Annotated in this window: 146 protein-coding genes and 5 pseudogenes (1 of these 151 cut by a window edge); 79 read left to right on the top strand and 72 right to left on the bottom strand. The window is 74.6% G+C overall.

Going from position 1 to position 230,686, the window contains the following annotated elements; all coding sequences use genetic code 11:
* Window positions 1–25 precede the first annotated feature (25 nt).
* From ACFPM7_RS06105 to ACFPM7_RS06075, 7 genes are all read right to left on the bottom strand, one after another.
* Window positions 26–5,518 carry a type I polyketide synthase gene (locus tag ACFPM7_RS06105; protein WP_417281761.1) on the bottom strand — a complete coding sequence of 1,831 codons (5,493 nt, stop codon included), beginning with the start codon at window positions 5,516–5,518 and terminating at the stop codon, window positions 26–28.
* A 157-nt stretch (window positions 5,519–5,675) separates the two neighbouring features.
* The gene (locus ACFPM7_RS06100) at window positions 5,676–6,578 is read right to left on the bottom strand and encodes a 3-hydroxybutyryl-CoA dehydrogenase (RefSeq protein WP_378244711.1); all 903 of its coding nucleotides are present in this window, start codon (window positions 6,576–6,578) and stop codon (window positions 5,676–5,678) included.
* Window positions 6,575–7,561: a 3-oxoacyl-ACP synthase III family protein gene (locus tag ACFPM7_RS06095; RefSeq protein ID WP_378244709.1), complete on the bottom strand. Its 987-nt coding sequence runs from the start codon at window positions 7,559–7,561 to the stop codon at window positions 6,575–6,577. Before ACFPM7_RS06095 ends, ACFPM7_RS06100 begins: the two co-directional genes overlap by 4 nt.
* Before the next feature lie 73 nt (window positions 7,562–7,634).
* Window positions 7,635–8,732 (bottom strand): NAD(P)-dependent alcohol dehydrogenase, encoded by a 1,098-nt coding sequence (locus tag ACFPM7_RS06090; protein WP_378244707.1) that lies wholly within the window; start codon window positions 8,730–8,732, stop codon window positions 7,635–7,637.
* The gene (ccrA, locus tag ACFPM7_RS06085; RefSeq protein ID WP_378244705.1) at window positions 8,729–9,991 is read right to left on the bottom strand and encodes a crotonyl-CoA carboxylase/reductase; all 1,263 of its coding nucleotides are present in this window, start codon (window positions 9,989–9,991) and stop codon (window positions 8,729–8,731) included. The genes ACFPM7_RS06090 and ccrA overlap by 4 nt, the downstream gene beginning before the upstream one ends.
* A 59-nt stretch (window positions 9,992–10,050) precedes the next feature.
* Complete coding sequence (locus ACFPM7_RS06080; protein WP_378244703.1) at window positions 10,051–11,616, bottom strand: aspartate aminotransferase family protein; 1,566 nt, start codon at window positions 11,614–11,616, stop codon at window positions 10,051–10,053.
* Window positions 11,617–12,397: 781 nt separating this feature from the next.
* A complete protein-coding gene (locus ACFPM7_RS06075; protein ID WP_378244701.1) occupies window positions 12,398–13,333 on the bottom strand; it encodes an EamA family transporter in 936 nt (311 codons plus the stop codon).
* Between the two features lie 39 nt (window positions 13,334–13,372).
* Here ACFPM7_RS06075 and ACFPM7_RS06070 point away from each other — a divergent pair, with 39 nt between their 5' ends.
* The 3 genes from ACFPM7_RS06070 to ACFPM7_RS06060 all read left to right on the top strand — a co-directional run bounded on the left by ACFPM7_RS06070 (window position 13,373) and on the right by ACFPM7_RS06060 (window position 15,135).
* Window positions 13,373–13,903 carry a CGNR zinc finger domain-containing protein gene (locus ACFPM7_RS06070; protein WP_378244699.1) on the top strand — a complete coding sequence of 177 codons (531 nt, stop codon included), beginning with the start codon at window positions 13,373–13,375 and terminating at the stop codon, window positions 13,901–13,903.
* Window positions 13,904–13,965: 62 nt separating this feature from the next.
* The gene (locus ACFPM7_RS06065) at window positions 13,966–14,475 is read left to right on the top strand and encodes a DUF4232 domain-containing protein (RefSeq protein ID WP_378244697.1); all 510 of its coding nucleotides are present in this window, start codon (window positions 13,966–13,968) and stop codon (window positions 14,473–14,475) included.
* 87 nt (window positions 14,476–14,562) lie between these two features.
* Window positions 14,563–15,135, top strand: a complete 573-nt coding sequence (locus ACFPM7_RS06060) for a GNAT family N-acetyltransferase (protein ID WP_378244695.1) — start codon at window positions 14,563–14,565, stop codon at window positions 15,133–15,135.
* Between the two features lie 318 nt (window positions 15,136–15,453).
* On the opposite strand, the gene ACFPM7_RS06055 is transcribed toward ACFPM7_RS06060, so the two are convergent.
* Together ACFPM7_RS06055 and ACFPM7_RS06050 are read right to left on the bottom strand one after the other, a co-directional pair.
* Window positions 15,454–15,906, bottom strand: a complete 453-nt coding sequence (locus ACFPM7_RS06055) for a TY-Chap domain-containing protein (RefSeq protein WP_378244693.1) — start codon at window positions 15,904–15,906, stop codon at window positions 15,454–15,456.
* Window positions 15,903–16,334, bottom strand: coding sequence for a DUF6301 family protein (locus tag ACFPM7_RS06050; protein WP_378244691.1), 432 nt, complete (start codon window positions 16,332–16,334; stop codon window positions 15,903–15,905). The genes ACFPM7_RS06055 and ACFPM7_RS06050 overlap by 4 nt, the downstream gene beginning before the upstream one ends.
* Before the next feature lie 394 nt (window positions 16,335–16,728).
* Between ACFPM7_RS06050 and ACFPM7_RS06045 the strand changes: the two are divergent.
* The 3 genes and pseudogenes from ACFPM7_RS06045 (at window position 16,729) to ACFPM7_RS06035 (ending at window position 20,953) form a co-directional block, all read left to right on the top strand.
* A pseudogene (locus tag ACFPM7_RS06045) lies at window positions 16,729–17,662 on the top strand (MFS transporter).
* A 77-nt stretch (window positions 17,663–17,739) separates the two neighbouring features.
* On the top strand, window positions 17,740–20,298 hold the full coding sequence (locus ACFPM7_RS06040; RefSeq protein WP_378244689.1) for a M14 family zinc carboxypeptidase: 2,559 nt from the start codon (window positions 17,740–17,742) through the stop codon (window positions 20,296–20,298).
* Window positions 20,299–20,347: 49 nt separating this feature from the next.
* A complete protein-coding gene (locus ACFPM7_RS06035) occupies window positions 20,348–20,953 on the top strand; it encodes a hypothetical protein (protein WP_378244687.1) in 606 nt (201 codons plus the stop codon).
* Window positions 20,954–20,981: 28 nt separating this feature from the next.
* Here ACFPM7_RS06035 and ACFPM7_RS06030 read toward each other — a convergent pair whose 3' ends face one another.
* The 8 genes and pseudogenes from ACFPM7_RS06030 to ACFPM7_RS05995 form a co-directional block, all read right to left on the bottom strand.
* Window positions 20,982–21,221 (bottom strand): hypothetical protein, encoded by a 240-nt coding sequence (locus tag ACFPM7_RS06030; RefSeq protein WP_378244685.1) that lies wholly within the window; start codon window positions 21,219–21,221, stop codon window positions 20,982–20,984.
* A gap of 174 nt (window positions 21,222–21,395) precedes the next feature.
* Window positions 21,396–22,781, bottom strand: a complete 1,386-nt coding sequence (locus ACFPM7_RS06025; protein ID WP_378244683.1) for a glycosyl hydrolase family 18 protein — start codon at window positions 22,779–22,781, stop codon at window positions 21,396–21,398.
* 242 nt (window positions 22,782–23,023) lie between these two features.
* Window positions 23,024–24,529 carry a polyprenol phosphomannose-dependent alpha 1,6 mannosyltransferase MptB gene (gene mptB, locus ACFPM7_RS06020; RefSeq protein WP_378244681.1) on the bottom strand — a complete coding sequence of 502 codons (1,506 nt, stop codon included), beginning with the start codon at window positions 24,527–24,529 and terminating at the stop codon, window positions 23,024–23,026.
* Between the two features lie 256 nt (window positions 24,530–24,785).
* A complete protein-coding gene (locus ACFPM7_RS06015; protein ID WP_378244679.1) occupies window positions 24,786–25,646 on the bottom strand; it encodes a hypothetical protein in 861 nt (286 codons plus the stop codon).
* Complete coding sequence (locus ACFPM7_RS06010) at window positions 25,646–26,935, bottom strand: hypothetical protein (protein WP_378244677.1); 1,290 nt, start codon at window positions 26,933–26,935, stop codon at window positions 25,646–25,648. Before ACFPM7_RS06010 ends, ACFPM7_RS06015 begins: the two co-directional genes overlap by 1 nt.
* Window positions 26,928–27,224 carry a DUF6403 family protein gene (locus tag ACFPM7_RS06005; RefSeq protein ID WP_378245029.1) on the bottom strand — a complete coding sequence of 99 codons (297 nt, stop codon included), beginning with the start codon at window positions 27,222–27,224 and terminating at the stop codon, window positions 26,928–26,930. Before ACFPM7_RS06005 ends, ACFPM7_RS06010 begins: the two co-directional genes overlap by 8 nt.
* Before the next feature lie 5 nt (window positions 27,225–27,229).
* Window positions 27,230–27,562 carry a hypothetical protein gene (locus ACFPM7_RS06000; RefSeq protein WP_378244675.1) on the bottom strand — a complete coding sequence of 111 codons (333 nt, stop codon included), beginning with the start codon at window positions 27,560–27,562 and terminating at the stop codon, window positions 27,230–27,232.
* Between the two features lie 122 nt (window positions 27,563–27,684).
* Window positions 27,685–27,822, bottom strand: a pseudogene (locus ACFPM7_RS05995) (hypothetical protein); the annotation flags it as partial.
* Window positions 27,823–28,114: 292 nt separating this feature from the next.
* Here ACFPM7_RS05995 and ACFPM7_RS05990 point away from each other — a divergent pair.
* On the top strand, window positions 28,115–28,672 hold the full coding sequence (locus tag ACFPM7_RS05990) for a DivIVA domain-containing protein (protein WP_378244673.1): 558 nt from the start codon (window positions 28,115–28,117) through the stop codon (window positions 28,670–28,672).
* A gap of 21 nt (window positions 28,673–28,693) precedes the next feature.
* Window positions 28,694–30,115 (top strand): tyrosine-protein kinase domain-containing protein, encoded by a 1,422-nt coding sequence (locus tag ACFPM7_RS05985; protein ID WP_378244671.1) that lies wholly within the window; start codon window positions 28,694–28,696, stop codon window positions 30,113–30,115.
* On the opposite strand, the gene ACFPM7_RS05980 is transcribed toward ACFPM7_RS05985, so the two are convergent.
* Window positions 30,044–31,429, bottom strand: coding sequence for a sugar transferase (locus tag ACFPM7_RS05980; protein WP_378244669.1), 1,386 nt, complete (start codon window positions 31,427–31,429; stop codon window positions 30,044–30,046). The two genes, ACFPM7_RS05985 and ACFPM7_RS05980, sit on opposite strands and share 72 nt — an antisense overlap.
* Before the next feature lie 46 nt (window positions 31,430–31,475).
* Here ACFPM7_RS05980 and ACFPM7_RS05975 point away from each other — a divergent pair, with 46 nt between their 5' ends.
* Complete coding sequence (locus ACFPM7_RS05975; RefSeq protein WP_378244667.1) at window positions 31,476–32,489, top strand: LCP family protein; 1,014 nt, start codon at window positions 31,476–31,478, stop codon at window positions 32,487–32,489.
* A 10-nt stretch (window positions 32,490–32,499) separates the two neighbouring features.
* Here ACFPM7_RS05975 and ACFPM7_RS05970 read toward each other — a convergent pair whose 3' ends face one another.
* Genes ACFPM7_RS05970 through ACFPM7_RS05960 form a run of 3 tightly spaced genes read right to left on the bottom strand, consistent with a single transcriptional unit; the run spans window position 32,500 to window position 35,182 of the window.
* The gene (locus ACFPM7_RS05970; RefSeq protein WP_378244665.1) at window positions 32,500–33,021 is read right to left on the bottom strand and encodes an arsenate reductase/protein-tyrosine-phosphatase family protein; all 522 of its coding nucleotides are present in this window, start codon (window positions 33,019–33,021) and stop codon (window positions 32,500–32,502) included.
* Window positions 33,018–34,241 (bottom strand): glycosyltransferase, encoded by a 1,224-nt coding sequence (locus ACFPM7_RS05965; RefSeq protein WP_378244663.1) that lies wholly within the window; start codon window positions 34,239–34,241, stop codon window positions 33,018–33,020. The genes ACFPM7_RS05970 and ACFPM7_RS05965 overlap by 4 nt, the downstream gene beginning before the upstream one ends.
* Complete coding sequence (locus tag ACFPM7_RS05960; protein ID WP_378244661.1) at window positions 34,238–35,182, bottom strand: GDP-L-fucose synthase family protein; 945 nt, start codon at window positions 35,180–35,182, stop codon at window positions 34,238–34,240. Before ACFPM7_RS05960 ends, ACFPM7_RS05965 begins: the two co-directional genes overlap by 4 nt.
* 137 nt (window positions 35,183–35,319) lie before the next feature.
* Here ACFPM7_RS05960 and gmd point away from each other — a divergent pair, with 137 nt between their 5' ends.
* The 4 genes from gmd to ACFPM7_RS05940 are packed head-to-tail and all read left to right on the top strand — an operon-like array spanning window position 35,320 to window position 38,949.
* Window positions 35,320–36,348, top strand: a complete 1,029-nt coding sequence (gene gmd, locus ACFPM7_RS05955; protein WP_378244659.1) for a GDP-mannose 4,6-dehydratase — start codon at window positions 35,320–35,322, stop codon at window positions 36,346–36,348.
* Window positions 36,345–37,493 carry a glycosyltransferase gene (locus tag ACFPM7_RS05950; RefSeq protein ID WP_378244657.1) on the top strand — a complete coding sequence of 383 codons (1,149 nt, stop codon included), beginning with the start codon at window positions 36,345–36,347 and terminating at the stop codon, window positions 37,491–37,493. Before gmd ends, ACFPM7_RS05950 begins: the two co-directional genes overlap by 4 nt.
* An 8-nt stretch (window positions 37,494–37,501) precedes the next feature.
* Window positions 37,502–38,302, top strand: coding sequence for a glycosyltransferase (locus ACFPM7_RS05945; RefSeq protein ID WP_378244655.1), 801 nt, complete (start codon window positions 37,502–37,504; stop codon window positions 38,300–38,302).
* Window positions 38,299–38,949, top strand: a complete 651-nt coding sequence (locus ACFPM7_RS05940) for an acyltransferase (protein ID WP_378244653.1) — start codon at window positions 38,299–38,301, stop codon at window positions 38,947–38,949. Before ACFPM7_RS05945 ends, ACFPM7_RS05940 begins: the two co-directional genes overlap by 4 nt.
* A 956-nt stretch (window positions 38,950–39,905) precedes the next feature.
* On the opposite strand, the gene ACFPM7_RS05935 is transcribed toward ACFPM7_RS05940, so the two are convergent.
* Window positions 39,906–41,315: a lipopolysaccharide biosynthesis protein gene (locus tag ACFPM7_RS05935; RefSeq protein ID WP_378244651.1), complete on the bottom strand. Its 1,410-nt coding sequence runs from the start codon at window positions 41,313–41,315 to the stop codon at window positions 39,906–39,908.
* A 78-nt stretch (window positions 41,316–41,393) separates the two neighbouring features.
* Between ACFPM7_RS05935 and ACFPM7_RS05930 the strand changes: the two genes are divergently transcribed.
* The gene (locus tag ACFPM7_RS05930) at window positions 41,394–42,137 is read left to right on the top strand and encodes an FkbM family methyltransferase (RefSeq protein WP_378244649.1); all 744 of its coding nucleotides are present in this window, start codon (window positions 41,394–41,396) and stop codon (window positions 42,135–42,137) included.
* A 7-nt stretch (window positions 42,138–42,144) separates the two neighbouring features.
* Window positions 42,145–42,960 (top strand): FkbM family methyltransferase, encoded by an 816-nt coding sequence (locus ACFPM7_RS05925; protein ID WP_378244647.1) that lies wholly within the window; start codon window positions 42,145–42,147, stop codon window positions 42,958–42,960.
* Here the strand turns inward: ACFPM7_RS05925 and ACFPM7_RS05920 are convergent.
* The gene (locus tag ACFPM7_RS05920) at window positions 42,903–43,457 is read right to left on the bottom strand and encodes a serine O-acetyltransferase (RefSeq protein WP_378244645.1); all 555 of its coding nucleotides are present in this window, start codon (window positions 43,455–43,457) and stop codon (window positions 42,903–42,905) included. The genes ACFPM7_RS05925 and ACFPM7_RS05920 overlap by 58 nt on opposite strands.
* Window positions 43,458–43,492: 35 nt before the next feature.
* On the opposite strand from ACFPM7_RS05920, the gene ACFPM7_RS05915 reads away from it, so the two are divergent.
* Window positions 43,493–44,305, top strand: coding sequence for a class I SAM-dependent methyltransferase (locus ACFPM7_RS05915; protein WP_378244643.1), 813 nt, complete (start codon window positions 43,493–43,495; stop codon window positions 44,303–44,305).
* A gap of 46 nt (window positions 44,306–44,351) precedes the next feature.
* Here ACFPM7_RS05915 and ACFPM7_RS05910 read toward each other — a convergent pair whose 3' ends face one another.
* From ACFPM7_RS05910 to ACFPM7_RS05860, 11 genes are all read right to left on the bottom strand, one after another.
* Window positions 44,352–44,756: a nuclear transport factor 2 family protein gene (locus ACFPM7_RS05910; protein ID WP_378244641.1), complete on the bottom strand. Its 405-nt coding sequence runs from the start codon at window positions 44,754–44,756 to the stop codon at window positions 44,352–44,354.
* 11 nt (window positions 44,757–44,767) lie between these two features.
* Window positions 44,768–51,871 (bottom strand): amino acid adenylation domain-containing protein, encoded by a 7,104-nt coding sequence (locus tag ACFPM7_RS05905; RefSeq protein ID WP_378244639.1) that lies wholly within the window; start codon window positions 51,869–51,871, stop codon window positions 44,768–44,770.
* Between the two features lie 12 nt (window positions 51,872–51,883).
* Complete coding sequence (locus ACFPM7_RS05900) at window positions 51,884–64,399, bottom strand: non-ribosomal peptide synthetase (RefSeq protein WP_378244637.1); 12,516 nt, start codon at window positions 64,397–64,399, stop codon at window positions 51,884–51,886.
* Window positions 64,396–69,291: an amino acid adenylation domain-containing protein gene (locus ACFPM7_RS05895; protein ID WP_378244635.1), complete on the bottom strand. Its 4,896-nt coding sequence runs from the start codon at window positions 69,289–69,291 to the stop codon at window positions 64,396–64,398. The genes ACFPM7_RS05900 and ACFPM7_RS05895 overlap by 4 nt, the downstream gene beginning before the upstream one ends.
* 31 nt (window positions 69,292–69,322) lie before the next feature.
* Window positions 69,323–69,541, bottom strand: coding sequence for an MbtH family protein (locus ACFPM7_RS05890; protein WP_378244633.1), 219 nt, complete (start codon window positions 69,539–69,541; stop codon window positions 69,323–69,325).
* Between the two features lie 37 nt (window positions 69,542–69,578).
* Complete coding sequence (locus tag ACFPM7_RS05885; protein ID WP_378244631.1) at window positions 69,579–70,799, bottom strand: methylaspartate mutase; 1,221 nt, start codon at window positions 70,797–70,799, stop codon at window positions 69,579–69,581.
* On the bottom strand, window positions 70,796–71,242 hold the full coding sequence (locus ACFPM7_RS05880; RefSeq protein ID WP_378244629.1) for a cobalamin B12-binding domain-containing protein: 447 nt from the start codon (window positions 71,240–71,242) through the stop codon (window positions 70,796–70,798). Before ACFPM7_RS05880 ends, ACFPM7_RS05885 begins: the two co-directional genes overlap by 4 nt.
* 81 nt (window positions 71,243–71,323) lie before the next feature.
* Window positions 71,324–72,580: a glutamate synthase-related protein gene (locus ACFPM7_RS05875; protein WP_378244627.1), complete on the bottom strand. Its 1,257-nt coding sequence runs from the start codon at window positions 72,578–72,580 to the stop codon at window positions 71,324–71,326.
* A complete protein-coding gene (locus ACFPM7_RS05870; protein ID WP_378245027.1) occupies window positions 72,577–73,572 on the bottom strand; it encodes an asparagine synthetase A in 996 nt (331 codons plus the stop codon). Before ACFPM7_RS05870 ends, ACFPM7_RS05875 begins: the two co-directional genes overlap by 4 nt.
* Window positions 73,573–73,763: 191 nt before the next feature.
* Window positions 73,764–74,834 carry a branched-chain amino acid aminotransferase gene (locus tag ACFPM7_RS05865; RefSeq protein WP_378244625.1) on the bottom strand — a complete coding sequence of 357 codons (1,071 nt, stop codon included), beginning with the start codon at window positions 74,832–74,834 and terminating at the stop codon, window positions 73,764–73,766.
* The gene (locus ACFPM7_RS05860) at window positions 74,831–76,156 is read right to left on the bottom strand and encodes an MFS transporter (RefSeq protein ID WP_378244623.1); all 1,326 of its coding nucleotides are present in this window, start codon (window positions 76,154–76,156) and stop codon (window positions 74,831–74,833) included. The genes ACFPM7_RS05865 and ACFPM7_RS05860 overlap by 4 nt, the downstream gene beginning before the upstream one ends.
* Window positions 76,157–76,421: 265 nt before the next feature.
* Here ACFPM7_RS05860 and ACFPM7_RS05855 point away from each other — a divergent pair, with 265 nt between their 5' ends.
* On the top strand, window positions 76,422–76,598 hold the full coding sequence (locus ACFPM7_RS05855) for a hypothetical protein (RefSeq protein WP_378244621.1): 177 nt from the start codon (window positions 76,422–76,424) through the stop codon (window positions 76,596–76,598).
* On the opposite strand, the gene ACFPM7_RS05850 is transcribed toward ACFPM7_RS05855, so the two are convergent.
* Window positions 76,595–79,510, bottom strand: a complete 2,916-nt coding sequence (locus tag ACFPM7_RS05850) for an AfsR/SARP family transcriptional regulator (protein ID WP_378244619.1) — start codon at window positions 79,508–79,510, stop codon at window positions 76,595–76,597. The two genes, ACFPM7_RS05855 and ACFPM7_RS05850, sit on opposite strands and share 4 nt — an antisense overlap.
* 241 nt (window positions 79,511–79,751) lie before the next feature.
* On the opposite strand from ACFPM7_RS05850, the gene ACFPM7_RS05845 reads away from it, so the two are divergent.
* Both ACFPM7_RS05845 and ACFPM7_RS05840 read left to right on the top strand, forming a co-directional pair.
* Entirely contained in the window at window positions 79,752–80,129 is a 378-nt protein-coding gene (locus ACFPM7_RS05845; protein WP_378244617.1) for a nuclear transport factor 2 family protein, read from the top strand.
* A gap of 217 nt (window positions 80,130–80,346) precedes the next feature.
* Window positions 80,347–80,976, top strand: a complete 630-nt coding sequence (locus ACFPM7_RS05840) for a hypothetical protein (protein WP_378244615.1) — start codon at window positions 80,347–80,349, stop codon at window positions 80,974–80,976.
* A 465-nt stretch (window positions 80,977–81,441) separates the two neighbouring features.
* Here the strand turns inward: ACFPM7_RS05840 and ACFPM7_RS05835 are convergent, their stop codons facing one another.
* From ACFPM7_RS05835 to ACFPM7_RS05795, 9 genes are all read right to left on the bottom strand, one after another.
* Window positions 81,442–82,713 carry a condensation domain-containing protein gene (locus ACFPM7_RS05835; RefSeq protein ID WP_378244613.1) on the bottom strand — a complete coding sequence of 424 codons (1,272 nt, stop codon included), beginning with the start codon at window positions 82,711–82,713 and terminating at the stop codon, window positions 81,442–81,444.
* A 176-nt stretch (window positions 82,714–82,889) separates the two neighbouring features.
* Window positions 82,890–84,542 carry a condensation domain-containing protein gene (locus ACFPM7_RS05830; RefSeq protein ID WP_378244611.1) on the bottom strand — a complete coding sequence of 551 codons (1,653 nt, stop codon included), beginning with the start codon at window positions 84,540–84,542 and terminating at the stop codon, window positions 82,890–82,892.
* 141 nt (window positions 84,543–84,683) lie between these two features.
* The gene (locus ACFPM7_RS05825) at window positions 84,684–85,544 is read right to left on the bottom strand and encodes an alpha/beta hydrolase (RefSeq protein WP_378244609.1); all 861 of its coding nucleotides are present in this window, start codon (window positions 85,542–85,544) and stop codon (window positions 84,684–84,686) included.
* A gap of 20 nt (window positions 85,545–85,564) precedes the next feature.
* On the bottom strand, window positions 85,565–86,821 hold the full coding sequence (locus tag ACFPM7_RS05820) for a condensation domain-containing protein (protein WP_378244607.1): 1,257 nt from the start codon (window positions 86,819–86,821) through the stop codon (window positions 85,565–85,567).
* Window positions 86,822–86,839: 18 nt separating this feature from the next.
* The gene (locus tag ACFPM7_RS05815) at window positions 86,840–87,607 is read right to left on the bottom strand and encodes a thioesterase II family protein (protein ID WP_378244605.1); all 768 of its coding nucleotides are present in this window, start codon (window positions 87,605–87,607) and stop codon (window positions 86,840–86,842) included.
* Window positions 87,607–88,674 carry an HAD-IIIC family phosphatase gene (locus ACFPM7_RS05810; RefSeq protein WP_378244603.1) on the bottom strand — a complete coding sequence of 356 codons (1,068 nt, stop codon included), beginning with the start codon at window positions 88,672–88,674 and terminating at the stop codon, window positions 87,607–87,609. Before ACFPM7_RS05810 ends, ACFPM7_RS05815 begins: the two co-directional genes overlap by 1 nt.
* Window positions 88,671–89,813 (bottom strand): acyl-CoA dehydrogenase family protein, encoded by a 1,143-nt coding sequence (locus tag ACFPM7_RS05805; RefSeq protein WP_378244601.1) that lies wholly within the window; start codon window positions 89,811–89,813, stop codon window positions 88,671–88,673. Before ACFPM7_RS05805 ends, ACFPM7_RS05810 begins: the two co-directional genes overlap by 4 nt.
* 5 nt (window positions 89,814–89,818) lie before the next feature.
* Window positions 89,819–90,112, bottom strand: coding sequence for an acyl carrier protein (locus ACFPM7_RS05800; RefSeq protein ID WP_378244599.1), 294 nt, complete (start codon window positions 90,110–90,112; stop codon window positions 89,819–89,821).
* A complete protein-coding gene (locus ACFPM7_RS05795; protein ID WP_378244597.1) occupies window positions 90,105–91,007 on the bottom strand; it encodes a 3-hydroxyacyl-CoA dehydrogenase family protein in 903 nt (300 codons plus the stop codon). The genes ACFPM7_RS05800 and ACFPM7_RS05795 overlap by 8 nt, the downstream gene beginning before the upstream one ends.
* A gap of 235 nt (window positions 91,008–91,242) precedes the next feature.
* Between ACFPM7_RS05795 and ACFPM7_RS05790 the strand changes: the two genes are divergently transcribed.
* The 6 genes and pseudogenes from ACFPM7_RS05790 to ACFPM7_RS05765 form a co-directional block, all read left to right on the top strand.
* Window positions 91,243–92,289, top strand: coding sequence for a helix-turn-helix transcriptional regulator (locus ACFPM7_RS05790; protein WP_378244595.1), 1,047 nt, complete (start codon window positions 91,243–91,245; stop codon window positions 92,287–92,289).
* 15 nt (window positions 92,290–92,304) lie between these two features.
* Window positions 92,305–93,771, top strand: coding sequence for a class I adenylate-forming enzyme family protein (locus ACFPM7_RS05785; RefSeq protein ID WP_378244593.1), 1,467 nt, complete (start codon window positions 92,305–92,307; stop codon window positions 93,769–93,771).
* The gene (locus ACFPM7_RS05780) at window positions 93,768–95,033 is read left to right on the top strand and encodes a type III PLP-dependent enzyme domain-containing protein (RefSeq protein WP_378244591.1); all 1,266 of its coding nucleotides are present in this window, start codon (window positions 93,768–93,770) and stop codon (window positions 95,031–95,033) included. Before ACFPM7_RS05785 ends, ACFPM7_RS05780 begins: the two co-directional genes overlap by 4 nt.
* Before the next feature lie 29 nt (window positions 95,034–95,062).
* A pseudogene (locus ACFPM7_RS05775) lies at window positions 95,063–100,036 on the top strand (type I polyketide synthase); the annotation flags it as partial.
* Window positions 100,033–100,215 carry a hypothetical protein gene (locus ACFPM7_RS05770; protein WP_378244587.1) on the top strand — a complete coding sequence of 61 codons (183 nt, stop codon included), beginning with the start codon at window positions 100,033–100,035 and terminating at the stop codon, window positions 100,213–100,215. The pseudogene ACFPM7_RS05775 and the gene ACFPM7_RS05770, both read left to right, overlap by 4 nt.
* Window positions 100,216–100,232: 17 nt before the next feature.
* Window positions 100,233–105,200: pseudogene (locus ACFPM7_RS05765) on the top strand (type I polyketide synthase); the annotation flags it as partial.
* Between the two features lie 134 nt (window positions 105,201–105,334).
* On the opposite strand, the gene ACFPM7_RS05760 reads toward ACFPM7_RS05765, so the two are convergent.
* On the bottom strand, window positions 105,335–106,489 hold the full coding sequence (locus tag ACFPM7_RS05760) for an acyl-CoA dehydrogenase family protein (RefSeq protein ID WP_378244585.1): 1,155 nt from the start codon (window positions 106,487–106,489) through the stop codon (window positions 105,335–105,337).
* A 14-nt stretch (window positions 106,490–106,503) separates the two neighbouring features.
* Window positions 106,504–119,586, bottom strand: a complete 13,083-nt coding sequence (locus ACFPM7_RS05755) for an SDR family NAD(P)-dependent oxidoreductase (RefSeq protein ID WP_378244583.1) — start codon at window positions 119,584–119,586, stop codon at window positions 106,504–106,506.
* A gap of 201 nt (window positions 119,587–119,787) precedes the next feature.
* Between ACFPM7_RS05755 and ACFPM7_RS05750 the strand changes: the two genes are divergently transcribed.
* The 9 genes from ACFPM7_RS05750 to ACFPM7_RS05710 all read left to right on the top strand — a co-directional run bounded on the left by ACFPM7_RS05750 (window position 119,788) and on the right by ACFPM7_RS05710 (window position 139,683).
* The gene (locus ACFPM7_RS05750) at window positions 119,788–122,859 is read left to right on the top strand and encodes a type 2 lanthipeptide synthetase LanM family protein (protein ID WP_378244581.1); all 3,072 of its coding nucleotides are present in this window, start codon (window positions 119,788–119,790) and stop codon (window positions 122,857–122,859) included.
* A 24-nt stretch (window positions 122,860–122,883) separates the two neighbouring features.
* Window positions 122,884–123,156, top strand: a complete 273-nt coding sequence (locus tag ACFPM7_RS05745; RefSeq protein WP_378244579.1) for a hypothetical protein — start codon at window positions 122,884–122,886, stop codon at window positions 123,154–123,156.
* A gap of 477 nt (window positions 123,157–123,633) precedes the next feature.
* The gene (locus ACFPM7_RS05740; protein WP_378244577.1) at window positions 123,634–126,549 is read left to right on the top strand and encodes an ATP-binding protein; all 2,916 of its coding nucleotides are present in this window, start codon (window positions 123,634–123,636) and stop codon (window positions 126,547–126,549) included.
* 191 nt (window positions 126,550–126,740) lie between these two features.
* Window positions 126,741–127,040, top strand: a complete 300-nt coding sequence (locus ACFPM7_RS05735) for a LuxR C-terminal-related transcriptional regulator (RefSeq protein ID WP_378244575.1) — start codon at window positions 126,741–126,743, stop codon at window positions 127,038–127,040.
* Window positions 127,037–127,936, top strand: coding sequence for an ABC transporter ATP-binding protein (locus ACFPM7_RS05730; RefSeq protein ID WP_378244573.1), 900 nt, complete (start codon window positions 127,037–127,039; stop codon window positions 127,934–127,936). Before ACFPM7_RS05735 ends, ACFPM7_RS05730 begins: the two co-directional genes overlap by 4 nt.
* A complete protein-coding gene (locus ACFPM7_RS05725) occupies window positions 127,926–128,693 on the top strand; it encodes an ABC transporter permease (RefSeq protein WP_378244571.1) in 768 nt (255 codons plus the stop codon). The genes ACFPM7_RS05730 and ACFPM7_RS05725 overlap by 11 nt, the downstream gene beginning before the upstream one ends.
* A gap of 448 nt (window positions 128,694–129,141) precedes the next feature.
* The gene (locus ACFPM7_RS05720; protein WP_378244569.1) at window positions 129,142–134,145 is read left to right on the top strand and encodes an SDR family NAD(P)-dependent oxidoreductase; all 5,004 of its coding nucleotides are present in this window, start codon (window positions 129,142–129,144) and stop codon (window positions 134,143–134,145) included.
* A gap of 64 nt (window positions 134,146–134,209) precedes the next feature.
* Window positions 134,210–138,067 (top strand): SDR family NAD(P)-dependent oxidoreductase, encoded by a 3,858-nt coding sequence (locus ACFPM7_RS05715; RefSeq protein ID WP_378244567.1) that lies wholly within the window; start codon window positions 134,210–134,212, stop codon window positions 138,065–138,067.
* Window positions 138,068–138,081: 14 nt separating this feature from the next.
* Complete coding sequence (locus ACFPM7_RS05710) at window positions 138,082–139,683, top strand: condensation domain-containing protein (protein ID WP_378244565.1); 1,602 nt, start codon at window positions 138,082–138,084, stop codon at window positions 139,681–139,683.
* An 87-nt stretch (window positions 139,684–139,770) separates the two neighbouring features.
* Here ACFPM7_RS05710 and ACFPM7_RS05705 read toward each other — a convergent pair whose 3' ends face one another.
* The gene (locus ACFPM7_RS05705; RefSeq protein ID WP_378244563.1) at window positions 139,771–143,187 is read right to left on the bottom strand and encodes an NB-ARC domain-containing protein; all 3,417 of its coding nucleotides are present in this window, start codon (window positions 143,185–143,187) and stop codon (window positions 139,771–139,773) included.
* Window positions 143,188–143,568: 381 nt separating this feature from the next.
* On the opposite strand from ACFPM7_RS05705, the gene ACFPM7_RS05700 reads away from it, so the two are divergent.
* The 7 genes from ACFPM7_RS05700 to ACFPM7_RS05670 all read left to right on the top strand — a co-directional run bounded on the left by ACFPM7_RS05700 (window position 143,569) and on the right by ACFPM7_RS05670 (window position 152,911).
* Window positions 143,569–144,591 carry a peptidase gene (locus ACFPM7_RS05700; RefSeq protein ID WP_378244561.1) on the top strand — a complete coding sequence of 341 codons (1,023 nt, stop codon included), beginning with the start codon at window positions 143,569–143,571 and terminating at the stop codon, window positions 144,589–144,591.
* A 261-nt stretch (window positions 144,592–144,852) separates the two neighbouring features.
* Window positions 144,853–147,390, top strand: coding sequence for a hypothetical protein (locus ACFPM7_RS05695; protein WP_378244559.1), 2,538 nt, complete (start codon window positions 144,853–144,855; stop codon window positions 147,388–147,390).
* Entirely contained in the window at window positions 147,387–148,250 is an 864-nt protein-coding gene (locus tag ACFPM7_RS05690) for an ABC transporter substrate-binding protein (protein ID WP_378244557.1), read from the top strand. Before ACFPM7_RS05695 ends, ACFPM7_RS05690 begins: the two co-directional genes overlap by 4 nt.
* Window positions 148,247–149,188 (top strand): LPXTG cell wall anchor domain-containing protein, encoded by a 942-nt coding sequence (locus ACFPM7_RS05685; protein WP_378244555.1) that lies wholly within the window; start codon window positions 148,247–148,249, stop codon window positions 149,186–149,188. The genes ACFPM7_RS05690 and ACFPM7_RS05685 overlap by 4 nt, the downstream gene beginning before the upstream one ends.
* Entirely contained in the window at window positions 149,189–150,430 is a 1,242-nt protein-coding gene (locus ACFPM7_RS05680; protein WP_378244553.1) for a CbiQ family ECF transporter T component, read from the top strand.
* Entirely contained in the window at window positions 150,423–152,033 is a 1,611-nt protein-coding gene (locus tag ACFPM7_RS05675) for an ABC transporter ATP-binding protein (RefSeq protein ID WP_378244551.1), read from the top strand. The genes ACFPM7_RS05680 and ACFPM7_RS05675 overlap by 8 nt, the downstream gene beginning before the upstream one ends.
* Window positions 152,034–152,059: 26 nt before the next feature.
* The gene (locus tag ACFPM7_RS05670) at window positions 152,060–152,911 is read left to right on the top strand and encodes an ECF transporter S component (protein ID WP_378245025.1); all 852 of its coding nucleotides are present in this window, start codon (window positions 152,060–152,062) and stop codon (window positions 152,909–152,911) included.
* Window positions 152,912–153,216: 305 nt separating this feature from the next.
* Here ACFPM7_RS05670 and ACFPM7_RS05665 read toward each other — a convergent pair whose 3' ends face one another.
* Entirely contained in the window at window positions 153,217–154,239 is a 1,023-nt protein-coding gene (locus ACFPM7_RS05665) for a fatty acid desaturase family protein (protein ID WP_378244549.1), read from the bottom strand.
* 272 nt (window positions 154,240–154,511) lie between these two features.
* Here ACFPM7_RS05665 and ACFPM7_RS05660 point away from each other — a divergent pair, with 272 nt between their 5' ends.
* Window positions 154,512–155,015 (top strand): EF-hand domain-containing protein, encoded by a 504-nt coding sequence (locus tag ACFPM7_RS05660; protein WP_378244547.1) that lies wholly within the window; start codon window positions 154,512–154,514, stop codon window positions 155,013–155,015.
* 64 nt (window positions 155,016–155,079) lie between these two features.
* On the opposite strand, the gene ACFPM7_RS05655 is transcribed toward ACFPM7_RS05660, so the two are convergent.
* Together ACFPM7_RS05655 and ACFPM7_RS05650 are read right to left on the bottom strand one after the other, a co-directional pair.
* The gene (locus ACFPM7_RS05655) at window positions 155,080–156,267 is read right to left on the bottom strand and encodes a cytochrome P450 (protein WP_378244545.1); all 1,188 of its coding nucleotides are present in this window, start codon (window positions 156,265–156,267) and stop codon (window positions 155,080–155,082) included.
* Between the two features lie 89 nt (window positions 156,268–156,356).
* Window positions 156,357–158,135, bottom strand: coding sequence for an AfsR/SARP family transcriptional regulator (locus ACFPM7_RS05650; RefSeq protein ID WP_378244543.1), 1,779 nt, complete (start codon window positions 158,133–158,135; stop codon window positions 156,357–156,359).
* Between the two features lie 131 nt (window positions 158,136–158,266).
* Between ACFPM7_RS05650 and ACFPM7_RS05645 the strand changes: the two genes are divergently transcribed.
* Genes ACFPM7_RS05645 through ACFPM7_RS05605 form a run of 9 tightly spaced genes read left to right on the top strand, consistent with a single transcriptional unit; the run spans window position 158,267 to window position 168,899 of the window.
* On the top strand, window positions 158,267–159,244 hold the full coding sequence (locus ACFPM7_RS05645; protein WP_378244541.1) for a ParB/RepB/Spo0J family partition protein: 978 nt from the start codon (window positions 158,267–158,269) through the stop codon (window positions 159,242–159,244).
* Window positions 159,223–160,260 carry an NAD-dependent epimerase/dehydratase family protein gene (locus ACFPM7_RS05640; RefSeq protein WP_378244539.1) on the top strand — a complete coding sequence of 346 codons (1,038 nt, stop codon included), beginning with the start codon at window positions 159,223–159,225 and terminating at the stop codon, window positions 160,258–160,260. Before ACFPM7_RS05645 ends, ACFPM7_RS05640 begins: the two co-directional genes overlap by 22 nt.
* A 30-nt stretch (window positions 160,261–160,290) precedes the next feature.
* A complete protein-coding gene (locus ACFPM7_RS05635; protein WP_378244537.1) occupies window positions 160,291–161,988 on the top strand; it encodes a prenyltransferase/squalene oxidase repeat-containing protein in 1,698 nt (565 codons plus the stop codon).
* Window positions 161,985–163,316 (top strand): cytochrome P450, encoded by a 1,332-nt coding sequence (locus ACFPM7_RS05630; protein WP_378244535.1) that lies wholly within the window; start codon window positions 161,985–161,987, stop codon window positions 163,314–163,316. The genes ACFPM7_RS05635 and ACFPM7_RS05630 overlap by 4 nt, the downstream gene beginning before the upstream one ends.
* The gene (locus ACFPM7_RS05625; RefSeq protein ID WP_378244533.1) at window positions 163,310–164,515 is read left to right on the top strand and encodes a cytochrome P450; all 1,206 of its coding nucleotides are present in this window, start codon (window positions 163,310–163,312) and stop codon (window positions 164,513–164,515) included. Before ACFPM7_RS05630 ends, ACFPM7_RS05625 begins: the two co-directional genes overlap by 7 nt.
* On the top strand, window positions 164,512–165,723 hold the full coding sequence (locus tag ACFPM7_RS05620) for a cytochrome P450 (RefSeq protein WP_378244531.1): 1,212 nt from the start codon (window positions 164,512–164,514) through the stop codon (window positions 165,721–165,723). Before ACFPM7_RS05625 ends, ACFPM7_RS05620 begins: the two co-directional genes overlap by 4 nt.
* The gene (locus tag ACFPM7_RS05615; RefSeq protein ID WP_378244529.1) at window positions 165,720–166,880 is read left to right on the top strand and encodes a nucleotide disphospho-sugar-binding domain-containing protein; all 1,161 of its coding nucleotides are present in this window, start codon (window positions 165,720–165,722) and stop codon (window positions 166,878–166,880) included. The genes ACFPM7_RS05620 and ACFPM7_RS05615 overlap by 4 nt, the downstream gene beginning before the upstream one ends.
* 10 nt (window positions 166,881–166,890) lie before the next feature.
* A complete protein-coding gene (locus tag ACFPM7_RS05610; protein WP_378244527.1) occupies window positions 166,891–168,057 on the top strand; it encodes a cytochrome P450 in 1,167 nt (388 codons plus the stop codon).
* Window positions 168,058–168,068: 11 nt separating this feature from the next.
* The gene (locus tag ACFPM7_RS05605) at window positions 168,069–168,899 is read left to right on the top strand and encodes a phytanoyl-CoA dioxygenase family protein (RefSeq protein WP_378244525.1); all 831 of its coding nucleotides are present in this window, start codon (window positions 168,069–168,071) and stop codon (window positions 168,897–168,899) included.
* Here ACFPM7_RS05605 and ACFPM7_RS05600 read toward each other — a convergent pair.
* Window positions 168,878–169,840: a UbiA family prenyltransferase gene (locus ACFPM7_RS05600; RefSeq protein WP_378244523.1), complete on the bottom strand. Its 963-nt coding sequence runs from the start codon at window positions 169,838–169,840 to the stop codon at window positions 168,878–168,880. The genes ACFPM7_RS05605 and ACFPM7_RS05600 overlap by 22 nt on opposite strands.
* A 68-nt stretch (window positions 169,841–169,908) precedes the next feature.
* Between ACFPM7_RS05600 and ACFPM7_RS05595 the strand changes: the two genes are divergently transcribed.
* The 9 genes from ACFPM7_RS05595 (at window position 169,909) to ACFPM7_RS05555 (ending at window position 179,687) form a co-directional block, all read left to right on the top strand.
* Complete coding sequence (locus ACFPM7_RS05595) at window positions 169,909–171,060, top strand: FAD-dependent monooxygenase (RefSeq protein WP_378244521.1); 1,152 nt, start codon at window positions 169,909–169,911, stop codon at window positions 171,058–171,060.
* A 66-nt stretch (window positions 171,061–171,126) separates the two neighbouring features.
* On the top strand, window positions 171,127–171,876 hold the full coding sequence (locus ACFPM7_RS05590) for a methyltransferase (protein ID WP_378244519.1): 750 nt from the start codon (window positions 171,127–171,129) through the stop codon (window positions 171,874–171,876).
* 80 nt (window positions 171,877–171,956) lie between these two features.
* Window positions 171,957–172,994, top strand: a complete 1,038-nt coding sequence (locus tag ACFPM7_RS05585) for an acyl-CoA dehydrogenase family protein (RefSeq protein ID WP_378244517.1) — start codon at window positions 171,957–171,959, stop codon at window positions 172,992–172,994.
* Window positions 172,991–173,797, top strand: a complete 807-nt coding sequence (locus ACFPM7_RS05580) for an alpha/beta fold hydrolase (protein WP_378244515.1) — start codon at window positions 172,991–172,993, stop codon at window positions 173,795–173,797. The genes ACFPM7_RS05585 and ACFPM7_RS05580 overlap by 4 nt, the downstream gene beginning before the upstream one ends.
* A 3-nt stretch (window positions 173,798–173,800) precedes the next feature.
* The gene (locus ACFPM7_RS05575; protein WP_378244513.1) at window positions 173,801–174,943 is read left to right on the top strand and encodes a cytochrome P450; all 1,143 of its coding nucleotides are present in this window, start codon (window positions 173,801–173,803) and stop codon (window positions 174,941–174,943) included.
* 14 nt (window positions 174,944–174,957) lie between these two features.
* Window positions 174,958–176,952 carry a KedN5 family methylcobalamin-dependent radical SAM C-methyltransferase gene (locus ACFPM7_RS05570; RefSeq protein ID WP_378244511.1) on the top strand — a complete coding sequence of 665 codons (1,995 nt, stop codon included), beginning with the start codon at window positions 174,958–174,960 and terminating at the stop codon, window positions 176,950–176,952.
* Window positions 176,915–177,943, top strand: coding sequence for a polyprenyl synthetase family protein (locus tag ACFPM7_RS05565; RefSeq protein WP_378244509.1), 1,029 nt, complete (start codon window positions 176,915–176,917; stop codon window positions 177,941–177,943). Before ACFPM7_RS05570 ends, ACFPM7_RS05565 begins: the two co-directional genes overlap by 38 nt.
* A gap of 123 nt (window positions 177,944–178,066) precedes the next feature.
* A complete protein-coding gene (locus ACFPM7_RS05560) occupies window positions 178,067–178,483 on the top strand; it encodes an EF-hand domain-containing protein (RefSeq protein ID WP_378244507.1) in 417 nt (138 codons plus the stop codon).
* A gap of 463 nt (window positions 178,484–178,946) precedes the next feature.
* The gene (locus ACFPM7_RS05555; protein ID WP_378244505.1) at window positions 178,947–179,687 is read left to right on the top strand and encodes a carbonic anhydrase family protein; all 741 of its coding nucleotides are present in this window, start codon (window positions 178,947–178,949) and stop codon (window positions 179,685–179,687) included.
* A gap of 62 nt (window positions 179,688–179,749) precedes the next feature.
* Here ACFPM7_RS05555 and ACFPM7_RS05550 read toward each other — a convergent pair whose 3' ends face one another.
* The 6 genes from ACFPM7_RS05550 to ACFPM7_RS05525 are packed head-to-tail and all read right to left on the bottom strand — an operon-like array spanning window position 179,750 to window position 190,013.
* Entirely contained in the window at window positions 179,750–183,859 is a 4,110-nt protein-coding gene (locus ACFPM7_RS05550; RefSeq protein WP_378244503.1) for a non-ribosomal peptide synthetase, read from the bottom strand.
* Complete coding sequence (locus ACFPM7_RS05545) at window positions 183,849–185,180, bottom strand: MFS transporter (protein ID WP_378244501.1); 1,332 nt, start codon at window positions 185,178–185,180, stop codon at window positions 183,849–183,851. The genes ACFPM7_RS05550 and ACFPM7_RS05545 overlap by 11 nt, the downstream gene beginning before the upstream one ends.
* Window positions 185,173–186,411 carry an aspartate kinase gene (locus ACFPM7_RS05540; protein ID WP_378244499.1) on the bottom strand — a complete coding sequence of 413 codons (1,239 nt, stop codon included), beginning with the start codon at window positions 186,409–186,411 and terminating at the stop codon, window positions 185,173–185,175. Before ACFPM7_RS05540 ends, ACFPM7_RS05545 begins: the two co-directional genes overlap by 8 nt.
* The gene (locus ACFPM7_RS05535; protein WP_378244497.1) at window positions 186,408–187,262 is read right to left on the bottom strand and encodes a homoserine O-acetyltransferase/O-succinyltransferase family protein; all 855 of its coding nucleotides are present in this window, start codon (window positions 187,260–187,262) and stop codon (window positions 186,408–186,410) included. The genes ACFPM7_RS05540 and ACFPM7_RS05535 overlap by 4 nt, the downstream gene beginning before the upstream one ends.
* Window positions 187,259–188,644, bottom strand: coding sequence for an aspartate aminotransferase family protein (locus ACFPM7_RS05530; RefSeq protein ID WP_378244495.1), 1,386 nt, complete (start codon window positions 188,642–188,644; stop codon window positions 187,259–187,261). The genes ACFPM7_RS05535 and ACFPM7_RS05530 overlap by 4 nt, the downstream gene beginning before the upstream one ends.
* Window positions 188,645–188,660: 16 nt before the next feature.
* The gene (locus ACFPM7_RS05525) at window positions 188,661–190,013 is read right to left on the bottom strand and encodes a SidA/IucD/PvdA family monooxygenase (protein ID WP_378244493.1); all 1,353 of its coding nucleotides are present in this window, start codon (window positions 190,011–190,013) and stop codon (window positions 188,661–188,663) included.
* A 269-nt stretch (window positions 190,014–190,282) separates the two neighbouring features.
* Between ACFPM7_RS05525 and ACFPM7_RS05520 the strand changes: the two genes are divergently transcribed.
* The 4 genes from ACFPM7_RS05520 to ACFPM7_RS05505 all read left to right on the top strand — a co-directional run bounded on the left by ACFPM7_RS05520 (window position 190,283) and on the right by ACFPM7_RS05505 (window position 197,092).
* Window positions 190,283–193,198, top strand: a complete 2,916-nt coding sequence (locus ACFPM7_RS05520) for a type 2 lanthipeptide synthetase LanM family protein (RefSeq protein ID WP_378244491.1) — start codon at window positions 190,283–190,285, stop codon at window positions 193,196–193,198.
* A complete protein-coding gene (locus ACFPM7_RS05515) occupies window positions 193,176–193,367 on the top strand; it encodes a hypothetical protein (RefSeq protein ID WP_378244489.1) in 192 nt (63 codons plus the stop codon). The genes ACFPM7_RS05520 and ACFPM7_RS05515 overlap by 23 nt, the downstream gene beginning before the upstream one ends.
* 66 nt (window positions 193,368–193,433) lie before the next feature.
* Entirely contained in the window at window positions 193,434–196,346 is a 2,913-nt protein-coding gene (locus ACFPM7_RS05510) for an AAA family ATPase (protein WP_378244487.1), read from the top strand.
* A gap of 140 nt (window positions 196,347–196,486) precedes the next feature.
* Window positions 196,487–197,092 (top strand): hypothetical protein, encoded by a 606-nt coding sequence (locus ACFPM7_RS05505; protein ID WP_378244485.1) that lies wholly within the window; start codon window positions 196,487–196,489, stop codon window positions 197,090–197,092.
* A 10-nt stretch (window positions 197,093–197,102) separates the two neighbouring features.
* Here ACFPM7_RS05505 and ACFPM7_RS05500 read toward each other — a convergent pair whose 3' ends face one another.
* Window positions 197,103–197,660, bottom strand: coding sequence for a TetR family transcriptional regulator (locus tag ACFPM7_RS05500; protein ID WP_378244483.1), 558 nt, complete (start codon window positions 197,658–197,660; stop codon window positions 197,103–197,105).
* A gap of 52 nt (window positions 197,661–197,712) precedes the next feature.
* On the opposite strand from ACFPM7_RS05500, the gene ACFPM7_RS05495 reads away from it, so the two are divergent.
* The 3 genes from ACFPM7_RS05495 (at window position 197,713) to ACFPM7_RS05485 (ending at window position 200,380) form a co-directional block, all read left to right on the top strand.
* Window positions 197,713–198,189, top strand: a complete 477-nt coding sequence (locus ACFPM7_RS05495) for an SRPBCC family protein (protein WP_378244481.1) — start codon at window positions 197,713–197,715, stop codon at window positions 198,187–198,189.
* Window positions 198,190–198,263: 74 nt separating this feature from the next.
* Window positions 198,264–199,772: an MFS transporter gene (locus ACFPM7_RS05490; protein WP_378244479.1), complete on the top strand. Its 1,509-nt coding sequence runs from the start codon at window positions 198,264–198,266 to the stop codon at window positions 199,770–199,772.
* Between the two features lie 2 nt (window positions 199,773–199,774).
* Complete coding sequence (locus tag ACFPM7_RS05485) at window positions 199,775–200,380, top strand: TetR/AcrR family transcriptional regulator (protein WP_378244477.1); 606 nt, start codon at window positions 199,775–199,777, stop codon at window positions 200,378–200,380.
* Window positions 200,381–200,407: 27 nt separating this feature from the next.
* Here ACFPM7_RS05485 and ACFPM7_RS05480 read toward each other — a convergent pair whose 3' ends face one another.
* Both ACFPM7_RS05480 and ACFPM7_RS05475 read right to left on the bottom strand, forming a co-directional pair.
* On the bottom strand, window positions 200,408–200,932 hold the full coding sequence (locus ACFPM7_RS05480; protein WP_378244475.1) for a hypothetical protein: 525 nt from the start codon (window positions 200,930–200,932) through the stop codon (window positions 200,408–200,410).
* 101 nt (window positions 200,933–201,033) lie between these two features.
* Window positions 201,034–202,308 carry a M14 family metallopeptidase gene (locus ACFPM7_RS05475; protein ID WP_378244473.1) on the bottom strand — a complete coding sequence of 425 codons (1,275 nt, stop codon included), beginning with the start codon at window positions 202,306–202,308 and terminating at the stop codon, window positions 201,034–201,036.
* A 315-nt stretch (window positions 202,309–202,623) separates the two neighbouring features.
* Here ACFPM7_RS05475 and ACFPM7_RS05470 point away from each other — a divergent pair, with 315 nt between their 5' ends.
* On the top strand, window positions 202,624–203,832 hold the full coding sequence (locus ACFPM7_RS05470) for a S8 family peptidase (protein ID WP_378244471.1): 1,209 nt from the start codon (window positions 202,624–202,626) through the stop codon (window positions 203,830–203,832).
* Between the two features lie 64 nt (window positions 203,833–203,896).
* Here the strand turns inward: ACFPM7_RS05470 and ACFPM7_RS05465 are convergent, their stop codons facing one another.
* On the bottom strand, window positions 203,897–204,733 hold the full coding sequence (locus ACFPM7_RS05465; RefSeq protein WP_378244469.1) for an MBL fold metallo-hydrolase: 837 nt from the start codon (window positions 204,731–204,733) through the stop codon (window positions 203,897–203,899).
* 74 nt (window positions 204,734–204,807) lie between these two features.
* On the opposite strand from ACFPM7_RS05465, the gene ACFPM7_RS05460 reads away from it, so the two are divergent.
* Window positions 204,808–205,305 carry a winged helix-turn-helix transcriptional regulator gene (locus tag ACFPM7_RS05460; RefSeq protein ID WP_378244467.1) on the top strand — a complete coding sequence of 166 codons (498 nt, stop codon included), beginning with the start codon at window positions 204,808–204,810 and terminating at the stop codon, window positions 205,303–205,305.
* A 22-nt stretch (window positions 205,306–205,327) separates the two neighbouring features.
* Here ACFPM7_RS05460 and ligA read toward each other — a convergent pair whose 3' ends face one another.
* The gene (gene ligA / locus ACFPM7_RS05455) at window positions 205,328–207,322 is read right to left on the bottom strand and encodes an NAD-dependent DNA ligase LigA (RefSeq protein ID WP_378244465.1); all 1,995 of its coding nucleotides are present in this window, start codon (window positions 207,320–207,322) and stop codon (window positions 205,328–205,330) included.
* A 38-nt stretch (window positions 207,323–207,360) separates the two neighbouring features.
* Window positions 207,361–207,810 carry an Lrp/AsnC family transcriptional regulator gene (locus ACFPM7_RS05450; RefSeq protein ID WP_378244463.1) on the bottom strand — a complete coding sequence of 150 codons (450 nt, stop codon included), beginning with the start codon at window positions 207,808–207,810 and terminating at the stop codon, window positions 207,361–207,363.
* A gap of 145 nt (window positions 207,811–207,955) precedes the next feature.
* Here ACFPM7_RS05450 and ACFPM7_RS05445 point away from each other — a divergent pair, with 145 nt between their 5' ends.
* The 9 genes from ACFPM7_RS05445 to ACFPM7_RS05405 all read left to right on the top strand — a co-directional run bounded on the left by ACFPM7_RS05445 (window position 207,956) and on the right by ACFPM7_RS05405 (window position 215,178).
* On the top strand, window positions 207,956–208,606 hold the full coding sequence (locus tag ACFPM7_RS05445; RefSeq protein WP_378244461.1) for a hypothetical protein: 651 nt from the start codon (window positions 207,956–207,958) through the stop codon (window positions 208,604–208,606).
* Between the two features lie 67 nt (window positions 208,607–208,673).
* Window positions 208,674–209,444, top strand: a complete 771-nt coding sequence (locus ACFPM7_RS05440) for a hypothetical protein (RefSeq protein WP_378244459.1) — start codon at window positions 208,674–208,676, stop codon at window positions 209,442–209,444.
* 5 nt (window positions 209,445–209,449) lie between these two features.
* On the top strand, window positions 209,450–209,809 hold the full coding sequence (locus ACFPM7_RS05435) for a GntR family transcriptional regulator (protein WP_378245023.1): 360 nt from the start codon (window positions 209,450–209,452) through the stop codon (window positions 209,807–209,809).
* Between the two features lie 10 nt (window positions 209,810–209,819).
* The gene (locus ACFPM7_RS05430; RefSeq protein ID WP_378244457.1) at window positions 209,820–210,314 is read left to right on the top strand and encodes a GNAT family N-acetyltransferase; all 495 of its coding nucleotides are present in this window, start codon (window positions 209,820–209,822) and stop codon (window positions 210,312–210,314) included.
* Window positions 210,315–210,394: 80 nt separating this feature from the next.
* Window positions 210,395–211,969 (top strand): ABC transporter substrate-binding protein, encoded by a 1,575-nt coding sequence (locus ACFPM7_RS05425; protein ID WP_378244455.1) that lies wholly within the window; start codon window positions 210,395–210,397, stop codon window positions 211,967–211,969.
* Window positions 211,957–212,952 carry an ABC transporter permease gene (locus tag ACFPM7_RS05420; protein ID WP_378244453.1) on the top strand — a complete coding sequence of 332 codons (996 nt, stop codon included), beginning with the start codon at window positions 211,957–211,959 and terminating at the stop codon, window positions 212,950–212,952. Before ACFPM7_RS05425 ends, ACFPM7_RS05420 begins: the two co-directional genes overlap by 13 nt.
* Window positions 212,949–213,779 (top strand): ABC transporter permease, encoded by an 831-nt coding sequence (locus tag ACFPM7_RS05415; protein ID WP_378244451.1) that lies wholly within the window; start codon window positions 212,949–212,951, stop codon window positions 213,777–213,779. Before ACFPM7_RS05420 ends, ACFPM7_RS05415 begins: the two co-directional genes overlap by 4 nt.
* Complete coding sequence (locus ACFPM7_RS05410) at window positions 213,776–214,567, top strand: ATP-binding cassette domain-containing protein (protein ID WP_378244449.1); 792 nt, start codon at window positions 213,776–213,778, stop codon at window positions 214,565–214,567. The genes ACFPM7_RS05415 and ACFPM7_RS05410 overlap by 4 nt, the downstream gene beginning before the upstream one ends.
* Window positions 214,567–215,178, top strand: coding sequence for an ABC transporter ATP-binding protein (locus tag ACFPM7_RS05405; protein WP_378244447.1), 612 nt, complete (start codon window positions 214,567–214,569; stop codon window positions 215,176–215,178). Before ACFPM7_RS05410 ends, ACFPM7_RS05405 begins: the two co-directional genes overlap by 1 nt.
* Here ACFPM7_RS05405 and ACFPM7_RS05400 read toward each other — a convergent pair.
* Genes ACFPM7_RS05400 through ACFPM7_RS05385 form a run of 4 tightly spaced genes read right to left on the bottom strand, consistent with a single transcriptional unit; the run spans window position 215,147 to window position 218,046 of the window.
* On the bottom strand, window positions 215,147–215,662 hold the full coding sequence (locus ACFPM7_RS05400) for a DUF6630 family protein (RefSeq protein ID WP_378244445.1): 516 nt from the start codon (window positions 215,660–215,662) through the stop codon (window positions 215,147–215,149). The genes ACFPM7_RS05405 and ACFPM7_RS05400 overlap by 32 nt on opposite strands.
* Before the next feature lie 12 nt (window positions 215,663–215,674).
* Entirely contained in the window at window positions 215,675–216,481 is an 807-nt protein-coding gene (locus ACFPM7_RS05395; protein WP_378244443.1) for an endo alpha-1,4 polygalactosaminidase, read from the bottom strand.
* A gap of 58 nt (window positions 216,482–216,539) precedes the next feature.
* A complete protein-coding gene (locus ACFPM7_RS05390) occupies window positions 216,540–217,163 on the bottom strand; it encodes a DUF6226 family protein (RefSeq protein WP_378244441.1) in 624 nt (207 codons plus the stop codon).
* A gap of 19 nt (window positions 217,164–217,182) precedes the next feature.
* Entirely contained in the window at window positions 217,183–218,046 is an 864-nt protein-coding gene (locus ACFPM7_RS05385; RefSeq protein WP_378244439.1) for an XRE family transcriptional regulator, read from the bottom strand.
* 293 nt (window positions 218,047–218,339) lie between these two features.
* Here ACFPM7_RS05385 and ACFPM7_RS05380 point away from each other — a divergent pair.
* Window positions 218,340–218,918, top strand: a pseudogene (locus ACFPM7_RS05380) (proprotein convertase P-domain-containing protein); the annotation flags it as partial.
* Between the two features lie 39 nt (window positions 218,919–218,957).
* On the opposite strand, the gene ACFPM7_RS05375 reads toward ACFPM7_RS05380, so the two are convergent.
* The 5 genes from ACFPM7_RS05375 to ACFPM7_RS05355 form a co-directional block, all read right to left on the bottom strand.
* Window positions 218,958–221,786, bottom strand: a complete 2,829-nt coding sequence (locus tag ACFPM7_RS05375; RefSeq protein ID WP_378244437.1) for an ATP-binding protein — start codon at window positions 221,784–221,786, stop codon at window positions 218,958–218,960.
* A gap of 57 nt (window positions 221,787–221,843) precedes the next feature.
* Window positions 221,844–222,557: a S1 family peptidase gene (locus tag ACFPM7_RS05370; protein WP_378244435.1), complete on the bottom strand. Its 714-nt coding sequence runs from the start codon at window positions 222,555–222,557 to the stop codon at window positions 221,844–221,846.
* 289 nt (window positions 222,558–222,846) lie between these two features.
* Entirely contained in the window at window positions 222,847–229,104 is a 6,258-nt protein-coding gene (locus ACFPM7_RS05365) for an amino acid adenylation domain-containing protein (protein ID WP_378244433.1), read from the bottom strand.
* Window positions 229,105–229,107: 3 nt separating this feature from the next.
* Window positions 229,108–229,959: a 3-hydroxyacyl-CoA dehydrogenase family protein gene (locus tag ACFPM7_RS05360; RefSeq protein ID WP_378244431.1), complete on the bottom strand. Its 852-nt coding sequence runs from the start codon at window positions 229,957–229,959 to the stop codon at window positions 229,108–229,110.
* On the bottom strand, window positions 229,959–230,686 hold the 3' portion of the coding sequence (locus ACFPM7_RS05355) for an HAD-IIIC family phosphatase (protein ID WP_378244429.1). Its footprint extends 322 nt past the window's final position; 728 of the gene's 1,050 nt are visible here — the last part of the coding sequence; the start codon falls outside the window, past its right edge — the gene reads right to left on this strand; its stop codon occupies window positions 229,959–229,961. The genes ACFPM7_RS05360 and ACFPM7_RS05355 overlap by 1 nt, the downstream gene beginning before the upstream one ends.

Here is a 230,686-nt window from a genome sequence, read left to right as displayed (position 1 = left end):
GCGCCCCTGTGGTCGGCGAGCACGTCTAGACCCCCTGGGCGATGCGGATCAGGGCTTCGGCGTCGAGGTCGTCGATCTCCCCGTCGATCTCCCCGTCGTCCTCGGCCTCGGCCTGCGCGGCGTCGCCGCGGGCCAGCTCCAGCAGGGCGTCCAGCAGGTGCGCCCGGCGCAGGCGCTCGATCGGGATCGAGGCCAAGGCGGCGCGGACGCGCGCGTTCTCGTCCTGGACCGGCACCTCGGCCGCCGCCGCCGGTTCGACGGAGTCGAGCAGGTAGCCGGTCAGCGCCGTCGCGGTCGGGTGGTCGAAGGCCACGGTGGCGGGCAGCCGCAGACCGGTGATCCGGCCGAGCCGGTTGCGCAGCCCGACGCTGGCCAGGGAGTCGAAGCCCATGTCCTTGAACACCCGGTCGGGGTCGATCACGGCCGCCGACCCGTGCCCCAGCACGGCCGAGACCTGCCCCAGCACCAGATCCAGGACCACCGGCCCGCGCTCGTGCTCCTCGACACCGGCCAGCCGCTGCGCCAGCGAGCCGCCCGCGACCTCGGCGGCCTGCGCGGGCACCCGGACCAGACCGCGCAGCAGGGCGGGCAGCGCGCCCGAGCGGGCTTGGGCGCGCAGGCCGGGCAGGTCGAGCTGGATGGGCGCCAGCAAGCCCGTGCCCAGGCCGATGGCGTGGTCGAACAGCTCAAGGCCGCGCTCGACCGGCAGCAGCGCGACGCCCGCCTGCTCGATGCGCGAGACGTTCGTGTGGTCCAGGCGCCCGGCCATGCCGACGCCCTCGTCCCACACGCCCCACGCCAGGGACGTGGCGGGCACGCCCTCGGCCCGCAGCCGCTGGGCCATCGCGTCGAGACCGCCGTTCGCGGCGGCGTAGCAGGCCTGCCCCGGGTTGCCGAACAGCGACGCGCCCGAGGAGAACAGCACGAACGCCGCCAGATCGGCCCCGGCGGTCAGCTCGTGCAGCTGCCACGCGGCGTCCACCTTCGGCCGCATAACCCGGTCGAGCTGCTCGGGGGTGACCGACTCGACCACGCCGTCGGCCAGCACGCCCGCGGTGTGCACAACCGCGGTGAGCGGGGCGTCCAGCGTGGCGAGCAGGGTGCCGACCTGCTCGCGGTCGGCGATGTCGCAGGCTTCGATCCGCACCCGCGCGCCCAGCGCGGTCAGCTCGGCCGCGAGGTCGGCGGCGTTCTCGGCGGCGGGGCCGCTGCGGCTGACCAGCAGCAGGTTCCTGATGCCGTGCTTGCCCGCGAGGTGCCGGGCGAACACCGCGCCCAGACCGCCCGTGCCGCCGGTGACCAGCACGGTGCCGTCCGGGTCGAGTCCGCGCGGCGCGCTCTCCCCCGCCTCGGGGGCCCGCGCCAGCCGCGGCGCCGACACCGCGCCCGCCCGCACGGCGAGCTGCGGTTCGTCGGCGGCCAGCAGAGCGGGCCACGGCACGTCGGCCGGGTCGGTGCCCGCGGGGTCGAGGTCCACCAGCACGATCCGCCCCGGGTGCTCGGACTGGACGCTGCGCGCCAGTCCCCAGGCGGTGGCCTGCGCGATGTCGGGGGTCTCTCCGGGCAGCGCGACGGCGCCGCTGGTGACGGCGACCAGCCGGGTCTCGGCCAGGCGCTCGGTGGCCAGCCACCGCTGGAGGACCGCGAGCATCCGCCCGGCGGCCTGGCGGGCCGCGTCGGGAGTTGCCGCCCCGGGGGCGGCGGGGGCGATCCGGACCAGTACCGCGTCCGGGGCCGCGCCGCCCTCGGCGACCGCGCTCTCCAGCGCCGCCACCACCTCGGCGTCGGTGCGACCGGCCTCCCAGCCGATCCGGGCCAGCCGCGCGGACCCGGCCGCCACCGCCACCGGTGCCCACTCGACGGCGTACAGCGAGGTCGGTCCGCCGCCGCGCACGCGTTCGAGCTGGGCCTGGTCCACCGAGCGGTAGACCAGCCCGCCGACGCTCATCACCGGCGCGCCGGTCTCGTCCAGCACGTCGACCCGCAGGCCGGTCTCGGCCGCGGTGGCGATCCGCACCCGCGCCGAGCGCACGCGCCGCCCCGGACTCACCCCGGACCAGGTGAACGGCATCTCCACCGACGCTGCCGGGTCCTTGTCCACGAGCGCCCCCTGCAGGGCGGCGTCGAACAGGCCCGGGTGCAGCACGAAGCCCGCGTCGTCGGCGTCGTCGGGCAGGGCGACCTCGGTGTAGACCTCGGTGCCGAGCCGCCAGGCCGCCCGGATGCCGCGGAAGAGCGGCCCGTAGTCCAGGCCCGCAAGTCCCATCCGGTCGTAGAGCGCGGCCACGTCGACCGGCTCGGCTCCCGCGGGCGGCCACTGGGCGGGCGCGGGGGCGACCGGGGCCGACTCGGCGACCAGCCAGCCGCGGGCGTGGCAGCGGGGTTCGGCCCGCTCGCCGTCCGGCCCGGCGTCGGGGATCGAGTACACCGCGACCTCGCGGCGTGTGCCGTCCTCCGGTGCGCCGACGGTCACCTGGACCCGGCAGCCCGCCTCATCGGCCAGGACGAGCGGCGCGGCGAGCACCAGCTCCTCCAGGACGCCGTACCCGACCCCGGCACCGGCGGCCAGCGCCAGTTCCACCAGGGCGACGCCCGGGACGATCGGGATGCCGAAGACAACGTGGTCGCGGGTCCAGGGCTGGCGCTGCGGGGTGATGCGGCCGGTGTAGAGCCATTCGTCGCGCTCGCCGATCCGCGCGGCGGCGACCAGGATCGGGTGGTCCACCGCGTGCAGACCCGCCGCCGCGGCGTCCCCGCCGCCAGCGGCCGACGGCAGCCAGTACCGCTCCCGGTGGAAGGCGTAGGTCGGCAGGGGGACGGCGCGACCGCCCGCGTGCAACGCCGCCCAGTCCACGGCCACGCCCGCCACGTGCGCCTCGGCCAGGGAGAGCGCGAACCGCGCGAACCCGCCTTCCCCGCGCCGCAGCGTCCCGACGACACCGACCCGCGACGCCGCACCGTGGTCGGCGACGGTGTCCTCGATGGCCGAGGTCAGCACCGGGTGCGGGGACATCTCCGCGAAGCAGCCCGCGCCGTCCTCGACCAGGGCCCGCACGGCGGGCTCGAACCCGACGCGTCCCCGCAGGTTGCGGTACCAGTACCCGGCGTCGAGGGTGGCCGTGTCCACGAACCCGCCCACCGTGGTCGAGTAGAACGGAACCGACCCCGACTTCGGCGCCACCGGGCCCAGCAGCTGGGCCAGCTCGGTCTCGATGCCCCGCACCTGTGCCGAGTGCGAGGCGTAGTCCACCGCGACCCGGCGGGTCCACACCCCGTCGCGCTCGCAGGCGGCCATCAGCTCCGCCAGCGCGTCGGGCTCGCCGGAGACCACCACGGCCGCTGGTCCGTTCACCGCCGCCACGGACACCCGACCGCCGTACGGCGCGATCGCCTCCTCGACCCGCTCGACGGGCGCGGCGACCGAGACCATGCCGCCGAGGCCCGCGAGCCGCTCCGCGATCGCCCGCGACCGCAGCGCCACCACCCGCGCGCCGTCGGCGAGCGACAGCCCGCCCGCCACCACGGCGGCGGCGATCTCCCCCTGCGAGTGCCCGACCACCGCGACCGGCTCGACGCCGTAAGAGCGCCACACCGCCGCCAGGCCCACCATCACCGCGAACAGCAAGGGCTGCACGACGTCGACGCGCTCCGGCGCCGGCGCGCCCTCGACGCCGCGCAACACGTCCTCCAGCCGCCAGTCCACGAACTCGCTCAGCGCCGCACCGCACGCCGCGATCTCGGCGGCGAACACCGGGGACGACCCCAGCAGCTCCACGGCCATCCCGGCCCACTGCGACCCCTGCCCGGGGAAGACGAACACCGTGCGCGCGCCGGGGGCGAGCACCGGGCCGCAGACCACGTTGTCGGCGGGCTCGGCCGCGATCAGCGCGGCCAGCCCGGACAGCAGCGCGTCCCGGTCGGCGGCCACGACCGCGGCCCGCTGGTCGAGGTGGGCACGCGTGGTCGCCGTGGAGAACCCGAGGTCGGCCACGGTCAGCTCCGGGCGCGCCAGCACGGCGGCCCGCAGCCGCTCGGCCTGGACCCGCACCGCCGCCGCCCCGCGACCGGACACCAGGACCGGCACCGCGGGCGGCGCCTGCGCGAGCGGTCCGGCGGTGGCGGACGGTTCCGCGACCGGGGCCTCTTCCAGGATCACGTGGCAGTTGGTGCCGCTGACGCCGAAGGAGGACACACCGGCCCGGCGCGGGCGGCCGTCGGACTTCCACGGCCGCGCCTGGGCCAGCAGCTCGACGCCGCCGGAGGACCAGTCCACGTGCGGTGACGGCGCGTCCACGTGCAGGGTCGCGGGCAGCGTCTCGTGGCGCAGCGCCTGCACCATCTTGATCACCGCGGCCACCCCGGCGGCCGTCGAGCTGTGCCCGATGTTGGACTTGACCGAGCCCAGCCAGAGCGGGTCCGCCCCGCGGTCGCGGCCGTAGGTGGCCAGCAGGGCCTGGATCTCGATCGGGTCGCCCAGCCTGGTCCCGGTGCCGTGCCCCTCGACCACGTCCACCTCGGCGGCGGACACCCCGGCGTTGGCCAGCGCCTGCCGGATCACCCGCTCCTGCGAGGGACCGTTCGGCGCGGTTAGCCCGTTGCTGGCGCCGTCGGAGTTCACCGCGCTGCCGCGCACCACGGCCAGCACCCGGCGCCCGTTGCGGCGCGCGTCGGACAGCCGCTCCAGCAGCACCACCCCGGCGCCGTCGGAGAAGCCGGTGCCGTCAGCGGCGGCGGCGTAGGGCTTGCAGCGGCCGTCCGGCGCGAGACCGCGCTGCCTGCTGAAGTCGATGAACAGCGTCGGCCCGGCCAGCACCGTCACACCGCCGACCAGCGCCAGCGAGCACTCCCCGGCGCGCAGCGCCTGAACGGCCATGTGCAGGGCCACCAGGGACGCCGAGCAGGCGGTGTCGACCGACACCGACGGGCCCTCGAACCCGAAGGTGTAGGAGACGCGGCCCGACACCACGCTCGTCGTGCCGCCGGTCAGCCGCAGCCCCTCGATCTGCGGCGCCGCGCCGGCCGGGATCTGCGCGTAGTCCGACGGCCCCACACCGACGTAGACGCCGGTGTCGGTGCCGCGCAGCGAGGTCGGGTCGATGCCCGCGTTCTCCAGCGCCTCCCAGGCCAGCTCCAGCAGGACCCGCTGCTGCGGATCCATCGACAGCGCCTCACGCGGGCTGATCCCGAAGAAGTCGGCGTCGAACCCCGTGGCGCCGCGGACGAACCCGCCCGCCCTGGCGTAGCTGGTGCCGAGGTTGTCCGGGTCCGGGTCGTAGAGCCGCTCCAGGTCCCAGCCGCGGTCGTCCGGGAACCCGGAGATGGCGTCGCGGCCCTCGGCGACCATGTCCCACAGCTCGGCCGGGGAGTCGGCGCCCGGGAGGCGACAGCTCATGCCGACCACCGCGAGGGGCTCGGACGCGCGCTCCTCCAGCTCCCTCAGCCGGGCCCGCGCGTCGTTGAGCTCGACCGCGGTCCTCTTGAGATAGCGCAGGAGCTTCTCCTGCTGGTCGGCATCCACTGAAGTCATGTCCCTCTCCTCGCGCCGCCGACGCGCTCGACCGCGCTCGCGCGCGCCGCTGCCGGCTCGTGTGCTGCTCTTGGGACCGCCCCCAGGCGGTCGGCTACGCTCTCGCGGGCCGCGACCGGGCCCGACCAGGTCACTCCATGATGGACGGTTATCCGCGCTGTCCCGGACCCGCCGGGTGCTCGTAGAAGCCGCGCCCGCTCTTGCGGCCGAGGAACCCGCCCTCGACCATCCGCAGCAGCAGCGCGGGCGGCGCGTGCAGCGGTTCCTTGGTCTCGGCGTACATCGCCTCGCCGACGGCCACGACCGTGTCCAGGCCGATCATGTCGATGAGCGCGAGCGGGCCCATCGGGTGCCCGCAGCCCTGGGTCAGGCCCCGGTCGACGTCCTCGGCGGTGGCCACCCCGGACTCGACCGCGCGCACGGCCGACATCAGGAAGGGCACGAACACCGAGTTCACCATGAACCCGACCTGGTCCTTGACCCGCACGACCTGCTTGCCCAGCACGCCGTCCAGGAACGACACCGTCCGGGCGACGGTGGCCTCCGAGGTGCGCAGCGAGCCGATCACCTCCACCAGCGGCATCACCTGCACCGGGTTGAAGAAGTGCACGCCGATCACCCGGGCGGGGTCATCGGCGACCCGGCCGATCCGCATGATGGGCAGCGACGAGGTGGTCGAGGCGAGCACCGCCGCCGGGTCCTCGACCACGAGGTCGAGCGCGGCGAACACCTCGCTCTTGGCGGCCAGGTCCTCGGCGATGGACTCCAGCACGAAGTCGCTGTGCCGCAGGTCCTTCAGCTCGGTGGAGAAGGTGATGCGGTCGAGTGCGGCCTCGCGCTCGCCCTCGTCGATCTTCTCCTTCCGCACCAGGCGGTCCAGCGAGCGGCGCAGCCGTGCACGGCCGCGCCCGACGGAGTCCTCGCTGGGGGCGACGACGTGGACGGCCAAGCCCCGGCGCGCGCAGATCTCGGCGAACCCGGCGCCCATCTGCCCGCAGCCCACCACGCCGACCTGCCGAACGGGCGCTGCCGCGTGCTCGGTCCCGGTCACGCCGACCACCGCGTCAAGCAGGAGCCGACCGACATCCCGCCGCCGAAGGCGGTCAGCAGCACCAGGCTGCCGTCGGTGACCCGGCCGGAGCGGACGGCGTCGTCCAGCGCCACGGGGACCGAGGCGCTGCCGACGTTGCCGTAGCGCTGCACCACGAGGTGGGTGTGCGCGTCCGCCAGGCCGCAGTGCTCGGCGAGCAGGCGCAGCAGCACGCCGTTGGCCTGGTGCGGCACGAAGCAGTCGACGTCGCCGGTCGTGACGCCCGCCCGCGAGAGCTGCTTGGCCAGCATCGGCGGGACGTTGTCCAACACGAAGTCGCGGACCTTGCGGCCCTGCATGGTGAACACGTGCCCGTTGTCGGCCACCGTCCGCGCCGTGGTCGGGGTGCGGCTGCCGCCGGCCGCGACCTTGATCAGGTCCTGCGCGTCGCCGAAGCTGCTCAGGTCGACGTCCAGGAACCCGCGCCCGTCGGGGACGGCGCCGACCACCGCGGCCCCGGCCCCGTCGCCCAGGAGCACGGAGGTGCGCCGGTCCCCGAAGTCCAGGATGCGCGAGTACAGGTCCGCGCCGATCACCAGCGCGTGCGTGCCGGGGTTCGCGGCGATGAGCCCGCGGGCCAGCTCCAGGCCGTAGACGAACCCCGCGCAGACCACGTTGATGTCCAGGCACGCCGCCTCGGACGCGCCGAGCAGGTCCTGCACGACCGTCGCCGTCGGCGGCTGCGGGAAGTCCCCTGTCGAGGTCGAGACGATCAGGTGGTCGATGCGCCCCACCGCCAGTCCGGCGTGCTCCAGCGCCCGCCGCGCGGCGTGCGCGGCGAGGTCGGAGGTGGCCTCGTCGTCGGCCGCCCACCGCCGGGTCTGGATCCCGGTCCTGCTCAGGATCCACTCCGGCGTCGCGTCGGGTACCAACGCGGCGATGTCCTCATTAGTAACAATCCGTTGCGGCACATATGATCCAGTGCCAAGAATGCCGATTGCCACGGCGCTCCTCCATCCCCGCTTCGGGGGTCAGTGCGGTGCGTAGGGAGTCGGTCGAGATCGGGGCCGCGGCCGGTCAGTCCATGACCAGGACCGGCTTGATGGCCCGGCCTTCCAGCGAGGCCCGCTCGGCCTTGTCGATCTCGGCGAGGGGGAAGCGCTCCAGCAGGCGGTCGAAGGGCAGCTTCCCCTGCCGCCACAGCTGGATCAGGTGGGGGATGAAGGTCCGGGGGTCGGCGTCGCCCTCCACCACCGACACCAGGTGCTTGCCGGAGATCGTGTGCCCGCCGAGCACGAGGTCGCCCGCCTGCAGGCCGACCGACGCGCACGTGCCCCGCGCCCGCAGGGCCTGCAACGCGGCGGCGATGACGCCGGGCACCCCGGTGGTGTCGATGCCGTAGTGCGCCCCGGTGCCCGTCAGCTCCTTGATCCGCGCCACGACGGCCGCGTCGTCGCCGCCGAGCACCGTCGCGGTCGCACCGAGTTCGGCGGCCAGCTCCAGCCGCTGCGGGTGCAGGTCGACGGCGATGATCGACTCGGCCCCGACCGCCTTGGCGGCCAGCAGCGCGGCGAGCCCGACCGAGCCGACGCCGAAGATCGCGATCGAGGACCCAGGCCGCACGTCGAGAACGTTCATGACCGTCCCGGCACCGGTGATGATACCGCATCCCAGCGGTGCCAACACATCCAGCGGGAGGTCGCGGTCGACCACGACCGCGCTGCGCGCGTCCACCACGGCCCGGGTCGCGAACGTCGACTGGCCGAACCAGCGCGTTCCGATCGGCGCGCCGTCGGCCGCGGTCGCGGTGGCGCCGCCCGTGGCGAGCTTGCCGAGCAGGTTGCGCTCGATGAAGCTCTCGCAGTAGGCCGGGTGGTTGTCCGAGCACTGCGAACACGCGCCGCAGTGGGCGAAGGTCAGCACGACGTGGTCGCCGACCTGCACATCGGAGACCTCCGGGCCGGTCCACTCCACCACGCCCGCGGCTTCGTGGCCGACGACCAGAGGCAGCAGGGCGGCGAATCTCGGCGCCCTCGCCACGGCGTCGGTGTGGCAGAAGCCGGTCGCGGTCACCCGGACGACGACCTGGTCGGCGCCGGGCTCGTCGAGGGTCACCTCCTCGACGGAGTACGGCTCATCGCCCGCGCGGAGCACGGCGGCGGTGGCGCTGATCACTGGTCGATCCCGTCCAGGGCACCGGTTCCGCGCTCCCCCTGGCGCGCGTTCACCCGCACCGCCATGTTCCCGTAGGGGTGGGTGTTCTCGTACAGCATCTGGTGCGCCAGACCGGTTTCGCCCAGATCGCCGGTCCACGACACGCACGGGTCGAGGGTGCCGTCGGCGGCCATCTGGATCACCTGGCGGCACTGGCGCAGGTTCGCGTAGTGCGAGCCCTGCAGGCGCTTCTGGCGCATCCACAGGTACCGCAGGTCCACATCGGCGTTGTACCCGCTGGTGCCTCCGCAGATCACGACCATGCCCGCGGTGTCGCACAGGTACATCGACGTGGGGATGGTGTCCTGCCCGGTGTGCTCCAGCACGATGCGCGGCGACTTGCGCTCACCGAGCACCTCCCAGAACTTGCGCCCGAAGGCGCGCGCCCCGCGCGTCCACCTGTCCATCGCCTCGGTGTCGCGGGTATCGGGCAGCCTGCCCCAGTGGTCGAACTCGGTCCGGTTGATGTAGCCCCGCGCGCCCAGCTCGACGCAGCGCTTGCCGCGGTCGTCGTCGGACACCACGGCGATCGGGATGCCGCCGCGCTGCCGCGCGATCTGGATGGCCATCGACCCGAGACCGCCCGCGCCGCCCCAGATCAGCACCGGGTCGCCGGGCTCGACGGTGTTCGGGGACCACCCGCAGAGCTGGTTGTAGGCGGTGGGGCCGGTGAGCAGGAAGGCTGCCGACTCCTCCCACGTCAGGCCGGGGGGCTTGGGGTGGCACTGCAGGTCGCTCGCCAGCGCGAACTGGGCGAACGAGCCGTGGTTGGTCTCATAGCCCCACGCCTTCATCGTGGAGGAGGCGTTGCCGTCGAAGCCCATCCGGACGTCGTCGGCGCTCTCGTCCCACACCCCGGAGGACACGATGACCTCGTCGCCAACGGACACCGACGAGACGCCGGGGCCGACGGCCCAGACGATGCCCGAGCCCTCGGAGCCGCCGATGTGGTAGTTCTCCGCGGCGCCCGCCTTGCGCCGGGCGGCCACGACGTCGAACGGGTAGCCCAGGGCCGCCCACACGTTGTTGTAGTTGATGCCCGCTGCCATCATGTAGACGAGGACCTGGCCGTGGCCCACCGTGGGCACGTCCACCAGTTCCACGGCGAACGCCTTCTCCGGCGGCCCGTAGCGCTCCGGCCGGATGACCGAGGCGTACATGCGGTCGGGCAACTCGCCGAGTGGCGGCCGGTTGCCGAGTTCGTAGTGGTCTGCGGTCATGGGTATCTCCTCAGGTTCGCGGGCGGGTGTCGGCGGCTTCGGCCACACCGGCCGGTCGGTCATTCGAAGCGGCTCGTGTCCCCGCTGCGCAAGATGTCGCAGACGTCCCGGAACGCCACGTCGACCTGCGCGATGTCCTCGTCCGACAGGTGGATCGACGGCTCGAAGCGCACGGTCCACGGGCTGCTCGCGGTGCGCGCGACGCGGAAGCGGTGCTTGCGGAACAGGTGCCGGATGATGTGCAGCTGCAGCACGCCCTGCTTGGCCGACTCGGCGACGGCGGGCGAGGCCGACCCGGACTGGTCCTCGAACTCGAACCCGAGGATCATGCCCTTGCCACGGACCTCCTTGACGCAGTCCGGGTAGTCGGCCCTGATCGCCTCCATCATCGCGATGGTCTTCTCGCCGCGCTCGGCCGCCTGCCGGTAGGCGGCGCCGTCGTCGGCCTCCAGCATCTCCAGGACCTTCAGGGCGATCCCGCTGGAGAAGCCGTCCTTGCCGAAGGTCGAGCTGTGCAGGAACTCCAGGTCGCCGTGGTAGCGGTGCTCGTTGATCAGCACGACGCCGAGCTTGGCGATGCCGCCGCCCAGGGCCTTGGCGAGGATGATGTAGTCGGGGCGCAGACCGATCTGCGTGCCGGACAGGAACGTGCCCGCGCGGCCCATTCCGGACTGGATCTCGTCGGCGACCAGCGGCACGCCGATCGCGTCGCACGCCTCGCGCAGCGCGCGGCCCAGCTCCGCCGACAGCGGGTGGATGCCGCCCTCGCCCATGATCGGCTCGATCATGAACGCGGTGAACACGGGGAAGTCCCGCTCCACGACGTCAATAACGCCGGCTGGGCCGGCTGTCACCACCAGGTCGAGCACCGCGACACGGTCCTGCTCGACCACCTTGGCGATCATCTCCGGCTGCTCCCGCGGGATGAACCGGGTCTGCGCGGCCAGCGCGGCGAACGGCGCGCGGAACATCGGGTTGTAGGTGAGCTGCACGCTGCTGACGAGCTTGCCGTGGAAGCCGGACTCCAGGGCCAGCAGCAGCGGCGGGCGGGACTCGGCCTCGGCGCTCCGCCTGGCCACCTCGGCGGTCAGCCGCTCGATGTCCTGGCCACCCGCGACGGCGGCGGCCGCGGCGGACAGGACGGCCCCGCCCGCCGCGGCCGCGCGAGCCTGCTCGACGTGCGCGGCGACATCGGCCTTGAGCGCGGCGACGCGGGACACGCGGTCGAACTCAGCGTGCTTGATGGCGATCTCGACCGCCTCGGCCCCGGTGTTGCCGAACAGCGCGAAGAACTTGTCCTCGGTCTCCAGCTCGCGCCGGATGATCTTGTTCAGCTCGGTCGCCACGTTCAGCGCGAGCGAGTAGCCCGCCATCTGCGCGTGCACCGGGATGCGCTGGTCCAGCAGGGACTTCGCGTGCTCGACTATCTCCGGGTTGTTGTGCCCGAACATCAGCGAGCCGAACCCGCTGACCCCGTCGAGAACCGCGACCTCGGCTCCGTCGTCGTCGACGTAGTACAGCTTGGTTCCCTCAGCGCGGGTGTAGCGCACCGCCACGCCGAACGAGTCCAGTCTGCCGACCATGAGTGTGTCGGCGAACTCGGGCGTTCCGATGGTGGAGTTCATGTCTTGGGTCTCCGTTTGACGGGTTTGGATCAGGTGCGGCGCGGGGCCGGGATGACGTGGCGGCTGCGGCGGAGTTCGGGCGGGACGGGGAACCGCGCGGGGCGCCCCTCCCATCGACCACGGTCGAGCCGCCCAACCGGGCGAAGCGCTCCGATGTTCCCCCGCACATCCGCGTGGACCCCTTGATGGGCGCTGGAAGCACGTAGTCACGCCAGTTCTCGTCGGAGAACAAGGTTCTCCCCTTCGACTTGCCACAGAGCACGGTTCTCCCCCTCGACCGATCACTCACTTGCTCGCCCTCTCGGGCCTCCCACAGGCCCGCGACACCGCGAGGGTGCGTCCAGCGGGCATCAGATTCGGGTCCGCCCGAGGGCGGCGCCGCGACGTTCAGGTGCTGACGGCGGGAAACATATAGACAGCGAGCATGTTCCTGACACGATCTCCCGAATGCGTGACAGCAAGCTGCCAAATCAGGGCAAGATACTTGAACGCTCAACTGATTTGGCAGCTTGTTGCAGGGCAACCCTGAACGGCCAAATCGGTCTGACCACTTGCCTGGAGCGCCCACTTCTGTTGTGCGGCACGAACTTCGCCGTCCGCAGAACAAGGGAACGCAGATGGCGCAACCGAGAGCGCCGGGCACCTCCGCGGCCGATGCCATCGCGAGAACGGTGTTCCGTCGAGGTGGTGGACGCGCATCGCGACCCGACCTGTTGGTACGGCAACAGACTTACAGCGTACGCTTCGAAGGACAACATGGACACCGGCGCGAATGTCCACATCACGCGGTGCGCGGCTCCCCCAGCTTGACGACCACGACACCCAGCACGGTGAGAGCGACGCCGCACAGTTGCAGCGACCGCGGCGCCTGGTCGAGTAGCAGCCAGGCGAAGACCAGGGACATGAGCACCTCGGTGAGCGCCACGAACGACGCCAGCCGCGCGCCGAGCCGACGGGTCGCGGCGATGCCCGCGACGTAGCCGAGAGCCGCGGTCACGACGCCGAGCAGGAGGACCGGCAGCCACCACGGCACACTGACCCCGTTGAACACCACCGGCGCGTCGGTGACGCGGAGCGGGACGAATCCGACAAGCCCGGCGGCCAGCAGCACCGAGCCGCCGATCAGCAGACCGCCCGCGGCCAGCGCGACCCCCGGCAGGGCGTCGCGCTCGCGCGCCGAGAGCACGAAGTAGAAGGCGGCGCCGACCATCGCCCCCAGCGCCCAGAGGACGCCCGCCGGGTCCACCTCCGCGCCGGAGAGCACGTCCAGGACCAGGAGCAGCCCGCCGATGCTGAGCACCGCGCCGAGGATCGTGAGGCGCGTGGGCCGCTGCCCGCGGCGAAGCCACAGCCACCCCGCCACCGCCACGGGAGCGGTGTACTCCACCAGCAGCGCGACGCCGACATCCATGCGCGCCACCGCGTTGAAGAAGGCCAACTGGCAGGCGGCGACGGCGATCAGCCCGTAGGCCAGCAGCACCGGGAGGTTGCGCCTCACCAGGTGCCAGCGCCCGCGCAGTCGCAGCGCCGCGACGGGCAGCAGCACGGCGGCAGCCACCAGGACCCGCACCGCGACGGCCGCCGCCGAGGTCCAGCCCGCGTCCATCAGCCCCCTGCCCAGGGAACCGGACAAGCCGAACGACGACGCCGACACCACGGCCAGCCCCAGCCCCGGCCCGAGCGGGCCGACCCGCCTGTCATGCGTCACCGCGTTCATGGGCCATGACAGTAGGAAGGGGTGCGGTAACGTGTCAATGTGGTCTTCACCCATGACACGACCGCCGCGCTCGCCGCCGCGGTCGACCTCGTGAACTCGGCGGTCGACCCGGACACCCTGACCGAGCTGGCCCAGGTCGACGCGTTCTTCGCCAAGCACGGCTACACCGGGGCCCGCGCCCGCGACGCCGACGACCTCGCGGCGGTCCGCGCCGTGCGCGCCCCCCTGCGCCGCATGCTCACCGCCGACCGCGACACCGCGGCGCGACTGGTCAACGACGTGCTCGCCGCCCACCGCGCGGTACCGCAGCTCGTGCGCCACGACGGCCTGGACTACCACCTGCACGTGCTGCACCCCGACACACCGCTGGTCGACCGCATCGCCGCGGAGACGGCGATGGCCATGGTCGACGTCATCCGGGCCGACGAGATGAGCAGGCTCGCGGTGTGCGCCGCCGAGAGCTGCGAGGGCATGGTCCTGGACCTCTCCCGCAACCGCTCCCGCCGGTTCTGCAGTACCACCTGCGGCAACCGCCTCGCCGTCGCCGCCTACCGCGCGCGGCGGAAGTGACCGCCCCGGACCCGGCGGGCGGCCGGGGGATGTCCGCGCTCCGCCGCGTCGGAACAGCCGCCGTGACCGCGGCCGTGGTGGGCTGCTCGGCCCCAACCCCACCGGCGCCGACCTCCTCGCCCGCCCCCACGTCGGTTGTGGACGCCTGCCCGGCGTCGGGGACCACGCTCAGCGTCGGCGAGGTGGAGGGCGCATCGGGCCTGCGCGCGGCGGGGATCTTCCTGACCAACTGCGACACCCGCCCCCACACCGTCGAGGGCTTCCCCGCCGTCCGCGTCCTCGACGAATCCGGCGCGCCGATGGACGTCTTGACCGGGAACGGCTCCGAACCGGTCAGTTCCCCCGACGCCTTCGACGCCCCCGCGCGGCCGATCACCCTGGCCCCGGGTGAACGAGCGACGGCCCGCGTGCTGTGGCGCAGCCAGGTCACCAGCGCGACCGCCCCGGTGCTGCGTGGCCGCTACCTGGAAGTCGCCCCCGCACCGGGCGCGCCCTCCGCGCGCCTGGAACCCCGCGGCGGAATCGACCTCGGGACGACCGGCCGCATCGCGGTCAATGCGTGGCGCCGCTGAGTCAGCTGTGTCCGCTGTTGTCCACTGTTGTCCACTGTTGTCCGTTGCGGCCCACCATGCCGCCGCCGACGTGCGACGATACCGCGCATGGCCGCCTTCACCGTCCGTCCTCTGGACACCAGCACGTGGGAGGCGTTCGCCCTGCTGGTCGAGGAGAACAACGGGGTGTGGGGCGGCTGCTGGTGTATGGGGTTCCACGTCAGGGTCGGCAAGGGGCGCACCCCGGCGCAGAACCGGGCCGACAAGCACCAGCGCGTCCGCGACGGTCGCACGCACGCCGCGCTCGTCTTCGACGGTGAGCGCTGCGCGGGCTGGTGCCAGTTCGGATCACCGGCGGAGCTGCCGGAGATCAAGAGCAGGCGCCGCTACGACAAGGACCTCATCGCGCTTCCGGACTGGCGCGTCACCTGCATGTTCACCGGCAAGGGCCAGCGTCGCCGCGGGGTCGCCGACGCCGCGCTCGGTGGCGCTCTCGCCGAGATCGCCCGGCTCGGCGGCGGCACCGTCGAGGGCTACCCCGAGGAGACCGACGATCGCACCCTGTCGGGCTCGTTCCTGCACACCGGGCCGATGGCGGCCTTCGAGAACCACGGCTTCACCCGCACCCGCCCGCTCTCACCGCACCGCTGGGTCGTCACCCGCACCGTCGCCCCGGCGTGAGCACCACACCCGCGACCAGCTCGGATGCCACCCGATTACCGACTACTCGCGGTAACAGGGTGTAGAACGCCGCGACCCGTGGAACAAGATCGATGTCGAGCTGCTCGAACGGCACGAGAGGGCGAGGGACTGGTGACCACCCAGACGCACCACCGGCGACCGATCGCTCCGCGTCGAGCCCCTGAGCCGGGCCCTACCTTCCGGGGGCCCGTTCGCGAGTGATGTCCCGCGCGGCCGATCTCCCCCTTCCCCCCGTCAGCCGCGCGGGGCATCCTCGTCCACGACCGGCGCGAATGTCGGTCAGGCTTGTTCCCGCTGTCACCCGTGCACGGACGGTATGCCCAGCCATGACAGCTCAAGCGGGTTCTCGCCGCGGTCCCGTTGGGCGGACGCGGGCGTGGTGGAGGGCCATTCCGCGTCACGCCATGCCTTGTACACCAACTGGTCGGGACCGGGGAGTCCGTGGGCGTCGCGCAGCGCCGTCACACAGCGGGCCGCCAGCGCGGCGTACTCCGCCGTCAGCGCGGGCTGGGGCAGGGAGAAAGTCCAGTTCGGATCCAGCCCGGTCGGCGGAGTCCAGCCCGCGTCGGCCAAGCGGCCGGAGGACTCCCCCGCCGTCTCGGCGTGCAGCTCGTGCTCGCCGCCCGCGAACTGCACGAAGACCCGCGGCTCGGCACGGGAGAAGACGACCAGGAAAACCCGGTCGGACACCTCCCGCAGCGCCTCGATGAGGCCATCGCCGAACGCCTTCCAGTCCGACACCTGGGTCACCGGCCTTCCGGGGTGAGAAACCGGACCGCCACGGACCTCGCCGACAGCGTGACGGTGACCTCGGCCTGCCCCATCTCCCAGGTCGCGTCGGTATGCCCGCGGTCGCGCCTGAGGGACGGACGCCCCAGCCGGCTCGCTCCTTCGCGCACCGTCATGGTGAAGAGGTCGCCGAGAAGAGCCCTCGTCGCCTGTGTCTCCCCAGCCACCGCGTCAGCGATCCGGAATCGCACGGACGACACGGTGTCGATGCCGGACATCGACACCGCAGGCGGCGAGAACGCCGGGTTGACCAGGAACCCCAGCCCGTCCTCGACCTCGATCGCCCAGCCGAGCCGCTCGACCGCCATCCGCTGGGCGTCGGCACGTGACACCGGCCAGGGGATGGCGGCCCAGAAGTCGACGGTCTGCCAGACCTCGGCGGGGGACATCGCGGAGTGGTTCATGTCAGCGGTTACCTTAGGACAGACCTGCCCGGCGACGCTCGATGACAACGCCGCGGATGGTGGAACCACTCCCCCCTATCGCCGAACGCAACCCTTGTGATCACGCTGTGTCATTGCCGGCTGGGGCCTCTGGCGTACCGCGACTGACGTCTCCATGCTCGGCAGGCTTGACTCGGTACTGGGAAATGGATGGCGCCGGTCGCGCTCGCCTTCTCGGAGATCGATACGAAGCCAGTCCGACCGCCCGCCTACGCGTTCAAGACCAGCGGGCCGGTCCTGAGCAGGCGCCGGCGTGGGACGCGGCCATCCTTCGCCCGGCACGCTGGGTGGCAGCCTGCCCGATCCGCCGTCCGCGACGGTCAGAACAGAGGGAGTCCCGATGTCAGAGTCGCAGGAGCGGGGCGTGCGCGGCTCCGGCAGGACCAAGGAGGAGCGCAGGGTTCTCGCGAGCACGCTCGCCGGGACGACCATCGAGTCGTACGACTTCTTCATCTACGCGCAGGCGGCGAGTCTGGTCTTCGCGCCGTTGTTCTTCGCGCCGCCGGGGGCGGGGTCGGGCCTTTCGGAGATCGTGTCGCTGGCGGGGCCACCACGCTGATCGGACTCCTCCCGGCCCACGCGGGCATCGGCGTCGCGGCCCCGCTGCTGCTGATCGTGCAGGGGTTCTCGGCGGGCGGGGAGTGGGGCGGCGCGGCGCTGATGGCCGTCGAGCACGCCCCCGCGCACAAGCGCGGCCTGTTCGGCGCGTACCCGCAGATCGGCGTCCCGATCGGCCTGATCCTGGCCACCGGGATGCTGTGGCTGACCACCTCGCTCACCACCGAGGAGCAGGTCCTCTCCTGGGGCCGGCGCATCCCGTTCCTGTTCTCCGTGGTGCTGATCATCGGCGGCTACGTGATCCGGCGCATCGTCGAGGAGAGCCCGGTCTTCCGGGAGATGCTGACGCGCAAGGCCCACTCCTCGGCCCCGCTGCGCGACCTGTTCCGCTCGCACACCCGCAACGTCGTGCTCACCGCTCTGATCTTCGTGGCGAACAACGCCGCCGGCTACCTGCTCATCGCCTACTTCCTCAACTACGGCACCTCCCCCGGCCTGAGCCGCCCCAGCGTCCTGGCCGCTACTCCGGCGTCTCCATCGGCTACGCCCTGGGGGCCATCCTCGGCGGCGCGTTCGCCCCCACGATCGCCCGAGCCCTGGTCCAATCCACCGGCACGGCACCCTCCGTCGGCGTCCACATCATGGTCCTCGCCCTGATCTCGATCACCGCGGTCACCCTCGTCCGCGAACCGCGCGGAGTCGACCTGAACGCCTGACGGACCCCCGGTCTCCTCCGTTGACCTGTGACCGCGAAACGACTAGAGAGGAACCCTGGCTTGCAACGGAGGTAGCGATGCCCACTCTCCGCCCCAGATCGGGGTCGGTCACCGCAGCGGTCCTGTTCTTGGCCGCCTGCACCGCCCTCACCAGCCCTCCGGCCGCAGGCCAGACCACGGCCCCCACCCGCGACGGGTACTCGGCCAACGGCGCCGACCGCAACCAGGTGGCCGCGCTCGACGTTCCCACAGCCCGGTCGGCGGTGCTCGCCACCGGGGAGAACCGTGTCCGGCCCAACCAGGGCTACCCGCGCCAGACGTCGCTGCGGGTCTACCCCGAGGACGCCGCCGACCGCTCGATCAAGCTCGGGCTGCACCCCTACCACGCGATCGCGCCGAAGCTGAACGCGTTGCAGAGGCGCAGCGACCGGATCTCGGTGGAGGTCGTCGGGCAGTCCACCCTCGGGCGTGACCTCTACCTGGTCACCGTGACCGCGCCGGAGTCGGCCCGCGAGGCCCGCGACCAGCTGCGGTGGAAGGAGCTGATCGAGGACGACCCGGTGCGCGCCGCCCGCGACCGCGGGCTCCGGCGGGGGTACAAGGCGCCGATCTGGATCAACAACAACATCCACGGCGACGAGTGGGAAGGCACCGACGGCGCACTGCGCCTCATCGAGCACTTCGCCACCACCTCCGATCGGGCCACGCTCTCCCTGCTGCGACGCACCCGGATCTACTTCACCGTCACCGCCAACCCGGACGGCCGCAACGCCGGAACCAGGCAGAACGCCGCCGGGTTCGACCTCAACCGCGACTTCGCCACCGCCTCGCAGCCCGAGACCCGCGCGATGCGCGACATCGGCCTGTCCACGCAGCCGCTGGTGATGCTGGACGAGCACGGGTACACCGGCGACACGCTGATCGAGCCCGCCACCGCGCCGCACGGGCAGAACTACGAGTACGACCTGTACATCAAGCACGCCTACGCCAACGCGCTGGGCATGGAAGCCGCGGTCAACGCGCTCGGCCACGCCGAGACCGAGGCGGTGACCATCCCGTTCCGCGACCTCGCGCCGGGCGACTGGGACGACTGGCCGCCGATCTTCACCCCGATGAACGTGATGTACCACGGCGCCGTCGGGCACACCGTCGAGATCCCGCTGCGGGTCAACCGCACCGCCTACACCGACCTGCCCGTCACCGAGCTGCGCAGGCGCTCGGCGATCAACACCGAGGTGGCCACCGCCACGATGCGGGCCGCGATCACCTACACCGACACCCACCGCGAGGCCCTGATCGCCGATCAGATTGAGCTGTTCCGGCGGGGGCACGCGGGCGAGGCGCAGCGCTTCATCCCGGACGGCTACGTGCCCGGCTTCGGACCGGAGGACCGCTACTCCACGACCTTCGCCCGAGCCTGGGTCATCCCGTCCGGACGGGCGCAGCGCTCCGAGCCGGCCGCGGCGCGGCTGGTGGACATGCTGGTGGAGAACGACATCCGGGTGACCCGCGCGCACCGCGCGTTCACCCTGGGCGGGCGCTCCTACCCCGCGGGCTCCTCCGTGGTGGACATGCGCCAGCCCAAGCGCGGCCTCGTCGGCGCGCTGCTGGAGGCGGGCGGGGACGTCTCGCTGAAGGTGCCGCAGATGTACGACATCTCCGGCTGGAGCCTCGGCCTGCTCTGGGGCGCGACCGTCGACCGGGTGGCGAGCGGACCCGTCCGGGTGCCCGGCCGCCCGGTCGTGGCCGCCGCGCCGACCGGCGGCGTGGACGCGGGCCCCGGCCGGGACCTGGCCATCACGGTGCGCGACGGCAGGGACGTGCGGGCGGTGAACGACCTGCTCGGCCTCGGCCTGCCCCTGCGCCGCGCCGCCGACGGGTCGGTCATCGCCCCCGCCGCGGCCCGCGCCGAGGTGCTGGCCGTCGCCGACCGCCACGGCGTCCGCTTCACCGCGGCGGCGGCGAACGTGCCCGGCGCCCCGATGCGCCGCCCGGTGATCGCGGGGGCGCTCGCCCAGGACGAGCTGAAAGCGCTGCGCGACATGGGCTTCGAGGTCCGCCCGGTCACCGCGGCGATCCTCAACAGCGGCTTCGACTGGTCCCGTGTGGACACGCTGTACGTGTCCTCCGGCCTGCGCTACACCGACCTCGACCCGGCGGCGGTCTCGGCGCTGGACACCTTCCTCGGCCGGGGCGGGGTGCTCACCCGGGGGATCACCGGGGCCCGCTTCAACGCCGACGCCGGCCTGCTGGACGCCCGCGCGGTCGCCGGGCGCGAGGACGCCAACGGCGTGGTCGCGGTGGTCAACGGCGACGGCGTGGCCGCGGGCGCGCTGCCGCACTCGTTCGTCTACTCCCCGCTGTGGTTCACCGACCTCGGCGCGGACGTCACCGCGGAGCAGCGCTACGCCGCCACCCCGCTGGTCGCCGGGCACTGGCTGCCCCGCGCGGACGGCACCGGCGGCCCGGCGGCGGCGGCGAACCAGGCGGCCGTCGTGTCCGGCACCGACGAACGCGGCGCCCGGGTGGTCCTGTTCGGCAGCGAGCCGATGTTCCGCGACCACCCCAAGGGCCTCTTCGCCCAGACGGCGAACGCCGTCTACTGGGCCTCGACGGCACCGGTCCCGGCCAGGTAGCCGCCCGGTGCGACACTGAGCGCGGCGGGCAGGCGGAGGACGGGGCACGGTGACGGCGGACAGGGAACGGGCGCTCCTGGAGCGGTTGGCCGCGGCACAGGCGGACCCGCCGGAGAAGGAGCTGCTCGACACGCTGCGGGCCCAGCAGTCGCGGCGCCGCCTGGAGGCCGCGCGCCGCGGGACCGCGCGGTGGCAAGCCGAGAACCCGTTCCCGCGGGGATGGTCGCTGTTCAAGGCGAGCAGGCACGACCGGTGGATACGACGCTCCCAGGCAGCGGGCGACGCCGCAGCCGAGCAGGCCAAGGCGGACTACTCCCGCGAGCTGCAAGCAGCCCACGGCGAGACCGCCGAGGACCTGTTCACCAGGCTGGCCACCGCCGTCCACGCGGCGAACTCGCGCGCGGAACGCGAGATCGCGGCCGTGGTCAGGGGCCTGTACACCGAGCACGACTGGGCCGTGCGCAAGATCGTCGACGAGTTGGGGCTGCCCGAGGAGACCGTCCGCGAGCACGTCGGCCTACCGCCCAGGTACCCACCGCCGCGCCGAGGCGGGCCCCGGCGCTCTGCCGGCTCGTCCGGCGTGGACTACTCCGCGGGCTACGACGCCGGAGACGGCGGTGGCTGTGACAGCGGTGGTGGCGGTGGCGGCGACTGACCCGCGACGGCCATGACCACTCGTGGTGCTAGGTCCGCTGCGGTTCGGTCGGCTTCTTCCGGTACAGGAACGTCGCGGGCACCGCAGCGAGCAGGGCGACGGCGGCGGCGAAGAGCCACACGTCCCTGATCGACTCCGGGTGGCCCGCTCGGGCTCCGCTCAGCATGGCGGCCATGACCGCGACACCGAGGGAGCCGCCCACCTGGCGGGAGGTGGTGAGCAGGCCGGAGCCTGCCGCGAAGTGGGCGGGCGGGACCGAAGTGGACATCGCCAATTGTGCTCATCGACCGCCGCCCGCATGTGGCGTTGTAGGCCGCGGCGACGTTGTTCAGCGACGGGAACGGCACGAATGTCGGCAGTTCCGCGCTCCGCCCGAACGCCAGTGGCGCCCGCCATCCGGCGGGCGCCACTGGTTCAGCGCGAGCGAGTGCTGGGGTTCGGATCAGGCGGGCAGGCGCCACACCTGGTTGGCGGTGGCCGCGCAGTCCCAGATCTGCAGGCGGGTTCCGTCGGCGGAGCTGGGACCGGTGGCGTCCAGGCAGCGACCGGACGCGGGGTTGCGCAAGGAGCCGTTGGCTTGGGCCTGCCAGGACTGCGCGCCGGTGCCGTTGCAGTCCCACAGCTGGATCTTGACGCCGTTGGCCGTGCCCGCGCTGGTGACGTCCATGCACTTGCCCAGGGCTCGGATCGTGCTGTCGGAGCCCACCGTCCAGCGTTGGGCGTCGGTGCCGTTGCAGGTCCACAGCTGCACCGCGGTGCCGTTGGCCGTGGACGCGCTCGCCACGTCCACGCACTTGCCGCCGATGCCGGTGATGGGGCCGGTGCGGCCGGGCGGGGTGGGGTTCGTGCCGCCCGCCGCCTCGAAGATCGCGCTCAGCAGGGACGTGCTGCCGGTGGTGTCCTGCGACAGCTCCCAGTTCATGATGCCGCCCGCGTTCGCCACCGCCCACTGGGTCTTGCGCCGGATGGTCGGCAGACCGTTGTAGCACTGCTGGGCGCCGCCGACCGTGGTGCAGTCGCGGTTGGCGTTGGCCGGGTCCATCGCCACCAGCTGGGCGTAGGTGTAGTAGTTGGGCCTGCTGTAGAAAGGCACTCCCAGCACGGCTTTCGACGCGGGCAGACCGCGCGACTTCCAGTAGTTGACCGTGCCGATCGACCAGTCGTAGTTGGCGTGCGGGGTGCCGCCGTCGTAGGCCATGATGTTGAGCCAGTCCACGTAGCCGAACACGGCGGGCTGCACGCCGTTGGCGGTGCTGCCGCCGGAGACGACGGCCGCGGTCAGCAGCTTGCCGCGGCTGCGCATGGCGGTGCTCAGCTGGCCCATCAGGGCGGTGAAGTTGTCGCCGGAGGTGCCCGGGTCCGGGTACTCCCAGTCGATGTCGACGCCGTCGAGGTTGTATTGGTTGATGACGCTGACAACACTGTTGACGAACGTCGTGCGGCCACTCGCGTTGCTCGCCAGCGCCTCGAACGCCGAGTCGTTGCCGTCGTTCCAGCCGCCGATCGCCAGCGACACCCGCACGCCGTTGTTGTGCGCCTGGGTCACCAGCGAGCTGAGCTTGCCCGGGTCGGGCACCGCTTGCAGCGTGCCGTTGGAGTTGGGCAGGACGAACGAGTAGTTGATGTGGGTCAGCTTGCTGTACTGGATGGAGTTCACGCTGCCCGACCAGGACGGCATATAGCCGACGCTCTTGAACCCGGCCGGGTAGGCCGCGCTGGCCGCGGGCGCGGCCACGACGGTGATCGACAGTCCGGTCGCCACCGAGGCCAGGGCGAGCGCCGCGGCTGCCCACCGGGAGCGGGGCGCGCGTTCGCGCGAGGAGAGCATGGGAACGGGTCTCCCTTCCGAGAGATCGAGCCCACGGCGACGGCCCCGCTCGGGCACACGAGCGGGATGTCACGGGGCGCAGGGTGTGTCCGCGGGGACGGGCGCGGACGCGATCAGGTCTGCGCCCGACAGTACGGCACCCCTTTTGCCGAGTCACGACTTAGTTTCGTTCAATAATGGCCAAAGTAGCGAGCATGTCGACGGTGGAGATTCTCGACCGCCGGAGAACCCGGGCGCGCGTCTCAGGCTCGGACGGGCGCCAGCCGTCGGGTCCTCAGCAGCAGCGGCAGGCAGGCGGCCACGGCGAGCAGGCCCAGCAGGTAGCCGGTGACCAGCGGAGCCACCGCGCCGGAGAAGTCGCCCGCCAGTGGTGGGACCAGGAGGGCGACGAGCGCGCACACCCCGGCGGTCCAGGCGCGGAGGCGGGGGGTGGTCGCGCAGGCGGCGACGGGCAGCGCGGCCCACAGCAGGTACCAGGGCTGCACGACCGGGCCGAAGGCGACCAGGGCCGCCATGATCGCGGCCAGAGCGGGCACGGGGCCCAGGCCGCCGCGGAGTTGGCGGAGCAGGACGCAGCCGATCGCGGCCAGCGCCACGGCGTAGCCGATGGCCTTGGTGACCGCGAGCGCGGTCTGGGTGATGTCGGCGCCGAATGCGGAGCCGACGCCGCCCGCCAGGAAGCCTGGCCAGCTGGTCGGCGCCATCCAGCTGGTCACCTCGCCGGAGGTGCCCAGCGCGCCGATCCAGGCGAGCCCGAGACCGGTGGGCAGGCAGACCGCGACCGACACGGCGGCGAACACCGCGCCCATGCCCGCGCCCGCCGCCAGGAATCGCGCCCATCCGCCGCCCAGCGAGCGGGCCAAGGCGGTGCCGACGACGGCCAAGGCGAGCAGGGCGGGCAGTTTGACCTCCGCGCCGAGGCAGACCAGCAGCACGCCCGCCGTGAACGGAACCCAGGCGACGCGCTCAGGCGGCACGGCCGGTGACGGGACGGTCGAGGACAGAGCGGTCGATGTCCGGGCGGCCGGGGGCAGGGCGGTCAACGACAGGGCTGTGCCCGCGAGCATCAGGCCGAGCATGAGGGAGTCGTTGTGGGCGCCCGCGACGAGGTGCCACAGGACCAGCGGGTTGAGCGCGCCCAGCCACAGCGCCGTGCGCGCGGACGCGCCCGCCACCTCGGCCAGCCGCGCCAGCGCCCACACGGCCAGGGCCAGGCCGACCAGCGCGAGCAGGCGGTGCAGCAGCACCCCGGCGACCATGTCCCCGCCCGTCACCTCGGTCACCAGGCGCTGGAGCGTGCTGGTCAGCGGGCCGTAGGGCGACGGCGTCGCCTGCCAGTGCTCTCCGACGCGGTTGACCGGGGCGGCCAGCTCGCCCATGGCCAGCAGCGGGTCGACGGTGTTCGGGTTCAGTCCCCGGGCGGCCACCTCGCCCTGGGCGAGGTAGCTGTAGACATCCCGGCTGAACAGCGCGGGCGCCAGCAGCAGCGGCGCCGCCCACAGTGCCAGGGTGCGCCGCAGCCAGCGCTCGTCCGGCAGACCCTCGCCAGTGACCGGGCCGCGGCCCAGCAACGCCCACGACAGCAGCACCAGGAGCATCCCGCCCACACAGACGGCCAGCGCCACCGTTCCCGCCTCCGACGGCCAGTCCGACCCCAGCCAGACCCACGAGCCCAGCGTGAGCGCCACCGAGCCGGTGAAACCGGCCCAGCGCAGCCGCTCGACACCTCCGGGCCCCGTCGCAGCCACCTGATCCCCCCATCGGTCGGCACCGGCGGATCACCCGCCGGTGCCACCGTGCCAACGCGGAGCGGCCGACCGAATCCCCTCACGGTCGCGTGCCGGGTAGTCCCACCGGACTACCCGGCACACCGCGCGTCAGGGTCGCCCACCGGCCCGGGCGCCCGACCCGAGGCTCTGACCTGGGCTCATCCTGGTCGCCACCCTGACGTGATCCCCCGAGGTCGCTGGGTCATGCCGCCGGGTCGGCCCTCCGCGCTCGGCCTCAGCGTTCACCGATCAGCGATTCCGACCTCTTCGACAGGGCGCGGACCCTGGCCACCAGCTCCGGGTCCGGCGGGCTGTCCGCGGCGGCGATGTCGGTGGCGAGTGCCGCGTAGTCGGCGGCGAGGCTTCGGAAGGCGCGCTTGCCCGCCCGCGTGCGGGTGAGGGCGGTGCCCTCGATCGCGATGATCCGCTGCGCCAGGACCGCGGTCTCGGCGCTGAGCGCGGTGCGCGCGTCGGTGGCGTGGTCGCGCTCCTCGCGGTGGCGGGCGGCGGCCCGGCCCGCGCGCAGGGCCGCGAGGTAGCCGAGGGCGGCGGCGGTCAGGGTCGCGGCGACGGCGGCCCCGGCGATGACGTAGCGCGGAAGCGGCGGGCTGATCGTGCGCGGCCCGTCGGGCACCGTGCCCGCCTTGACCAGCAGGTCGTAGTTGACCGCGATCACCTTGAGCGCGGTGAGCGGCTCGGCGGCGAACTGGTCGATCCCCGAGCTGATGCGGCTCTCGGCGACGAACTGCTTGCCGAAGTTCTCGTCGGAGTTCAGCAGCAGGGCGCAGCCGTAGGAGTCGAACCCGTCGTCCTCGGGGCTCAGCAGCAGCACAAGCGCGTCGCTCGCCGCCGAGTCCATGTCGTCGCACCCCTCGCCGAGGTCCGCGCCCGCTTCGGCGAAGACGACGACGAGCTTGCGGTTGCCCACGATGCGCTCGGCGGCGGGCTTGTCGAGCGGGTAGCCCTCGGCCACCGCGATCGAGCCGGTGCGCGCCTGCCGGGCCAGGTCGGTGTCCAGGACGCCGCCGGTCCAGAGCGCCCAGCCGACCAGGGCCAGGCAGCAGACCGCGGCCGCGATGAACGGGGAGCGGGTCATCAGATGCCTCCCGCGAGGTACACGCCGGGCCGGTAGTCGGCTCTGCCGAGGTCGCGCGCCGCGATGTCCAGCTCGTGCTCGGCGTCGGCGAGCAGGCGGCGCAGGTGGCGCTCGGACAGGTCGCTGTCCAGGGCGACGCGGGCGTTGTTCAGCTTGCCGATGGCGCGCACCAGCGCCGGGTGCCGCGACAGCGCCGACATCTCGATGGCCAGGGTGGTCAGCCCGGCGATGCGCGCGACCTGTCCGGTGGGCGTCGCGCCGGGCCGGGGCCGCGCGCGGACGGAGAGCACCAGCGCGGCCAGCACACAGGCGGCGAACAGCCAGGGCAGCGCGGGCAGCGTCACCCGCAGCGGGTCGAACGGCTGGTACGGCAGCGGTCGATCGAACAGCCCGGCGTAGCGCACGTCCTGCACCCGGCCGAGGTAGGCGTTCAGGACGTTGCTCTGCGGGTAGGCGCTGCGGGCGATCAGGCTGCCGAACTGGCCGTAGAAGCTGCCGGAGGCCACGTCGACGAACTCCTCGGCGTTCGGCCCGTGGTACTCCACCCACTCGCCGTACATGACGACAACCGGCTGGTCGGGGAACATCCGGGCCAGCGCCGGACCGTATTCGGCGACGGGTTCGCCGAAGGGCTGCCGAGGGAGCGCGACGACCAGCGGCGCGTCGCCGTCGGGCTTGGCCGCCGTCGCTCCGTCGGCGGCGTGGAAGCCGTCGGCGCGCAGGTCGGCGGCGACGGTGTCCAGCTCGGCGGTGGTGGGGGCGCGGAACCGGAGCAGGTCCAGGTCGCCGGGGTCGGGCTGCTCGCGGATGCGCGCGATGAGGGCGAGCAGCTGGCTGGTGACGTCGCCGGTGGCGAATTGGGACCGCCAGCCCGCGAGGTCGCTGCTGGCGGCCTGCAGGCCGCCGCCGGAGGTCTCGGTCCCCACCACCCGCAGGTCGGCGGCGTCGACCTCGCGGATGAGGTCGCGCTGCTCGTCGCTGAGTCCGGGCGGCGTGACCAGGATGCGCAGGTCGGCATCGCCGATGGCCGCGCGCACCCGGGGCTCGTCCCACCTGGCGACCGACCCGGGCAGCCGCACGACGGGCTCGCGGCCCAGCATCGCCGACAGTTCCCCCGCGCTGGGCAGCGCCACCGGCTCGCCGGTGGCCTTCCCGACCCCGCCGCGCGACGGCGAGGTCCCGTAGCTGACGTCGACGTTCCCACGGGTCTGCGCGGCGATGAACACCACCAGCAGGATCGCGGCCGCGCCGAACAGCGCCCACCGGATGATGTCGGTCCGCTTACTCACCGGCCGCCTCCCGCCACAGCCGGTCGGCCCGCCGCGCGCAGGACTCGGCCTCGTCCGCCGCCCCCGGCCCACCCCCGGCCGCGGCGACCAGCTCGGCGCGGTGCAGCAGCTCCTCCGCCGCGGGGACGTCGACCGGGCAGGCGTCGCGGCTGACCCCGGCGGAGTCGATCGCCGCCCTCGCCGACGACCACGCCTCGCGCACCCGCAGCCCGGCGGTCCGCCGCCGGGGCGCGTAGGCCGTCCAGAACCCCGCGGCCACCAGCACCAGCGCGCCGACCGTCCACACCATCCAAGTCAAGCGTCCTCCATCGCGACGATGACCCGATTGTGCCTGGTCACCGACTCGGGGTCGCGCTCGACCCACCCGGCGCCGGGCTGGCCCAGCAACTCCGGTGAGCCCCACCCGCGTGCGGGGTGGGGCTCACCGGAGCGCCTATCCGACCGCCGGGGATGCCGGGGAGCAGCCCGCCGGGCGGGTCGTGGAGTGCCGCGGCCCTGAGTGCGGCTGCGCAGGGCGGTCGCGTAGCCGAACAGTTCGGCCAGGGGGACCGTGGCCGTGCCGGCATGGACCGCCGAGTCCGACACGCGGCCGCGGCGGGAGGCGAGGTCGCCGAGGACCGCGCCCACCGCGCCCACCGCGTCGGCCGGGACGGTCGCGGTGACCTCGACGACCGGTTCCAGCAGGCGCGGCGCGCACGCCCGCAGCCGAGCCTGCCCGCCGTGCGGAACGCCATCTCCGAGGAGTCCTTCACGTGGGTCGAGCCGTCGGTCAGGGTGACCCGCAGGCCCGTCACCGGGTGCCCGCCGAGCGGCCCGTCGGCGAGCGCGTCGCGGCAGCCCACCTCGACCGCGCGGGCGTACTCGCGCGGCACCCGGCCGCCGACCACGGTGGAGCGGAACTCGAAGCCCGCGTCCGCGGCCTCCACGTCGACCACCGCGATTCCGCGACGACCGCCATGCCCCGGCGCACGCGGGCGGGAGGGGTTCAGGCGTTCGTCACCGCGTCCGGAAGCAGCCGCGCGGCCGCGTCCGGAAGCCCGGAGACACCAGGGATAGGGCAAGCGCGCCGCGCCGCAAGTGGTTCCGCGCGGAGGTGGCTGTCACGCGATCGGGCGATGAGTGCGTGTCGGGGCCGGGTTCCGATGGCAGGGGAAGTCGGTGGCGGCAGAGGATGTGGCCATGGCGGACACAGAGCCGGGTCCCGTGGACGGCACGACCTTCGACGTCGTGTTCCGCGGTTTCGACAGGGCGCAGGTCACGACGTTCATCACCGCGCTGGTCGAGCGCGCGGAGCGGGACCAGGAGGCGCTGCGGGCCGCCGAGGAGCGGGCGGCGGGTTCGGCGGAGGAGGGGGCGGGGCACGGTGGGGTGGTGACCAAGCTCGGCAAGGCCGTCGAGGCCATCGTGCTGGTCGCCGAGAAGGAGGCCGCGGCGCTGCTGGCGACGGCGGAGGCCGAGGCGAGGGAGCAGCGGGAGCGGGCGGCCGCCGACGCGGCGGCCATCGTGGCGAAGGCGCACGACGAGGCGGCGGACGTGCGGCGTGCGCACGACGAGGTCCTGCGGACGCTCACCCGGGTCCGCGGTCTGCTCGGCCACGGCGCGGTGGAAGCGCCTGGACCGGAGCCGGAAGCCGAGGACGAGGAGTCGGAGCGGCCCGGTTCGCGGGAGCGGACCCGGGCGAGCGGCGTGCCGATGGCCAGGCAGCGCACGCCCGCCCCGGTCGAGGCCGCGAGCTGAGCCGGCGCGGGAGTGGACCTCGTGGAGTACCTGCGCGCCCTGCGCGCCCGGTGGAGGTGGGTGCTCGGCGGTGTGGCGCTGGGGCTCGCGGTGGCCGTGGCGCTGATCCTGCTGGTGAAGCCGCAGTACCAGGCGCGGACGCAGCTGTTCGTGACCACGCCCGCCGCCGAGGGCACAGAACTGTTGTCCGCCAGCAGTTTCAGCCAGCAGCGGGTGAAGTCCTACGCGCAGCTGGCCACCACCCCGAAGGTGCTGGACCCGGTGGTGCGGGAACTGGGGCTGCCGGTCGACGCGACTGAGCTGGCCGAGCGCGTCAGCGTGGCCGCGCCGCTGGACACGGTGCTGGTGGACATCACCGTCCTCGACACCGAGCCCGCGCGGGCCGCGGCCATCGCCGACGCGCTCGGGCGGTCGTTCGTCGCCGTGGTCGACCAGTTGGAGCGCACCGGGGACGCGCCGTCGCCGGTGCGGATCAGCACGGTCCGCGACGCCGCGGTGCCGACCGAGCCGGTCCGGCCGGTCCCGGTGCTCTACCTGGGCGTCGGGCTGCTGCTGGGGTTGCTGCTGGGCGGCGCGACCGCCGCGGCGCGGCACCGGCTGGACACGGTGGTGCGCACCGAGGCGCAGGTGGCCGCCCTGGTGCCCGCGCCGCTGCTCGGCGAGATCCCGTTCGACAAGGTCGCCGCCGCCGAGCCCGTTCTCGTCCGCAGGCACCAGGGCGCGCGGGCCGAGGCGGTGCGCTCGCTGCGCACGAACCTGCAGTTCGTGGGCGCGGTGTCGGAGGTCGACTCGGTGGTGATCACCTCGTCGGTGCCCGGCGAGGGCAAAAGCACCACGGCGGTGAACCTGGCGCTGGCCTGCGCCGACACCGGCCAGTCGGTGTGCGTGGTCGACGCCGACCTGCGCCGCTCCCGCATCGCCCACTACCTGGGGCTGGTGGACATCGTCGGCCTGACGACGGTGCTGCTCGGGCGCATCGGCCTCGACGACGCCCTGCAGCGCTGGGGCGGGGGCAACCTGCACGTGCTGACCGCGGGCGAGGCCCCGCCGAACCCGAGCGAGCTGCTGGCCACCGAGGCGATGGCCGACGTGCTCGCCGCGCTGCGCGAGCGGTTCGACCTGGTCATCATCGACACCCCGCCGCTGGTCCCGGTGACCGACGGCGCCCTGCTCGCCGCCAAGACGGCGGGCGCGCTGGTGGTCGTCGGGGCGGGCCGGGTGCGCGCCGAGGACCTGCGGCGCTGCCTCCGTGCGCTGGACAACAGCGGCGCCCGCGCGCTCGGCGCGGTGTTCAACCTGGTCCCGCACCGCGGCCGGACGGCGAGCACGCTCTACTACGCCACCGACAGCCGCCCAGCCCGCCCGTTGGCGTCAGTAGGCTCCAGTCCCGCCGACGACGGCGCGCGCGGTCTTCCAGAGGATCACCAGGTCCGTGGTGAATGACCAGTTGTCCACGTAGTGCAGGTCCAGGGCGATCCCCTCGGGCCAGGACAGGTTCGAGCGCCCGCTGATCTGCCACAGCCCGGTCAGCCCCGGCGGGACGAGCAGCCTGCGCCGCGTGTCCTTGGCGTAGCGCAGGACCTCCTCCGGCAGCGGTGGCCGCGGTCCGACGAGGCTCATCCGGCCGAAGAGGACGTTGACCAGCTGCGGCAGCTCGTCGAGGGAGTAGCGGCGCAGGACGCGGCCCACCCTGGTCAGCCGCGGGTCGGCGCGGATCTTGAACAGCGGGCCGTCGGACTCGTTGGCGCCCATCAGCGCCTGGCGCGCGCGTTCGGCGTCGACCACCATCGTGCGGAACTTGACCATGGTGAACGGTTTGCCGTGCTTGCCGACGCGGGTCTGCCGAAACAGCACCGGCCCCCGGTCGTCCAGCGCCACGGCCGCGGCGACGAGCAGCATGAGCGGCGCGGCGACGACGATCCCCGCGAGCGCGGCGGCGGTGTCGAAGAGCCGCTTGGCGATGCGGGCGGCGCCGCTGAACACCGGCTCCTCGATGGACAGCAGCGGCAGCCCGGCGATCGGGCGGACCCGCACCCGGGGCCCGGCCACCGCGGTCAGCCCGGGGGCGACGACCAGCTGCAGGCCGCTGCCCTCCAGCAGCCAGCCGAGCCTGCGCAGGGCCCCCTCCCCCAGCCCCTCCCCGGCGGCCACGGCGATCACGTGGGCGTCGACGCGCCGCGCGGTGCGCATGACGGCGCGGGCCTGTTCGGCCGGGTCGCCGCCGGGTTCGACCGCGGCGGTGTCGACCACAAGGAACCCGGCGTCGCGGCGCCTGCGCAGTTCGGCGGCCAGCCGTGCGGCGGCCTCGGCCGACCCGGTCACCAGCACCCGGTGCGACCAGTCCGCCGATCGCCTGCGCCGGGCGTGCACGTACTGGCGCCACAGCCAGCGCGACAGCACGAGCGCGCCCAGCCCCACCGGCAGCGCGCCCAGCAGCACCGCGCGCATCGGCTCGACGGTGCCCGCCAGCACCGCCAGGGCGGCGCCCATCCCGGTGAGCGCGGCCGTGGTCGTGACGATGCGCCGGTACTCCTCGTCGCCGACGCCCAGCAGGCGCGCGTCGCGGGCGCCGCCGACGCCCAGCGCCACCCACCACAACGCGCCCAGGCCGATCGCGGCCGCCAGGGACACCGGCCCGGCCACGGTCGACGCGCCCAGCACGGCGACGGCATCGGTGAGCGCGACGCCCGCTCGGTAGCGCAGCCACCACACGTGTTTCCTCCCGCAGCGCAGCACAGTGGACCGTCCGACCTTCACTCCATCGTGGACACCCGGTCGTGCGCGCCGCCGTTATCGTGGAGGCGTGCTCGACGAGGTCTCACCGGGTAGGTCCGCGCGCCGTCGGGCGGTGGGCGCGCTGGGGCGGCTGCTGCTGGCCACCGCGGCCGCGGCCGTGCTGGCCGCCGCGGCGTTCGGCTGGGCGCTGACGCGCCTGGTCGCCGAGAACGTCACCGTCCTGCCCGCCGCCGTCCCCGCCGACGCGCCCCAGCGGCCGCAGGCGGCAGGCGGCGCGCGCCCCCCGGTCTCGGTGCTGGTCATCGGGTCCGACCGGCGCGAGGGCGCCGACGTCGGCGGCGGGGTCACCGGGCAGCGCGCCGACGCGCTGATGCTCGTGCGGCTCGCGGGCGACCGCGGCCACGCCGACGTGCTGGCGCTGCCCAGGGACTCGTGGGTGGACATCCCGGGGCACGGGCGGGGCAAGCTCAACGCCTCCCTGGCCCACGGCGGTGTCCCGCTGGTGGTGCGCACGGTGGAGGATCTCGTCGGCGTCCGCGTCGACCACGTGCTGGTGGCCGACTTCGGCGCGGTGCGCGCGATCACCGGCGACCTCGGCGGAGTGCCGGTGACCAACCCGGCGGCCAGCACCGACCCGCTCACCGGCACCTCGTTCGCCGCGGGCCCGCTGCTGCTCGACGGCGACCGGGCGATGACCTGGGTCCGCCAGCGCTACGGACTGCCGCACGGCGACCTCGACCGGATCGTGCGCCAGCAGCAGCTGCTGGCGGGCATCGCCAAGCGGCTCGGCGGCACCGGGGCGCTGGAGCTGCCCGGCACGCTGCGCGCCGTGGTGAGCACGGCCAGCCGCCACGTCTCCGTCGACGCCGGGCTGACCGTCCCCAGGATGACGGAGCTGGCCGCCGCGCTGGCGGCCGTGCCGCGCGATCAGGTCCGCTTCTTCACCGCCCCGGTGCGCGGCACCGGCACCTCGTCCGACGGGCAGGCCTACCTCGTCCTCGACCACGACCTGCTGGCGGCGGCGGGCAGGGCGATCGCCACCGACCAGGCCGTGCCCCTGCCCTCCAACGAGGTCCCGTAGCCCGCCCGGTCTACCGCTGGGCACGCACGGACCCCAGGGCCGCGACCACCTCGTCCACGGCGGCCGCGACCGCCGCCACCGCGGCGGCGACGGCCGCGGGACCGCCGAGCGGGTCGGCGATGTCCTCGGCCGGGCGGGCGGCGGTGCGGCCCGCGATCACCCGGCGCACCAGCTCCGCCAGGTCGCCACCGTGCTCGCGGGCGGCCCGGCGGACCTCGCCCAGGGTGGCCGTGCGGTGCAGCGCGGTCGGGTCCACCCGCAGCGCCTCGCGCAGCTCCGCCCGGCTCATGGTGATCACCGCGGCGGCGCGCCGCATGCCGTGAGCGGTCACCGGCGAGGAGGCGAAGCCGGGCAGCTCGGCGCCTCGGCCCGCCAGCTCGGCCGAGGACAGCGGGTGCATCGGGAGCCCCGCCTCGGCCCGCACCCCGGCGCTGGCGACCGACCACTCGGGAAAGGCCCGGCCGAAGATCCCCTGCGCCACCGGGGACCGGCACACGTTGGCCGTGCAGACGAACAGCACCGACGCGCTCACCGGGCGTCCGCCAGCCGCTCGACCCAGGCTGTGTACTGGGCCAAGGCGCTCTCGGCCTGCCTGCGCGAGTCGCCGTAGGAGCGGCCGCAGCGGCCGAGCGCGTCGCCGAGGGCGGGGTCCGCGCCCAGGGCGCGCACCGCGGCCAGCACAGCCCGGGGCTCCCCCGGCGGCACCCGGGTGCCCGCGCCGGAGGCGGCCAGCTCGGCGGCGGCGGCGCTGTCGGCCTCGGTGGCGGCGACGATGGGCCGGGCCGCCATGAAGTAGGAGGTGAACTTGCTCGGCACGCACATCTCCCGCACCCCGGGCAGCTCGTTGACCAGCAGCACGTCCGCGGCGGCCAGGACGTCGGGGAAGTCGGTGTCCGGCACCGGGTCCAGGACCGACACCGCGGGCACCCGCTCCGCGGCGGCGCGGATCGCGGCGCGCTGGGCGCCGTCGCCCATGAGCACGAACCGCTCCCGCTGCCCCGCCAGCCGCCCGGCGGCCACCAGGTTGGTCAGGTCCTGCTTGACGCCCATGTTGCCCGCGTGCAGGGCGACGACCTCGTCGGGCCGCCAGCCCAGCCGGGCCCGCACCGCCGCACGCCGCCGCTCGGCGGGCGCGGCGATGTGCACCCAGTTCTCGATCACGCTGATCCGCTCGGACGCGACGCCGAGAGAGGCGATCGTGCCGGTGAAGCGCCCGTGCGCGACCACGACGCCGTCGGCGGCGCGCAGCTGCGCGGACTCCAGCGCGCGCACCGCCGCCGCGCCACGCGCGCCCATGCCCGCGACCTCGGTGGCGGCGGCGGAGTACACGTCCTGGACGACCGCGCCGAAAGCCGCCCCGGACCGGCGGGCCAGGGCGCGCGCGGCCACCAGCGACAGCAGCGACGGGCTCACCCCGACCACCACGTCGGGCCTGCCGGGCACACCGCGCAGCCACGCGTGCGCGGCGAAGCTGGCCTCGTGGGCGATCCGCCCGAGCCCGGTCGAGGAGCGGGGCACGTGGTGGCGCAGCCGGGTCACCTCGACGGGGCCGTCGGCTTCGCGCCTGATCAGGCCGGCGCGGTACCCCTCGGGCAGCCGCCAGGCCGGGTAGTAGGGGAAGCCCGCCACCACGCGCACGCGGTGGCCCGCCGCGGCGAGCGCGCGGGCGACGCCGGTGGTGTACGGGCCGATGCCGGTGTGCTCCGGGGCGTAGTTCAGCCCGACGAGCAGCACCTCCACCGGGCGCCTCACCGGGCGACCGCGAGGTCGGCGGCGACGGCGTCGCGGTACCAGGCGCAGGTGGCCGCGATCCCCTCGCGCAGCGCGATGGCGGGCCGCCAGCCGAGCGCGGTGATCCGGGAGACGTCGAGGACCTTGCGCGGCGTGCCGTCGGGCTTGGCGTCGTCGAAGCGCACCCGCCCCCGGAAGCCGCTGGCGTCGGCGATGAGGCGGGCCAGCCCGGCGATGGAGATGTCGCGCCCGGTGCCGACGTTGATCGGGTCGGGGTCGTCGTAGGACTCCAGGAGGGTGACGAGCGCCGCGGCGGCGTCGTCGGAGTGCAGGAACTCCCGGCGCGGCGCGCCGGTCCCCCACACCACGACCTCGCCATGGCCCTCGCGCACGGCCTCGTGGAAGCGGCGGACCAGCGCGGGCAGCACGTGCGAGCGCGTCGGGTGGAAGTTGTCGCCGGGGCCGTAGAGGTTGGTCGGCATGGCCGAGATCCACGCCAAGCCGTGCTGAGCGCGCACCGCCCTGACCTGCTCGACACCGGCGATCTTGGCGACGGCGTAGGCGCTGTTGGTCGGTTCGAGGGGGCCCGTCATCAGCTCCTCCTCGCGGATGGGCAGTCGGGCCTGGCGGGGGTAGATGCACGACGAGCCCAGGAACAGCAGCCGCGGCACCCGCAGCGCGCGGGCGGCATCCATGATGGACAGTTGGATGCGCAGGTTGTCGCTGAGGAAGTCCACCGGCGCGGCGGCGTTGGCGCCGATGCCGCCGACCCGGGCGGCGGCGACGACCACCACCTCCGGGCGGTGCCGGTCCAGGAAGGCGGCCGTGGCCGCGGCGTCGCGCAGGTCCAACTCGGCCGACGTCGCCGTGACCAGCTCGACGCGCCCGCGCAGCGCGCGGCACAGCGCGGACCCGACCAGTCCCCTGTGCCCGGCAACGTAAACCCGCGTGTTCCGGGACAACCCGCCAAACCCCTGACCGCTCATGTGCATTCCTTCGAGTGATGTTCCTCGGCTGGTGGAGCGAGAGCGCCGCGCGCCTGTTCACGATGGGCCGTCAGCGAATCCCTCGCCACGAACGCATCGAGGTGGTGACGCGCGTGAAGCGTGCCTTGATCACCGGTATCACCGGCCAGGATGGCAGCTATTTGGCGGAACTGCTGCTCGACAAGGGTTATGAGGTGCACGGTCTGGTCCGGCGGGCGAGCACGTTCACCACAGCTCGTATCAACCACCTCTACGAGGACCCCCGGGAATCCCTTACCCGGCTGACGCTCCACTACGGAGACATCACCGATGGTGCACGGTTGACCGAACTCCTGGTGAAGGTCGCACCCGATGAGGTGTACCACCTCGCCGCGCAGAGCCATGTCCGGGTGAGCTTCGACCAGGCGGCCCACACCGGCGAGGTCTCCGGCATCGCGACGACCCGGCTCCTGGACGCCATCCGGGTGATCGGGCTCCCGTGCCGCTTCTACCAAGCGTCCACTTCGGAGATGTTCGGCGGGACGCCGCCGCCCCAGCACGAGGGGTCGCCGTTGCGGCCGAGGTCCCCCTACGCAGTGGCCAAGACCTACGCCTACTGGATGACGCGCAACTACCGCGAGGGATACGGGATGTTCGCCGTCAACGGCATCCTGTTCAACCACGAGAGCCCGCGGCGCGGCGAGACCTTCGTGACCCGCAAGATCAGCCGGGCCGCCGCGCGGATCAGCCTCGGCGACCGCGTCCCGCTGTACCTCGGCAACCTGGACGCGGTGCGCGACTGGGGATACGCCCCGGAATACGTCGAGGCGATGTGGCGGATGCTGCAGGCCCCGGAGCCCGACGACTTCGTCATCGCCACCGGGTCGGCGCTGAGCGTGCGCGAGTTCCTCGGCCACGCCTTCGGGCACGTCGGCCTCGACTGGCGTGACCACGTGCGCCACGACGCGCGCCACGACCGCCCCACCGAGGTCGACTCGCTGATCGGCGACCCCGGCAAGGCCGCGCGCGTGCTCGGGTGGCGCGCCACGGTGGGCGGCGCCGAGCTGGCCCGCCTGATGGTCGACGCCGACCTGGCCGCCGCCAGGACGGCCCCCGCGCCGCGCACCAGCGCCGAGGCCTCGACCCGGGCGGTGTCCTGGTGAGCCTGCGGGTGCTGCACACCGTGGCCAGCGTCGGCGACTCCTACGGCGGCGTGGCCACCGCGCTGGCCGCGCTCGGGGCCGTCGAGCAGCACCTCGGCCACGACCCGTCGCTGGTCACCATCGACCGGCCCGAGCAGGGCACGACCCTGCTGTCCACGATGACCTACTTCGACGTCGCCTTGATCCGCCCCGGGCTGGTCGCCGGGCGCCTGCACGGCGGCCTGCGGCTCACCGACGCGCTGCGCAGGCTGGTGCCGCAGCACGACCTGATCGTGCTGCACGGCGTCTTCGACCTGACCTCGGTGGTCGGCGGGCGCACCGCCCGCCGGTTCGGGGTGCCGTACCTGCTGTGGCCGCACGGCAGCCTCGACCCCTACGACCTGGCCAAGCACCGCTGGGCCAAGTCCCGGCTGTCCTCGGTGTGGCGCGAGCACCTGTCGGCGGCGGGGTCGGTGGTGTGCACCACCCAGCGGGAGGCCGCGCGGCTGCACACCTTCGGCGCGACCCCGAGGACGGCGGTGCTGCCGCTGCCGGTGGCCGCGCCCACCCACCGACCCGACCGCGCGGCGGTGCGCGCGGAGCTGGGCCTGGGCCCCGGTGAGCGGCTGGTGGTGTTCTGCGGGCGCATCGACGGCAAGAAGGGCCTGCCGCTGCTGCTGGACGCCTTCGCCGACGCGGCGGGCCCCGGCGACCGGCTCGTCGTCGCGGGCAGCGGCGACCCGGCGCTGACCAGGGCGCTGCGCGCCCGGGCGGACGGGCGGGTGTCCTTCCCCGGCTGGGTGGACGCCGCCGGGCGGGCTCGCCTGCTGGCCGCGGCCGACGTGTTCGCCCTCGTCAGCGACAACGAGAACTTCAGCGTCGCCACCGCCGAGGCCCTGCACGCCGGGGTGCCCGCCCTGCTCAGCGACCAGGTGTACCTCGCCGACGAACTGCTCCGCCACGGCGCCGCCGTGGTGTGCGGGCGCGACCGCGAGCAGGCGGCGGAGTCCCTGCGCGCGCTGCTCGCCGACGGGCCGGGTCGGCGCGCGATCGGCGCGGCGGGGGCCCGCTGGGCGGCGGCCGCGCTCGACGTGGCCGCGGTCGGCGCGCGCTACGCGGACCTGGTGCGCACGGTGATGCGCGGGTGCCCGGTTTCGGTCTACTGAGGAGAAGGATGCGGATCAGTGTGGTGGTGCCGTGCCGCAACGCGGTGCGGCACGTCGGCGCGGCGATGGCGGGGGCGCTGGAGCAGCTCGGGCCCGAGGACGAGGTCGTCGTGCAGGACGCCTGCTCCACCGACGGCACCGACCGGGTGCTGGCCGCGATCGGCGACCCGCGCCTGCGCGTGCGCAGCGAGCCCGACTCCGGGCAGTCCGAGGCGCTCAACCGCGCCGTGGAGCGCGCCACGGGCGATTTCGTCGGGTGGCTCAACGCCGACGACCTGCTGCTGCCCGGCGCGCTCGACGCGGTGCGGGCCGCCGCGGGCGGCGGGACCGGTGACGGGGTGGACGTCGTCGTGGGCGGGTGGCGGCTGCTGGACGCGGCGGGCGCGACGCTGCGGGAGGAGCCCGCGCGCCCGCTCGACCACGGCAAACTGCTGTTGCACGGCTGCTACGCCTTCTCCGGCGCGGTCTTCATCCGCCGCTCGGTGCTGCGCGGGCTCGGCGGGCTCGCCGAGGACCTGCACTACACGATGGACTACGACCTGATGCTGCGCCTGGCCAGGACCCGACCGCGCCAGGCACTGGCGCACGCCCCGCTCGCGGCGCTGCGCTACCACGCCGACAGCAAGTCCGGCGGCGCGGGCAGGCGGTTCTTCACCGAGGCGATCACCGTGCGGCGGGCGCAGTGCGCGACCGCGCCGGAGGTGGCGCGCGGGGTGGCGGGAACGGTGATCCACGGGGTCGGGGTGGCGACGGCCCGGCTGCGCTTCGGCGGGGCGTACACGCGGCTGCGCAAGGCGGTGGCCGGGTGATCGCGCTGCTGCGCACCGCGCTGTGGCTGCTGCCGCCGAGCGGGCTCAAGAACCGCCTGCTGCGGTGGTGCGGGCACGACGTCGCCCGCACCGCGCGAGCGGGCATCTGCCTGGTGGACGGCCGGAGCGCCGTCCGGATCGGCGAGGGCGCCGTGGTCGGGCACGGCAACGCCTTCCGCGGCCTGCGGCGGCTGGAGGTCGGGGCGGGCGCGATCGTCGGGCAGCTGAACTGGTGGACCGTCGCGCCGGGGCTGCGTCTGGACGACGAGCACGGCGCGGTGGTCCTCGGCGAGCACGCGGTGGTCACCAACCGCCACTACATCGACTGCTCCGGGGGGTTGGCGCTGGCCGACTTCGCCACCCTGGGCGGGGTCCGCTGCACGGTGCTCACGCACTCGGTCGACCTCACCACCGGGCGGCAGACCCTTTCCCCCGTGGTGCTGGAGCACCAGGCGTTCATCAGCACCAACTGCGTGGTCATGGCCGGGACCCGGCTCGCCGAGCGGGCGGTGCTCGCCGCAGGCAGCGTCACCGCCCTCGGCGGCCGCTACGAGCGGCACACCCTGTACGGCGGTGTCCCGGCGAAGCCGATCCGGCCCATCGACGGGGCCTACTTCCACCGCACCGAGGCGCGGATCGGTCAGTGATCGCCCGCACCGGTCTCGCCGCGGCGGTCGGCGTCGGCTGCTGGCTGTTCGCGGGCGTGGGCGGGCGCGTGTCGCTGGCCGAGCTGGCGGCGGTGGTGCTCGCGCCCGCGGCGCTGCTGGTGCTCACCCGCTCCCGCTCCGGCGCCGCCGTGCTCGCCGCGGGGTTCGCCTGGCTGCTCGGCGTGCTCGTCGGGCAGCTCGGCCACCCGGCGCCCGCCGCCGTCCTGGTCAAGGACGTCGCCGCGGCGGCGGTGCTGGTGCTCCTGGCCGGGCTCGCGGTCGGCGTGCTGCGCACCGGGGCGGCGACCCGGGGCAGGCTCATCGCCGGGTTCGCCGTCGGGCAGGTGGTGGGGATGGTGCTCACCCCGGCCGACTACACGTCGGTGGACCCGTGGAAGTTCGGTCTCGGCCAGGCGCTGACGCTGCTGGTGCTGGCCGCGCTGGGCGGGGTCGCCCGCCGGGGGTCCACGGTGGCGGTCCCGCTGCTCATGGTCGGGGTCGCGGCCGTGCACCTGGTCGTGGGCGCCCGCAGCCTGGCTCTGTTCGCGCTGGTCATCGCGCTGGTGGCGGTCGCGGGCGGGCTGCGGTCGGCCACCGATCGCCGGCGCGGGCTGGTCGGGGTCGCGCTGCTGGTGGCCATGGCGGCGGTGCTGCTCGGGCGGCTGTGGGGCGACTTGGCCGAGTCCGGGGCGCTCGGCGGCGTGCAGCAGGTCAAGTACGCGTTCCAGGACGGCGACTTCGGAGTCGGCCTCGGCGGGCGCAAGGACGTGGTGTTCCTGGTCTCGGCGATCGCGGCGAGCCCGCTGACCGGGTGGGGGCCCTCGGCGCGGGTGCCGGGCGAGGTCAAGTCCGCGGCAGCGGACTGGCTGCGCGAGCACGGCTACCCGATCCACCCCTACGACCTGGTCACCTTCATCCTGCCCGACCAGCTCTACCTGCACTCGGCGCTGCTGGGGTCATGGGCGACGGCGGGCCTGCTCGCCGTGCCGTTCTGGCTGCTGGCCTTGGCGCTGCTCGCCCGCGGGCTGGCCAGGGCCGTGCGCGGGCGCGCCCTGGCCGAGGCGTACCTGCTGCTGGTGGCCGTCTGGCACGTGCTGTTCTCCCCGTTGGGCGACTCCACCCGAGGACACATCGCCATCGCCCTCGCGCTGGCCCTGTGCCCGCTCGCCCTGCGCCCGCCCGCCGTGCGCGGCGCGCGCGAGAACAGCGGTGACCAGCAGCGCGGCGATCCCGTAGCCGATGGCGCCCGCGACGGCGGCGGCGTCGGGGACGAGCGCGGCCGCGGCGGCGACGGCCCCCAGACCGGCGAGCACGCCCGCGGGCAGCAGCGCGCTGACCAGTCGCTCCCGGCCCGCGGCCAGTAGCCGCACCACGATGAGCTGGGCGATGGCGACGACGGCGGTGACCCCGATGTGCCAGCGCACGGCGGGCACCGCCTCCGCCAGCCCGGCGCCTGCCAGCAGCGGCACCAGCACCCCGGCGGCGAGCCACAGCCCGGCGAGGGCGGCGAGGGTCGTCGCGCCGACCGCCCGCAGCAGCCGGGGGGCGCGCGGGTTGCCCGCGGCGACAGCGGGCAGCAGCGCCGTCCCGGCCGCGGTCACCAGCACCACCAGCGGCCCGAGCAATCGCGCGCCCACCGCGTACAGCCCCGCCTGGTGCTCGCCTGCCACCGTCACGACGATCACGACATCCAGGGGGACCAGCGTGCCCGCCACGCCCGCACCCACGAACCGGCGCCCGTACCCGGCCGCCGACCGCCACCGGGCCCGGCCCGCTCCGCGCGCCGCCGCCGCGACCGGGCCCGCCGCCGTGGCGGCCACCACCGCGGCCCCGACCACCAGGCCGAGGCACAGCGCCACCTCCGGACGCGCGCCGAGCGCCGACGCGGCCACCGCGACCGGGGCGGCGACGCAGCGCTCGGTGACGATCGCCGCCGCCGCGCGGAGGTCCTGCCCGCGGCCGAGCCACCCCGACTGGGCGACCAGCCCGACCGAGCGCAGCGCCGCGTACGCCGCGACCAGCGCGGGGAGCGGACCGTCCCACACCAGGGCGAGCACGGCCGCGGCGGCGAGGAGCGCGGCGGGTTTGAGCACCGCCACCGCGACGAGGTCGGCGGGAGCCACGCGGGCGCCGCCGGAGTCGCGCAGCACCCTGGTCGAGGCGCCCGCGTCGACCAGGACGGCGGCGGCGACCGCGATGCCGTACCAGGCCGCCGCGGCGCCCATGGCCGCCGGGTCGTCGCGGCCCAGCGCGACCAGCACCGCCGCGGTCACCGCCTGGGCGGCCAGTTGACCACCACCCAGTGCGACCACCGCCCGCGCGAGGTGCCCCGATGGTGTGCTTCTGGCCTGCCCCGGGAGCCCCATGGCCGCCAGTATGTCCACACTGGTCGCGGGCCCGCGCCGCGCGGCGGCGACATTCGCCGAGACGGAGGATCGATCCTGGTGGCCACCCAGTTGCTGGACCGCGTACCGCCGACCCTGCGCACGCTGGCCAAGCGCACCGCCCTGCGCTTCGGCTTCGACGTCACCCGACACCCTTTCAGCACCCGCTTGGCACGGCTGTGCGCCGACCGCGGCATCACCGCCGTGCTGGACGTGGGGGCCAACAGCGGCCAGTACGCGCAGATGCTGCGCCAGGCGGGTTTCCGCGGCCGCATCGTCTCCTGCGAGCCGGTCGCCGACGCCCACCACCGGCTCGCCCGCGCCGCGGCCGCGGACCCGGACTGGGAGGCCGAGCGCGTCGCGCTGGGCGCGGCGGCGGGCGAGGTGGAGATCCACGTGGCCGGGAACTCGTATTCCTCATCGGTGCTGCCGATGCTGGACAGCCACCTGCGCGCCGCCCCCGAGTCGGCCTACGTGCGCACCGAGACGGCTCCGATGTCCACAGTGGACGCCCTGATGGCCTGTCGAGGGCTGCGGCCTGCGGAGACCCTGCTGAAGATCGACGTTCAGGGCTTCGAGGGGGCCGTCCTCGCGGGCGCGCGCGACGCCCTGCCGGTGCTGGCCGCGGCGCAGGTCGAGCTGTCGCTGGTGCCACTGTACGAGGGGCAGCAGCTGATCGGCGACATCGTGGAGCGCATGGCCGAGGCCGGGATGTGCCTGTGGGGCCTGGAGCCGGGCTTCTGCGACGCCGCCGACGGCCGGATGCTGCAGTGCGACGGCCTCTTCGTCCGCTCCGACTCGTGAGAATCGCGTGAGCACCCTGCCCAGGCCGAGGCTGCGGCGCGCGGAACCACCCACCTCCCGGGTGAACGGGTGGCGCATCGACGGGGTGGCCGCCCTCGGCCGCCTGCACGCCGCCGCGACGCGCGGCGCGCTGCGGATGCCGGTGCTCGCCGTGCTCGACCGGCTCCTGCCCAGCGGCAGGCTGCCCGACGTGACCGCGTCCGTCGCCGGGGGCGCGGGGATGCGGCTGCGCGGGGCGGTGGCGCGCGCGGCGCTGATCGCGGGCGGCTACGAGCACCGCGAGGTCGAGCTGTGCGCGGCGGCGCTGCGGCCCGGCGGGGTGTTCCTCGACGTGGGCGCGAACCACGGCTGGTTCAGCCTGGTGGTGGGGCACGCGCGGCCCGACGCGGCGGTGTGGGCTGTCGAGGCGGTGCCCGCCACCGCCGAGGTGCTGGCCGCCAACCTCTCCGGCACGCCGAACGCGCGGGTGGTGCGCTCGGCGGTGGGCTCGTGCCGGGACAGCGTCCTGCTGTCGGTGCCCGAGGACGACGCGTTCGCCCGCCTCGGCACCGACGGCACCCCCTGCCCGCAGGTTCCGCTGGACGAGCTGTGGGCGGACTTCGGCGCACCGAGGGTCGACGCGGTGAAGATCGATGTCGAAGGGTCCGAAGTAGACGTCCTGCGCGGCGCGCGCGGGCTCCTGGAGCGCGACCGCCCGCTGCTGGTGGTGGAGGCCCCGACGGCGGCGGACGCCCGCGCGGTGCGCGCCGAGGTGGCCGCCCTGGGCTACCGGCTGCGCGCGGTGCCGGGGGTGCTGCCGTACAACGCCGTGCTGGTCGCGTGAGGGCGCAGCACCCGCGCCGGGTTGCCGACGGCGGTCGCGCCCGCGGGGACGTCGGTCAGCACGACGGCCCCCGCCCCGATCCGCGCCCCGGACCCGACGCGCACGCCGCCGAGCAGCGTCGCGTTCGCGCCGACGAAGACGCCGTCGCCGAGCACCGGGTAGGCGGGCCCCCGGCCGCCGAGCCGCTCCCCCAGCGTGACCCGCTGGCACAGGAACGCGTCCGCGCCCACCACCGCGCCCGCGCCGACGACCAGCCCGCTGGGGTGCTCCAGCCGCAATCCCGGCCCCACGCGGGCCCCGGGGACGAAGTCCGCGCCGGTCAGCAGGTGGCAGAGCGAGCGCAGCAGGTGCGCGAGCGGCAGCGGCGCGCGCTGCTGAAGCCGAAGCAGGGCCACGGCCAGCACGCCCGGCCGGGTGAGCAGCAGCCACACCGCCCGCACCGGGCCCACACGGTCGCGGCCGGTCGCCGCCCGCAGGTCCGCCTGCCACACGCGCATCCCCCCTCGACCCGAGTTCCCGGAGCGTAGACGCGATGCCGACCACCAGCACCCCGGAGCGAACCCACCAGAGCGCCGTCCACGACGCGGGGTGGGACTACACGGTGGGGTCGCCGCACCTGCGCCACCACCGCGTCAACGCCCGCGTCGTGGACGCGTGCAGGCAGGTGGTGGCCCGGGTGCTCGACCGGTCGGGCACCTGCCGCGTGCTGGAGGTCGGTGCGGGCCACGGCGCGTTCACCGACCACGTCGCGGCCCTGGGCGCCGAGGTCCACGTCACCGAGATGAGCGAATCCAGCGCCGCGCTCCTGCGCCGCCGCTTCGCCCACAACCGGCGCGTCACGGTCACCCACGACCCGACCGGAGCCGCCTGCCACACCGGTCCCCCGGTCGACGTCGTCCTGGCGATCTCGGTCCTGCACCACATCCCGGACTACCTGGGGGCGACGCGGGCCCTGGTCGAGCGCACGGCCCCGGGGGGCGCGTTCGTCAGCTACCAGGACCCGCTCTGGTACCCCCGCCGCAGCGCAGGCGACCGCGCCGCGGACCGCGCCGCCTACCTCCTCTGGCGCCTGGGGCGCGGCGACCTCCGCCGCGGCGCGGCCACCCTCCTGCGCCGCGCCCGCGGCGAATACGACGAGACCAACCCCTCCGACATGGTCGAGTACCACGTCGTCCGGTCCGGAGTGGACGAAGAAGCCCTGCGCTCGCTGCTCGCTGCCCGGTTCGCCTCGGCGCACCTGGACCGCTACTGGTCCACCCAGTCCCCCTGGCTCCAATCCGCGGGCGAACGCCTCGCCCCGCCCAACACATTCGGGCTCATCGCCACGGGACGCCTCCCCCGCTGACGCACGGTCCGCGACCCTCCGCTGAGGGCAGCGGACCGGTGCCGGGTCAGACGAGGGGGGCGAAGAAGAAGGTGTCGCGGCGGGTGAAGCGGGTGTCGGGGGCGAGGTGGAAGAAGTCGGCGAAGCGGAGGGCGACCTCCTCGCCGGTGTGCAGGGTGCCCGCGAAGCGGCCGTGCACGGCGACCTGGTCGCCCGCGGCCACGGCCGTGGTGACGGTGTGGGCGCCTTCGCGGATGACGCGGGCGCCGGAGTAGAAGGCCGTCATGGCGGCGTGGCCGACCATGGGGGCGTAGCCGGGTCGGTGGTAGGAGGCCGACGGGGTGAAGAGGGCCACCAGTCCGGCGACGTCTCCGGCGTCGACGAGCTGGTAGTAGCGGTGGACGGCGGCGACGCCGGCTTCCGCGGCCGAGACCGCGCTGGGGACAGTGGCGGGGGTGGCGAAGGTGGTCATGGCGTTCTCCTTCAGGAAGTGGCGGCGATGCGGGCGGTGATGACGGCCGCGATCTCGGCGAGGGGTTCGGGGCGGGTCATGGCTCCGTGGGTCACCGGGACCTCGTGGACGTCCAGGCGGCCGGAGACGTGGGGACGCCAGGAGGTGGGCAGGGGGTCGGTCGGGGATTTGTCGGCGGTGGCGTGGAAGACGTCCACATCGCCGTCCAGCAAGGACGGCCGGTGGCTGTTGTGGAGGTTGACGTTGGCGGCGAAGACGTCGGGCAGGGTGCTCAGGCGGGGGCCGAGTTCGGCGAGGAGGCCGCCGCCGTCGGCGAGCCGGGTGGCGAAGTCGGCGCGGGAGACGCCGTGTTCCAGGCTGTGGCCGTCGAGGCTGTGGCCGAGGGAGAGCAGCAGGCTGCCGAGCAGGCCGGGGTCCGCGGCCGAGGCGCTGGGCATGCCCTCGGGCATGGGGTAGCCGTCGAGGACGGCGAAGAGGCCGACGCGCTCGCCCGCCGCGCGCAGGCGCACCGCCACCTCGTGGGCGACGACGCCGCCGAAGGACCAGCCGAGCAGGTGGTACGGCCCGTTCGGGGCGGCTTCGCGGATCAGCGCCAGGTAGTCATCGGCCATCTCCGCGACGGTGGCGGGCATGGCGTCCGGGTCGACCAGGCCCCTGGCCTGCAGGGCGTACACCGGCTGGTCGGGTTCGAGCAGCGGGAGCAGCCCGAAGTAGTCCCAGCCGATGCCCGCGCCGGGGTGCACGCAGAACAGCGGCGGCTTGTCGCCGCCCGCCCGCAGCGGCAGCAGCGCGCTGAGCGGGTCGCCCACGGCGACGGTCGCCGCGCCGAGGCGCTCGGCGAGCGCGGCCACCGTGGGCGAGTCGAACAGGGTGCGCAGTTCGACGCGCACGCCGAGGACGGCGCGGATGCGGGAGACGAGCCGCGCGGCGAGCAGCGAGTGCCCGCCCAGGTCGAAGAACCCGTCGTCCACGCCGACCGCGTCCAGGCCGAGCACTTCGGCGAAGAGCCCGCACAGCGTGGTCTCGCGGACGTTGCGCGGCATCCGGCCGACGGCGGCGGACGCGCTCGGCGGCGCGGGCAGCGCGGCGCGGTCGAGCTTGCCGTTGCGGGTCAGCGGCAGCGCGGGGAGCACGACGCAGGCGTCGGGCACCATGTAGCGCGGCAGGAACCGGGCGGTCTGGGCGCGCACGGCCGCCGGGTCGGGGTCGGCGCCCGGGGCGGGCACGAGGTAGCCGACGAGGGTCTGCCTGCCCGGCCGGTCCTCGCGCACCGCGACCGCGGTGTGCGCGACTCCGGGGCAGCGGGCCAGCGCCGCCTCGATCTCGCCGACCTCGATGCGCAGGCCGCGGATCTTGACCTGGGTGTCGGCCCGGCCGACGAAGGCGAGTTCGCCGTCCGGCCGCCAGCGGGCCAGGTCGCCGGTGCGGTACATCCGCTCCCCCGGCCCGCCGTGCGGGTCGGCGACGAACCGGGTCGCGGTCAGCGCCGACTGGCCGAGGTAGCCGCGCGCCAGACCGGCCCCGGCGATGTACAGCTCGCCGACGACACCGGGCGGGACCGGGCGCAGCCGCTGGTCGAGGACGTAGACGCGGTGGTTGTCGACCGGGCGGCCGATCGACGGCGGCTCGTCGCCGTCGCCGACCGGGCCCGACGTGGAGATCACCGCGCACTCGGTGGGGCCGTACATGTTGTGCAGCCGGTAGCGCGACCCCTCCGGCGGGCGGCGGCGCAGCACGTCGCCGCCGGTCAGCATGACCCGCACCGAGGACGCGGCCAGCGCGGGCTCGTCGAAGGCGGCTTCCAGCCGCGGGGTGGCCAGCGAGCAGAGGGTGATCCGCTCGTCGGCGATCCAGCGGGGCAGGGCGGCGGCGTCCTCCAGCACCGACTGCGCGGGCAGGTGCAGCGCCGCGCCCGCCGCCAGCGTCGGCCAGATCTCGGCGACGGCGAAGTCGAAGCCCTGCGCGGACAGGTGGCTGGCCCGGTCGGCCGGGTCGCGGCCGAACGCGCGGATCTGCCACCCGACGAGGTTGGCCAGGGCGCGGTGCTCGACCACCACGCCCTTCGGCCTGCCGGTGGAGCCCGAGGTGTAGATGACGTAGGCGGCGTCGGCGGGGTGCACGCGCGGCGCGCCTGGCCGGGGATCGCCCGGTTCCTCGGCGCGGGCGCACGGGCGTTCGGCCTGGTGGGCCGGATTCCCGGTGGTCGCGGGGTCGTCCACGACGAGGGTGGGGACGCCAGTGACCAGGTGGGCCAGCGAGCGCTGGGTGACCACGACCGGGCAGCGGGCGTCGGCGAGCATGTAGGCCAGCCGGTCGGCCGGGTAGGTGGGGTCGAGCGGCAGGTAGGCCGCGCCGGTCTTGAGGACGGCGAGCAGGGTGGCGATGCCGGTGGCCCCGCGGTCGAGGCAGACCCCGACGACGGCCCCGCGGCCCGCGCCGTGCTCGCGCAGCTCGGTCGCGGTGCGCTCGGCGAGCGCGTCGAGTTCGGCGTAGGTGAGGGTGGTGTCGTGGGCGGCGACGGCGGTGGCCGACGGGGTGCGGCGGGCCACCTCGGCGACGGTCTCGTGGACCGGCCGGTCTCCGTGGGCGACGGCGGTGTCGTTCCACCGGCGCAGTACGGCGTCGCGTTCCTCGGCGGTGACGGCGTCGATGCGGCTCAGCGGCGCGTCGGGGGTGGCCGTCAGCGCGTCGAGCAGCCCGACGAGGCGGTCGAGGAGGGTGCGCGCGCCCGCCTCGTCCCAGAGGTCGACGGCGTACTCCAGGCAGGCGCGCAGGCCGCCGGGGCCGCCGTCGGCGGCGGTGGTCTGGCCGAAGCCGATGGACAGGTCGAGCTTCGCGCCGCCGGTGGTGGTGCGCACGTTCTCCACGGTCACGCCGGGCAGGGCGAGCGCGTCGCCCGCCACCCCGTCGACCCCGTCCTGCAGGGCCATCGACACCTGGAACAGCGGGTGCCGGGCGGCCGAGCGGTTCGGGTTGACCCGCTCCACGACCTGGTCGAACGGCACGTCCTGGCAGGCGTAGGCGGCCAGGTCGGAGTCGCGGACCCTGCCGACGAGCCCGGCGAAGTCGGGGTCGCCGGAGACGTCGACGCGCAGCGCCAGGGTGTTGACGAACAGCCCGACCAGGCCGTCGAGGTCCTCGTCGGCGCGGCCGGCGACGGCGGTGCCGACGACGATGTCGGTGCCCGCGCCGAGCTTGGCCAGCAGGGTGGCCAGGGCGGCCTGCAGCACCATGAACACGGTGGCCTGGTTGGCTTTGGCGATGGCCACGACGCGGCGGTGTGTCTCGGCGGAGACCTCGGCCAGCACCTCGGCCCCGATGTTGCTCGGGGTGGCCGGGCGCGGCCGGTCGCCGGGCGGGGCGCACTCCTCGGGCGCGCCCGCCAGCGCCGTCGCCCACCAGGCCGCCTGCTCGGCGACGGGGCTGTCCGGGTCGTCGGGGTCGCCGAGGCGGGCGTGCTGGCGCAGCGCGTGGTCGGCGTACTGGATGGGCAGCGGCGCCCAGTCGGGGGCGCCGCCCTCGGCGCGGGCGGTGAAGGCCGCCGCCAGGTCGGTCAGCAGCGGGCCGGTGGACCAGCCGTCGGTGGCGATGTGGTGCAGCGCCAGCACGAGCACGTGGTGGTCCTCGGCCAGCCGCAGCAGGGTCGCCCGGAAGGGCATGTCCCGCGCCAGGTCGAAGGGCCGCCTGCCCGCCGCGTCGACCGCGGCGGCGAGGTCGGCCTCGGCGCAGTCGGCCGCGCTGAACTCGAACGGCAGCTCCTCCGGGCTGAGGACGAGCTGGTGCCAGCGGCCGTCCTCGCCGGGCAGCAGGGTGCGCAGCGCCTCGTGGCGGGTGGCGAGGTCCAGCAGCGCGGCGCGCAGGGCGGGCACGTCGAGGTCGCCGCGCAGCCGCAGGGCGACGGGCACGTTGTAGGCGGCCTTGTTGTCGGCGGCCTCGGCGGCCAGCCGCATGCCGCGCTGCGCCGGGGACAGCGGCAGCCGCTGCGGCCGGTGCTCGGGGCGGGGCGCGGCCCGCAGGGCGCGGGTGCTGTCCAGGCGGGCGTCGATGCCGCGCACGGTCGGGTGCCGGAACAGGTCGCGGATGCCCAGCTCGACGCCGAAGACGGTGCGCAGCGAGCCGATCAGCCGAGCGGCGAGCAGCGAGTGCCCGCCCAGCTCGAAGAACCCGTCGTCGATGCCGACGTCCTCGGCCAGGCCCAGCACCTTGGCGAAGAGCCCGCACAGGATCTCCTGGCGCGGGGTGCGCGGGGCGCTGCCGCCCGCCGCGGTGCGCTCGGGGGCGGGCAGGGCGCGGCGGTCGAGCTTGCCGTTGGCGGTCAGCGGCAGCGCCTCCAGCACGACCAGCGCGGCGGGCACCAGGTGCTCGGGCAGCCGGTCGGCGGCGAAGTCGACCAGTTCGCGGGCGGTGGGCTCGGCGCAGGCGACGGGCGCGGCGTAGGCGACGAGCCGCTTGCCGCCGGGACCGTCCTCGCGGGCGATCACCGCGACGCTGGCGACCGCGGGGTGCGCGGCGATGACGGCCTCGACCTCGCCGGGCTCGACCCGGAACCCGCGGATCTTGACCTGGTCGTCGGCGCGGCCCAGGTACTCCAGCGCGCCGTCGCGGCGGCGGCGCACGAGGTCTCCGGTGCGGTACACCCGCTGCCCCGGGGTGTGCGGGTCGGCGACGAAGCGCTCGGCGGTGAGCCCCGGCTGCCCGACGTAGCCGTGCGCGAGGCCGGCGCCGGAGACGTACAGCTCCCCGACCACGCCCGGCGGCACCGGCCGCAGCCGCTCGTCCAGCACGACGGCGCGCTTGCCGCGCAGCGGGCCGCCGATGGGCACCGAGGCGCCGGGCCAGTCGGCGGGCACGTCGAAGTAGGTGGTGAAGCCCATGCTCTCGGCGGGCCCGTAGCCGTTGACCACCCGCACGCCGGGCACCGCGGCCAGCACGGCCCGGGTGTGTCCCGGCGAGGCCGCCTCGCCGCCGGTCAGCGCCCACCGCACGCCCGCGAACACCTCGGGGCTCTCGTCCCACAGGTGGTTGAACAGGCTCGCCGACGCGTCGAGCACCGTGACGCCCCGGTCGGCGACCAGCGCGGCGATCACCGCGGGCTCGGGCCGCTGGCCGGGGTGCAGCACGACCCGGCCGCCCGCCATCAGCGGGCCGAACACCTGGGTGGCGAAGGCGTCCCAGGACACCGGGGCGCACTGGAGCCACACCTCGTCCGGACCGAACCCGGCGTAGTGCTGGTCGGTGAAGGTCGCGACCAGCGCGCGGTGCGGGGTGACGATGCCCTTGGCCGCACCGGTCGAGCCGGAGGTGAACATGACGCACGCCGGGTCCTCCCACCCCGGCGGGGTGGGGTCCGCGCCGGGCGCTCCGTCTAGTTCGGACAGTGCGACGACGGTGGTGCCCTCCGGGTCGATCGACTGCGCGCCGTCGGTGAGGACAAGGCGCGCGGAGACCTTGGCGACCACGGATTCCAGGCGCGCGGCCGGGAAGTCGACGTCGAGCATCGTGTAGGCCGCGCCCGCCTTGAGCACACCCAGCAGCGCGACGACCATGTCCGGCCCGCGGGCCACGTGCACGGCCACCACGTCGCCGCGCCGGACGCCGCGGGCGGCGAGCGCGCGGGCGAGGCCGGTGGAGCGGGCGGCGACCTCGGCGTAGGTGAGCGTCTGGGAACCCATCTCCAGCGCGGTCCGCTCCGGCGTGCGGGCGGCCTGGCGGTCGACCATCTCGGGCACGGTGCCCGCGGCGGTGACCGGCTCCCGCACGTCGAGCAGCGCGGCCAGTTCGGCGGGGGCGAGGAAGTCGAGGTCGCCGAGGGGGACCTCGGGGTCGCGGGCGGCGTGGTCGAGCAGCCTGGCCAGCCGCTCCAGCAGCGCCCGCGCGGTGTCGGCGTCCATCAGCGCCGTGCGGTGCTCCAGGGTGAGCCGCAGGCCGGACTCCCCGGCGCGCAGGGCGAGGGTCAGGTCGAACTTGGCCGAGCCGGTGCCCATCGGCGCGACCTCGGCGGTGAGGCCGGGCAGCGCCAGTGGCGCGCCGTCGCCGAGCGCGCCCGCCTCGGCCAGCACCATCACCTGGAAGAGCGGGTGTCGGCCCGCGGCGCGCGCCGGGTTCAGCTCCTCGACGACCCGGTCGAACGGGACGTCCTGGTGGGCGTAGGCGTCGAGGTCCAGGTCGCGGACCCGGTCGAGCAGCGCGCGGAAGGACGGGTCGCCGCCGGTGTCGGTGCGCAGCACCAGCGTGTTGACGAAGAACCCGACCAACTCGTCCAGTTCGTCCTCGGAGCGGCCGGTGACGACGGTGCCGATGGGCAGGTCGGTGCCCGCGCCCATCCTGGTGAGCAGGGCGGCGAAGGCGGCGTGGGCGAGCATGAACAGGGTGCAGCCGGACTCCCGGGCGAGCATGCCGAGCGCGGCGGCGGTGGCCGGGTCGAGGTCGGCGACGGCCAGGCCGCCCGCCGCGTCGGCGTCCTCGGTCCTCGGCCGGTCCAGCGGCAGCGGGATCTCCTCGGGCATCCCGGCGAGCGCGGAGCGCCAGTGCGCGAGCTGGGCGCTGACCAGGCTCGTCGGATCGCTGTCGGAGCCGAGGAGATCCTGCTGCCACAAGGCGTAGTCGGCGTACTGGACGGGCAGCGGCTCCCAGTCCGGCTCTCGGCCGCCGACGCGGGCGGTGTAGGCGGTGGACAGGTCGCGCAGCAGCGGCCCCATCGATCCGCCGTCGCCCGCGATGTGGTGCAGCACCAGCAGCAGCACGTGCTCGTCGGGGCCGTCGGCGGCCAGGTGCGCGCGGATGGGCAGGTCTTCGGCGAGGTCGAACACCGCGACCGCGGCGGCGGCCAGCGCCTCGCCGACGGTCTGGCCGTCGCGGGGAAGCAGCGCGGACACGACCGGCTTGGCCTCGGTCACGTCGAGGACGCGCTGGTGGGGTGTGCCGTCGTGGCTGGGGAACACGGTGCGCAGCGCCTCGTGCCTGCCGACGACGTCGCCCAGGGCGCGTTCGAGCGCGGTCACGTCGATCATGCCGCGCAGGCGCAGCGCGAGCGGGATGTTGTAGGCGGACCCGGCACCCTCGACGCGGTCGAGGAACCACAGCCGCTGCTGGGCGTAGGACAGGGGGATCGGCACGGCGGGCTCCTCTTAGGACCGGGGGCGGGACCGCAGAGCGGGCCGGGGGCGGGAGGTCGGGGCGGCGGTGAGGCCGCACAGGTGCGCGGCCAGCGCGTTGGGGCTGGGGTGCTCGAAGACGGCGCGCACGGCGGGCTCGACCCCGAAGACCGAGCGGATGCGGGCCACCAGCCGCATGACGAGGATGGAGTGGCCGCCGAGGGCGAAGAACCCGTCGCCTGCGCCCACCGGGGACGGCAGGGCGAGCACTTCGGCGAACAGCGCGCACAGCTTCTCCGCCTCGGGCGAGGCGGGCGCGGCCCGCTCCGCGGCCGACGGCGCGGCGGGGGCGGGCAGCGCGGCCCGGTCGAGCTTGCCGTTGGGGGTGCGGGGAAGGGCGGGCAGCGCCACGACCGCCGAGGGCACCAGGTGCGCGGGCAGGCGGTCCGCGGCGAACCCGAGCAGCCCGTCGGTGTCCCCGACGACGTAGGCCACCAGGCGCTTGTCGCCCGGCACGTCCTCGCGGACGACGACCTCCACCTGCCGCACCCCGTCGGCGGCGGCCAGCGCCGCGCGCACCTCGGTCGGCTCGACCCGGAAGCCGCGGATCTTGACCTGGTCGTCGGCTCGGCCCAGGAACTCGACCACCCCGTCGCGGCGCTGGCGGACCAGGTCGCCGGTGCGGTAGAGGCGTGATCCCGGCGGCCCGAAGGGGTTGGCCACGAACCGCTCGGCGGTCGCGCCGGGCTGCCCGAGGTAGCCGTGGGCGAGCCCGTCGCCCGCCATGTACAGCTCGCCGGGGGTGCCCGGCGGGACGAGGGCGAGCCGGGCGTCGAGCACGTGGACCCCCTTGGCGGCCAGCACCCTGCCGACCGGCACCGACACGGCGTCGAGGTCGGCGGGCCCCACCCGGTGGCACAGGGTGAAGATGGTGTTCTCCAGCGGGGAGTACCCGTTGACCACGGCCAGGTCCGGCCGCCGGGCCAGCAGGGCGCGCAGGTGCGCGACCGAGGCGGGCTCGCCGCCGGTCATCACCTCGCGGACGCGGTCGAACACCGACGGGTGCTCGTCCACCAGGAAGTTGAGCAGGCTCGCCGAGACGTGCATCGTCGTGACGCCGTGGCGCTCCACGAGGTCGCGGATGCGCGCCGGGTCCGGCGACTGGCCGGGCTGCAGCACGCAGGCCGCGCCCGCCAGCAGCGGGCCGAACAGTTCCAGGGCGAAGGCGTCCCAGGAGACCGGGGAGCACTGCAACCACACCGCGTCCTCGTCGAACCCGACGTAGTCCTGCCCGGTGAGGGTGGCCACGAGCGCGCGGTGGGAGACCACGACGCCTTTGGGCTTGCCGGTGGAGCCGGAGGTGAACATGACGCACGCGGCGGCGTCGGCGGGGACGACGGGCAGGACCGCCGTGCCCCGGGCCCGCGCCGCCACCCCGATCGCCGGGCCGACCGCGGCCAGCAGCGCCGCGGGCGTGTCCGGGCCGACGAGCGAGAGCGCCGGGCGGGCTTGGGCGAGCAGGGCGCGGACCCGCTCGGCGGGGTGGTCGACGTCGACCGGCACGTACGCCGCCCCGGCCTTGAGCACGGCCAGCACGGCCACCACCAGGTCGGCCCCGCGCGGCAGGCACACCGCGACCGCGGCTCCGGGCGTGACGCCCTCGGCGAGGATGGCCCGGGCGAGCCGGTCGGACTCGGCGTCCAGTTCGCCGCGGGAGAGCCGGTCGGCTCCGAGCAGCGCGGGCCGGTCCCCTCCGGCCGAGGCCAGTTCGGCGATCAGGCCGTGCAGGGTGGCCTCCGGGTGCGGGCAGCGCCCGGCGGAGTTCCACAGCACGGCTTGGCGGTGGCGCTCCTCGGCGGTGTGCAGGTCGACCGCGCCGATCGGCACGTCGGGGTCGGCGGCGACCGCGGCCAGGAAGCGGACCAGCCGCTCCACGACCGCGACCGCGGTCTCGCGGTCGTAGAGGTCGGTGGCGTACTCCAGCGCGCCGGACACCCCCGACGGCAGGCCGTCGGCGAAGCGCTCGGACAGCCCGAGCGTCAGGTCGAACTTGGCCGCGCCGGTGTCGGCCCCCGGCTCGGCGGCCACCTCGACACCCGGCAGGGCCAGACTGGCGGCGGCGTCGGTCCCGCCGCCGTTCTGCAGCACCACCATCACCTGGAACAGCGGGTGCCGGGCCGGGGTGCGCGCGGGGTTGAGGTCCTCGACCAGCCGCTCGAACGGGACGTCCTGGTTGTCGTGGGCGGCCAGGTCGGTCTCGCGGACCCGCTGGACCAGCTCCCGGAAGGTCGGGTCGCCGGTCAGGTCGGTGCGCAGCACCAGCGTGTTGACGAAGAACCCGACCAGCTCGTCCAGCGTCTCGTCGGCGCGACCGGCGACCGGGGTGCCCAGCGGCACGTCCGCGCCCGCGCCCAGCCTGCCCAGCAGGGCGGCGAACGCGGCGCGCAGCACCATGAACACCGTCGAACCGGTCGCCCTGGCCAGCGCCACCAGTCCCCTGTGGACATCGGCGTCCACGGTGAGCGGGACCGAGTCGCCGCGGTGGGAGGCGACGGCGGGCCGCGGCCGGTCGAACGGCAGGGTCGCCTCCGGCGGGAGCCCGGCCAGCGCGCCCCGCCAGTGCGCCAGCTGCGACTCCAGCAGGCCGCCCTCGGCGAGCGCGGCCCGCTGCCAGAGCGTGTAGTCGGCGTACTGCACCGGCAGCGCCGCCCAGCCGGGCGCGGCGCCGCCCAGCCGGGCGGCGTAGGCGTCGGCGAGGTCGCGCAGCAGCGGGCGCATGGACCAGCCGTCGCCCGCGATGTGGTGCAGCACCAGGACCAGCACGTGCTCCTCGGGTCCGACGGCCAGCAGGGTGACCCGCAGCGGGGCGTCCTCGGCGAGGGCGAAGGGCACCCGGGCCGCGGCCGCCACGTGGGCGGGCACGTCGGCCTCGGCGCACTCCAGCCGGGTGATGGCGGGCTCGGCGGCGGGCAGCACCAGCTGCGCCGGGGTGCCGTCGGCCTCCGGGAACAGGGTGCGCAGCGGCTCGTGCCGGGCGATGACGTCGGCCAGCGCGGCGCGCAGCGCGGGCACGTCCAGCGCGCCGCGCAGCCGCAGCGCCACCGGCACGTTGTAGGCCGCGCCCGGACCGTGCACCCGGTCCAGCGCCCACAGCCGCGCCTGTGCCGAGGACAGCGGCAGCCGCTGCGGCCTGGGCATCGGGGTCAGCGCGATCCCGCAGGTGCGGGCGGTGTCCAGCCGGGCGTCGAGCGCGGCCGGGGTCGGCCCGTCGAAGACCTCGCGCAGGCTGACCCGCACGCCGAACACCGCGCGCAGCCGGGCGACCAGCCGCGCCGCCAGCAGGGAGTGCCCGCCGAGGGCGAAGAAGTCGTCGTCCAGGGTGACCGACGGCGCGCCGAGCAGGTCGGCGAAGATCCCGCACAGGATCTCCTGCCTGCCGGTGCGCGGGGCCCGGCCCGAGGACACGGCGGCGGCGGGGGCGGGCAGCGCCCGGCGGTCGAGCTTGCCGTTGGGGGTCAGCGGGAGCGCGTCGAGCAGCACCACGGCGGACGGGGCCATGTAGTCGGGCAGCGACGCCCTGGCGTGCGCCAGGACGTCGGCCTCGGTGAGGCGCGCCCCGGCGGCCGGGCAGGCGTAGGCGATGAGGCGCTTGCCGGTGACCGGGTCGTCGTGCACGACGACGGCGGCCTGGGCCACCGCGTCGTGCCGGGTCAGGACCGCGGCGACCTCGCCGGGCTCGACCCGGTAGCCGCGGATCTTGACCTGGTCGTCGGCGCGGCCGATGACCTCCACCGAGCCGTCGCGCCGCCACCGGCCGAGGTCGCCGGTGCGGTACATGCGGGCGCCGGGCGCGCCGTGCGGGTCGGCGACGAAGCGCTCGGCGGTGAGCCCCGGCCTGCTCGCGTAGCCGTGGGCGAGGCCGTCGCCGGAGACGTAGACCTCGCCGGGAACGCCGGGCGGCACCGGGGCCAGCAGGGCGTCGAGCACGGCGACGCGGGTGTTGGCGATCGGCCCGCCGACCGGCACGGCCGCCCGGCCCTCGGCGGCGACCGCGACCGTCTCCGCGCCGACGTCGCAGGCGGTGGCGAACACCATCGATTCGACGGGCCCGTAGCCGTGCACCAGGCGCAGGCCGGGGTGCTCGCGCAGGACGGCGGCCATGTGCGCCGCCGACGGGGCCTCGCCGCCGGTCATGACCTGCCGCAGCACGGCGAACACCCCGGGGTGGGTGTCGACCATCGCGGCGAACAGGCCCGCCGACAGCCACACCGTGCCGATGCCGTGCCGGGGCACCAGGTCGGCGATGACGGCGGGGTCGGGCGACTGCCCGGGGGCGAGCACGCAGGTCCCGCCGTGCAGCAGCGGCGGCCACAGCTCCAGCGACAGCCCGTCCCAGGACACCGGCGCGGTCTGCAGCCACACCCCGCCGAAGTCGACGTAGTCCTGGCCGAAGAAGGTGCGCACGGTCGCCCGGTGCGAGGACAGCACCCCCTTGGGCCTGCCCGTCGACCCGGAGGTGAACAGCACGCACGCCAGGTCGTCGCCGCCGACGCGCACGCCGGGGCGGGCGGTGGCGGTGAAGCCGTCGATCGGGTGCGCGGACACGCCGTCGGGGACGGAGTCGGCCGTCGGGCCGTGGCAGACGAGCAGCCGCAGCCCGGCCTCCCCTGCCACGGCGGCGATCCGCTCGGCGGGGTGCGACGGGTCGAGCGGCACGTAGGCCGCGCCCGCCTTGAGCACGCCGAGCAGCGCGGCGACGAACTCCGGGCCGCGCTCCACCAGGACGCCGACCGGCTCGCCGCGGCGGACTCCGCGCGCCAGCAGCCGCCAGGCGATCCCGTTGGCCGCGGCGTCCAGCTCGGCGAAGCTCACCGAGCGCTCGCCGAACAGCAGGGCGACGGCCTCCGGCGCGGCGTCCACACGGGACTCGAACAGCTCGGCGATCGACTTCTCCGCCGGGTAGTCGGCGGCGGTGGCGTTCCAGTCCGCGAGGCTGTCCAGCTCGGCGGCCGAGAGCAGCGCGGCGGCCGAGACCGGCGCGTCCGGGTCGGCGGCGACGTGCGCGACGACCCGCTCGAAGCGGCGGGCGATGGCGTGGGCGGACTCGGCGTCGAACAGGTCGGCCGAGTACTCCAGCGCCCCGGTCAGGCCCGCCGGGGAGCCGTCGGCGGCGAAGGTCTCGGTCAGCATCATGGCCAGGTCGAACTTGGCCCCGGCCACCGCGGTGTCCACCGGCTCGACGGCCAGCCCCGCCAGCTCCCTGGCCGCGGCCTCGGTGTTCTGCAGCACCACGAACACCTGGAACAGCGGGTGCCGGGCGGGCGAGCGGGCCGGGTTCACCGCCTCGACCACCCGGTCGAAGGGCACGTCCTGGCGGCCGTAGGCGGCCAGGTCGGCGCGGCGGATCCGGGTGACCAGCTCGCGCAGGGTCGGATCGCCGGAGACGTCGGTGCGCAGCACCAGCGTGTTGACGAAGAACCCGACCAGCTCCTCCAGCGCCTCGTCGCCGCGGCCCGCGACGACCGTGCCCAGCGGCACGTCCGCCCCGGCGCCGAGCCTGCTCAGCAGCAGCGCCATCCCGGCCTGCACGGCCATGAACACCGTCGCGCCGCACTCGCGGGCCAGGGCGGCCAGCCGGGCGTGCGCCTCCGCGCCGAGCGAGACCGGCAGCTGCCCGCCCGCGCGGGTCGGGACGGCGGGCCGGGCGCGGTCGACCGGCAGCGGGGTCTCCTCGGGCAGCCCGGCCAGCGCCTCCTTCCACTGGGCGAGCTGGGTGGCCAGCACGCTGCCCGGTTCCGCCGGGTCGCCGAGGAACCCCTCCTGCCACAGCGCGAAGTCCGCGTACTGCACCGGCAGCGGGGTCCACTCCGGACCGGCGTCGACCAGCCGGGCGGCGTAGGCGTCGGCGAGGTCGCGCAGCAGCGGACGCCAGGACCAGCCGTCGGTGACGATGTGGTGCAGCACCAGCAGCAGGACGTGCTCGCGCTCGCCGATGCGGTAGAGCCGAGCGCGCACGGGCGGTGCGCAGGCGAGGTCGAACGGCGCCCGCGCCTCGGCGTCGAGCGCGGCGGCCAGCTCGGCCTCGGTCAGCTCGCGGACCGGCAGCGGCACCGGGCCGGGCGGCAGGATCTCCTGCACGCCGACGCCGTCGTGCTCGGGGAAGCGGGTGCGCAGCACCTCGTGCCTGCCGACGACGTCGGCGAGCGCCACGGCGAGGGCGGGCACGTCGAGCAGCCCGCGCAGCCGCAGCGCGGCGGGCACCGCGTAGCGGCCGTGCGCGTCCGCGCCGTCGAGCTGGTCGATCACCCACAGGCCGCGCTGCGCGGGCGACAGCGGCACCGGGTCGGGGCGCCGGACCGCGCGGACCGGCGGGCGGGCCGCGCCGAGGGAGTCGACGCGGGCGTCGATCCCGGCCGGGGTGGGGTGCAGGAACACCTCGCGCAGGCCCAGTTCGACGCCGAACACCGAGCGGACCCGGGCGGCGAGCCGGGCGGCCAGCAGCGAGTGCCCGCCGAGGGCGAAGAAGTCGTCATCGATGCTGACCCGGTCGTCGGGGAGGCCGAGCAGATCGGCGAAGAGGCCTCGCAGGATGACCTGGCGCGGGGTGCGGGGGGCGCGCCCGGTCCCGGAGACGACCTCGGGCTCGGGCAGGGCGGCCCGGTCGAGCTTGCCGGTGGCGGTCAGCGGCAGCGCGTCGAGGACGGTGAACGTCGAGGGCACCAGGTGCTCGGGCAGCCGCGCGGCGGCGAAGGCGCGCAGCGCCGCCGCCTCGGTGTCGCCGGTGGCGTAGGCGGCCAACCGCCCGTCGCGCACCACGACCTCCGCGCCGCGCACGCCGGGGCAGGCGCGCAGGGCGGCGGCGACCTCGCCGGGCTCCACCCGGAAGCCGCGGATCTTGACCTGGTCGTCGGCGCGCCCGAGGTACTCCAGCAGCCCGTCGCGGCGGCGGCGCACCAGGTCGCCGGTGCGGTACATCCGCTCCCCCGGCGCGCCGAACGGGTCGGCGACGAACCGCTCGGCGGTGACGCCGGGCTGGCCGAGGTAGCCGTGGGCGAGGCCGAGCCCGGCGACGTACAGCTCACCGGCGGCGCCCGCCGGGACCGGCCGCAGCCGCTCGTCGAGGACGATCGCGCGCTTGCCCGCCACGGGTGTGCCGACGGGCACGCTCACCCAGTGCTCGGACCAGTCGTCGGGGACGGTGAAGGTGGTGGTGAAGCCCATGCTCTCGGCGGGCCCGTAGCCGTTGACCACCCGCACCCCGGGGATGCCGGACAGCACGGCCCGAACGTGCGCGGCCGATGCGGCCTCGCCGCCGGTCAGCGCCCAGCGCACGCCGCCGAGCGCGGCCCGGTGCTCGTCCCACAGGTGGTTGAACAGGCTCGCCGACGCGTCGAGCACGGTGACGCCGTGCCGGGCGACGAGGTCGGCGATGCGGGCGGGGTCGGGGCGCTGGCCGGGCTGGAGCACGACCGTGCCGCCCGCCATCAGCGGCCCGAACGCCTGGGTGGCGAAGGCGTCCCAGGACACCGACGCGCACTGAAGCCACACCTCGCCCGGACCGAACCCGGCGTAGTCCTGCCCGGTCAGGGTCGCGACCACCGCCCGGTGCGGCATGACCACGCCCTTGGGGACGCCGGTCGAGCCGGAGGTGAACATGACGCACATCGGGTCCTGCGGCCGCGCCGCGACCACGTCGGCCGTGAAGTCCGCTGTGGAGGTGATGGTCGCGTGGTCGAGCAGGGGCAGCACCGACAGCGCCGGACCGGTGTCGGCGTCGACCACGGTGACGACGGTGTCGGCGCGGCGGGCGAGGTCGACCAGCCGTTCGGCGGGGTGGTCGGGGTCCAGGGCGAGGTAGGCGGCCCCGCGCTTGAGCACCCCGAGCAGGGTCGCGATGAAGCCGGGTCCGCGCGGCAGGCAGACGCCTGCCACGGTCCCCGGCCCGACGCCGTGGGCGGCCAGCACGGCCGCGGCGCGCTCGGCCGCGGCGTCGAGGGCGGCGTAGTCGGTGGTCTCGCCGTCGAAGACGATCGCGGGGGCGTCCGGGCGCAGCCGGGCCTGGCGCGCGACCAGCTCGTGCACGCACGCGGGCTCGCCCGCCCACGGACCGCCCAGCGGGACGCGCTCGTCGTCCACGAGGTCGACATCGGTGACCGGCAGGTCCGGGTCAGCGGCGACGGCGCTCAGAAACCGACCGAACCGGTCGGCGAAGTCCTCGGCCGTGGCGGGCAGGTAGAGGTCGGCGGCGTACTCGACGGCGCAGGTGAGTCCGCCGTCGGCGGCGGCGCGCACCGAGAGGGTGAGGTCGAACTTGGCGGTGCGCCGGTCGACGTCGAGCCGCTCGACCTCCAGTCCGCCGAGGCGGGCGTGCGCCTCGGCGTTGTTCTGCACGACCACCATCGCCTGGAACAGCGGGTGCCTGCCGAGCGCGCGGGGCGGGTTCAGCTCCTCCACCACCCGCTCGAAGGGCACGTCCTGGTGGGCGAACGCGGCGATGCTGGACTCCCGCACCGCGGCGACCAGCTCGCGGAACGTCGGTGCGCCCGCGAGGTCGGCGCGCACGACCAGGGTGTTCACGAAGAAGCCGACGAGATCGTCGAGCGCGGCGTCGCCACGTCCGGCGACGGCGATGCCGATCGGGACGTCGTCGCCCGCCCCGAGCCGGGACAGGACGGCGGCGAAGGCGGCCTGCACGGCCATCGCCTGGGTGGCGTGCCCGGCGCGGGCGGCGGCGGTCAGCGCCTCGGCGACTCGCGCGGGGATCTCGAAGCGGACCGAGCCGCCGCGGTGGCTCGGCTCGGCGGGCCGGGGGAAGTCGCCGGGCAGGGTGGCCTCGTCCGGCATGCCGTCGAGGGCGCGGCGCCAGTGCTCGACCTGCCTGCCGAGCCCGGGGTCGGCCAGGAGGTCCTGCTGCCAGACGGCGAAGTCCGCGTACTGCACGGGCAGCGGGGCCCACGCGGGCGCGGCGCCCTGGGCGCGGGCGGTGTAGGCGGTGTCGAGGTCGCGCAGCAGGGGCGCGACGGACCAGCCGTCGCCCGCGATGTGGTGCAGGGTCAGCAGGAGCACGTGCTCGCCGTCGGCGGCGAACAGCTCGGCGCGCAGCGGCAGGTCGTGGGCGAGGTCGAACGGGCGCACGGCGGCCTCCCGCACGGCGGCGGCGACGTCCCCGGTGCGGGTGAGCGGCAGCGCCACCGGCCCGGCGGGCAGCACCAGCTGCGCGGGCTCTCCATCCACATCGGACACCACCGTGCGCAGCGCCTCGTGCCTGCCCGCCACGTCGGCCAGCGCCGCGCGCAGGGCGGCGACGTCGAGCGGGCCGCGCAGCCGCAGGGCGATCGGCACGTTGTAGCCCGCGTCGCCGCCGCGCACGCCGTCGAGCAGCCACAGCCTGCGCTGGGCGGGCGAGAGCGGAACCCGCTCGGGCCGCACCGCCGGGCGCACCGCGCGCCGGGCCGGATCGAGGGTGTCCAGCCGGGCGGCCAGCTTGGCGACGGTGGCCCCGTCGAACACCGCGCGCAGCCCGAGTTCGACGCCGAACAGCGCGCGGACCCTGGCGACGAGGCGGGCGGCGAGCAGCGAGTGGCCGCCGATGGCGAAGAAGTCGTCGTCGGCGGAGAGACAGCCGGGGTCGCGGCCGAGCAGGTCGGCGAAGACGCCGAGCAGGACCCGCTCGCGGTCGTCGCGCGGTGGCCTGCCGCGGGCGACCGCGGCGGCCGGGACGGGCAGGGCGCGGCGGTCGAGCTTGCCGTTGGCGGTCAGCGGGAGCGCGTCGAGCACCACGACCGCGGCGGGCACCATCGCTTCCAGCAGCCGCTCGGCGGCGTGGGCGCGCACCCCGGCCTCGGTCGGCCCGCCGCCGGGCGCGGGCACCACCCAGGCGAGCAGGCGGGTGCCGGTCGCGGCGTCCTCGCGGGCCTCGACCACCGCCTGGCCGACCTCGGGGTGGGTGAGCAGGGCGGCGGCCACCTCGCCGGGCTCCACCCGGAAGCCGCGGATCTTGACCTGGTCGTCGGCGCGGCCGAGGAACTCCAGCGTGCCGTCGGCCCGCCACCGGGCCACGTCGCCGGTGCGGTAGAGCCGCTGCCCGTCGGCGAAGGGGTCGGCCACGAAGCGCTCCGCGGTCGCGGCGGCGCGGCCCGCGTAGCCGTAGGCCAGGCCCAGCCCGCCGATGTGCACCTCCCCCGGCGTGCCGGGCGGGACCGGGGCGAGGTGCGCGTCCAGGACGTGCACCCGGGTGTTGCCGATGGGCGCGCCGATCGGGACCAGCGCGCCGGTGACGTCGGCGGGCCCGACCTGGTGGGTGGTGGCGAAGACCATGGACTCGACCGGCCCGTAGCCGTGCACGAGCCGCACGTGCGGGTGCTCGCGCAGCAGGGTCGCCAGGTGCGGGGCGGACGGGCGGTCGCCTCCGGTCAGCACCTGGCGGACCACGGAGAAGACCTCGGGATGGGTGTCGAGCACGGCGGCGCAGAGGCTCGCCGAGAGCCACACCGAGTCCACGGCGTGGGCGGCGACCAGTTCGGCGATCACCGCGGGGTCGGGGGTCTGCCCCGGCGCGAGGACGCACACCCCGCCGTGCAGCAGCGGCGGCCACAGCTCCAGCGACAGCCCGTCCCAGGACACCGGCGCGGTCTGCAGCCAGACGCCGCCGAAGTCGGCGTAGTCCTGCCCGTAGAAGGTGCGCACGGTCGCCTCGTGGCTGGAGACCGCGCCCTTGGGCCTGCCGGAGGAGCCGGAGGTGTAGAGCACGCAGGCGAGGTCGGCGGCGCTCACGCGCACGGCGGGACGGTGCTCGGGCTCGGTGCCGGTGTCGGCGATCAGCGCGGTGGGCGTGTCCTCGGGCAGGCGGCCCGCCAGCGGGGCTTCGGTCAGCACCAGCCGCGCGCCGGACTCGGCGATGACGGCGGCGGTGCGGCCGTCGGGGTGGGCCGGGTCCAGCGGCACGTAGGCCGCGCCGGCCTTCAGCACGCCCAGCAGGGCGGCCACGAACCGCGGGCCGCGCTCGGCGAACACCCCGACCAGGTCGCCGCGGACGACCCCGCGCCGGATGAGGTGGTGGGCGATCCGGTTGGCGTGCGCGTCGAGTTCGCCCGCGGTCACCGGCTCGCCGCCGGACAGCAGCGCCGTCGCGGCCGGGTCGCTGTCCACACGGGACTCCCACAGCGCGGTGATCGGCGCGTCCGGGATGGCGGTCGCGGTGTCGTTCCAGGCGGCCATGCGCTCGGCCTCGCCGGGCAGCCAGGCGGCGACCCGCGACAGCGGGGTGTCCGGGTCGGCGGCGACGGCGGCCAGCAGGGCGCGGTAGCGCTCGGCGATGGCCGCGGCACTGGCCTCGTCCCACAGGTCCACCGCGTAGGTCAGCTCGCCGCGCACGCCGTCGGGGGTCTCGGCGAGGTCGACGGTGAGGTCGAACTTGGCCGGGTTCAGCTCCACGGTGCCCGTCTCGGCGTCGAGCCCGGCGAAGCCGAGGTCCGCCGGGGCGTCGCCCTGGAGCACGAGCATGGTCTGGAACAGCGGGTGGCGGCCGGGGTGCCGCGGCGGGTTCAGCTCCTCGACGACGCGGTCGAAGGGCACGTCCTGGTGGGCGAAGGCGGCCAGGTCGGCGGTGCGCACCCGGTCGAGCAGCTGCCGGAACGTCGGGTCGCCCGCGAGGTCGGCGCGCAGGACCAGGGTGTTGACGAAGAACCCGACCAGCTCCTCCAGCGCCTCGTCGCCGCGCCCCGCGACGGCGGTGCCCAGCGGCACGTCCTCCCCCGCGCCGAGCCTGCCCAGCAGGGCGGCGAGTGCGGCCTGCAGCGCCATGAACAGGGTCGCCCGGCCCTCCCGGGCGATCTCGGCCAGCCCGCGGGTGACCTCGGCGGGCACGGTGACCGCCACCGCGGCCCCCGCGTGCCCGGTCGCGGCGCGGCGCGACCGGTCGGTGGGCAGCGCCTGCTCGACGGGCAGGTCGGCGAGCGCGGCCCGCCAGTGGTCCAGCTGTCGGGCCAGGACGCTGTCGGGATCGTCGGCGTCGCCGAGGACGTCGCGCTGCCACAGGGTGTAGTCGCCGTACTGGACCGGCAGCGGCTCCCAGTCCGGCGCGCCGCCGAGGAACCGTGCGGAATAGGCGGCGGCGAGGTCGCGCAGCAGTGGCCGCCACGACCAGCCGTCGGTGGCGATGTGGTGCATCGTCAGCAGCAGGGTGTGGTCGGTGTCCGACACCCGGAACAGCACCGGCCGCAGCGGGGGGTCCTCGGTGAGGTCGAAGGCGCCGCGAGCCTCGGCGCGCAGCGCGGCCCGCAGTCCGTCGGCGGTGGTCCCGACGACGCGCAGCGCGGGCCGGGTGTCCAGGACGTGCTGGTGCGGTTCGCCGTCGATCTCGCGGAAGACCGTCCGCAGGGTCTCGTGGCGGTCGGCGACGTCGGCGACGGCGGCGGCCAGCGCCCCGGTGTCGAGTCGGCCGCGCAGCCGCACGTGGTGGGCGGTGTTGTAGACCGCGCCCGCCGGGTCGACGCGGTGCAGCAGCCACAGTCCGCGCTGGGCGGGCGAAAGCGGGATCAGGGGGCTCACAGCGTCTCCTTCAGACGGGTCCTGGCCAGCAGCGCGGGCCTGGCCTTGGGGGCGGTGGCGAGTCGGTCGGCCAGCGCGGCCGGGGTGGGCGCCTCGAACACGGTGGCCACGGTCAGCTCGGCCCCCAGGTCGCGGCGGACGCGCCCGAGCAGGCGCATGACCAGCAGCGAGTGGCCGCCGAGGCGGAAGAAGTCGTCGTCGGCCCCGACCTGGGCGGCGGCGAGGCCAAGCAGGTCGGCGAAGAGTCCGCAGAGGACGGTTTCGGCCTCGGTCGCGGGCGGGCGGCCGGTGCTCGCGGCGACGCTCGGCGCGGGCAGGGCGCGGCGGTCGAGCTTGCCGTTGGGGGTGCGCGGCAGCGCGTCGAGCACCACCACGGCGGCGGGGGCGAGGTGGTCGGGGAGCAGGCAGGCCGCTTCGTAGCGCACCCGGTCGCCGTCGAGGCCCGCGCCGACGACGTAGCCGACCAGGCGCCTGTCGCCGGGGCGGTCCTCGCGCACCACGACGGCGGCCTGCCGCACGCCGGGCAGGCCGAGCAGCGCGGCCCTGGTCTCCTCGGGCTCGACCCGGAAGCCGCGCACCTTGACCTGTTCGTCGGTGCGGCCCAGGCATTCCAGCAGGCCGTCGGCGGTGCGGCGGGCCAGGTCGCCGGTGCGGTACATCCGGGCCCCGGGCGGGCCGGAGGGGTCGGCGACGAACCGCTCCGCGGTCATCCCGGCCGCCCCGGCGTAGCCGTGTGCCAGGCCGACGCCCGCCAGGTACAGCTCGCCTGCGACGTTGGGCGGCACCACCCGCAGCCGCTCGTCGAGGACGACGGCGGTCTTGCCCGCGACGGGCCTGCCGATCGGGACGGCCGCGCCGCTCCAGCCGTCGGCGGCGTGGAACGCGGTGCTGTAGCCCATGCTCTCGACCGGCCCGTAGCCGTTGACGACGCGCAGTCCGGGGTGCTTGCCCAGCAGCCCGGCCAGGTGCGCGGCCGAGGCGGGCTCGCCGCCGGTCAGTGCCCAGGAGCGGCCCGCGAAGGCGGCGGGGTGCTCGTCGCAGAGGTGGGTGAAGAGGCTGCCCGCCGCGTCCAGCACCGTGGCCCCGTGCCGGGCGGCGACGGCGGCGATGGCGGCAGGGTCGGGGCGCTGGCCGGGCTGCGGCAGCACGGTGCCGCCGCCGAGCAGCGGACCGAAGATCTGGCGGGCGAAGGCGTCCCAGGAGACCGGCGCGCTCTGCACGACCGCGTCGCCGGGCCCGAAGCCGCAGTAGTCCTGGTCCACCAGCGAGCCGATCAGTGCGCGGTGTGGCGCGAGGACGCCCTTGGGCGCGCCGGTCGACCCGGAGGTGAAGATCAGGCAGGCGGCGTCCTCGGCGCCGACGGCGACCGGAGGCGGACCGGCCACCGCCGTGCCGTCGTCCAGGACGTCCCCCACCGGCACGACGGGCAGCCCCAGGTCGGTCGCGTCCGCCTCGGCCACCACCAGGCGCGCACCCGCCACGGCGAGCACCGACCGCAGCCGCGCGGCCGGGAACGCCAGGTCGAGCACGGTGTAGGCCGCGCCCGCCTTCAGGACGGCCAGCAGGGCGATGACCAGCCGCTCGCTCCTGGGCAGGTGCACGCCCACCACGTCGCCGCGGCGCGCCCCGGCCGCGACGAGCCGGTGCGCGAGCCGGTCGGCCGCGGAGTCCAGGCCGCGGTAGGTCAGGGTCGTGTCGCCGAAGACGACGGCCGGGGCGTCGGGGGTCCGGGCCGCGGTGGCCGACACCAGGCCGTGCACGGTCGACTCCGCCGGGACCGGCCGCGGGACGCCCAGCGGCTCGGCCTCGCCCGCCAGCAGCACGTCGAGGTCGTCCACGGGGCGGTCGGGGTCGGCGACGGCTTGGGCGAGCAGCGCGCGGAGGCGGGCGGCGAGCGCCTCGGCGGTGCCGCGGTCGAAACGGTCGGCGGCGTAGCGCAGGACACCGCGCGGTCCCGCCGCGGTCTCGGCGAAGTCGAAGGTGAGGTCCACTGTGGCCGCGCCGGTCTCCACCGCGACGTCGGCGCAGTCCAGCCCGGCGAAATCCGCCGCCGGGCCCGCGTCGGGCTGCAGGACGAGCACGGTCTGGCACAGCGGGTGCCTGCCGGGGGCGCGCTCGGGCCGCAGGTGCGCCACCAGCCGGTCGAAGGGCAGGTCGCGGTGGGCGTGCATGGCCAGGCCGACGGCACGGGCCCGGCCCAGCAGCTCGCGGAAGGTCGGGCGGCCCGCGAGGTCGGTGCGCAGCACCACGGTGCCGGCGAAGTAGCCGACCAGGTCGGCGACCGCCTCGTCGTCGCGGCCCGCCACGATCCCGCCGATCGGCACGTCGGTCCCGCCGCCGAGCCGCGAGAGCAGCGCGGCGACGAGGGCGTGCAGGGCGGTGAACGGGGTCGCCCGCTCGCCGCGGGCCAGCTCGACCAGGGCGGCGACGGCATCGGCGTCGAGGTCGAGGTCGACGGTGCCGCCGGGACGGGCGCCGGGGGCCCTGGTGTCGCGGTCGGCGGGCAGCGGGATCTCGGCGGGAAGCCCGTCGAGGACGGCCGCCCAGTGCGCCAGGAGATCCTCCTCTGTGGACGCGAGCTGCTCGGCGGCCCACCCGGCGTGGTCGAGGTAGGCGACGGGGAGCGGCGCGAACTCGGGCGCGGTCCCGGCGCGGCGGGCGGCGTAGGCGGTGGCCAGGTCGCGGCGCAGCGGAGTAGCCGACCAGCCGTCGGTGGCGATGTGGTGCACGACCACGAGCAGGACGTGCTCGTTCGGGCCGGTGGCGAGCAGGTGCGCCCGGATCGGCGGCTGCGCGGCGAGATCGAACGGGGTGGCCGCCAGCTCGCGGAGCCGTCCGCCGACCTCCCCCGGCGGGCAGTCCGACACCGCCAGCGCGGGGCACTCGTCCAGCACCCGCTGGTAGGGGACGCCCTCGTGCACCGGGTACACGGTGCGCAGCGGTTCGTGCCGCTTGACCACATCGGACAGGGCGAGGGCGAGCGCGGCCACGTCGAGGTCGCCGCGCAGCCGCCACGCGGTGGGCACGGCGTGCGCCGCGCCGCCCTCCCACTGCTGGGCGAACCACAGGCGCTGCTGCGCGGGCGAGAGCGCGGGCCGGGCGGGCCGCGGCCGGGCGGCCGGGCCGGGGCGGGCCGTCCCGGCCCGCGCGAGGACGCCCGCCAGGGCCGCCACCGTGGGCGCGGCGAACACCGCGGGGGCGGGCACCGCGGCGCCGGTCGCGGCGCGCAGCCTGGCGACCAGGCGCGCCGCGCCCAGCGACGTGCCGCCGAGGGCGAAGAAGTCGTCGTGCACCCCGATCGGCGCGACCCCCAGCACCTCGGTGAACAGCGCGCAGAGCGTCTCCTCGGCGGCCGTGCGCGGCGGCGGGCCCTGCGGCGCCCGGTCGGCGGGCTCGGGGAGGGCGCGCCGGTCGAGCTTGCCGTTGGGTGTCAGCGGCAGCGCCTCGACCATGACGACGTGCGCGGGCACCATGTGCGCGGGCAGCGTCCTGGCGCAGTGCGCGGCCAGCGCGGCCGGGGCGGCCGTGCCGACCGCGAAGGCGACGAGGGCGGCCTCCCCGGAGGGCCCGGTCCGCACCACGGCGGCGGCCTGCTCCACCCCGGGGTGGGTGAGCAGCGCGCCGGAGACCTCGCCGAGTTCGACCCGGTGGCCGCGGACCTTCACCTGGTCGTCCACCCGGCCCAGGAAGTCGATGTCGCCGTCCGGGCGGGTGCGGCCCAGGTCGCCGGTGCGGTACATCCGCTCCCCCGGCGCGCCGTGCGGGTCGGCGACGAAGCGGGCGGCGGTCTCGGCGGGGCGGCCGAGGTACCCGGCGGCGAGCTGCGGGCCGGTCAGGTACAGCTCCCCCGCCTCGCCGGGCGGCAGCGGGCGCAGGTCGGCGTCGAGCACCCGGATTCCCGCGCCCGGGGTGGTGGGGCCCAGCGGCATCAGCCCGGTGCCCTCCCGCGGCCCGCAGGCCAGGCAGGTGACGCCCACCGCGGCCTCGGTCGGGCCGTACTCGGTGATGAGCGTGGCGCTCGCGCCGAGCGCGGCGCGGAAGCGGTCGGCCACCGCGACCGGCAGCCCCTCGCCCTCGGAGGCCATCAGGCGCAGCGGGCCCCGCGGCCCGTCGCGCAGGTACTCGTCGAGGAACAGCGGGATCATCGAGGCGACGAAGCGGATCATCGTGATCCGCTCGGCGCGGACGGTCACCGCGAGGTAGGCGGGGTCGCGGTGACCGCCGGGGCGGGCCACGACCAGCGTCGCGCCCGCCGCGAGGGTCAGGAAGACCTCGACCACCGACGGGTCGAAGCCGGTCGGGGTCTTCTGCAGGACCCGGTCCCGCTCACCGAGGCGGTAGTGCTCCTGCACGGCGGCGAGCCGGTTGGCGATCGCCCGGTGCGTGATCACCACGCCTTTGGGCTTGTTGGTGGTGCCGGAGGTGAACATGACGTAGGCGGCGTCGTCCGGCCGCGCCGGGCAGCTAGCCAGCGGCGGCCCGTCCTCGGCGAGGGCGCGCACCCGGTCGGTGTCCAGGATGAGGGCGGGTTCGCCGACCTCGACCATGTGCGCCGTCCGCTCGGCCGGGTAGTCCGGGTCCAGCGGCAGGTACGCCGCCCCGGCCCTGACCACGCCGAGCAGCGCGACGACAAGCTCGACCGAGCGCGGCACGGCGACGGCGACGACCGTCCCCGGCCCGATCCCGCCGGCCGCCAGCGCGCCCGCCAGGCGGGCGGCGCGGGCGTCCAGCTCGGCGTGGGTCAGCACGACGCCGTCGCACTCGACGGCGGTGGCCTCGGGCGTCTCGGCGGCGCGGGCCGCGACGGCCTCGGCCAGCGTCGGCGGCCGGTACCGCCGGTCGCCCGGCGGGCCGAACGGCCTGGTCGTGTCCTGCTGCGTCACGGTGCTCACCTCGCTCCTCGTCAGATCGGGCCGGGCGCGGTCAGGACTCGGCGGCGATGGCCGCGACGAGGCTGGCGGGGCGCAGGTCGGTCCACTCCCGCTCGATGTGGGCCAGGCAGGCGGCGCGGGTGTCCTCGCCGTGCGCGACCGTCCAGCCCGCCGGGACCGCGATGGCCGCCGGCCACAGGGAGTGCTGGTTCTCGGCGTTGACGAGCACCAGGTAGACGCCGTCCTCGTTCTCGAACGGGTTGGTGGACATGGCTTTCTCCTTCAGCTGGGATGTGCGACGGGATCGGTCAGAGCGCGGCCGCGTCGAAGCGCGCGGCCACGTGGGACAGGGCGGCGACCAGTTCGGATGAGCCGAGCCGGTCAGCGCGGGCGGGCACGGCCGAGCGCGGCAGCGGGAGCCCGCCCGCCGCCGACCAGCGCAGCCACCCGGTGTCATCGATGTGGCAGCGCGCCTGGTTGGCGTTGTCCGGGTGCAGGCAGTACGGCACGTCCAGCAGTCCGGTGTGGAACGCGGTGACCATCGCCTGCCCGATGTCGTCGTGCAGGCCGAGCACCGCGTCGATGATGGCGCGCGCCTCGGCGAGCAGGCCGGTGTCGGCTTCGGGGAGGGGTGGCGCGGCGGACGCGGCGGCGGACGCCTCCTCCAGCGCGGCGACGTTCTCGGCCACGGTGGGGATGCGGTGCGCCTCGGCGACCGTCTTCACGATCAGCCGCCGCGCTCCCGCACCCGCCGCGAGCCGGGCCGCCGCGGCCAGCAGCAGCCGGGCCCCGCCCGGGGTGGACGGGTAGACGCCCATGTAGGTGTACAGCACCACATGCCAGTCCACATCGGGCAAGTAGCAGGCCGCCGCGGCGCGCAGCGCCCGCACCGCTTCGGCGTCCTGGTCTTGGTTGGTCTGCTGGGAGTAGCTCAAGGAGACGCTGCGGATGCCGTTGGCGCGGAAGAACATGCCCTCCAGCACACTGATCGCGATGAGCAGCGACGGCGGGCACAGCTGCCCCATCAGGCAGCCGCCGAAGGTCTCCAGGTGCGCGCCGGGCACGGTCTCGGCCAGCCGCGCGCAGGCTTCGGTCCAGTGCGCGGTGGACTCGCGCAGCGGACGCCTGCTGTAGGGCAGGCAGTAGGACACCGGCCCGCCCTCGCTGGCGGCCAGGCCCAGCTCGGCCATCCTGGCGAAGATCGCCCTGGGGTCGGCCGAGCCGTGCCGGACCTGCACCGGGAATCCGGCGTCGGCGACACCGTCGAGCACCGCCCGGGTGACCTCGCGGGGATGGGCGACGATCGGGTAGCCGTTGAGCGCTCTGCCCTCGCGCAGGGCGGCCAGGGCCGCGTCTGCGTCGCCGACCCTGGTGTAGCTGTCGAGGGTGAGCGTGCCGACGGTGGTGGCCGCCGCCCGCTTGACCGCGAGGAGCCCGGCCCGCATGGCGGCCGGGTCGGCCATGCCCATCCTGGGCTGCACCACCAGCCCTGGCGCGGCGGCCACCGCCGCCGGGAAGGCGCCGGTCACCGCGGACTCCCGGCGAGCGCGGGCGCGGTGCTGCCGAGCCCGGCGAGGAAGGCGCGGAAGCGCGTGACCTCGGCCGGGCCGTCGAACACCGCGGCGAATCCGGCCGCGAGCAGATCATCGGCCGCCGCGGTGTCGCGGCCGCGCACGCCGAGCTTGCCGCCGATGACGACCGGCACGGCGGCGGTGGCGGGCTGGGCGCGCAGGGCGGCGAGCGCGGCGGGGCCGTCTTGGCAGCCGTGGCCGTTGACCGTGCTGAGCACGACCAGGTCCGGCCGCCGGGCCGCGCACTCGGCGGCCAGCAGCGCCGGGGGCACGCAGGCGCCGAGGTTGGCGACCTCGTGGCCCAGCTCCTCGATCAGCAGCTGGAGGAAGACCAGGTTCCAGGTGTGCGAGTCCGACGACGTGCTCGACACCACCACGGTCAGGGGCTTGGTGGTCGGCATGGCAGGGTCCTTCCGGGGGAGCGTGCGACCGGGGGATCGCGGGAGAAGCGGTCAGAGCGCGGCGGCTCCGGTCGACACCGCTCAGATCGGGACGGCGACGGGCTCGGGCAGCCCGGGCGACCACAGGTCGTCGCGGTCGAGGTCGCCGACCCGGTACTTGCCGAGGGCGCTGATCAGCAGCCGGGCCTCGTAGGCCAGGCACTCGACGAGCCTGCGCAGGCCCGCGTCCGGGTCGGCGTCGACGGCGACCAGCGCCGCCCGGCCGAGCCCGACGGCCCGCGCGCCCAGCGCCATCGCCTTGACCGCCCGCACGCCCTCCCACATCCGGCCGGTGGCGAGCAGGCAGCCCGCGGGCCCGCCGATCCGGGAGAGGCACTCGCCGAGCGGGAGCCCGACGTGCTCCAGGAAGGCCGTCGGCGCCCAGCCGCTGCCGCCCTCCGCGCCGTCGACGGTGACCGCGTCCGCGCCCGCCGCCCAGGCCACGGCCGCCGCGTCGGCGACGTCGCGGCCGGGGTGCAGCTTCACCCACACCTTGGCGCGGCCGAAGTTGTTGCGCATGAACCGGATCTGCTGGCGCAGGATCTCGTCGGTGAAGGTGCCGGGGCTGCCCGAGCGCAGCACACCGCGCTCCCCCGCCCACAGTTCGTCCACTGTGTACTGGTCGCCGACCCGGGCGGCGGCGGCGCGGTCGAGCACGGTCATGCCGCCCAGACCGGGTTTGGCCCCCTGCCCGACCTTCAGCTCGAAGCCCAGCCGCCCGTCGGCCAGCAGCGGCTCGGAGGCCGGATCGCTGTAGACGAGGTTCCACACCTCGGCGTCGGCGTCCTCGGTGCTCTGCTGCACCACCACGCCGCCGTAGCCGGGCTCGGCGGCCTCCACGTAGGCCCTGATGCGGGCGAGCAGGCCGGTGGTCTCCGAGCGCGCGACGCGGTAGCCGTTGACCGGGACGACGTTCTCGCCGATCACCATGGGCACGCCGAGCGCGCCCGCCTGCCCGCTGGCGGCCACCGACACCTCGGCGCTGCCGAGGCGGGTCGAGCCGAAGGCGGAGAGGAACACCGGCAGCCGGGAGGCGAACCCGCCCACCTCGGTGGTCAGGTCGACGTCGGCGGCCATCGGCTCGCGGCCGAGGTCGATCAGCTTCTCCAGCCTGCGGGGCAGGAACACCGGGGGCGCGAGCCGGGCCGCGTCGAGCAGGTCGCCCGCCGCGGCGCCCAGGTGCTGGCCGAACACCTCGTGGCCGTAGGACTCGACCGGCGGGAACGCCGCCGCCGCCCCGGTGAGCGCCCGCCGCCGCACGGCCTCGACGGGGAATCCCGCCGCGCGCAGCCCGCTCACGGCGCGACCCGCCCGGGAACCTTGGGGTAGGCGTTGACCTGCCACACCGCGTCCAGCCCGGTGAGGAAGCGGGTCAGCCGCTCCAGGCCCATGCCGAACCCGGCGCTGCGCGGGATGCCCTGGCGCACGACGTCGAGGTACCAGCGGTACTTCGCCGGGTTCTCCCCGGTCTCGCGCATGCGGGTGACGATGGTGGCGTAGTCGGCCTCGCGCTCGCTGCCGCTGACGATCTCGCCGTAGCCCTCCGGGGCGAGCAGGTCGAAGTTGCGCAGCCTGCCCGGCTCCTCGGTGCTCTCCCGGTCGTAGAAGCCGCGTGAGCCCTTCGGGTAGTCGGTGACGAAGAACGGCCGCGCCGCCTGCCGGGACAGGATCTCCTCGCCGGTCCACTCGATCTCGGCGTCGGGGCTCTGCGGGTAGTCCAGGCCGTGCAGGGCGGTGACGGCCTCGCGGTGCGACAGCACGTCGAAGGGCCCTTCCAGCAGGCGGGCCAGCGCGCCGTGATCGCGGCCGAGGGCGTCGAGCTGCTCGGTCGCGGTGGTCAGCACGTGCTTGACGACGTGGGTCAGCATCCGCTCGGCGACGCCCATCGCCGCGACCCGGTCGCCGCCTGCGATCTCGACGTCGATCTGGTGGAACTCGGCGAGGTGGCGGCGGGTCGAGCAGGTCTCCACCGGCTCGGCGCGCACGTTCGGCGCGATGAAGAACAGCTTGTCGAAGGCGAGCAGGGATGCCTGCTTGTAGAGGATGCCGCTGGTCATCACCTTGTAGCGGTGGCCGTAGTAGTCGACGTCGAGCTGCTTGGAGCCGCGCGCGCCGGGGTCGGTGACCGGGCCGATCACCGGCGGCAGCAGCTCCACGAAGCCCTCGCCGCCGAGGAACTCGCGCACCGCGCGCAGCACCTCGTTCTGCAGCAGCATCGCGGCCTTGGTCACCGCCGAGGACAGGTGCCGCGCGGGCGCGGGCGGCCCGTCGGCGGGGTCCGGGCCGGGGATCTGGCCGGGGATCTGGCCGGGGATCTCAGTGGGGACGCGCGGGCTGTGCGGCTCCGCCGGGATCTCCCGGCCGGAATACCGGATCGGCACCAGGTCTGTCGCGTGCTCCATGGTCTCTTCCCTCACTCGTGGTCGGGGGTCGGTGCGGTGCGCCGTGGGTGGGCGCGGGTTGTTCGGGTGGGGCACGGCCGTCAGCGGGTGGGCGCGACGACGACGCGCCGCCAGCCACCGGGGTCGGGGGCTGCCCCGCGCTGGGTGTCCAGCAGCAGACCGCGCAGCAGGCGGGTGACCGGCCCGGGGGTCCCGTCGCCGACGGTCCAGTCGCCGTCGCGGTCGCGCACCGTGCCGACCGGGGTCACCACGGCGGCCGTGCCGCAGGCGAAGACCTCGGTGATGCGGCCCTCGGCGCACTCGCGCCGCCACTGCTGCACCGAGATCCGCTCCTCGGAGACCGCGTAGCCGGTGCGGGCGGCCAGGGTCAGCAGGGAGTCGCGGGTGACGCCGGGCAGCAGGGTGCCGGTCAGCCCCGGGGTGACCAGCTCGGTGCCCGCCGGACCCTGGCGCACGAAGAACAGGTTCATACCGCCCATCTCCTCCACCCAGCGGCGCTCGGCGGCGTCGAGCCAGACGACCTGCTGGCAGCCCGCCTCGGCCGCGGCCCGCTGGGCGACGAAGGAGGGCCCGTAGTTCGCCGCGCACTTGACGTCGCCGGTCCCGCCCGCGACCGCCCGGCTGTGCTCGCGGCTGATCAGCACCGAGACCGGGGCCAGCGCGTCGTCGCCGAAGAAGCCGCCCGCGACGAACGCCATCAGCAGGAAGCGGTACTCCGCGGACGGGCGCAGCATCAGGTTGGGCTCGGTGGCGAACATCAGCGGGCGCAGGTAGAGGCTGTGCGACGGGTCGTCGGAGAGCGCGCCGTGGTCCAGGGCCACCAGCTCGTCGACGGCGGCCAGGAAGTCATCGACCGGCAGCTCGGGCATGGCGAGCCTGCGGGCGGACGCCTGGAACCGCAGGGCGTTGCGGTCGGGCCGGAACACCGACACCGAGCCGTCCACGCCCCGGTGGGCCTTGAGGCCCTCGAACACGACCTGGGCGTAGTGCAGGCCGAGCATCGCCGGGTGCAGGGTGAGCGGGGTCAGCGGGCCGACCTCGCGGCCGTGCCAGCCCAGCTCGGGTGTCCAGGTCGCGCTGACCATGTGGGCGGTGAACGCGTCGCCGTGGCCGGGGCCCGCCGTACTGGGGCGGGCGAGGGTGTTGGTCATCGTGTCTGCTCCTGGTTCTCGGGGGTGCCGGGTGCGTCAGTGCTGGCGGTGGTGTCGAGGGCGCGGACGTGCTTGCGGGAGAGGGCGAAGAGGACCAGTGCGGCGAAGCAGGCGCCGAAGGCGGCCGTGGTGCTCGCGAGTCCGAAGACCTGGGCGATGGCGCCGAAGCCGACCATGGTGAGCGGCGCGAACCCGTTGTCGGCCAAGGCGAGCACCGAGCTGACGCGACCGATGTAGGCATCGTCCACTGAGGCCTGGACGACGCCTGCCAGCAGCGGCGAGGCGAGTCCGGCGGTGGCGCCGACGAGGAAGGTGGCGGCCAGCGTCACGGCGAAGGGCGCCCAGCCGATCGCGGTCAGGCTCGCGGCCTGCACCAGCAGGATCAGCAGCGCCGAGACCAGCGGGCGGGCGGGCCGCCAGCGCAGCGCGACCAGGGTGCCGAGCGCGGCTCCCGCGCCGACCGCGCCGGTGAGCCAGCCGAGCGAGACCGCGCCCCAGCCTTCGCCGGTGACGTGCAGGGCGACTCCGATGGAGAGGACCGGCGCGACGAAGACGTTGAGCCCGGAGAGGGTGATGACCAGGTCGCGCACTCTGGGCGTGGTGGCCAGGTAGCGCAGCCCGTCGCCGACGTCGGCGCGCACCGAGCGCCCCGCCGAGCGCTCCCGGGGCCACCGCGGCCGCACCAGGACCACCACGACCAGCACCACGGCGAAGGAGATGAGGTCGACGACCATCGCGCCGCCGAAGCCGAAGCTGACCATCACCAGGCCGCCGAGCGGCGCGCCGAGCACCCACGCGCCCCGGCCGAGCAGCTGGCGCAGCGCGGCGACCCGGCCCAGCTCGGACTTGGGCACCAGCTGGCGGGGGAACGCCGTGGCGGCCGGGCCGTAGAAGGCGTCCGCCGCGCCGAAGGCGAGGCTGACGGCGATCAGCAGCCAGGGCGAGACCCCGGCGGTGGCGAACACCAGCAGGCCCACGGCCAGCACGGCGATCCTGGCGAGGTCGGCGACCAGCATCATCCGCCGGGCGTCGAAGCGGTCGGTGAGCGCGCCGCCGAGCAGCATCAGCAGAGCGCGCGGGATCGTCGCGCAGGCCAGGACGAACCCGGCCAGCCCGGCGTTGCCCAGCCCCGCCGCGGTGAACGCCAGCGCGACGAACCAGATCTCGTCGCCGAGGGTGGACACCCCGGTGGCGACCGCCCACCCGACGGTTCTGCGGTCGCGCCAGAGCGACCAGTTCCCCGGTGGAGCGCCGGGCGGTGCGCCCGGGTCGGGGACCGGCGGGGCCGGGTCGGTCCGGCGGACCGCGGATCTGTGCGCCATCGGCTTTTCCTCGATTCACCAGCAGTCGGCAACTGCTGCTGAATCTGCGCACCGCCGCTATCACGCGACCATCACCGTCCAATCGGGGCACCAGAAACAGACCGATTGGTTGTTTTCCCAGTTCAGCGGCCAGTTATCCGGCTATCTCGGCGGTGATAGCGCGGGGATAACCGGCGAAATAGGGCGGAGATTCCGGGGCTCCATAACGTTCGATCTGTCGCCGGGAACACGGCGAGAATCCCCCCGGAAGAACCTGGAGCCAGCCATGGTCCGCACCGCCTTCGCCAAGATCGTCGTCGCCACCGCCGCACTCGCCGCCCTCGGCGCGGGCACCGCGCACCTCGCTGTCGCGGCCACCGCGGACGCCTCCGGACCGGCCGTGGTCGTCGCCGACGGCGGCGACGCGGGCGCCGCGAACAACCCCAGCAACCCCTGGGACTAGTCCCCGCCCGTCCCCTCGCCCGCCTGCACCAGGGTCCGCTCCACCCGGGCCCGCTCCCGCTCCATCCCCCGGTCCGCGTACACCCCCGCCGCGTGGGTGAGCAGGTCCACCGCCTTGGCGTGGTCCCCGCGCCGCAGGTGCACCTCCGCCAGGTCGACCCGCACCGCGGCGGCGCCTCCGTGGTCCAGCATCTGCTCCCGCAGCGCCAGCGACCGCTCGAAGCAGTCCACCGCGGTCTCGTGCTCGCCGAGCGACAGGCTCACCTCACCGAGGTTGCGCAGCAGGTGGCCCTCGCCGATCACGTCGCGGCGGCGGCGCACCAGCTCCAGCACCTGCCGGTAGGTCGCGGCGGCGGCGTGCAGCTCCCCTTCCCCCGCCTGGATCTGCCCCATCCGGCGCAGCGTGTGCGGCATGCCGCCCTCGTACCCGGTCTGCTGGTAGATGTCCATCGCCTCGGCCAGATCGGCGCGCGCCCGCGCCGCCTCCCCATGGCGGCCCAGCACCTCGGCCCGCTGGGTCAGCACGATCGCCCGGCCCACCACGTCGCCCGCGCGGTCGAAGTCGGCCATCGCCTCCTCGTAGAGGCGGCGGGCGGAGTCGTCGTCGCCCGCGCGCCGCGCCAGCAGCCCGAGGTCGCGGCGGCACAGGCCGAGCCCGCGCGGGTCGTCCAGGTCCAGGAACATGTCCAGCGCCTCGGTGAGCGCCGCCGAGGACTTGCGCGTCTGCCCGCTGTTGATGTGCAGGGTGCCCAGCGAGCCGAGCACCGCCGCGACGCCGAGCCGGTCGCGCCCGGTCTTGGCCGCGGCCAGCGCCCGCAGGTGCGTGCGCTCCCAGTCGTCCAGGTAGCCGCGCGCCTCGAACAGGGTGACCGCCGTGACGGCGAGGTCCCAGCACAGCTCGTGCAACCCGGCATCGGCCGCCTGCTGGACCGCGCCGCACAGGTTGGCCTGCTCGCCGTCCATCCACTCCAGCGGATCGGCCAGCAGCTCGTCGACGTACTCCGACGGCGGGCTCCAGCGCGGCGCGGACCCGTGCACGACGGTGTAGTCGCCGCCGTAGACCCTGCGGTGCGCCTGCTCGGCCAGCGCCAGCCAGCCGCCGAGCATCCGCGCCGTCGCGGCGGCGCGCTCCGCGGGCGCGATTCCGGCGGCGGCCTTCTCCCGCGCGAAGAGCCGGACGATGTCCTGGAAGTGGTAGCGGAACTCCCCGGTCCGCTCGACGGCGACCACGTCGAGCATCTGCACATCGACCAAGGGCTCCAGCAGGTCCGACGGGTAGGGGCAGTCGTCGTCCAGCACCGCGCCCGCCACCCAGCCCGGCAGGCTCGCGCCGTCGGCCAGCGCCAGCAGCCCGAACAGCTCCCGGGACGAGCGGTCCATGCCGTCGTGGGTCAGCGAGAGGCTGGCCCTGATGGTCATCTCCCCGTGCGCCAGCTCGTCGAGGCGGCGGCGCTCGCTGGCGAGCCTGCTCACCATCGACGCCAACGTCCAGTGTGGACGGGCGGCCAGCCGGGCGCCGATGATGCGCAGCGCCAGCGGCAGCCCGCCCACCGTGCGCACCAGCGCGGCGGCGGCCTCCGGCTCGCGGTCCACCCTGGCCTGGCCGAGCACCAGCCCGAGCAGCTCCAGCGAGCGCGCCGGGTCCAGCGAGTCCAGCTCGACCTGGCGGGCGCCGGGCACGCCGGTCAGCCGCGAGCGGCTGGTCACCAGCACCGCGCAGGTGTTGCTGCCGGGCAGCAGCGGCAGCACCTGGCTCTCGGTGACGGCGTCGTCCAGCACGACCAGCACCCGCCGGTCGGCCAGCAGCGTCCGGTACATCTCGACCCGTTCGGACAGGCCCGCCGGGATCATCGGCCCGGGGATGCCCAGGGAGATGAGGAAGCGGCCGAGCAGCTCGGCCGCCGCGGTCGGCCCGCCGCGGGTGCCGCGCAGCTCGCAGTACAACTGCCCGTCGGGGAAGTGCTCCATGGCGACGCGGTGCCCGACGTGCGCGGCGAACGCCGTCTTGCCGACACCCGGTCTCCCGACCACGACCACGACACCGACCGCGCGCCCCGACCCGCCGGTGAGCACCGACTCCGCGGCGGCCACCAGGCGCTCGTCGCCGACGAAGTCCGCGGTGTCGGCGGGCAGCTGCCTCGGCTTGGCGGCCACCGGCTCCGCCGCCGGCGCCTCGGCGGGCCGCGCGGGCTGGTCGGCGCCCGTGCCGGACAGGATCGCCCGCTCCAGCGCGCGCAGCGACGCCCCCGGCTCCAGACCCAGCTCATCGATCAGCAGTTCGCGGGCCGAGCGGTAGGTCTCCAGCGCCTCGGCCTGCCTGCCCGAGCGGTGCAGCGCCTGCATGAGCAGGCCGCGGCTGCGCTCGCGCAGCGGGTTCTCGTGCACCAGGCGGGTGATCTCGCCGACCAGCTCGTGGTGGCGGCCGAGTCCGATCTCCAGTTCCAGGTAGTCCTCGACGGCGTTGAGCCGGTCCTCGTCCAGGCGCAGCGCCCTGGTCCGCAGCACCCGGTTGGGGATGCCGTTGAGGCACGGACCGCGCCACAGGGCGACCGCGGCGCGCAGCTGGGCGGCGGCGTCGGCCGCCCTGCCCTCCTTCACCAGCACCCTGGCGGCCTTCACCTGCGCGGTGAAGGCGTACATGTCGACGTCCTCGCGCGCCACGCGCAGCTGGTAGCCCGGCGCCCTGGTGTCGATGGGCGCGGTGACGCTGGCGTCGGCGAGGGACTTGCGCAGCCGGGACACGCAGATGTGCACCTGGGTGCGGGCGGTGTCCGGCGGGCGCTCCTCCCAGAGCGTGTCGACCAGCTGCTCGGTGCTGACCACCTGCCCGGCCTCCATGAGCAACAGCGCCAGGATCACCTGCTGGCGTCCCGGCGGGATGCGCACCACCCCGGCCGGACCGCGAACCTCCACCGGGCCGAGGATTCCGAACGTCGGCTCTTGTGCCCCCATAGCCCCTCGACCTGTCGTGACCAGCCCAAACCCGGTCGATCGTAACCGCGGTCAAGCACTTTGGGTATGCGCCCGAGCACTCACCGGCTCCGATTGGCGCGATCAGCGGTACCTGTTGCGCCGATCGCTGATAGCCCGCTGATAGCGACGGGTTGCCGTGGTGCGGGAATCTGGCAGTCCCCTCGGATGGAAGGACCGCGCCATGGCCGAGACCCACCCGAGCATCACCGCGGCGGGAGTGGACCACGTCCGCCTGTCCTACCTGTACCTCGACGCGGGTGACCTCGACGGCTACGCCTCCCTGCTGCACGAGGACGTCCACCTCGTCCTCCCCGGCTCCCCCACCGGCCGCAGCCGCGACGACGCCATGCGCCTCGCGGGCGAACGCCCCCGCCCGCACGGCACGCACGGCCTCTTCAAGGTGATCGCCGACGGCGACTGCGTCGTCGCCGTCGGCCGCTACAACCCGGCTTCCCCGAACGACACCCCCGGACACGACTTCGCCGACGTGTTCACCCTCTCCGACAATGCCTTGCTGATGAGCCAGCGCCGCTTCCGCTGCGAGCCCCCGGCCGACTGACCGACCATCCCGCCTCGCGCCCGATCCGGCCCCGCCCAGCGGGTCCGGTCGCCCAGGACCGCACCACGCGACCGCGCGGCCACACCCCGTCGACCGGTTGTCGCCGCGACACGGACGTCATCCACTTCGGAGCTGGTTCGGGCCCGGTGACTGAATCGGTCCGGAACGGGGTACCTCCGGTGCAGACACCCGGACACACCCGCCCGGAGGCACCCCGATGCACCCCTCCCCGCGTTCCTGGGACTCGCTGCCCGACCCCGACGCCTATGGGGTCAGGCAACTGCGCGAGTTCCTGGACCCGTGGCACCCCCGCGCCAGCATCGAGTCCGGTCGGATCGAGGAGACCGTGGTCGATCCGCAGCGGGTGCTCGACAACGTCGTGATGGCGCTGCACCGCCTCGACATCGACCTCGACTCCCCTTCGGTGCTCGACCCCGCCACCATCACGACCGCCGAACTCGCCGCGATGCTCGACGGCGACCGGGCGCCCCAGCTGATCGCGCACGTGCTCAACACCGCCGTCCGGCTCATGGCCAGCCGCTACCCCGGACCGGCCGCCCGTGACCCGTTCTCCCACCAGTACGACCTGCGCCACCTGACCCCGCCGGCGGTCGACGGCGACGAACTCGCCCTCGCGCGCGACCTCTTCAACCGCAGACTGGCCGCCCACGACGATATGGCGCCCGCCGACCTCGCCGCCGATCTGGCGCCGTACGACCCGGGCGGGCTGGTCAGGGTCCTGGCCGCGATCTCGGTCCTGTACTGCCACAAGCTCGTGGTCCTGAAGTACTACGAGGACGTCCCCGGCGACGACCCGCCGCGGCCAGGTGCGCGCGGCCCGGCGTAGTCGGGTCAGGCAACCGTGCGCACCGCGGATGGTTCCGCCTCTCCAGCCACAGCACGAACCCGGCGACGGCGCAGACCACGACACTCACCGCCCGGAGAACGGCGACGACGCCCGAGCTGACCAGACTGTCGATCTGAGCGAAGTTCGCGATAAGGCCGACAGCGAGTACCGCTTCACCGGACAACAGCGAGGCGACCCAACCCGTTCGCGCGGGCGCGCTTTGACCGGTCCGTCACGACACAACCGCTCACCTTCGCGCACTCGCGGGACATCGAACCGGGTCACCGTACCGGCAGTGGATCTTGCGGGTTCGCGTGGTGACGGATCTGGGTCAGCGCGTGTTCAGGTAGCGCTGAATCCGCCACAGGTCGGAGGGCGCCACGAGCACGAACCCGCGAGCGCTGGTCGGCTACCCGACGATGTCCGAGCGGACACGGCGTTCTCGTGCTGACTCATCGGAGCCGGTCAGTCCGAGCTGGGGAGGAGGAGTTCGTGCAGGGACAGCAGGAAGTTCTCCATCTCGGGGTGGGTGAACCGCTCCAGCCTGGTGCGCCCGGTCAGTTCCACGTGGCTGCCGTAGTAGGCCATGAGATAGAACTCCGGGCCGCCGTAGTACGGGGCGGGGACGGCGCGGAGGCGGAGGTCGGGGGCGGTGGTGGGGAGGGCTGCGGGTTCGGCTTGGGCGTAGTTGAGGCTGATCTCGCAGCCGATCGGGCCGATGGTGCTCTCGACGTCCCGGCGGATTCGGTCGTCGGCGTCGACGTCGTAGCAGCCGAAGCGGTAGGCGCGGACGGCGTTGTCGTGCAGGCGACACGCGAACTCCTCGAACGGTTCGCCGTCCTGGTGGGTGCTGACTAGGTGGGCCCACTGGACCATGTTGCCGACCAGGGTGGCCGCGCCCGGGTGCAGGCGGTTGCTGGACAGGGTGTGCACGAGGATGTCGGTGGCGCCCAGGACTCGGTGGGCGGTGTGGCAGAAGGCGGCCAGCACCAGGCTGGGGACCGAGAAGCTGGGGCTGTGCGCGCGGAGGTCGGCGGCGCGCCGAGCGGCTCCGGCGACCGCGGCGCGGGAGTCGAGGACGGCGTTGACCGTGACCATCGGTGCGGCCCCGCGGTCGCGGGCGGGGGTTTGGGCGGCGGCGGTGTAGACCTCGCGGAGGTAGTCCTCGGTGGCGGTGCGCTCGGCGTGGCGTCTGGGTGAGTGCTGGGCGAGGGCCAGCTCCAGCGGGCTGTCGGCGGGTGTGCTGAACTCGCCGCCGCCGAGCAGGTGCTCGAAGTCGGCGGCGATCAGGTTCTCCGACCACAGGTCCGCCGCGATGTGGTGCACCACCGTCACCAGGTGCGACGGCCTGCCGTCCTCGGTCACCACCACGACCCGCCACGGTTCCTCCGTGGTCAGGTCCACCTCGCGCGAGGCCAGCAGCCGCGCCAGGCGTTCGGCGAACACCGGCGCGGGCGTCTCGGCCGGTGCCGCGACGACCGCCACCGGCTGCTCCTCGTCCCCGACCGGGCGCACCGTCTGGGTGAACTCCTCCAGGTGGTAGCAGCTGCGGAGACCGGCGTGCCGCGCGCGGATGGCGGTGACGGCCCGGCGGATGCCTGCCGCGGTGGCCCCCGGCGGCAGCTGGCCCGCGCGCCAGACGTTGGCCTGGTACCGGGCGTCCGGGGGCAGGCTCGCGGTGTCGCGCAGCTGCGAGAGCTGGCCGAACGTCAGCGGGCCGGTGACGGTCTCTGCCATGTCGGACGGTCCTCCTGGTGGGCCAGGGCGGCGGTGGGCCGAGGCTGCGGTGGGCAAGGGCTGCGCGGTGCCGCGCGTGCGGTGCGGGCGGGCCCGGGTCGGGCCCCGGACCCCACTGTCGTGCGCGGTCGCCGAGACGGGCAGTCGGCGCATGAGCCGGTACCCGTCCGCTTGCGCTACCTGGCCACAGCCGCGTGGACGAGTTCGCCGGTCCGCCCGCCGAGCACGTACTTGTCCGGGGCCACGACACCGATCTGGCCGGTCAGCGCGGCCACGACATCGCGGTGCAGGACCGCCGCGTCCAGGTCGCCCTCAGCGTGGGCGTGCAGTTCGACGGAGCCGTCCGCGAGCGGGTGGGCGCGCAGCCGCGCGCCCGCGCCCGCGACTGCCCGCACCAGCCGCTCGACGGCGTCCGGCCGCACCCAGCCCGCCCGCGTCCTGACCCACTCGGGGCCGCGTTCGACCGGCGCCACACCCACCAGCCGGGTCACGTCCCGCACCGACAGGTCCCCGTCGAGCGCGGCGCGGGCGACCCGCTCGATGCCCCACAGCAGGCTTTCCACGACCGCGGGCGGCAGGTAGCGGGAGTCGGCCATCAGCGACAGGACGCACCGGTCCGCGGTGGGCTGTTCGAGGGTGAGGAAGAACTTCTTGTCGTTCCACTCCATCGGGTCGAGGCGGGTGAGGACGCTGCGCGTCGCCATCTCGGCCAAGTCGGCCCGCGTCACCTCGGCCGACCTCGGCAGCTGGTCGACGTTCAGCCGGACGTGGTTGAAGTTCGTCGCCCGGTCGAGGTAGATCCCGCGGTCCAGACTGATCTCGGCTATCCGGGCGGCGAGGTCGGCGGGGTCGTACATCGACCGGCGGTAGCCCTTGATCGCCGCGAGGTGGGCCTCGCGGAGCGCGGTGGCCAGGTCGGTGTCGCGGGTGCGCAGCGCGAACAGGCCGTCCTGGGCGGTGTGCATGCGCAGGGCGCGCAGCCGGGGGGTGACGCGGTTGCCCGCGATCAGCTCCACGTTCGCCTCGTCCTGCCCGCAGTGGTTGGCCAGCCACAGGGAGGCGATGGTGAGCACCACCGTGGATGTCGTGGTGCCCGAGCGCGCGCCGAGCACCGCCGCAGCGGCGGCCAGCGCGTCGGACTCGAAGCGGTACTGGCCGATCAGCGGTCCCTCGACCGGCAGCGGCGCGAAGTCGTACATCGACGCGGGCGCGGTCCGGAAGACGCTCGACCAGTGCTCGATCGAGGCGGCCCCGACCCGCAGCCCGGCGTCCGAGCGCTCGTAGGCGAGCTGGTCCAGTGGCTCCCAGCGGGGCTCGGTCACTGCGGGGGCGGGGGTGTCGGCGAGCAGCGCCTTGAGGTCGTCCAGCAGCCGGTCCGCCGTCCAGCCGTCGGCGGCGACGTGCGAGAGGGCGAAGGCCACCGCCGCGACGTCGCCGTTCTGCCCGAGCACCGCGGCGAAGCGCACGGGCCAGTCGCTGGTCAGGTCGAAGCTGTCGGCGGTGAGCAGGGCGGCGCCCGACTGCCACTCCGCGGCGACGGCGGACTCCGGCAGCTCCCAGAAGCCGACCGCCACCTCCCCTGCACCGGCGATCTCCTGCCACCCGTCGATGAAGTGGGTGCGCAGCGTGGTGTGCCGCTCGACCAGTGCGCGCACGGCGTCGAGGAGCCGCTCCGGCGTCACGCCCGCCCCCAGCGCGGTCGTCCTGAGCAGGTTGAAGCGCGAGGTGTCCGCGAAGGTCAGCAGCGGCCGCCAGATGGCCAGCTGCCCCCAGGCCATCGGCGCGCTGACCGACGATCCAGCGGAGAAGGTCACAGAACGGCTCGGCATCTCCAGCATGGGAACTCCCGGTCGCTTTCGGAAGGTGTTCCGCGACTGCGGCGGAAATCGGATCGTAGGGCGGTCGCGTCCGCGCCTTCTACGCTTCCACGCCGGCAGCAAGTGCCCGTTCCCCGTGCGCCTGCGGGGTTCTCAGCCCAGCCGGGCGCCGATGAAGCGGATCATCTCGGGGAAGACGCGCAGCAGGTAGCCCTCGTCGTGGGCGCCGCGGGTGACGGCCGCCGTGGCCGGTCGGGTGCGGGCGATGAGGGTGCGGGCGGCCTCGACGAAGGGGTCCTCGCTGCCGCACCAGACCCCGAGCGGGACGCCCGCGATGGCCTCGGTGTGCAGGAGCGGTTCGTTGGCCGCCCACTGGGATTCGTCCCGGAAGGACGGACTGTCCTCGACGTCCGACCAGGTCTCGTGCAGGGCGGGGCTGGCGATGGCGACCGCGCGCAGGTCGGTGCGGTCGCGGGCCAGGCGCAGTGCGCCGAAGGCGCCCATCGAGTAGCCCAGCAGGCCGGTGGGCGCGGGCAGACCGCGCTCGGCGAGCCAGGCGGGCAGTTCCTCGCGCAGCATGCGCAGAGGGTCGTCCTGGGGGTCGCGGGCGGTGTAGTAGGTGGGTCCGCCGTCGGCGGCGACGACGGCGAACGGGGGCACGCCCGCCCGGGTGGCGGCGGTGAGGAACTGGGCGATGCCCATGTCGATGAACGTCCGCGCGTTGCCGCGCAGGCCGTGCAGGGCAAGGCACACCGGCAGCAGCCCACCGGTCGGCGCGGCGTCCGGGCGCAGCAGCACCAAGTCGATGTCGCGGCCCCGGGCGGCCGAGCGCACCCGCTCCACCGTCACCGGACCGGCGGGCACGTCCGGGATCTCGCCGTCCTCGCCGGTCCAGCCCAGGAGCCTGCGCAGCGGCGGGCCGCCGGGCAGCACGTCGGCGACCGCGCCCGCTCCGGCGAGCAGCACCCCCGCACCGCCGAGCAGGGCCGCGCGGCGCGTTCGCAGACCGTCCACCCGCCCAGGATGCCGGCCGGTCAGATCAGGTTCTCGTGGACCGCCCTGAGGAAGGCGGCCATGTCGGCGTCGGTGAAGCCCGCCCACCGGGTGCGGGCGGTGAGGTGGAAGTCCCCGCCGCTGGTCGCGACCAGGTAGAAGCCGGGACCGCCGACATAGGTGGCGGGCAGCGCGCTCACCTTGGTCTCGGAGAGCTCGTCATCGGCGTCGGGCGGGTCGGCCGGGGCCGGGCTGTCGACGAAGTTGAAGTGGAACTCCGGGTGGATCGGGCCGGTCCCGGCCTCGACCTCGGCGCGGATGCGGGCCTCGGTGTCGACGTCGTAGCAGCCGTAGCGGAAGGAGCGCATGCTCGACCAGTGCAGGGACGCGGCCATCGCGGTGAAGTCGTCGGCCCCGCGGTGGCTGATCACCCTCGCCCACTGGTTCAGCGAGCTGACCAGGGTCGCGGTCCCCGGGTGCAGGCGGTTGGTGGTCATTGTGTTGATCAGCACGTGCTCCGCGCCGCTGATGCGGTGGGCCTCGCGGCAGTACGCGGCCAGCACCAGGCTCGGCACGGAGATGCCCAGGGCGGCGGCCTTGGCCTCGGCGGTCGGCCCGGCGACCCGGGAGCGCAGGTTGGCCCGCGCGGTGGCCGCCTCCGCCAGCGCGATTCCGGGCACCGCCGCTTGTGCGGCGGCGGTGAACGCCTCCCGCAGGTGCCGGGCAGCGGCCTCGCGGCGCGGCGCCCAGCGCTCGGAGTGCTGCGCCAGCGCCAGGTCCAGGGGCGACGGCGCGTCCCCGGCGGGCTCGTCGCCGCGCAGCAAGGCGTCGACCTCGCCGCGCAGCAGGTCCAGCGACCACATGTCGGCCGCGATGTGGTGCAGGGCGAACACGCCGTGTGTGCCCTCCCCGTCGACCACGACGATCGCGGTGCGCAGCGACTCGTCGGTGGTCAGGTCGAAGGACTCGTGCTCCATCTCGTCGGCGATCCTGGCCGCCGCCGCCTCGGCGTCCTCGCCGTCGCGGGGACCGACCTCGCGGAAGACCAGCCCGGCGGAGTCGGCGGGGCGCACGTGCTGGCGCGGCGCGGCCGGGTCGGCGAAGTCGTAGACCGTGCGCAGCGCGGCGTGGCGGGCCCGCAGCCGTTCCACCACCGCGCGCACCGTCGCGGTCGCCACGCCGTCCAGCGGCACCACGCGCACCATGTTGGCCTGGTAGGCCTTCTCCGCCGGAAACTCCTCCACGTCGCGCCAGACGGAGAGCTGGCCGAAGTTCATCGGCCCGGACGAGACGCTCATGCTGTGCTCCTAGGCAGGTCAGGGTCGGGGGGACACCGGCGCGGTCCACGGGTGCAGCGCCGCGGCGACGGTGCGGTGCACGAACGCCGCCTGTCGCAGGACGGCGAAGTGGTCGCCGGGCAGCCGGTGCAGGTGGAACGCCCCCGCGGTGGCCTCCCGCCACCCGTCGACCTGGTGCACGCTCGCGCGCGGGTCGGCGGCGGCGGCGAACGCGGTGACCGGGATGTCCAGCGCGGCCTCGCCGGTGTGCCGATAGGTCTCGTTGACCGCGAAGTCCGCGCGCAGCAGCGGAGCGATCATCCCGAGCAGGTCGGGGTTGTCGAGCACCTGGCGCGGGGTGCCGCCGAGGGTGGCCAGTTCGGCGGCGAGCTCGGTGATCCCCAGGTGGCGCAGGTCCGGCAGCGAGGTCCGCAGGTGGGGCGCCTGCCGCCCGGAGACGAACAGGTGCACCGGCTCGGGCAGTCCCCGCTCGCGCAGCCGCTGGGCCAGCGCGAACGCGACGATGGCGCCCATGCTGTGCCCGAAGAGCGCGTACGGGGTCCGCAATCCGGTGGCGTCGGCGAACAGCGCGCCGGCGAGGTCGTCGGCGATGTCCTCGACGCGGTCGTAGGGCGTCTCCCCCATCCGGCTCTCGCGGCCGGGCAGCTGCACCGGGCAGGCCGCGATCTCCTCGGGCAGGCCCTGGCCCCAGGTGCGGTAGGCCGACGCGCCCGCCCCCGCGTGGGGCAGGCACAGCAGCCGCACCGGCGCCGCGTCCCCGGTCCCGAACGGCAGCCACGGGGTCATCAGGCCGCCCCCACGGTCTCGGGGGCCGCGTCGGTGACGACGGTGACGGTGGCCGGGTGCGGCGCGACCTGCAGGCTCGCGCGTTCGAGCACGACGCGGTCGCCGTCGCGCTCGACCTCGGTGAAACCGGCGAAGGCGTAGGTGATCTGCATCATCCGGTTGCGGCCGGTCTCCACGAAGTCGGCGCGCAGCGGCAGACCCGCCTCAGCGGCCAGGCCGATCACGTGGTTGAGCAGCACCGTGCCCACCCCGCGGGACACGACCCGGCACGACATGAGCAGCAGCCGCAGGTACCACGCGGTCTCGCCCTTCTCCACGAGGCAGAGCCCGATGGTCCCGTAGCCGCCGAACCGGTCGTCCAGCGTGGCCACCAGCAGCAGGTGCTCCGGTGAGGTGCGCAGCGCGTCGAGTTCCTCGTAGGAGTACGTGCGGCCGGTGGAGTTGAGCTGGTTGGTGCGCACGGTCAGCTCCTCCGCGCGCTGCAGGTCCTCCTGGCGGGCGTGCTTGATGGAGAACACCATCTCCAGGCTGGCCAGGAACTCGTCGCTGGGGCCGACGAAGGAGTCCTGGGCCTCGGCGCGGGCGATCTGGGTGCGGTACAGGTGCCGCCGCTCCGCCGACTCGGCGGTGACGAACCGGGGCCGGAACTCCGGGGCCGCCACCGCGTCGTGGAGGTCGGCGACATCGACCACGATCACCTCGGGAACGGCGTGGTTCACCTCGGCGCGCTCGAACTCCTGGTCGTCGACGAAGGCCAGCGCGTCGATGCCGATGTTGATCGACTGGGCGATCTGCCGCAGGCCCTCGGACTTGGCGCTCCAGCCGATCTGCGGGTAGATGAAGTACTCCTCGATGCCGAACTCCACGAGCTTGGCGATCGCCGCGTCGTGGTCGTTCTTGCTGGCGATGGAGTGCAGCACGCCGAGGGCGTCCAGCTCGCGGATCACCGCGACCACGTCCTGCTTGAGCCGCAGGTCGTCGCCTTCGAGCAGGACCCCGTCCCAGACGGTGTTGTCCAGGTCCCACACGACGCACTTGACCCGTCCCTGGCGGGGCTTGGCACTCATCGGGCACTCCTCCTGAAGGCGTCCTCGGCGATGGTCAGCTGCTGGATCTCGGTGCTGCCCTCGATGATCTCCATGACCTTGGCGTCGCGGTAGAACCGCGCGACCGGGGCGTCGGGGCCGCACCCGTTGGCCCCGTGCACCTGCACGGCGGCGCTGGCGTGGCGGGCGGCGGCCACCGACGCGAAGTACTTGGCGACGAAGGTGGCCATGAGCGTGCCCGCGTCGCCCTGGTCGCGCAGGCGGCCCGCGTGCTCGTAGAGCAGGCGCCCGGCGTGCGCGTCGGTCACCATGTCGCTGATCTTGGCGCGGATGGGGTGCAGGTCGCGCAGCGCGCCCGCGCTGACCGAGCGCCGGTCGGCGTACGCGGCGCACGCGTCCAGGCAGGCCTGGACGATGCCGACCGAGCCCGCCGCGACGCTGTAGCGGCCCAGGTCCAGCACGCCGGTGACGACCATTCCGGAGGCGAAGCCGTCCGGCCCGACGAGCGCGTCCTCGTCGAGGGCCACGTCGTGGAACACGACCTCGGCCAGCATGCTGGCCCGGGTGCCGAGGATGCCCCGGATCGGGGTCACCTCGACGCCCGGGGTCGTCCTGGGGACCAGGAACGCGCCGGTCCCCCTGGCGGTGCGGGCGAAGACCAGGAACACGTCGGCCCGCTGCCCGCCGGTGATCCACTTCTTGGTCCCGGTGAGCGCCCAGCCGCCGGCGCGCCGCCGCGCGGTGGCCTCGATGCCCTGGATGTCGCTGCCCGCCTGCGGTTCGGTGAGGCAGAACGCGCCCAGCACCGCGCCGGCGGCCATCGCGGGCAGCCAGCGCTCGCGCTGCTCGGGCGTGCCCCACCGCTGCACCGCCCAGGAGGCCATGGTGTGCACGGTCAGCAGGCTGCGCACCGACGAACAGCCGCGACCGACCTCCTCGTGGATGCCGCCGAAGGTGACCATGTCCAGACCGGCGCCGCCGTGCTCCGGGGCCAGGAACGGCGCCCAGAGCCCGGCGGCCCCGATGCGGTCGAGCAAGTCCTCCGGCACCCGCTCGGCGCGGTCGAAGGCGTCGGCGTGGGGGATGACGTGCTCGTCGACGAAGGCCCGCGCGCTGTCCCTGGTGGGGGCGACGGCCGGGCCGAGGTGTACCGCGGTCACCGCCGCTACCTCTGTCCCGCCATGGCCCGGCTGCCGTCCACCAGCGCGGCCATGGCCTTGATGGTGCGGAAGTTGTCCAGCTGCAGGTCCTCGTTGGTGACGGTGATGGCGAAGGTCTTCTCGATGAACATCACCAGCTCCATCGCGAAGAGGGAGTTGACGAAGCCCATGGCGAAGATGTCCTCGTCGTCGGCGAGCTCCAGCTGCGGGAACCGGCCGGTGATGAACTCGCGGATCGGCGCGGTGACCGTGCTGTCGATGGTGGCGGTGCCGTCGATGGTGTCGGTGCCGTCAGACATGAGCTGCATCCTTTTCCTCGTTCTGCCGCGCCTGCGGGAGCACGCGCCCGAAGTCGTCGTAGTGGTGGAACCCGCGGCCGCTCTTGCGCCCGTGCAGACCGGCGTCGGTCATCTGGCGCAGCAGCGGGCACGGCCGGTACTTGCTGTCGGAGTACTGCTCGTAGAGCACCTCGACGCTGTAGAGGATCGTGTCCACGCCGATCAGGTCGGCGGTCTCCAGCGGGCCCATCGGGTGCCCGAAGCAGCTGCGGAAGACCTCGTCCACGGTGGCGGCGTCGGCGACGCCCTCGTGCACCAGGTAGGCGGCCTCGTTGACGGTGAGCATGAGCACGCGGTTGGAGACGAACCCGCAGGCATCCTTGACGTCGATGCCCTTCTTGCCCATGCTCGCCAGCAGCGCGCGGGTGCGCTCCACCGTCTCCGCCGAGGTGTGGAACCCGGGGATCAGCTCGCAGGCCGGCTTCATCGGGACCGGGTTCATGAAGTGCACACCGACCACAAGGGACGGTCGGCCGGTGACCGAGGCGATCTTGGTGATCGGGATCGCCGAGGTGTTGGCGATGAACACCGTGCCCGGCGCGCAGTGCTCCTCCAGCTCGGCGTAGACCGCGCGCTTGGCCTCCCAGTTCTCCACGATGTTCTCGATGACGAACTCGGCGTCGGCCAGGTCGGCGATCTCCGTGGTGGTGGTGATGGCCGCCATGACGGCGTCGGCGTCCACGACAGGGCCGCCGAGCAGCCCGCTGAGCCGGGCGTTGCGGTGGATCTGGGCGGTGGCCCGGTCCAGGATCTCCCGGTCGAGGTCCACCAGCACCACCCGGTGGCCGCTCTGGGCGAGGTTCTGCGCGACGCCGGTGCCCATGACACCCGCGCCGACGACGCCGACGATGGTCACGAATCCTCCAAGGGGGGTGGTGCTGCGGTGACAAGTCCGTCGCACCACTGTGGGCTTCCCGCGCCGTCCGGCGGAAGTGTCGCTGACGCCGTGGCGGATGCGCCGGGTTCCGTCGCTCCCGCCATGGCGGGAACGCCAATTGGTCCGGGCGTCCGCCGCGCACAGACTTGCCCGTAGGAGTCCCTGTTCAGCGCGGGCGGGTGCGGCAGCTCGTCGGAGTCAAGGAGTTGGTCTCGTGACCGTTCACCAGTTACCCGGCGAGTCGATCCTGGCCGACCGGATCGACGACCACCTCCGCCACCTGCGCCTGGCGCCGGACCCCGAGCGGGTCGTCGTGTGCGACCTGACCGAGGCCGTCTACCAGTACGCGCTGCGCCGCGGCTCGGTGCGCGTCGGCGCCGAGTGCGCCGCCGACCTGGACCTGCCCCCGCACCTGCTGGAAGACCTGGTGCGCAGGCTGATCGAGCTGCGGCTGCTGCGCCCGGCCACCCGCGACCCGCACGGCTACGTCCCGGTCGACCCCCAGGTCGCCGTGGCCGCGCTGGTCTCGCCGCTGGAGGGCGAGATCCTGCACCGCCGCGACCGGATCACCAGCATCCGCGAGCAGCTCGGCGGGCTCGCCCCGCTCTACGCCGACGCCCGGCAGGCGCCCGCGCCCGGCGGGGACTTCCGCGCGCTGGCCGCGGGCGAGGTGGGCGGCGCGCTGGCGCTGGCCACCGCCGACTGTGCCAGCGAGCTGGTGGCGGTCCGGGTCGGCGACGAGGCCGACGACGAGACCCAGGCCCGCGACCTGGCCGCGCTGGAGCGCGGCGTGCGGGTGCGCGTGGTCTACCAGCACCGGGTGCGCGCCGACCTGCGCGCGCGGGCCGCGGTGAAGCGGCTCGTCGCCGCCGGAGCGCAGGTGCGCACGAGCAACCTGCTGCCCAGCCCGTTCCAGGTGCACGACACCGCGACCGCGATCGCGGCGTGGGACGGCGACGGCGTGCAGACCGCCAACCCGGTGCTGGCCGGGCTGCTGCAGCAGGTCTTCGAGTGCGTCTGGGACGCCAGTGAGCCCTACACGACCGCCGAGAACGGCTACGAGGGCATCGATGACGTGATCCTGCGCGACATCACCAAGCTGCTCGCCGAGGGCATGACCGACGAGACCATCGCGCGCAGGCTGGGCATGTCCGTGCGCGCCTGCCGCCGCCACATCGCCCGGCTCATGCGCAACCTCGACGCCGTCAGCCGGTTCCAGGCGGGCACCCGCGCCGCCAGCGTCGGCCTGACCAGCGCCTGACGGAGAGGACCCGAGATGACCGCCCTGCTGCACGACCTGCTCGACGACCGGGCCGCGACGGACCCGGGCGCCGCGGCGCTGCGCCGCGCCGACCGGACCTGGACCTACGCCGAGCTGCGCGGACGCAGCCAGGCCGCGGCGGCGGCCCTGGCCCGCCTCGGTGTCGGGCGCGGAGACCGCGTGCTCGTCCTGGACGACAACGACATGGAGACCGTCGCCCTGGTGCACGCCGCCTCCCGGCTCGGCGCGGCCTCGGTGGTGGTCAGCGCCAGGACGCGGCCCTACTCGCTGAGCCACATGCTCGCCGACTGCGCCCCGAGCGCGGTGCTGGGCGGGGCCGAGGCCCTCGCCCGGGTGCGGGAGCTGACCGGTGTGCCGGTGCTCGACTTCGCCGAGCTGCCCGCCAGTGCCGAGTGGACACCGGGCGACCGGCCGCTGAGCACCGATCCGGTGTCGCTGATCTACACCTCGGGCAGCACGTCGCTGCCCAAGGCCGTGGTGTCGACGCACCAGCAGGTGCGCTCCGCCGTGGCCGCCATCGCCGGGCAGCTGCGCTACCGCGCCGACGACGTCGTGCTGTGCTGCCTGCCGCTCGCCTTCGACTACGGCCTCTACCAGGCGCACCTGAGCTGCGCGGCAGGGGCGGTCCTGGTGCTCGGCACCGGCCAGGACTCCGCCGCCGGCCTGCTGCGCAGGTTGGTCGAGGACCGGGTCACGGTGCTGCCGCTGGTGCCGAGCCTGGCCCTGACCCTCGCCGGGCTCGCCGGTCGTCGGGGCGCGGCGCTGCCGCCGCTGCGGATGGTCACCAACACCGGGGCAGCCCTGGTGCCCGCGCTGGCCGCGCGGCTGCGCGCGGCACTGCCCGGGGTCGCGGTCGTGGGCATGTTCGGGCTCACCGAGTGCAAGCGCGTGGCCATCGCCGAACCGGACCTGGACCTGACCAGGCCGGGGGCGGTCGGCCGGGCGCTGCCGGGCACCGAGATCCTCATCGCGGGCGACGACGGCGAGCCGGTGGGCCCGGACGTCGCCGGTGAGCTGCTGGTGCGGGGGCCGCACGTGATGGCCGGGTACTGGAACGCCCCCGAGCTGACCGCGAACCGCTTCCGCCGCGACCACCTGGGACGCACCACCCTGCACACCGGCGACCGCTGCCGGATCGACGCCGATGGCTACCTGTACTTCGTGGGCCGGGGCGACGACGTCTACAAGCAGAACGGCTTCCGGGTCAGCGCCGCCGAGGTGGAGGCCGCCGCGTGCGACATCCCCGGCGTGCGGCTGGCCGCGGCGCTCGTCCCCGTCGGCGACACCCCCGCGCGGCTGGCCGTGAGCGGCGAGATCACCGCCGAGGTGCTGGCCAAGGAGCTGCGGGTGCGGATGGAGGACGGGAAGGTCCCCCCGGTGTGCCGGGTGCTCGACGCGCTCCCGCTGACCACCAACGGCAAGGTCGACAGGGCCGCGGTCCGGGACGGGTGGGACCGATGACCGCGACGGTTCCCCTGCGCCCGGCGCCCGCGCCCGGGATGCCGCCGTTGGCCGATCTGGCCGAGGAGTTCGGCACCCCGGCCTACGTCTACGACCTGGCCGCCGTGCGGTCCGCGCACGCCGACCTGCGCGCCGCGCTGCCCCAGCCCAGCGACCTGCACTACTCGCTCAAGGCCAACCCGCACCCGCGGATCGTCGCCCAGCTGGCCGCGCTGGGCTGCCACGCCGAGGTCGCCTCCAGCGGCGAGGTCGACCACGCCGTCGAGGCGGGCCTCGCCCCGGAGCTGATCCAGCTGGCGGGGCCTGCCAAGACCGCGGCGACGGTCAGCCACGCGCTCGACCGCGGCGTGCGGCGCTTCTCCGTGGACTCCCCCGCCGACCTGGCGGCCGTGGAGCGGCTGGCGGCGGCGCGCGGGCGGCGGGTGGACTGCCTGCTGCGGGTCAACGCCGACGAGTCGGTCCCGGGCACCGGCCTGACGATGACCGGCGTGGCCTCCCAGTTCGGCGCGGACGCCTCGTGGATCGCCCGCGACCCCGGCGCCTTCCGCGGCCGGGGCGCGGCGCGGGTGGTGGGCCTGCACCTCTACGCGGGCACCAACCTCAAGGACGAGGACGCCCTGCTGGCCCAGTTCGAGGTGTCGGTGCGCATCGCGGCCGGGCTGGCCCGCGCGCTCGGCGGCCTGGACGAGGTCAACCTGGGCGGCGGCTTCGGCGCGCCGTACGCGGTGGGCGGGCAGCGGCCCCGGTTCGCCGCGCTGGCGGCGCGGCTGTCGGACCTGCTCGACACCCACCTGCCCGGCTGGCGGGCGGGCGCGCCGAGGGTCTCGTTCGAGTCCGGGCGCTATCTGGTGGGCGACAGCGGGACGCTGCTGAGCCGCGTCGTCGAGGTCAAGGTGTCCAAGGGCCGCACGTTCGTGCTGCTGGACGCGGGCGTCAACCACCTCGGCGGCATGTCGGGGCTGCGCAGGCTGCGGCCGATGCAGCCGACGCTGCTGCCGGTCTCCGGCGTCGAGACGGGCGAGGCGGTGCGGTGCGCGGTGGTCGGTCCACTGTGCACACCGCTGGACATGCTCTCCCCCGACGCGGTGCTGGCCGGACCGGAGGCGGGCGGGCTGCTCGCCGTGCCCAATGTCGGCGCGTACGGGCTGAGCGCGAGCCTGATCGCCTTCCTCGGGCACCCCGCGCCGGTCGAGGTCGTGACCGACGGCGGGCGCGTCGTGGATGTCTCCAGGCTCGCGCTGCGGCGGGTGTCGATCCGGTGAAGGAGGACGGGATGGGTACCGAGGACAGGCTGCGCGACTACCTGAAGCGGGCGTCGGCGGAGTTGCAGCGCACCAAGGAGCGGCTGCGCGCCGCCGAGCGCGGCGAGGAGATCGCCGTCGTCGGCATGGCGTGCAGGCTGCCGGGCGGCATCGGCGACCCGGCGGCGCTGTGGCGCGCGCTGGCCGACGGGGCGGAGGCCAGCGGGCCCTTCCCCGCCGACCGCGGCTGGGACCTCGACGCGCTGCACGACCCCGACCCGGCCACCCCGGGCACGTGCTACGCGACGGCGGGCGGCTTCCTGCCCGCCGCGGACTTCGACGCCGGGTTCTTCGGCATCAGCCCGCGGGAGGCCAAGACGATCGACCCGCAGCACCGGCTGCTGCTGGAGCTGGCGTGGGAGGCCGTCGAGCACGCGGGCGCCGACCCCGCGGAACTCAGCGCGGGCACGACCGGGGTGTACGCGGGCGTCATGTACAACGACTACGGCGGTCGGATCGTCCACTCCGGACACGCGAACGAGGGCCACCTGCTGACCGGCAGCGCGCCGGGCGTGGCCTCCGGCCGGGTGGCCTACCACCTCGGCCTGCGCGGGCCCGCGGTGACGGTGGACACGGCGTGCTCCTCGTCGCTGGTCGCGGTGCACCTGGCCTGCCAGGCGCTGCGCGCGGGCGAGTGCACGGCGGCGCTGGCGGGCGGGGCGACGCTGATGGCGACCCCGGCCCCGTTCGTGGAGTTCAGCAGGCAGCGCGGGCTGTCCCCGGACGGCCGCTGCCGCTCGTTCAGCGCGGCGGCCGACGGCGTCGGCTGGGCGGAGGGCGGCGGGTTCGTGCTGCTCAAGCGCCTCTCCGACGCCCGCCGCGACGGTGACCGGGTGCTCGCGGTGATCGCGGGCAGCGCCATCAACTCCGACGGGGCCAGCGGCCAGCTGACCGCGCCGAACGGGCCTGCGCAGCAGCGGGTGATCCGGGCCGCGCTCGCCGCGGCGGACCTCGCGCCCGCCGATGTGGACGCCGTCGAGGCGCACGGCACCGGGACGACGCTGGGCGACCCGATCGAGGCCCAGGCCCTGATCGGCGCCTACGGGGCCGACCGGAAGCCGGGACATCCACTGTGGATCGGTTCGGTCAAGTCGAACCTGGGCCACACCCAGGCGGCGGCGGGGGTCACCGGACTGATCAAGATGGTGATGGCATTGCGGGAGGGCACACTCCCCCGCACCCTGGACGTCGGGACGCCGAACCCGCACGTGGACTGGTCTGCCGGTGAGGTCGCCCTGCTGACCGAGGCCCGGCCGTGGCCCGCGGGCGAGCGCCCGCGCCGCGCGGGGGTGTCCTCGTTCGGGATCTCCGGGACCAACGCGCACGTGATCGTGGCCGAGGCGCCGGACACCGAGCCGGGGTCCGCGCCGGAACCGGCGCCGCTGGTGCTCTCGGCGCACACGCCCGAGGCGCTGAGCGCGCTGGCGGCGGCCGTCGCCGCGACTGAGGGCGACCGGGACGCGATCGGGCGGGCGCTGGCCGGGCGCGGCGCGCTGGCGCACCGGGCCGTCGTGCTGGCCGACGACGCGACGGCCGCGCTGACCCGGCTCGCCGCGGGCGGCGCTGCCGACGGGCTGGTCACCGGGCACGCCCGCCCGGGCACGACGGCGCTGCTGTTCACCGGACAGGGCAGCCAGCGGCCCGGGATGGGCAAGGAGCTGGCCGCCGCGTTCCCCGTGTTCGCCACCGCGCTGGCCGAGGTCTGCGCCGAGGTCGACCCGCTGCTGGGCCGGTCGCTGCGCGAGCTGGTGTTCGGCGACTCCCCCGACCTGGACCGCACCGAGTTCACCCAGCCCGCGCTGTTCGCCGTGGAGGTGGCGCTGGCGCGGCTGCTGGAGTCCTGGGGGGTGCGGCCGGACTACGTCATCGGCCACTCGGTCGGGGAGATCGCCGCCGCCCACGTCGCCGGGGTGTTCACCCTGGCCGACGCGGCCCGGCTGGTCGTGGCGCGCGGGGCGATGATGCAGGCCGCCCGCGCGGGCGGGGCGATGGTGTCGCTGCAGGCCACCGAGGCCGAGCTGGCGCCGATGCTGCGCGGCAAGGCGCGGCAGGCGTCGGTGGCCGCGCTCAACGGCCCCACCGCGACGGTGATCTCCGGGGACACCGCGGTGGTCTCCGCGATCGCCAGGATGTTCGAGCAGAAGGGCAGGCGCACCCGGCTGCTCAAGACCAGCCACGCCTTCCACTCCCCGCACATGGACGGGGTGCTGGCGGGCTTCCGCGAGGTCGTCGCCCAGATCACCGCGCACGCGCCGACCATCCCGCTGGTGTCGAACCTGACCGGGCTGACCGCGACCGCCGAGCAGCTGGCCGACCCCGACTACTGGGTCGACCACATCCGCAAGCCGGTCCGCTACCTCGACGGCGTGCGCCATCTCAGCGCCGAGGGTGTCACCCGCTACATCGAGGTCGGGCCGACGTCGGTGCTGGCCTCGGCCACCACCCAGATCCTCGACCGCCCCGACGCCGCGGTGACCGCGCTGCTGCGCGCCGGGGAGCCGGAGCCCGCCGCGCTGCTGCACGGCCTGGCGGGCCAGTACGCGCGCGGGCTGCCGGTGCGATGGCGCGCGGTCTACGGGGCGGGTCCGGTGGCCGAGCTGCCCGCCTACCCGTTCCAGCGCTCCCGCCACTGGCTCGACACCCCGGCCGCGGGCGGCGGCACCGGGCACGCGCTGCTCGGTGCCGCGGTCGAGCTGGCGGACGGCTCGGCGACGGTGCACACCGGCAGGCTGTCGGCGGGCACCCACCCGTGGCTGGCCGAGCACCGCGTCGACGGCCGCGCGGTGCTGCCCGCCGCCGCGCTCGCCGAGCTGGTGCTGCACGCGGCCGGACCGGGCAGGGCGATCGATTCCCTTGCCCTGCGCACCCCGCTGCCCATCCCCGACGCCGGTGCCGTCCCCCTCCAGATCGCTGTGGGCGGGACCGGGTCCGTAACCGTCCACTCTCGACAAGACGGGGAGTGGGTCACGCACGCGGAGGCGACCGTCACCGAGACCGCCGAGACGGGCACGGCGCTCACCGAGTGGCCGCCCGACGGCGAGCCGATCGACCTGGAAGGCCGCTATGACGCGCTGGAAGGCCTGGACTACGGCCCGGCCTTCCGCGGCGTCCGCGCGGCGTGGCGGGCGGGCGGCACCGTCTACACCGAGGTCGCCCTGCCCGAGGGCACCGACGTCGCGGGCCACGGCCTGCACCCGGCCCTCTTCGACGCCGCCCTGCACGGTCCGCTGCTCACCGACGGCGCGGCCGGGCTGCCCTTCGCCCTGGCGGGGGTGAGCCTGCACGCACGCGGAGCGAGCGCCCTGCGGGTGCGCATCGATCCCGCTGACGGCGGCTACTCGGTGCTGATCGCCGACCAGGCGGGCAATCCCGTCGCCACGGTGGCCGCGCTCGCCGTGCGGGCGGGCACCCGCGCACCGGCCCGCCTGCACCGGGTCGAGTGGGCGCCTGCCGAACCGCGACCGGGCCAGGCGCTGCGGCACACCACGCTGACCGGGATCGCCGCCCTGGGCGAGACCGACGCGCTGGCCGAGGTCGACTCGACCGACCACGCCCTGGCCCTGCTCCAGGCGTGGCTGGCCAACCCCCGGCTGCGCGAGTCGACCCTGGCGCTGCGCACCGGCCCGTCGCCGGAGCACGCTCCGGCGCGCGGCCTGGTCCGCGCGGCCCAGGTCGAGCACCCTGGCCGCTTCGCGCTCATCGACGCCGACGGCACCGCCACCCCGGACCTGCTCGCCGCCGCGGCCGTCGTCCCGGAGTCGCGCGTGCGCGACGGCGTGCTGCTGACCCCCCGGCTGGTGCGGCCGCAGGAGAGAACCGAACCCCACGTGCTGGCGGGCGCGGATGGCGCGGATGGCACCGTGCTCATCACCGGCGGAACCGGCGCGCTCGGATCGGCGCTGGCCCGGCACCTGGTCGTGCGCCACGGCGCGCGGAAGCTGGTGCTGGCCGGCCGCGCAGGCGGCGGAGCACCGCGCGCCGAGGCGATCCGCGACGAGCTGACCGCGCTGGGCGCACGGGTGGACGTCGTCGCCTGCGACGTCGGCGACCGCGAGGACCTCGCCCGGCTGCTGGCCGGGATCGCCGACCTGCGGGTCGTGGTGCACGCCGCAGGGACGGTGCGGGACGGGGCGGTGGCGACCCTGGAGCCCGCCGCGGTGGCGGCGGCGCTGGCCGCGAAGGCCGACGGAGCCCGCCACCTGCACGAACTCACCAGCGGGCTGGCCGAGTTCATCCTGTTCTCCTCGCTGGCGGGCACGCTCGGCAACGCGGGCCAAGGCGCCTACGCGGCGGCCAACGCGGCGCTGGACGAGCTGGCGCTCGCCCGGTCCGCCGCCGGGCTGCCCGCGCTGGCGCTGGCGTGGGGGCCGTGGGAGAGCGGCATGGCCGCCGACCTCACCGACGCCGACCGGCGGCGGATGGCCGCGGCCGGGGTCACCCCGATGTCCGAAGAGGACGCCCTCGCGCTGTTCGACGCCGCGCTCGGCGGCGGACCGGTGCTGCTCGCCGCCGCGCTGAACCCCGCCGCCGCGCTCGCCCGGCGCGCGCGGCCCGCGACCGCGCCGGTGCGCGGCGTGCGGGAGCGCATCGCCGCGCTGCCCGACGCCGACCGCGACGCGGTGCTGCTCGACCTCGTCCGCGGCCAGGCCGCCGCGGTGCTCGGCCACGACGGCGCCGCCGCCGTGCACCCCGACCGGGCGTTCACCGACCTCGGGTTCGACTCGCTGACCGCGCTCGCCCTGCGCGACGCGCTGCAGACCGCGGCGGGGCTCGCGCTGCCCGCCGCCGTGGTCTTCGACCACGCGACCGCGCGGGCGCTGGCCCGGCACCTGCGCTCGGAGCTGGTCCCGGAGACGGGCCTGGAAACGGCGTCGCTGGACGACCTGGACGCCCTGGCTCTGATCGAGCTGGCCATGGCCACCGGAGATGTGGCCACCGAAGACGACGTTATGGGGCACCGATGACCACCCCCGTGTTCACCACCGTCCGCCGGATCGTGCCGTGCGTCTGCCAGCCGCGCCCCGCGGTGCCCAGAAGCGAGCCCGCCGAGGCGTCGCGTCCGCACCAGCACGCCGTCGAGGCGACCGTCCCGGTGTCCGCCCTGGTGTCCGCCCTGGTGTCCGCAGAGGAGGTGGCGCGGTGACCGCGCCCAACGACAAGCTCGTCGAGGCCCTGCGCCGGTCGCTGAAAGAGGTCGACCGGCTGCGCGCGGAGAAGCAGCGCCGGGCCGACGCCGACGAGCCGATCGCCGTGGTGGGCATGGGATGCCGCTACCCGGGCGGCGTCCGCGCGCCGGAGGACCTGTGGCGGCTGCTCGCCGACGGGGTGGACGCCGTCGGCGACTTCCCCGCCGACCGGGGCTGGGACCTCGACGGGATCTACCACCCCGACCCGGACCACCCCGGCACGTCCTACACCCGCAGCGGCGGCTTCCTCGACGGCGCGGCGGGCTTCGACGCCGGGTTCTTCGGGATCAGCCCGCGCGAGGCGAGAGCGATGGACCCCCAGCACCGGCTGCTGATGCAGGTGTCGTGGGAGGCCGTCGAGCGGGCGGGCATCGATCCCGGCTCGCTGCGCGGCAGCCGGACCGGCGTCTACGCCGGGGTGATGTACCACGACTACGCCGACACCGAGGCCGAAGGGCTCATCGGGGTGGGCGGCAGCATCGCCTCCGGCCGGGTGGCCTACCACCTCGGGCTGGAGGGCCCGGCCGTCACCGTCGACACGGCGTGCTCGTCCTCGCTGGTCGCCGTGCACCTGGCCGCCCAGGCCCTGCGCGGCGGCGAGTGCGACCTGGCGCTGGCGGGCGGGGCGACGGTGATGGCGACGCCGAGCACGTTCGTCACCTTCTCCCGGCAGCGCGGGCTCGCGGTGGACGGGCGCTGCAAGGCGTTCGCGGGCGCGGCCGACGGCACGGGCTGGGGCGAGGGCGTGGGCGTGCTGGTGCTGGAGCGGCTCTGCGACGCGCGCCGCAACGGCCACCCGGTGCTGGCGCTCGTGGCGGGCACCGCGGTGAACTCCGACGGCGCGTCCAACGGGATGACCGCGCCGAGCGGGCCCGCCCAGCAGCGGGTCATCCGGGCCGCGCTCGCCGACGCGGGGCTCGCCCCCTCGGACGTGGGCGCGGTGGAGGCGCACGGCACCGGCACGGTGCTGGGCGACCCGATCGAGGCGCACGCGCTGATCGCCGTCTACGGCGGCGAGCGGGCGCACCCGCTGTCGCTGGGGTCGGTGAAGTCGAACCTGGGGCACACCCAGGCCGCGGCCGGGGTCGCCGGGATCATCAAGATGGTCGAGGCCATGCGGCGCGGCGAACTGCCCAGGACGCTGCACGTGGACGAGCCGACCCCGCACGTGGACTGGTCGGCGGGCGCGGTCCGCCTGCAGACCGAGCACGGGGCGTGGCCGGGCGGCGGGGTGCGCCGGGCGGGGGTGTCGTCGTTCGGGGTGTCCGGCACCAACGCGCACGTGATCATCGAGCAGGGACCGGTCCGTGAGCTTGCCCGGCACGACGACCGGCTGGTGGCCTGGCCGCTGTCGGGCCGCTCCCCCGCCGCGCTCGCCGCGCAGGCGGGCAGGCTGGCGGAGTGGGTCACCGCCCCGGGCGGGGGCGCCGGTGTCGACGCCGTCAGCGCGGCCTCCGGCCTCGCCAGGACGCGGGCGGGCATGGAGCACCGGGCCGTCGTCGTCGGCGCGGGCCGCGACGAGCTGCTGGCCGGGCTCGCCGCGGTGGCCGCGGGCAGGCCCGCGGCGAACGCGGTGACGGGCCGGGTGGGCGAGCACGGCAGGACGGTGTTCGTGTTCCCCGGGCAGGGATCGCAGTGGGCGGGCATGGCGGCGGGGCTGCTCGACAGCTCGCCGGTGTTCGCCGAGGCGATCGCCGAGTGCGATGCCGCGCTGGCCCCGTACGTGGACTACTCGGTGGAGAAGGTGCTGCGCGAGCGGCTGCCGCTGGAGCGGGTCGATGTGATCCAGCCGGTGCTGTTCGCGGTGATGGTGTCGCTGTCGCGGCTGTGGCTGCACCACGGTGTGCGGCCCGACGCGGTGGTGGGGCACTCGCAGGGGGAGATCGCGGCGGCCTGCGTGGCAGGCGCGCTGTCGCTGCCGGACGCGGCCCAGGTGGTGGCGGTGCGGGCGCGGGAGCTGCGGGCGATCGCCGGGCTCGGCGGCATGGTGTCGCTGGAGGTCGCCGTCGAGCGGGCGCACGACCTCGTCGCCGAGTGGGACGGGCGGGTGTCCGTCGCGACCGTCAACGGGCCGGAGTCCGTGGTCGTCGCGGGCGACGCGGACGCGCTGGAGGCCCTGCTGGCCCGCTGCGACGCCGGCGACATCCGGGCCCGCCGCGTCCCGGTGGACTACGCCTCCCACACCCACCACGTCGAGGCGATCCGCGACCGGCTCCGGTTTCCCGACCTCTCACCCCAGACCCCCGACATCCGCTTCTACTCGACGGTCTCGGCCTCGCTGCTCGACACCGTCCCGGACGGCGACTACTGGTACCGCAACCTGCGCCACACCGTGCGCTTCCACGACACGGTGCAGGCCCTCGCCGCAGACGGGCACCGCACGTTCATCGAGATCAGCCCGCACCCGGTGCTGATCCACTCCATCCAGGACACCGTCGACGGCCACGTGCAGGGCACGCTGCGCCGCGACCACGACGACACCCGCCAGTTCACCGACGCGCTGGCCCGGCTGCACACCGGCGGGCACACCGTCGACTGGCGCCTCCCGGCCGCCGACCACCCGCCGCTGCCCACCTACGCGTTCCAGGAGCAGCGCTTCTGGCCGCGGGCGCGGCCCGCGCACGCCACCGCGCGGGAGCACCCGCTGCTGCACACCGCCACCGACGTCGCCGCCGACGGCCGGACCATCCACAGCGGACGGATCAGCGCGCGCACCGCGCCGTGGATCGCCGACCACGTCATCGGCGGGCAGGTCATCCTGCCGGGCACCGCGCTGCTCGACATGGCGCTGCGCGCGGCGACCCGCGCGGGCGCCAGCCACGTCGACGAACTGGTCATCGAGGCCCCGCTGACCGTCCCCGAGGACGGCGCGGTCGAGGTGCAGCTGAGCACCGAGGCCGCCGACGCGCACGGGCGGCGGGCCTTCGCCGTGCACTCCCGCGTCGGGGACCTGGCGTGGACCAGGAACGCCACGGGCGCGATCGCGGGTGACGGCGCGCCCGCCGCGCCCGCGGAGTGGGTGTCGGGGGACGCGCCGGACGGGCTCTACGACCGGCTCGCCGCCAAGGGCATGGACTACGGCCCGAGGCTGCGCTGCCTGCGCGCGCTGCGCCGCGCAGGCGACGACCTGTACGTCGAGGTCGCGCTGCCCGAGCATGAGCAGGCCGACGGGCACGCGATCCACCCCGCCCTGCTCGACGCGGTGCTGCACCCGCTCGCCGACGGGCACGACGGCATCGTCGTGCCGTTCGCCTGGGGCGGGGTCAGCCTGCACGCGACCGGCGCGACCGCGCTGCGCGCGCACCTGCGCACCGACGAGCACGGCGACGTCGAGATCACCGCCACCGACCCGGCGGGCGTGCCGGTGCTGACCGTGCGCTCGCTCACCGCGCGTCCGCTCGCGCCGCCGCCCAAGGCGGTCGGGGCCGCGCAGCCGGTCTTCGAGGTGACCTGGTCCCCGGTGCCCGCGCCGCGGGGCGGCACGCTCGCCCCGGGTGTCACCGCCCTGCACGTTCCGTCCTGTCCCGACCCGACTCCGGCCGCGGTCCGGGCGACCGTCCGGGGCGTCCTCGCCGACGTCCGCGCCTGGCTGGCGGGCGAGCACGACGAGACCCTGGCCGTGGTCACCCGCGGCGGCGTCGCCGTGGGCGGCGAACCCGCCACCGACCTGGCCGGCGCCGCCTGCTGGGGCCTGCTCCGCTCGGCCCAGACCGAGAACCCCGGCCGCGTCCTGCTGGTCGACACCGACGGCCCGGCCGGTGCGCTTCCCCCGGTCGGCCACGACGAGCCGCAGACGGCCGTGCGCGGCGGCCGGGTGCTGGCGCCCCGCCTCACCCCGGTCCGGGCCACGCCGACCCGGGCCCGCGACCTCGACCCCGACGGCACCGTCCTGATCACCGGCGCGTCCGGCACCCTCGGCAGGCTCCTGGCCCGCCACCTGGCCGCCGCCCACGGCGTGCGCAGGCTCCTGCTGCTCAGCCGCCGCGGTCCCGCCGCCGACGGCATGAGCGACCTGGCGGCCGACCTGGCCGCCTTCGGCGCCACTGCCCTCCCCGTCGCCTGCGACACCGCGGACCGGGACTCCCTGGCCGCCGTGCTGGCGGCGATCCCGGCCGAACACCCCCTCACCGCCGTCGTCCACGCCGCGGGCGTCCTGGCCGACAGCACGGTCGCGGGCATGTCCGATGAGGACCTGGACACCGTCCTGCGGCCCAAGGTCGACGCGGCCTGGCACCTGCACGAGCTGACCGCGGGCATGGACCTGGCCGCCTTCGTCCTGTACTCCTCCGCCGCGGGCGCGTTCGGCAACGCGGGCCAAGGCAACTACGCCGCCGCCAACGCCTACCTCGACGCCCTGGCGGGCCTGCGCCACGCCCAGGGCCTGCCCGCGACCAGCCTGGCCTGGGGCCTCTGGAGCGCCGCCAGCGCCATGACCGGCCACCTCGCGGACACCGACCGCACCAGACTGGCCCGCGCCGGAATCCTGCCCCTCTCCGCCGAGGAGGGCCTGTCCCTCTTCGACCTGTCCCGCACCCTCGGCCGCCCCGCCGTCGTCCCCGTCAAACTGGACCTCGACACCCTCCGCACCTCCACCACGGCCCCCCGCCTCCTGCGCTCCCTGACCGGCGGCGCGGTACGCGCCCTGGACCCCACCGCGCCCACCGGGCCGCGCTGGTCCCGGGAGTCCGGCACCGACCGGGCCTCCCTGGTGGAGCTGGTCCGCGCCGAGGCCGCCGTCGTCCTCGGCCACCCGGAACCCACCGCCATCGGCCCCGACCAGTCCTTCGGCGACCTGGGCTTCGACTCCCTCACGGTCCTGGAGATGCGCAACCGCCTGACCAGCACCACCGGAGTCCGCCTGCCCGCCACCGCCCTCTTCCGCTACCCCACCCCCGGCCTGCTCGCCGACTACCTGGGCACCGAACTGGTCAGCCAGAACTGACCACCCCGCAGTCCTCCACCCCACCAGGCCCGCCCGGTGGGGTGGAGCCTTTCCCGGGACGTCCGCCGTCATCCTTCTCGCCACACGCGAAAGCCCGCACCCTCCGTGGGGGTGCGGGCTTGGGCGCTCGGGTCTCACACCCGCTTGGACACCGGGATCACGTACCGGCTGAAGATCACGTCCCGGAGCACGTCGTCGCCGCCCTCGACGATGGAGACGTACCGCATGTCGCGCAGCAGCTTCCCGATCGGCAGGTCCTCGGTGTAGCCCAGCCCGCCGAACATCTCCGACCCCACGCTCGCCAGCTCCCAGCCGGTCTGCCCGCAGAACAGCTTCGTCGTCATGGCGGCCTTCATCGTCCCCCGACGGGCGAACACCGCCGCGGCGCCAGGAGCGGCGATGATCTCGTCGTACTCGCGGGCCGCGGCCAGGCATTGGTTGCGCATCACCTCGATCTGCGCCTCCATCTGCCCCAGCTTGGCCGCGAACACCGCGTTGTTCAGCAGGGTCGACCCCTTCAGCGGCTTGGACTTCGCGTAGTCCATGCACAGGTCGCGGACGCGCCGGGCGATCCCCACGGCGGTGGCCGAGATCAGGATGCGGCTGGCGTTCAGGCCGACCTCCAGCAGCCGCAGGCCCGGCCCGTTCAGCACGTGGTCGGCCGGGACCCGCACGTCGCGCAGGCTCACCTGGTAGGTGCCCGAGGCCCGCAGGCCGTTCATCGGCCACCGGCGGACGACCTCCACCCCCGGCGTGTCCGCGGGCACCACGACCGCGACGTGGCTGGCCGGGTTCTCCGCCGACCGGGCGATGACCACCAGGAAGTCGGCGAAGCCGGAGTTGGTGGAGAAGAACTTCTCGCCGTTCAGCACGACGTCGCCGCCTGCGCGGGCGGCCACCGACGCCGTTCTGGCGAGTTCGCTCCCGGCGTCGTGCTCGCTGCCCAGCGTCGCGCAGAACGAACCCTCCGAGCGCATCGGCGACAGGTAGCGCTCACGCAGGTCGTCGCTGCCGTAGAGGGACACCATGCTGGTTCCCAGGATCGAGATGAACAGGGTGAACGCCGCCCCGGCGTCGCCGTAGGCGAGTTCGGAGACGATGTCCACGCTCTCGGCCAGGCCGAGGCCGGGGGTGCCGTCCTTGCCGGGGAGCCACCAGTTGGCCAGGCCGAGGTCGTGGAATCGGTGGTGGGCGGGCGCCGGGAGTTCGGCGACCGCGTCGAGGGCGGTCCAGTCGAGCAGTTCGGCGCGGGTGAACTCGCGCACGCTCTCCAGCTGGTTCCTGGTCACGGGCATCCCCTTGGTCACAGTTCGTTGTCCAGCAAGGCGAAGATCTCCTCGTCCGTCGCCGAGTCGTACCGGTCGAGGACGGGTGCGTCCGCGGCGTCCACGCGGGACAGGAGGCGGCGCAGGTGGTGGGTGGCCGCGGCGCGGGTGGCCGCGTCGGCCAGGACCGCTTCGAGGCGGGTGATCTCGGCCAGCACCAGCTCTTCGGCGGTGGGCGGGGCCGGGATCAGTTCCAGGCTCAGGTAGTCCACGATGGCGGTCGCGGTCGGCTGGTCGAAGACCAGGGTGCTGGGCAGGCGCAGGCCGGTGTCGGCCGCCAGCCGGTTGCGCAGCTGCATGGCGGTCAGCGAGTCGAAGCCGAGGTCGAGCAGCGGGCGGTCGGGGGTGACCGCGTCCGGGCCGGGGAAGGCCAGCACCTCGGCCGCCGCCGTGCGGACCAGGCCCAGCAGGACCTCGCGCTGGCGGGTCGGGCTCAGCTCGGCGAGCCGGTCGGCCCACGGTTCGCCCGGCTCGGCCCGCTTGCGCACCGCGGGGACCAGCTCGCGCAGCACCGGGGACAGCGCGCCCGCGGAGCGCAGATCGCGCAGCGTGGAGGGCGCCAGCGCCGCGCCGATGAGGTCCTCGCCCGCGAGCGCGGCGTCGAACAGGGCCAGACCCTGCTCGTCGGTCAGCGAGCGGACCCCGGAGCGGGCCAGCCGCGCGACATCGGCGTCGGTCAGGTCCGCCGTCATCCCGCTGTCCTGTCGCCACAGGCCCCACGCCACCGACGACGCGGCCTGGCCGCGGTCGCGGCGGTGGCGGGCGAGGGCGTCGAGGAAGACGTTCGCGGCGGCGTAGTTTCCCTGGCCCGCGTTGCCGAGTTGGCCCGCGAGGGAGGAGAACAGCACGAACACCGGCAGGTCGAGGTCCGCGGTCAGCTCGTGCAGGTGCCAGGCCGAGGTCGCCTTGGCCGCCAGCACGCGGCGCAGCGCGTCCTCACCCATCGAGGCGACGGTGGCGTCGTCAAGCACCCCGGCCGCGTGCACGACGCCGACCAGCGGGTGCTCGGCCGGGATGGCGGCGAGCACGGCGGCGAGGCGGTCGCGGTCGGCGGCGTCGCAGGCCGCGACGGTGACCCGCGCGCCTGCCCGCGTCAGCTCGGCGACCAGTTCCTCAGCGCCGCCCGAGCGGCTCACCAGGAGCAGGTTGCCGACGCCGTGGGCCGAGACGAGGTGCCGGGCGACGGCCGCGCCGAGCGCGCCCGTGCCCCCGGTGACCAGGACCGTCCCGTCGCCGGGCGCCCAGGTGGGCCGCTCGGTCCGCGTCCGCACCAGTCTGGGCGCGAGCACGGCGCCGCCGCGCAGCGACAGTTGCGCCTCCCCGGTGGCCAGCGCGGCGGGCAGCGCGGCGTCCGAGGCCGGGTCGCCGTCGGTGTCGACGAGGACGAACCGGTCCGGGTGCTCGGTCTGCGCCGAGCGGAGCAGGCCCCACACGGGCGCGCTCGCCGGGTCGGCGAAGGCGTCGCGGGTGCGCACCACCAGACGAGTGTCCACTGTGGTCTCGTCGGCGATCCGCTCCCGCACCGCGCGCAGGACCTCGGCCAGCGCGTCCGGCATGGCCTGGACCGACGGCGGCGCGAAGTCCAGCACCTCGTGGGCCGGCACCTCGGCGGCCTCCGCCCGCACCGCCACCCAGTCGGTCCGGAAGGCCACGTCGCGGGTCGCCCCGCCGCCGGACCGGGGCGGGCGCAGCGCCAGCGAGTCGACGCTGAGGACCGCGCGGCCGGCGGGGTCGACGGCCACGACCGAGACCGTGTCCTGCCCGATGGTCCTGACCCGGACCCGCAGCGTCCGCGCGCCCGTGGCGTGCACGCTCACGCCCTGCCAGGCGAACGGCAGCACTACCCGGTCGCGGCCGATGACGGCCGCGTGCAGCGCGGCGTCGAACAGCGCCGGGTGCACCCCGTAGCCGTCGACGGGGACGTCGTCCGGCAGGGCCACCTCGGCGTAGCGGTCGTCGCCGTCCTCGCGCAGGGACCGCAGCCCCTGGAACACCGGGCCGTACTCGTATCCGGTGTCGGCCAAGCGCTCGTAGGCCTCGGAGATGTCGACGGCCTCCCCGGAGGGGGTCCACTCGGTGTCCGGGGCGGTCGTGGTGTCGGCCAGCAGGCCGACGGCGTGCCGCGTCCACTCGCCGTCACCCTCCCGCGAGTACAGCGCGACGCTGTCGCCTGCCTCGCCCGGGTCCACCACCATCCGCAGCGTGCGGGAGGTGTCGAGGACCAGCGGCTCCTCCAGCGTCAGCTCGGCCACCGGACCCAGCCGGGCGACGAGGTCGACCAGCGCCGCGCCGGGCAGCAGGACGGTTCCGCCCACGGCGTGGTCGGCGGTCCACGGGTGGGTGTCCGGCCCGACGCGTCCGGTGTGCAGGGACCCGCCGGTGCTCGGGTGCTCGGTGGCCGATGGCGCCAGCGGGTGCCCGTCGCCGTCGGCTTGGTGCCCGCCGGGCTTCGCCGCGAGCCAGTACCGGGTGCGCTCGAACGGGTAGGTGGGCAGTGCGAGGTCCGCGCCACCCAGTTCGGACTCGTCCCAGGAGACCGGGCGGCCGATCACGTGCAGCCGGGCCAGCGCGCCGCCGAACTGGAGGGCGTCGTCGTGGTCGCGGCGCAGCGTGCCCTGCACGTGCGCGTCGGGGACGGTGTCCTGCACCGGGAAGGTCAGCACCGGGTGCGGGCTGATCTCGATGAACGTGCGGTGCCCGTCGGCGGCGAGGGCCTGCACCGTGTCGTGGAAGCGCACGGTGTGGCGCAGGTTGCGGTACCAGTACTCGCCGTCCAGCGGTGCGGCCACTTCGGCCGCCAAGACCGTCGAGTAGAAGCGGGTGTCGGGGGTCTGGGGTGAGAGGTCGGGGAACCGGAGCCGGTCGCGGATCGCCTCGACGTGGTGGGTGTGGGAGGCGTAGTCCACCGGGATGCGGCGGGCCCGGACCCCGTCGGTCTCGCAGAGCGCGATGATGTCCTCCAGCGCGTCCGGGTCGCCCGCGACCACGACCGCCTCGGGGCCGTTCACCGTCGCGATGTCCACGTGCCCGGCGTAGCCCGCCACCAGGTCGCGGGCCCGCTCGACCGGCATGGCCAGTGACACCATGCCGCCGAGCCCGGCGATCGCCCGCAGCTCCCGCGCCCGCACCGCCACCACCTGGGCCGCGTCCGGCAGCGACAGCGCGCCTGCCACGCAGGCCGCCGCGATCTCCCCCTGCGAGTGGCCGATGACCGCGTCCGGGCGGATGCCCCGGGATTCCCAGAGCCGTGCCAGCGACACCATCACCGCGAACAGCGCCGGTTGAATCACATCGACCCGCTCCAGCGGCAGCCGCTCGCGCAGCACCTTCTCCACCGAGTAGTCCACGTACGGGGCCAGCGCGGCGTCGCAGTCGCGCAGAGCGGCGGCGAACACCGGGGAGGTGTCCAGCAGGCCCGCCGCCATGCCTTCCCACTGCGATCCCTGGCCGGGGAAGACGAACACTGTCTTGCCGTGCTCGCCCACCCGGCCCGTGACGAGGGTGTCCGCCGCCGCGCCGTCAGCGGCGGCGCGCAGCCCGGCCAGCAGCCCGGCGCGCTCGCGCCCGACCACCACCGCCCGGTGCTCCCAGCCCGCCCGGCCCCGGGCCAGGGCCGTGGCGGCTCCGGCGAGGTCGGTGGCGTCCTGGCCGACCCAGTCGGCCAGCCGCTCAGCCTGGCGGGCCAGCGCGTGCGGAGTGCGGCCGGACAGCACCAGGGCCACCGGAGCGGGCAGTGCGCCGGCCGGGGCGGGCTCGGCGGGCGTGTGCTCGACGATGATGTGGGCGTTGGTGCCGGAGATCCCGAAGGAGGACACCCCGGCCCGCCGCGCGCGCCCGGTCTCCGGCCAGGGCAGGTGCTCGGTGGCCAGGCGGACGGTGCCCGCCGACCAGTCCACGTGCGGGGTCGGCTCATCAACGTGCAGCGTCCTGGGCAGCTCACCGTGCCGCATCGCCATCACCATCTTGATGACACTGCCGACACCAGCCGCCGCCTGGGTATGCCCGATGTTGGACTTCAACGACCCCAGCCACAGCGGCTGCTCCCGATCACGGCCGTACGCCGCGATCAACGCCTCCGCCTCGATCGGATCACCCAGCCTCGTCCCGGTGCCGTGCGCGTCAACCGCGTCCACATCAGACGGTTGGAGTCCGGCGGCGGTGAGCGCCTGGCGCACGACCCGCTGCTGTGCCGGCCCGTTGGGCGCGGTGAGCCCGTTGGACGCCCCGTCCTGGTTCACCGCCGAGCCGCGCAGCACCGCGAGCACGTGGTGGCCCCTGGCCCGCGCGTCCGACAGCTGCTCCAGCACCAGCACGCCGACGCCCTCCGACCACGCGGTGCCGTCCGCGCCCGCGGCGAAGGACTTGCACCGCCCGTCCGGGGCCAGCCCGCGCTGCCTGCTGAAGTCCACGAACGGCGCGGTGGTCGCCATGACCGTGACCCCGCCCGCCAGCGCCAGGTCGCACTCGCCGCCGCGCAGGGCCTGGGCGGCCAGGTGCAGCGCGACCAGCGACGACGAGCACGCCGTGTCGACGGTGACGGCCGGGCCCTCCAGCCCGAGGTGGTAGGAGACGCGCCCGGAGGCGATGCTGCCGCCGACGCCGATGAAGCCCTCCACGCTGTCGGCCGCACGGCGCACGACCGAGTCGTAGTCGTGGTGCATGATCCCCATGAACACGCCGGTCCGGCTGCCGCGCAGCCCGGCCGGATCGATCACGGCCCGCTCCAGCGCCTCGTAGCCGACCTCCAGCAGCTGGCGGTGCTGCGGGTCCATCGCCCCGGCCTCGCGCGGGCTGACGCCGAAGAACGCGGGGTCGAAGTCGGCGGCGCCGTCGAGGAACCCGCCGTTGCGGGTGTACGAGGTGCCCAGGTGGTCGGGGTCGGGGTGGTAGACGCCGTCGAGGTCCCAGCCGCGGTCGGTCGGGAACTCGCCGATGGCGTCCACTCCCCCGGCCACCAGTTCCCACAGGTCCTCGGGGCTGCGCACGCCGCCGGGGTAGCGGCAGGCCATGCCGACGATGGCGATCAGCTCGTCGGCGGGGGCCGGGTCGACCGCCACGGGTGCGGCCTGGACCGGGATCGCGGCGCCGACGATCTCCTCGCGCAGGTGCTCGGCCAGCGCGGCGACGCTCGGGTAGTCGAACAGCAGGCTGGTGGGCAGCCGCATGCCGGTCGCGGTGTTGACCCGGTTGCGCAGCTCCACTGAGGACAGCGAGTCGATGCCCTGCTCGGCGAAGGGCCGCTCGCTGTCGACCGCCGCCGCGTCGGTGTGCCCGAGGACGGCGGCGAGATGCCCGCGCAGCAGCGCGACCAGCTCGGCGCGCTGCTCGGCGGGCGCGCGGCCGGCGAGCCGGGTGGCCAGGTCGGAGGCGGGCGCGGCGGCGCCCGGCCGCTGCGGGCCCGCGACCGGGCGGGCGAGGCGGACCAGGCCGCTCAGCAGGGCGGGCGGCTCGTCGCGCAGCGCGGACAGGTCGAGCCGCAGCGGCAGGACGTGCGCGCGGTCGGCGGCCAGCGCCTGGTCGAACAGGGCGAGCGCGTCGGCGGTGGGCAGCGGCGCGATCCCCGTGCGGGCCATCCTGGCCAGGTCGGCCGCGCCGAGCCGCTGGCCCATGCCGTGCTCCCACAGGCCCCAGCCGAGCGAGAGCGCGGGCAGGCCCTGGGCGCGGCGGTGCCGGGCCAGTTCGTCGAGGTAGGAGTTGGCCGCGGCGTAGGCGGCCTGACCGGCGGTGCCCGCGGTGCCCGCGATCGAGGAGAACAGCACGAAGGCGGCCAGATCGTGGTCGCGGGTCAGCTCGTGCAGGTTCCACGCGCCGACGGCCTTGGGCCGCAGGACCGCCTCGACGCGCTCCACGCCCAGGCTCGACACCGGGGCGTCGTCCAGCACGCCCGCGGCGTGAATGACGGCTGTGATCCTCCGGTCGGAGAGCCGCCGGTCGGCGAGCACCGCGGCGACGGCGGCGCGGTCGGCCACGTCGCAGGCGGCCACCGCCACGCTCGCGCCCGCCGCGGTCAGCTCGGCCACCAGCTCGGCGACGCCGTCGGCGTCCGCGCCGCGCCTGCCGGTGAGCAGCAGGTCGCTCGCCTGGCCGGTGGCGACGAGGTGGCGGGCCAGCAGCCCGCCGAGCGCGCCGGTGCCCCCGGTGATCAGCACGGTTCCCCCGCCCAGGCCCGAGGACTCGGCCTCGCCGGGAGCCAGGGCGGCGAGCCGGGGTGCCCGCACGACACCGGCGCGCACGGACAGCTCCGGCTCCCCCGCGGCGACGGCGGCGGGCAGGGCGGCGTGCGAGGCGGGATCGTCATCGATGGCGACGGCCGTGAAGCGGCCGGGGTGCTCGGTCGCGGCGCTGCGCAGCAGGCCGCGCGCGGCGGCGGCGTCGAGGTCGTCGGCGCGGGTGAGCACCACGAGCCGGGCGTCGGCGGTGCGGTCTTGGGCGAGCCAGGTCTGCACGGTCTCCACGAGGTCGCCGAGCGGGACGTCGCCGTCGGCGAGCACCACCGGCGGCACCTCGCCGCCGTATCCGACGGCGTCGGCCAGCGAGGGCAGGTCGTAGTGCACCTGGACCTGGCGGCCCAGGCCGAAGGCGACGTCCTGCACCAGGTCGGTGTCGCCGATGACCGCCCACGGGGCCTCACCCGGGTCGGCGGGCCCGACCTCGGTCCACCGCACCTCGTACAGGGTGCGCTCGGCCAGGCGGTCGGTCCGGGTGGTGCGCAGCGCCAGCGAGGCCGCGGTGACGACGGGTGCGCCGAGGGCGTCGGTGGCCGTGATGGCGACGGCGTCCGGTCCCGCCGGGCTGATCCGGGCGCGCAGCACCCCGGCGCCGGGGGCGTGCACGCGCACGCCGGTCCAGGCGAACGGCAGGGCGATCTCCCCGGCGCCGGGGCTCGGGCGGTCCAGCACGACCGCGTGCAGCACGGCGTCGAGCAGTGCGGGGTGCACGCCGTAGGGGCGGGCGTCGTCGGGGTCGACGGCGACCTCGGCGCAGAGGTCCTCTCCCACCCGCCAGAGCGCCCGCAGGCCCTGGAAGGCCGGGCCGTACTCGTAGCCGCGCTCGGCCAGGACGGCGTAGGCGTCGGTGAGGTCGACCGGCTCGGCGTCCGGCGGCGGCCACGGCCCGGCGGCGGCGGCGCTGTCGGAGTCCGGTTCGGACACCAGGCCGGAGGCGTGCCGGGTCCAGTCGCCGGCCTCGCGCCGGGAGTACACGGCCACCCGCCGCACGCCCGCGTCGGCGTCGGGCTCCTGGTCCCCGACGACGACCTGCACGGTCAGCCCCTCGGGGCCGAGCACGCAGGGCGATTCCAGCGTCAGCTCGTCCACCGCCGCGGCGCCGACGTGCGCGCCGCCGTGCGCGGCCAGCTCCAGCATCGCCGTGCCGGGCAGCAGGACGGTCCCGCCGACGGCGTGGTCGGCCAGCCAGCCGCGGGTGTCCAGCGACAGCGCGCCGGTAAGCACCGTCTCCCCGGTTCCCGCCACCTCCACGGCGGTATCGAGCAGCGGGTGGTCCACATCGGAGCGTCCGCCCTCGTGCGAGGACAGCCAGAACCGCTTGCGCTCGAAGGGGTAGGTGGGCAGCTCGGCGGCCTGCCCGCCGGGGGCGAGCGCGGCCCAGTCGATGGCGGGCCGCCGCAGGTGGACGGCGGCGGCCGCGGTGAGCGCGGTCCGGTTCTCGCCGTGCCCCTTGCGCAGCAGCGGAACCGCCGTGACGGTGTCCTCGGCCAGCGCGTCGGGGACCATGGCGGCGAGGGTGCCGCCGGGGCCCAGCTCGATGAAGGTGTCCACGCCCTCGGCGGCCAGCGCCCGCAGGCCGGGCAGGAACCGCACGGCCCCGCGCACCTGCTCCACCCAGTGCTCGGGGGTGGCCAGCCGGGCCGGGTCGGCGAGTTCGCCGGTGACGTTGGTGACGATCGGGATGCGCGGCGGGTGGAAGGTGAGCCCGGCGGCGACGGCGCGCAGGCCGTCGAGCATCGGCTCCATGAGCGGGGAGTGGAAGGCGTGGCTGACCCGCAGGCGGGTGGTCTTGTGGCCGCGCGCGGTGAGGTCGGCGGCGATGGCCAGCACCGCTTCCTCGTCGCCGGAGAGGACCGTCGCGAGAGGACCGTTCAGGGCGGCGACGTCGACACCGGCGTGACCGGCCATCGCGGCGCGCACAGCGTCCTCGCCCGCGCGGACCGACACCATCGCCCCGGTCTCGGGCAGCGCCTGCATCAGCTCGCCGCGCGCGGTGACCAGGCGGGCGGCGTCGGGCAGCGAGAGCACCCCGGCGACGTGGGCGGCGGCCAGTTCGCCGATGGAGTGACCCATCAGGTAGTCGGGCGTGATCCCCCACGACTCCAGCAGGCGGAACAGTGCCACCTCGATGGCGAACAGCACCGGCTGGGTCCAGCGGGTGCTGTCCAGCCGCGCGGCCTCCGGGCTGTCCGGCTCGGCCAGCACCAGCTCCAGCAGCGGCAGCTCGCCGAACGCGGCGGCGATCTCCGCCAGCGCCGCGCGGAAGGCAGGCCGGGTCTCGTACAGCTCGCGGCACACCCCGGGTCGCTGGGAACCCTGTCCGGAGAACAGGAACGCGGTGCGCCCGGTGGGCGCGGCCGTCCCGCGCACGGCGTTGTCCGGGGTCGTGCCGTCGGCCACGGCGTCGAGCGCGACGAGCACGTCGCCACCGATGACGGCGGCGCGGTGGGCCAGCAGCGGCCGGGAACCCAGCGCACGGGCGACGGCCCCAGGGTCTTCCGACCGCGAGCGCAGGTGCGCGGCCAACTGCCGGGCGTGGTCGGCGAGTGCGGTGGGTGTGCGGGCCGAGATCACCCAGGGCGCATCGGCGGGCCGGGCCTGCTCCTCGGCCGACTCCGTGATCGGTTCCGCGATCGATTCCACGATGACGTGGGCGTTGGTGCCGGAGATCCCGAAGGAGGACACCCCGGCCCGCCGCGGGCGGTCAGCATCCCAGGCCCGCTCCTCGGTGAGCAGCCGGACCGTGCCCGCCGACCAGTCCACGTGCGGGGTCGGCTCATCCACGTGCAGCGTCCTGGGCAGCTCACCGTGCCGCATCGCCATCACCATCTTGATGACACTGCCGACACCAGCCGCCGCCTGGGTATGCCCGATGTTGGACTTCAACGACCCCAGCCACAGCGGCTGCTCCCGATCACGGCCGTACGCCGCGATCAACGCCTCCGCCTCGATCGGATCACCCAGCCTCGTCCCGGTGCCGTGCGCGTCAACCACGTCCACATCAGACGGTCGAAGTCCGGCGGCGGCCAGCGCGTCCTCGATGACCCGCTGCTGTGCCGGGCCGTTGGGCGCGGTGAGCCCGTTGGACGCCCCATCGGAGTTCACCGCCGAGCCGCGGACCACCGCCAGCACCCGGTGCCCGCGGGCGCGGGCCGCCGAGAGCCGCTGGATGACCAGCAGGCCGACGCCCTCCGACCACGCGGTGCCGTCCGCGCCCGCGCCGAAGGACTTGCACCGCCCGTCCGGGGCCAGCCCGCCCTGCCTGCTGAAGTCCACGAACAGCCCGGGGTTGGCCATCACCGCGACACCGCCCGCGATGGCGATGTCGCAGTCGCCCGCGCGCAGCGACCGCACCGCCATGTGCAGGGCGACCAGCGACGACGAGCACGCCGTGTCGACGGTGACCGCCGGGCCCTCGAACCCGAAGTGGTAGGCCAGCCTGCCGGAGGCGACGCTGGCGGTGGTGCCGGTGAGCAGGTATCCGTCGTAGCCCTCGACGGGCCGGTGCAGGCGCGGGCCGTAGTCCTGCGACATCGCGCCGATGAACACCCCGACCGGCGTGCCGCGCAGGTCGGCCGGATCGATGCCGCCGTGCTCGAAGGCCTCCCACGCCGTCTCCAGCAGCACCCGCTGCTGCGGGTCCATCGCGGTGGCCTCGCGCGGGCTGATGTCGAAGAACGCCGCGTCGAAGCGGTCGGCGGCGTCCAGGAACCCGCCGCGGCGGGTGTGCGAGCCGCCGAGCCGGGCCGGGTCGGCCAGCGCGCCGAGGTCCCACCCGCGGTCGCCGGGGAAGTCGCCGGTGGCGTCCACGCCGTCGGCGACCAGCCGCCACAGCTGCTCGGGCGAGCCGACGCCGCCCGGGTACCGGCAGGCCATGGCCGAGATGACGATGGGGTCGTCGTCCTCGGCGGGCCCGGCGGCGGCGCGGGCCGGTCGCGCCTCGCCCGCGAGATGGCGGATCAGCGCCAGCGGGGTCGGGTGGTCGAACAGGACCCCGGTCGGCAGGGCGGCCCCGGTGGCGGCGCTGAGCCGGTCGCGCAGGTCGACCGCGCCGAGGGAGTCGAAGCCCAGGTCCTTGAACGTGCGGGCCGGGTCGACCGCGTCGGGCGAGCGGTGGCCGAGGACGGCGGCGGCGTGGGTGAGCACCAGGGTGGCCAGGTCGGTGTCGGCGCGGCGGGCGGGAACCGGGGGCGCTGCGGCGATCGCCGGGCGCGCGGGCGCGCCCGTGCCTGCGTCGATCCAGTGGCGTTCGCGCTGGAAGGCGTAGGTGGGCAGGTCGACGGCGCGACCGGTGACCAGCTCGGTCCAGCGCACGGCGGCGCCGTGGGTCCAGGCCTGGGCGGCCGAGCGGAGGAACCGGTCGAGCCCGCCGTCGTCGCGGCGCAGCGACCCGACCGTCGCGCCGGTCATGTCCAGGGACTCCAGCAGCTCCCCGACGCCGGTCACCAGCACGGGGTGGGCCGACTGCTCGACGAACAGCCGGTGGCCCGCGCCGATGAGCGCGCGGACCGCGGCGTCGAAGCGCACGGGCAGGCGCAGGTTGCGGTACCAGTAGTCGCCGGTCAGCTCGGCGGTGTCGAGCAGCTCGCCGGTGGTGGCCGACAGGAACGGCACCGACGAGGACCGGGGCTCCAGCCCGGCGAGCGCGGCCAGCAGATCCCCGCACAGCGCCTCGACGTGGGCGGAGTGCGAGGCGTAGTCCACCGGCAGCAGCCGCACCGGGACGTCCCGGGCGGCCAGCCCGGCGCGGATCGCCTCCAGGTCGGGCAGGTCGCCGGAGAGCACGGTGGAGGCGACGCCGTTGACCGCGGCCACCGACACCGCCCGGTCGCCGATCAGCGCCTGGGCCTCGGTGTGGCCCAGCCCGACCGACAGCATCCCGCCGCGGCCCGCCAGCACCTGGCCGATCAGCGCGCTGCGCAGCGCGACGACCTTGGCGCCATCCTCAAGGGACAGTCCACCCGCGACGACAGCGGCGGCGATCTCGCCCTGCGAGTGGCCCACCACGGCCGCGGGCTCCACCCCCACCGAGCGCCACAGCGCCGCCAGTGACACCATCACCGCCCACAGCGCGGGCTGCACGACATCGACCCGGTCCAAGCCGGGAGCCCCCGGCCCACCGGCCAGCACCTCGCGCAGCGACCAGTCCACGTGCGGAGCGAGCGCGGTCGCGCAGGCGTCGATGGACGCGGCGAACACGGGCGACTCGGCGAGCAGCCGCTCCCCCATGCCCGCCCACTGCCAGCCCTGGCCGGGGAAGACGAACACCGGACCAGGGCCGCCGACCACCCGGCCCGCCACGGTGCCCGGACCGCCGAGGCCCTGGGCCAGCCCGTCGAGCCCGGCGGCGAAATCGGCGGACTCGACGCCGAACACCACAGCCCGGTCCGACAGCGCCGAGCGGGTCGCGGCCAGCGAGGCCCCGATGTCGGCGGGGTGGTCGCGCCCGGCGACCTCGGCCAGCAGCCGGGCCTGGCCCGCCAGGGCGGCGCGGCCGTGCCCGGACAGGACCCAGGGCAGTTCACCGCCCGTGCGCCCGGTCTCGGGCTCGGGGACCGGAGGCGGCGCGGAGAGCACGACGTGGCAGTTGGTGCCGCCCATGCCGAAGGAGGACACCCCGGCGACGGCGGGCCCGTCCGGCCACGGACCCAGCTCGCGCTGGACCCGGATGCCCAGCTCGTCCATCGGGATGCGCGGGTTGGGGCGCTCGTGGTTGAGGCTCGGCGGCAGCTGGCCGTTGACGATGCTCAGCAGCACCTTGATCAGGCCCGCGACGCCGCCCGCGCCTTCGAGGTGGCCGATGTTGGTCTTCACCGAGCCCACCGGCAGCGGCGCGCGCCGCCCCGGGCCGAACACCGCGCCGACGGCCGCGGCCTCGATCGGGTCGCCCACGGCGGTGCCGCTGCCGTGCAGCTCGACGTAGCGCACCTCGGCCGGGTCCACGCCCGCGCGCTGGTAGGCCAGGCCCATGGCCTCCTGCTGGGCGAGGGCGCTGGGCACGGTCAGCCCGGCGCTGACGCCGTCGTTGGTGACCGCGCTGCCCAGCAGGACACCCAGCACGGGGTCGCCGTCGGCCAGGGCGGCCGAGAGCGGCTTGAGCACGACGAGGCCGCCGCCCTCGCCGCGGACGAACCCGTCGGCGCGCTCGTCGAAGGTGAAGCACCGGCCGCTGGGGGACAGCCCGCCGAAGCGGGCCGCGCTGAGCGTGCTCTCCGCGGCGAGGTTGAGGTGCACGCCGCCCGCGACGGCCAGCGTGGACTCGCCGCGGCGCAGGCTCTCGCACGCCATGTGCACGGCGACCAGCGACGAGGACTGCGCGGTGTCGACGGTGAGGCTGGGCCCGCGCACGCCGAGCGCGTAGGACACCCGGTTGGCGATCATGGCGCGGTGCAGGCCGGTCATGGAGAACCGGTCGATCACGCCCCGGCCGCGGACCAGCGTGGCGTAGTCGTCGGCGATCGCGCCGATGAACACCCCGGTCCGGGTGTCGCGCAGGTCGGCGGGCACGACCCTGGAGCGCTCCAGCGCCTCCCACGCCAGCTCCAGCACCAGCCGCTGCTGGGGGTCCATCGCCGCGGCCTCCTTCGGCGAGATGCCGAAGAAGGCGGCGTCGAAGCCGTCGACGCGGTCGAGGAAACCGCCGAAGGGGTACTCGGGCTCGGCGTCGCCGCGGCGCTCGGGCGGGATCTCGGCCACCGCGTCGACGCCGCCGCTCAGCAGCGCCCAGAACCGGTCCGGGTCGGCGGCGCCGGGCAGCCTGCACGCCACGCCGATCACGGCCACCGGCTCGTCGGCGGAATCAATCCGGGCACGGGAGTCGTCGACCGCAACCATCGTTCACCTCTCCACTGGGTGGACCTGAGGGCGATGATCCGGGCACGTCACGGCCCTGGTCGATGCCGCCGCGGTGGCAACAATCGGCCGGGCAGACCCTGCCCGCTCCCCCATCAGGCAGATGTCAGCGACAAGTGGTAGAGGCCAATGTGGGGGCTGCTCCCCTACTAGGGGACACCGTGAATCGTGCACGGTTCAGAGGTGACGATCTCATCCGATCCCCCGCCGAACAGGCCAGACCCGGCCTGGTGGGCGGGAGCGCTGGCCCTGGCCGAGCGCCTGCCCGCTCCCGCACCGGGCGAGGACGCCGCCGCCCGCGCCCGGCTCGACCGCTGGCGGGCCGTCTGCGGGGGCGGTCTCGCGGGCAGGCTCGCCGACACGGGACTGGACGAGACGGCGCTGCTCGCACTGCTGGCCGAGCCGCGGACCCGCCTGGCGGCCAGGACGGCGCGACCGGACTGGGCCGAGACCGTCGACACGGCCGTGGCCGGGGCGCCCGCGGAGTCCGCCCCGCTCGCGCTGCCCGCCGACCCGGCCGCCGCGTTCGCCGTCCCGCTGCGCCCGTTCATCGACACCGCCGCCGAGCGGGTGGCCTCGGCCTGCCCGACCGGCGTGGACGCCGCCGCCGTCACCGCGGGCTTCGCCGACGAGCTGGCCACCCGCCTGGTCGCCATCGCCGCCCGCACCCTGGCCCTGGAGCTGAACGTGGCTCGGGTCAGCGGCGCCCTGGCGGGCGACACCGCCGCCGAGCGCTACGCCGACTTCGTCCGCGGCTGCTGCGCCGGGCGGGCCGTGGCCGCCCTCTTCGCCGAGTACCCGGTGCTGGCCAGGCTGCTGGCCCAGGCCGCCGAACACGCCGCCGACGCCCGCGCCGAGCTGCTGCACCGCTTCGCCGCCGACCGCGCGCTGCTGGTCAAGACCCTCATGGACGACATCGACCCCGGCGCGGTCGTGGCCGTCACGGCGACCTCGGGCGACTGCCACGGCCGGGGCCGCGCCGTCGCCTCGGTGCGCTTCGCCGACGGCCGCCGCGTGGTCTACAAGCCGCGCGAGCAGCAGATGCAGGCCCGCTTCGCCGACCTGGTCGACTGGCTCAACGGCAAGCTCGCCTGGCTCGGCCTGCGCGTCCCGGCCGCTCTGGTGCGCGACGGCTACGGCTGGGTGGAGCACATCCAGGCCCGCCCGTGCGCCGACCTCGCCGGGCTGGACCGCTTCTACCGCAGGCAGGGCGCGCTGCTGGCGCTGCTCTACGCCGTCGACGGCACCGACATCCACGCCGAGAACGTCATCGCCGCGGGCGACCAGCCGGTGCTGGTCGACGTGGAGACCCTGCTGCACCCCACCCTGACCCCGCCGATGACCGTCGCCCCCGACCCGGCGACCGTCGCGCTCACGTCCTCGGTGCTGCGCACCGGGCTGCTGCCCACACCGGTCATCGGCGACAACGGCGCCATGGACGTCTCCGGCCTCGGCGGCGACCGCGACGCCGAACTACCGGTCACCGTGGCGCTGTGGGAGGCCACCGGCACCGACGAGATGCGCCTCGGCCGGGGCACGGCCCGGTACGCGGGCGCGGCCAACCGCCCGTCGGTCGACGGCGTCGACGCCGAACCCGCCGCCCACCAGGCCGCCCTGCTGGCGGGCTTCCGCGCCGCCTACACCGCGATCGTCGAGCACAAGGCCGAGCTGCTCGCCCCCACCGGGCCGGTGCTGGCCTGCGCCGACAGCGAGATCCGCGTGCTGGTCCGCCCCACCCGCACCTACGCGACCCTGCTGGACGAGTCCACCCACCCCGACGTGCTGCGCGACGCCCTCGACCGCGACGCGGTGTTCGACCTGCTGTGGGCCGACGGGATGCACCACCGCGCGCTGGCCGGGCTCGTCCGGCACGAGATCGCCGACCTGTGGGCTGGCGACATCCCGCTGTTCACCGGCAGGCCGGGCTCGCGCCACGTGTGGACCACCGACGGGCGGCGGGTGCCGGACCTGCTGGAGCGGCCCAGCGCCGACGCCGTCACCGCCAAGATCGCCGCGATGGACGAGCTGGACCTGCTTGACCAGGAGTGGCTGATCAGGGCGGGCCTGGCCACCCGGGGCGCGGTCGCCGAGCACCGCAGCGGCCCGGTCCGGTCCGGCCCGGTGTCGGCGTCGGTGCCCGACCCGCACCGGCTGCTGGCCGCCGCGGGCCAGATCGGCAACGAGATCGCCGCCCGCGCCCGCCACGACGAGGACGCCGCCAACTGGCTGGGCGTCGAGCCGGTGGACGGGCGGGCCTGGGCCGTGGTGCCCATGGGCGCCGGGCTGGCCGACGGCTACACCGGGGTCGCGCTGTTCCTGGCCCAGCTGGGCAGGCTCACCGGCGACGCGCGCTACACCGACCTCGCGCTCAAGGCGCTGCGCCCGCTGCCCCGGCTGCTGAGCGTGCTCGCCGACAACCCCGCCATCGCCCGCACCATCGGGCCAGGGGCGTTCGTCGGCCTCGGCGGCATCAGCTACGCCCTGGCCCGCCTGGACACCCTCCTCGACGGCGGCCCCTCCCGCGACTGGCTGGCCACCGCCGTCGAGCTGACCGCGGGCGCCGACAGCGGCGGCCGGGGCATGGCCGCGGGCCGGGCGGGCGCCCTGGCGGCGATGCTGGCCGTGCACGCCGAGACCGGGCTGGACTCGGCGGCGGCGGCGGCCGACACCTTCGCCGGACGGCTCATGGCCGACGCCGACGCGCGCGCAGGCGCCCACCCCGAGGCTGACGAGGCGCTGCCCTCCACGGGTTTCGGCGGCGGCCACGCGGGCGTCGGCTGCGCCCTGGCCAGGTACGGCACCGGGGACGCCCTGCGGGCCGCCCACGCCGAGTTCGCCGCCGACACCGACCCCGACCGGCTGCTCGCCGAGGGCAATCTCAGCTGGTGCACCGGCCTCGCGGGCGCGCTGCTGGCCCGCACCCCGCTCGGCGAACCGCCCGCCGAACACCACGTCGAGGCCCTCCGCGCCGCGGCCGTCGGCCGCGACCTGAGCCTCTGCCACGGCGAACTCGGGACGCTGGAAGCGCTGGGCGCACTCGCCGAGCGCGGCAGCGACCAGGCCGCCGCCGCGCACGCCCGGCGCGCCGCCGACGTGCTCGGCGCGCTTGAGGTCTACGGCCCCCAGGGCGCCGCGCCCGGCGGCATTCGCTCACCTGGCCTGCTGTCCGGGCTCGCCGGGATCGGCTACGGCCTGCTGCGGGTCGGCTTCACCGACTCGGTGCCGTCCGTCCTGCTCATCGAACCCACCCGCTGAACCTCCACCCCAGAAGGAGACCCCATGACCGCCATCCTCGCCGCCCCGTCCGACACCACCCAGATCGTCAGCGCCGAGATCGTCAGCGCCGAGATCGTCAGCGCCTGGAAGGAGACCCGGTTCCGCGTCGCCGGTTCCGGCGCCGCCGACGGGCACCCCGCGGGCCAGTTGCGGCTGCCGGAGCTGGGCGGACGGGTCAGCCGCGCCAACGCGCTCGCCGGGTTCGCCGCGGGCGCGGCGATGTCGATGCCGGTGTACCCGACCCTGACGCTGGCGGTCACCGCCTGGCCGCGCTAGGGCGGCCACCCGCCCTGGTGGTCGATCCGGCCGACGACTATCCTATTCCGCCATCCGCGCGGCGACCGCGAACAGCGATTCAGTCCACACCCGACGCGGATTTCGATACTGCACCCGACTTTCTTTACCGATGGCTTCCGACCTCTTTCCCACCACCGGGGCATCCACCCGGTCAGCTCAAGGCAAGTGGGCCGATCGTCGCAATCGCGACCACACATCCCACCATTCCGACTGACCCATTCGGATTTCGGAAAGTGCCTACAAAAGTGCCTCCCGACCTCCGCATACCACCCCCCTAGGCTCCACACTGGACCTCGACGGGAACCGACTCATCGTGGCCCGCCGCACAAACTGCCGGTCGGCCGGTCCGAACACCTGTCGTCGCGCCGCTCCGCCGGGAAGGTCATTTCACCGAACACCGCCGCGGCACCCTTTGGCACGAGCCCGTTATGACCGCGCAGTGGATATCGTCGTGTCATGCACACTCGCGCCGCCCGGGTAGTTGGACGCGAACCCGAACTCATGGCCCTGGACCGCGCCCTGTCCGGGGCACGCGCCAACCGGGGCACGGCGGTGTTCCTGGCGGGCGAGCCGGGCATCGGCAAGTCCCGCCTGGCCGCCGAGGCCGCGGGGCGGGCCTTCGCCGCGGACATGCGGGTACTGCGCGGACGGGGCAGCACCCGCGGCGCGGCGGCGGTGCCGTTCCGGCCGCTGACCGAGGCGCTGATGTCGCTCTCCCGCGGCGGGGAGCCGCCGCCCCTCGGTGAACTCGGCGCCTACCGGCCGGTGCTGGGCCGCCTGATCCCGGACTGGGCCCAGGACGGGGCGGGCTCGGAGTCTCTGGTGATACTGGCCGAGGCGGTGCTGCGGCTGATGGCCCTGCTGGGCCGCGACGGCGGTTGTCTGCTGATCCTGGAGGACATGCACGACGCCGACGCCGAGACGCTCGCCGTGCTGGAGTACCTGCTGGACAACCTGCAGGAGCAGCCTTTCGCCCTGCTGGTCACGATCCGCAACGAGCCGTGCGACGCGCTCGACCTGGCCCGCTCGGCGGCCGGGCGGCGCGCGGGCACGGTGCTCGACCTCGACCGGCTCGGCCCGGAGCAGACCCGCAGCCTCGTCGCGCACTGCCTGGACACCGACCCGACCGAGGTCCCCGACGCCGCGTTGGACCGATTATGGCGCAACAGCGCCGGGAATCCCTTCGTCGTCGAGGAACTGCTCCGCAGCATGGTCGACACCGGCCTGCTGGTACCCGTCGGCCATGGCTGGCGGATCGTCGCCGGGATCGACACCGAGGTGCCCGCGACCCTGGTGCGCAGCATCGCCCTGCGCGCCGACCGGCTCGGCCCGCAGGGCAGGCGGCTGCTGTCGGCCGCCGCGGTGCTCGGGCGCCGGTTCCCGCTCTCGGTCGTGCAGCAGGTGACCGGCATGGACGACCGCAACCTGCTCAGCCACCTGCACGCGGGTGTCTCCGCGCTGCTGCTGATCGCCGACGAGCCCGCCCCGGACTGGTACGCCTTCCAGCACCCGGTCGCCGGTGAGGCGCTGCTGGCCGAGCTGACCCCGACCGACCGCGCGGACCTCTCCCGCCGCGCCGCCGATGCCGTCGAGGCCATGCACCCGGAGCTGCCCGGCGAGTGGCGTCAGCTGGTGGCGTCCCTGCGGGAGTACGCGGGCGACGCGGTGGGCGCCGCGCGGCACTTCAACGAGGCGGGCAGGCACGCCCTGGCCGACGGCGCCGCCCGCTCGGCCGTGGTGCTGCTCGAACGCGCCCAGCGGCTGCTGGCCAGGCACGACGACCCGGAGACCGGCGCCGCCGTGCTGGAGACCCTGCTCTACGCACTCGCCGAGGCGGGTCGCTTCGACCGCGCCTTCGAGCTGTGCGGGACGCTGGACGAGCTGGGCGGCATGAACCTCGACGCGCGCCGCCGCGCCGCGCTGCGGGTGCGGCTGGTCTGGGTGGCGATGGTCGCGGGCCGCTGGAGCGACGCGGTGCGCGAGCTGGCCGCCGCCCACGCGCTGCTCGGCCCCGACGCCGACGACGTCGACCGGGCCTCGCTGGACGCCGCCGCCGCGGAGCTGGCCATCGAGGCCCCGGGGGCGCACCGCGACCCCGCGCGGGCCGAGCGGCTGGCCCGCCAGGCGATGGCCGCCGCGCAGCGCGCCGGCCTGCCCGCGATCGTCTGCCAGAGCTGGCAGGTGATCGGCACGGTCACCCGCGAGCGCGACCTCGCCGAAGCGGGCGAGTGCTTCCGCAGGGCGCGGCAGGTCGCCGAGGAGCACCGGCTGCCGATCTGGCGGGTGTACGCCCTGGTGCGCAGCGCGGGCAACGACTGGCTGCGCCACGGCGACGTGGCGAACCTGGAGGAGGCGCAGCGGGCGGCCCAGCGGGTCGGCGCGGTGAGCCTGGGCTACGTCGTGCAGGGCCTCGTGGCCATGGACGCCGCGCTGTGCGGGCGCTACGAGCTCGCCTCGGTGCTCCTGGACGAGTGCCTGGACGCCGTCACCCGCCTGAAACTGTCCTATGTGGCCCGTTACGCGCTGCTCACCAGGGCGACGGTCGCCGCGCACCAGGGCAAGCGCAGGGAGATGGAGGGGGCGCTCACCGAGTTCGGCGAGTGCGGGGACTCCGAGGACACGTCGCTGACCCACGGTCTGGCCCGCGCCTTCTGCGCCCTGATGGAGGAGAAGGCCGACCTCGCGCTGCGCGAGCTGGACAAGGCGCGCTCCGCCGACGAGGACAACCCGCTCACCAGTCACCTCGCCGGGCACCACGGACTGCGCCTGTTCCTGCGGGTGCGCGCGGGCCAGGCGGACTGGCCCGAGTACGAGCAGGCCGCGGCCGCCGAGCCGAGCCGGATGCGCTGGAACAGCCAGTTCACCCACCTGGCGCACGCGGTGCTGCTCGGCCGGTCGGGGTGGGCCGAGCAGGCCGAGGCCGCCGTCGCCGAGGCCCAGCGCGCCGCCGCCGTCTACGGGACGGCCCAGCACCTGGGCCTGCGACTGGTCGCCGACGCCGCCCTCGCCGACGAGTGGGGCGATCCCCAGGCCTGGCTGCGCAGCGCCGAGGAGCACTTCCACCAGGCGGAGGTGCCCGCCGTCGCCAGCGCCTGCCGCGCCCTGCTGCGCCAGGCGGGCGCGTCGGTGCGCCAGCGCCGCACCGGCACCGACCGCGTTCCCGCCGCCCTGCGCGCGCTGCGGGTGACCGTGCGCGAGTACGAGGTGTTCGAGCTGCTGGCCGACCGGCCGGGCAACAAGACCATCGCCGCCCGGCTGCACATCTCCCCGCGCACGGTGGAGAAGCACATCGCCAGCCTGATCGTCAAGATCGGACTGCACGACCGCGACGCCCTCAACACCTACGCGGCCTCGCTGCTCTCCCGCGCCTGACCCACCTCCCGACGAAACCCCGGTCACCCAGTGGCCGGGGTTTCGCGCGCATGGGGGCTCTCCCCCATAGCCGAACTCCCCGTGCCCGCGGCGAATGTGGGGGTGTTGCCCCTACGGCCGTTCCGCCACGGCCGACCAAGCTGGGGTCACCTGGCCGAGGCCAGGGAGACATTGGCAAGGAGGGAAAGGACATGACGCTTCCCGGATTGGACACCGCCGAGAGCGCGCTGCCCACGACCGATTCCGCGCACTTGAGCCACCGCGAGCGCGAAGTGCTCGACCTGCTGGTGAAGGGGCTGACGAACCGGGCGCTCGGGCGCAGGCTGGGCATCTCGGAGCGGACCGTGCGCGAGCACATCGCGCGAATCTTCCTCAAGCTGCGCGTCGGCTCCCGCGTCGAGGCCGCCGTCATCGCCACCCAGTGGCGGCTGGCCGCGGCCCCCGCGCACGGCATGACCGCCAACTCCCGAATGGCAGGGCACAACCGATGATCGCACCCCCGCTGGTCGCCGAAGGACTCGTCAGGCACTACGACGAGGTCCGCGCGCTGGACGGCTTCGACCTCATCGCCCAGCCCGGCGAGATCGTCGGCCTGCTCGGCGCCAACGGCTCGGGCAAGACGACCTTCGTCGAGACCGTCACCGGTCTCGTGCGGCCCACCGCGGGCCGGGTCGAGGTGTGCGGCGTGGACATGCTGCGCACCCCGAGGCAGGCGCGGCGCCACCTTGGCTGCGCGCCGCAGGACGTCGCCATGTACTACTCGGCGACGGTGAAGGAGAACCTGCTGGTGTTCGGCGGCCTGGTCGGCCTGCGCGGCCCCGCCCTGCGCACGGCGATGGACGAGGTCACCGGCCAGATGCGCCTGGAGTCCGTTATGGACAAGCAGGTCGGCGTGCTCTCCGGCGGGCAGCGCCGCCGGGCGCAGGTGGCCACCGCGCTGCTGGGCAAGCCGTCGCTGCTGCTGCTGGACGAGCCGACCGCGGGCGCCGACCCGCCGACCAGGGAGGCGCTGCTCACCGCGGTGCGGGCCAGGGCGGCCGAGGGCGCGGCGGTCATCTACACGACCCACTACCTGCCCGAGCTGTCGGACCTGGACGCCAGCCTCGCCGTCATCCGGGCGGGCAAGGTGATCGCGCGCGGCGAGCAGGACAGCCTGCTGGCCGGGCTGATGGGCGAGGTGAAGGTGCGGTTGGACGGTCCCATCCCGGACCGGCTGCGCGACCTGGGCCGCGTCGAGAACGACGAGCTGCACCTGCCGAGCATCGACCCGGCGCAGACCCTGGCCGGGCTGCTGGCCGACGGGCTGGTCCCGCTGTCGGTCGACGTGCGCAAGCCCAGCCTCGACGACCTCTACGAGTCGCTGGAGATGGTCACCAATGCTGGTTGAGAACCGCCACCGGATCGGCTCGATGATCCGGCTCAACACGACGCTGCTGCTGCGCGAGCCCGGACCGGTCGCCAGCAGGCTGATCATGCCGCTGGTGCTGATCGGCGTCCTGCACCCGCTCTACGTCGCCGCGCTCTCCGGCGCGGGCGAGGGTGCGGGGACCACGCAGATCGTCTCGGGCATGCTCGTCATGTTCTCGATGTTCGCGCTGTCCATCGTGGGGTCGGCGATCCTCACCGAGCGCTCGTGGAAGACCTGGGACCGGCTGCGGGCGACGCCGTCGGCGTCCTGGGAGCTGCTGGTCGGCAAGGCGATCCCGGCGCTGGGCGTGCTCGTCCTGCAGCAGGTCGTCGTGCTCACCTACGGCTACGTCCTGTTCGGACTGTCGATCGAGAGCCTCGGCCTGCTGACCATCGCGGTCGCGACCTGGGTGGTGACGCTGCTGTGCGTGGGCATGATGCTGGGCGCGCTGGCCAGGAGCCACAGCGAACTGGCCGTGTACTACGACATCGGCGGGATCATCCTCACCACGCTCGGCGGGGCCCTGGTGCCGCTGTCGCTGATGCCGGGCTGGGCGCAGACGCTGGCCCCGCTCTCGCCCGGGTACTGGGCGATGGACTCCTACCGCTCCGCGCTGTCCGGCGATGTCGGGTCGCTGCTGCAGAACTCGGTCGTGCTGCTGGCGCTGGCCGCGGTCTCGGGAGCGATCGCGTCCTGGCGGATCACCCGGGGATGGGGCCGCAACAAGCTGCTCTGATCCCGGCGAGCACGTCGGCAGGCCGCCACCACCGCGGTGGATGGCGGCCATACCGACAGCAGGAGCCCTTGGGAGGCGGAGTGTCACCACACCGCCTCCCACGTCAGAGCGGATCAGACGGGGCAGACCGCGCGGAGAGCGGACACGGCGCGGGCGGCGGACAGGGCGCGGGACTTGGACAGGGACATGGTTGCCTCCGAGGTTGTCGCGATGAGTTTCCGTCCTCCTGGTGGAGTCCGGGGCCCGATGGGCACAAACCAAAGCTAGCACCGGAATCCGCGATCTCAAGTGCTCGCGCCCCGTTCCCGGGTGCAGCAACTGACCGGCCGCATGCTGCCTTCGCCCGCCGTTGACGCGAGGCGCGCGTCCGCACGACCCTGAAACCCAGCCATCGGCCTGCGTCGGTACGGACTGGGTCCAAACCTGTCAGATGTAGAGGGTGCCATCCATGCTGGTAAACGACGATCCATACACCAGGTACGCCACCATTCTGAAGGAGTACCTACCGCTGGCGGAGTCCGAGCGGCTGCAACCTTCGGAGAGCCTCAACGACCTCGGTCTCGACTCCCTGAACACCGTCTCCCTGCTGTTGCGCCTGGAGGAGGAGTTCGACATCAGCCTCCCCGACGAGATGCTGACCGCGGAGACGTTCGCCACCGTCGGCTCACTGTGGAGCGTCGTCTCCGAGCACCTCGCCTGCGACGACGGTCCCGCCGACCCGAGCCGCTACGACCTCACCGACGACGACCGCGCGATCGCGGTCATCGGCATGGCGGGCCGCTTCCCCGGCGCCGCCGACGTCGCCGAGCTGGCCCGCAACATCCTCGGCGGGGTGCACTCGCTGACCCACATCACCGACGAGGAGCTGCTGGAGTCCGGGATCAGCCCGGACCTGGTCGCCGACCCGAACTACGTCAAGTCCCGGCCCATCCTGGACGACATCAAGGGCTTCGACGCGGAGTTCTTCGGCTACAACCCGCGGGAGGCCAAGCTGGCCGACCCGCAGCAGCGGCTGTTCCTGGAGTGCGCGTGGACGGCGCTGGAGCAGGCCGGGTACGCCACGCCCGAGGCCCGTGGCCGGGTCGGCGTCTTCGGCGGCGGCAACCTGAGCACCTACGCCTACGACCGCTTCCCGATGGGCGTGGACTCGATGGAGATCACCCCGTTCGAGCTGATCGTCGGCAACGACAAGGACGCCCTGTCGACCATCATCTCCTACAAGCTGAACCTGACCGGGCCGAGCGTCTCGGTGCAGACGTTCTGCTCGACCTCCGGTTCCGCGCTGCACCTGGCCGTGCAGAGCCTGCGGCGCGGCGAGTGCGAGATGGCGCTGGCGGGCGGGGTGTGCATCCGCGTCCCCGACCACATCGGCTACCTGTACCAGCAGGGCGGCCAGGAGTCCCCGGACGGCTTCCTGCGCACCTTCGACGCCGACTCCCAGGGCGGGGTCTTCGGCGACGCGTCGGCGATCCTGGTCCTCAAGCCGCTCAAAGCGGCGGTGGCCGACCGCGACACCGTGCTCGCGGTGATCCGCGGCACCGCGATGACCAACGACGGCTCGATGAAGTTCAGCTACACCGCGCCGAGCGTGATCGGCCAGGGCGACGCCGTCGCGGGCGCCCTCGCCGACGCCGACGTCGACCCCGCGGACGTGACCTACGTCGAGGCCCACGGCACCGCGACCGAACTCGGCGACCCGATCGAGGTCGCCGGGCTGACCCGCGGCTACGGCGAGGTCGGGAAGAAGCAGTACTGCGCCATCGGCTCGGTCAAGACCAACGTCGGGCACCTGGACCGCGCCGCGGGCGTCACCGGCCTGATCAAGATCATCGAGTCGCTGCGCGCCGAGCGCATCCCGGCGCTGCTGCACTACAAGAGCCCCAACCCGGAGATCGACTTCGCGAACAGCCCGTTCTACCCCGCCGCCACCGACATCCCGTGGCCCCGCCGCGCGGGCAGGCCGCGCCTGGCGGGCCTGAACTCCCTCGGCGTCGGCGGCACCAACATCCACGTCGTCGTGCAGGAGCCCCTGCTCCCCGCCGAGCGCGGGGACGGCGCGCGCCGCTGGCAGTTCCTGCCGGTGTCCGGGCGCACCGAGGCCGCCGCGCAGCAGTACGCGGGCAGGCTCGCCGAGCACCTGGCCGAGAACCCCGGCGCCGACCTCGGCGACACCGCCTTCACCCTGCAGGCGGGCCGCCAGGTGTTCACCCACCGCAGGGTGGCCATCGTGGACTCGGTCACCGGCGCCGCCGCGGCGTTCGCCGACACCACCGGGGCCAAGGGCAAGCTGCTCGGCCGCGCCGACACCGCCAACGGACGCTCCGCCGCGTTCCTCATCGCCGGCGTCGGCGAGCACTACGAGGGCATGGTCGCCGAACTCTACGAGCAGGAGCCCGCCTTCCGGGCCCACCTGGACGAGTGCCACCGCATCCTGTCCGAGGACAGCAGCGTGGACGTGCGCACCCCGCTGACCACCGCGGGCGAGCGCGACGCCGCGGGCGACCTCGCCCGGCTGATGGGCCGCGCCGGCAGCGGCGGCGACCGGCCGATGAACCGCACCGAGATCGCCCAGCCCGCGGTGTTCGCCGCTGAGTACGCCCTGGCCAGGACCCTCATCGACTGGGGCGTGGCGCCCACGCTGCTGGTCGGCTACAGCGTCGGCGAGTACGTCGCGGCCTGCCTGGCCGGGGTGCTCTCGCTGGAGGACGCGCTGCGCCTGGTCGCCCACCGCGCCCGGCTGATCGCCGAGCAGCCCGGCGGCGCGATGCTGGCCGTCGGCCTCAGCGAGGACGCCCTGCGCACCCGGGTGCCCGACCTGCACGAGCGCGGCCTCGACGTGGCCACCCTCAACGGCGCCCAGCTGGTCGTGGCGGGCGCGCCGGAGGCGGTGACCGCGCTGGCGGAGCTGCTGCGCGGCGAGCGGGTGGCCTGCCGGGAGCTGGAGACCACGCACGCCTTCCACTCGCGGATGCTGCACCCGGTCGCCGAGCCGCTGACCGCGTGGATCACCGAGAACATCACCCTCAACGCCCCGGCGATCCCCTACATCTCCAACCTGACCGGCGAGATCGCCACCGCCGAGCTGGTCACCGACCCCGGCTACTGGGCCGAGCACATGTGCGGCACGGTCCGCTTCACCGACTGCCTGACCACCGTGCTGGAGGCGGGCGAACTCGCCTTCATCGAGATCGGGCCGGGCAAGTCCCTCGGCGCGATGCTGCGCACCCACCCCGGGTGCGGCGTCGAGCGCTGGCCGCTGATCGTGTCCACGCTGCCGGGCGCCGCCGACGCCGTGCCCGCAGGCCAGACCCTGACGACCGCGCTGGCCAAGCTGTGGCTGGCCGGGGTCGCGCTGGACTGGAACGCCTACCACGCCATCGGCGACTGGACGCCCGGCCGGGTGCACCTGCCCACCTACCCGTTCCAGCGCAAGGAGCACTGGTACGAGTCGGGCCGCCCCAAGCAGAAGGCGGTCGGCGGCAGGTCCGCGGCCGCCGAGCACGGCAGCCTCGCCGAGCAGCTCGACACCCTGCCGAGGATGGCCGAGGAGCGCTGGCTGCACCTGCCGGTGTGGCGCCAGACCGCGCCCAGGGCCGCCCGCGGCGGCGAGCCCGCGCACTGGCTGATCTACACCGACCCCGGCAGCATGGCCGAGGCCGACGCCGTGGCCACCCGGCTGGCCGAGGCGGGCCACCGCACCACCTTCGCGCTGCTGGGCACCGAGTTCGCCGCCACCGCCGATGGCTACCGGCTGCGGCCGGGCAGCGCCGAGGACACCCAGGCGATGCTCGGCGCGCTGCGCGCCGAGCAGGCCGTGCCGACCCGGGTCGTGCACCTGTGGACGGCCGACACCGGCGACGCCGCCGCTGCGGAGGTCGTGCGGCGCGGCCTGCACACCCTGGTCGCGCTGGCCAGGACGATGCAGGAGATCGGCGCGGAGGCCTGGACCCTCGACGTGGTCACCACCGGCGTGCACCGCCTCGCCGACGAGGAGCCCGTCCACCCCGACCGCGCCACCGTCGTCGGCCCGTGCCGGATGATCCCGGTGGAGTACGCCACCGCCACCTCCCGACTGCTCGACTTCCCGGCGCACCAGCCGATCCCGGTCGACGACCTGGTCGAGGAACTGCTGGCGGTCCCGACCGACCGCATCGTCGCCCTGCGCGCGGGCCGCCGCTTCGTGCCGACCTACGACACCATCGTGGACACCCCGCCCACCGACGAGCAGGTGCCCATCCGCGACGGCGGCGTCTACCTGGTGACCGGCGGCCTCGGCGGCATCGGCATGGCGATGGCCGAGCGCCTCGCCCGCCACCACCGCGCCCGCCTCGTCCTCTTCGGACGGACCCCGGTCCCGGCGCGCGAGCAGTGGGACGCGGTGCTGGCCGCCCCCACCACGCCGGAGGAGGTCCGCAGGCGGCTGGAGGGCCTGCGCGCGATCGAGGCCGCGGGCGGGCAGGTCGAGCTGGTCGCCGGCGACGTCTCCGAGGTCGCCGACGTCCGCCGGGCCGTGCACGCCGCGATCGCCCGCTTCGGCGAGCTGAACGGCGTCCTGCACGCCGCGGGCGTCCCGGGCGTCGGCCTGATGCAGTTCAAGAGCAACGCCGACATGGACCGCGTGCTGGCCCCGAAGGTGGCGGGCACGCTGGCCCTGGCCGAGGCGCTGTCCGACGCTCAGTCCGATGTGGACCTGGACTTCCTGGTGCTGTTCTCCTCGATCGCCTCGGCGACCGGCGCGCTGGGCCAGACCGACTACTGCGCGGCCAACGTCTTCCTCGACGGCTTCGCCCAGACCGACGCGCTGCCGGGCACCCGGGTGGTCTCGATCGGCTGGGGCGAGTGGACGTGGAACGGCTGGACCGCGGGGCTGGCGGGCTACGAGCCCGCGCTGCGCGAGTTCCTGCAGAAGCACCGCGAGTACATCGGCATCTCCTTTGACGAGGGCTGGCGGGCGCTGCGCCGGGTCCTGGCGGGCAGGCACCCGCACGTGGTGGTCAACACCCAGGACTTCGCCGCGGTGGTCGACAACAGCGCCGACTACACCATGGCCAACATCCAGGCGGCCGCCCAGTCGGCCAAGGGCGCCGACCGCGGCCCGCGCCCGGAGCTGTCCACCCAGTTCGTCGCGCCGCAGACGCAGGCCGAGCGGACCATCGCCGACATCTGGTCGGAGGCGCTGGGCCTGGAGAAGGTCGGCACCCAGGACAACTTCTTCGAGCTGGGCGGGACGTCGCTGCTCGGCGTGGGGATCATGGACAGCATCCGCCGGGCGCTCAAGCTCGACGAGCTGCCCGCCCACGTGCTCTACCAGGCGCCCACTGTCGGCGGCCTGGCCGCCGTGGTGACCGGCACGGCCGCCGACACCGCCGACGACGCCGCCGAGCGGGCCGACCGCCAGCGCGCGGGCCGGGCCCGCCGCCGCGAGCTGCAGCGCAGCGGCAGGCAGTCATGACCCAGACAGGACCACTTTCCCGTGGCGTCCGCGTTCGGCGCCACCGAGACTGCGAGGCGGCGTTGTGAGCGAGACGAACTACGACGCCGCGGTGGCGGTGGTCGGCATGTCCGGCCGGTTCCCCGGCGCCGCGGACGTGGAGGGGCTGTGGGCGAACCTGCTCGCGGGCACCCCGGGCCTGCGCCCGCTGACCGAGGACGAGCTGACCGCGGCCGGGATCGACCCGGCGCTGCTGGCCAACCCGAACTACGTGCGCTACGGCGCGCCGGTCGCCGACATCGACCTGTTCGACGCGGGCGTGTTCGGCTTCAGCAGGCGCGAGGCCGAGACGATGGACCCGCAGCACCGGCTGTTCCTGGAGTGCTCGTGGGAGACCATCGAGGCCGCGGGCTACGTGCCGACCGAGGTGCCCGGCAAGGTCGGGGTGTACGCGGGCAGCGGCTTCCCGGACTACATGTTCAACATCGCCGACCGGCTCAGCTCCGAGCCCGGCGGGCAGCTGCTGCTGGCCATGGGCAACGAGCGCGACTCGCTGGCCTCGATGCTCAGCTACAAGCTGGACCTGCGCGGCCCGGCGGTCACGGTGCAGTCGTTCTGCTCGACGTCGCTGGTGGCCGCGCACATGGCGGTGCAGAGCCTGCTCAACTTCGAGTGCGACATGGCCGTGGCGGGCGGCGCCTACCTCGCGCTGCCCCAGCACCAGGGCTACCTGTACGAGGAAGGCTCGATCACCACCCCGGACGGTCGCATCCGCAGCTTCGACGCCGCCGCGCGCGGCACGGTGCTGGGCAACGGCGTGGCGGTGGTCGCGCTGAAGCGGATGACCGACGCGCTGGCCGACGGCGACCCGATCCACGCGGTGATCCTGGGCTCGGCGGTCAACAACGACGGCCGCGCCTGCGCGGGCTACACCGCGCCCGGCGTCGACGGGCAGGCCGAGGTGGTCGAGCTGGCGCTCGGCGTGGCCGACGTCAAGTCCGAGACGGTCGGCTACCTGGAGTGCCACATGACCGGCACCCAGCTCGGCGACCCGATCGAGCTGGCCGCGCTGAGCCGCGTCTACCAGCGCCCGCCCGCGGTGCCGACGGTGCTGAGCACGCTCAAGCCCAGCATCGGCCACCTCGACCGGGCCTCCGGCGTGGCCGGGCTCATCCGGGCGTCGATGGCGCTGCGGGAGAAGACGCTGCCGGGCACCCCGAACTTCGAGACGCCGAACGCGGCGCTGGCCGCGGCCAAGGACCGCTTCCGCGTGCTCACCGAGGCGCAGCCGTGGCCGCAGGCCCAGCACCCGCGCCGCGCGGGGGTCAGCTCGTTCGGCTTCGGCGGCACCAACGCGCACGTCGTGCTGGAGGAGCCGCCCGAGCGTCCGAAGGGCGCCCCCCGGCCCGGTCCGCACCTGCTGGTGCTCTCCGCCCGCGACCTCGACGCCCTGTACGCCGCGATCGGGCGGCTGCGCGCGCACCTGGTCGAGCACCCCGAACTCGACCTGGCCGACGTCGCCCACACGCTCCAGCAGTCGCGCACCGGGTTCCTGCTGCGCTGGGCCGTGGTGTGCCGCGACCAGACCGACGCGCTCGACGCCCTGGACGACCAGAGCCGCTGGCTCATCGGCGAGGCGCCGCGCCCGGACGGTCCGGTCGCGCTGCGGGTCTGCCCACCCGGGGCCGAGTCCCGGTGGGGCGAGGTCGTCGAGGCGCTGGGCAGGCTGGTCCCGCAGGGCGACCAGGCCCCGGGCCGGGCCCAGTCCGACGTGCACGACGGCTACACCGCGGCGCGCGAGACCGCCGACGCGCTGACCCGGCTGGGCGTGCGGGTCTCGGAGATCGTGGCCGACCCCGGCGCCGAGGCGCTGGCCGACCGGCTGCGCGCGGACTTCGGCACGGCGGGCTCCGGCGAGGACGGCAGGGCGGTGGAGTTCGTGCTGGAGCCCTTCGAGGACGAGCCGGTCGAGCAGTGGCTGCTCGCCGCGCTCGCCCTGCTGTGGCAGGGCGGGACCCGGCTCGACTTCGCCGCGCTGCACCGCGGCGGCACGCCGCTGCGGGTGCCGCTGCCGACCTACCCGTTCCAGCGCAAGCGCTACTGGGTGGAGCGGCCGAAGACCGCGGCCGCCGCGCCCGCCGACACCGGGCGCACGGCGGACGTGGGCCGCTGGACGCACCTGGCGTCGTGGCGGCAGCGCCACGTCCCGCTCGGCGACCTCGCCGAGAAGGCGCGTGCGGCCGGGCCGTGGCTGGTGTTCACCGCGGACCCGACGGGCGAGCAGGTCGTCGAGCTGCTCGGCGGCTACGGCGCCGACGTGACCGCGGTCCGGCCGGGCCCGGAGTTCGCCGAGGTCGACGGCGGTTTCACCGTCCGCCCGGACAGCCGCGAGGACATGGCCGCGCTGATGGGCGCGCAGGTGTTCGCGCCGCGCACCGTGGTGCACGGCTTCGCGCTCGCCCCGCTGGGCGGGGGGAACGTCCCCGCCGGGAGTGACCAGATCACCCGGTTCGACGCCGCCCAGGACGCGGGGCTGCACTCGGTGCTGGCCCTGGCGGCGGCACTCGACGCCGCGGGCGGCAGCGAGCCGGTCGACCTGGTGCTGCTGACCGCGGGCGCGGTCGAGGTGGCAGGCGGTGACCTGCGCTGCCCCGAGCACGCCGGGCTCACCGGCCTCGCCCCGGTGCTCGCCCAGGAGAACCCGGTGCTGACGTGCAGGCACGTCGATGTCGACGGCGACGCCAGGGCCGTCGTGGCCGAGGCGGTCACCGAGCACGCCGGTCCGGTGGCCTGGCGTGGGGCGCGGCGCTGGCTGCGCTCCTACGAGCCGCAGCCGCTGCCCGCCGCCGAGCCGGAGAGCAGCCCGATCGAGCCGGGCTCGACGGTCCTGGTCACCGGCGGCCTCGGCAACGTCGGCCTGCTGCTGTCGCGGCACCTGGCCAGGACCCGGGGCTGCAACCTGGTCCTGACGACCCGCTCCCCGCTGCCCCCGAGGGCGGAGTGGACGGACTTCGTCGCCGCGGCCGGGCCCGACGACAAGACCGCCCGGTACGTGCGGCGGGTGCTGGAGCTGGAGGCCGAGGGCATCGAGGTGCTCGCGGTGTCGGCGGACGTGGCCGACGGCACGGCGATGGCGGAGGTCGTCGCCGCCGCACGCGCCCGCTTCGGCGCGGTGGACGCGATCGTGCACGCCGCCGGTGTGCAGGACGGCCGCTTCTTCGGCGTGGCGCACGAACTCGACCGCTCGGTGAGCGAGGCGCACCTGCGGGCGAAGGTGCACGGCTTCCACCACCTGCAGCGCCTGCTGCCGAACGTCAGCGGCCCGCGGATCACGCTGTCGTCGCTGTCGGCGGTCCTCGGCGGCCTGACCTACGGCCCGTACGCGGCGAGCAACGCCGCGCTCGACGCCTACGCGCTCGTCGCCCGCGACCAGGGCGGCGGCGACTGGATCTCGGTGGACTGGGACGCCTGGCAGAACCCGGAGTCGACCGAGCCGGTCGCCGGGTTCGAGATGGGCCCGGCCGAGGGCGTGGAGGTGTTCGAGCGGGCCATGGCCGCGGCGGGTGAGCTGGGCAGACTGGTGATCTCCACCGGCTGCGTGGCCGCCCGGCACGAGCAGTGGGTGGTGCGCTCGGGCGCCGCGGACTCCACAGAGGACGACGACCGGCCGGTGGAGGAGCGTCCCACCCTCGCCCAGCCCTACGTCGAGCCGGGAACCCCGCTGGAGGCCACCCTGGCCGGGCTCTGGGCGGCCGTGCTGCGCCTGGACCGCGTCGGGGTGGAGGACGACTTCTACCAGCTGGGCGGGGACTCGATCGTCTCGATCGACCTCATCTCCCGCATCCGCAAGGCCCTGCGCGTGGCGGTCCCGGTCACCGCGCTGCTGGAGGACGCCACCGTCCGCAAGCTGGCGGCCCGCATCAGCGCGCTGACGGACGCCTGAGGAAGGAAAGCACCATGGCTGCGCACCGCACCGCACCGCTGACCTGGGGTCAGCGCAACATCTGGCTGGACCACCAGCAGCTCCCGCCGTCGGCACGGCACGAGCTGAACTTCTCCGTCGACTACACCCCGCCGGAGGGCTCGACCGCGCAGAACCTGCGCCGGGCGCTGGACGCGCTGGTCCGCCGATACGAGTCGCTGCGCAGCACCTACGGGTGGGTGCCGGGCCAGGGGGCCGTCCAACGCGTCGAACCCCCCGGCCCGGTCCCGGTCCTCGTCCACGAGACCACCGAGCACCCCGGCGTCCCCGCGTCGGAGGTGCTGGCCAAGGCGGGCAGCGAACCCTTCGACCTCGACGCCCGCGGCCCCATCCGCGCCACCGTGATCACCACTGACGGGGTCCCCACGCTCATGGTGTTCGTCGGCCACCACATCGCGGTGGACGACTGGAGCCTGGAGCGCATGCGCGCCGAGTACGCCGAACTCCACGGCGACCTCCTCGCCCGCCGCCCGGTCCGGCTGTCCCCCGTCCGCCACCACCCGGTCGACCTGGCCGCCTACGAGGCCTCCCCCGCGGGCCGCGCCGCGGCCGACCGGGCGGCCGACTACTGGTCGCGAACGCTCGCCGAGGCCCCGTCGGACCTGTGGTCGGCGCGCCGCGTCCCGGCGGGCGGCCCCGCCCACAGCGTCACCGCCTCCTCCACCGCCGTCTTGGCCGCCGCCCGCGAACTGGCCTCCCGCCACCAGGTCTGGCCCTCCCTGGTCCACACCGCCGCCTTCACCGCCGTCGCGGCGGCCTGCACCGGCGCCGCCGGGGTGCCGTTCCTGGCCTACGCCAGCAACCGCGACCTCCCCCTGCACGCGGACCTGATGAGCTGCCTGTTCCTGCCGGTCGTCGTCCACACCGACTGCTCGGACACCCCCGCCTTCGACGAGATCGTCCGCCGCACGGCCAAGTCCTGCGGCGAGGCCATGGACCACTCCCACGCCGAGTACGACCGGGTCCTGGAACTCACCGCCCTGGAGTCGGCGGGCCGCGCCACCCCGCTGCGCCTCGCGACCGCCGTCAACTACCTGCAGTACCCGGACAAGACCCGCGGCGGCACCCGCTCCACCCTGACCCACAACGCCGCCCCCACCGGCTGGGCGGCCCTGGAAGACGACTTCTACCTGCGCATCGGCGAGTGGTCGGACTGCACAGTGACCACGCTGTACGCCTCCGGCGACATCATGACCCCCGAGACGGCCGAACGCTTCCTGCGCGCCATGGAGTCCCTGCTCGTCACGGCAGCGGCCACCGACGCGCCCCTGCCGCTCTCCGAGATCGCCGATATGGCCGCCTTCCCCCCGCCGCCTCTCTCCCCCGCCGTGGCCCCACCGCCCCCCGACCCCCCCGACCTCCAAGCCGTCTCCGCCTTGGCCACAGCGGTGGCGTCCGCCAACAACCTCGCTGACGTGGACCTCGCCCAGCCCTACGTCACCACGGGTGGCCGCATCCTCGCTATCCCCCACGTCCGCGCCCTCCTCGCCGACACGGGCTGGACCGCCCCCTCCCTGCGCACCTTCACCACACCGGCCCCCCTCAGCTCCCTCGCGGCACTGCTCACCAGGACCTGAACGGGCCAGGGCAAGGTAGGCTCATCCGGTGCCTGTTCCTGAGCTGATCATGTGCTGGTGTAGCGAACCCGCTCTGACGCTCGAAGTTCAGATATGCCCGCCTGGCTCGTAGAGAAACCAGAACGTGCCGCGCACACCGACGACCACAAGCTGTACGTCGGTGACCCAGGTACAGGCGTTGAGTTCGCCGTCCAGTTTGAACTCGGCAAGTGTCGTACCGCTGACACTGTCGTGTACCCGGAGCACCCTGTCGTCGAATACGGCCGCGATTAGCGAACTGTCGGGCGACCAGGCTACGTCGGTCGCGGCGTCGGCCCAGACGGGGTCGGCGAACGGCGGGCCCACTGTCCACGACTCGGCTGACACACGCCGCGCGCCTTCCTCGTCCCTGACCAGAATGCTGCGGCCATCCGGCGAGACCGACAGTTCGGTCTCGCCCCTCACCGAAGCGATCGGCGCGATCGACTCCGTCGGGTGGATGATGTGAATCGAGCGGCCGCAATGCACAGCCACCCACTCGCCAGACGGCGACACCGCAACCGTGAACTCCGCAGATTGCCGCTTGCGCACCAGCGCGGAGAGACGCGGCACACGCACCCGTCCGACCCTGGGACGAATTCCGGACTCCCGAACCGTGAAGCACTGGGGTTCGTCCCAGGTCGACATGTCCCAGATCGCCAGATCACCATCTGGGTCTCGAGAGCACACAACCGCTGCGGCTGCGGCGACTCCGACGACATCGATGTCGAAGGCATCCGAGCTCACCCGGGGTGCGTGCCACCCACCCGGCTGGTACAAGTGGAGCCCGCGCAAACAGGGAATCAAGAGCCGATTCCCGTCGAATTGCCGCAGGGAATCAAAGTACCCGTCATCCAAGTTCAGTCTTGCCACCTCGTCACCGGCCGCAGGGGCATGAATGGCCACTGAGTTCTCGGCTCCGATGGCCACCCATGTTCCGTCGGTGGCGGACGCACAGTACTCGGCCGGCGCGTTGAGAGCCGACTGCGAAGCCGAAGCGGCGAGGCTCGCGGAGTTCCACAGACGGACGGTGTCATCGTCGCTTCCCGACGCCAGCGCATCACCGTGGGGCGAAGTCGCAAGACATTCCACGGCACCACCGTGCGCCGCTATCGAACCGACGGACTTCCATGTGCAAGTGTCCCAGAAGGCGATGATCCCGGTGTCGAAACCGACAGCGAGCATCACCCCATCAGGGGTGAACTCAGCGACATTCATGTTGCCGTCACCACGGAGAACGATCGGCGGCACCCGAAGGTTCGCGATATCCCAGATCTCGACCCCGCTGGAGGTTATCACCGCTACCACAGCCAGGTCAGGACCAACAGCCAATTCGCGGGCGAAACTGCGACGACGGAGCGAGGAGCTAACTAGACCAGTATCGATGCTCCATACCTGAATACTGTCCACATTCGCAACCAAGACGCGTTGATGGTCAAGGAAGTGACACTGCCTTATCCTACTTCGGCTGGCGAAACTCCGAACGACTCTTCCCGATTCCAGGTCCACGACCAGTAGCCGTGTGCCTGCAGCGATCACAAGCCTGCGTCCATCTCCAGAGAGGGTGCAGGCGTCCGGTGCGACCTCCAGATCAATCGCGCCGCGAACCTGCCAGGTCGCCGTCTCGACCATGACGATCACGCCTTTGCTGGTCATCACCGCCAGCAACGCACCATCGCGCGACAGCATCATCGGACGGGTGATCCTGCGGTGCGGGCCGAGGTCGACCAGACGCAGCAGACGTCCAGTGTCCGGGGCCCACACCCGCAGCCCGTCGATGGCCGCTGAGGCGAGCCAACTACCGTCCGGGGAGTAGACGACGTCGTCGACTCCGTACTCGTGCCCGGCGAGGACGCGGCTCAACGCGGGGTCGGGGGCGTCGGGGAGCGGCCGCCAGGGAACCAGGCGGGGCAAGTCGTCCACGGCGTCCAGTGCCGCGTCGCGCAGAGCTGTGAAAGCAGGGGTGTCGGGCAATCGGTGGGCCAAGGCGTTGATGACCGAGTGGTCGATGTCGCCGGAGATCAGCAGATGGCCGAACTGGTCGAAGTAGCGGGCCAGCTCAACTGCCTCGGGAGTGGAGAGGAAGGCCAAGTCCTCGGCGACGGCGACCGGGCCGAAGCCACGGAGCCTGCCGATGATCCAGTCCGGGCTGGTGACGAGGCCCCCCAGCTCCTCGTGACGGCCCGCCCCGTCGAGGTGGTAGGCGAGGAAGCGCCACAGGTACGTCGAAGAGGTCCGCGGCATGGTCCACCAAGGGCCGGGGAGGTCGGCTTCCGCGGTGGCCAGAAGACCGTCGTGCAGCAGGGCCAGGCGGTTCGGCCCGCATTCGTGTCGCAGATAGGTCCGGATCACGTCGTGCAGGCGGACTCGGTCGCCTTCGCGGGTGATGAGCGACAGCTCGGCCAGCTCCCGAACCAGGTCGGCGCTCGATTCGGCGGTGAAGTCCGCCGACGAGCGCCAGAGTGCAGCGACGATGTCGACCGGGATCTCGGTATCCTCCGGGAAGATCGCCATGTCAAGCGCCCGCTCCCGGCGATCCCCGAGAACTCCGAGTGAGGACTCAAGGGTGGCGGCGACGGTGCGGTCACGGCCTGCGGCATCGGTGACGTCCAGCGCCGTGGGACCGATCGCGGCGAGGCGCAGTAGGAGCCGATCCGCGGCCTCAACAACGTCGCCTCCATCCCGGGCAGTGCGGCGGAGGGCCGAGTTGGCCAGGCGCAGGGCGAGCGGCCAGCGGCCGGTGCGTTCCAGCAGCGCAAGGCTGACCCTGTCGGGCAGTCCGGGCAGTCCGGTCCCCAGGAGTTCCCTGGACTCAGCCGGGTTCATCTGGTCGACCCGGATCGTCGCCGTTTCGGGGGTGGCGGGCAGCAGGTCCGGGATACGGGTGGTGATCAGCAGAGTGCAGTGTCGACCGGCGATCAGGAACGGGCGGAGCTGTTCAGCGGTCCACACATCGTCAACGATCACCAAGGTCGCGCCGGCCCCGGCGAGCAGTTCACCCAGGCGCATGCCTGCCTGCTCCGGACTGGTCAAGCCAGAGGGCCGGTCACTCACCCGTTCGATCACATCATTTACTGTGTCGGCGAGGGCAGCACCCCTGACCTCCTGGCCCACGGTGACCCAGTACCGCGATGCGAACCGGCGCAGCACATCCGGATGCTCCATGACCTGTGCGGCGAGAGTGGTCTTGCCGAACCCGCCGGCTCCAGCCAGCCCGGTGGTGATGCCCACTGTGCGCTTTCCCCTGGTCAACGCGCGGACGACCTCGTCGGTGAGTTCGGGTCGCGCGACGAAACCGCCAGCCACCGGGACCGCGATCGATGGTCGCCTGCGCTCTGACCGCGGCGTCCGCCAGACTTCCAAGCCCACCCACACCGCCGCCAGGCACGCCAGCACCGCGAAGACCAGCCAACTCCAGTCCGATGTCAGCAGGTTGACCACGACGGCAACCCCGATACTCACCACGGTCACCCCGACCGCAGCCACCCGCTGTCTCCGCAACGCTCAACTCCCATGATCGCCAGCCTCAGAGGCAGGGTAGTCGCGAGGATGGCGAGGCGGGACTGGCGATCCACCAATCGAGTTCGCAGACCTCGGACGCCACCCTGAACGTGCCGATGGCGATGCCACGTCCATATGGTCGATTGACGGGACTGCGAGACTGGCCGCGACAACCGAATACCGCCCTGTGACGGGGGAAGTCCGGTGTGAATCCGGCGCTGACCCGCAACGGTGTGCCTCCGCCCGACGGCGGAGCCGAGCCCGATCACCCGCGCTGGGCGGCGCATCCCATCCCCCGTCGTGGCTCGCGGGGTCGGCGGCCGGGCCGGTGGCCCGCCCCGGGTTCGCGTGCCCGGGAAGGTCTACATGAGACTCCGCTCCCTCGCCACCGCCGTCGCCACGCTGAGTGCCGTGGTCGCACTCGCGCCGACGGCCTCGGCGGCCCCCACCTACCGCCCGGCCGACGCCGCGGCGGGCTGGCTGGCGCGCCAGATGGCCGACGGCGACCACTTCGAGGTCGACTTCGGCGGCACGCTGTACCCGGACGCCGGGCTCACCATCGACGCGATCCTCGCCTTCGCCTCGGCCAAGACCGCGAACGGCCACGGGGCCGCGGCGCTCACCTGGCTGGCCCAGCCCGCCACCCTCAACGGTTACATCGGCTCCGGCGGCGAGGCCTACGCGGGCGCCACCGCGAAGGCCGCCCTCGCCGCGCAGGTGCGCGGGGCGAACCCGGCTTCCTTCGGCGGCGTCGACCTGATCGCGCGGCTGAACACGCTGCTCACCCCGTCGGGCCGCTTCTCCGACCAGTCCGCCTTCGGCGACTACAGCAACGCCTTCACCCAGTCGCTGGCGGTCATCGTCCTGGACCGCACCGCGGCGGGCGCGCCCGCGTCCGCGGTCGACTTCACCGCGAACGCGCAGTGCCCGGACGGCGGCTACCCGATCAGCTACGGCGTCACCCCGTGCGCCAGCGACACCGACGCCACGGCCATGGTCGCCCAGGCGCTGATCGCCACCGGGCGCCACACCGACGCCAACGAGGCGCTGAACTGGCTGAGGTCCAAGCAGCAGAGCGGCGGCGGCCTCGCCTTCGGCGACGGCTCGGGCGCGCCGAACACCAACACCACCGGTCTGGCAGGGCAGGCCTTCCGCGCGGGCGGCAAGCTGGTTCCCGCGACGAAGGCCGGCCTGTACGTGCTGTCCCTGCGCGTCACCTGCGCCGGAGCGGCCGACCAGCGCGGCGCCATCGCCTACGACGCGACCGGCTTCGACCAGTCCACCGCCCCGAGGGCGACAGCCCAGGCGATCCTCGGGCTGCCGGGCACGCCGCTGGCCACGCTCACCTCCGCGGGATCGTCCGCCGACGCGGACACCCTGGCCTGCTGAGATCAGCGTTACGCGACCGGCGGTACCAGTCGGCGTCAACTCGGTGTTAATGTCCACCCGTTTGCAGGACGTCAACTGAACAACGGCATTACCGCCTGTGATGGAGAAGCCGGTCAAACTCCGGCACTGTCGCGCAACCGTAGGTCACCCTGGTGACGAGTCGGGTCTACCACACAGGCGGGCTGTCCAACCGCTGTCGCGATCACACGGGTGGGCCCAGCCACCCGGCGGGCACTCCCCTCGCAGTTAGGGACGAGGAAGATGGAGCGCCCGATCCGGGGCGCGGCCCGCCGGCTGGCCGCGTCGACCGTCGTGCTCGTGGCCGCCGCACTGGCCGCCACGGGACTGGCGGGCACTGCATCCGCCGCACCCGACCGCACGGCAGCCAAGGCCAACTCGCACTGGTTGGCCGGTCAGCTCAGCGCCGACGGCACCCTGGAGAACCCGCTGGGCGCGGCGCTGCCCGACCACGGCCTGATGATCGACGTCCTCTACGCGATGCACGCGTCGGGCAACGCCCGGCTGGCGGCCCCGATCGTCGACTACCTCGACGATCGGGGCCACGCCAGCGACTACTTCACCTGGGACGGCCTCGTCCCGGACATGGGCTACGACGCGATCATCGTCGGCGGCGCGGCGGCCAAGATCCTGGTCGCCGCCCAGGTCTCCGGCCGCGACCCGCGCAACTTCGACGGCTACGACATGGTCGAAGAGGTCACGCTCGCGATCAAGCGGTCCGGACCGGACCGGGGCCGGGTCAGCAACTACTCCAAGAACCCCGACTTCGCCGACTTCGTCAGCAACGACGCCAACATGTTCGGCCAGTCGCTGGCCGTCATCGGGCTCGCCGCGGCGGGCGCGAACGACCAGCTCGCCATCGACACGCTGCTCACCCAGCAGTGCTCGGAAGGCTACTTCCGCATCTTCTTCGGCTACATCCCGACCGAGGAGACCGGCGACCACGTCACCCCCAACGGGTACAAGGTGTCCACCTGCGACGAAGGCATGCCGTTCGACCAGTCCGCGCCGGACGGCGACGCCACCGGGTTCGCCCTCTCGGCGATGCTCGCCGCCCGGGCGGCGGGTGCCTCCGGTCTGGACGCTCCCATCGCCAGGACCGTGGCGTGGCTGGAAACCAACCAGGACAACGGAGGCGGCTGGGGCGGCGGCGTCAACACCGAGGCCCCGAACACCAACAGCACCGGACTCATCGTGCAGGCGCTCGCCCAGGCGGGGGGTTCGGACGCGGCCATCGGGCGCGGCGTGGAGTACCTGCGCTCGGCGCAGGCCGGTTCCGCCGACGCCGACACCGGCCTGACCGGCGACATCGGCGCGATCGCCTACAACCCGCAGCAGTACCGCGACGCCAAGGGCACCGGCATCTCCGGTGTCGACACCTGGATCAGAGCGAGCGCGCAAGCCTCCCTCGGGCTCTCCCAGGTGGGCTTCTACGACCTGGCCCTGGGCCGCGTCCCCGGCGGCGGCGAGGAACCGACCACTCCGCCCACCACCTCGCCCACCACCACGAAGCCGACGAAGAAGCCGACGCCGACCACCACACCGGCCCGGGAGCAGCCGACGACCTCCACCACCCGGCCCAGCCGCAGCCCCCGCGCCGGGGCGCCCGCGCCGCGGCCCGGTCTGCCCACGACACTGGTGCCGCCCACGACCGCGCCGCCCCCGCCGCCGCCCGCGGCCACCCCGGCGGCCAGGCACGCCGCGCACCTCGCCGGGCAGCTCATCGGCGGCGACCACATCGAGGTCACGCAGAACGGCGAGACCTTCGTCGACTACGACGCGACCGCCGATCTGGCGCTGGCCCTGCGCACCCTCGGCGAGCAGCCGGAAGCCGCCGGCCGCGCGACCGACTTCCTGCTGGACCCCGCCTCGGTCAAGGCCTACGCGCACGGCGCGCCCTACGAGAAGGCCGACGCCGCCTACGCCGAACCGCTGGCCAAGCTCATCGTCCTCGCCCGGTTCCACCGCGCGGGCGACTCGGTCCTCACGCCGCTGCGGGACGCGCTCGCCGCCCTGCGCGCCCCGGACGGCCGCTTCACCGACACCGGCGAGTTCGCCGACTCCGGCGGCACGGTCCGCGCGCACGCCTGGGCGTCCCTGGCGACCATCGCCGACCCGACCTCCGACGGCGCGGCCGAGCCGGTCGCCGCGCTCATCGCCGCCCAGTGCGCCGACGGCGGCTTCCCGGCGAAGCTCGGCGCGGGCGAGTGCGCCGAGAGCGACCCGGCGGCGACCGCCGTCGCGGTCCTGGCGCTCAACGCCGTCCCGGCGAACACCCCGCCCCGCGCGCCGGGAGCGGGAGCACCCGCCGGGTGGTCGGCCGAGCGCGCCCCCGCCCTCGCCCGCGCCGCCACCGCCCTCGACGCCCTGCCCGGCGCGGACGGCCTGGTGCGCGGTCCCGACGGCAAGCCCGACGTGGCGCTCAGCGCCGCGGTCGCGGGCGCCCGCAACGCCACCGGCCGCGACGTCGGGACGACGAAGCAGGCGTTCACCGGGCTGATGGCCCCGGACGGCTCGGTCACCGGGGTGCCCGCGGAATCCGCCCGCGCCGCGGCGGCGGGTGTCGCGGGACGGTCCTGGCTCTCGGCTCCCGGCGCGCCGGTGTTCCCGGCCATGGGCGTTTCGACGGCCATTGTGGATGGTTCAGGCGCCGCCCCGTCGAGCGCGACCGCCAAGCCGTGGGCGCCCTTCGCCTGCACCGGCATCGGTCTCCTCACCGCGGCCGTCCTCTTCTTCTTGCTGCGCAACACCTTCCGAAACCCCAAGGCGGTCTCCCGATGAGAAAGACCCTCTCGTTCCTGTCCGGCGCGGCGCTGGCGGCAGGCCTGCTCACCAGCGCCGCCTCGCCCGCCGGGGCGATCGATCCCACCAAGGGCTACAACGGGATCTGCACCGGAGCCGACGCGCTCAGCGGTGTCACGGTCGTCATCGACTTCCAGGAGCTGGACGGCAACGGCGGCACCGCCGCGCCGACGATCACCCGCTGCTCCCCCAACCCCGTGCCCGGCTCGCACCGCACCGGCATCAAGGCGCTGCAGGACGCGGGCATCTCGGTGGCCGGCGTGGCCCAGTGGGGCCTCGGCTTCGTGTGCCGCCTGGAGGGCAGGCCGTCGTCGACGGAGAACATCCCGCGCACCGGCAACCCCACCTACAAGGAAGCGTGCGTCATGACGCCGCCCGCCCAGGCGTACTGGGGCTACTGGCACGCCACCGGCGCGGGCTCGACCTGGACCTACAGCAGCTACGGGGCGCTCAACCGCAACGTCGTCCCCGGCGGGTTCGAGGGCTGGTCGTACTCCCTGAACCGCACCGCCGGCACCAACCCGGCGCCCGGTGTCACGCCGACCAACCCGGCCGTCGGCCCCACCAACCCCACCGTCGGCCTCTCGGTCAACGACCTGGACCGCAAGATCACCCTCGGCCAGACCACGTCGCTGACCTGGACGTCGGGCAATGCGACCGGCGTCGCCGCGCACGCCGTCTCGCCCGCGACCGGCGGCGGGTCGTGGACGGGCGCCAAGACCATGCCGGGCGGCACCCAGAACATCACCCCGACCGCCAAGGGCACCTACACGTACACCATCAGGGCCACCGGGACCGGGGGAACCGTGTACGCGATCGCCACGCTGACGGTGCAATGAGGCTGACCAGGACGCTGGTCCCGCTGGCGGTCACCCTCGTGGTGGCCGCCGGCGGCGCGTCTCCAGCCGCCGCCGTCGACCACTCCAAGGGGCATCCGGGCTTCTGCAAGAACGCCACCGGTGTCACCGTCGTCATCGACTTCCAGCAGCTGGGCGGCACCACCATCGTCCGCTGCAACCCGCGCTCCACCCGAGGGACCGGGCTGGACGCGCTGAAGGGCGCGGGCTTGCAGATCGCCGGCGTCCAGCGGTGGGGCGAGGCGTTCATCTGCCGCATCGAGAACCGGCCCTCCGCCGTCGAGGTCATCCCGGTGGAAGGCAAGGGCGACTACCGCGAGCACTGCGTCGACACCCCGCCCGCGGGCGGCTACTGGTCCTACTGGCACTCGGGGAACAACTGCGCGTGGGACTACTCGCAGTGGGGGGTCAAGAACCGCGACTTCGTCCCGGGCGGCTTCGAGGGATGGTCGTTCTCCCTCAACGCCACCGCCGACTCCAACCCGGTCCCGAGGATCGCGCCCGTGCGCCCGGGGACCGAGGGCGGGCCGTGCGTGACCCGCCCGGAGGCCAAGCCCGAGACCGACGACCCGAACGAGCAGGCCCCCGTGGCGCCGCCGCCGGCCCCGGTGCCCACCGAGGCCACCGAACCCGGCCAGGAGCCCGAGCCGGGCGGCGCGCAGGACCCCGGCGACCCGCCGACGACCACATCGCCGGGTCAGAAGCCGAGTGCCGCGCTTCCCCCGCCCAAGCCCCGGCCGCGCGCGGACCCCGCCGACAACGTCGCCTTCACCGGCGGCGAGTCGATGCGGGACGTGAACGAGGTCATCAAGGAGCAGTCCGGCGCCAGCGACGTGGCCCCGTGGATCGCCGCGGCGGGCGTGCTCGCCCTGCTCGGCGGGGCCGTCGTGGTCTCGCGCAGACGCAAGCGGGAGTCCTGAGTGGCCATCGGCCCGCTCGCCACCTACTTCCTGCCCCGCGACCTGCACCCCGGCGCGTGGTGGGTGTGGGCGCTGGGTCTGGCCGTCGCGGCGAGCCGCACCACCAACCCCTGGCTGCTGCTGGCGATCATCGCGGTGGCCTGCTACGTCGTGGTGGCCCGGCGCACCGACGCCCCCTGGGCGCTGGCGTTCCGGATGTACCTCGTGCTGGGCGGGCTGATCGTCGCGCTGCGGGTGTTCTTCCGGATCGTCTTCGGCGGCGCCGAGGGCTCCACGATCGTCCTGCGGCTGCCGGAGATCCCGCTGCCGGAGTGGGCGGCGGGCATCCGCCTCTTCGGCGACGTCTCCGCCGAGTCGGTGCTGGGCGGCTTCTACGACGGCCTGCGCCTGGCCACCATGGTGATCTGCCTCGGCGCGGCCAACGCGCTGGCCAATCCCAAGCGGCTGCTCAAAGCGCTGCCACCGGCCCTCTACGAGGTGGGCACCGCCGTGGTGGTGGCGCTGTCGGTGTTCCCGCAGCTGGCCGAGAGCGTGCTGCGCGTACGCCGCGCCCGCAGGCTGCGCGGCGGCGCACGCGACGCGGGCCGGGGCAGGCGCAGGCGGGTGCGGGCGCTGCGGGCGGTCATCATCCCCGTCCTGGTCGACGCGCTCGACCGCTCGCTGATGCTGGCCGCGTCGATGGACTCCCGCGGCTACGGCCGGGCGGGCAAGGTCGAGGCGCGGGCCCGCCTGGTCACCGGCACCCTGATGATCGTCGGGCTGATCGGGGTGTGCGTGGGGATCTACGCGACCCTGGACGGCACCACACCGCGCTTCCTGGCCGGGCCGGTGCTCATCGCGGGCCTGGTGGTCGCGCTCATCGGGTTCCGCAGCGCGGGGCGGCGCGTGCTGCGCAGCCGCTACCGGCCGGACCGGTGGCTGCCCGCCGAGCTGGTGGTGGCGGGCTGCGGTGTCGCGGTCGCCGTCGTCATGTTCACGACGTCGAGTGTGGACCCGACCAACCTCAACCCGTCCTTGATCACGCTGAGCTGGCCGCTGCTGTCGTGGGGGCCGCTGGTGGGAGTGGCGCTGGGGGTGCTGCCCGCGGTGCTGTCGCCGCCGCCGCAGACCTCGACCGACCCGATCGGCACAGACCAGATCGACACAGACCTGACCGGCACCAGTCCGACCGGCACCAGTCCGACCGGCACCGCCGCGACGGGCAAGGCAGACACAGTGGAAGGCGTGGCCGCGCGTGATTGAGCTGGACGGCGTCTCGTTCTGGTACCGGGGCCGCCCTGACCCGGTGTTCGCCGACGTGTCGCTGAGCATCGGCGAGGGCGAGCTGGTGCTCTTCGCCGGGCGCACCGGAGCCGGGAAGTCGACCCTGCTCGGCACGGTGAACGGCCTGGTGCCGCACTTCACCGGCGGGCACCTGGAAGGCGCGGTGTCGGTGGCCGGGCAGCGCACCGACGAGCACCCGCCGCGCGAGTTCGCCCACCTCGTCGGGGTGGTCGGCCAGGACCCGCTCGCCGGGTTCGTCACCGACACCGTCGAGGAGGAGCTGGCCTACGGCATGGAGCAGCTCGGCCTCGCCCCCCAGGTGATGCGCAGGCGGGTCGAGGAGACCCTGGACCTGCTCGGCATCGCCGAGCTGCGCCGCCGCCCGCTGCGCACGCTCTCCGGCGGCCAGCAGCAGCGCGTCGCCATCGGCTCGGTGCTCACCACCCACCCGAAGGTGCTGGTCCTGGACGAGCCGACCTCGGCGCTGGACCCGACCGCCGCCGAGGACGTCCTGGCGACCCTCGCCCGCCTCGTGCACGACCTGGGCACCACGGTGCTCATGGCCGAGCACCGCATGGAGCGGGTCGTGCCGTTCGTCGACCGCGTCGTCCACGTGCCCGGTGACGGCGGCGTCGTGGACGGCGCGCCCGCCGCCGTGCTGCGGACGATGCCGATCGCACCGCCGATCGTGCAGCTCGGCAAGCTCGCCGGGTGGGACCCGCTGCCGCTGTCGGTGCGCGACGCCCGCAGGCTCGCGGGCCCGCTGCGCGCGGACCTGCCCGCGCCCGCCCAGCCCGAGGCGCACGCGGGCGCGGAGGTCCTGACCGCCTCCGGTGTCGTGGTGACCTACGGCCAGACGGTCGCGGTGCGCGCGGTCGACCTGCGGCTGCGGGCGGGCGAGGTGCTGGCGATGATGGGCCGCAACGGCTCCGGCAAGTCCTCGCTGCTGTGGGCGGTGCAGGGCTCCGGCCCCCGCCGCTCGGGGCGGGTCCGGGTGGCGGGTGTCGATCCGAAGGAGCTCCCGGCCGCCGAGGCCCGCGCGGTGGTCGGCCTGGTCCCGCAGACCGCGAGCGACCTGCTGTACCTGGAGACCGTCGGCGCCGAGTGCGCCGCCGCCGACGCCGAGTCCGCGGCCGACCCCGGCCGCTGCCGGGCGCTGCTGGACCGCATCGCGCCCGGGATCGCCGCGGGCAAGCACCCGCGCGACCTGTCCGAGGGGCAGCGCCTCGCCCTGGTGCTGGCGATCCAGCTGACCGCGGCCCCCCGCGTGATGCTGCTCGACGAACCCACCCGCGGCCTCGACTACACCGCCAAGGCCGCCCTGTCGGGCGTCCTGCGCGACCTCGCCCGCGACGGCCACGCGATCGTCGTGGCCACCCACGACGTCGAGTTCGTCGCCACCACCGCCGACCGCGCCATCGTCATGGCCGAGGGCGAGATCGTCACCGACGGCCCCGCCCGCGAGGTGCTCGGCTCCTCACCGGCCTTCGCCACCCAGGTCGCCAAGATCCTCGGCGAACCGTGGACGACGGTCGCCGAGGTGGCCGCCGCGGTCGACGCGTCCGCCGGGAGGGTCCGGTGACCAGTTCTCCCGTGACGAAAGACCCGATGGCCAGGGCCCTGGACTGGGACCACCTCGACCGCGCCGTCCGCGTCGGCGGGCGCTCCGCCGTGGTGCTGGCGCTGACCTCGGTCGCCGGCCTGATGATGTTCGTCTGGCCGCTGCTGGTCCGCGTCGAACCGCAGTCCATGCAGCACGGCCCGGACGCGCCGTTCGTGTTCATGGGCATCCTGCCGCTGCTCATCGCCATCGTCCTGGCCGAGCTGTCCGAGGGCGGCATGGACTCCAAGGCGCTGGCGATGCTCGGCGTGCTCTCGGCCGTCAACGCCGCCCTGCGCCCCCTCGGCGCGGGCACGGCGGGCATCGAGACCGTGTTCTTCATGCTGGTCATCGCCGGTCGGGTGTTCGGGCCCGGCTTCGGTTTCGTGCTCGGGTGCACCTCGCTGTTCGCCTCGGCCCTGCTGACCGCCGGAGTCGGCCCCTGGCTGCCGTTCCAGATGCTGTGCTCGGCGTGGATCGGCATGGGCGCGGGCCTGCTCCCCCGCCGGGTCACCGGCAAGGCCGAGATCGCGATGCTCGTGCTGTACGGGGTCGTCGTCGCCTATGTGTTCGGGTTCCTGATGAACCTGTGGTTCTGGCCGTTCATCACCGACGCCGAGGTCCCGTACCACGACGGCCACATCTCCTACGTCCCCGGCGCACCCGTGCTGGAGAACCTGCACCGCTTCACCGTCTTCACCCTGCTGACCTCCACGGCGGGCTGGGACACCGGCCGCGCGATCACCAACACCGTCGCGATCCTCGTCCTCGGCCCCGCGATCCTGGCGACGCTGCGCAGGGCCACCCGCAAGGCCTCCTTCGGCAGGCTCCCGACCTTCTCCCGGACCCCCGAGCCGTGACCGCGCCGGGTCGGCTCGGGGGCGGCCACCGGAGGAGCGGTCAGTGGAAGCGCGCCTTGCGCTTCTCCACGAACGCCGCCATGCCCTCCTTCCGCCCGGCGGTGGCGAAGGCCGGGTGGAACACCTGAACCCCGCCGTCATGGCCGAGCCGTCAACAGGGTCTACGAGACCTCGCTGGCCGAGGGGGTGCTGTTCGAGCGGTGGGTCGGTGTAGGCGGCCCGCCCGGCGCGACGTCCCGCTCCGGGCAGCCACAGCGCTGTTCCGGCAGGTGGCGGCGGGTGGCGGCGGGTGGCGGCGGATGCGGTCAGCCGTTGCGCAGCGGAGCCCCGACGGCGTGCAGGTGGCGCAGTACGGCGCCCATGGACGCGAAGAAGCCGCACTGTGCGTAGTCGACCCCGTTCCTGGCGCAGAAGTCCTGGACGATGGCCTGGGCGCGACGCAGGTTCGGGCGCGGCATGCTGGGGAACAGGTGGTGCTCGATCTGGTAGTTCAGCCCGCCCAGCATGAAGTCCACCATCCGCCCGCCGCGCACGTTGCGGCTGGTCATGACCTGCTTGGCGAAGAAGTCGAGCTTCGTGCCGGGCGCCACGGTCGGCATCCCCTTGTGGTTCGGGGCGAAGGAGCATCCCATGTAGACGCCCCAGAGGCCTTGGTGAACGGCGATGAACGCGATGGCGACCGCCGGGGAAAGCACCAGGAACACCGCCGTCAGGTACACGGCCATGTGGAGGACCATCACCGCCGCCTCCCGCAGGGGTGACTTGATCTCGCGGTTCTTGGCCGCCGCGATGCCCGCCCAGTGCAGGTTGAGCCCTTCCAGGAGCAGCAGGGGCAGGAAGAGGAAGGCCTGGTACTTCGTCGTCCACCGGGCGAACCCGCTCTTCGTGCCCGCCTGGGCCTGGAAGAAGGCGAGGATCGGGATGTCGACGTCGGGGTCGTCCTCTTCGTGGTTGGGGTTCGCGTGGTGGCGGATGTGCTTGCCGACCCACCACTGGTAGCTGACGCCGACGAGGCCGCTGTGCAGGTAGCCGATGGCGTCGTTGGCCCGGTGCGAGCGGAAGATCTGGCGGTGGCCCGCGTCGTGGCCGATGAAGGCCAGCTGCGCGCCGGTCACAGCGAGGAACGCCGCGACCGCGAGCTGCCACCACGAGTCGCCGATCAGCGCGAACGCCACCCAGCCCGCGGCGAACGCCGCCAGGTTCAGCCCGATCCGCACCGCGTAGTAGCGGTGGCGGCGGGCCAGCAGGCCCGACCCGCGCACGAGCCGGACCAACTCGGTGAAATCCCCAGTCCGGCCCGTTTCGGCAGGAGAGGAGAGCGTCGACATTCGGCCTCCCGGCAGCTGGCAAAGTGATTCCGCCGAGAGTTCCCGCTGGAACGCGACGGCAAACGGACGCACAGCGCGTTCGCGTGGATCGTGCTCCCTGTGCTTCCGGAGCATATGCACCGCCGCGTGCTCCCGCCAACCACCGTCTTGCCGCCGCGGGCCCGGCCGACTGCCCAGCGGCGTGCGACTGACTTCTGTTGTGGCGGTTCTCCTGGTGCTGCCAGCCTGGGGCCCGGCAGCCATTCGGCCGCGGACGACGCTACGGAGATGTGATGGTCACCACTGCGGATGCTGACACGAAGATCGAGGCCGAGTTCGACAAGCTGGACCTCAACCGCGACGGCAAGTTGGACTGGTCGGACTACGAGACCCTGCTCGGACGCTACGAGCAGGCGGCGGGAACCGGACCGGAGGACCGGCGACTACAGGCCCTGCGCGGCTTCTACCAGCTGCACTACGCGGAGCTACTGCGGCACGCCGGCGCTTCGGGCGGGGAGCTGACGAAGAGCCAGTTCGTCAGCGCGACGAGGAGCCTGACCGCCGACACCACGCGGATCAACGCCGCCGAGGCGGGCGGGCACCTGATCTTCGACCTGATCGACACCGACGGCAGCGGGGTGATCAGCCAGCAGGAGCTGACCCACTACCTGACCACCGTCTGGAAGATCGATGAATCGGAGGCGGTGTACAACCTCAGCGAGCTGGACACCGACGGCGACTCGCAGATCTCCCGGCAGGAGTTCGTGCGCGGGATCCAGTTCCACCTCGACGCCTGAGCCAGGCGCACGCGGGCACGCACACCCTCCGGGGCGTGCGTGCCCGCCGCGTTTCCGCGGGCGTTCACCAGCGCACGAGCACCCGCTCCAGCCCGCCGACCACCAGCCCCTCCCGCACCCGCAGCGCGGCCACCGGCTCGGCCAGGCGCAGCGCCGGGAACCGGCGCAGCAGGACCTCCAGCACCGTGCACAGCTCGACTTTGGCCAGCGTCTGTCCTATGCAGACATGCGGGCCGACGCCGAAGGCCAGGTGCTGGTTCGGGGTCCTGGCCGGGTCGATGCGGTCGGCCCCGGGGAACGCCCGCTCGTCGCGGTTGGCCGCGCCCACCGAGCAGACGACGGTCGTCCCGGCGGGCAGCACCCGGTCGGCGAGTTCGACGTCGGCCGACAGGTAGCGGGGCATGCCGAAGCCGGGGTTGGCGTCGAAGCGCAGCACCTCCTCCACCGCGGTCCGCACGAGCCCGGGTTCGGCGCACAGGCGGGACCAGAGCCCCGGTTCGGCGAGCAGCACCGCCACCATCTTGCCGATCATGCTCGCCGTCGTCTCGTAGCCTGCGACCAGCAGGCCCTGGCTGGTGCCGATGAGGATGGCCTCGGACATCCGGTCGTCAAGGTCGTCGGTGAACCGGATGAACTCGCTGATGAGGTCCTCACCCGGGTCACCGCGCTTGGCGGCGATGTGCGCGGCGAAGTACGCGCCGAACTCGGCCTGGGCGGTGTCGATCTCGGCCTGGGTGTAGCGCGTCATGTTCAGCATGGTGTCCGACCAGTGCGCGAACTTCTCGTAGTCGGGCGCGGGGACGCCGAGCTGGTCGCAGATCACCCAGCGCGGCAGCGGGTACCCGACGGACGCGAGCAGGTCGGCGGGCGGGCCCCCCTTGGCCATGTCCGCGACCAGTTCCTCGGCCATGGCCTCGATCCTCGGCCGCATCGCCGCCACCCGCTTGGGGCTGAACGCGCGCAGGATGACCCCGCGCCAGCGCTGGTGCAGGTCGTCCTCGGTCAGCTGCTCGCCGAAGACCCCGCCCTCCTCGTTGGCGGTGGCCCGCGCCGCGTCGGCGGAGTGGCGGGTGCAGCGCGGGTCGGAGAGCACGCGCCGGACGTCGTCGTAGCGGGTGAGCAGCAGGGCTTCGTCGCCGCTGGGCAGCCGGACCGCGGCGACCGGGTCCGCCGAGCGCAGGCGCGCCCACTCGGTGGGCGGGCTGAGCGCGTCCGCGAGGGGGAACGGGTAGCCGGGAACGCCGTCGGCCATGAGGACTCCTTCACTCGGCCGGATTCGACCAGACGGCCCGACCATAGCCAGAGCGGGCCCCGCGCCGCATCACCGTCCGACGTGGACGGTCAGCCCGCGCGCGCCAGGTAGTGGTCTAGCAGGCGGTGCAGCGCGCGCCGCAGCGCTGGACGGTCGAACACCGCGACCCGCCCCCGGACGTAGGCCCGCACGAGGGAGTGCAGCCGGTAGCGGCCGGGCGCGGTCTGGCGCAGCAGCCGGGCGTCGACCAGGTCCTCCAGCAGCCGGTCGGCGGCCGGGACGCTCACCTCGGCGAGCGCGGCGGCCGACTCCGCGCGGACCTCGGGGCCCAGGTGCAGGCCCAGCAGGTCGAGCATGCGGCGCTGGTCCTCGCGCAGCGCGGCCTGGGAGGCGGCCAGCGCCGGGACGATGGTCGGGGTGGCCGAGTCCAGCTCGGCGAGCAGGCCGCGCTCGTCGGCCAGTCTGCCGACCAGGTGTTCGACTGTCCAGCTTGGACGGTCGCGCAGCCGGTCGGCCGCGGCGCGGACGGCGAGCGGGAGCCCGCCGCACAGGTCGACGGCCGTGGCCGTCATCGGGTCGGCCGCCCGGCCGCTCACCGCGCTGAACAGCGCGGCGGCGTCGGCGGGCGGCAGCACGTCCAGCGACAGCGGGTGCGCCTGGCCGAGCCGGGGCAGCCTGCGCCGGGAGGTGACCAGCACCCGGCTCTCCCCCGCCCCGGGCAGCAGCGGCTCCACCTGTTCGGCGCTGTGCGCGTCGTCGAGCACGACCACGACCCGCCTGCCCGCCACGGTGGAGCGCCACAGCGCCGCCCGCGCCCCGGTGTCGTCGGGGATCACCGCGGGCGGCACGTCTAGGGCGCACAGCATCCTGGCCAGCGCCTCGCCCGCGGGCAGCGGCGGGGTGGCCGCGGGAGCGGAGCCGTGCAGGTCGAGGAAGAGCAGCCCTTCCGGGTGGTCGGCGGCGAGCCGGTGCGCCGCGTGCACGACCAGCGCGGTCTTGCCCACGCCGAGCATGCCGTCGACCACGACGACCCGGTGCTCCCCGGTGATCTCGGCCAGCTCGCGCGCCCGCCCGGTGAACGGCGTCGGCGGCGCGGGCAGCTGGGCGGGAGCCGCCGGGGCGCGCGTGTCGGTCAGCAGGCAGGCGTGCAGCTCGCGCAGCCGCGGACCGGGCTCGATGCCGCTGGCCTCGACCAGCGCGGCGCGGGTGCCCCGGTAGACCTCCAGCGCCTCGGCCCGCCTGCCGCAGCGGTGCAGCGCCTGCATCAGCAGCATCGTCCAGTCCTCGGCGAGCGGGTCCCTGGCGAGCAGCGCCCGCAGCTCCGGGACCAGTTCGGCGTGCTCGCCGAGGCGCAGCCGGGTCCGCAGCAGCCGCTCGCGCACGAACTCGCGGCGCGCGTCCAGCCGGGTCGACTCGGCGGCCAGGAGCGGGCCGCAGGAGATCCCGGCGAGCGCGGCGCCGCGCCACAGCGCCAGCGCCCGCGACCAGTGCGCGACGGCGGTCTCCGGTTCGGCCGCGCTCTCGGCCGCGGCGGTGGCGGCGGTGAAGTCGGCGAGGTCGAGTTCGCCCGGCAGCACCGTGACGGCGTATCCCGCCGCGCTCGCGCGCAGCCGCGACTCCGGCTCGCCCGGCACGTGCAGCGCGCGGCGCAGGCGGGTGAGGTAGGTGCGCAGGTTCGACCGGGCCGAGTCCGGGGTGTCCGCCCACACCGACCGCAGCAGCGCGCGGACGCCCAGCTCGGCGTTCGCGTGCAGCAGCAGCGCGCCGAGCACGGCGCGCTGCCGGGGGCCGCCCAGCGGCAGCCGCCTGCCCGCCGCTCGCGCATCGACCGGCCCCAGGACCCGGAACTCCACCGCTGGCGACTCCACGTCACCGACTATATGCGTTCCGTGTGCGACGCCATATGCCCCGTTGCGGCGAGACTCACGACACACCACGCGGAGGAGAGCACATGCCGATCACCCAAGCGCCGCAAGGGAAACCAGAGCATCAGGCACCCGTGGTCACCGGATTGGTCGATCTCGTTCCGGTGACCGCGCTGCGCTGGGGGGATTCCCCGCGGCTGTCGGGTGAGGACGCCGCCCACGTGCGCGCGCTGGCCGCCTCGAAAGTGCCGCTGCCTCCGATAGTGGTGCACCGACCGACCATGCGGGTGATCGACGGCGCGCACCGGGTGCGCGCGGCGGTGTCGCTGTCCCGCACCGAAGTGGAGGTGCGCTGGTTCGACGGGTCCGAGGAGGACGCCTTCGTCCTGGCGGTCGAGGCCAACACGGCCACCGGCCTCCCGCTGTCCACAGCGGACCGCAGAGCGGCGGCGGCCCGGATCGTGGCCACCCACCCCGACCACTCCGACCGGTGGATCGGGATGGTGACCGGGCTGGCGCCGACCACGGTCGGTGCGATCCGCCGCTGTTCGAGCGTCCAGGACGGGCGGTCGAACAGGCGGATCGGGCGCGACGGCCGGGTCCGCCCGATGGACGGCAGCGGCGGTCGCCTGCTCGCCGCCGAACTGCTGCGCGCCGACCCGGGGCGCTCCGTGCGGGAGGTCGCGCGGGCGGCGGGGATCGCCCCGTCCACCGCGCTCGACGTGCGCAACCGCCTGCGCGCCAGCGCCGACCCCGTCCCCGACGGGCGCGGCGCGCCGCGCCCGGCCGAGGCCGAGCCCGTGGAGGCGGGCACGACCGCGGTCGCCGTGCTCGACGCCCTGCGCGAGGACCCGATGCTGCGGTTCACCGAGAACGGTAGGGCGGTGCTGCGCTGGCTCGGCGCGCACGTGCCCGACGAGCGGGCCGCGACCGCCGTCCTGGGCACCCTGCCGCCGCACTGCGCGGGCGCGGTGGCCGCCATCGCCCGGCACACCGCGGGCTTCTGGGAGCGCTTCGCCGACCGGCTCGCCGAACTCGCGGGCGACCCGGTGCTGCCGAGGCAGCGCGCGCGTTCGGCCGGGGATCCCGGATGCCGCGGCGCCCGGTCCTGATCACCGGCGGCTGCGGGTTCATCGGCACCCACCTGGCCGGGCGTATCGCCGCGAGCGGGACGCCGGTGGTGGTCGCGGACCTGGCCCCGTGGACCGGCGGCCCCGGGGTGCGCGCGGTCCGGCTGGACGTGGCCGACGCGGGAGCCTGCCGCGACCTGCTGCGCTCCGCGCGGCCCTCGGTCGTCTACCACCTCGCCGCCGCCGCCACGGTCGACACCGCGCACGCCGACCCGGCCGCCGCGCTGCGCAGCACGATCGGCGGCACGATGGCGGTGCTGGAGGCGGCGCTGGCCGTCGGCGGCGTCCGATTCGTCCTGGCCTCGACCGACAAGGTCTACGGGGAGCTGACCACCGCCGCCTACACCGAGGACTCGCCGCTGGCCGCGCGCGGCGTCTACGACGTCGGCAAGCTGTCCGCCGACGCCGTGACGCGGCTCTACGGCGCCGATCTCGGCCTACCGGTGGCGGTGCTGCGGCTGTGCAACGTCTTCGGCCCCGGCGACCCGCACACGGCCAGCCGGGTGGTGCCGCGGTCGCTGAGCCGGATCTTCGACCCGGCCGGGCCGCTGCCACCGGTGCTCTACACCGGCTCGCTGCACCACAGCCGCGACTACGTGTTCGTCGATGACGCGGTGCGCGCGCTGGTGGCGCTCGGGACCGACGAGCGCGCCGCGGGCGGGGTGTTCAACATGGCCGCCTCCGCGCACCGCACCACCCGCGCGCTGGTGGCCGAGATCGTGGCCCGCAGCAGCGCGGCCTGCCGGGCGGGCGACCCGGAGCTGGCGGCCGCGATCGCCGCCACCGGCTACACCGTCGCGCCCGGCCCGCCGGTGCCGGCGCTGACGCGCCAGCACTGCGACGCGGCCCTGCTGCGCTCCCGGCTCGGCTTCCGTCCGACGGTGCCGCTGGGAGCGGGCCTGGACCGCACGATCGCCGCGGTCATGGCCGCTCGCGGCCTGGTCGCGGCACCGTCGAACGGCGCGACCCGCGGTTACCGTCGGGCCGCCCGCACCTGAACGGCCAGAACACACGATCGGGAGGCACGCGTGGATCTCGTGGCGGTACGGAGTCGGGCGGAGAAGGCGGCCGACCGGGCGCTCACCCACCTGTGGGACCGGCAGCGGGAGAACGGCTCGTGGGTGGACCGGCTGTCGTCATCGGCGATCGCCACCGCGCTCGGTGTGCTGTCGCTGCACCGCGCCGACCCGGAGGGCAACCGCGACCGGGTGGCGGCGGCGGTGCGGTGGCTGCGGGAGAACCAGCGCGAGGACGGCGGCTGGAGCATGGCCGACACCGAGCCGCCGAGCAGCCCCGGCATGACCGCCTTCGGCGTCGCCGCGCTGCACGAGACCGACCCCGACGGCAGCCGCGAGTCCATCGCCAGGGGCTGGGCGTTCCTGGACGCCAACGACGCCGAGAACGTCATCCCGGGCCTGCGCGGCGAGGCCCCCAAGACCTGGCCTGCCGCGCTGCCGACGATCTGGGCGCTGGTGGGGCTGCGGGACCCGGCCGAGCAGCCCGACCAGCCGGTGGAGGCGGTCCTGCTGCCCTCGCGGCTGCGGAACAAGGTGTCCATCGCGCTGCCGGTGATCCTGGCGCTGGGCGTCATGCAGGCCAGGACCCTGCCGCGCGGGCCGCTGCGGAGGCTGAGCGGGCGCATCGCCGAGCCCAAGGCGCTGGACTACCTGCGCGAGGTGTCCGGGAGCAACGGCGGCATCGAGGAGTGCCCGATGATCGCCGGGTTCGTCTACCTGGGGCTGCGCGACGCCGGGGTCGGCAAGGACCTGCAACTGGCCTCGCTGCGGTACCTGCTGGGCACCCAGCGCTCGGACGGGTCGTGGGCGATCGACCGCGACCTGGAGATCTCGGTGACCGCCTACTCGGTCATGGCCCTGTCGGAGTTCATCGACGTCGCCGACGAACCCCGGCTCGACCGCACGCGGGACTGGCTGCTGGAGGCCCAGTGGAACCGGCCGTTCACCCCGCTCGGGCTGCCCGCGGGCGGCTGGGCCTGGGCGAACCCGTCGGGCTGGCCGGAGACCGAGGACACCGCCGTCGTGCTGGGCGTGCTCGCCGAGCTGGGGGTGCCGCGCCACCACCCGGCCGTGGAACTGGGTGTGCGGTGGCTGCTGGGGATGCAGAACCGGGACGGCTCCTGGTCGGAGTGGGTCCGCGACAGCCACATCATGAACGACCGGCCGTGCGCCGGGGTCACCGCGCACACCGTCATGGCGCTGCACAGGTACGGGGTGACCGGGTCGGCGGCGCGCCGCGGCCTGTCCTACCTGGACACCCACCGCTCGGGTGACGGCTCGATCGCGTCGGTGTGGTTCCGGGACGCCACCCACGGCACCTCCCGGCTCCTGGAGGCGTTCTCGGCGACCGGCCGGGCGGGCGAGTCCGCCGCGCGGGCGGCCCGGGACTGGCTGCTGGCCGGGCAGGCCGACGACGGCGGCTGGCCGCGCACGCACGACCTGCCCCCGGAGGGCTCCACCGCCGAGGAGACCGCGTGGGCGCTCTACGCGCTGCTGCACGCCGGGCACGACCCGACCGACCCGGCGGTGCTGCGCGGGGTGGACTGGCTGGCCGAGCGCCAGGACGACCAGGGCACCTGGAAGCCCAGCCGGGTCGGCCTCTACTTCGACGACCTCTGCTACACCGACGACCTCATCGCCCACACCTTCACGCTGCGCGCGCTGGGGCGGTTCCTGAAGGCCACCCAGGTCCCGGAGGACGCCCGGTGACCGCGACCGTCCCGATGGCAGCGACGCTGCCGCCGGGCCCGCGCTGGCCCGCGGTGGTGCAGACCGCGGTGTGGGCGCTGGCGCCGGTCGAGTTCGGCCGGTACTGCCTGCGCCGCTACGGGCCGCTGTTCACCGCCCGCATCCTCGGCTTCGGGCCGGTGGTGCACGTGTGCGCGCCCGAGACCGTGCGCCGGGTGCTGAGCACGGAGGCGCACCGGTTCGACGCGGCCAAGGCCAACGAGGCCATCCGGTTCGTGGTCGGCGCGCACTCGCTGCTGCTGTCCGGGGAGGCCGAGCACACCGCGCGCAGGCGGGTTCTCATGCGTCCGCTGCACGGCGCGAACGTGGCCCGCTACGTCGAGGTGATGGAGGCGGCGGTGGCCCGCGAGGTGGACGGCTGGGCGGTGGGGTCCACGGTGCGGCTGCTCGACAGCTTCCAGCGCGTCACGCTGGAGGTGATGATGCGGGCGGTCTTCGGCATCACCGACTCCGCCCGCCTGGCCCGGCTGCGGGTGCTGGTGCCCCGGCTGCTGGCCATCAACCCGCTGGTGATCCTGGTGCCCGCCGTGCGCAGGAACTTCGGCGGGCACGGCCCGTGGGCGCGGCTCACGGCGCTGGTCACCGAGGTCGACGCGATCATCCACGCCGAGCTGGCCGAGCGCCGGGCGGCGCGGCGCGCGGGCGCGGAACCCGGGCCGGACGTCGTGTCGGCCCTGCTCGCCTGCCCGGAGCCGGTGAGCGACGCCGAGCTGCGCGACCACATGGTGACGCTGCTGGCCGTCGGCCAGGAGACCACCGCGACCCAGCTGGCCTGGCTGTTCGAGCGGCTGCTGCGCCTGCCGGACGCGCTGGCGGCGGTCACCGCCGCCGCGCGCGAGGCCGACCGCGCCGACCAGAACGGCCGGGACGTCCTCGACGCGGCCGTCCACGAGGCGATCCGCTCGCGGCCGACGACGATGGACCTCGGCAGGGTGGCCGTCGAGCCGTGGGAGGCGGACGGCTTCACGGTGCCCGCCGGGACGCTCGTCGCGGTGTCCCTGGGACTGCTGCACCGCCGCCCCGCCGCCTACCCCGACCCGGACTCCTACGACCTCGCCCGCCGCCTCCAGCACGGCCCCGGGTTCCTGCCGTTCGGGGCGGGCGAGCACCGCTGCCTCGGGGCCTCGCTGGCCATGGTGCAGATGCGCACGGTGCTGACCGCGGTGCTGACGGCGGTGACGCTGGCTCCGGACCGGGCGTTCGCCGAGTGGGCCGCGCCGAAGGGGCCGATGCTGCTGCCGCACCGGGGCGCCCGCGCCCGGGTCGTCGCGAAGGGGCGGCCGTGCTGAGCTTCCCCTTCCCCGCGGCCCCGGCGCTGGACCTGGAGCCGGAGTACCGGCGGTTGCAGCGCGAGGAGCCGGTCTGCCGGGTGCGGTTCCCGCACGGCGAGCCCGCGTGGCTGGTCACCCGGCACGCCGACGCGCGGACGGTGCTCAGCGACGCCCGCTTCTCCCGGGCCGAGTCGCTGCGCCGCGACGTCCCGAGGACCACCGAGGTCAACTTCGCGGGCGGCATCGTCGCCATGGACCCCCCGGAGCACACCCGGCTGCGCGCGACCTGCGGGCAGGCGTTCACCGCGCGGCCGGTGGCCCGGCTGCGGGAGAGCGCCGAGGCGCTGGCGCGGGAGCTGCTGGCCGGGTGCGGGGAGTCCTTCGACGCGGTGGCGGACTTCGCGGTCCCGTACACGCTGCGGATGATCTGCGCGCTGCTGGGCGTGCCGTACACCGACAGCGACCGGTTTCGGGGGTGGGCGGAGGCCGGGCTGGCCACGACCGCGATCACCGAGGCCGAGCGGGTGGAGGCCACCACCCGGATGTGGGACTACATCGCCGATCTGGTGGCCCGCCGCAAGCGCGAGCCCGCCGACGACCTCGTCTCGGCGATGACCGCGGCGCAGAGCGCGGGCATCAGCTCGGGCATCAGCTCGAACATCAGCTCCAACATCACTGACGAGGAGCTGGTCGTGGTGGTGATGACGGCGCTGGTCGCGGGCTACGAGACCACCTCGACGCAGCTGCCGAACTTCCTCTACCTGCTGCTGTCCGAGCCGGGGCTGTGGGAGCGGCTCGTCGCCCGGCCCGCGCTCGTGGGCACGGCCGTGGAGGAGCTGCTGCGGTTCACGCCGCTGGAGGCCAACGGCGCCTCACCCCGCTACGCCACCGTGGACCTGGAGCTGGGCGGGGTGGCCATCGCCGCGGGCGAGCCGGTGGTCGCGGCGACCGTCGCGGCCAACCGCGACCCCCGGGTGTTCACCCACCCGGACCGCATCGACCTGGCCCGCGACCCGAACCCGCACCTGGCGTTCGGCCGGGGCCCGCACTTCTGCCTCGGCGCGCCGCTGGCCCGCCTGGAGCTGCGGGCGGCGCTGAGCGTGCTCGCCGAGACGCGGCCCGGTCTGCGGCTCGGGCCTGCGGAACCGGAGTGGAAGGCCGGGATGCTGGTGCGGGGCCCGCTGGCCCTGCGCCTGGACTCGGGGAGGGTGCGGTGACCTCGCGCGAACCACCACCGGTCGAGCGGTTCCGGCCCGCCGACCTGGACGGCCGGGACTGGGGCGCGCTGCGCGCGGGCTGCCCGGTGTCGCGGACGACGACCCCGGACGGCGCGGGCGCGTGGCTGCTCACCCGCTACGCCGACGTCCGCGCGGTCCTGGGCAGTCCGCTGTTCAGCGTCTCGCCCATCGACCCCGACCGCGGGCACGGTACCGCCGAGGCCAACGAGTCGATCTTCCAGGACCCACCGGAGCACACCCGGCTGCGCGGCCTGGTCGCGGGCCCGTTCGCGGCGAACCGGGTCGGCGTGCACGCCCCGGGCATCCGGGCCAAGGCCGACGCGCTGCTGGCCGCGATGGTCGGCGCGGGCGGTCCGGTGGACGTCATGTCGGCCTTCGCCAAGCCGCTGACCATGAACGTGATCGCGGGCATCGTCGGCATCCCCGAGCCGGACCGGCCGATGGCCCAGCGGCTCTCCGACCAGTTGCTGGTGCCGCTCTCCCAGGCGCAGGGCTCGATCGCCCTGGCGGGCTGGCGCCAGTTCAACGACTACGTGCTGGGCCTGGTCGCCGAGCGCAGGAAGCGGCCCGGCGAGGAGGACGACCTGATCGCCCACCTGCTGCGCGCCCAAGAGGCGGACTCCTCGCTGACCGACGTGGAGCTGGTGACGATGGTGCTCGGGCTGCCGGTCGCCGGGTACGTCAGCACCGCCAACGCCATCGCCGTGGCGTTCCTGCACCTGCTCGACGGCGGGTGGCTGGAGCGCCTGCGCGCCGGGGACGCAGGCCTCGCCGACCGGTTCGTCGAGGAGGTGCTGCGCATCCAGTCCGGCGACAACGGCGAGTCCATGCCGCGCTTCGCCACCGGCGACACCGTTGTCGGCGGAGTGCGGATCAGCCGGGGCGAGCAGGTGGTGGCCCCGCTGGTCGCGGCGAACCGGGACGAGGAGCTGTTCGCCGACGGCGACGCCTTCGACCCCGACCGCGAGCGGCTGGGGCGGCACCTGGCGTTCGGCTTCGGCATCCACCGCTGCCTCGGGGCGAACCTCGCCCGGCTGGAGCTGCGGGTCGCGGTGGCCGCCGTCGTGGAGTCCGGGCTGCGGGCCCGGATGCTGGAGGGCTGGCACGAGGTGCCGTGGCACGTGAACATGCTCGGCGACCGCTTCCCCGAGCGCCTGCTCATCGCCGTCGACGGGGGCGCGCCGTGAGGATTCTCTACGCCTCGATCCCCGCCTGGGGGCACGCGCTGCCGGTGCTGCCGGGCCTGGCGGAGCTGCGCGAGCGCGGGCACGAGGTGCGGATGCTGGCCTCGGCGGGCTTCGAGCGCGAGGTCGCCGCCCACGTCGAGGCCATCGCCTACCACTCCCCCATGGACGACCCGGCCAACCCGGTCGACCTCGCCGACATGGGCGCGGTCCTGCCGACGCTGCTCGCCGAGGCCCGCTCGGCGTTCGCGGCGCTCTCGGCGCAGCAGCGGCCGGACCTCCCGGATGTCGTCGTCGCGGACGTGCTGTCGATGGCGGGCTGGCTGTACGCCCACGCCGTCGGGCTGCCGCTGGTGCGGGTGTGGCCGGTGTTCGCCTCCAACAGCGAGTTCTCCCTGCACACCGACTACGCCTCCCGCCACGACGACGAGTCGTCCACCGCGGCGTTCTTCGGCGCGGCGGCGGAGTTCCTGGCCGAGGTCGGGCTGGCGTCGGTGCCGCCGGAGCGGTTCTTCGACAACGAGGCCGACCACAACATCGCGCTCTACCCGCGCGAGGTGCAGCCGCGCGGGGAGACCTTCGACGACCGGTTCAGCTTCGTGCGCCCGTGCGTGCGCCCGCCGGAGGAGTCGGCCGACCTGGCCTGGCTGCGCGGGGACGGCCCGCTGGTCGCGGTCACCCTGGGCACGGTGTTCACGCACAACGTGGACTTCTTCCGGGCGTGCGTGGCCGGGGTGGACCGGCTGGGCTGGCGCGCGGCGGTCGCCGCCGGGCCGACCCTGACCCGCGCCGACCTCGGGCCGGTGTCGGAGCGGGTGGTGCTGCGCAGCCGGCTGCCGATGATCGACACCCTGCGGCACGCCAGTGTGCTGGTCTCCCACGGCGGCCTGACCAGCGCTCTGGAAGCGCTCGTGCACGGCGTGCCGGTGGTGGTCGCGCCGCAGATCGGTGAGCAGCGGGCCGTCGCCGACCGCGTCGAGGCCCTGGGGGTGGGGGTGCGGCTGCGCGAGCCGGTGACCCCGGAGTCCGTCGCCGAGCAGGTCGGCGCGGTCGCCGCCGACCGGGGGATGGCCGCCCGGGTCGCCGACCTGCGCACCCGCCTGGTCGACGGCCACCCCGGCGCGGAGTTCGCCGACGCCCTGGAGATGGCCGTGCTGTGAAGGAGACGCCATGACCACCGCTCACACCACCCTGCTGGCCTACCCGTTCCACCGGACCTCCCCGCTGGAGCCGCCGCCGGAGCTGGCCGAGCTGCGGGCGGCGGGCCCACTGCACCGGGTGCGGACGGCGGCGGGCCCGGCGTGGCTCGCCACCCGCTACGACGCGGTCCGGGAGCTGCTGTCCTCCCCCGCGTTCGGCACCGGCTACCCGGGCGCGCTGCCCACCGGGGCCGACGACCTCGCCACCGGCTTCATGTTCCTGCACGACCCGCCCGAGCACACCCGGCTGCGGCGCAGCGTGTCCCGGGCGTTCACCGCCCGCCGGGTCGCCGCTCTCGGCGAGCGGGCCAGGGCGGTGGCCGCCGACCTGGTCGCCGCGATGCGCGCGAAGGGACCGGGCCTGGACCTGCAAGCGGAGTTCGCGTTCCCGCTGCCCATCGCGATCGTGTCGGAGCTGCTGGGCATCCCGGAGACCGACCGGGCCCGGTTCGCGGGCTGGGCCGACATCGTGCTGCGGCCGGGCGAGGTCCCCGGCGACGCGGGCGGCGCGTTCCACGACCTGCAGCACTTCGCGGTCGCCCTGGTCGAGAGCAAGCCGGACGGCCCGGACCTGATCAGCGACCTGCTGCGCGAGGACGACGGCCTGAGCCGCATCGAGGTGGCCGCCATGGCGCTGGGCCTGGTGATGGCCGGGTACGTCACCACCGCGTCGGCCATCGCGCACGGGATGCTGCGCCTGCTCACCACCCCCGGCGCGCTCGACGCGCTCCGGTCGGGCCGGGTCGGCACCGCCCGCGCCGTGGAGGAGCTGCTGCGGCTCCAAGACGAGGAGATCGGCGCGACCAGGGTGGCCCGGTCCGGTGTGGACCTGTGCGGCGTGCGGGTCGAGGCGGGCGAGACCGTCATCGCCGCGCGGACCGGCGCGAACCGCGACCCGGCCGTCTACCGCCGACCCGACGTCTACGACCCGTCCGCCGAGCGGGCCCCGCACCTGGGGTTCGGCCACGGCGTGCACCACTGCCTCGGCGCGGCGCTGGCCCGCATGGAGCTGACCGTTGCGGTCGACGCCCTGCTCGCGGGCCTGCCCGGCCTGCGGCCTGCCGTCCCGGCCGAGCAGGTGCGCTGGAGCGCGCCGGGCATGGACGTCGTCATCGAGACCCTTCCCGTCGCCTGGTGAGAGGACCACCCATGGGATCGACCGTGCCCCGGTTCGCCCCGCCGTACGACCCCGACGCGCTCGACGCCGCGGTCCGCGACCGCGGTGCCGCCGTTCTGGAGGCCGCCTATCCGCCCGAGCTGTGCTCGACCTTCCTCGGCCAGGTGGCCGCCCACCTCGCCGCCCACCCCGAGGAGGGCGAGTACGCGGCCCGGTCGGTGCTGGGCGGCTTCCAGGGCGACACCACCGCGACGCTGCACGCCCTGGTCGGCGTCCTCGACTGCGCCCCCGAGCTGGTGTTGCAGCGCGACATCGTGGACTGCGCGCGCCGGGTGCTGCGTCCGCTGTCGGACACCGTCCTGCTGACGATCGCCGAGTACATGGCCCGCCGCCCCGGCGCGCACCGCCAGGAACTGCACCGGGACACCTTCTCCTGGCGGCACTTCCCCCAGGGCGAGGACCCCATCGCGCTGACCGTGATGGCGGCGATGTCGGACTTCACCGCAGCCAACGGCGCCACCTGGGTCGTGCCGGACAGCCACGGCGGACCCGCGACCGACCCGGCCCCGGACTGGTCGGCGGCCCACCAGGTGGAGCTGGCCGCGGGCGACGCGCTGCTGTTCCGGGCGGACACCTTCCACGCGGGCGGGGCCAACACCACTGACGACCAGACGCGGCACATCTTCTCCATGGGATTGCAGGTGGGCTGGCTGCGGCAGGTGGAGAACGGCACGCTCAGCGTCCCGCCCGCGCGCGCCCACGGCCTGGACCCGGAGCTGCTGGAGCTGCTGGGCTACTCGCACGAACTGGTGCTCGGCCTGTACAAGGGCGGCCACCCGCGTCATGCCCTGGCGGGCTCGTAGCGCGTGCGCATGACCGCCCGCGCGGCGAGGGTGATCGCGAGCGAGGGGATGCCCACCAGCAGCGCGATGTCCCAGCGGCCCGCCGCGGCGGGCAAGAACGTCCCGAGCACGATCCGCTCGGCCACGACGATCTCGTGGGCGCGCAGGCACACCGCGCGCGGGATCGGCCGGGGCGCGCGGGCCACCAGGGCCACCGCGACCGCGTTCGCCCCGGCCGTGACGACCACGCCCGCGCAGTAGACCGCCGGGGACACCGCGATCCCGGTCACCAGCGGCCACCCGGCGGCGAGCACCACCCACGCGGCGAGCAAGCCCCACATGCCGCGGACGGAGGCGTCGTCCCCGCGCAGCACCGGATAGGTGGTGTAGCCGCCGAGCCGGTCGCCGTCGCGGTCGCCGAGGGCGCCGAGCAGGTTGGAGCCGGAATCGTGCAGCCAGAACGCGACCGCGAGCACCGCCAGCGACGGCTCCGGCAGCGGCTGCACGACCATCGACCCCCACAGCAGGGTCAGCGCCGTCGGCAGGCCGCGCACCACATTGCCCCACAAGCCCCGTCCTTTGAGGACTCGCGCATAGGCGATGCCGCACACGCAGGCGACGGCGGCCAGCCCGATCGTGAACGGGTTCACCAGCACCGCGATCAGCGCGCCCGCGCCGATCCCGGCGAGCATGATCGCGCGGGCGGTCCCGGCCGCGAGCCTGCCGGACGGGATCGGCCGGTGCGGCTTGGCGATCCTGTCCAGCTCGCGGTCGAAGTAGTCGCCGCCGTAGATGGCGGCGATCCAGACCAGGGTCGGCACCAGCCAGGCCAGCGCGAACAGCGGCAGCGGGGCACGCGGGTCGCTCAGCACCGCGCCGGACAGGCCGACGGTGCCCGCGTAGAAGAGGGTGTCGGGCCGGCACGCCTCGGCGTGCACCCGCACTCGGGACCACAACGGCATGCGCCGCACCGTAACCCCGTCCAGGCGAGCGGTTCCGCTGTTCGCCCGCACGACCGCGAGGAGCCAGGATGATCCACATCGTCGGAGCAGGCATAGCGGGACTCGCCACCGCGGTGGCCCTGCACCGGGCGGGCCTGCCCGTGCGGGTGCTGGAGCGCGCGGACGCGCCGCGCTCGCGCGGCGGCGGGATCGGGCTGACCCCCAACGGGATGCACGCCCTGCACCACCTCGGCGTCGGCGGCGAGGTGGCCGCCCGGTCGGTGGTGCAGGCCGAGGGCGGCGTGCGCACCCCCGGCGGGCGCTGGATCGCCCGCAGCGACCTGGGGTTCGTGCACCGCCGCTACCGCGAGCACGTGCGGGCCCTCCCCCGGCGCGACCTCACCGCCGTGCTCACCGCCGCCCTGCCCGCTGACACCATCCACTACGGACTCCGCGCCATTCTGACCGATCCCGGTGGCGCGCACGGTCCCGCGCTGCTCGCGGTGGGCGGCGAGGTGGTGGCCAGCGAACTGGTCGTGGCCGCTGACGGCGTCCACTCCGCGATCCGCCACGCCCTGTTCCCCCACCACCCCGGCCTGCGGGACTGCGGATCGGCGAGCTGGCGGGCGGTGGTGCCCGCCGACGGCCTCGACCTCGTGCCCGCCGAGACCTGGGGCGCGGGCCTGCGCCTGTCGATCCTGCCGCTGCCCAGCGACCGCGTGCACTTCTCCGCCCTGGCCACCGACGCCGCGCGCGGCGGCGCCGATCTGGCGGCCCTCTTCGGCGGCTGGCACGACCCCGTGCCCGCGCTGCTGGACAGGGCGGCGGGCGGGGAGGTGCACGTGGACCGCATCACCGAGCTGCCGGTGCCGCTGCCCGCACTGCACTCCGGGCGCGTCGTGCTGGTCGGCGACGCCGCGCACCCCATGTCCCCCAACGTGGGGCTGGCCAACCTCGCTGTGGAGGACGCCGTCGAGCTGGTCCACCGCATCGGCGCCCCGGCCTGCTTCGGGGATGTGCGCGCCGGACTGTCGGACTACGACCGGGTGCGCCGCCCCCGGGTGGACCGCCTGGCCCGGATCTCCCGGTGGACGGGCCGGGTGGTGGAGTCGGCGGGCCCGGTCGCCGTGGCCGCCAGGAACGCCGCGACCTGGCTCGGCGGCCTGCTGCCGGAAGCGGTGTCCCGCCGCTCGATGGACACCCTGGTCGGCTGGGCCCCGCCCGGCGTTCGACCCGGCTGATTGCCCGCGGCGCGGCCGGGGCGGTGTGCTGGGGGCTCCGGACCCGCCGATTGCCATGGGACGTCAATGGACACCAGGGAATTCGAGCTCCGCATCGGGCAGACCATCATCGACGGCTACCGCGCCGACACCGGCCGCGCCGAGGTGTTCGAGCTGCTCGGCCGCCAGTGGGACCTGCTGGACGAGGTGTGGCCGCCGACGTACTCCCCCGGCGGTGAGCTGCACGCCGACCTGATCCCGTTCGCCGCGATGGGCGCATTCCTGGAGATGGGCAGCGGGGCCGGGGTGATGTCCGTGCTGGCCGCCCTCGGCGGGTGCCGCCGGGTCCTCGCGCTCGACCTCAACCCCGCCGCCGTCGCCAACACCCTGGCCAACGCCCGCAGGCACGGTGTCGCCGAGCGGGTCGAGGCCAGGCTGAGCGACCTCTACGCCGCGGTCCGGCCGGGCGAGCGCTTCGACGGGATCTACTGGAACCCGCCGTTCTTCGACGCCCCCGCCGAGCGGCTCGACGGCTCGCTCTGGCACGAGACGATGTTCGACCCCGGCTTCGCCAAGCTCCGCCGCTTCCTGGTCGATGGCGCCGCCCTGCTCACCCCGACCGGCCACCTCTACCTGTGGTTCGGCGAGGCGATGGGCAAGCCCGCGCTGATCGAGGACCTGGCTGCGGGAGCGGGCCTGGCCGTGCGCGAACTGCACCGCACGACCATGGACGAGATCCCCGCCGCGCTGGCCACCGCCCTGCCCGCCGATGTCACCTCCGGCGAGCGGCACGCCCAGTGGCACCTGCACCTGCTCCAGCTGGGGAGGGCGGCGTGACGGGGATTGCCGGGTCTGGGATGGTCGGGTCTGGGACGGTCGGGTCTGGGATGGTCGGGTCTGGGATGGTCGGGTCTGGGATGGTCGAGACCGCCACCGCGATCGCCGACACCGTGCTGCACCCGGCCGCCGCCGAGGTGGACGCCACCGGCCGCGTCCCCGAGAGCCACTACGCGCTCCTGGCCGCGGAGGGCTTCTACGGCCTCTTCGCCCCGCCCGAGGCGGGCGGCCCCGGCCTGGAGTTCGGCGCGGCCCTGCGGGTCATCGAGGAGCTGGCGTCCGGGTGCCTCACCACGACGTTCACCTGGCTGCAGCACCACGGCATCGTCATGGCGCTGCTGACCACGCCCAACGCGGAGCTGCGCGAGCGGTGGCTGGCCGCGGCCGTGCGCGGCGAGCTGCGCGGCGGCGGCGCGTTCTCCGGCGTCGTGCCGACCCCGCCGCGGGTGCGGGCCGAGCGCGGGCGGGACGGCTGGTCGATCAGCGGACGGGTGCCGTTCGTCAGCGGGTGGGGCGTGGTGGACGTGCTGCACGTGTCCGCCTACGACGACCGCACCGGCCAGGTGGTCAGCGGGATCGTCGACGCCCGCCCCGGGCCGGGGCTGAGCGCGCGGCCGCTGTCGCTGGTGGCCTGCCAGGGCAGCAGCACCGTGGTGCTGGACCTGCACGGGTTCGACCTGCCCGAGGAGCGGGTCACCACCCGGGTCGACCGGGACGCCTACCTCGCGGGCCTGCTGATCGGCCTGCGCGTGGACAGCGCCCTGTCCCTGGGCCTCACCGGGCGGGCCGTGCGGCTGCTCGCCGAGACCGAGGCCGGCTCCGCCGACGCGCTGCGCGCCGAGCGGGACGGGCTGCGGGCGCGCTTCGACGCCGCGCTCGGCGAGCCGCGGCGGCTGCCCGGCCTGCGGGCGGCGTGCTCGGAGCTGGCGCAGCGGGCCTGCGCCGCGGCGGTCGTCGCAGGCGGCGGGGCCGCGCTGCTCACCGGCCATCCGGCACAGCGGCTGGCCAGGGAAGCGCTGTTCACCCTGGTCGTGGCCAGCCGCCCGGCGGTGCGCTCGGCCCTGCTGGGAACACTGGCCCCGGCGGGCGCCCTCGCGGGCGTGGGGGGTGCGCGGTGAAGCGGGTGCCGATCGCCGACGGCCACCTGGCCTACGACGACATCGGCAGCGGGCCCGCGGTCGTGCTGCTGCACGACGGCACCCTGGACCGCCGCGTCTGGGACCCGCAGCGGGACCGGTTCCCCGGCTACCGGCTGCTGGTGCTGGACGCCCGCGGCCACGGCGAGTCCGCCACCCCGACCCGGCCCTACCAGCGCGCCGACGACGTCATCGCCCTGCTCGACCACCTCGGACTGCCCGCGGCGTTCCTCGTCGGGCAGTCCATGGGCGGCACGACCGCCCTCGACACCGCGCTCGACCACCCCGACCGGGTCAGCGGCGTCGTGGCCAGCGGCTGCGGCACCTCGCAGCAGTACTGGCGCGGCGCGTTCCTGGTCGAGCTGCTCGGCCGCCAGCTCGACGCGGTCCGCAGGCGCGACACCGCCGACTACATCGAGGTGTTCCTGCGCATGTGGGTCGACGGTCCGACCCGCGAGCCCGCGCGCTCACCCGCCGACATCAGGGAGTTCTGCCGGACCATGGCCGTGCACACCGCCACCCGCCACGCCCGCCCCAACCCCGTGCTGCCCGGCCGCGCCGAGGACTCGTGGGAGCGCCTGGCGGGCATCACCGCGCCGGTCCTCGTGCTCACCGGCGGGCTGGACTGCCCGGACGTGCACGAGATGGCCGACCGGATCGCCGCCGCCGTGCCCGGTGCGGAGTCGCGACGCTTCGCCGGCGCGGGGCACATGCTGAACCTGGAGCGGCCGGACGCCTTCAGCGGCGCGGTGCGGCGCTTCCTCGACTCCGCGCTGGTGGGGTGAGGCGTGGACCTGCGTGCGCTCGCGCTGCCCTACGACCGGCCGTCCCGCTACGACCCGCCACCGGCCTTCGCCGACCTGCGCGAGGCCGACCCGCTGGTGCGCCTACCCGGGGAGTCCGGGCCGTCGACCTGGCTGGTGCTCGGCGCCGACCTGGCCCAGCGGGTGCTCACCGACGCCCGCTTCTCCATCACCGCCCCCGGCGGGCACGCCGACACCGACTCGCTGCTGTGCGACGGTGCCGCCCACGCCCGCCTGCGCGGCCTGCTCGCCAAGGGGTTCACCGCCCGCGCGATCGAGCGCATGCGCCCCCGCGTCCGGGCGCTCGCCGACGCGCACGTCGCCGACCTCGCCGCCGCCGGTCCCCCGGCCGACCTGGTCGCGCACGTCGCGCTGCCGCTGGCCCGCGAGGTCGTCGCCGACCTGCTCGGCGTCGACATCGCCGACCGCGAGCGGTTCGCCGCCTGGGCGACGGCGATCTCCACCGTCGTCGGCGAACCCGACGGCGCGGCCGTCGCGGGCTGGACGGACCTGCTGGCCTTCCTCGGCGACCTCGTCGCCGCCCGGCGCGCCGACCCCGGCGAGGACATGCTCAGCGGCTTCGCCGCAGCGGGCCTCACCGACCGGCAGCTGGTGTTCGCGGGCGCCGCCCTGCTCGCGGGCGGCCAGCTGACCAGCGCCAACGCGCTGTCCATCGGCGTGGTCAAGCTGCTCGGCTCCGGCGGTCTCGCCGGGCTGGCCGACGAGGCGGCGGCCACCGCGGCGGCCGAGGAGGTGCTGCGCCACCAGGCCGGGATCAGCGGCGAGCCCTACCCGCGCTTCGCCGTGTGCGAGGTGCGGATCGGGGAGCACCGCATCGCCGCGGGCGACACCGTGGTCGTGCGCCTGGAGGCGGCCAACCGCGACCCGGACCGCTTCCCGGACCCGGACCGGTTCGACCGGACCCGGGACGCGGGCAGGCACCTGCGGTTCGGGTACGGGCCGCACCGCTGCGTCGGCGCCGCCGTCGCCCGCGCGCAGCTGGTCTCCGCGATCCAGGCGCTGGCGGAGCGGCTGCCGGGGCTGGCCCTGGTGCAGGCCCCCGAGGACGTGGTGTGGACCGGGGCCTGGCTCGACGACGGGCCCGCTGCGCTGCCCGTGACGTGGTGACCGGAGGAGGGGCGATGCGACCGTTGCGGGTGTGGCTGGTGCAGCAGGGCGTCTGGGCGATGTCCCTGGAGTCCATGCCGCTGGCCTCGGCGTACCTGAAGGCGACCGCGCTCGCCGACCCCGCCGTCGCCGAGGCCTGCGAGATCACCATCCACAACTTCGACGGCGGCGCGACCCTCTTCGGGATGGCGAACACCCTGTTCCACGACGGCGCGCCGGACGTGCTGGCGTTCTCGGTGCTGGGCTGGAACCACCGCGAGTTCGCCGCCCTCACCGAGACGTTCAAGCAGCTCAACCCGACCGGGTGGGCGGTGTTCGGCGGCAACCACGTCTCCGACCAGGGCACCAGGGTGCTCGCCGAGAACGCGGGCGTCGACATCGTGGTCAACGGCGAGGGCGAGTTCACCTTCCGGGACCTGCTGCGCGCCCGGCTCGCCGGAGCGGACCCGAGGGAGCTGCACGGCGTCGACGGCATCACCTTCCGCGGCGCCGCCGGGACTGCCGTGTCCACACCGGACAGACCGAGGATCGACAACCTGGACGAGATCCCGTCGCCGTTCCTCACCGGCGTCATCCCGATGGCGGGACCGGACGGCCGATTCCCCTACGACGTCGCGCTGATGGAGACCAACCGCGGCTGCCCCTACAAGTGCTCGTTCTGCTATTGGGGCGGAGCCGTCGGGCAGAAGGTGCGGGCGTTCTCCCGGGAGCGGCTGCGCGCCGAGGTGGAGCTGTTCGCCCGGCACAAGGTGCACACGCTGGTGCTGTGCGACGCCAACTTCGGGATGCTGCCCCAGGACCGCGACTTCGTCGCCGACGTCGTCGCCCTGCGCGAGGAGCACGGCTACCCGCGCGGCATCGAGGCGTCGTGGGCGAAGAACAAGTCCACGGTGTTCTACGACATCGTCCGCACCATGAAGGACGTCGGCCTGCACAGCTCCTTCACCCTGGCGCTGCAGACCCTGGACGAGGACACCCTCGACCTGATGAACCGGCGCAACATGAAAGTCAACGACTGGGAGGACCTGGCCGCCTGGCTCGCCTTCGAGGGCATGGACTGCTATGCCGAACTCATCTGGGGCGCGCCCGGGGAGACCGTCGAGTCGTTCATGAAGGGCTACGACCGCCTCGCCCAGCACGTCTCCCGGGTCGCCGTCTACCCGATGCTGATCCTGCCCAACACCGTCTACCACCGCGACAAGGAGCGCTTCGGGCTGGTGACCGTGCGCGGCAACACCGACGACTTCGAGTACCTGATCTCCCACGACACCATGTCGGCGAGCGACAACAGGTACATGCACCAGTTCATCTTCGTGTCCCGGCTCATCGCCGAGAACCCGGTGTTCCGCTACCTGTGGACGCCGCTGCGGCTGCTCGGCGGGATCACCCAGTCGGAGGCGATCCGCTCGCTGATGCAGTGGCTGACCACCGACGACGACCCGGCGGGCGAGCCGCTGCGCGCGGGCATGGCGAACTCCTTCACCGACTCCGACGTGCTGGCCCCGGTCCTGGTGCACGTCTACGGCACCGACGAGGCCAAGGACCTGTTGCGCCGGTGGTGGCGGGAGGCGCTGCGGCCGCTGGTGCTCCCGGAGCACCGCGACGTCCTCGACGCCGTGGTCGACTACGACCTGCTGACCCTGCCCGCCTACACCGCGCCCGGCCGCGCGCCGTCGGCGCGCTACGCCAACGAGCGGTTGCCCGTGGTCGACCTCGACGGCGATCCCCACCACGTGCGCGCCGACGTGGCGCTGCCCTGCGACGTGCCCGGCGTGGTCCGGGCCCTGCGCCGCGACGAGCCGCACCAGCCCGCCGTCCGCCCGGTCACCACCTCGCTCTACTACAAGGCGGGGGCCGAGGCGTTCCTGCCGTCGACCAACCACGAGGAGGTCGTCTACTACATGGGCAAGTCCGAACAGCAGGTACGCCGGGTGCCCGACCGTCCCATCCCCGAGGCGAGGAGCCGCGAAGATGTCCGTTCAGGCGACAGAGGAAGCCCCGTCGGGTGATGCCGGGCTCGCGGGCCTGGTCGGCCCGGACGTCCTCGGGCTCCTCGGGCAGGTGCGGTCCCGGCTGGCCGGGCGGTGGGGCGGGTCGTCGCTGCTGGCCGCGACCTGCGGGCACGCCCTCACCCCGGCGGGCAAGCTGTTCCGACCGATCCTGCTCCTGGAGTCGGCGCTCGCCGTCGGCGGCGACCCGCACCGGGTGCTGCCCGCCGCCGTCGGCGCCGAGTCCGGGCACGTGGCGAGCCTGGTGCACGACGACATCATCGACGGCGACGACACCCGGCGCGGGCGGGCGGCCGCGCACGCGGCCTACGGCGTCGAGTCGGCGATCGTCGCGGGCGACGCGCTGATCTTCGACCTGTTCGCGGGCCTGGCCGAGTGCCACAGCGCGGGCGCGCCGGCCGATCGGGTGGTCGCGGCGCTGGGGGTGGTGTCGCGGTGCGGCATCGACCTGTGCCGCGGCCAGAGCCTGGAGGCGGAGTTCTGCGCGAGCGGTCGCTTCGACCACGACACCTACCTGCGCATGGTGCGCCTGAAGACCGCTGCCCTGTTCCGCGCCGCCTGCGAGTGCGGCGCCCTGCTGGCAGGCGGCGACGCGCGGCAGGTCCTGGCGCTCGGCCGCTACGCCCAGCACCTGGGCGTCGCCTTCCAGATCCGCGACGACCTGCTGCCCTACCAGGGCTCAGCGGGCAAACCGGACACCAGCGACGTGCGCAACGGCCGCATCACCCTCCCGGTGATCGTTGCCCACCGCACCGGCGACGCCGCCGACCGGGCGGCGATCGAGACCGCGCTGTCCGGGGTGGACGATCCACGGGCGGCGCGGGTGGACCTGGCGGCCGTGCTGGCCAGGACCGGCGCCGTCCGCGCGACGGCGCGCTGGGCACGGCACTACGCGGGGCTGGCGGTCGCCGCGCTCGCAGCCCTCCCCGACACCGCCAGCCGCGAGCGCCTGCGCGGCTACGCCGCCGCGGCGGTCGACCGGGACCTCTGAGGCGGGCCCACCCGAACAGGTGGCTGGTGTTCCCCGCCGTCCCGCGCCTTTGGTAGAGGTAGCGGGGGGACGCCGACGTCCCCGCCTGCCGTCCGCCCGCGCTCACGAACAGGTGTTGACGCCATGCCAGCTGCCAGAACCGGTGCCGACAGCGCAATCCAGGCAATCCAGTCAGTCCAGTCAGTCCAGCCAGCCCAGCCAGTCCAGGCGCTCCAGGCAATCCAGGCGCTCCAGCCCCACGACCCGCCGGGCTGCGCCGAACCGGACCGCACCGCGGTCACCCTCCCGCCGGACTCGCCCACCCCCCACCTCCGCGGCACACCCCCGGCCGACCCCCACCCCGGCGGAGCCATCACCCGAGCCGAGTTCCACCGCCTCCTCACCGCCCTCGGACACCCGGCCGCCGACGCCGCCTTCACCGCCCTGGACCGCGACCACGACGACCGCATCACCCGGGCGGAGTACGTCGCCGCCTGGGAGGACCACCTGCTCGGCGACTCCCCGGACGCCGCCCGCGCCATCGCGTTCACCGGGCTCTGACCGACCGGCCGCCGCCGGGACGCTGCTGCTCGGCGAGGGCCTGGTCCATCGCGGCGGCGACGGTGACGTCCCACCCGACCGCCCCGCCCACAGGTCCCGCTCCGCGGCGACCGCCGCCAGGTGCCCGACCCGGCGCAGATCACGGACGCGCCCGCACCTCGGGATCACCCAGGGCCGGCCTTTCCCTTGCTGGCAACGGTTTCCCGATACGGCGACACACACCGGAAACGGGCTCAGTTCCGAGTCGTGACCTGGGCGGATCACCCCGGCTCCAACGCCCGCGCGACCCGAGGACACCCGCAAACCCGATGTGACCCACTTCATAGTCCAGTTCTATCGTCTTCGTCCCCCAGCGTCCTTTTCGTCCCCGCAGTCTGGTGATTTTTCCGTTGCGACAACCGAGGTCCTAGCTCGACAGTGTGTCACCCGATCGGTTGATACATCGTGAGAACGGACCACGAGCGTGACCATCAAGCGCGTCGCCGCCACCCTCGTCCCCCTGTCGCTCGCCGTCGCCATGAGCGTCGCGAGCGGCACCACCGCCCAGTCGCAGGCTCCGAAGCAGAGCCCGGTCAACGTCACCCCCAACGCGGTGACGGTCGACCCCGGCCAGGCCCCGCTGCTGGTGACCTACGGCCACTCCGACCTGGAACTGCACTACGTGCGCAAGGACCAGGCGCAGGCCAACGGCTGCACCACACGCGACCACGAGGAGACCGAGGAAGCCGAGGTGGAGGCGGGCGCGGGCCACGTCACCCTCGCGGGCGTGCGGTACGACCTGGTGCAGTTCCACTTCCACACCCCCTCCGAGCACCGCTTCGGCGGCCACTCGCTGCCGCTGGAGATGCACCTGGTGCACAAGAGCGCCGCCGACCAGCTTCTGGTCATCGGCGTCCCGCTGCGCGCGGGCGCCCGCTCCTCTGTCGACACCGTCCTGGCCACCCTCGCCCCCGAGTGCGGCACCGACGTGCACCTGTCCGACTTCGACCTCAACACCCTGCTGCCCGCGAACCGCTCGACCCTGCGCTACCAGGGCTCGCTGACCACGGCCCCCTTCACCGAAGGCGTGCAGTGGATGCTGATGGCCGAGAAGACGGTCACCCAGGCCACCATCACCCGCTTCAAGAACCTCTTCCAGAACGGCAACTCCCGGGCCACCCAGCCCCTCAACGGCCGCGACCTCACCCTGGTCCCCCAGAACTGACCCCGAGCGCGCGCCGGGCCGCTGCCGTCGCAGGCAGCGGCCCAGCCGCGTCGAGCGGGTCGTCAGCCGATGACCTCCTCGGCGCGCGCGGTGATGCGCTGTTCGGTGGCCGCGATGGCGATGGCGATGGCGGTCGCCGAACGGCCGGTGAGGAAGCTGTAGTGGTCACCGGGGACCACCGAGTGGTGCGTGTGGCCGGGCAGGGCCGCCGCCCACTGCGCGCTGGTGTCGGTCGAGCCCGCCGCGGTCACGACGATCGTGTCCACGGTGACGGCGGGCGGCAGGTAGCCCGCGATCGCGGCGAGGTGGGCCCGGTAGACGGCGAAGCGGGCTGCCATGTCGGCGGCGACCTCGGTGCGGTCCCCGCTGGCGCCGAGGTGGGTGGCCAGCCAGGCCAGCTGGTCGGCGGCCGGGGTGCCTGCCGGGTCCGGGGGTGTCGGGGCGTTCGGGCCCAGGGTGCGGGCGGCGTCGGCCACGAAGTAGCCCGCCAACTCGTCCTCGGTCTGGGTCACCTCGTCGTGCACCCGCATCGGCGCGTCGAGCATCGCCACGAAGGCGACCCGCTGCCCTTGGGCCACAAGGGCGTCGGCGATGCGCAGTGACACCAGGCCGCCGAAGGACCAGCCGCCGATCCGGTAGGGGCCTTCCGGCTGCACGGCGCGGATGCGGCGCACGTACCTGTCGACCATCACCTCCAGGGAGTCGACCGGGTCGCTCCCGGGGCGCAGACCCTCGGCCTCCACACCCCACACCTGGTATTCCTCGGCAAGTTCCGCCGCGAGCGGGGCGTAGGTGTAGACGGTGCCGCCGACGGCGTGCACGAGGTGCAGCGGCGTCTCCCCCGGGCCGTCGGTGAGGCGGACCAGCGCGCTGGCGACCGCGGTGGCCCCCGCGCCGCCCGCGGCGGTGGCCTCCGCGCCGCCCGCGGCGATCTCCTCGCCGCTGTCCAGGTCGCTGTCGGGCAGGCCGTGCTGGTCGCGCAGCACCGCGGCCAGCCGCTCGACGGTGGGGGTCAGGAAGATCGCGGTCACGTCGGTGTCCACGGCCAGGTCCCGCCGCAGGCGGGTGATGAGCTGCATGGCCTGCAGCGAGTTGCCGCCGAGGTCGAAGAAGCCGCTCTCGACGCCCACGTCGGGCAGGTTGAGCAGGTCGGCGTAGATGTCGGCGAGGACGGCCTCCACCACGGTGCGCGGCGGGGTGCTGCCCGCGGCCACGCCGGCCTCGGCCGGGTCGGGCAGCCGCGAGCGGTCGACCTTGCCGTTGGCGTTGAGCGGGAAGGACTCCAGCACGAGCACGTGCGGCGGCACCATGTAGCCGGGCAGCCGGTCGGCCATGTGCAGCCGCAGGTCGGCGGGCGTCACCTTGGTGCCGTCGGCGAGCCGGGCGTAGCCGACCAGCTGCTTGTCGCCCGTGCGGTCGGCGCCGACCACCACCACGGCCTGGGCCACCGCGGGGTGCGCGGCCAGCGTCGCCTCGATCTCGCCCAGTTCGACGCGCAGGCCGCGGATCTTGACCTGGTCGTCGGCGCGCCCGAGGAACTGGAGGTTGCCGTCGGGCCTGCGCCGGGCGATGTCGCCGGTGCGGTACAGGCGGGCGCCCGCCTCCGCGGCGAACGGGTCGGGCACGAACCGCAGCTCGGTCAGCTCGGGCCGGTTCAGGTAGCCCCGGGTCACCCCCTTGCCGCCGAGGTACAGCTCGCCCGCGACACCGACCGGCACCGGCTCCATTGTGGAATCCAGCACGTAGGCGGTGTAGTTGGGCAGCGGCAGGCCGATCGGCGGCGGGTCGATCCCGTCGTTGGCGCAGCGCGCCATGGTGGCCCCGACGGTGGTCTCGGTGGGGCCGTAGCCGTTGATGAACCGCAGCCCCGGCCTGGCCCACTGGGCGACCAGGTCCGAGGAGAACGCCTCGCCGCCCGCGATCACCACCCGCAGGTCCGGGAACGGCTCGGCGGCGATCAGGTTGAGCACCGCGGGCGGCAGGCACATGAAGGTGATGCGCTCGGCGCGGATCAGGTCGGCGAGGCGCGGCGGCGACAGCAGCGTCTCGCTGTCGGCGAGCACCAGGCACGCCCCGGACAGCAGCGCGCCGAACATGTCCAGCACGGACACGTCGAAGTTGAGAGAGGCGAACTGGAGCACCCGGTCGCCGGGGCCCAGCGGCCAGTGCTCGATCTCCCCGGTGGCGAAGTTGACCGCCTGCCGGTGCTCGACCACCACGCCCTTGGGCCTGCCCGTCGAGCCCGAGGTGTAGATGACGTAGGCGACCGACGAGGGCTCGACCGGGTAGCCGGGGGCGGTGTCGGGCAGCGCGGACAGGTCCTCGGTGCCGATCCGCAGCACGTAGCCGGTCTCCCCGGGCACCGCCGAGGCGCTGGCCCGGTCGGTGACGACGACCTCCATGTGCGCGTCCTCGACCATGAACGCCAGCCGGGCGGCCGGGTACTCGGGGTCCAGCGGCACGTAGCCGCCGCCCGCCTTGAGCACGCCGAGGATGGCGGCCATCCGGTCCACCGAGCGGCGCATGCAGACGCCGACCAGCCGCTCGGGCCCGATGCCCAGCTCGCGCAGCCGCCGCGCGACCCGGTTGGCGCGGGCGTCCAGCTCGGCGTAGGTGACGGCCTCGTCCTGCAGGACGACGGCGATCCCGTCGGGGGTGGCCGCGACCTGGGCCTCGAACTTCTCGTGCAGGCACCAGTCCGGGTAGTCGACCGCCGTGTCGTTCCACTCGACCAGCTCGCGCGCGCGGTCCGCCGCGGTGAGCAGGGGCAGCCGCGACAGCGCCGTGCCCGGGTCGGCGGCGATCCCGTCGAGCAGCACCCGCAGGCAGCCCAGCAGCCGCTCGACGGTGCTCCGGTCGAACAGGGCGGTGGCGTAGGAGGCGACGACGCTGATCCCCGCGCCGCGGTCGGCGGCGGCCAGCAGCAGGTCGAACTTGGCCGCGGTGCCCGCCACGGCCGCGGGCCGGACGGTCACGCCCGCGGCCTCGTGCTCGCCCGCCGCGGCGTCGACCAGCTGCAGCCCCACCTGGAAGACGGGGTGCCTGCTCGGGTCCCGGTGCACGCGCAGGGCCTCGACCAGCTTGGCGAACGGCAGGTCCTGGTGGGCGTAGGCGCCCAGGACGCTCGTGTGGGTGCGGCGCAGCAGCTCGGTGAAGGAGGGGTCGCCGCTGAGGTCGCCGCGGATGGCCAGGGTGTTGACCAGGTAGCCGATCATCGGCGCCAGCTCGGGCCTGCTCCGGTTGGCGCTGACCGTGCCGACGACGACGTCGTCCTGCCCGCTGAACCTGTGCAGCAGCACCTGGAACGCCGCCATCAGCACGGTGAACAGCGTGGTCTCCGCACCGCGGGCCAGGGTGCGCAGCCCGTCGGCGAGGTCGGCGGGCAGCTCCAGGGTGACCACGTCGCCGTCGTAGGTCTGCACGACCGGGCGCGGGCGGTCGGTGGGCAGCTGCAGCGCGGGTGCGCCAGCCAGGGTGCTCTGCCAGTACTCGACCAGCTTGGCGGAGACTTCGCCGCGCAGCCTGTCGCGCTCCCACAGCGCGTAGTCGGCGAACTGCACGGGCAGCTCGGGCAGCCGGGGCGCGGCGCCGGTGGCCTCGGCGGCGTAGGCGGCGAGCAGGTCGCCGGTGAAGACCCCGAACGACCAGCCGTCGAACACGGTGTGGTGCACGACGACGATCAGGCGGTGGGAATCCGGGCCGCGCCGCACGAGGGTGGTGCGCAGGAGAGCGCCCTGGGCGAGGGCGAACGGGCGGGCGGCCTCCTCCTCGGTGACCGCCTCGACCCTGGCGTCGACCTCGGCGGGGTCGGTGGCGGCCAGGTCGACCAGCGGCAGCGGCTGCGGCGCGGGCGGGTCGACGACCTGCACGGGCGAACCGGTGGACTCGTCGGTGACCAGGCGGGTGCGCAGCACCTCGTGGCGCACGACGAGGGCGTCGAGGGCGCGGCCGAGGGCCTGGCGGTCCAGCGGCCCGTCCAGGTCCAGGGTGCCCGCGATCGTGTAGGTGGACTGGCCGGGAGCGAGCTGGTCGATGAACCACAGCTGCTCCTGCCCGAAGGACAGCGGCAGCCGGTCGGCCCCCGCCGGGCGGGGCGGGATGCGGTCGACCTCGTGGTCGCGGCCCTGGCGCAGCCGGGCCAGCATGGCGGTGCGGTCGGCGTCAGACAACATAATCGGTCTCCCGATCCTTCCGTCCGGGCGCGGGCGGTGACCCGGGCTCGCTTTCATCTGCGGAGGACTCCCCGGGCGGTTCCGGTATGGACACCAGCCGGTAGACCGGGGAGAAGAACAGCCAGGCCATCGGGACCGCCAGCCCGGCGACGCCGATGATCAGGCCGGTGCGCAGCCCGAAGGCGGCGGCCAGCGCCCCGCCCAGCAGCGCGCCGAGGGGGATCGTGCCGAAGAGCAGCAGCCGGTAGCTGGCGTTCATCCGGCCGAGGAGCCTGGTCGGTGTGACGCACTGGCGCAGGGTGAGCGCGTTGACGTTGAACACCGCCAGCGCGAACCCGTGCACGGCCAGCCCCCCGGCGAGCACCCCGAGCGCGGCGGGGCTCGCGTCGCCGGGCGCGACCAGCGCGACCGGGGACACGCACGCCAGCAGCGTGGCCAGCCGCAGCGCCCTGCCGAGGCCGAGCTTGCCGGTCAGCCGGGTGCACACCACCGCGCCGGTGAGCGCGCCCACCGCCCCGGCGCCGATGACGAAGCCGAGCTGGCCGACGCCGAGGCCGAGGTGGCGCACCGCGTAGACGGCGAACAGGGTGGTCACGACGTTCTCGAACAGGTTGAACGTCGCCGACTGGGTGGCCAGGTTGCGCAGCACGCGGTCGCCGAACACCGCGCGCAGGCCCTCGGCGATCGAGGCGCGCACGCTCACCCCCGGCTCCGGCGGCGGCGGGTCGGGCTCAGGGCGGCGGATGAACGCCATGCTGACCGCCGAGACCACGTAGGAGGCGCTGGTGACCAGGAGCGCGAACGGCGCGGTGAGCAGCCCGATCAGCGCGCCCGCCAGGCCGGGACCGGCGATCCCGGCGACGGAGTAGCTGGTCTGGATGCGGCCGTTGGCCTCGGCGAGCCGGTCGCGCTCGACCAGGCTCGGCACGTAGGACAGGGAGCCGACGTCGAAGACGACGGTGAGCAGGCCCAGCAGGAACCCGATCGCGTAGAGCAGGCCCATCGACAGGATGTCGGTGACCGCGGCGAGCGGGACCAGCGCGACCAGGGCGGCGCGGCCCAGGTTGCTGATCACCAGGGCCTGGCGGCGGCGGTGCCGGTCGAACCACACACCGACCAGCAGGGACACCACGACCGGGCTGTAGCGGGCGACGTTGAACAGGCCGATCTCGAACGGCCCCGCCGACAGGGTGATGACCGCGACGAGCATCAGGCCGAGTTCGGCGACCTGCGCGCCCGCCAGCGACACCGTCTCCCCGCCCCAGAAGCGCAGGAAGTCGCGGTCGCGCAGCAGCGGCTTGGTGGGGGTCCGCTCAGCCACCGACACCCACCTCCAGCGGCCGGTCGGCGCCGAGGCCGAAGGCGACGTGCAGGGCCCTGGCCGCCGGGGCGACGTCGGCGGCGGGCACGTGCGCGCAGACGCGGTTGGGCGAGGTGGTGAACAGCTGGACGTCCACATCGGATTCTTCCAGTGTGGACATCATGGTGGCGGCGACCGACACCCGCTCGGTGGCCAGGGAGCCGACCACGCTGACGCTGCCGACGTCCTCGCGGGCCGTGCCGGGCAGCCCCAGCTCGGCGAGGGTGGCGAGCACCCGGGCCGAGTCCGCCCCCGGCGCGGTGAAGCGCACCCCCGACGGCTCCACGATGACCGAGCCGACCGCGATCCCGGCCTTGGCCAGCGCCGCGGACACCGGGCCCGCGCCCGTCGCGGGGACGTGGAAGATCGGGTCGCCGCCGAGGTGCGCGACGCCGCGGATGCGGGCGCCGTCCACCCCGGCGCCGCGGCCCTGGCCGCGCACGAGGGTTCCCGGCTCGTCGGACAGGCTGGACCGGACGTGGATGTCGACGCCGTGCGCGGCCGCCAGCTCGACCGCCCTGGTCTGCAGCACCCGGGCGCCGGAGTCGGCGAGCTGCAGCATCTCGTCGTGGCCGAGTTCGGTGATCATGCGCGCCTCGGGCACCACCCTCGGGTCGGCGGTGAACACGCCCGGCACGTCGGTGAAGATGACGCACTCGCGCAGCCCGAGCGCGCTCGCCAGCGCGATCGCCGAGGCGTCGGAGCCGCCCCGGCCCAGCGTGGTGGTGTCGCCCGCGGGCGAGACGGCCTGGTAGCCGGTGACGAGGACGACGCGGCCGCCGTCGAGCGCGCGGGTGATCGGACCCGGGTCGACGCGCAGGAGCCGGGCGTTGCCGTGCGCGGCGTCGCTGTGCACCCCCGCTTGGGCCGCGGTCAGCGACACGGCGCGACCGCCCAGCTCGTGCACGGCCATGGCGGCCAGCGAGCACGAGATGGCCTCGCCGACCGACAGCAGGGCGTCCAGTTCCCTCGGGTCGGGCGCCGCCGCCACCTGGGCGGCCTGCTGGACGAGGAGGTCGGTGCTGCCGCCCATGGCGGACAGCACCGCGACGACCCGGGTGCCCGCGCGCTGCGCGGCCACGAGCCGGGCCGCGACCGCGCGCAGCCGGTCGACATCGCCCACGGAGGTGCCGCCGAACTTCCAGACCACTGTTTCCCTGGCGTCCCTGGCGGACTCGACACCGGTGGTCACCGCAGTTCACCGCCTCGGGCCCTGGCGAGTGCCGAGGCGTACACCAGGCTCGTCCAGTTGGCGAAGAACGTCCGGCTGTGGCTGCGCCACCGGCAGACCGGGTCGTCCAGGACGACGTTCGCGGGCGGGGGGACCGGCCCGGCGGCGGAGTCCCTGGCGTACTCGTAGGCCATCCGCGCGCCGTCGTACTCGGGGTGGCCGATGTGCATGAGCAGCCGGTGGTCGGCGGACTCGGCGATGACCGTCCCGGCGGGCGCGGGCGCGCGGCCGAGCACGCGCACGCGGCCCGCGGCTTCGGCGGCGGCGACGTCGTCCTCGTCGAAGCCCGCCATGCGGCTGTGCGCGGTCCAGAACCGGTCGTCCAGGCCGTCGCCGATCGGGTGGTCGGCGACGAGCAGGTCGGTCTCGTACGCGCCGGTCACCTTGGTGTCGTGGACGTGGGAGCCGACGCCGAGGCGCAGGTGCCCGACGGCGAGGCCGCCCCAGCACAGCCCGAGCACCGGCAGGTCCCGCACGTCGGCGTAGGCCAGCAGGGCGTCGACCTCGCCGAGGAAGCGCACCTGCGAGAACGGCAGGTGCTCGACGGCCGCGCCGGTGACCACGACGGCGTCCAGCTCGCCCATCTCGGCCAGATCGACGTAGTGGCCGAGGTCGGCGGGGTCGTCGTGGCGGTAGGTGCGGCCCGGCATGCGCAGCCACACCGGCTCGACGGGCGCGGACCCGGCGAACTGCGGGGTCAGCATCCGCTCGAACTCCGCCGCCTTGGGCATCAGGTTGAGCAGCCCGACCCTGGGCGGCGCGGTGAGCTGCCGGGGCAGCGGGTGGGCGGCGCGGAACGGTGCCTCGATCATCGCCCACCGCCGGTGAGGTCCTCGGTGACCGAGCGCAGGACGGCCTTGAGCACCGCGAGGGCGTAGTCGGCGAGGTCGGCGGTGAGGTTCAGCGGGGGCAGCATGCGCACCACGCAGTCCTCCCGGCCGCCGATCTCCAGGATCAGGCCGGCGCGCAGCGCCTCGCGCTGCACCCTGGCGGCGATCTCGGTGGCGCTCACCCCCGCCGACGGCACGCCGCGCATCTCCAGGCCGAGCATCATCCCGACGCCGCGCGCGTCGGCGATCAGCGGCGAGTCCGCGGCCAGCGCGCGCAGCCCGGCCAGCAGCCTGCCGCCGACCTCGCGGACGTTGCCGAGCACGTCGTCGCGGGCGACGACGTCGAGGAAGGCGACCCCGCTGGCGAAGGCGAGGTTGTTGCCGCGGAAGGTGCCGATGTGGCTGCCGGGCGCCCACCCGTCGAGCTTGCGGTGGTACAGGATGATCGAGACCGGCAGGCCCATGCCGGAGACACCCTTGGACGCGATGACCACGTCCGGCTCGATGCCGTACTGCTCGAAGGCGAACCAGGTCCCGGTGCGCCCGCAGCCGGTCTGCACCTCGTCGACCACGAGCGGGATGTCCTGCTCGGCGGCGAGCGCGGCGATCCGCTGGACGAACTCGACCGGCGCCGGGATCGCGCCGCCCTCGCCCTGCACCAGCTCCAGCAGGATGGCGGCGGGCTTGGGCACGCCGCCGTGGGTGTCGCGCAGGGTGTTCTCCAGCAGCGCCGCGCACCGGGTGCCGCAGTCGGCCTTGTCCAGGCTGAGCGGGCAGCGGTGGCAGTAGCCGTACGGGCTGAAGTGCACGCCGGGCAACAGGTTCGTCACCCCGTCCTTCGGGGCGCACTCGGAGGTGAAGGACATGGTGGCGTGCGTGGAGCCGTGGTAGGAGCCCTGGAAGGTGATCACCCCGCCGCGGCCGGTGGCCTTCTTGCACAGCTTGATCGCGGCCTCGACGCCGTCGGCGCCGGTCGGCCCACAGAAGTGGATCTTGCGGTCGCGCCGCATCGGCTCGGGCAGCATGCCCAGCTGGCGGCGGGCGAACTCGGCGCGCACCGGGGTCGGCAGGTCGAGGCCGTGGGTGAGCACGTCGAGCTGCTCGCGCACGGCGGCCACCAGCTCCGGCGGGTTGTGGCCCAGCGCCAGCACCCCGGCGCCGGTCAGGAAGTCCAGGTACCGGCGTCCGTCGACGTCGGTGATGTAGGGGCCGCTCGCGTGCGCGATCGCCACCGGCAGCCTGCGCGGGTAGGACCGCGCGCTGGACTCGGTCTCCTCCTGCGCCGACAGCAGCAGCTGCCCCTCGGGTCCGGGCACGGACAGATCGGCGACCAGGGGGTCGAAACCGCGGTCGATGATGGTCATCGCGTTCCTCGATCCGTCAGTGGGTGGAGGCCGGGAGCAGGTCGCCGTGGCCGGTGGCGGCCTCGGCCGTCAGGGCGCGCCGGGCGCTCTGCAGGATCGCCTTGGCGCGCAGGGCGAGCAGGCTGAAGGAGCCCGCGTCGCCGAGGCCGTGGCTGGACTCGCACAGCCCGTTGAGGAAGATCGGCGGCGCGTGCGGGTCGTCGGTGGCGACGCGGTAGTCGAGCCCGACGCGCAGCCCGGCTTCGGGGTCGACGCTGAGCACCGGCAGCAGGTCGGCCAGCAGCGGGGGCAGCGACTCGGCGCGCTCCCCGCCGCCCAGGTCGCGGAAGCCGGTGGCCAGCACGACCCGGTCCGCCGGGATCAGCTCGCGGGCGCCGGTCACCCGCTCGACGGTCGCCATCTGCACCCGGCCGTCGAGCTCGGCGACGTGCTCGATGACCCGGTTGGTGCGCAACGCGATCCGGTCGACGCCGTCCAGGTCGTCCTCGTAGAGGCGCAGGTACAGCGCATCGATGACGTCGCGGTCGGCCGAGGAGTAGTTGGTCGGGCGCAGCTGCTCCCGCAACAGCTGCTTGCCGTCGGGGGACGCGCCGTAGTAGTAGGTGACGAACTCCGGGAAGTAGACCTCCTCGGAGAACGGGCTGGTGTCCTTGAGCCGGTACCCGTAGCCGGACATGACGTTGGTGACGCGCGCCGCCGGGAACCGGTCCATGAGGTCCAGCACGACCTCGATGGCGCTCTGGCTGCCGCCGACGACGGCGATGGTGCCGGCGTAGGAGGCGTCCAGGTCGGCGATGCCGGGCAGGTAGTGGTTGGTGTGGAAGACCTTCCTCGGGTCGAGGCCCGCGAAGGCGGCGGGCACGTTCGGGGTGCGCCCCGGCGCGATCACCGCTCCCCTGGCGTGCACGACCCGGCCGTCGGCGGTGCGCACGGCCACCAGCCTGCGGTCGCCGCCGTCGACGGACCCGACGCTGGTCACCTCCTGGCCGTAGCGCACGTCGGCGGGGACCTCCTCGGCCACCCACTGCACGTACTTGGCGAACTCCTTGCGCAGCGGGTGGTGGGCGGGCACGTTCAGGTGCTTGAAGAGGCGGCCGTTCTCGTGCAGGTAGTTGACGAAGGAGTAGCGGCTGCGCGGGTTGCGCGGGGTGACGAGGTCGCGCGCCGGGTTGTTCTGGATGTCCGAGCCCGACAGCAGCATCCCCGGCTGCCAGCACGGGCCCGCCTCCCGCTCCAGGAAGAGGACCCGGGACGTGGGCCACAGCTCGTCGAAGGCGACGGCGAGCGCGATGTTGGCGGGGCCGAACCCCACGCACACCAGGTCCAGCACGTCGTCGGGCAGCGGTGCTGCCGAACCTCGTTCAGTCATGGACTTCCTCCGCATGGGTGACGGGACCGCCTGCCGGAACCGTGTCACCCATCCGTGTCGGAAACATGGGCGCAGCGCACCCAACTTGGATCGGCGCAGGTCATCCCGGCACCCGGGCCGCGCCGCTCCGCCGCACGGGCCGGACCGGGGGTGCGCACTACCCATGGACTACCCATGTCCGCGCACCGAAGCGGGTAGTCGCCACCCATCCGCCCCCACCCTCCCGGCCGGCAGCATCGCTGGCACCGGAGGGACAGGAGGAGGTTGGCGTGACTGGACCACAGCAGTGGTGGCGTGCGGCCGTGTCCCCCGGAGCCGACGACACCGCCCCCGCGCCCCGGTGGGCGCGCTTCATCGACGGAATCGACGGTGGGGTCGGCGCGGTCGACGGTGGGGACCTCAACCCGGCCGGCGGCGGGAGCCTGGGCCCGGCCGACTGCTTCGCCCCTGTGCTCGCGCCGGTGTCCGCCGCCGCGGCGGGGTTGCTGACCGACGCCGCCGCGGCCGCGGTCGCCGGCGCGCGGGTCGACCTCGCCCCGGTGATCGGGGCCTGGACCCGCACGCTCACCGCCCGCCTGGCGGGTATCGCCGCCCGAGCGCTGGTCAGCGACATGGCCGCGGCGTCGGCGGCGGGAACGCTGCGCGGCGCGTCGTCGCGGGACCGCTTCACCGACTTCGTCGCGCAGGTCGCCGCGCACGGGAGTATGCGGCGGATCGCCGCCCGGTACCCGGTGCTGGGCAGGCTGCTCGGGGTCGCGGCGCTGAACGCGGTGGCGGCGACCGCGGAGTTGCTGCGCCGCTTCGCCGAGGACCGGCCCAGCCTCGTCGCCGACCTGCTCGGCGCCGACCCCGGCGAGCTGGTCGCGGTCGACTCCCTCGGCGGCGACCCGCACGACGCCGGGCGGACGGTGGCGCTGCTGCGCTTCGCCGGCGGCGCGCTGGTGGTCTACAAGCCGCGCCCGCTGGACCTGCACCTGCGCTACGAGCGCGTCGTCGCCTGGCTCAACGACCGCACCTCGGGCCTGGACCTGCGCACCGCGCGCTGCCTGGCCCGGCCCGGATACGGGTGGGTGGAGCACATCGCCGCCCGCGACTGCGCCGACCAGCAGGGGGTGGACCGCTTCTACCGCCGCCAAGGCGCCATCCTCGCGGTGCTCTACGCCCTCGACGGCGCGGACATGCACTTCGAGAACCTCATCGCCCAGGGCGAGCACCCGGTGCTGGTCGACGTGGAAACCCTGTTCCACCCGACGATCCCGCCCGCCACCGTCACCGGCGGCGACCCCGCGGCCGACGCGCTGGCCGCCTCGGTGTGCCGCACCGCCCTGCTGCCGCAGCTCGTCGTCGGCGAGAACGGCGTGGTCGACCTCTCCGGGCTCGGCGGCGACGCCGGCGCGCTCTACCCGCGCAGCGGCGGCAGCTGGGCGCACGCGGGCACCGACCGCATGCGCATGGTCCGCGACCCGCTCCCGGTGGCGGGCGCCGACAACCGCCCGAAGGTCGGCGGCCGGGCCGCCGCGCCCGAGCAGCACGTTCCCGCGCTGCTGGCCGGGTTCCGCGAGGCCTACCAGGCGGTGACCGCGCACCGCGACGCGTTGGACAGCGGCCCGCTGCGGGGTGCGGACGCGGACGCCATCCGCGTCGTGGCGCGCCCGACCCAGGTGTACGTCACCCTGGCGGTGGAGACCACCCACCCCGACGCCCTGCGCTCGTGGTCCGACCGGGACCGGGCACTGGGGCTGCTGCACCGCGAGGCCGACGGCGACCCGGTGCGCGCGCGACTGGCCGAGCACGAGGTCGCGCAGCTGCACGACGGCGACATCCCGCTGTTCACCGCCCGCGCGGGCAGCCGCGATCTCTGCTCCCCCGGCGGGGGCCGGGTGCCGGACGCGCTGGCGGTGACGCCGCTGGCCGGTGTGCTGGCCAAAACCGCCGCGATGGACGAGATGGACCGCCACGACCAGGAGTGGCTGATCACCGCGGCGATGGCCACCCGGGCTGAGGAGGCGCGCCACCGCGGCGCGCCGAGCGGCACGGACTTCGACGCCGTCGCCCCGGCGCCCGCGCGGCTGCTGGCCGCGGTGTGCGACCTGGCCGACGAACTCGTCGCCCGCGCCCTGCACGGGCACGGCCGGGCCAACTGGCTCGGCGTCGAGCTGATGGACGAGCGGTACTGGTCGCTGGGCCCGCTGGGGGCGGGCGTCGGCGACGGGTACACCGGCGTCGCCCTGTTCCTGGCCGAGGTGGCCGGGCTGACCGGCGCCGCCCGCTACGCCGACCTCGCCGCCGCAGCGCTCGCCCCGCTCCCCCGGCTTCTCGGCGCCTTGGAGGCCGACACGGACGCGGCGGGCATGGTCGGCTGCGGGTTCCACGGGCTGGGCGGGATCGCCTACGCCGCGGCCAGGGTGGGCGTCCTGCTGGCCGACCCGGCGCTGCACGACATCGCCGTCCGCTGCGCGGCGCTGGTTGCCGCGGCCGAACGCGCGCGGGCGCTGGACGCCGAGGACCTGTCGGTGGCGACCGGCGCGGCGGGTGGCCTCGCCGCCGCCGCGACCCTGCGCCGCGACTACGGCGTCGGCGAGGCCGAGGTGGTCGTCACCCTGCTCGCCGAGCGCGCCGAGGCGGCGGGCGGGCGGGTCCGCGCGCCGGGGTTCGCCCGGGGCCGCGCGGGTGTCGGCTGGGCGCTGGCGGCGGCGGGGGCAACGGCGGCCGGGCGCGCGCTGCTCGACGACACCGGCCCCGACGACCCGGCCGACCCGGGCTGGTGCGCGGGGCTCGCCGGGTTCGTCGCCGCGGACGCGCGCGCCCGCGCGCAGTGGGCCAAGGTGCTCTCCGAGCTGCCCCCGCGCGCGGACATGAGCTTGTGTCACGGGGAAGCGGGCAGGCTGGAGGCGCTGGCCTGTCTGGGTGACAGGTCGGCCGCCGCCGACCGCGAGCGGGTGGCGGGCAGACTGCTCGGCGCCCTGGAGAGCAACGGCCCGGTCTGCGGCACCCCGGGGGCGATCGTGTCCCCCGGGCTGCTGACCGGGCTGTCGGGCATCGGGTTCGGCCTTCTGCGCGCGGGTTTCGCGCACGCCGTGCCGTCGGTGCTGTTGCTGGGCAATGGACCCGAACGCCGGCAACCGCCGGAACTCGTTCGAGACAACACCGAGAGGGACAACAATGAGCAGCGATTACGCCGATGACCGTCAGCCCGAGCACGACGCTCCGGCCGACGACCCGATCGGCGCGATGGAGCTGTCCAGACCGCGCGGTCTCGGCGTGAGAACGCACTTGATGATGGGCTTGGTCTTGGCCGCCACCGTCATGCCGACGGTTCTGTCGACCTCGCACAGCACGCCGGGAGTGCTCTGATCTCACATAGTGCCGGACACCGCCGTCCTGCCAACGGCGTCCGCACCGTGCGGATAGATTGGCGGCATGTACGAGCGGACGCCGTCCCTGATAGGCCGTCAGGCCGAGGCGGCGGCGTTGCGCCGGTCGTTCCGCGCCGGGGCGGCCCGTCGGGGGAACGCGGTGTTCCTGTTGGGGGAAGCCGGGATCGGCAAGACCCGACTGGCGCAGTTCGGCGAAGCGGCGGCGGCGGAGAGCGGCCTGGTGACGTTGCGGGGACGCGGCAGCACACTCGGCCCGAGCGTGCCGTACCGCCCGATCAGCGAAGCCCTGTTGGCGTTGATCCGCACTGGGTTCACCCTTTCGAGTGATCTTGGTCCGTATCGTGCGGTGCTGGGGACGCTGATGCCGGACTGGGGCCGCGACGGCGACGCGCCCCCGGGCGGTTCGGTGCTGCTGCTCGCCGAGGCGGTGCTGCGGCTGCTCGCCGCCGTCGGCCAGGACCGCGGCTGCCTGTTGGTGCTGGAGGACCTGCACGAGGCCGACCGGGAGACCCTGGCCATCGTGGAGTACCTGGCCGACAACATCGACAGGCAGCCGGTCGTGGTGCTCGGCACGGCGCGCACCGGCCCGGGGCCCGCGCTGGAGCTGGCGATGGCCGCCGCGCGCCGCGGCGACAACCGCGTCCTGCGGCTGGGCCGCCTCGGCCAGCAGGACGTCGCCGCCCTCGTCGCGGCGTTCCTCGACGTCGGCGCGGGTCAGGCCCCCGCCGAGGTCGTGGACCGCGTCCACGCCGACAGCGCGGGGAACCCCTACTACGCCGAAGAGATCCTGCACAGCATGGTCGACAGTGGACTCCTGGTGCGGGAGGACGGCCAGTGGCGGCTCACCGGCGAGGCCCGCTCCAGCGTCCCGGAGTCGGTGGTGTGGAACGTGGCCCAGCGCGCCGAGAGCCTGGGCGAGGAGGGCCGCTCGGTGCTCTCGGCCGCCGCGGTGCTGGGGAACCGGTTCCCGCTGTCGGTGGTCCAGGCCATGACCGGTGTCGGCGACCGCGGCCTGCTGCGCTATCTGCGCGCCAGCGTCGGCGCCCAGCTGGTCGTGGCCGACGAGCCCGCCCCCGACTGGTACGCCTTCCGCCACCCGCTCACCGCGGAGGCCCTGCTGGCCCAGATGACGCCCGCCGAACAGGCGGACCTGTCCAGGAGCGCCGCCGACGCCATCGAGCGGCTGAACCCCGGGCTGCCGGGCCGCTGGTGCGTGCTCGTCGCGGTGCTGCGCGAGCGCGCCGGCGAGTCGGTGCGCGCGGGCGAGCTGTTCGCCGAGGCGGGCGAGCGCGCCTTCGCCGTCGGCGCGCCGGGCTCCGCGGTCGACCTGCTGGAGCGGGCGACCGCCCTGCTGGTCGCGCACGACGCGCGCGAGGCCCACGCCAGGGTGCTGGTGTCGCTGCTGCCCGCGGTCGCCGAGGCCGGCGAGTTCGAGCGGGCCCGCAGGCTCGCCGACGGACTGGCCACCCGGGCGAACGTGGTCGACCGGACCACCAGGGCGCTGCTGCACGTGCGCCTGGCCACCCTCGCCCAGCTCTCCGGCCGGTGGCAGGCGGGAACCGAGCAGATCGACAAGGCCAGGGCGCTGGTCGGCACCGACGCGCAGGCGGCGGCGCAGGTCGACATCGTCGCCGCCGGACTGGCCCTGGAGGCCCCTGGAGAGCACCGCCTGCTGCAAGCCGAGCAGCTTGCGCGGCGGGCGGTGGAGACCGCGGAGCGGGTCGGCCTGCCGTCGGTGGCGTGCCAGGGCTGGGACCTGCTCGGCGTGCTGGCCAGGGACCGCGGCCGCGACGCCGCGGCGGACTGCTTCCGGCGCGCGGGCGACATCGCCGAGCGGCACGGCCTGGTGATCCCGCGCATCTACGCCGCCGTCCGGCTGGCCGTGGACGACTGGGTCGCCGACGGCGCCGCGACGGCGCTGCGCCGGGTCCACGGCGAGGCGCTGGCCGCGGGCGCGATCGTCGTCGCCTACAACATCGAGGCGATGCTGGCCCTCGACGCGGTGCTGACCGGCGAGTTCGACACCGCGGAGCGGGTACTGGCCGAGTGCGCGGACGCGGTGCGCAGGCTCCAGATCGGCTCCATGATCCGCTACACGCTGATGACGAAGGCGGTGCTGGCCGCGCACCGGGGCCGCAGGCAGGAGATGGAGGACGCGCTCGCCGAGTTCGCCCACCACGACGGCGCACCGTCGCCGAGCCGGGCGCTGTCGCTCGGTCTGGCCCGCGCGTTCTGCGCCCTGCTGGAGGAGGACCGCCCCCTGGCCGAGCGCGAACTGGCCGCGCTCGCCGAGGCCGAGCGCACCAACCCGAGCACCTTCCAGCTCACCGGCCGCCACGGCCTCGCCCTGCTCCTCGACGTCCTGTCCGGCCGCGCGGGCTGGCCCGAGTTCCGCGCCAGGAGGGCGAACGCCGCCGCCCGGCTGCGCTGGAACCACCAGTTCGTGGAGTTCGCCGAAGCCGTCCTGCACGGCCGCGACGGCGACACCGGCCTGGCCGACGCGGCCATGGCCAGGGCAAGCACCACCGCGTCTCCTTTCCCCATGGCCCACCACCTCGGCCTGCGCCTGGTCGCCGAGCACGCCGCCGCCGACGGCTGGGGCGCCCCCCAGACCTGGCTGCGCGCCGCGGAGACCTACTTCCACGCCCACTCCGCCGTCCCGATAGCCAGCGCCTGCCGCGCCACCCTGCGCACCATGGGCGTCGTCCTGCCCGCCCGCCGCGCGGGCATCGACAAGGTCCCCCGCGAACTGCGCGTCCTGGGCGTCACGACCCGCGAGTTCGAGGTCCTCGAACTGCTCGCCCACCGCCACAGCAACAAGACCATCGCCGCCCGCCTGCACATCTCCCACCGCACGGTGGAGAAGCACGTGGCCGCCCTGATCACCAAGACCAACCGCACCAACCGCACCGACCTCAGCGACTACGCCCTCACCCTCGGCCCGGACGGCTCCTGACGTCCGACCCGGCAGGCGGGATGTCCACCGCTCACCTGTCCGGCCGCCATCTCGTGCGCATCCCACGGCAGCCAACCAGCGCCGGGGATGGGCGTCTCTAGGCCTGACAGGACAGAGGCACCAGGGAACGGTGGCAGGGCATGGACATCATGGGAGCGCGCAAGTCGGTCGGGGTGGCCGCGGGCATCCTCCTGGCGGTGGTGGGCGCCGCCGGGTGCGGCGCCCTGGAGAGCGGGCAGGGGCGGGCCGCGCCGACCAGTGTCAGCACGGTCACCGTGACCGTGCCCGCGAGCACGACCGCGGCGGCGGCCTCGACCGGACATGGCTCGGCCGAAGGCGGGGTGACCCAGGTGACCGAGGTGGCCGAGTCCACCGCCAAGCGCGCTCCCGCGACCACGACGACCGCCAGACCGCACGTGCCCGCCGGGCCGCGGATCGAGAGCTTCACCGTGGTCAGCAAGCCGACGTGCCCGGTGGTGGGGACGCCGGACGCGCCGTTCTCCTCCCCCGGCAGCGGCGTGGTCGTCGCCTGGAAGGTCAGTGGTGCCGAGGGGGCGGCCATCTCGGTGGACAACCCCGGCGTGTACGCCTCCTACGGCGGCGACTACCCGGCGACGGGGCAGCTGGAGCTGTCCTTCCCGTGCAACGGCGGCAGTGGCGAGACCACGCACACCTACACGGTCTGGCCGAAGGACGCCAAGGGCGTCTCCAAGACCCTGACGGTCAGCGCGCGCAACAACTCCTGACCGGGCGTTCTCACGCCGGGCCGACCAGCCTGCCCACGGCGCGGGCCAGACTGTCCACATCGGACTGGACTGGGACGCCTGCGCGCAGGAGCCTGCGGGTCACGGCATAGGGGAGGTCGACCACGGCGAGCACCATGTCGCGCACCGGAATTCCCGCCTCGTCGGCGAGGCGGCGGACGGCGGCTTCGGCTCTGGCGTTGTTGGCCTCGGCGTGCTCGGTGAGGGCGGGCGAGACGTCGCCGCGCAGGAGGTCGGCGAGCGCGTGGCGCAGGAGCAGGGCGGCGTCGGCGGGATGCTCGACGCTCCAGGTCGGCACGCTCGTCGCGGCGGCGACCGGGCCGCGCTCAGCGGCGGCGAGGTAGGCGTCGAGGAAGCGGTCCTGGGCGCGCAGCCAGGCGGCGGCGACGAGATCGTCGCGGCGGGGGAAGCGGTGGTAGATCGACCCGCTGGGCGCGCCGAGCGCGGCGGCCACGGCGCGCGCGGACACCGCGGCCGGGCCACCGCCGGTGATCAGCGCGCGGGCGGCGTCCAGCATCGCGTCGCGGGTGTGCTTGACAGGGTTCGGCACGAACTGGAGACTACGCTCTACCGAACTAGAGAGTACTCTCCAGGGAGTTGCCATGGTCCTCAACGTGCACGCCCGCACCGTCGGCGACGGCGCGGGCGCCTTGATCGACACACTGTCCGGCCCGGACGACCGCCTGTGGCCCGGTGGCCCGTGGCCGCCGATGCGCCTGGACGGCCCGCTCGGCGTCGGCGCCGCGGGCGGGCACGGCCCGATCCGCTACACCGTGGCGGAGTACGAGCCCGGGCGGCGCGCCCGCTTCCGCTTCACCGGCCCGCGCGGCTTCCACGGCTTCCACGAGTTCACCGCCGACGGGCCGCACCTGCGCCACCGCATCGCCATGACCGTCACCGGACTGGCGCGGCTGAGCTGGCCGCTGGTCTTCCGCCCGCTGCACGACGCACTGCTGGAGGAGTCCCTCGACCGGGCCTGCGAGACCACCGGAGCGCCGTACTCGCCCGCCCGCCGCTCGCTCTACGTCCGACTGCTGCTCGCCGTCGGACGGTCGTCGAGGCCCGTCGTCCGAGTCTGACCCGCCTGCCCGATTCCGACGACCCGGTCACACCTGCCCGGCTTACTGTACCGTCCAGACGGTACAGTAAATGCATGACGACGAACTCGGCGGCGACGCTCGGCGCCCGGCGGCGGTGGGCCGCCCTCGCGGTGCTGGTGGGGTCGGTGCTCCTGCTGGCCATCGACGGCACGGTGCTCTACCTGGCCGTGCCCTCGCTCTCGCGGGACCTGGCCCCCACCGCGACCGAGATCCTGTGGATCGGTGACGTCTACTCGCTGGCCCTGGCCGGGCTCCTGGTCACCACCGGCACGCTCGCCGACCGGGTCGGCCGCAAGAAGGTGCTGCTCGTGGGCACAGCGGCGTTCGGGGCGGCCTCGCTGGTGGCGGCCTTCTCCACCAGCCCGGAGATGCTCATCGGAGCCCGCCTGCTGCTCGGCGTGGCCGGTGCGACGATCATGCCGTCGACGCTGTCGCTCATCCGGGACCTGTTCCCGGACCCGACCGAGCGCAGGCGGGCCATCGCGATCTGGTCGGCGGGCTCCGGCGGTGGCCTGGCGCTCGGACCGCTGGTCGGCGGCGGCCTGCTGGAGCACTTCTGGTGGGGCTCGGTGTTCCTGGTCAACGTGCCCATCGTGGTCGTCTTCCTCATCGCGGGCACGCTGCTGCTGCCCGAGTCCCGCGACCCGTCCCCCGGCCGGTTCGACCCGCTCTCCGCCGCGCTGTCGCTGGCCGCGATCACCCCGCTGGTCTACGCGGTCAAGCACGCCGTCAGCGCGGGCCTGGACGTCTGGACGCTCGGTTCGGCCATGGTCGGGCTGAGCGCGGGCGCGCTGTTCGTGCGGCGCCAGCGCCGCGCCGAGACCCCGCTGATCGACGTCGGCCTGTTCGGCAACCGCGCGTTCACCGGCGCGGTGCTGGCGAACTTCATCGCGATCTTCGCCCTGACCGGCCTGCTGTTCTTCTTCTCCCAGTACCTGCAGCTCGTGCGCGGCTTCAGCCCGCTGGTCGCCGGGCTGGCCGAGATGCCGACGACGATCGCCGCGATCGTGGTCATCGGCCTGGTCGGCGTGGCAGCGGCCCGCCTGGGCACCGGACGCGCCGTGGCCGTCGGACTGGCCGTCGCCTCGGTCGGACTCCTGCTGATCGTCCCCGCCGAGGAGGCCCAGAACTACCTGTGGCTCGCCCTGGCGCTCGTGCCCGTCGGTCTGGGCGTCGGCCTGGCGATGACGCTCACCGTGGACGCCGTCGTCTCCGCCGTTCCCCCACGGCGGGCGGGTGCCGCTTCGGCCATCGCCGAGACCGCCTACGAACTCGGCGTCGCCCTCGGCATCGCGGTGCTCGGCTCCGTCGTGACCCTGGCGTACCGATCGGGCCTGGACGTCCCGGAGACCGCGCGCCCGCTGGTCGAGGACTCGGCCGCCGCGGCGCTGACCTCGCTCGACCCCGCCTCCGACCTCGCCGCGGCCGTGCGCGAGGCGTTCACCTCCGCCATGCAGACCGCCTCCGTCATCGCGGCCGTCGTCACCGCCGTGGCGGCCCTGGTCGCCTGGCGCACCATCCCCTCCGGTAGGAACACGGCGACCGCGGCAGAGGGGAAGTGAGCGTGGCACGCAAGTCAGGACGCACACCGGAGGAGACCCGCCGGGCACTGCTCGACGCGGCCGCCACCGTGATCCGCGACCGCGGCATGGCCGCCAGCCTGGACGAGATAGCCCGCGTGGCCGCGGTGTCCAAGGGCGGGCTGCTCTACCACTTCGCCACCAAGGACGACCTGGTCCGGGCCTTGGCCCAGGACATGCTGGAGGCGTTCCGGGCCCAGGTGGCCGCCGCCGCCGACCCCGCCGACACCGCCCCGGGCAGGCTCACCCGGGGTTACGTCCGGGCCTGCCTGGCCTCAGCGCACGAGGAGGCCGCGCTCCGCGAGGCCGTGGCTCTCGTGGCCCGGCTCCACAGCTTCCCCGAAGTCGCCGACCTCGCCCGCGACGACACCCGCCGCTGGACCGAGGACCTGCGCGCCGACGGCCTGCCCGACCACGTGCTGGCCCTGGTCGTCGCCGCGGCCGACGGGGCAGGCATCGCCCCCCTGTGGGGTGGCGTCGTGCCCAGCGTCGAGGCGCGCATGCTCGAACGCCAACTGCTCCACCTCACCCTCGACCGGCGGCTGTGGCCACACCTGCTCCCCGAGGTGGAGGAGTCCGACCAGCGCTGAGCCGCTGCGGACATGGCGAGACCGGGGTCAGCCCGGTCCCGCCATGTCCGCGCCGTTCAGCAGCAGCGTGAACAGGCCCATGGCACCGGTCCGAAAGGCCACCGACAGCGCGTACCCGATGGCGGCGTCAGCCCCTTCGGTGTCATCGCGATTGATCAGCCACTGCACGAGGAAGTCGCCGTCCTCATCCCCCATCGACAGCTCGAAGACCTTCCTGCCCGCCCGAACCAACCGACTCGTCGCCACCGAGTTCGGCGCGAACCGGTAGCGCGTCCCCGCCACCACCAGGTCGACGCCGTATGAGGCCCTGGTCAGCTTTCCCTTGCCTGGGCGGAGGTCGGCGGCGACACCGGCGACGGTCATGACCAGCTCACCGGCCTGCCTGGTGCCGATGGGCACGAAGCGGTCCACCGCCGCGTCCGGGGACCGTCGGATGGTGACCGTGGGAATCCGCGGCCCGGAGACCTCGACCACGCCTTCGGTGTCGTCGGTGCGGATGCTCAATCCGTCGTAGAAGGCGTCGTCGACGGTGCGTGAAGCGGTGAGGGCCATGTCCACCGCACCCTACCGCCCCGGCGTCGACCGCCCTTGCCTGGTCGACCCGGAGAGGCGGACGGCGGCCCGGGAGTGTGGGGCCGCCGTCCGCGGGCGGGTCAGGTCGCGTTGGCGATGAGGATGTCGACCGCGCCGTCGTTGCGGGTGGTCTGCGGGACGATCTGCTCGTCCGGGGGGTAGAAGCCGTCGATGCCGCCGCCGGCGGGGTACATCTCGAAGCAGTAGGAGAGGATCTTGTGCTCGCCCCACATCCAGTCGCTGATGCTGCCGTCGGTGACGTACAGGGCCGAGGACTGCTGGCCGGTGTAGCCGTTGGAGGCGGCCATCTCCTCGCCGACGGACTCGAAGCGGGCGTACTCCTCGGCGGTCATGCCGTCGGTGACGGTGTCGTAGGTGTGGCCGAAGGGCCACAGCACCAGCTCGGAGAAGGTGTGGAAGTCGATGTGGCCCTTGATCTGCTGGGTGCCGCCCACCACGCGCGAGCCGACGAAGTCCTGCACCGCCCGCACCTCGGGCGCCGAGGCCGCCGACGGGCCGCGGTAGGTCTCCGACGACGGCGAGGTCGAAGAACCGCCGCAGCAGCCCCACTTGTAGTCGAAGTTGCGGTTGGTGTCGGTGCCGACCGAGCCGTCGGAGTTGGGCTGGCGGTTCTTGCGCCAGCCCGCGTACTCCCCGCCCGCGATGTCGAACTCGGCGCCGTCGGGGTTCTGCGACGGGACGACCCAGATCTCCTTGGCGTCGACGGCGGCCGTGACGCCCGCGTCCGAGCCGTAGCCCGCGGTGAAGCGCTCCACGATGCGCAGGCACATCTCGGTGGTCAGGTGCTCACGGGCGTGCATGTTGCAGGTGAACAGCACTTCCGGTTCGTCCTCATCGGAGGCGACGTTGTCGCTGATCTTGATGATCGGGATGTCGCGGCCCTCGTGGCTGCTGCCGATGCTGGACACCGCGGCGATCTCCGGGTGCGCCGACGCGGTCTCCCGCAGCGCCGCCACCATCTCGGCGTAGGTGTGGTAGCCCTCGTCCCCGGCCGGGAAGTCGGCCGCGGCGGTCCGCGAGAGACCACCGCCGCGCGCGGCGAGCAGGGCGTCCCAGTCGCCTTGCAGCGTCAGCGTGAGCCCCTGCCCCCGCAGACCGGCGGCCTGCTCGGGACTCGCCACGACCTCCATGCCGCCGTCGCGGACACCCAGCACGTCGACGCCCGCGCGGTCGACGTCGGTGCGCGCGGCGGCGGTGTCGGCGCCGCGGACCTGGTAGAGCCCGCGTTCCGGTGTGCGTTCGTCAGCCGCGCTGGCCTGCCACCCGGTGACCAGCACCAGGACGGCGGCCGCGGCGCCCGCCCCTGTCGTGGTCCAACGACGTTTGCTGAGCATGTGTTGCCTCCCCGAAGGCTGTTTTCATGATCGGGGACGATCCTTCATACGGTCAGCGGACCGCGACAACCCGCCGATGGTCGGGGAATGGGCCGTTCAGGCGAGAAACAGCCGATGGTACTACGCCGTTCGAGTGAGAATCTGGCTCCTGGCCCGGGTCGTTCCGCTGTGGACGGACCGGCGGTCGCGGCGGCACCGCGATCCGCTGATCGGACCTGTCGCCGGTCCCGTCGGCGTGCTTTGTTGAACTCGGAAGGTTCCCCGACATCGGCGCAGGGTGACACCCGCGCGCCGACCCTGCGGTTGGAGGAGCGTTTGAGAATCGGACTCATAGCGGCGTTGGCGGTATCGGGCATCGTGGTCGCGCCTGCTCAGGCGGCCGGAACGGTGTTGTACGGCGGGCATCCGGACGCCATCGCGGGCAGCTACATCGTGGTGCTCAAGAAGGACGCCGGTCCCGCGTCGGCACGGACGGAGGTCGTGCGCGGCGCGAAGATCACCTTCAGCTACGAGCACGCCCTGTCCGGGTACGCCGTGCGGACCGACGCGGCGGGGGCGCGGCGGATCGCCGGAGATCCCCGGGTGGCCTACATCGCGCAGGATCTGCGGGTGGAGATCGCGGACGTGGCCAGGCCCGCGCCCGCCCCGGTGGGCGCGCAGGCGCTCGGCGTGCAGCCCGATCCGCCGTCGTGGGGGCTGGACCGGCTCGACCAGCGGTCCCGGCCGCTGGACGCGCGGTACTACTACGCCAACACCGGGTCGAACGTGCGGGCCTACATCGTCGGCACCGGAATCCGCTACACCCACCAGGAGTTCAACGGGGCCGCGGTGCCCGGCTACGACGCGGTCGGGGGCGTCACGCCGCCGGGGTCGGACTGCAACGGGCACGGCACGCACATGGCGGGCACCGTCGGCGGGCAGACCGTGGGCGTGGCCAAGGACGTGAAGCTGGTGTCGGTGCGGGTGCTCAACTGCCAGGGCAGCGGCACGTACTCGGCCATCCTCGCCGGGATCAACTGGATCACCCAGGACACCCAGGCCAGCGGCAGGCGCTCGGTGGTGATGATGAGCCTGGGCGGCACGTTCAACCAGGCGCTCAACGACGCGATCACCGCCTCCACCAACGCCAACGTGCACTACTCGCTGCCCGCGGGCAGCTCGAACGGCGACGCGTGCACCACCTCCCCCGGCAGCGCGACCGCGGGCACCACGGTCGCGGTGTCGGACGCGAACGACACCCGGGCCTCGTTCTCCAACTACGGGCCGTGCATCGACCTGTTCGCGCCCGGGGTGAACATCTACTCCGCCTGGGGCACCTCGGATACCGCCTACTCCACCATCAGCGGTGTCACGGCGACCGCGCACGCCACCGGGGTGGCCGCGCTGTGGCGGCACAAGTTCCCGGGCGACAGCGCCTACGCCACCGCGACGGCGCTGACGGCCAACGCGACGCCGGGGATCGTGGCCAACGTGCCCGCGAACACGGCGAACCTGCTGCTGCACTCGGGAATGATCCCGGTCTGACCGGTCCGGGCGCGGCGGCCGACCGGTCGCCGCGCCCGGCGGCGGGCAGCCACGGCCCGCGCGGCTACTCGGCTTCCCGCTCGCGCTCCCGCCACCCGGCGAGGCTCTGCGCCTGGCCGACGTGGATCTCGCTCACCCACTCCCATCCGGGCTTGGCCTCCGGGCCGATGCGCGGGTCGTCGGGGACCTGGCCCTCGCGCAGCGCGTGCAGGTAGGCGCGGTCCTGCTCGATCCGCGCGCGGATCTCCGCACCCCGACCGACGGAGCCGTGACCGGGGACGACCGCGGCAACTCCGCCGACCACGCCCTCCAGCAGCCGCAGACCGGCCAGGTACTCCTCGATCGGGTCGTTGGTGGCGGTGAACTCGTCGAGCATCGGGGGGAAGACGTCGGACAGCATGTCGCCGGCCACGAGGACGCCGCGGTCCTCGATGAGCAGCGCCGCGTGGCCCGGGGAGTGCGCCGGGTGCTCGATGATCCGGACAGCCGGACCGTCCCAGGGGATCAGCGCGGCGTCGGCGGGCAGGCCGGTGATGAGGCCGTAGCCGTCCAGCGGGGTCTCGTCGGCGATCTCCGGCGGCAGGCCTTCGGCGGCACGGGCCCGCCAGTCCGGCTTCGCCAGCAGGTCCGCCAGGACCGCGGCGCAGCGGGCGGTGCCGAACCGGGGCGCCTCGCCGAGGTCGGCGTGCCAGAGCACGTGATCCCAGTCGGGGTGCGTAGCGAAGCCCGCGACCACGGGATGGCCGAGTTCACGCAGGTCATCGGCAAGGCAGCGCATCTCGCCGCTGGTGATGCCCGGGTCGATGAGCAGCACACCCGCCCGGCCGAGCACGACAACGGTGTTGTTCTGGAGCAGTTCGCTCTGATGGGCCAGCACACCCTCCGCCACCTGCGTCAGCACGGCGATCCTTCCGCTTGTGATGTGCAACCGCTCCGCGGGGAACGTAGTACCAAGCGGTGGTAAAGTGCAAGCACATGGGCGAAGTGCAGGAACCTCGATCAGGATGCCCGATCAACGCCGCCATCGAGGTCTTCGGCGACCGCTGGACCCTGCTCGTCCTGCGCGACATCGTCTTCGGCAACCGCCGCTACTTCCGCGAGTTGCAGTCCCACTCGATCGAGGGCATCGCCTCCAACATCCTCGCTGACCGGCTCAAGCGCCTGGTGGAGTCCGGCCTGCTCACCCGCGAGGACGCGCGCCCCGGCCAGCGGGCGCGCTACAGCCTGGCCGAGCCCGCGATTCAGCTCATCCCGGTGTTCGCGCACCTCGGCAGCTGGGGCCTGCGCCACCGGCCCACCGTCCGCGCCCTGCGCGTGCGCGCCGAGCTGCTCGACCAGGGCGGCCCGGCCCTGTGGGCGGAGTTCATGGACGAACTCCGCCGCGAACACCTCGGCGCGACCTCGCCGCCCGCCTCCCCGACCGTCCGCGAACGCCTGAACGCCGCCTACCGCGCCGCGATCTCCGCTCCGTAGCGCCGCACGCTCCCGGGACCCCCTACGCCAGCCCGGCGGCGATCAGCATCTGCCACACGACGCCTTGGTCCACGACCTCGACCCCGTGCTTCTCCGCTTTCGTCAGCTTGGCCGCCCCCACATCCGTTCCGGTGATCAGCATGTCGGTGCTGCCCGACACCGACCCCGACGCCGTGGCTCCCGCCTTCTCGCACATGCGCTGGAACGTCGGGCGGGGGATCTTCTCCCCGGACCGGGGATCGCTGATCCCGCCGGTGATCACCACCGTCTTGCCCGCCAGCGGCGCGTCCGAGGACACCACCGGGGGGAGGTCCTCCTCCAGCACGTCCAGCGACACCCCCGCCTCCCGCAGCCGCGCCAGCTCCGGCCGCAGCCGCCCCAGGTGCTCGGTGATCGAGGCCGCCACCTTCGGCCCGATGTCCTCCACCGCGACCAGGCGCTCCTCCCCCGCCTCCGCCACCTCCTCCAGCGACCCGAACCCGGCCCGGCACAGCCGCGCCGCGGTGCCCTCCGACGCCATCGGGATGGCCAGCCCGATCAGCGCCCGGCGCAGCCCCACCGTCCGGCTGGCCTCGATCGACTCGATCATCCTGGCCGCCGACACCTCGCCGATCCGGTCGAACTCCAGCAGCTGCTCCGCGGTGAGCCGGTAGAAGTCCGACGGCCGCTCCAGCAGGCCGGCCTCGGCCAGGCGCTCGATCCACACCCCGCCGACGGCCTCGATGTCCGCCGCCGCCCGCGACGCCCAGTGGATCAGCCTGCGCACGGTCTGCGCGGGGCAGGAGACGTTGGTGCAGAACAGCTCCCTGCTGTTCCCCTGCTCGACCAGCGCCTGCCCGCACGACGGGCACGTCACCGGCGGCACGATCTCGCGCTCGTCCCCCGTGCGCTTGGACTCGTCCAGAACGCCCGCCACGAAGGGGATGACGTCGCCGGCGCGACGCACCAGCACGGTGTCGCCGATACGGATTCCCTTGGCGCGGATGACTTCCTGGTTCGCCAGCGTGGCCCGGGTGACCGTCGTTCCGCCGACGAAGACCGGCTCCAGCCAGGCGACCGGGGCGATCTTGCCCGTCTTGCCGACGTCCCAGACGACATCGGAGAGCACGGTCGTCTTCTCCTCGGCGGCGAACTTGTAGGCCAGGGCGCCGCGCGGGGAGTTCGACCTGGTGCCCGCCGCCGCGTACGCGCCTCGGTCGGCCAGGCGCAGGACGGCGCCGTCGAGGTCGTAGTCCAGGTCGTTGCGGCGGGACTCGATCTCGGCGATGACAGCGATGGCGGCCTCGGCGTCGGCGCAGTGGCGCATGTCGGCGACGGTGAAGCCCAGGGCGACCAGGCCGGTCTCCAGGTCGTCGGCGGTGTCGGTCTCGGCGTCGGTGGACAGCTCGAAGGCCAGGAAGAGGAGCCTGCGCTCGGCCACCGTCGCCGGGTCCTTGGCGCGGAGGGTGCCCGCGGCGGCGTTGCGGGGGTTGATCAGCGGCTTGTCGGCGTGGGCGGCGTTGTAGGCGGCGAAGGTCGAGCGCAGCATCATGGCCTCACCGCGGACTTCCACGCGGCCGGGGGCGTCCACCCGGGCGGGGACGCCGTCGACCAGGGCGCGCACCAGTTCCGTCACGTCGTCGCCGGTGGTGCCGTCGCCCCGGGTGATGGCCCTGGCGAGCCTGCCGTCCTCGAAGACGATGGCGAGGGAGAGGCCGTCGAGCTTGGGCATGACCACGACCGGTTGGCCGGGGAAGCGGTCGAAGAAGGCCGCCACCTGCTCGGCCTTGGTCGCCTTCTCCAGCGACAGCATCGGCCGCGAGTGGCGGACCGGCGCGTGCAGCACCGCCGGGGCGCCGACCTGCTCAAGGGGGTTCGGGTCCGGGGCCAGCTCGGGGTTCGCCGCGATCAGCGACCGCAGTTCGTCCTCAATGGCGTCGTACTCCGCGTCCGCCACCGACGGCGACCCCCGGTAGTACGCGTCGCGCAGCGCGACGACCTGGTCAGCCAGCGCTTGAATCCGTTCCCTCACGTCCACAGGCAGAACCTACCGGTCCTGGCCGACGATCCCGCCGCTCAGGCGTCGAGCAGGCGGGTGCCGTCCAGCGGGATGTCGTGCAGCACCAGCCTGCTGCGCACTTGGAGCACGCCGTGGTCGCGCTTGAGCAGATCGATGGTCCGCTCGAACTCCGCGGCGTCCAGGCACGCGAGCCGGAGCTGGTAGTCGAAGTCGCCGGTCACGCGGGCCCCGGAGACGACCTGCGGGATGTCGGCGAGGCCGCGCTCGAAGGCGGCGCGGCCGGTGGACTCGCGCAGCCGGATGTCGCTGACCATGTGCAGCGTCCGGCCGAGGGCCGTGGGGTCGAGGTCGGCGTGGATGCCGCTGATGACGCCCGCGGAGCGCAGCCGCCGGACGCGGTCGGCGACGGTGTTGGCCGAGAGGCGGACCTGCTTGCCGAGGTCGTTGTAGGTGGCGCGGCCGTCGGCGTGCAGAAGCCGCAGGAGCGCCCGGTCGATCTGGTCCATGCCACACATTCTCGGTCCTCGGCGGGGCTGACCGAGATGATCGCGGTCGAGCACCGCGTGTCGCCGCGATCTCCGAGCCACATTCGGCGCCTGCGGGGGCAGGGTCGAAGGCATGGGAGTGCAGCTCGCGCAGGTGATGTTTCCGGTGATCACAATGGGTGCGGCGACCGTCGTCCAGCGGCGGTTCGGGCATCGGGCGGGCGGGGTGGTCGTCGGTCTGCCGCTGACGATGGCGCCGTTCCTGGTGGTGCTGCTGGTCGGCGCGGGGCCCGCTGTCGCCGGGGCGGCGGCGCGCGGGTCGATGGTCGGGCAGCTCGGGGTGGTCGCGTTCTGCCTGGTCTACGCCCACCTCGCGCACCGGGGCGCGGGCCCGCTGCTCGCGCTGCTGAGCGCGCTGGGGTGTGCGGGCGGAGTCGCGCTCGGGTTGTCGGCCGTGGTGGTGACGTGGGTGGCGCTGCCGATCACGCTCGCCGCGGTGATCGCGGCGGGCCGCGCGCTGCCGCCGCCGCCTGCCGACGTCCCCGCGCGGCGAGCGCCGTGGTGGGAGCTGCCCGCGCGCGCCGCCGCGTCGACCGCGATCGTCGTGGTGGTCGCGGGATCGGCGGACGTGCTCGGCCCGCGGGTGGCGGGCGTGCTCGCCGCCGTCCCGGTGGTGCTCGCGGTGATCACCCCGCCGACCCACCACCGCGACGGGCGTGCCGCAGCCGAGGCGCTGCTGCGCGGAACCCTGCGGACGCTGCCCGCCGCCACGCTGTTCGCGGCGGCCTTCGCCTTCGGGCTGCCGCTGCTCGCATGAGCCTCATTGGACGGCACCGAGACGCTAGTCTTGTATCAAGCGGTCGGTACAAGGTGGGGAGGCAGCCGTGCCGGTGGACAACGTCATCGCGCTGATCGGGGTGCAGATCGCTTTCGGCCTGGTGATGCTCGTGGTCCTGTGGCCGACCCCCCGCGCCGCGACCAACCTGCTCGCGCGGTGGGGGGTCGGCGATCCGACCGCGGCCGAACGGGCCGAAGCGCTGACCTACCTGCGGCGGCGCAGGCTCTGGTACCCGTGGCTGTTCATCGGCCTGCCCGCCGCGCTCACCGCCGTCGGGGTCCTGACGACCGACGACCAGAACCACAGCAGCTGGTCGATCCCGGCCACCCTGCTCATCGGCGGGCTGCTCGCCGAGCTGTTCGCTCAGCGCCGAGCCCCCGCGCCGGTCCGGACGGCCGTTCCGGTGCGCCGCAAGCCCACCGACCTGGTTCCGCTCTGGGCGCTGATCGCGCACGCCACCACCGCGATCGCGACTGTCGTCACCCTCGGCAGCGCCGCGGCGGGCGTCGCCTGGGCGCGGTGGTGGTACGAGTTCTGGCCCGAGCGCTCGGTGTGGATCGCCCTGATCGCCGCGCCGCTGTCGGCAGTGGCCGTCTGGGCGCTGGTCGGGCTCGCGGTGCGCCGTCCCCCGGTCGCCGAGCTGCGCATCGATCCCGTGCTGCGTGCCCGCAGCGCCCGGGTCCCGGTCGGTCTCGGCACCGCCGTGCTGTGCGTCCCGCTCGCGGGCACCCAGTCCCCCAGCCCGTTCATCATGGTGGCGGGCCTGTTCATCTGGGTGGCGGTGGCGAACCCGTCGTCGCGCGGGGTCCGGGTGTGACTCCCATCGAGGTCGTTGTCGACACCGAGAGCGGGGTCTCCCCGTGGCGGCAGGTGCGCGACCAGCTGGCCCGCCTGATCGGCTCGGGCGCGCTGCCCACCGGCACCCGGCTGCCGACCGTGCGCCAGCTCGCCCGCGACCTCGGGCTGTCCCCCGGAACCATCGCCCGCACCTATCGCGAACTCGAACAAGCGGGCCTCGTGCACACCGGCCGGGCGCGCGGGACCGTGGTCGCCGAAGCGGTCTCCCTCGATCCCGCCGCCGCCCTGCGCGACCTCGCCCGCGACTACGCCGACGCCGCCCGCACCCTCGGCGCGGACGTGGACGCGGCGGCCGCGGCCGTCCGCGACGCCTACCGGGACTAGCATCCGCGGCGTGCGAGCTGGGGTGTTGAGCGGCAGGACGGTGGTCCTGGAGCCGCTGCGGGTGGAGCACGCCGAGGAGATGGCGGTCGTGCTGGCGGACGCGGAGCTGTACCGCTTCACCGGCGGCGAGCCGCCGTCGGCGGACGAGCTGCGCGCGCGGTACGCCGCACAGGTCCGGGGGCGCTCCGGGGAGCAGTGGTGGCTGAACTGGGTGATCCGGGCCCAGGGCGCCGCAGCAGCGGGCTACGTGCAGGCGACAGTGGAGGGCGGCATCGCCGAGCTGGCCTGGGTGGTCGGGGTCGCGCACCAGGGCAGGGGGCTGGCGCGGGAGTCCGTCGGACTGGTGGCGGCGTGGTTGCGCGGGCTGGGCGTGGTCAGGCTCATCGCGCACGTGCACCCCGATCACGCGGCGTCGGCGGCGGTCGCGCGGGGTGTCGGGATGGTGCCCACGTCGGTGGTTGAGGACGGCGAACGGCTCTGGGAAGGCCTGCCGCCCGCGCCCTGAGTGATGAAGGTCGCCCGCTCGCCCGCGCTTCTTGCCAGAGGGATGCATCTGCGCATTAGATGCAGGTTGTGAATCAGCGGATGGTCAGCGGGGCCCTGGTGGCCGCCGGGGCGTTGCTCCTGGCGGCGTGCGGCGGGCCGGACCGGAGTGCCAGTACCGGGCAGCCCGATGAGCTGCGGCTGGCGATCGGCGGGGAGTCCGAGGAGGGGTACGACCCCACACTGGGCTGGGGCCGGTACGGGTCGCCCCTGTTCCAGTCGACCCTGCTGACGCGCGACGCCGATCTCCGCATCGCCAACGACCTGGCCACCAAGCACGAGGTCAGCGCCGATGGGTTGACCTGGACGGTCGACCTCAGGACCGACGCGAAGTTCACCGACGGCAAGCCGGTCACCGCCGAGGACGTCGCCTACACCTTCCGCACCGCCAGCGAGAGCGGCGGCTTGACCGACGTCACCGCGCTGAAGGAAGCCGTGGTCGTCGACGCGGACACCGTCGAGTTCCGGCTGACCGCGCCGCGCAGCACGTTCATCAACCGGCTGGTCTCCCTCGGCATCGTGCCCAAGCACGCCCACGGCCCGGAGTACGCGCGCAAGCCGGTCGGCTCGGGCCCGTTCACCTTCGTGCAGTGGGACCAGGGCCAGCAGCTGATCGTGGAGCGCAACGAGGGCTACTACGGCGCCAAGCCCGCCTTCCGGCGCGTGGTCTTCCAGTTCACCGCCGAGGACGCCACGATGGCGGCGGCCTCCGCCGGTCAGGTCGACCTGGCCGCCGTGCCGTCGTCGCTGGCGAAGACTCCGGTGCCGGGGATGAAGCTCACCGCGGTGGAGTCCGTGGACAACCGCGGGATCATGTTCCCCTACGTGCCCGACACCGGCCGCAAGACCGACGACGGCCTGGCCATCGGCAACAACGTCACCTCCGACCTCGCCGTGCGCCAAGCCGTGAACTGGGCCGTGGACCGCCAGGCGCTGGTCGACGGCGTGCTGGAGGGCTTCGGCTCGCCCGCCACCGGCCCGGTCGACGGGATGCCCTGGTACGAGCCCTCCTCGGCCATCGCGGGCAACGACCCGGCCACGGCGGGCCGGCTGCTCGACGCCGCGGGCTGGCAGGACACCGACGGCGACGGCATCCGCGAGAAGGGCGGGGTGAAGGCGGCGTTCTCGCTGCTCTACCCGGCGGCCGACTCGCTGCGCCAGGGCCTGGCGCTGGCTGTCGCCGACATGCTGCGCCCGGTCGGCATCGAGGTCGCGGCGCGCGGGGTGGCCTGGGACGAGATCGACAAGCGGCTGCACGCCGACGCCGTGCTCTTCGGCTGGGGCAGCCACGACCCGACCGAGATGTACAACCTGTACTCGTCCACACAGGCCGGTGTCGAGTACTGGAACCCCGGCTACTACGCCAATCCGACGGTCGACGGGCATCTCGACGCCGCGCTCGCCGCGACGACCGAGGACGCCGCCATCCCGCACTGGAAGGCCGCGCAGTCCGCGGGCTTCGGCCCGGCGAAGGACGCCGCGTGGGCCTGGCTGGTGAACCTGGAGCACACCTACTTCACCGACGAGTGCCTGGATCTCGGCACGCCGCAGACCGAGCCGCACGGGCACGGCTGGCCCATCACCTCCGGCATCACGGGCTGGCGTTGGACCTGCTGAAGGCGGTGGCGGACCGGGCGCTCCGGCTGGTCCTGCTGCTCGCCGCGGTCGCGACGGCGTCGTTCTTCCTCATGGTGAACTCGCCGGTCGACCCGGTCGACGCCTACGTGGGCGCGGACGTCGCCGCGCTGGGACCGGAGCAGCGGGCGCAGATCGCCGAGCGCTGGGGGTTCGGCGACCCGGCGCTGGAGCGCTTCGGCGCGTGGCTGTCGAACATCCTGCAGGGCGACCTGGGGTGGTCGCTGACGTTCAACCAGAACGTCAGCGAGGTCATCGGCGAGCGGTTCCTGACCAGCCTGGCGCTGATGGCCGCCGCCTGGCTGCTGTCCGGGGTGATCGGCTTCGGCCTCGGCGTGCTGGCCGGGGTGCGCCGCGGCGGGGTCACCGACCGGGTCGTCACCTGGTGGGCGTACACGCTGGCCTCGGCGCCGACGTTCTGGGTGGGGCTGCTGCTGCTCTACGTCTTCGCCGTCTCGCTCGGCTGGGCGCCGTTGTGCTGCGCGGTGCCGATCGGCGTGCTGGCCGAGGACGTGACGCTGCTCGACCGGCTGGGCCACCTGGTGCTGCCCGCGGTCACGCTGTCGATCGTCGGGGTGGCGCCGGTGGTGCTGCATACCCGGCAGGCCGTGATCGAGGCGATGGAGAGCGACTACGCCGCGTTCGCCAGGGCGCAGGGCGAGTCGACCCTCGGCCTGGTCGTGCACCGGGTGCTGCGCAACGCCGCCGCGCCCGCGCTGCTGCTGCAGTTCGGCTCGCTCGGCGAGCTGTTCGGCGGCTCGGTGCTGGCCGAGGAGGTCTTCTCCTACCCCGGTCTCGGCGCGGCGACGACCGACGCCGCGCTGGGCCAGGACGTGCCGCTGCTGCTGGGCATCGCGCTGTTCACCACGGTGTTCGTCTTCGTCGGCAACACCATCGGCGACGTCGTGCACGCCAAGGTCGACCCGAGGGTGACCAGGGTGACCAGGAAGAGGCAGGCCGTATGAGCGGGCCGAGGGTGGACCGCAGGCGGCGCACGCTGCTCTGGATCGGGTCGGCGGCGGCCGTGGTGGTCGCCGTGCTGGTGGCCGGGCATCTGGTCGCCGACTCGGCGCAGACGACCGACCTCTCCGCGCGCAACTCCGGGCCGTCGGCCGGGCACCTGTTCGGCACCGACTGGCTTGGGCGCGACATGCTCCAGCGGACGCTGGCCGGGCTGCGCCTGTCGCTGGTGGTGGGCACCTCGGCGGCGCTGCTGTCGGCGGCGATCGCGATCGTGCTGGCCAGCGCGGCGGCGGTGTTCGGCGGGGTCGTCGACAGGGTGGTCAGCTGGCTGGTCGACCTGTTCCTGGCGCTGCCGCACCTGGTGCTGCTGATCCTGCTGGCGTTCGCGCTCGGCGGCGGCACCCAGGCTGTCGTCATCGCGGTCGCGGTGACGCACTGGCCGACGCTGACCCGCGTGCTGCGCGGCCACGCCCGGCAGGTGGTCACCTCCGACTACGTGGGCATCGCGCGCGGCCTCGGCCGGAGCCGCGGCTGGATCGCGACCCGGCACCTGAGCCGCCACCTGCTCGGGCACTTCGTCGTCGGCACCGTCCTGCTGTTCCCGCACGCGATCCTGCACGAGGCGGCGCTGTCGTTCCTCGGGCTCGGCGTCGACCGGGCCGAGCCGTCGGTCGGGGTGCTGCTGTCGGAGTCCATGCGCTACCTCACCGCGGGCGCCTGGTGGCTGGCGGTGCTGCCGGGTCTGTGCCTGCTGGTGGTGGTGAAGCTGATCGACACCATCGGCGAGAACACCCGCGCGCTCATCGACCCGAGGAGCGCGCACCTGTGAGCCTGCTGGAGATCCGGGAGCTGACCGTCGCGTTCGACCAGTACGAGCGCGGGCTGCGCAGGCGGGTCGTGACCGCGCTGTCCGGGATGGACCTGAGCGCCGACACCGGCGAGGTCGTCGCGCTGGTGGGAGCCAGCGGCGCGGGCAAGAGCCTGCTGGCGCACGCGGTGCTCGGGCTGCTGCCGCCCAACGCCCGCGAGGGCGGCGAGGTGCGCTACGACGGAGCGGTCGTCGCGCGGGCGGCGCGGCGTGGGCTCGCCGGGCGCGAGATCGCGCTGCTGCCGCAGTCGGTGTCGTTCCTCGACCCGCTGGCGCGGGTCGGCGCGCAGGTGCGGCGCGCGGCCGTGCTGGCCGGGGTCGCGGACCCGGCCGAGGCCGCGGTGGCGGCGCTGCGGCGCCGCGGGCTCGGGCCCGACGTGCCGCGCCGCTACCCGCACGAGCTGTCCGGCGGCATGGCGCGGCGGGTGCTCATCGCCATGGCGACCCTCGGCCGCGCCCGGCTGGTGCTGGCCGACGAGCCGACCCCCGGCCTTCAGCAGGACGGCGCGCGGGCGGTGCTGGCCGAGCTGCGCGAGATCGCCGACGGCGGCAGCGCGGTCGTGCTGATCACCCACGACCTGCCCGGCGCCCTCGACGTCGCCGACCGGGTCGTCATCTGCCACGAGGGCCGCACCGTCGACGCGGTCACCCCGGCGGACTTCCGCGCCGACGCGCTGTCGCACCCGTACACGCACGCGCTGTGGCGGGCGTTGCCCGCCAACGGTTTCCACACCGGCGAGGAGGACTGATGCTGCGCGCGGCGAACCTGCGCTTCCGCTACGGCAAGGACCGGCCGTGGGTCCTCGACGGCGTGGACGTCGAGGTCGCGCCGGGCGAGGTCGTCGGCCTGCACGGTCCCAGCGGCGCGGGCAAGAGCACCCTCGGCAGGCTCTTGGCGGGTCTGCTCTCCCCCACCTCCGGCACCGTGGAGCCGACCGCGGCGCGCGGACCGCAGCCGGTGCAGATGGTGCTCCAGCACCCCGACCAGGCGATGAACCCGCGCTGGCGGATCAGCGAGGTGCTGGCCGAGGCCGACCCGCGCGCCGAGCCCGACCCCGCGCTGGTCTCCCCCACCTGGCTCGACCGCTATCCGCATGAGCTCAGCGGCGGCGAGCTGCAGCGGGTCAACCTGGCCCGCGCCCTGCTCGCCCGGCCCGCCTACCTGGTCGCCGACGAGATCACCGCCAGTCTGGACGCGCTCACCCAGGCGCGGGTCTGGCGGTTGCTGGTCGAGCGGGCCAGGGCGGGCGGCATCGGGGTGCTCGCCATCTCCCACGACCTGCCGCTGCTGGAGGCCGTCGCCGACCGGGTCGTCGCCTTCGCCGACCTCAGTCCGACAGGCCCAGCGGCGCCGCGGTGAAGCCCGCCGCCGAGGCGAGGTCGACCAGTTCGGCGGCCTGACCGACCGGGAGCAGGACGAGCGGGTAGCAGTCGGAGTCGATGTCCAGCACGGCCAGCGCGGTGCCCTCCGCGGCCAGGTTCTCGCCCGCGAGTTGCAGGAAGTCGTAGGTGGGCAGGCCGTCCTCGTCCGGACCGGCGTACCAGGACCAGCCGTCGGCCGGGCTGGAGCCCAGTTCGCGCAGCCGGGCGACGATCTCGTCGTCGGCTTCCTTCCAGTCCACCTCGGCCAGCAGCTCGTGGTCGGCGAGGGCGTCGACCAGCGCGATCCACGCCAGATTCGGGATCGGCTCGTCGATGCCGCGCTCGTCGAGCTGCTCGGCGTTCTCCTGCACGTAGCCCGCCGGGTCGTCGTGCGCGGCGGCGGCGCGCGCCCCCACCTCGGGCGCGCCGGGTGCGAGGAGGTCGGCGACGGCGATCAGCGCGTCACGGGAGGTCGGCGGCACGGCTTCTCCTGCCTACAAGTCGTCACAAGTCCGCCGAAGGTACTCGGCCTCGCCGTCGGGCAGGACGTCGAGGTCGCGCTGGACGACGCTGAGCCGCGCGCCCCACTTCGCGCAGGCGTTGTCCAGGCCGGCCCCGGTGTACTCGATGACGATCACCAGGTTGTCGAAGTACGGGGTGAACTCGTCGCAGATGTCCTGCTCGCCGCACTCCTCGGCGATGGCGAAGTCCAGGCCGTTGGCCACCCGGTTCGCCGACAGCTCGGCGGCGTTCTTCTGCCCGATCGCCAGGCCGGCGGCGTGCGCCCGGGCGGACAGCAGGCGGATGAAGGCCTGCGCGTCGTCGGCGTCGAGCAGGCCTGCCGAGCGGGTGAAGCTGTCGTAGTTGTCGGGTTCGACGGCCTGGAAGCCCTTGGCGGCGCAGCCATCGATCCACCCGCCGACCACGGCGGCGATCCGCTCGCGCTTGCCCGGGGTGCTCAGGTCCAGCAGCGCCTCGCCCCAGTCCCCGTCCATCACCGGGTCGCCGTCGGCGTCGCGGAGGATGAGGTCGTGGTCCCAGTCGGACTCGGCGCCGGGCTGGGACTGGAAAGCGTTGACGTAGCAGATGGTGTAGAGCCCGGGCACGGGCGTGTCCTCGCGGTCGCGGCTGAGGACCCCGACGCCCGGCGCGGGCTGGTAGCCGCCGCCGATCTGGTAGTCGAACGCGGCTCCGGCGGGCGGCAGCGGGACGTCCGGGACCACGGGCGCGGCCTCGGAGAGCCCGCAGGCGCTCAACAGCACAACGGCGGCGAACGGGGCCATCCGCCTGCGAACAGACATCCACGGCACCTTCCAGGAGCAGGGTCGCTCCGTACACGCGCGAGGGCGACCGACGGGTTCAGGCGAACCAGGGACGCCCCACCAGCGCCTCCGCGCCCGCGGGCAGCTCGACCCGCTCGCCGTCGGCCAGGCGGCGGCACAGGTCCATCAGGTGGTCGAAGTCGACGCCGACGCCCTGGGCGGCGCCGCCGTCCGGGTGCCACCGGGCGTCCCAGCCGTCGCCGCGCAGGACGACGAGCGGGCCGCCGACCACGTGGGCGACCGCGTCGTCGACGGCCTCCAGCAGGTCGGCCGAGCCCTGGTCGCAGGCGTCGCAGCCGCAGTCGGGGTAGGTGGCGACTATGGCGTCCGGCCGCTCGACGGCGACGGTGAGCACGGCGAGCGGGTCATCCGGCGCCGGTCCGGCGACCTCGTGTTCGACCAGCAGCAGCGGCAGCGCGCCCGGGGTCGGCGGGGTGACCCTGGTGCCGTGGTCGGCCGGTTCGGCGGCGACCCCCGGCAGGTCGCCGAGCACCGTGGCCCACGCCTTCGCCCTGGCGTGGGTGATGCGGTAGCGGGCCGGGTCGGTGACGCGGGAGTAGGCGTCCTCGGCGGGGCCGTCGGGGTTCGGGTTCGGCCACGAGGGCAGGCCGAGGCCGGAGTACTCGCGGTCCACCCGTTCGCGCAGCTGCTCGACGTCCACCCGGCCAGCCTAGGCCGACTCACCAGTCCCAGGCGGTGACGACCACGCCGGGAGCGGCCCCGCGCTCCACGACGCAGGTCGTCCTCGATCGTCCGATGTGCAGCGGCGTGGGCCTGCCGCCGGGAGTGGCGAGGTCCTCGCGGCGGTAGGCGCGGCAGCGGGCGGGCGGGCGGCCCTCGAAGCGGACCAGCTGGGTGTACTCGGTCATCGCCGAGCCGATCCTGCGGTAGTACTCGCCCGCGATGGGGCCCGCCGGGGCGCACATCTCGTACTCGACCACGGTGAACCCGCCGGGGCGCAGCGGGCGGTCCAGCAGCAGCTCGGCGACGATGATGCCGCTGCCCGGCGCGGTCACCGCCCGGCCCGCCCCGCAGAAGGCGACGTCGACCAGCTCCGGGGTGCTGGTGGGCGCGTCGGACTCGTAGCGCACCAGGTGGCGGGTCACCCGCCCGCGCAGGCCGCGCAGCACCAGCCGGGAGCGGACTCCCCCGTCGACGCCGTCCACGCCGACGGTGAACACGTCGTGCGCGGAGACGACCTCGCAGGTGCCCTCGGCGGGGTCGGCCAGGGCCGAGCTGAGCGCGGCGAAGCGCGGCGTTTCCCGCTGGGTGGCGATGCGCCCGCGCGGGCGCGGCGGCCCCACCAGGCCGGTGAGCGCGCCGGGCGGCAGCGCCAGCACCCGCTCCAGCGCGTCGACGGCGCGCAGCGAGGACACTGTCTCGGGGCGGCGCAGGTCGCGGCGCCAGTAGCTGAGGGTGGCGTTGCTGACCCGGGCGCCGTGCTCGCAGAGCCGGGCGCGGACCTGGTCGAGGGTGAGGCCGCTGGCGGTGAGCGCGGTGTCCAGCGCGGCGGCGAACGGCGCGCCGGATCTTGGGATGTCCACCGTGGTCTCCTCCCGGGATCGCGGCCGTCCCCACAATGCCGGAACGACACCGAGGTCGGATCGCCGAACTGTACGCGATCCCGCCGAGAACACTAGGTGTCCCTATCCGTACCTCCGGTCAGGGCTACTCGGGAAACCCCTAGCTACCAGGGATTCACGGCACCTGGAGCCCGGCGGCGATTGCGTATTGTTCCCGTTCCGCACCGCTCGTACGTTTCCCGGACGGAGCACCGGCTGTGCTCCTGTCCCTGTGAAGTGAGGAAACAGCAAGCAATGCGGAGAACACGGGCGAGGTGTCCGCCGAGATCGCCGACGACCCGTCGGTGCAGTACGTGCAGCAGGTCGTGTCGGTCTCCGGTGTGGACACCCGGAACAACCCGCCCAACACCGGCACGACGATGTCGGGCACCTCGACGGCCTCCCCGCACGTGGCGGGCGCGGTCGCGCTGTACCTGCAGCAGAACCCGTCGGCCACCTCGGCCCAGGTGCGCAACGCGCTGGTGAACAACGCCTCCACCGGCAAGCTGTCCGGCATCAACTCCGGCTCGCCGAACACGCTGCTCAACACCTCGTTCCTCAACGGCGGCACCCCGGAGCCGGGTGCGGTCACCGTCGCCAACCCCGGCGACCACACCGCCTCACCGACCTCGACCGTGGCGGTCAACATCCGCCACACCGCGATCGGTGACCTTCAGGCGTGGCCGTCGGCCCCTGACGGCACCACCTACCTGCTCCACAACCGGACGGGCGGCACGACCGACAACCTCGTCCGCACGTACACAGTCACCCTGTCCAGCGAGAACCGCGACGGACGCTGGCTGCTGAACGTGTACGACTACAAGTACGGCCCCACGGGCACGGTCAACCCCTGGACCCTGACGCTCTGGGGGCGGGGTCCGATGGGGTGGAGGTCACCGCAAGTCCACGCCTCGGATTTCCCGCCGGGAAGCCAGCTTCAGCTTCCGCAGCACCCGGGCCGCGTGCTGCTCAACCGTCCTGGGCGAGAGGAACAGGATCTCGGCGATCTGGTTGTTCGTCTGGCCGGAGGCGAGCAAGCGGGCCACCTCGTGCTCCCGAGGCGACAACGTGTTCCCGTACCCCCGCCTCCCCTGCCGTGACGGGGTCTTCACGCCCAGAGTGCGCAGCAGGTGCCTGCACCGCGCGGCGTCGTGGGTAGCGCCAAGATCGGCATACCGCTCAGCGCTGCGCGCGCAGGCCTCCACAGCGGACGCACCGCCATCTGCTATCAGCCGGGCATCAGCACGCTCACGCGCCACAGCGGCCAGATAAGGAGCACCCAGGTCCGTGTAGGCGTGCGCTGCGGCAAGGTGGTGTTCGACGCCGGATGCTCCCGCGTGTTCCGCGATCGCGCCGAGGCATGTGTGCAGAGCGGCAGCGGCGAACGGTGCGATCACTCCGGCGATTCCCTCGGCCAGTGACCGCGCGACGTCCTCAGCGTCATGGACGCGGCCGGCGGCCAGGTAGGCGTCGACAGCGGCAGGCGCTAGTTCTCCCGCCCACGCCCAGGCGTCCTTGCGGCGCAACAGGGCCATCCCCGCATCCGCCTCCAACACCGCCAAGACGACATCGTCGTCCCGCAGCGCTAGGCGGATCAGGCCCGCGCTGCCGCCGAGGGCGATGTGGGCGATGGCGTCGCGGGGTGTGCGCACACCGGTCTCGGCGAAGTGCTCGGCCGCGGTCGCGCTCTCGCCCCTGACCATGGCCAGCAGGCCGAGGACCAGGCTCAGCTCGGTGGCGACGGCCATCAGCTCGCGGTACTCGACCAGCAGCGGCCTGGCCCGCTCGGCCAGGCCGTCCCACTCGCCGGTGAACCAGTCGAGTCGGATGGCGGTGCTGCGCGCCGTGCTCAGCACGTACAGCGCGCCGCTCTCCTCGGCGGCGCGGGTGCCGAAGCGCAGGTGGTCGCGGGCGGTGTCGAAGCGGCCGACCATGGTCAGGGAGTCGGCGAGGTTGGTGTGGGCGCGGGCCACCTGGCGCTGTTCGCCCAGGGTCATGCCGACCGTCGGGAGGTCGGCCATGCGCTCGTCCATCGTCGGGTCGCCGACCGCGGCCAGCGACCCGACGATGTTGGCCATGAGCGAGATCCGCAGCTCGGGCTCGGCGCAGCCGTCGATGGCGGCGTCGGCCTTGCGCATCCACTGGGCGACCAGGTGCAGCGGGGTGTCGCCGGTGAACGGCTGCGCGAGGGCGCTCATGCACTTCGCCGCCAGTTCCGGCCGCGCGGCCAGTTCCTCGGCGGCCAGTTCCAGCTGGGCCCGGCCCTCGGCCACGCCGTCGCCCTGACGGCCCAGCAGCAGGCCCAGCTGCATCCGCACCTCGCCGCGGGCGGAGGCGGACAACCGGGGGTCGACGAGCAGGCGCTTGAGCACGGCGGCCGAGCTGCGCGCGTCCAGGCCGAGCTGCGCGGCTTCGCCGAGCTTGACGCCGAGGCGGTCGACGGCCTCGGCGGTCAGTCGCGGCTCGGCGAGCAGCCGCCGCAGCAGCGGGGTCGCCGTGGCGGCGTCGGAGACGGCGAGGGCGTGGTCGGCGGCGGCTTCGCCGTAGCGCAGCCAGTCGGCGCGGCGGTTGGCGAGCCTGCTGTGTTCGGCGAGCTGCACCAGCGGCGGCGGGTCGAGCCTGCCAAGCAGCCGGACGGCGCGCTCGTGCAGCTCCCGGCGCTCGACGGCGCTGACGGTGGTGTAAGCGGCCTGGCGGGCGAGCGCGTGCCGGAAGGCGAGCACACCCGTGCCGTCGTCGTGCAGGATCGAGCCGTCCAGGGTCTCGATGACCGCGGCGCGCAGCCGGTCGCCGGCGAGCTGGGCGAAGTCGCCCAGCAGGTCGACGGTGGCGGGGGTGGCGAACGCGGCGGCGGCGCGGACCAGCCGGGCGGCCTCCGGCGACAGCGCGGCCAGGCGCTCGGCGACGGACTCGCGCAGCAGCACCGGCACCTCGCCCCCGTCGGAGAGGCGGCGCGCGGCGGCCCCGTCGGCGATGACCCCGGGGCGCAGCGAACGCAGCACCTCCTCCAGCACGAACGGCAGGCCCGCGGTCTGCTCGTGCAGTTCGGCGGCGAACTCGGCGCTGACGGCGTCGGTGCGCAGGATCGCCGCGGCCATCGCCCGCACGTGGGCGACGTCCAGCGGCGCGACGCGCAGCAGCTCGCTCGTGACCCCGGCGCCGGGGCGGTAGGCGGTGCCCAGCGGGATGCCGCCCGCGACGTCCTCGCGGCGGTAGGTGACGACGACGGCCAGCTCCGGCGGCGGGTCGGCCATCAGGAAGCGCAGGAGTTGCAGCGTGCCGTCGTCGGCCCAGTGCAGGTCCTCGATGACCAGCAGCACGGGCCCGAGCGCGGCAAGCACCTCGCGCACGGCCCGGAACAGCAGGTGCCGGTCGAACATCGGGTCGCCGGTCCCGGCGGCGGGCTCGGGCAGCAGGTCGGCCAGCTCGGGGACGGCCACGCGCAGCGCGGCGGTGACCGGGTTCAGCTCCGCGCACTGCCGCAGGCCGGGCCGGGCGCGGCGCAGCGCCTCCAGCACGGCGCCGAGGATGAACGGCTCGCGCAGCTGCTGGCAGTAGCCGATCAGCACGGGCGCGGGGTCGGTGTCGATCAGCTCGCGGACCAGCCTGCTCTTGCCGACCCCGGCCTCGCCTTCGACCTGGACGAGCGCGGGCGTGCGGCGCACGGCCAGGCGCAGCCTGCCCAGGTCGTCGTCACGTCCGACGAGCGCGGTCGGGTCCACTGGGCCTCCTGGAGGACGGGCGCGGAGCCCGCGCGGGCGCGCGGGCTCCGCGGTCGGTCAGACCCCGGCGATGGACTGGATCCAGGGCCGGTAGCGGGTGATGTTGGTGTAGACGGTGTTGTCGTAGCGGTTGCTGGTCGAGGCCACACCGACCTGGCGGCCGTTGGAGTACATGGGGCCGCCGGAGTCACCGCCCGCGGGGATGCCGTCGTAGTAGTAGGCGGAGATGCCGACTCCGTTGTGGTAGTCACGGGCGTTGACGCTGGTGACCTGGACGTTGGCGTACTTCAGGTACCGGGACTGGCACTGCAGCTCGGGCCGGTCGGTGCAGGTCGCGCCCCATCCGTAGACGGAGACGACCTGGTTGACCCGCACGTCGGTGGTGGAGCCCAGCGGCGAGTAGGTGGTCTGCACGGCCCGGTCGAGCCGCACGACCGCCAGGTCCGCGTTGGGGTGCACGGTGGTCTGCGCGCCGTAGGCGACGTAGCCGCCGGAGTTCTGGTCGGTGCTGCCGATCCGGAACGACAGCGACCCGCCGACGCAGTGCCGGGCGGTGAGGATGTAGCGCGGCGCGATGATCGTCGCGGTGCAGTTCTGCGTGCCGTTGAGGAACAGGCGCGCGGCCCAGGGGGCGGGCTGGTTGTAGAAACCGCCATCGATGACCTGCACGCCCGCGTCGGGCGGGGCGGGCTTGCCGCTGGCGGCCGGGGCCAACGCGACCGCCGCGGCGGTCACGGCCGCGACGGCGAGCAGGGACTTCCAGAGCTTCATGGGTGGGGTCTTCTTCCGCACGAGCGCAGGGAGCGCGGACGGTGCGACCAGCGGGACCGCCGGTCGAGGGACCCCTGAATGGTGGGATGACTGGAGATGCGGATCAATCCGTAGGAACACCTACGAATTGGCGGGCGGCATCACCTACTTTCACAGAACCGGGCGGGGGTGAATGGGCTCTGACCTGCGGGGACGGCTTTCGAGGTTTCACCGTTACGACGAATGGCCGGGTCAGCTCGACCGCGTCCGAGCGTGGCTGAGGTCGCCGGTGGCGGCAATGGCTGTGGGGTCAGGTCGTTCGGGTTCGGGTGCGGAGGAGGCCGGCGATGGCGGCGGCCTGGGTGCTGATCGTGGTGTGGTCGAAGAGCAGGCGCAGGGGGACGTCGATGGCGAGGGTGTCGGTCAGGGCGGCGGCGACCCTGGTCAGCAGGAGGGAGTGGCCGCCGCGGCGGAAGAAGTCGTCGTGGGTGGAGAGGTGGGTGGGGGTGAGGTCGGGGATGGCGAGGACGTCGGTCCAGATGGCGGCGATGAGGTGTTCCGGGGTGGTGGTGGGCGGGGTGGTGGTGTGCGCGGCTTCGCCTGCCCAGTCGGGGGTGGGGAGGGCTTTGCGGTCGACCTTCTTGCTGGAGGTGAGGGGAAGGGTGGGCAGCGGGTGCCAGTGGGCGGGGATCATGTAGTCGGGCAGCAGCGCGGACAGGTGGGCGCGCAGGTCGGGGGTCTTGCCGTCCCGGTAGACCGGGTAGGCGACCAGACGCTTGTCGCCGGTGGGCGCGTCCTTGGCCACCACGACGATGCCGCGTACGTCGGGGTGGCGGGCGATGACGGCCTCGATCTCGCCCAGTTCGACCCGGAAGCCGCGGATCTTGACCTGGTGGTCGATCCGGCCGAGGAACTGGATCGTGCCATCCGGGCGCCACCGGGCCAGGTCGCCGGTGCGGTAGAGGCGACCGCCGGGGGTGAACGGGTCGGGGATGAACTTCTCGGCGGTGAGGGCGGGGCGGTCGTGGTAGCCGCGGGCCAGGCGGGGCCCGCCGACGAGGAGTTCGCCGGGGACGCCGATCGGGACGGGGCGCAGGTCGGCGTCGACGATGTGGGCGGGGCTGCCCGCCAGCGGGGTGCCCAGTGGGAGGCCCGCCTTGCCGCCGGGCTGTTCGCCGTCGACGGTGTGCACCACGCAGTTCACGGTCGCTTCCGTCGGGCCGTAGTTGTAGAGGAACCGGCCGCTCTGGCCGAGTTCGGTCCAGCGCCGGGCGTCGGCGGTGGTGACGACGTCGGCGCCGACGTTCATCAGGTCGACGGTGTCCAATGCGGACGGGTCGAGGGCGGCGCGGTCCACCAGTTCGCGGTACAGGCTCGGCGGGATCTGCATGGTGGTGATCCCGTGGGCGCGCACCTCGGCGAGCAGCTGGTCGGGCGAGGACCGCCGCGCGTCGCCGACCACCAGGGTGGACCCGCTGACCAGCGGGACCGCGATCTGGTCCATGGCCACGTCGAAGGTCAGCGCCGACAGCAGGAGCACACGGTCCCGCGGCCGGGAGCGGTACCGCTCGGTGATCACCCGCAGGTGGTGGGCGTAGGCGCGGTGGTCGACCATCACGCCCTTGGGCTTGCCGGTCGAGCCCGAGGTGTAGATGACGTACGCCAGCGCGCTCGGCCCGGCCAGCGGCTCCGGGTCGTGCTCGGGGCCGGTGTGCTCGGCGTCGGCGAGCACCACCGGGCGAGGCCCGTCGAAGGAGCCCGCGAAGCCCGCGGTGGTGAGCACGACCCGCGCTCCCGCGTCGTCCAGCAGGAAGGCCAGGCGCGCGGCGGGGTGGGTGGGGTCCATCGGCGCGTAGACGCCGCCGGACTTCATCACCGCCAGCCAGGCCACGATCGCCGCCGCGCCGCGCTCCAGGCAGCAGCCGACGACGACCTCCGGCCCGATGCCCAGGGCGCGCAGGTGGTGGGCGAGGCGGTTGGCGCGGGAGTTCAGCTCGGCGTAGCTGAGCCGCTCGGCGCCCGCCACCACCGCGGTCGCGGCGGGCGCGCGGCGGGCCTGGTCGGCGACCATGTCGGCGACGGTCGCCGGGTGCACCCGGGGCGGGTCCAGCGCGGCGGCCAGGGCGGCGTCCGGGTCGGCCCAGCGGCCGAGCTGGGCCGACTCCCCGGCCGAGAGCATGTCCACATCGGACACAGGCGCACCCGGGGCGGCCGCGAGGCCGGCGAGCAGGCGGGTGAAGTGCCCGGCCATGCGGTCGATCGTGGCGTGGTCGAAGATCGCCGCCGAGTACTCGAACCACGCGCGCAGGCCGCCGTCGGGCAGCAGCCGGGTGGTCAGGCGCAGGTCGAACTTGGCGACCGGCTCGCCGGCGGGCAGCGGCTCCACCGCCGCCCCGCCGAGCGTTGCGGGCACGGCGGCGCCCGGCTCCAGCTCGAAGACGACCTGGAACAGCGGGTTCCTGGTCAGGTCCCGGTCGGGGCTGAGGGTGTCCACGACACGCTCGAACGGCACGTCCTGGTTGGCCATGCCCGCCAGGGCGGTGCGGCGGACGCGGTCGAGAACGGCGGTGAAGCCGGGGTCTCCGCCCAGGTCCGTGCGCAGCACGATGTGGTTGACGAAGAACCCGATGAGGTCTTCGGTGTCCGGGGTGGTGCGGCCCGCGACCGGTGTGCCGACAGCGATGTCGGTGCGCCCCGTGTAGCGCGAGAGCAGCAGCTGGAAGGCGGCCAGCACGGTCATGAACGGCGTGCAGCCCACCTCCTCCCCCGCCGCCAGCAGCGGCCGGATGACCTCGGCCGGGACGGTGGCGACGACGTGGCCGCCGGTGATGTCGCGGTGCGCGGGCCGGGGCCGGTCGGCGGGCAGCTCCAGCGGGGTGAGCCCGGCCAGCGCCTCGCGCCAGTACGCCAGCCTTCCCGGATCACCCGCGGCCTCGGCCGGGCCGTCGGCCGCGATGTCGGCGTACTGCACGGCGGGCACGGGCAGCGGCGACGGGTGCCCGGCCGCGAACGCCGCGTACGTCTGGTCGAGTTCGCGCAGCAGCAGGTCCGTCGACCACAGGTCGAAGGCGATGTGGTGGACCAGGATCAGCACCAGGTGCTCGTCGGGGGCGGCCCTGACGACGGTGACGCGCAGCGGGTGCTCGGCCGCGAGGTCGAACGGCCGCGACGCCGCGCCGGTGAGCGCGTCGGGGGTCGCGCCCGGCAGGTCGAGCACGGTGACCTCGGCCGGGCCGGGCGGGTCGATCAGCTGCGAGGGCTCGCCGCCGACCTCGGTGTAGCGGGTGCGCAGCACCTCGTGGCGGCGCACGACGTCGTCCACGGCACGGCGGAAGACCTCGGGAGCGAACGGTCCGCGCAGCCGCATCGCCAGCGGCACCAGGTACTCGGTGGTCCCGGGGTTCAGCCGGTCGACGAACCACAGCCTGCGCTGCCCCGGCGACAGCGGCAGCGCGGCGGTGCGCGGCCGGACGCTGCGCGTGCCACCTGTGGGAACGTCCACTCGCAGCGCGGCTTCCACGGCTTCGGCGATGCCGCGCGGGGTGCGTCGGGCGAACACCTCCCCCGCGGCCAGCTCCACGCCGAACGCGCGGCGCAGCCGCAGGACGAGGCGGATGGCCAGCAGCGAGTGCCCGCCCGCGGCGAAGAAGTCGTCGTCGGGGCCCAGCGCGCGGCCGAGCAGCTCGGCGGCGGCGTCGGCGACCGCGCGCTCGACGTCGGTGGCGGGCTCGCCGGTCGCGGCGCGGGGGGCGCCGGGGGCGGGCAGCGCGGCGTGGTCGAGCTTCCCGTTCGCGGTGAGCGGCAGGGCGGCGAGGGCGTCGAGGGTGACGACGGCGGAGGGGACCATGGCGGCGGGCAGCGCGTCGGCGACGTGGTCGCGCAGGGCGTCGTCCGGCGCGGGCGCTCCGGCGGGCACGACGTAGGCGGTCAGGGTCGTGTCGCCGCCCGCGGTCGTGGGGACCACCGCGGCGGCGGCCACCGCGGGGTGGGTGAGCAGCGCGGCCTCCACCTCGGCGGGCTCGACGCGCACGCCGCGCACCTTCACCTGCCGGTCGAGCCTGCCCAGGAACTCCAGCGCGCCGTCCTCGCGGAAGCGGGCCAGGTCGCCGGTGCGGTACAGGCGAGCCCCGGGGACGCGGGAGTGCGGGTCGGGGGTGAACCGCTCGGCGGTCAGCGCGGGCAAGCCGGCGTACCCGCGCGCCAGGCCGACGCCGGACAGGCACAGTTCTCCGGGCACGCCGACGGGCGCCAGCCGATCGTTGAGGTCGACCACGTGGGCGCGGATGTTCGGCAGCGGCCTGCCGATGGGCACGGTGTCGCCGGTGTCGGCCGGGTCGTAACGGTGGGCGGTCGCGTCGATCGCGCACTCGGTCGGCCCGTAGGTGTTGACGACCTCGACGGGCAGCCGCGCGGTCAGCCGCTCGCAGAGCGCGCGCGGCAGCGGCTCCCCCGCCGAGCACACCACGCGCAGCGACCGGCAGGCGGGCAGAGCGGGCTCGTCCACGAGCAGCCGCAGCACGGACGGCACCACCTGGAGCACGGTGACGCCGTGCCGGGCGACCGCGCCGAGCATCGCGGCCGGGTCGCGGTGGGCGTCCTCGGACGCCATCACCACCACTCCCCCGGCGACCAGCGGGGCGAGGAACTCCCACACCGAGGCGTCGAAGCCGGTGGTGGTCTTCTGCAGCACCCGTTCCCCCGGCCCGATGCGCAGGTGCTCGACGGCCCACAGCACCCGGTTGCGCAGACCGGCGTGCGTGACGACGACTCCCTTCGGCCTGCCCGTGGACCCGGAGGTGGTCATGACGTACACCGCGTCGTCCCCGCCGGGCCAGGCCAGGGGGCCGGACCCCGTCGCGCGCGCGGCGGGGTCGACGGCGTCGACTCCGGTCGGCAGATCGGCGGGCGCCGAGGCGATCGCGAGCCGCACCCCGGAGCTGGCCGCCGCGGCGGCGCGGCGGGCGGGCGGGTGCTCCGGCGGCAGCGGCACGTAGGCCGCGCCCGATGCCATGACCGCGAGAACGGCGATGAGCAGATCGAGCCCTCGGGGCAGGCACACGCCGACCGCCGTGCCCGCGCCCGCGCCGCGCTCGCGCAGGTGCCGGGCGAGCCCGTCCACCCGCTCCATCAGCTCGCCGTAGGTCAGCCAACCATCGTCGGACACCGCGGCGACCGATTCCCGCCGGGTCTCCGCGCAGGCGGCGATCAGCTCGGGCAGGGTCGCGTCGGGCCGCGGGGCGGCGGTGTCGTTCCACGCCGCCAGCCGTTCGCGCTCGCCGCCGTGCACGAGGTCGATCTCGTCGACGGGCGCGCCGGGGTCGGCGGTGACCGCGGCGAGCAGCCGCAGCAGGTTCTCGGCCATCCGCTCGACGGTGCCGCGGTCGAACAGCGCCGTCGGGTACATCAGCCGCGCGCTGACCGAGCCGTCGGCGCGGTCGAGCAGGTGCAGCGACAGGTCGAAGGGCGAGCCGTGCGGGCGAACCGGGTGCGGCGCGACGTCGACGCCGGGCAGCGACAGCGCCTCGCCCTGCTCGGTGTGCAGCGCGAACCCGACCTGGAAGACCGGGTTGCGCGAGAGGTCCGGGGTCTGGGCGAGCGCGGCGACGACGCGGTCGAAGGGGACGTCCTGGCGGTCGAAGGCGTCGAGGGCGACCGCGCGCACCCGGGTGGCGGCTTCGGCGAAGCTCGGCGCGCCCGCGAGGTCCGTGCGCAGCACGACGGTGTTGAGGAACAGCCCGACCAGCTGCTCCAGCTCGACCTGCTCGCGCCCGGCGACCGACACGCCCACGGCGATGTCGGTGCGGCGGGTGTAGCGGGCGAGCAGCAGCTGGAAGGCGGCGAGGTAGGTCATGAAGGGGGTCGCCCCGACGGCGCGACCGGCCGCGGTGGCGGCCTCGGCGAGGTAGGCGGGGACGGTGAAGTCGACGGCGTCGCCGTCGGCCGACCACACGGCGGGCCTGCGCCGGTCGGCGGGCAGCTCCAGCGGCTCAAGGCCGGCCAGCCGTTCACACCACCAGCGCAGCCTGCGGGCCGAGCCGTCGGACTCGGCGAGGTCGCGCTGCCAGACGGCGAAGTCGGCGTACTGCACCAGCGGCTCGGGCAGGCCCTCCCCGGCGTAGAGCGCGGCCAGCTCGGCCATGAGCACGCCCCACGACCAGCCGTCGAAGGCGATGTGGTGCACCGCGATGAGCAGCACGGCGTCGTCGGGTCCGATGTGGACGAGCGCGGTGCGCCACGGCGGGCCGGTGCGCAGGTCGAACGGCTCGGCCAGCAGGTCCCGCTCAGCGGCCTCGACGTCGCCGATGCCCCCGGTGTACTCGCGCGGCCGGACCGGGGCGGGGTCGTCGGTGATCTGCTCGGCGACGCCGTCGCTGGTGTCGTAGCGGGTGCGCAGCACCTCGTGCCGTTCGGCGACCCCGGTCAGGGCGGCGCGCAGGGCGGCGGTGTCGAGCGGGCCGCGCAGCCGCCATGCGCGGTGCAGCACGTACTCCGCGCCGCCGGGCCGCACCTGGTCGACGAACCACAGCTGCTCCTGGGCGAACGACAGCGGTGCGCCTTCGCTGGCCATGGGTCATCCCTCCGGGCTGGGGTAGTCGTGGAAACCGGCGCCCGCCTTGCGCCCGCGCCTGCCTTCGGCGACGAGGCGGCGCAGCAGCGGGTCCGGGGTGAAGCGCGGGTCGCCGGTGCACTCGCGCAGCACGTCGAGGGTGTCGGCGACGGTGTCCAGGCCGATGAGGTCGCCGGTGCGCAGCGGTCCCATGGGGTGGCCGAGGCAGCCCTCGAAGACGGCGTCGACGGTGGCGGCGTCGGCGGTGCCCGCGGCGAGCACGGCGGCGGCCTCGTTGACGGTGAGCATGAGGACGCGGTTGATCACGAAGCCGGGGCCGTCGGCGACGACGATCCCGGTCTTGCCCATGCCCGCGATCACGGCGAGGACGGCGTCGAGCACGTCCGGGGAGGTGCGCGGCCCGCGCACGACCTCGACGGTGTCCTTGAGCGGGACGGGGTTCATGAAGTGCGTGCCGACGACGCGCTCCGGCCTGGCCGTGCGGGCGGCGAGGCGGTCGACCGGGACGGCGGAGGTGACCGTGGCCAGCACCGCCTCCGGGGCGCACACGGCGTCGAGGTCGGTGAACAGGGCTTCTTTGACCGCGATCCGCTCGGGCGCGCACTCGAAGACGAACCCGGCGCCCGCGAGGTCGGCGGCGTCGGCGCTCCAGGTGACCAGGGCCGAGGCCGCCGGGTCGGGGGCGCGGCCGAGCAGTCGGGCCAGCCGCAGGCCGTCGCGCAGCCTGCGGCGCGCGCCGTCGATGGCCCCGGGAACCGGGTCGACCACGGTGACGGGGTGGCCCGCCTGGGCGAGGCTCTGGGCGAGCCCCGCGCCGATGGTGCCCGCGCCGACGACGCCCACGGGGACCCGCATCACGGCCTCCCCGCCGGGACGACCACGCGCACGGGGTGGCGGCGCGGCGCGGGCGGGGCCGCCGGATCGACCGCCAGCGGGCCGCCCGGCCCGCCGACCGGGCGGAACCCGGCGAAGCGCAGGGTGACCAGCATGATCCGGTTGACGTCGGTGGGCACGAACTCGGCCATGGGGGTGCGCCCGGCGGCCAGCGCGGTGGCGGCGATGTGGTCGACCAGGGCCGCGCCCGCGCCGCGCGACATCACCCGGCAGGACATGAGCAGCAGTTCCAGCGTGGTGGTCGTGGCGGTGACGGCGGTGACGGCCAGGCCGATGGTGCCGTAGGAGCCGAAGCGGTCGCGCAGGTCGGCCACCAGCACCTCGTACCCGGGGTCGGCGCACAGCGCGCGCAGCTGCTCGGCGCTGAAGGTGCGGCCGGTGGTGTTGAGCTGGTGGGTGCGCACGGTCAGCTCGTGGGCGCGGTCGAGGTCGGACTCCTCGGCCCGGCGGACGGTCAGTTCGAGGTCCAGGCCCGCCAGGAACTCCGCGGGCGGGCCGGTGTGCCCGGCTTCGGCGCGGCGGCGGTCGCGTTCGGTGCGGTAGAGCTGCCTGCGGCCCGCGGACTCCGCGGTGGTGTGGGTGGCGGCGAACTCGGGTCGCTCGGGCAGCCCGGCGGCGTCGGTGGCGAGGTAGGTGCGGACGCCGGGCAGGCCGGTGGCGACCTCGGCGCGCTCCAGCGGGTCGTTGT

It is taken from the genome of Actinokineospora guangxiensis (assembly GCF_042657845.1).
GTDB classification, from domain to species: Bacteria; Actinomycetota; Actinomycetes; order Mycobacteriales; family Pseudonocardiaceae; genus Actinokineospora; species Actinokineospora guangxiensis.
The sequence above is the reverse complement of the archived record's forward strand: the minus strand, read 5'-3'. Positions and strand labels throughout refer to the sequence as shown.

Excerpts from the sequence above, each read along its gene's own strand:
- ccrA (WP_378244705.1), bottom strand. The coding sequence starts at position 9,991 with ATGACCGCAGACCACTACGAACTCGGCAACCGGCCGCCACTCGGCGAG.
- ACFPM7_RS06080 (WP_378244703.1), bottom strand. The coding sequence starts at position 11,616 with ATGAACTCCACCATCGGAACGCCCGAGTTCGCCGACACACTCATGGTC.
- ACFPM7_RS06075 (WP_378244701.1), bottom strand. The coding sequence starts at position 13,333 with ATGAACGCGGTGACGCATGACAGGCGGGTCGGCCCGCTCGGGCCGGGG.
- ACFPM7_RS06060 (WP_378244695.1), top strand. The coding sequence starts at position 14,563 with ATGGCCGCCTTCACCGTCCGTCCTCTGGACACCAGCACGTGGGAGGCG.
- ACFPM7_RS06050 (WP_378244691.1), bottom strand. The coding sequence starts at position 16,334 with ATGTCCCCCGCCGAGGTCTGGCAGACCGTCGACTTCTGGGCCGCCATC.
- ACFPM7_RS06040 (WP_378244689.1), top strand. The coding sequence starts at position 17,740 with ATGCCCACTCTCCGCCCCAGATCGGGGTCGGTCACCGCAGCGGTCCTG.
- ACFPM7_RS06030 (WP_378244685.1), bottom strand. The coding sequence starts at position 21,221 with ATGTCCACTTCGGTCCCGCCCGCCCACTTCGCGGCAGGCTCCGGCCTG.
- ACFPM7_RS06025 (WP_378244683.1), bottom strand. The coding sequence starts at position 22,781 with ATGCTCTCCTCGCGCGAACGCGCGCCCCGCTCCCGGTGGGCAGCCGCG.
- ACFPM7_RS06015 (WP_378244679.1), bottom strand. The coding sequence starts at position 25,646 with ATGACCCGCTCCCCGTTCATCGCGGCCGCGGTCTGCTGCCTGGCCCTG.
- ACFPM7_RS06005 (WP_378245029.1), bottom strand. The coding sequence starts at position 27,224 with ATGGTGTGGACGGTCGGCGCGCTGGTGCTGGTGGCCGCGGGGTTCTGG.
- ACFPM7_RS05990 (WP_378244673.1), top strand. The coding sequence starts at position 28,115 with ATGGCGGACACAGAGCCGGGTCCCGTGGACGGCACGACCTTCGACGTC.
- ACFPM7_RS05945 (WP_378244655.1), top strand. The coding sequence starts at position 37,502 with ATGCGGATCAGTGTGGTGGTGCCGTGCCGCAACGCGGTGCGGCACGTC.
- ACFPM7_RS05935 (WP_378244651.1), bottom strand. The coding sequence starts at position 41,315 with ATGGGGCTCCCGGGGCAGGCCAGAAGCACACCATCGGGGCACCTCGCG.
- ACFPM7_RS05920 (WP_378244645.1), bottom strand. The coding sequence starts at position 43,457 with ATGCGCGTGTGGCAGGCGGACCTGCGGGCGGCGACCGGCCGCGACCGT.
- ACFPM7_RS05915 (WP_378244643.1), top strand. The coding sequence starts at position 43,493 with ATGCCGACCACCAGCACCCCGGAGCGAACCCACCAGAGCGCCGTCCAC.
- ACFPM7_RS05910 (WP_378244641.1), bottom strand. The coding sequence starts at position 44,756 with ATGACCACCTTCGCCACCCCCGCCACTGTCCCCAGCGCGGTCTCGGCC.
- ACFPM7_RS05890 (WP_378244633.1), bottom strand. The coding sequence starts at position 69,541 with ATGTCCACCAACCCGTTCGAGAACGAGGACGGCGTCTACCTGGTGCTC.
- ACFPM7_RS05880 (WP_378244629.1), bottom strand. The coding sequence starts at position 71,242 with ATGCCGACCACCAAGCCCCTGACCGTGGTGGTGTCGAGCACGTCGTCG.
- ACFPM7_RS05865 (WP_378244625.1), bottom strand. The coding sequence starts at position 74,834 with ATGACCAACACCCTCGCCCGCCCCAGTACGGCGGGCCCCGGCCACGGC.
- ACFPM7_RS05860 (WP_378244623.1), bottom strand. The coding sequence starts at position 76,156 with ATGGCGCACAGATCCGCGGTCCGCCGGACCGACCCGGCCCCGCCGGTC.
- ACFPM7_RS05855 (WP_378244621.1), top strand. The coding sequence starts at position 76,422 with ATGGTCCGCACCGCCTTCGCCAAGATCGTCGTCGCCACCGCCGCACTC.
- ACFPM7_RS05845 (WP_378244617.1), top strand. The coding sequence starts at position 79,752 with ATGGCCGAGACCCACCCGAGCATCACCGCGGCGGGAGTGGACCACGTC.
- ACFPM7_RS05840 (WP_378244615.1), top strand. The coding sequence starts at position 80,347 with ATGCACCCCTCCCCGCGTTCCTGGGACTCGCTGCCCGACCCCGACGCC.
- ACFPM7_RS05835 (WP_378244613.1), bottom strand. The coding sequence starts at position 82,713 with ATGGCAGAGACCGTCACCGGCCCGCTGACGTTCGGCCAGCTCTCGCAG.
- ACFPM7_RS05830 (WP_378244611.1), bottom strand. The coding sequence starts at position 84,542 with ATGCCGAGCCGTTCTGTGACCTTCTCCGCTGGATCGTCGGTCAGCGCG.
- ACFPM7_RS05820 (WP_378244607.1), bottom strand. The coding sequence starts at position 86,821 with ATGAGCGTCTCGTCCGGGCCGATGAACTTCGGCCAGCTCTCCGTCTGG.
- ACFPM7_RS05815 (WP_378244605.1), bottom strand. The coding sequence starts at position 87,607 with ATGACCCCGTGGCTGCCGTTCGGGACCGGGGACGCGGCGCCGGTGCGG.
- ACFPM7_RS05810 (WP_378244603.1), bottom strand. The coding sequence starts at position 88,674 with ATGAGTGCCAAGCCCCGCCAGGGACGGGTCAAGTGCGTCGTGTGGGAC.
- ACFPM7_RS05800 (WP_378244599.1), bottom strand. The coding sequence starts at position 90,112 with ATGTCTGACGGCACCGACACCATCGACGGCACCGCCACCATCGACAGC.
- ACFPM7_RS05785 (WP_378244593.1), top strand. The coding sequence starts at position 92,305 with ATGACCGCCCTGCTGCACGACCTGCTCGACGACCGGGCCGCGACGGAC.
- ACFPM7_RS05780 (WP_378244591.1), top strand. The coding sequence starts at position 93,768 with ATGACCGCGACGGTTCCCCTGCGCCCGGCGCCCGCGCCCGGGATGCCG.
- ACFPM7_RS05770 (WP_378244587.1), top strand. The coding sequence starts at position 100,033 with ATGACCACCCCCGTGTTCACCACCGTCCGCCGGATCGTGCCGTGCGTC.
- ACFPM7_RS05755 (WP_378244583.1), bottom strand. The coding sequence starts at position 119,586 with ATGGTTGCGGTCGACGACTCCCGTGCCCGGATTGATTCCGCCGACGAG.
- ACFPM7_RS05745 (WP_378244579.1), top strand. The coding sequence starts at position 122,884 with ATGACCGCCATCCTCGCCGCCCCGTCCGACACCACCCAGATCGTCAGC.
- ACFPM7_RS05740 (WP_378244577.1), top strand. The coding sequence starts at position 123,634 with ATGCACACTCGCGCCGCCCGGGTAGTTGGACGCGAACCCGAACTCATG.
- ACFPM7_RS05735 (WP_378244575.1), top strand. The coding sequence starts at position 126,741 with ATGACGCTTCCCGGATTGGACACCGCCGAGAGCGCGCTGCCCACGACC.
- ACFPM7_RS05730 (WP_378244573.1), top strand. The coding sequence starts at position 127,037 with ATGATCGCACCCCCGCTGGTCGCCGAAGGACTCGTCAGGCACTACGAC.
- ACFPM7_RS05725 (WP_378244571.1), top strand. The coding sequence starts at position 127,926 with ATGCTGGTTGAGAACCGCCACCGGATCGGCTCGATGATCCGGCTCAAC.
- ACFPM7_RS05720 (WP_378244569.1), top strand. The coding sequence starts at position 129,142 with ATGCTGGTAAACGACGATCCATACACCAGGTACGCCACCATTCTGAAG.
- ACFPM7_RS05710 (WP_378244565.1), top strand. The coding sequence starts at position 138,082 with ATGGCTGCGCACCGCACCGCACCGCTGACCTGGGGTCAGCGCAACATC.
- ACFPM7_RS05700 (WP_378244561.1), top strand. The coding sequence starts at position 143,569 with ATGAGACTCCGCTCCCTCGCCACCGCCGTCGCCACGCTGAGTGCCGTG.
- ACFPM7_RS05695 (WP_378244559.1), top strand. The coding sequence starts at position 144,853 with ATGGAGCGCCCGATCCGGGGCGCGGCCCGCCGGCTGGCCGCGTCGACC.
- ACFPM7_RS05690 (WP_378244557.1), top strand. The coding sequence starts at position 147,387 with ATGAGAAAGACCCTCTCGTTCCTGTCCGGCGCGGCGCTGGCGGCAGGC.
- ACFPM7_RS05685 (WP_378244555.1), top strand. The coding sequence starts at position 148,247 with ATGAGGCTGACCAGGACGCTGGTCCCGCTGGCGGTCACCCTCGTGGTG.
- ACFPM7_RS05670 (WP_378245025.1), top strand. The coding sequence starts at position 152,060 with ATGGCCAGGGCCCTGGACTGGGACCACCTCGACCGCGCCGTCCGCGTC.
- ACFPM7_RS05665 (WP_378244549.1), bottom strand. The coding sequence starts at position 154,239 with ATGTCGACGCTCTCCTCTCCTGCCGAAACGGGCCGGACTGGGGATTTC.
- ACFPM7_RS05660 (WP_378244547.1), top strand. The coding sequence starts at position 154,512 with ATGGTCACCACTGCGGATGCTGACACGAAGATCGAGGCCGAGTTCGAC.
- ACFPM7_RS05655 (WP_378244545.1), bottom strand. The coding sequence starts at position 156,267 with ATGGCCGACGGCGTTCCCGGCTACCCGTTCCCCCTCGCGGACGCGCTC.
- ACFPM7_RS05640 (WP_378244539.1), top strand. The coding sequence starts at position 159,223 with ATGCCGCGGCGCCCGGTCCTGATCACCGGCGGCTGCGGGTTCATCGGC.
- ACFPM7_RS05610 (WP_378244527.1), top strand. The coding sequence starts at position 166,891 with ATGACCACCGCTCACACCACCCTGCTGGCCTACCCGTTCCACCGGACC.
- ACFPM7_RS05605 (WP_378244525.1), top strand. The coding sequence starts at position 168,069 with ATGGGATCGACCGTGCCCCGGTTCGCCCCGCCGTACGACCCCGACGCG.
- ACFPM7_RS05600 (WP_378244523.1), bottom strand. The coding sequence starts at position 169,840 with ATGCCGTTGTGGTCCCGAGTGCGGGTGCACGCCGAGGCGTGCCGGCCC.
- ACFPM7_RS05595 (WP_378244521.1), top strand. The coding sequence starts at position 169,909 with ATGATCCACATCGTCGGAGCAGGCATAGCGGGACTCGCCACCGCGGTG.
- ACFPM7_RS05590 (WP_378244519.1), top strand. The coding sequence starts at position 171,127 with ATGGACACCAGGGAATTCGAGCTCCGCATCGGGCAGACCATCATCGAC.
- ACFPM7_RS05585 (WP_378244517.1), top strand. The coding sequence starts at position 171,957 with ATGGTCGAGACCGCCACCGCGATCGCCGACACCGTGCTGCACCCGGCC.
- ACFPM7_RS05570 (WP_378244511.1), top strand. The coding sequence starts at position 174,958 with ATGCGACCGTTGCGGGTGTGGCTGGTGCAGCAGGGCGTCTGGGCGATG.
- ACFPM7_RS05565 (WP_378244509.1), top strand. The coding sequence starts at position 176,915 with ATGTCCGTTCAGGCGACAGAGGAAGCCCCGTCGGGTGATGCCGGGCTC.
- ACFPM7_RS05560 (WP_378244507.1), top strand. The coding sequence starts at position 178,067 with ATGCCAGCTGCCAGAACCGGTGCCGACAGCGCAATCCAGGCAATCCAG.
- ACFPM7_RS05550 (WP_378244503.1), bottom strand. The coding sequence starts at position 183,859 with ATGTTGTCTGACGCCGACCGCACCGCCATGCTGGCCCGGCTGCGCCAG.
- ACFPM7_RS05535 (WP_378244497.1), bottom strand. The coding sequence starts at position 187,262 with ATGATCGAGGCACCGTTCCGCGCCGCCCACCCGCTGCCCCGGCAGCTC.
- ACFPM7_RS05530 (WP_378244495.1), bottom strand. The coding sequence starts at position 188,644 with ATGACCATCATCGACCGCGGTTTCGACCCCCTGGTCGCCGATCTGTCC.
- ACFPM7_RS05525 (WP_378244493.1), bottom strand. The coding sequence starts at position 190,013 with ATGACTGAACGAGGTTCGGCAGCACCGCTGCCCGACGACGTGCTGGAC.
- ACFPM7_RS05515 (WP_378244489.1), top strand. The coding sequence starts at position 193,176 with ATGAGCAGCGATTACGCCGATGACCGTCAGCCCGAGCACGACGCTCCG.
- ACFPM7_RS05510 (WP_378244487.1), top strand. The coding sequence starts at position 193,434 with ATGTACGAGCGGACGCCGTCCCTGATAGGCCGTCAGGCCGAGGCGGCG.
- ACFPM7_RS05505 (WP_378244485.1), top strand. The coding sequence starts at position 196,487 with ATGGACATCATGGGAGCGCGCAAGTCGGTCGGGGTGGCCGCGGGCATC.
- ACFPM7_RS05495 (WP_378244481.1), top strand. The coding sequence starts at position 197,713 with ATGGTCCTCAACGTGCACGCCCGCACCGTCGGCGACGGCGCGGGCGCC.
- ACFPM7_RS05490 (WP_378244479.1), top strand. The coding sequence starts at position 198,264 with ATGACGACGAACTCGGCGGCGACGCTCGGCGCCCGGCGGCGGTGGGCC.
- ACFPM7_RS05480 (WP_378244475.1), bottom strand. The coding sequence starts at position 200,932 with ATGGCCCTCACCGCTTCACGCACCGTCGACGACGCCTTCTACGACGGA.
- ACFPM7_RS05475 (WP_378244473.1), bottom strand. The coding sequence starts at position 202,308 with ATGCTCAGCAAACGTCGTTGGACCACGACAGGGGCGGGCGCCGCGGCC.
- ACFPM7_RS05460 (WP_378244467.1), top strand. The coding sequence starts at position 204,808 with ATGGGCGAAGTGCAGGAACCTCGATCAGGATGCCCGATCAACGCCGCC.
- ACFPM7_RS05450 (WP_378244463.1), bottom strand. The coding sequence starts at position 207,810 with ATGGACCAGATCGACCGGGCGCTCCTGCGGCTTCTGCACGCCGACGGC.
- ACFPM7_RS05425 (WP_378244455.1), top strand. The coding sequence starts at position 210,395 with ATGGTCAGCGGGGCCCTGGTGGCCGCCGGGGCGTTGCTCCTGGCGGCG.
- ACFPM7_RS05415 (WP_378244451.1), top strand. The coding sequence starts at position 212,949 with ATGAGCGGGCCGAGGGTGGACCGCAGGCGGCGCACGCTGCTCTGGATC.
- ACFPM7_RS05405 (WP_378244447.1), top strand. The coding sequence starts at position 214,567 with ATGCTGCGCGCGGCGAACCTGCGCTTCCGCTACGGCAAGGACCGGCCG.
- ACFPM7_RS05395 (WP_378244443.1), bottom strand. The coding sequence starts at position 216,481 with ATGTCTGTTCGCAGGCGGATGGCCCCGTTCGCCGCCGTTGTGCTGTTG.
- ACFPM7_RS05370 (WP_378244435.1), bottom strand. The coding sequence starts at position 222,557 with ATGAAGCTCTGGAAGTCCCTGCTCGCCGTCGCGGCCGTGACCGCCGCG.
- ACFPM7_RS05365 (WP_378244433.1), bottom strand. The coding sequence starts at position 229,104 with ATGGCCAGCGAAGGCGCACCGCTGTCGTTCGCCCAGGAGCAGCTGTGG.
- ACFPM7_RS05360 (WP_378244431.1), bottom strand. The coding sequence starts at position 229,959 with ATGCGGGTCCCCGTGGGCGTCGTCGGCGCGGGCACCATCGGCGCGGGG.